The organism is Brevundimonas nasdae (assembly GCF_019395145.1).
In the GTDB taxonomy this organism is placed as follows: domain Bacteria; phylum Pseudomonadota; class Alphaproteobacteria; order Caulobacterales; family Caulobacteraceae; genus Brevundimonas; species Brevundimonas nasdae.
Map to the genome: position 1 here is coordinate 3,492,368 of NZ_CP080034.1, position 222,354 is coordinate 3,714,721.

At 66.7% G+C, this 222,354-nt stretch carries 214 protein-coding genes, 3 tRNA genes, 1 pseudogene and 1 riboswitch (2 of these 219 only partly in view); of the genes and pseudogenes, 131 read left to right on the forward strand and 87 right to left on the reverse strand.

Features of this window, described 5'->3' with window-relative positions:
- The 10 genes from KWG56_RS17010 to rimM all read left to right on the forward strand — a co-directional run.
- A protein-coding gene (locus KWG56_RS17010) for an alpha/beta fold hydrolase (RefSeq protein WP_219353045.1) crosses the window boundary here: on the forward strand, positions 1-231 show its end. Its footprint begins 660 nt before the window's first position; only the last 231 of its 891 coding nucleotides appear in the window; the start codon falls outside the window, past its left edge; its stop codon occupies positions 229-231.
- Positions 232-328: 97 nt separating this feature from the next.
- Entirely contained in the window at positions 329-994 is a 666-nt protein-coding gene (locus KWG56_RS17015; RefSeq protein WP_219353046.1) for a nicotinate-nucleotide adenylyltransferase, read from the forward strand.
- A gap of 155 nt (positions 995-1,149) precedes the next feature.
- Positions 1,150-1,563 carry a ribosome silencing factor gene (rsfS, locus tag KWG56_RS17020; RefSeq protein WP_219353047.1) on the forward strand — a complete coding sequence of 138 codons (414 nt, stop codon included), beginning with the start codon at positions 1,150-1,152 and terminating at the stop codon, positions 1,561-1,563.
- 3 nt (positions 1,564-1,566) lie between these two features.
- Complete coding sequence (gene rlmH / locus KWG56_RS17025; protein WP_201100849.1) at positions 1,567-2,031, forward strand: 23S rRNA (pseudouridine(1915)-N(3))-methyltransferase RlmH; 465 nt, start codon at positions 1,567-1,569, stop codon at positions 2,029-2,031.
- A gap of 1 nt (position 2,032) precedes the next feature.
- Positions 2,033-3,109, forward strand: coding sequence for a murein hydrolase activator EnvC family protein (locus KWG56_RS17030; protein ID WP_219353048.1), 1,077 nt, complete (start codon positions 2,033-2,035; stop codon positions 3,107-3,109).
- Positions 3,110-3,346: 237 nt separating this feature from the next.
- The gene (locus KWG56_RS17035; protein WP_219353049.1) at positions 3,347-4,720 is read left to right on the forward strand and encodes a S41 family peptidase; all 1,374 of its coding nucleotides are present in this window, start codon (positions 3,347-3,349) and stop codon (positions 4,718-4,720) included.
- Between the two features lie 233 nt (positions 4,721-4,953).
- A complete protein-coding gene (locus tag KWG56_RS17040; protein WP_219353050.1) occupies positions 4,954-5,172 on the forward strand; it encodes a hypothetical protein in 219 nt (72 codons plus the stop codon).
- 316 nt (positions 5,173-5,488) lie between these two features.
- Positions 5,489-7,012 (forward strand): signal recognition particle protein, encoded by a 1,524-nt coding sequence (ffh, locus tag KWG56_RS17045; protein WP_201099894.1) that lies wholly within the window; start codon positions 5,489-5,491, stop codon positions 7,010-7,012.
- Positions 7,013-7,036: 24 nt separating this feature from the next.
- On the forward strand, positions 7,037-7,555 hold the full coding sequence (rpsP, locus tag KWG56_RS17050) for a 30S ribosomal protein S16 (protein ID WP_201099895.1): 519 nt from the start codon (positions 7,037-7,039) through the stop codon (positions 7,553-7,555).
- An 87-nt stretch (positions 7,556-7,642) separates the two neighbouring features.
- A complete protein-coding gene (rimM, locus tag KWG56_RS17055) occupies positions 7,643-8,170 on the forward strand; it encodes a ribosome maturation factor RimM (RefSeq protein WP_219353051.1) in 528 nt (175 codons plus the stop codon).
- Positions 8,171-8,172: 2 nt separating this feature from the next.
- On the opposite strand, the gene KWG56_RS17060 is transcribed toward rimM, so the two are convergent.
- A complete protein-coding gene (locus tag KWG56_RS17060; protein ID WP_201099897.1) occupies positions 8,173-8,346 on the reverse strand; it encodes a YegP family protein in 174 nt (57 codons plus the stop codon).
- Between the two features lie 160 nt (positions 8,347-8,506).
- On the opposite strand from KWG56_RS17060, the gene KWG56_RS17065 reads away from it, so the two are divergent.
- Together KWG56_RS17065 and KWG56_RS17070 are read left to right on the forward strand one after the other, a co-directional pair.
- Positions 8,507-9,223: a glutathione S-transferase N-terminal domain-containing protein gene (locus tag KWG56_RS17065; protein ID WP_219353052.1), complete on the forward strand. Its 717-nt coding sequence runs from the start codon at positions 8,507-8,509 to the stop codon at positions 9,221-9,223.
- Positions 9,224-9,275: 52 nt separating this feature from the next.
- Positions 9,276-9,656 (forward strand): DUF3597 family protein, encoded by a 381-nt coding sequence (locus KWG56_RS17070; RefSeq protein WP_219353053.1) that lies wholly within the window; start codon positions 9,276-9,278, stop codon positions 9,654-9,656.
- 165 nt (positions 9,657-9,821) lie between these two features.
- On the opposite strand, the gene KWG56_RS17075 is transcribed toward KWG56_RS17070, so the two are convergent.
- The 8 genes from KWG56_RS17075 to prmC all read right to left on the reverse strand — a co-directional run bounded on the left by KWG56_RS17075 (position 9,822) and on the right by prmC (position 17,945).
- On the reverse strand, positions 9,822-10,994 hold the full coding sequence (locus KWG56_RS17075; RefSeq protein WP_219353054.1) for a benzoate/H(+) symporter BenE family transporter: 1,173 nt from the start codon (positions 10,992-10,994) through the stop codon (positions 9,822-9,824).
- A gap of 92 nt (positions 10,995-11,086) precedes the next feature.
- Entirely contained in the window at positions 11,087-11,884 is a 798-nt protein-coding gene (locus KWG56_RS17080) for an enoyl-ACP reductase FabI (RefSeq protein WP_219355342.1), read from the reverse strand.
- Positions 11,885-11,984: 100 nt separating this feature from the next.
- Positions 11,985-12,863, reverse strand: coding sequence for a UTP--glucose-1-phosphate uridylyltransferase GalU (gene galU / locus KWG56_RS17085; protein WP_219353055.1), 879 nt, complete (start codon positions 12,861-12,863; stop codon positions 11,985-11,987).
- An 85-nt stretch (positions 12,864-12,948) separates the two neighbouring features.
- Entirely contained in the window at positions 12,949-14,025 is a 1,077-nt protein-coding gene (locus KWG56_RS17090) for a substrate-binding domain-containing protein (RefSeq protein WP_219353056.1), read from the reverse strand.
- 157 nt (positions 14,026-14,182) lie between these two features.
- Positions 14,183-14,998 (reverse strand): phosphonate ABC transporter, permease protein PhnE, encoded by an 816-nt coding sequence (gene phnE / locus KWG56_RS17095; protein ID WP_370874339.1) that lies wholly within the window; start codon positions 14,996-14,998, stop codon positions 14,183-14,185.
- A complete protein-coding gene (gene phnD / locus KWG56_RS17100; protein ID WP_244999561.1) occupies positions 14,995-16,017 on the reverse strand; it encodes a phosphate/phosphite/phosphonate ABC transporter substrate-binding protein in 1,023 nt (340 codons plus the stop codon). The genes phnE and phnD overlap by 4 nt, the downstream gene beginning before the upstream one ends.
- Positions 16,014-16,823 (reverse strand): phosphonate ABC transporter ATP-binding protein, encoded by an 810-nt coding sequence (gene phnC / locus KWG56_RS17105; protein ID WP_219353057.1) that lies wholly within the window; start codon positions 16,821-16,823, stop codon positions 16,014-16,016. Before phnC ends, phnD begins: the two co-directional genes overlap by 4 nt.
- A gap of 207 nt (positions 16,824-17,030) precedes the next feature.
- Complete coding sequence (prmC, locus tag KWG56_RS17110; protein ID WP_219353058.1) at positions 17,031-17,945, reverse strand: peptide chain release factor N(5)-glutamine methyltransferase; 915 nt, start codon at positions 17,943-17,945, stop codon at positions 17,031-17,033.
- A gap of 42 nt (positions 17,946-17,987) precedes the next feature.
- On the opposite strand from prmC, the gene KWG56_RS17115 reads away from it, so the two are divergent.
- Positions 17,988-19,301, forward strand: coding sequence for a YihY/virulence factor BrkB family protein (locus KWG56_RS17115; RefSeq protein ID WP_244999562.1), 1,314 nt, complete (start codon positions 17,988-17,990; stop codon positions 19,299-19,301).
- Between the two features lie 4 nt (positions 19,302-19,305).
- Here KWG56_RS17115 and hslU read toward each other — a convergent pair whose 3' ends face one another.
- Complete coding sequence (hslU, locus tag KWG56_RS17120; protein WP_219353059.1) at positions 19,306-20,604, reverse strand: ATP-dependent protease ATPase subunit HslU; 1,299 nt, start codon at positions 20,602-20,604, stop codon at positions 19,306-19,308.
- 115 nt (positions 20,605-20,719) lie between these two features.
- Positions 20,720-21,280 carry an inorganic diphosphatase gene (ppa, locus tag KWG56_RS17125; RefSeq protein WP_201101034.1) on the reverse strand — a complete coding sequence of 187 codons (561 nt, stop codon included), beginning with the start codon at positions 21,278-21,280 and terminating at the stop codon, positions 20,720-20,722.
- 127 nt (positions 21,281-21,407) lie between these two features.
- Here ppa and KWG56_RS17130 point away from each other — a divergent pair, with 127 nt between their 5' ends.
- Positions 21,408-22,091 (forward strand): DUF599 domain-containing protein, encoded by a 684-nt coding sequence (locus KWG56_RS17130; RefSeq protein WP_201101035.1) that lies wholly within the window; start codon positions 21,408-21,410, stop codon positions 22,089-22,091.
- A 251-nt stretch (positions 22,092-22,342) separates the two neighbouring features.
- On the opposite strand, the gene KWG56_RS17135 is transcribed toward KWG56_RS17130, so the two are convergent.
- Complete coding sequence (locus tag KWG56_RS17135) at positions 22,343-23,224, reverse strand: N-formylglutamate amidohydrolase (protein ID WP_219353060.1); 882 nt, start codon at positions 23,222-23,224, stop codon at positions 22,343-22,345.
- A 57-nt stretch (positions 23,225-23,281) separates the two neighbouring features.
- Here KWG56_RS17135 and cpdR point away from each other — a divergent pair, with 57 nt between their 5' ends.
- Together cpdR and KWG56_RS17145 are read left to right on the forward strand one after the other, a co-directional pair.
- Complete coding sequence (gene cpdR / locus KWG56_RS17140) at positions 23,282-23,638, forward strand: cell cycle two-component system response regulator CpdR (protein ID WP_054764657.1); 357 nt, start codon at positions 23,282-23,284, stop codon at positions 23,636-23,638.
- A 125-nt stretch (positions 23,639-23,763) separates the two neighbouring features.
- Positions 23,764-23,838 (forward strand) — tRNA-Val (locus tag KWG56_RS17145).
- 115 nt (positions 23,839-23,953) lie between these two features.
- Here the strand turns inward: KWG56_RS17145 and KWG56_RS17150 are convergent.
- From KWG56_RS17150 to KWG56_RS17165, 4 genes are all read right to left on the reverse strand, one after another.
- A complete protein-coding gene (locus KWG56_RS17150) occupies positions 23,954-24,376 on the reverse strand; it encodes a hypothetical protein (RefSeq protein WP_219353061.1) in 423 nt (140 codons plus the stop codon).
- A gap of 117 nt (positions 24,377-24,493) precedes the next feature.
- Positions 24,494-25,627, reverse strand: a complete 1,134-nt coding sequence (gene nagA, locus KWG56_RS17155) for an N-acetylglucosamine-6-phosphate deacetylase (RefSeq protein ID WP_219353062.1) — start codon at positions 25,625-25,627, stop codon at positions 24,494-24,496.
- Entirely contained in the window at positions 25,627-26,658 is a 1,032-nt protein-coding gene (locus KWG56_RS17160; protein WP_244999563.1) for an SIS domain-containing protein, read from the reverse strand. Before KWG56_RS17160 ends, nagA begins: the two co-directional genes overlap by 1 nt.
- A complete protein-coding gene (locus KWG56_RS17165; protein ID WP_219353063.1) occupies positions 26,658-27,398 on the reverse strand; it encodes a GntR family transcriptional regulator in 741 nt (246 codons plus the stop codon). Before KWG56_RS17165 ends, KWG56_RS17160 begins: the two co-directional genes overlap by 1 nt.
- A gap of 260 nt (positions 27,399-27,658) precedes the next feature.
- Here KWG56_RS17165 and KWG56_RS17170 point away from each other — a divergent pair, with 260 nt between their 5' ends.
- From KWG56_RS17170 to nagE, 4 genes are all read left to right on the forward strand, one after another.
- Entirely contained in the window at positions 27,659-30,400 is a 2,742-nt protein-coding gene (locus KWG56_RS17170) for a TonB-dependent receptor (RefSeq protein WP_219353064.1), read from the forward strand.
- A gap of 129 nt (positions 30,401-30,529) precedes the next feature.
- Positions 30,530-32,665 (forward strand): family 20 glycosylhydrolase, encoded by a 2,136-nt coding sequence (locus KWG56_RS17175; protein ID WP_219353065.1) that lies wholly within the window; start codon positions 30,530-30,532, stop codon positions 32,663-32,665.
- Positions 32,666-32,667: 2 nt separating this feature from the next.
- Positions 32,668-35,214, forward strand: coding sequence for a phosphoenolpyruvate--protein phosphotransferase (gene ptsP / locus KWG56_RS17180; RefSeq protein ID WP_308384583.1), 2,547 nt, complete (start codon positions 32,668-32,670; stop codon positions 35,212-35,214).
- Positions 35,211-36,881 carry an N-acetylglucosamine-specific PTS transporter subunit IIBC gene (gene nagE / locus KWG56_RS17185; RefSeq protein ID WP_219353066.1) on the forward strand — a complete coding sequence of 557 codons (1,671 nt, stop codon included), beginning with the start codon at positions 35,211-35,213 and terminating at the stop codon, positions 36,879-36,881. Before ptsP ends, nagE begins: the two co-directional genes overlap by 4 nt.
- Before the next feature lie 123 nt (positions 36,882-37,004).
- Here nagE and KWG56_RS17190 read toward each other — a convergent pair.
- The 3 genes from KWG56_RS17190 to hemC form a co-directional block, all read right to left on the reverse strand.
- Positions 37,005-37,080 (reverse strand) — tRNA-Thr (locus tag KWG56_RS17190).
- A 35-nt stretch (positions 37,081-37,115) separates the two neighbouring features.
- On the reverse strand, positions 37,116-37,823 hold the full coding sequence (locus KWG56_RS17195) for a uroporphyrinogen-III synthase (protein ID WP_219353067.1): 708 nt from the start codon (positions 37,821-37,823) through the stop codon (positions 37,116-37,118).
- Positions 37,820-38,773, reverse strand: a complete 954-nt coding sequence (gene hemC / locus KWG56_RS17200; RefSeq protein ID WP_219353068.1) for a hydroxymethylbilane synthase — start codon at positions 38,771-38,773, stop codon at positions 37,820-37,822. The genes KWG56_RS17195 and hemC overlap by 4 nt, the downstream gene beginning before the upstream one ends.
- Before the next feature lie 40 nt (positions 38,774-38,813).
- Here hemC and tsaD point away from each other — a divergent pair, with 40 nt between their 5' ends.
- The 3 genes from tsaD to KWG56_RS17215 are packed head-to-tail and all read left to right on the forward strand — an operon-like array spanning position 38,814 to position 41,373.
- Positions 38,814-39,971 (forward strand): tRNA (adenosine(37)-N6)-threonylcarbamoyltransferase complex transferase subunit TsaD, encoded by a 1,158-nt coding sequence (tsaD, locus tag KWG56_RS17205; protein ID WP_373274065.1) that lies wholly within the window; start codon positions 38,814-38,816, stop codon positions 39,969-39,971.
- Positions 39,972-39,997: 26 nt separating this feature from the next.
- Positions 39,998-40,996 (forward strand): NAD(P)H-dependent glycerol-3-phosphate dehydrogenase, encoded by a 999-nt coding sequence (locus tag KWG56_RS17210; RefSeq protein ID WP_219353069.1) that lies wholly within the window; start codon positions 39,998-40,000, stop codon positions 40,994-40,996.
- Complete coding sequence (locus KWG56_RS17215) at positions 40,993-41,373, forward strand: Rieske (2Fe-2S) protein (RefSeq protein WP_219353070.1); 381 nt, start codon at positions 40,993-40,995, stop codon at positions 41,371-41,373. Before KWG56_RS17210 ends, KWG56_RS17215 begins: the two co-directional genes overlap by 4 nt.
- 12 nt (positions 41,374-41,385) lie before the next feature.
- Here KWG56_RS17215 and KWG56_RS17220 read toward each other — a convergent pair whose 3' ends face one another.
- From KWG56_RS17220 to chpT, 9 genes are all read right to left on the reverse strand, one after another.
- Positions 41,386-42,426, reverse strand: coding sequence for a hypothetical protein (locus tag KWG56_RS17220; protein WP_219353071.1), 1,041 nt, complete (start codon positions 42,424-42,426; stop codon positions 41,386-41,388).
- Between the two features lie 41 nt (positions 42,427-42,467).
- The gene (locus tag KWG56_RS17225) at positions 42,468-43,235 is read right to left on the reverse strand and encodes an ABC transporter permease (RefSeq protein ID WP_219353072.1); all 768 of its coding nucleotides are present in this window, start codon (positions 43,233-43,235) and stop codon (positions 42,468-42,470) included.
- Positions 43,232-44,176, reverse strand: a complete 945-nt coding sequence (locus tag KWG56_RS17230) for an ABC transporter ATP-binding protein (protein ID WP_219353073.1) — start codon at positions 44,174-44,176, stop codon at positions 43,232-43,234. Before KWG56_RS17230 ends, KWG56_RS17225 begins: the two co-directional genes overlap by 4 nt.
- A gap of 183 nt (positions 44,177-44,359) precedes the next feature.
- Positions 44,360-45,439, reverse strand: a complete 1,080-nt coding sequence (gene recA / locus KWG56_RS17235) for a recombinase RecA (protein WP_201099846.1) — start codon at positions 45,437-45,439, stop codon at positions 44,360-44,362.
- Positions 45,440-45,584: 145 nt separating this feature from the next.
- Positions 45,585-47,246, reverse strand: a complete 1,662-nt coding sequence (locus KWG56_RS17240; RefSeq protein WP_219353074.1) for an MHYT domain-containing protein — start codon at positions 47,244-47,246, stop codon at positions 45,585-45,587.
- A gap of 6 nt (positions 47,247-47,252) precedes the next feature.
- Complete coding sequence (locus KWG56_RS17245; RefSeq protein ID WP_219353075.1) at positions 47,253-49,148, reverse strand: M20/M25/M40 family metallo-hydrolase; 1,896 nt, start codon at positions 49,146-49,148, stop codon at positions 47,253-47,255.
- 71 nt (positions 49,149-49,219) lie between these two features.
- Entirely contained in the window at positions 49,220-50,035 is an 816-nt protein-coding gene (locus tag KWG56_RS17250) for a CheR family methyltransferase (RefSeq protein ID WP_201099849.1), read from the reverse strand.
- On the reverse strand, positions 50,032-50,409 hold the full coding sequence (locus KWG56_RS17255; RefSeq protein WP_201099850.1) for a response regulator: 378 nt from the start codon (positions 50,407-50,409) through the stop codon (positions 50,032-50,034). Before KWG56_RS17255 ends, KWG56_RS17250 begins: the two co-directional genes overlap by 4 nt.
- Positions 50,410-50,497: 88 nt before the next feature.
- On the reverse strand, positions 50,498-51,163 hold the full coding sequence (gene chpT / locus KWG56_RS17260) for a histidine phosphotransferase ChpT (protein ID WP_219353076.1): 666 nt from the start codon (positions 51,161-51,163) through the stop codon (positions 50,498-50,500).
- 97 nt (positions 51,164-51,260) lie between these two features.
- Between chpT and cysQ the strand changes: the two genes are divergently transcribed.
- Positions 51,261-52,088: a 3'(2'),5'-bisphosphate nucleotidase CysQ gene (cysQ, locus tag KWG56_RS17265; RefSeq protein WP_219353077.1), complete on the forward strand. Its 828-nt coding sequence runs from the start codon at positions 51,261-51,263 to the stop codon at positions 52,086-52,088.
- Here the strand turns inward: cysQ and KWG56_RS17270 are convergent, their stop codons facing one another.
- The 10 genes from KWG56_RS17270 to hppD all read right to left on the reverse strand — a co-directional run bounded on the left by KWG56_RS17270 (position 52,089) and on the right by hppD (position 60,006).
- Positions 52,089-53,312: a hypothetical protein gene (locus KWG56_RS17270; protein ID WP_219353078.1), complete on the reverse strand. Its 1,224-nt coding sequence runs from the start codon at positions 53,310-53,312 to the stop codon at positions 52,089-52,091.
- 125 nt (positions 53,313-53,437) lie between these two features.
- On the reverse strand, positions 53,438-53,776 hold the full coding sequence (locus tag KWG56_RS17275) for a hypothetical protein (protein ID WP_219353079.1): 339 nt from the start codon (positions 53,774-53,776) through the stop codon (positions 53,438-53,440).
- 77 nt (positions 53,777-53,853) lie between these two features.
- On the reverse strand, positions 53,854-55,485 hold the full coding sequence (locus KWG56_RS17280) for a peptide chain release factor 3 (RefSeq protein WP_201099855.1): 1,632 nt from the start codon (positions 55,483-55,485) through the stop codon (positions 53,854-53,856).
- Between the two features lie 73 nt (positions 55,486-55,558).
- Positions 55,559-55,643 (reverse strand) — tRNA-Leu (locus KWG56_RS17285).
- A gap of 73 nt (positions 55,644-55,716) precedes the next feature.
- A complete protein-coding gene (locus KWG56_RS17290; RefSeq protein ID WP_219353080.1) occupies positions 55,717-56,238 on the reverse strand; it encodes a CcdC protein domain-containing protein in 522 nt (173 codons plus the stop codon).
- Between the two features lie 54 nt (positions 56,239-56,292).
- On the reverse strand, positions 56,293-57,309 hold the full coding sequence (locus KWG56_RS17295) for a fumarylacetoacetate hydrolase family protein (protein ID WP_219353081.1): 1,017 nt from the start codon (positions 57,307-57,309) through the stop codon (positions 56,293-56,295).
- Between the two features lie 61 nt (positions 57,310-57,370).
- Positions 57,371-57,634: a hypothetical protein gene (locus KWG56_RS17300; protein WP_219353082.1), complete on the reverse strand. Its 264-nt coding sequence runs from the start codon at positions 57,632-57,634 to the stop codon at positions 57,371-57,373.
- A gap of 3 nt (positions 57,635-57,637) precedes the next feature.
- On the reverse strand, positions 57,638-58,708 hold the full coding sequence (locus KWG56_RS17305) for an isoaspartyl peptidase/L-asparaginase family protein (protein ID WP_219353083.1): 1,071 nt from the start codon (positions 58,706-58,708) through the stop codon (positions 57,638-57,640).
- An 11-nt stretch (positions 58,709-58,719) separates the two neighbouring features.
- On the reverse strand, positions 58,720-58,905 hold the full coding sequence (locus KWG56_RS17310; protein ID WP_219353084.1) for a hypothetical protein: 186 nt from the start codon (positions 58,903-58,905) through the stop codon (positions 58,720-58,722).
- Complete coding sequence (gene hppD, locus KWG56_RS17315) at positions 58,906-60,006, reverse strand: 4-hydroxyphenylpyruvate dioxygenase (protein WP_244999565.1); 1,101 nt, start codon at positions 60,004-60,006, stop codon at positions 58,906-58,908.
- A 211-nt stretch (positions 60,007-60,217) separates the two neighbouring features.
- On the opposite strand from hppD, the gene KWG56_RS17320 reads away from it, so the two are divergent.
- Genes KWG56_RS17320 through KWG56_RS17330 form a run of 3 tightly spaced genes read left to right on the forward strand, consistent with a single transcriptional unit; the run spans position 60,218 to position 61,965 of the window.
- Positions 60,218-60,793, forward strand: coding sequence for a YqaA family protein (locus KWG56_RS17320; protein WP_219353085.1), 576 nt, complete (start codon positions 60,218-60,220; stop codon positions 60,791-60,793).
- Between the two features lie 40 nt (positions 60,794-60,833).
- Positions 60,834-61,382, forward strand: coding sequence for a disulfide bond formation protein B (locus tag KWG56_RS17325; RefSeq protein ID WP_219353086.1), 549 nt, complete (start codon positions 60,834-60,836; stop codon positions 61,380-61,382).
- Positions 61,383-61,386: 4 nt separating this feature from the next.
- Positions 61,387-61,965, forward strand: a complete 579-nt coding sequence (locus KWG56_RS17330) for a demethoxyubiquinone hydroxylase family protein (protein ID WP_219353087.1) — start codon at positions 61,387-61,389, stop codon at positions 61,963-61,965.
- Positions 61,966-62,123: 158 nt separating this feature from the next.
- Here KWG56_RS17330 and KWG56_RS17335 read toward each other — a convergent pair whose 3' ends face one another.
- Positions 62,124-63,326 carry an acetyl-CoA C-acyltransferase gene (locus KWG56_RS17335; protein WP_219353088.1) on the reverse strand — a complete coding sequence of 401 codons (1,203 nt, stop codon included), beginning with the start codon at positions 63,324-63,326 and terminating at the stop codon, positions 62,124-62,126.
- 134 nt (positions 63,327-63,460) lie between these two features.
- On the reverse strand, positions 63,461-64,369 hold the full coding sequence (locus tag KWG56_RS17340; RefSeq protein ID WP_219353089.1) for an SDR family NAD(P)-dependent oxidoreductase: 909 nt from the start codon (positions 64,367-64,369) through the stop codon (positions 63,461-63,463).
- A 168-nt stretch (positions 64,370-64,537) separates the two neighbouring features.
- On the opposite strand from KWG56_RS17340, the gene KWG56_RS17345 reads away from it, so the two are divergent.
- The 5 genes from KWG56_RS17345 to aguB all read left to right on the forward strand — a co-directional run bounded on the left by KWG56_RS17345 (position 64,538) and on the right by aguB (position 71,984).
- On the forward strand, positions 64,538-65,692 hold the full coding sequence (locus KWG56_RS17345; RefSeq protein ID WP_219353090.1) for an OmpA family protein: 1,155 nt from the start codon (positions 64,538-64,540) through the stop codon (positions 65,690-65,692).
- A gap of 439 nt (positions 65,693-66,131) precedes the next feature.
- Complete coding sequence (locus KWG56_RS17350; RefSeq protein WP_219353091.1) at positions 66,132-67,331, forward strand: capsular biosynthesis protein; 1,200 nt, start codon at positions 66,132-66,134, stop codon at positions 67,329-67,331.
- 168 nt (positions 67,332-67,499) lie between these two features.
- Complete coding sequence (locus KWG56_RS17355; protein ID WP_219353092.1) at positions 67,500-69,944, forward strand: TonB-dependent receptor; 2,445 nt, start codon at positions 67,500-67,502, stop codon at positions 69,942-69,944.
- Positions 69,945-70,104: 160 nt separating this feature from the next.
- The gene (locus KWG56_RS17360; protein ID WP_219353093.1) at positions 70,105-71,124 is read left to right on the forward strand and encodes an agmatine deiminase family protein; all 1,020 of its coding nucleotides are present in this window, start codon (positions 70,105-70,107) and stop codon (positions 71,122-71,124) included.
- Positions 71,121-71,984 carry an N-carbamoylputrescine amidase gene (aguB, locus tag KWG56_RS17365; protein WP_219353094.1) on the forward strand — a complete coding sequence of 288 codons (864 nt, stop codon included), beginning with the start codon at positions 71,121-71,123 and terminating at the stop codon, positions 71,982-71,984. Before KWG56_RS17360 ends, aguB begins: the two co-directional genes overlap by 4 nt.
- Before the next feature lie 243 nt (positions 71,985-72,227).
- Here aguB and KWG56_RS17370 read toward each other — a convergent pair whose 3' ends face one another.
- Positions 72,228-72,968: an alpha/beta fold hydrolase gene (locus KWG56_RS17370; protein ID WP_219353095.1), complete on the reverse strand. Its 741-nt coding sequence runs from the start codon at positions 72,966-72,968 to the stop codon at positions 72,228-72,230.
- Positions 72,969-73,161: 193 nt separating this feature from the next.
- Here KWG56_RS17370 and KWG56_RS17375 point away from each other — a divergent pair, with 193 nt between their 5' ends.
- The 14 genes from KWG56_RS17375 to KWG56_RS17440 all read left to right on the forward strand — a co-directional run bounded on the left by KWG56_RS17375 (position 73,162) and on the right by KWG56_RS17440 (position 86,346).
- Complete coding sequence (locus tag KWG56_RS17375) at positions 73,162-74,124, forward strand: glycosyltransferase family 9 protein (protein WP_219353096.1); 963 nt, start codon at positions 73,162-73,164, stop codon at positions 74,122-74,124.
- Between the two features lie 124 nt (positions 74,125-74,248).
- A complete protein-coding gene (gene infC, locus KWG56_RS17380) occupies positions 74,249-74,770 on the forward strand; it encodes a translation initiation factor IF-3 (protein WP_201099872.1) in 522 nt (173 codons plus the stop codon).
- Positions 74,771-74,938: 168 nt separating this feature from the next.
- Positions 74,939-76,909 carry an alpha/beta hydrolase family protein gene (locus KWG56_RS17385; protein ID WP_244999566.1) on the forward strand — a complete coding sequence of 657 codons (1,971 nt, stop codon included), beginning with the start codon at positions 74,939-74,941 and terminating at the stop codon, positions 76,907-76,909.
- 56 nt (positions 76,910-76,965) lie between these two features.
- The gene (locus KWG56_RS17390) at positions 76,966-78,255 is read left to right on the forward strand and encodes an MFS transporter (protein WP_219353098.1); all 1,290 of its coding nucleotides are present in this window, start codon (positions 76,966-76,968) and stop codon (positions 78,253-78,255) included.
- 161 nt (positions 78,256-78,416) lie between these two features.
- Entirely contained in the window at positions 78,417-78,614 is a 198-nt protein-coding gene (rpmI, locus tag KWG56_RS17395; RefSeq protein ID WP_201099875.1) for a 50S ribosomal protein L35, read from the forward strand.
- A gap of 54 nt (positions 78,615-78,668) precedes the next feature.
- Positions 78,669-79,022, forward strand: coding sequence for a 50S ribosomal protein L20 (gene rplT, locus KWG56_RS17400; protein WP_087121350.1), 354 nt, complete (start codon positions 78,669-78,671; stop codon positions 79,020-79,022).
- Between the two features lie 123 nt (positions 79,023-79,145).
- Positions 79,146-80,120 (forward strand): polysaccharide deacetylase family protein, encoded by a 975-nt coding sequence (locus KWG56_RS17405; protein ID WP_219353099.1) that lies wholly within the window; start codon positions 79,146-79,148, stop codon positions 80,118-80,120.
- Between the two features lie 41 nt (positions 80,121-80,161).
- The gene (gene pheS, locus KWG56_RS17410; protein WP_219353100.1) at positions 80,162-81,238 is read left to right on the forward strand and encodes a phenylalanine--tRNA ligase subunit alpha; all 1,077 of its coding nucleotides are present in this window, start codon (positions 80,162-80,164) and stop codon (positions 81,236-81,238) included.
- Positions 81,239-81,242: 4 nt separating this feature from the next.
- Positions 81,243-81,638 (forward strand): hypothetical protein, encoded by a 396-nt coding sequence (locus tag KWG56_RS17415; RefSeq protein ID WP_219353101.1) that lies wholly within the window; start codon positions 81,243-81,245, stop codon positions 81,636-81,638.
- 224 nt (positions 81,639-81,862) lie between these two features.
- Positions 81,863-82,258, forward strand: a complete 396-nt coding sequence (locus KWG56_RS17420; protein WP_219353102.1) for a hypothetical protein — start codon at positions 81,863-81,865, stop codon at positions 82,256-82,258.
- Complete coding sequence (locus KWG56_RS17425; RefSeq protein ID WP_219353103.1) at positions 82,258-82,653, forward strand: hypothetical protein; 396 nt, start codon at positions 82,258-82,260, stop codon at positions 82,651-82,653. Before KWG56_RS17420 ends, KWG56_RS17425 begins: the two co-directional genes overlap by 1 nt.
- Positions 82,650-85,064: a phenylalanine--tRNA ligase subunit beta gene (pheT, locus tag KWG56_RS17430; RefSeq protein ID WP_219353104.1), complete on the forward strand. Its 2,415-nt coding sequence runs from the start codon at positions 82,650-82,652 to the stop codon at positions 85,062-85,064. Before KWG56_RS17425 ends, pheT begins: the two co-directional genes overlap by 4 nt.
- Before the next feature lies 1 nt (position 85,065).
- Positions 85,066-85,608, forward strand: a complete 543-nt coding sequence (locus tag KWG56_RS17435) for a TIGR00645 family protein (protein ID WP_201099880.1) — start codon at positions 85,066-85,068, stop codon at positions 85,606-85,608.
- Between the two features lie 126 nt (positions 85,609-85,734).
- On the forward strand, positions 85,735-86,346 hold the full coding sequence (locus KWG56_RS17440; RefSeq protein ID WP_201099881.1) for a DUF1134 domain-containing protein: 612 nt from the start codon (positions 85,735-85,737) through the stop codon (positions 86,344-86,346).
- Here the strand turns inward: KWG56_RS17440 and KWG56_RS17445 are convergent.
- Positions 86,343-87,236: an NAD-dependent epimerase/dehydratase family protein gene (locus KWG56_RS17445; protein WP_219353105.1), complete on the reverse strand. Its 894-nt coding sequence runs from the start codon at positions 87,234-87,236 to the stop codon at positions 86,343-86,345. The genes KWG56_RS17440 and KWG56_RS17445 overlap by 4 nt on opposite strands.
- Before the next feature lie 142 nt (positions 87,237-87,378).
- Between KWG56_RS17445 and KWG56_RS17450 the strand changes: the two genes are divergently transcribed.
- On the forward strand, positions 87,379-87,789 hold the full coding sequence (locus KWG56_RS17450; protein ID WP_219353106.1) for a protease inhibitor I42 family protein: 411 nt from the start codon (positions 87,379-87,381) through the stop codon (positions 87,787-87,789).
- A 27-nt stretch (positions 87,790-87,816) separates the two neighbouring features.
- On the opposite strand, the gene KWG56_RS17455 is transcribed toward KWG56_RS17450, so the two are convergent.
- Entirely contained in the window at positions 87,817-89,043 is a 1,227-nt protein-coding gene (locus KWG56_RS17455; RefSeq protein WP_219353107.1) for an NAD-dependent epimerase/dehydratase family protein, read from the reverse strand.
- Positions 89,044-89,418: 375 nt separating this feature from the next.
- Between KWG56_RS17455 and KWG56_RS17460 the strand changes: the two genes are divergently transcribed.
- The 4 genes from KWG56_RS17460 (at position 89,419) to KWG56_RS17475 (ending at position 93,285) form a co-directional block, all read left to right on the forward strand.
- Positions 89,419-90,375 carry a DUF4167 domain-containing protein gene (locus KWG56_RS17460; protein WP_244999567.1) on the forward strand — a complete coding sequence of 319 codons (957 nt, stop codon included), beginning with the start codon at positions 89,419-89,421 and terminating at the stop codon, positions 90,373-90,375.
- 71 nt (positions 90,376-90,446) lie between these two features.
- Entirely contained in the window at positions 90,447-91,757 is a 1,311-nt protein-coding gene (locus KWG56_RS17465; RefSeq protein ID WP_219353109.1) for a hybrid sensor histidine kinase/response regulator, read from the forward strand.
- 86 nt (positions 91,758-91,843) lie between these two features.
- Positions 91,844-92,521 (forward strand): DUF4893 domain-containing protein, encoded by a 678-nt coding sequence (locus tag KWG56_RS17470; RefSeq protein WP_219353110.1) that lies wholly within the window; start codon positions 91,844-91,846, stop codon positions 92,519-92,521.
- A gap of 29 nt (positions 92,522-92,550) precedes the next feature.
- A complete protein-coding gene (locus KWG56_RS17475; RefSeq protein WP_244999568.1) occupies positions 92,551-93,285 on the forward strand; it encodes a DUF4893 domain-containing protein in 735 nt (244 codons plus the stop codon).
- A gap of 41 nt (positions 93,286-93,326) precedes the next feature.
- On the opposite strand, the gene KWG56_RS17480 is transcribed toward KWG56_RS17475, so the two are convergent.
- Positions 93,327-94,967: a serine hydrolase gene (locus tag KWG56_RS17480; RefSeq protein WP_219353111.1), complete on the reverse strand. Its 1,641-nt coding sequence runs from the start codon at positions 94,965-94,967 to the stop codon at positions 93,327-93,329.
- 215 nt (positions 94,968-95,182) lie between these two features.
- Here KWG56_RS17480 and KWG56_RS17485 point away from each other — a divergent pair, with 215 nt between their 5' ends.
- On the forward strand, positions 95,183-97,453 hold the full coding sequence (locus KWG56_RS17485) for a TonB-dependent receptor domain-containing protein (protein ID WP_244999569.1): 2,271 nt from the start codon (positions 95,183-95,185) through the stop codon (positions 97,451-97,453).
- Between the two features lie 42 nt (positions 97,454-97,495).
- On the opposite strand, the gene KWG56_RS17490 is transcribed toward KWG56_RS17485, so the two are convergent.
- Positions 97,496-99,397: a BCCT family transporter gene (locus tag KWG56_RS17490; protein ID WP_219353112.1), complete on the reverse strand. Its 1,902-nt coding sequence runs from the start codon at positions 99,395-99,397 to the stop codon at positions 97,496-97,498.
- Between the two features lie 90 nt (positions 99,398-99,487).
- The gene (locus KWG56_RS17495; RefSeq protein ID WP_219353113.1) at positions 99,488-99,898 is read right to left on the reverse strand and encodes a BA14K family protein; all 411 of its coding nucleotides are present in this window, start codon (positions 99,896-99,898) and stop codon (positions 99,488-99,490) included.
- A 156-nt stretch (positions 99,899-100,054) separates the two neighbouring features.
- Between KWG56_RS17495 and KWG56_RS17500 the strand changes: the two genes are divergently transcribed.
- Both KWG56_RS17500 and clpB read left to right on the forward strand, forming a co-directional pair.
- Positions 100,055-100,711, forward strand: coding sequence for an HPP family protein (locus tag KWG56_RS17500; RefSeq protein WP_201099892.1), 657 nt, complete (start codon positions 100,055-100,057; stop codon positions 100,709-100,711).
- A 110-nt stretch (positions 100,712-100,821) separates the two neighbouring features.
- Positions 100,822-103,422 carry an ATP-dependent chaperone ClpB gene (gene clpB, locus KWG56_RS17505; protein ID WP_219353114.1) on the forward strand — a complete coding sequence of 867 codons (2,601 nt, stop codon included), beginning with the start codon at positions 100,822-100,824 and terminating at the stop codon, positions 103,420-103,422.
- Positions 103,423-103,499: 77 nt separating this feature from the next.
- On the opposite strand, the gene KWG56_RS17510 is transcribed toward clpB, so the two are convergent.
- A complete protein-coding gene (locus tag KWG56_RS17510; RefSeq protein WP_219353115.1) occupies positions 103,500-104,999 on the reverse strand; it encodes a phosphomannomutase/phosphoglucomutase in 1,500 nt (499 codons plus the stop codon).
- Positions 105,000-105,252: 253 nt separating this feature from the next.
- On the opposite strand from KWG56_RS17510, the gene gpmA reads away from it, so the two are divergent.
- Together gpmA and KWG56_RS17520 are read left to right on the forward strand one after the other, a co-directional pair.
- Positions 105,253-105,969, forward strand: a complete 717-nt coding sequence (gpmA, locus tag KWG56_RS17515; protein WP_219353116.1) for a 2,3-diphosphoglycerate-dependent phosphoglycerate mutase — start codon at positions 105,253-105,255, stop codon at positions 105,967-105,969.
- The gene (locus KWG56_RS17520) at positions 105,966-106,595 is read left to right on the forward strand and encodes a bifunctional diaminohydroxyphosphoribosylaminopyrimidine deaminase/5-amino-6-(5-phosphoribosylamino)uracil reductase RibD (protein WP_201100844.1); all 630 of its coding nucleotides are present in this window, start codon (positions 105,966-105,968) and stop codon (positions 106,593-106,595) included. Before gpmA ends, KWG56_RS17520 begins: the two co-directional genes overlap by 4 nt.
- A gap of 43 nt (positions 106,596-106,638) precedes the next feature.
- Here the strand turns inward: KWG56_RS17520 and metK are convergent, their stop codons facing one another.
- The 4 genes from metK to KWG56_RS17540 all read right to left on the reverse strand — a co-directional run bounded on the left by metK (position 106,639) and on the right by KWG56_RS17540 (position 114,055).
- Positions 106,639-107,841 (reverse strand): methionine adenosyltransferase, encoded by a 1,203-nt coding sequence (gene metK / locus KWG56_RS17525; protein ID WP_219353117.1) that lies wholly within the window; start codon positions 107,839-107,841, stop codon positions 106,639-106,641.
- A gap of 201 nt (positions 107,842-108,042) precedes the next feature.
- Positions 108,043-108,396 (reverse strand): helix-turn-helix domain-containing protein, encoded by a 354-nt coding sequence (locus tag KWG56_RS17530; RefSeq protein WP_201100842.1) that lies wholly within the window; start codon positions 108,394-108,396, stop codon positions 108,043-108,045.
- Positions 108,397-108,681: 285 nt separating this feature from the next.
- Positions 108,682-111,339, reverse strand: coding sequence for a TonB-dependent receptor (locus KWG56_RS17535; RefSeq protein WP_219353118.1), 2,658 nt, complete (start codon positions 111,337-111,339; stop codon positions 108,682-108,684).
- A gap of 181 nt (positions 111,340-111,520) precedes the next feature.
- A complete protein-coding gene (locus KWG56_RS17540) occupies positions 111,521-114,055 on the reverse strand; it encodes an ATP-binding protein (protein WP_219353119.1) in 2,535 nt (844 codons plus the stop codon).
- A 224-nt stretch (positions 114,056-114,279) separates the two neighbouring features.
- Between KWG56_RS17540 and rpsT the strand changes: the two genes are divergently transcribed.
- The 6 genes from rpsT to gyrB all read left to right on the forward strand — a co-directional run bounded on the left by rpsT (position 114,280) and on the right by gyrB (position 122,101).
- Entirely contained in the window at positions 114,280-114,549 is a 270-nt protein-coding gene (gene rpsT, locus KWG56_RS17545) for a 30S ribosomal protein S20 (protein ID WP_201100839.1), read from the forward strand.
- A 476-nt stretch (positions 114,550-115,025) separates the two neighbouring features.
- Positions 115,026-116,480 (forward strand): chromosomal replication initiator protein DnaA, encoded by a 1,455-nt coding sequence (gene dnaA, locus KWG56_RS17550; protein ID WP_219353120.1) that lies wholly within the window; start codon positions 115,026-115,028, stop codon positions 116,478-116,480.
- A 196-nt stretch (positions 116,481-116,676) separates the two neighbouring features.
- Positions 116,677-117,795: a DNA polymerase III subunit beta gene (gene dnaN, locus KWG56_RS17555; protein WP_201100837.1), complete on the forward strand. Its 1,119-nt coding sequence runs from the start codon at positions 116,677-116,679 to the stop codon at positions 117,793-117,795.
- A complete protein-coding gene (locus tag KWG56_RS17560; RefSeq protein ID WP_219353121.1) occupies positions 117,792-118,328 on the forward strand; it encodes a hypothetical protein in 537 nt (178 codons plus the stop codon). Before dnaN ends, KWG56_RS17560 begins: the two co-directional genes overlap by 4 nt.
- Positions 118,329-118,365: 37 nt before the next feature.
- Positions 118,366-119,499 (forward strand): DNA replication/repair protein RecF, encoded by a 1,134-nt coding sequence (gene recF / locus KWG56_RS17565; protein WP_219353122.1) that lies wholly within the window; start codon positions 118,366-118,368, stop codon positions 119,497-119,499.
- A gap of 166 nt (positions 119,500-119,665) precedes the next feature.
- Positions 119,666-122,101, forward strand: a complete 2,436-nt coding sequence (gyrB, locus tag KWG56_RS17570) for a DNA topoisomerase (ATP-hydrolyzing) subunit B (RefSeq protein ID WP_219353123.1) — start codon at positions 119,666-119,668, stop codon at positions 122,099-122,101.
- A 730-nt stretch (positions 122,102-122,831) separates the two neighbouring features.
- On the opposite strand, the gene KWG56_RS17575 is transcribed toward gyrB, so the two are convergent.
- Together KWG56_RS17575 and KWG56_RS17580 are read right to left on the reverse strand one after the other, a co-directional pair.
- Entirely contained in the window at positions 122,832-124,154 is a 1,323-nt protein-coding gene (locus KWG56_RS17575; protein WP_219353124.1) for a nucleotide-binding domain-containing protein, read from the reverse strand.
- Positions 124,141-124,659, reverse strand: coding sequence for a hypothetical protein (locus KWG56_RS17580; protein WP_219353125.1), 519 nt, complete (start codon positions 124,657-124,659; stop codon positions 124,141-124,143). The genes KWG56_RS17575 and KWG56_RS17580 overlap by 14 nt, the downstream gene beginning before the upstream one ends.
- Positions 124,660-125,181: 522 nt before the next feature.
- Here KWG56_RS17580 and KWG56_RS17585 point away from each other — a divergent pair.
- Positions 125,182-126,168, forward strand: coding sequence for a hypothetical protein (locus tag KWG56_RS17585; RefSeq protein WP_219353126.1), 987 nt, complete (start codon positions 125,182-125,184; stop codon positions 126,166-126,168).
- 335 nt (positions 126,169-126,503) lie between these two features.
- Positions 126,504-127,343: a hypothetical protein gene (locus KWG56_RS17590; RefSeq protein ID WP_219353127.1), complete on the forward strand. Its 840-nt coding sequence runs from the start codon at positions 126,504-126,506 to the stop codon at positions 127,341-127,343.
- 191 nt (positions 127,344-127,534) lie between these two features.
- Here KWG56_RS17590 and KWG56_RS17595 read toward each other — a convergent pair whose 3' ends face one another.
- The 6 genes from KWG56_RS17595 to KWG56_RS17620 all read right to left on the reverse strand — a co-directional run bounded on the left by KWG56_RS17595 (position 127,535) and on the right by KWG56_RS17620 (position 133,553).
- Positions 127,535-127,972, reverse strand: coding sequence for a hypothetical protein (locus KWG56_RS17595; RefSeq protein WP_219353128.1), 438 nt, complete (start codon positions 127,970-127,972; stop codon positions 127,535-127,537).
- 71 nt (positions 127,973-128,043) lie between these two features.
- Positions 128,044-128,436, reverse strand: coding sequence for a DUF6491 family protein (locus KWG56_RS17600; protein ID WP_219353129.1), 393 nt, complete (start codon positions 128,434-128,436; stop codon positions 128,044-128,046).
- 58 nt (positions 128,437-128,494) lie between these two features.
- Positions 128,495-130,282 carry a bifunctional tRNA (5-methylaminomethyl-2-thiouridine)(34)-methyltransferase MnmC2/FAD-dependent 5-carboxymethylaminomethyl-2-thiouridine(34) oxidoreductase MnmC1 gene (gene mnmC, locus KWG56_RS17605; RefSeq protein ID WP_219353130.1) on the reverse strand — a complete coding sequence of 596 codons (1,788 nt, stop codon included), beginning with the start codon at positions 130,280-130,282 and terminating at the stop codon, positions 128,495-128,497.
- Between the two features lie 81 nt (positions 130,283-130,363).
- On the reverse strand, positions 130,364-130,666 hold the full coding sequence (locus KWG56_RS17610; RefSeq protein ID WP_219353131.1) for a hypothetical protein: 303 nt from the start codon (positions 130,664-130,666) through the stop codon (positions 130,364-130,366).
- A gap of 125 nt (positions 130,667-130,791) precedes the next feature.
- Complete coding sequence (motA, locus tag KWG56_RS17615) at positions 130,792-131,658, reverse strand: flagellar motor stator protein MotA (protein ID WP_201100829.1); 867 nt, start codon at positions 131,656-131,658, stop codon at positions 130,792-130,794.
- Between the two features lie 92 nt (positions 131,659-131,750).
- Positions 131,751-133,553 carry a long-chain-acyl-CoA synthetase gene (locus KWG56_RS17620; RefSeq protein ID WP_201100828.1) on the reverse strand — a complete coding sequence of 601 codons (1,803 nt, stop codon included), beginning with the start codon at positions 133,551-133,553 and terminating at the stop codon, positions 131,751-131,753.
- 278 nt (positions 133,554-133,831) lie between these two features.
- Between KWG56_RS17620 and KWG56_RS17625 the strand changes: the two genes are divergently transcribed.
- Both KWG56_RS17625 and KWG56_RS17630 read left to right on the forward strand, forming a co-directional pair.
- Entirely contained in the window at positions 133,832-135,664 is a 1,833-nt protein-coding gene (locus tag KWG56_RS17625; RefSeq protein ID WP_219353132.1) for a DUF885 domain-containing protein, read from the forward strand.
- An 88-nt stretch (positions 135,665-135,752) separates the two neighbouring features.
- Positions 135,753-137,549, forward strand: coding sequence for a DUF885 domain-containing protein (locus KWG56_RS17630; RefSeq protein WP_219353133.1), 1,797 nt, complete (start codon positions 135,753-135,755; stop codon positions 137,547-137,549).
- A 67-nt stretch (positions 137,550-137,616) separates the two neighbouring features.
- Here KWG56_RS17630 and KWG56_RS17635 read toward each other — a convergent pair whose 3' ends face one another.
- Both KWG56_RS17635 and KWG56_RS18955 read right to left on the reverse strand, forming a co-directional pair.
- Positions 137,617-138,732 (reverse strand): DUF1176 domain-containing protein, encoded by a 1,116-nt coding sequence (locus tag KWG56_RS17635; RefSeq protein ID WP_219353134.1) that lies wholly within the window; start codon positions 138,730-138,732, stop codon positions 137,617-137,619.
- A gap of 43 nt (positions 138,733-138,775) precedes the next feature.
- Positions 138,776-138,910, reverse strand: a complete 135-nt coding sequence (locus KWG56_RS18955) for a hypothetical protein (protein ID WP_257903729.1) — start codon at positions 138,908-138,910, stop codon at positions 138,776-138,778.
- A gap of 179 nt (positions 138,911-139,089) precedes the next feature.
- Here KWG56_RS18955 and KWG56_RS17640 point away from each other — a divergent pair, with 179 nt between their 5' ends.
- Positions 139,090-140,310, forward strand: a complete 1,221-nt coding sequence (locus tag KWG56_RS17640) for an NADP-dependent isocitrate dehydrogenase (protein WP_219353135.1) — start codon at positions 139,090-139,092, stop codon at positions 140,308-140,310.
- 101 nt (positions 140,311-140,411) lie between these two features.
- Here the strand turns inward: KWG56_RS17640 and KWG56_RS17645 are convergent, their stop codons facing one another.
- Positions 140,412-141,086, reverse strand: a complete 675-nt coding sequence (locus KWG56_RS17645; RefSeq protein WP_219353136.1) for a DsbA family oxidoreductase — start codon at positions 141,084-141,086, stop codon at positions 140,412-140,414.
- A gap of 169 nt (positions 141,087-141,255) precedes the next feature.
- Here KWG56_RS17645 and alaS point away from each other — a divergent pair, with 169 nt between their 5' ends.
- Positions 141,256-143,904, forward strand: coding sequence for an alanine--tRNA ligase (alaS, locus tag KWG56_RS17650; RefSeq protein WP_219353137.1), 2,649 nt, complete (start codon positions 141,256-141,258; stop codon positions 143,902-143,904).
- Between the two features lie 87 nt (positions 143,905-143,991).
- On the opposite strand, the gene KWG56_RS17655 is transcribed toward alaS, so the two are convergent.
- The 8 genes from KWG56_RS17655 to thiC all read right to left on the reverse strand — a co-directional run bounded on the left by KWG56_RS17655 (position 143,992) and on the right by thiC (position 150,388).
- A complete protein-coding gene (locus KWG56_RS17655; RefSeq protein WP_219353138.1) occupies positions 143,992-144,546 on the reverse strand; it encodes a DUF2939 domain-containing protein in 555 nt (184 codons plus the stop codon).
- 39 nt (positions 144,547-144,585) lie between these two features.
- Positions 144,586-145,182 carry a DUF2939 domain-containing protein gene (locus KWG56_RS17660; protein WP_219353139.1) on the reverse strand — a complete coding sequence of 199 codons (597 nt, stop codon included), beginning with the start codon at positions 145,180-145,182 and terminating at the stop codon, positions 144,586-144,588.
- Positions 145,183-145,329: 147 nt separating this feature from the next.
- Entirely contained in the window at positions 145,330-146,106 is a 777-nt protein-coding gene (locus KWG56_RS17665) for a hypothetical protein (protein ID WP_219353140.1), read from the reverse strand.
- Positions 146,107-146,357: 251 nt separating this feature from the next.
- On the reverse strand, positions 146,358-146,543 hold the full coding sequence (locus KWG56_RS17670; RefSeq protein WP_219353141.1) for a hypothetical protein: 186 nt from the start codon (positions 146,541-146,543) through the stop codon (positions 146,358-146,360).
- Positions 146,540-147,046: an ATPase gene (locus KWG56_RS17675; protein ID WP_219353142.1), complete on the reverse strand. Its 507-nt coding sequence runs from the start codon at positions 147,044-147,046 to the stop codon at positions 146,540-146,542. Before KWG56_RS17675 ends, KWG56_RS17670 begins: the two co-directional genes overlap by 4 nt.
- A gap of 27 nt (positions 147,047-147,073) precedes the next feature.
- Positions 147,074-147,814 (reverse strand): hypothetical protein, encoded by a 741-nt coding sequence (locus KWG56_RS17680; protein WP_219353143.1) that lies wholly within the window; start codon positions 147,812-147,814, stop codon positions 147,074-147,076.
- Positions 147,807-148,367 (reverse strand): hypothetical protein, encoded by a 561-nt coding sequence (locus KWG56_RS17685; protein ID WP_219353144.1) that lies wholly within the window; start codon positions 148,365-148,367, stop codon positions 147,807-147,809. The genes KWG56_RS17680 and KWG56_RS17685 overlap by 8 nt, the downstream gene beginning before the upstream one ends.
- A gap of 110 nt (positions 148,368-148,477) precedes the next feature.
- Positions 148,478-150,388, reverse strand: a complete 1,911-nt coding sequence (thiC, locus tag KWG56_RS17690) for a phosphomethylpyrimidine synthase ThiC (RefSeq protein WP_244999570.1) — start codon at positions 150,386-150,388, stop codon at positions 148,478-148,480.
- 57 nt (positions 150,389-150,445) lie between these two features.
- Positions 150,446-150,555, reverse strand: a riboswitch (TPP riboswitch).
- An 83-nt stretch (positions 150,556-150,638) separates the two neighbouring features.
- Between thiC and KWG56_RS17695 the strand changes: the two genes are divergently transcribed.
- The 3 genes from KWG56_RS17695 (at position 150,639) to KWG56_RS17705 (ending at position 154,976) form a co-directional block, all read left to right on the forward strand.
- Complete coding sequence (locus tag KWG56_RS17695) at positions 150,639-151,577, forward strand: nucleoside hydrolase (RefSeq protein WP_219353145.1); 939 nt, start codon at positions 150,639-150,641, stop codon at positions 151,575-151,577.
- Positions 151,574-152,422 carry a ribokinase gene (locus KWG56_RS17700; protein ID WP_201100007.1) on the forward strand — a complete coding sequence of 283 codons (849 nt, stop codon included), beginning with the start codon at positions 151,574-151,576 and terminating at the stop codon, positions 152,420-152,422. The genes KWG56_RS17695 and KWG56_RS17700 overlap by 4 nt, the downstream gene beginning before the upstream one ends.
- 88 nt (positions 152,423-152,510) lie before the next feature.
- Positions 152,511-154,976: an alpha/beta hydrolase family protein gene (locus KWG56_RS17705; protein WP_219355352.1), complete on the forward strand. Its 2,466-nt coding sequence runs from the start codon at positions 152,511-152,513 to the stop codon at positions 154,974-154,976.
- Positions 154,977-154,994: 18 nt separating this feature from the next.
- Here the strand turns inward: KWG56_RS17705 and KWG56_RS17710 are convergent, their stop codons facing one another.
- Positions 154,995-156,125, reverse strand: coding sequence for a zinc-dependent alcohol dehydrogenase family protein (locus KWG56_RS17710; protein WP_219353146.1), 1,131 nt, complete (start codon positions 156,123-156,125; stop codon positions 154,995-154,997).
- A 178-nt stretch (positions 156,126-156,303) separates the two neighbouring features.
- On the opposite strand from KWG56_RS17710, the gene KWG56_RS17715 reads away from it, so the two are divergent.
- Both KWG56_RS17715 and KWG56_RS17720 read left to right on the forward strand, forming a co-directional pair.
- On the forward strand, positions 156,304-156,738 hold the full coding sequence (locus tag KWG56_RS17715; protein WP_201100010.1) for an acyl-CoA thioesterase: 435 nt from the start codon (positions 156,304-156,306) through the stop codon (positions 156,736-156,738).
- Between the two features lie 99 nt (positions 156,739-156,837).
- Positions 156,838-158,592, forward strand: a complete 1,755-nt coding sequence (locus tag KWG56_RS17720; protein ID WP_219353147.1) for a cellulase family glycosylhydrolase — start codon at positions 156,838-156,840, stop codon at positions 158,590-158,592.
- 47 nt (positions 158,593-158,639) lie between these two features.
- Here the strand turns inward: KWG56_RS17720 and KWG56_RS17725 are convergent, their stop codons facing one another.
- The gene (locus KWG56_RS17725) at positions 158,640-158,837 is read right to left on the reverse strand and encodes a hypothetical protein (protein ID WP_219353148.1); all 198 of its coding nucleotides are present in this window, start codon (positions 158,835-158,837) and stop codon (positions 158,640-158,642) included.
- Positions 158,838-158,971: 134 nt separating this feature from the next.
- Here KWG56_RS17725 and KWG56_RS17730 point away from each other — a divergent pair, with 134 nt between their 5' ends.
- From KWG56_RS17730 to KWG56_RS17740, 3 genes are all read left to right on the forward strand, one after another.
- Entirely contained in the window at positions 158,972-159,745 is a 774-nt protein-coding gene (locus KWG56_RS17730; RefSeq protein ID WP_201100013.1) for a YebC/PmpR family DNA-binding transcriptional regulator, read from the forward strand.
- Between the two features lie 157 nt (positions 159,746-159,902).
- The gene (locus KWG56_RS17735) at positions 159,903-160,421 is read left to right on the forward strand and encodes a hemerythrin domain-containing protein (RefSeq protein ID WP_219353149.1); all 519 of its coding nucleotides are present in this window, start codon (positions 159,903-159,905) and stop codon (positions 160,419-160,421) included.
- A 12-nt stretch (positions 160,422-160,433) separates the two neighbouring features.
- On the forward strand, positions 160,434-160,880 hold the full coding sequence (locus KWG56_RS17740; RefSeq protein WP_219353150.1) for a hypothetical protein: 447 nt from the start codon (positions 160,434-160,436) through the stop codon (positions 160,878-160,880).
- 11 nt (positions 160,881-160,891) lie between these two features.
- On the opposite strand, the gene KWG56_RS18960 is transcribed toward KWG56_RS17740, so the two are convergent.
- From KWG56_RS18960 to KWG56_RS17750, 3 genes are read right to left on the reverse strand one after another with little or no spacing between them, the layout of a single operon-like run.
- On the reverse strand, positions 160,892-161,020 hold the full coding sequence (locus KWG56_RS18960) for a hypothetical protein (RefSeq protein ID WP_257903730.1): 129 nt from the start codon (positions 161,018-161,020) through the stop codon (positions 160,892-160,894).
- On the reverse strand, positions 161,017-162,246 hold the full coding sequence (locus KWG56_RS17745; RefSeq protein WP_219353151.1) for an MFS transporter: 1,230 nt from the start codon (positions 162,244-162,246) through the stop codon (positions 161,017-161,019). Before KWG56_RS17745 ends, KWG56_RS18960 begins: the two co-directional genes overlap by 4 nt.
- Positions 162,239-162,643 carry a MarR family winged helix-turn-helix transcriptional regulator gene (locus KWG56_RS17750; RefSeq protein ID WP_201100017.1) on the reverse strand — a complete coding sequence of 135 codons (405 nt, stop codon included), beginning with the start codon at positions 162,641-162,643 and terminating at the stop codon, positions 162,239-162,241. Before KWG56_RS17750 ends, KWG56_RS17745 begins: the two co-directional genes overlap by 8 nt.
- A 96-nt stretch (positions 162,644-162,739) precedes the next feature.
- Between KWG56_RS17750 and ruvC the strand changes: the two genes are divergently transcribed.
- From ruvC to KWG56_RS17845, 19 genes are all read left to right on the forward strand, one after another.
- Positions 162,740-163,258, forward strand: a complete 519-nt coding sequence (gene ruvC / locus KWG56_RS17755) for a crossover junction endodeoxyribonuclease RuvC (RefSeq protein WP_201100018.1) — start codon at positions 162,740-162,742, stop codon at positions 163,256-163,258.
- A complete protein-coding gene (gene ruvA / locus KWG56_RS17760) occupies positions 163,255-163,872 on the forward strand; it encodes a Holliday junction branch migration protein RuvA (RefSeq protein ID WP_219353152.1) in 618 nt (205 codons plus the stop codon). Before ruvC ends, ruvA begins: the two co-directional genes overlap by 4 nt.
- Positions 163,869-164,903 (forward strand): Holliday junction branch migration DNA helicase RuvB, encoded by a 1,035-nt coding sequence (gene ruvB, locus KWG56_RS17765; RefSeq protein WP_201100020.1) that lies wholly within the window; start codon positions 163,869-163,871, stop codon positions 164,901-164,903. Before ruvA ends, ruvB begins: the two co-directional genes overlap by 4 nt.
- A 38-nt stretch (positions 164,904-164,941) precedes the next feature.
- The gene (locus KWG56_RS17770) at positions 164,942-165,304 is read left to right on the forward strand and encodes a hypothetical protein (RefSeq protein ID WP_201100021.1); all 363 of its coding nucleotides are present in this window, start codon (positions 164,942-164,944) and stop codon (positions 165,302-165,304) included.
- Positions 165,305-165,313: 9 nt separating this feature from the next.
- A complete protein-coding gene (ybgC, locus tag KWG56_RS17775; RefSeq protein ID WP_219353153.1) occupies positions 165,314-165,775 on the forward strand; it encodes a tol-pal system-associated acyl-CoA thioesterase in 462 nt (153 codons plus the stop codon).
- Positions 165,776-165,799: 24 nt separating this feature from the next.
- Entirely contained in the window at positions 165,800-166,225 is a 426-nt protein-coding gene (locus tag KWG56_RS17780; protein ID WP_219353154.1) for a hypothetical protein, read from the forward strand.
- 196 nt (positions 166,226-166,421) lie between these two features.
- Positions 166,422-167,174, forward strand: coding sequence for a protein TolQ (gene tolQ, locus KWG56_RS17785; RefSeq protein WP_201100024.1), 753 nt, complete (start codon positions 166,422-166,424; stop codon positions 167,172-167,174).
- A gap of 3 nt (positions 167,175-167,177) precedes the next feature.
- Complete coding sequence (locus KWG56_RS17790; protein ID WP_219353155.1) at positions 167,178-167,633, forward strand: ExbD/TolR family protein; 456 nt, start codon at positions 167,178-167,180, stop codon at positions 167,631-167,633.
- Between the two features lie 4 nt (positions 167,634-167,637).
- The gene (locus KWG56_RS17795) at positions 167,638-168,579 is read left to right on the forward strand and encodes an energy transducer TonB (protein WP_219353156.1); all 942 of its coding nucleotides are present in this window, start codon (positions 167,638-167,640) and stop codon (positions 168,577-168,579) included.
- 97 nt (positions 168,580-168,676) lie between these two features.
- Complete coding sequence (tolB, locus tag KWG56_RS17800; RefSeq protein WP_219353157.1) at positions 168,677-170,059, forward strand: Tol-Pal system beta propeller repeat protein TolB; 1,383 nt, start codon at positions 168,677-168,679, stop codon at positions 170,057-170,059.
- 144 nt (positions 170,060-170,203) lie between these two features.
- A complete protein-coding gene (pal, locus tag KWG56_RS17805) occupies positions 170,204-170,761 on the forward strand; it encodes a peptidoglycan-associated lipoprotein Pal (RefSeq protein WP_219353158.1) in 558 nt (185 codons plus the stop codon).
- A gap of 112 nt (positions 170,762-170,873) precedes the next feature.
- Positions 170,874-172,025: a DUF3667 domain-containing protein gene (locus KWG56_RS17810; RefSeq protein ID WP_219353159.1), complete on the forward strand. Its 1,152-nt coding sequence runs from the start codon at positions 170,874-170,876 to the stop codon at positions 172,023-172,025.
- Between the two features lie 40 nt (positions 172,026-172,065).
- Positions 172,066-172,929, forward strand: coding sequence for a tetratricopeptide repeat protein (locus tag KWG56_RS17815; RefSeq protein WP_219353160.1), 864 nt, complete (start codon positions 172,066-172,068; stop codon positions 172,927-172,929).
- Entirely contained in the window at positions 172,920-174,287 is a 1,368-nt protein-coding gene (tilS, locus tag KWG56_RS17820; RefSeq protein WP_219353161.1) for a tRNA lysidine(34) synthetase TilS, read from the forward strand. Before KWG56_RS17815 ends, tilS begins: the two co-directional genes overlap by 10 nt.
- On the forward strand, positions 174,274-176,235 hold the full coding sequence (gene ftsH / locus KWG56_RS17825) for an ATP-dependent zinc metalloprotease FtsH (protein WP_201100032.1): 1,962 nt from the start codon (positions 174,274-174,276) through the stop codon (positions 176,233-176,235). Before tilS ends, ftsH begins: the two co-directional genes overlap by 14 nt.
- Before the next feature lie 112 nt (positions 176,236-176,347).
- Entirely contained in the window at positions 176,348-177,562 is a 1,215-nt protein-coding gene (locus KWG56_RS17830) for an acyltransferase family protein (protein WP_219353162.1), read from the forward strand.
- 54 nt (positions 177,563-177,616) lie between these two features.
- Positions 177,617-178,267: a hypothetical protein gene (locus KWG56_RS17835; RefSeq protein WP_201100034.1), complete on the forward strand. Its 651-nt coding sequence runs from the start codon at positions 177,617-177,619 to the stop codon at positions 178,265-178,267.
- 4 nt (positions 178,268-178,271) lie between these two features.
- Positions 178,272-178,574, forward strand: a complete 303-nt coding sequence (locus tag KWG56_RS17840; RefSeq protein WP_201100035.1) for a winged helix-turn-helix domain-containing protein — start codon at positions 178,272-178,274, stop codon at positions 178,572-178,574.
- Entirely contained in the window at positions 178,574-179,170 is a 597-nt protein-coding gene (locus KWG56_RS17845) for a YdeI/OmpD-associated family protein (protein WP_219353163.1), read from the forward strand. The genes KWG56_RS17840 and KWG56_RS17845 overlap by 1 nt, the downstream gene beginning before the upstream one ends.
- Positions 179,171-179,264: 94 nt before the next feature.
- Here KWG56_RS17845 and KWG56_RS17850 read toward each other — a convergent pair whose 3' ends face one another.
- Positions 179,265-179,678, reverse strand: coding sequence for a GreA/GreB family elongation factor (locus KWG56_RS17850; protein WP_201100037.1), 414 nt, complete (start codon positions 179,676-179,678; stop codon positions 179,265-179,267).
- Positions 179,679-179,955: 277 nt separating this feature from the next.
- On the opposite strand from KWG56_RS17850, the gene folP reads away from it, so the two are divergent.
- From folP to KWG56_RS17875, 5 genes are all read left to right on the forward strand, one after another.
- Positions 179,956-180,741, forward strand: coding sequence for a dihydropteroate synthase (folP, locus tag KWG56_RS17855; RefSeq protein WP_244999760.1), 786 nt, complete (start codon positions 179,956-179,958; stop codon positions 180,739-180,741).
- 63 nt (positions 180,742-180,804) lie between these two features.
- Entirely contained in the window at positions 180,805-181,161 is a 357-nt protein-coding gene (locus KWG56_RS17860; protein WP_201100039.1) for a DMT family protein, read from the forward strand.
- Positions 181,162-181,203: 42 nt separating this feature from the next.
- Entirely contained in the window at positions 181,204-181,548 is a 345-nt protein-coding gene (locus KWG56_RS17865) for a DMT family transporter (RefSeq protein WP_219353165.1), read from the forward strand.
- Positions 181,545-182,345, forward strand: a complete 801-nt coding sequence (gene thiD, locus KWG56_RS17870; protein ID WP_219353166.1) for a bifunctional hydroxymethylpyrimidine kinase/phosphomethylpyrimidine kinase — start codon at positions 181,545-181,547, stop codon at positions 182,343-182,345. The genes KWG56_RS17865 and thiD overlap by 4 nt, the downstream gene beginning before the upstream one ends.
- Positions 182,346-182,348: 3 nt before the next feature.
- Positions 182,349-182,933, forward strand: a complete 585-nt coding sequence (locus KWG56_RS17875; protein WP_219353167.1) for a nucleotidyltransferase family protein — start codon at positions 182,349-182,351, stop codon at positions 182,931-182,933.
- Between the two features lie 21 nt (positions 182,934-182,954).
- On the opposite strand, the gene KWG56_RS17880 is transcribed toward KWG56_RS17875, so the two are convergent.
- Positions 182,955-183,350: a DUF983 domain-containing protein gene (locus KWG56_RS17880; protein WP_219353168.1), complete on the reverse strand. Its 396-nt coding sequence runs from the start codon at positions 183,348-183,350 to the stop codon at positions 182,955-182,957.
- A 172-nt stretch (positions 183,351-183,522) separates the two neighbouring features.
- On the opposite strand from KWG56_RS17880, the gene KWG56_RS17885 reads away from it, so the two are divergent.
- Entirely contained in the window at positions 183,523-186,363 is a 2,841-nt protein-coding gene (locus tag KWG56_RS17885; RefSeq protein WP_244999571.1) for a tetratricopeptide repeat protein, read from the forward strand.
- Between the two features lie 36 nt (positions 186,364-186,399).
- On the opposite strand, the gene KWG56_RS17890 is transcribed toward KWG56_RS17885, so the two are convergent.
- The 3 genes from KWG56_RS17890 to KWG56_RS17900 form a co-directional block, all read right to left on the reverse strand.
- Positions 186,400-186,678, reverse strand: a complete 279-nt coding sequence (locus tag KWG56_RS17890; RefSeq protein WP_008263548.1) for an HU family DNA-binding protein — start codon at positions 186,676-186,678, stop codon at positions 186,400-186,402.
- Positions 186,679-186,792: 114 nt separating this feature from the next.
- Positions 186,793-187,629: a flagellar type III secretion system pore protein FliP gene (fliP, locus tag KWG56_RS17895; RefSeq protein WP_219353169.1), complete on the reverse strand. Its 837-nt coding sequence runs from the start codon at positions 187,627-187,629 to the stop codon at positions 186,793-186,795.
- A 5-nt stretch (positions 187,630-187,634) separates the two neighbouring features.
- Positions 187,635-187,910 carry a FliO/MopB family protein gene (locus tag KWG56_RS17900; RefSeq protein ID WP_201100044.1) on the reverse strand — a complete coding sequence of 92 codons (276 nt, stop codon included), beginning with the start codon at positions 187,908-187,910 and terminating at the stop codon, positions 187,635-187,637.
- A 141-nt stretch (positions 187,911-188,051) separates the two neighbouring features.
- Between KWG56_RS17900 and KWG56_RS17905 the strand changes: the two genes are divergently transcribed.
- Genes KWG56_RS17905 through fliE form a run of 3 tightly spaced genes read left to right on the forward strand, consistent with a single transcriptional unit; the run spans position 188,052 to position 189,219 of the window.
- A complete protein-coding gene (locus KWG56_RS17905) occupies positions 188,052-188,465 on the forward strand; it encodes a flagellar basal body rod protein FlgB (RefSeq protein WP_201100045.1) in 414 nt (137 codons plus the stop codon).
- A gap of 11 nt (positions 188,466-188,476) precedes the next feature.
- Complete coding sequence (gene flgC, locus KWG56_RS17910; protein WP_370874346.1) at positions 188,477-188,896, forward strand: flagellar basal body rod protein FlgC; 420 nt, start codon at positions 188,477-188,479, stop codon at positions 188,894-188,896.
- Between the two features lie 14 nt (positions 188,897-188,910).
- The gene (gene fliE, locus KWG56_RS17915; protein WP_201100046.1) at positions 188,911-189,219 is read left to right on the forward strand and encodes a flagellar hook-basal body complex protein FliE; all 309 of its coding nucleotides are present in this window, start codon (positions 188,911-188,913) and stop codon (positions 189,217-189,219) included.
- 16 nt (positions 189,220-189,235) lie between these two features.
- Here the strand turns inward: fliE and KWG56_RS17920 are convergent, their stop codons facing one another.
- Both KWG56_RS17920 and KWG56_RS17925 read right to left on the reverse strand, forming a co-directional pair.
- Positions 189,236-190,045, reverse strand: a complete 810-nt coding sequence (locus KWG56_RS17920) for a metallophosphoesterase family protein (protein ID WP_219353170.1) — start codon at positions 190,043-190,045, stop codon at positions 189,236-189,238.
- Positions 190,046-190,091: 46 nt separating this feature from the next.
- Positions 190,092-190,694 (reverse strand): polysaccharide biosynthesis/export family protein, encoded by a 603-nt coding sequence (locus tag KWG56_RS17925; protein ID WP_201100048.1) that lies wholly within the window; start codon positions 190,692-190,694, stop codon positions 190,092-190,094.
- Positions 190,695-190,990: 296 nt separating this feature from the next.
- Between KWG56_RS17925 and KWG56_RS17930 the strand changes: the two genes are divergently transcribed.
- Together KWG56_RS17930 and KWG56_RS17935 are read left to right on the forward strand one after the other, a co-directional pair.
- Positions 190,991-191,575 (forward strand): hypothetical protein, encoded by a 585-nt coding sequence (locus KWG56_RS17930; RefSeq protein ID WP_219353171.1) that lies wholly within the window; start codon positions 190,991-190,993, stop codon positions 191,573-191,575.
- Positions 191,576-191,733: 158 nt separating this feature from the next.
- Positions 191,734-192,864 (forward strand): cell wall hydrolase, encoded by a 1,131-nt coding sequence (locus tag KWG56_RS17935; RefSeq protein ID WP_219353172.1) that lies wholly within the window; start codon positions 191,734-191,736, stop codon positions 192,862-192,864.
- Here the strand turns inward: KWG56_RS17935 and KWG56_RS17940 are convergent.
- Positions 192,861-193,760, reverse strand: a complete 900-nt coding sequence (locus KWG56_RS17940; protein ID WP_219353173.1) for an SDR family oxidoreductase — start codon at positions 193,758-193,760, stop codon at positions 192,861-192,863. The genes KWG56_RS17935 and KWG56_RS17940 overlap by 4 nt on opposite strands.
- Before the next feature lie 97 nt (positions 193,761-193,857).
- On the opposite strand from KWG56_RS17940, the gene KWG56_RS17945 reads away from it, so the two are divergent.
- Together KWG56_RS17945 and KWG56_RS17950 are read left to right on the forward strand one after the other, a co-directional pair.
- Positions 193,858-194,706, forward strand: a complete 849-nt coding sequence (locus tag KWG56_RS17945) for a helix-turn-helix transcriptional regulator (protein ID WP_219353174.1) — start codon at positions 193,858-193,860, stop codon at positions 194,704-194,706.
- Positions 194,707-194,715: 9 nt separating this feature from the next.
- Positions 194,716-195,189, forward strand: coding sequence for a cysteine hydrolase family protein (locus KWG56_RS17950; protein ID WP_219353175.1), 474 nt, complete (start codon positions 194,716-194,718; stop codon positions 195,187-195,189).
- Positions 195,190-195,195: 6 nt separating this feature from the next.
- Here the strand turns inward: KWG56_RS17950 and KWG56_RS17955 are convergent, their stop codons facing one another.
- Positions 195,196-196,110, reverse strand: coding sequence for a LysR family transcriptional regulator ArgP (locus KWG56_RS17955; RefSeq protein WP_308384620.1), 915 nt, complete (start codon positions 196,108-196,110; stop codon positions 195,196-195,198).
- A gap of 60 nt (positions 196,111-196,170) precedes the next feature.
- Between KWG56_RS17955 and KWG56_RS17960 the strand changes: the two genes are divergently transcribed.
- Positions 196,171-196,791 (forward strand): LysE/ArgO family amino acid transporter, encoded by a 621-nt coding sequence (locus KWG56_RS17960; protein ID WP_244999572.1) that lies wholly within the window; start codon positions 196,171-196,173, stop codon positions 196,789-196,791.
- Between the two features lie 185 nt (positions 196,792-196,976).
- Here the strand turns inward: KWG56_RS17960 and KWG56_RS17965 are convergent, their stop codons facing one another.
- Entirely contained in the window at positions 196,977-197,870 is an 894-nt protein-coding gene (locus KWG56_RS17965) for a LysR family transcriptional regulator (protein ID WP_219353177.1), read from the reverse strand.
- A 125-nt stretch (positions 197,871-197,995) separates the two neighbouring features.
- Between KWG56_RS17965 and KWG56_RS17970 the strand changes: the two genes are divergently transcribed.
- The 5 genes from KWG56_RS17970 (at position 197,996) to mmsB (ending at position 203,511) form a co-directional block, all read left to right on the forward strand.
- The gene (locus KWG56_RS17970) at positions 197,996-199,498 is read left to right on the forward strand and encodes a CoA-acylating methylmalonate-semialdehyde dehydrogenase (RefSeq protein WP_219353178.1); all 1,503 of its coding nucleotides are present in this window, start codon (positions 197,996-197,998) and stop codon (positions 199,496-199,498) included.
- Positions 199,499-199,634: 136 nt separating this feature from the next.
- A complete protein-coding gene (locus KWG56_RS17975) occupies positions 199,635-200,774 on the forward strand; it encodes an isobutyryl-CoA dehydrogenase (protein ID WP_219353179.1) in 1,140 nt (379 codons plus the stop codon).
- A gap of 27 nt (positions 200,775-200,801) precedes the next feature.
- Positions 200,802-201,527, forward strand: a complete 726-nt coding sequence (locus tag KWG56_RS17980; RefSeq protein ID WP_219353180.1) for a hypothetical protein — start codon at positions 200,802-200,804, stop codon at positions 201,525-201,527.
- Positions 201,524-202,588 carry an enoyl-CoA hydratase/isomerase family protein gene (locus tag KWG56_RS17985; RefSeq protein WP_244999573.1) on the forward strand — a complete coding sequence of 355 codons (1,065 nt, stop codon included), beginning with the start codon at positions 201,524-201,526 and terminating at the stop codon, positions 202,586-202,588. Before KWG56_RS17980 ends, KWG56_RS17985 begins: the two co-directional genes overlap by 4 nt.
- 29 nt (positions 202,589-202,617) lie before the next feature.
- Positions 202,618-203,511 carry a 3-hydroxyisobutyrate dehydrogenase gene (mmsB, locus tag KWG56_RS17990; protein ID WP_219353181.1) on the forward strand — a complete coding sequence of 298 codons (894 nt, stop codon included), beginning with the start codon at positions 202,618-202,620 and terminating at the stop codon, positions 203,509-203,511.
- Between the two features lie 75 nt (positions 203,512-203,586).
- Here mmsB and KWG56_RS17995 read toward each other — a convergent pair whose 3' ends face one another.
- Positions 203,587-203,961, reverse strand: a complete 375-nt coding sequence (locus KWG56_RS17995) for a hypothetical protein (protein ID WP_219353182.1) — start codon at positions 203,959-203,961, stop codon at positions 203,587-203,589.
- A 227-nt stretch (positions 203,962-204,188) separates the two neighbouring features.
- Here KWG56_RS17995 and KWG56_RS18000 point away from each other — a divergent pair, with 227 nt between their 5' ends.
- The 15 genes and pseudogenes from KWG56_RS18000 (at position 204,189) to KWG56_RS18070 (ending at position 219,929) form a co-directional block, all read left to right on the forward strand.
- Positions 204,189-204,533, forward strand: a complete 345-nt coding sequence (locus tag KWG56_RS18000) for a hypothetical protein (RefSeq protein WP_219353183.1) — start codon at positions 204,189-204,191, stop codon at positions 204,531-204,533.
- Positions 204,533-205,213, forward strand: a complete 681-nt coding sequence (locus KWG56_RS18005; protein ID WP_201100062.1) for a response regulator transcription factor — start codon at positions 204,533-204,535, stop codon at positions 205,211-205,213. Before KWG56_RS18000 ends, KWG56_RS18005 begins: the two co-directional genes overlap by 1 nt.
- Positions 205,210-206,655 carry a sensor histidine kinase gene (locus tag KWG56_RS18010; RefSeq protein WP_201100063.1) on the forward strand — a complete coding sequence of 482 codons (1,446 nt, stop codon included), beginning with the start codon at positions 205,210-205,212 and terminating at the stop codon, positions 206,653-206,655. Before KWG56_RS18005 ends, KWG56_RS18010 begins: the two co-directional genes overlap by 4 nt.
- Positions 206,656-206,725: 70 nt before the next feature.
- Complete coding sequence (gene ccmI / locus KWG56_RS18015) at positions 206,726-207,547, forward strand: c-type cytochrome biogenesis protein CcmI (protein ID WP_219353184.1); 822 nt, start codon at positions 206,726-206,728, stop codon at positions 207,545-207,547.
- Positions 207,548-207,617: 70 nt separating this feature from the next.
- A complete protein-coding gene (gene ccmE, locus KWG56_RS18020; RefSeq protein ID WP_219353185.1) occupies positions 207,618-208,115 on the forward strand; it encodes a cytochrome c maturation protein CcmE in 498 nt (165 codons plus the stop codon).
- Positions 208,112-210,100: a heme lyase CcmF/NrfE family subunit gene (locus KWG56_RS18025; RefSeq protein ID WP_219353186.1), complete on the forward strand. Its 1,989-nt coding sequence runs from the start codon at positions 208,112-208,114 to the stop codon at positions 210,098-210,100. Before ccmE ends, KWG56_RS18025 begins: the two co-directional genes overlap by 4 nt.
- A complete protein-coding gene (locus KWG56_RS18030; protein WP_244999574.1) occupies positions 210,097-210,603 on the forward strand; it encodes a cytochrome c-type biogenesis protein in 507 nt (168 codons plus the stop codon). The genes KWG56_RS18025 and KWG56_RS18030 overlap by 4 nt, the downstream gene beginning before the upstream one ends.
- A 107-nt stretch (positions 210,604-210,710) precedes the next feature.
- Positions 210,711-212,258 (forward strand): Do family serine endopeptidase, encoded by a 1,548-nt coding sequence (locus KWG56_RS18035; RefSeq protein ID WP_201100068.1) that lies wholly within the window; start codon positions 210,711-210,713, stop codon positions 212,256-212,258.
- 84 nt (positions 212,259-212,342) lie between these two features.
- Positions 212,343-213,014 (forward strand): response regulator transcription factor, encoded by a 672-nt coding sequence (locus KWG56_RS18040; protein WP_201100069.1) that lies wholly within the window; start codon positions 212,343-212,345, stop codon positions 213,012-213,014.
- A 136-nt stretch (positions 213,015-213,150) separates the two neighbouring features.
- Complete coding sequence (locus KWG56_RS18045) at positions 213,151-214,572, forward strand: sensor histidine kinase (RefSeq protein WP_219353187.1); 1,422 nt, start codon at positions 213,151-213,153, stop codon at positions 214,570-214,572.
- A 25-nt stretch (positions 214,573-214,597) separates the two neighbouring features.
- Complete coding sequence (locus KWG56_RS18050; protein ID WP_219355357.1) at positions 214,598-217,483, forward strand: bifunctional [glutamine synthetase] adenylyltransferase/[glutamine synthetase]-adenylyl-L-tyrosine phosphorylase; 2,886 nt, start codon at positions 214,598-214,600, stop codon at positions 217,481-217,483.
- Between the two features lie 75 nt (positions 217,484-217,558).
- Entirely contained in the window at positions 217,559-218,236 is a 678-nt protein-coding gene (locus KWG56_RS18055; RefSeq protein WP_219353188.1) for an EF-hand domain-containing protein, read from the forward strand.
- A 183-nt stretch (positions 218,237-218,419) separates the two neighbouring features.
- Positions 218,420-219,010: pseudogene (locus tag KWG56_RS18060) on the forward strand (RNA polymerase sigma factor); the annotation flags it as partial.
- A complete protein-coding gene (locus KWG56_RS18065; RefSeq protein ID WP_219353189.1) occupies positions 219,007-219,417 on the forward strand; it encodes a hypothetical protein in 411 nt (136 codons plus the stop codon). The pseudogene KWG56_RS18060 and the gene KWG56_RS18065, both read left to right, overlap by 4 nt.
- The gene (locus tag KWG56_RS18070; protein WP_201100075.1) at positions 219,414-219,929 is read left to right on the forward strand and encodes a periplasmic heavy metal sensor; all 516 of its coding nucleotides are present in this window, start codon (positions 219,414-219,416) and stop codon (positions 219,927-219,929) included. Before KWG56_RS18065 ends, KWG56_RS18070 begins: the two co-directional genes overlap by 4 nt.
- On the opposite strand, the gene KWG56_RS18075 is transcribed toward KWG56_RS18070, so the two are convergent.
- Positions 219,930-220,607: a bifunctional 4-hydroxy-2-oxoglutarate aldolase/2-dehydro-3-deoxy-phosphogluconate aldolase gene (locus KWG56_RS18075; protein WP_219353190.1), complete on the reverse strand. Its 678-nt coding sequence runs from the start codon at positions 220,605-220,607 to the stop codon at positions 219,930-219,932.
- Between the two features lie 243 nt (positions 220,608-220,850).
- On the opposite strand from KWG56_RS18075, the gene KWG56_RS18080 reads away from it, so the two are divergent.
- Together KWG56_RS18080 and KWG56_RS18085 are read left to right on the forward strand one after the other, a co-directional pair.
- Complete coding sequence (locus tag KWG56_RS18080) at positions 220,851-221,108, forward strand: Lrp/AsnC ligand binding domain-containing protein (protein ID WP_201100077.1); 258 nt, start codon at positions 220,851-220,853, stop codon at positions 221,106-221,108.
- 81 nt (positions 221,109-221,189) lie between these two features.
- Positions 221,190-222,354: the 5' portion of an acyl-CoA dehydrogenase family protein gene (locus tag KWG56_RS18085; protein ID WP_219353191.1), read on the forward strand. 20 nt of this gene lie beyond the right edge of the window; 1,165 of the gene's 1,185 nt are visible here — the first part of the coding sequence; it begins with the start codon at positions 221,190-221,192; its stop codon lies off the right edge, out of view.

The following is a 222,354-nucleotide window of genomic DNA, read 5'->3' on the forward strand; positions in this document are numbered from 1 at the left end:
TGGGAGGCCGCCAACTACGCCGCCCAGGCCCATGATCCGTGGCGGGCGCTGCGCCGCTATCCCGGCCCGATCCGCATTCTGAAAGCCGAGCACGGCGCCCTGACCAGCGTGCCGGTCGGTTCTCACGCCGCGCGCAATCTGACGGTCGAGGTCGTTCCCGGCGGCGGCCATCTGTTCCCCATGACCCACGCCGACATCGCCCGCGACGCCCTGTTCGAGGCGGCTGTCTGACGACGGACGATAATACAGGGACGATAAACGGGGACAGGGCGTCTTTCGCCGTGTTAAGGGCGCCGCTGAGCATAACTCCCCCGTCAGAGACGCCCGCTTGACCTTTTTCCACGCCGGTTCTGCGCCCAAGGGCGCCGGTCCCCGCTCTGGGGCCTTGCGCGATGGGTTGATCCTGTCGCCGGGAATGAAGGTCGGGCTGTTCGGCGGCTCCTTCAATCCGGCCCATGACGGCCATGCCCATGTCGCAGAGACGGCCCAGCGCCGTCTGGGCCTGGACCGGGTCGTCTGGCTGGTCTCGCCGCAGAACCCGTTGAAAGACGCGCGCCACAGCGCCCCCCTGGCCGAGCGCATGGCCTCGGCCCGCGAACACGCCCACGGTCCGTCGATGATCGTCTCGGATTTCGAGACGCGCGCGGGCGTCGCCTGGACGGTGGACACCCTGCGCCTCTTGGTCGCGCGACATCCGGGGGTGCATTTCGTCTGGCTGATGGGATCCGACAATCTGGCCAGTTTCCACAAGTGGCGCGGCTGGACCGACATCATGCGGCTGATGCCGGTGGCGGTCATCGCCCGGCCCGGCTCGCTGCTGGACAGCCGCACGGCGCCCGCCGCCGCCCGGTTCGCCGGGGCGCGGGTTCCGGCCGAGCAGGCGGGGCTTCTGGCCACGCTTGCGGCCCCCGCCTGGACCTATCTGACGGCGCCTCTGAATCCCCGTTCGTCCAGCGCGATACGGGCTGCACGCGGGTCTGAAAAGCCGTCCTGACGCCACGGTGATTCGGGTTTGATCCCTTCGCCGGTTCACGATCGGGCCCATCCGTGCTACAGGTCTGCTTTAGTCAACGCTCCCGGAGCCCTCCGCTGACCCCCTCGCCCGCGTATGATGCGCAAGACGCCGCCGTTTCGAACACGGCGCACGAGATGGACGCTATCGAACCTCTCCATTCCGAAGACGGCCCTGCTTTCGGCGATTCCGCCCCGCGCCCGGTCGGCTCCACCCCGCTCGAAGAAGCCCTGCTGACCCGCCTGGACGAGGACAAGGCTCAGGACATGGTCCTGATCGACCTCAAGGGCAAAAGCGCCATGGCCGACACCATGATCGTGGCGTCCGGGCGTTCGCACCGTCACGTCGGCGCTATCGCCGACCACCTGCTGCGCACCCTGAAGGAACAGGGTCTGGGCAAAGCCAAGGTCGAGGGCCTGCCGCACTGCGACTGGGTCCTGATCGACGCCGGCGACGTGATCATCCACCTGTTCCGTCCCGAAGTGCGCACCTTCTACAACATCGAGAAGATCTGGGCGGTCGATTCCGCTCACCGCACCGCGCGCGACTAAACGATGAAGCTTAGCATCGTCGCCATCGGCCGGCCCGGTCGCGGGCCGGAAGCGACGCTTGCCGACGACTACGCCAAGCGCGCCACCCTGTCGGGCCGGGCGCTTGGCCTGGGTCCCCTCGATCTGATCGATCTGGAAGCGAGAAAACCCGGCAAGGCGCCCGAGGCCGAACTGATCCTGGCCGCCGCCGAGGGCGCACACCTGATCGCCTGCGACGAACGGGGAAAGACCTATTCCTCGCGCGCCTTCGCCGACCATATCGCCAGGCTGCGTGATCAGGGCGAACGGCGTCTGGTCTTCGCCATCGGCGGGGCGGACGGGCTGGACGAAAGCGTGCGCCAGGCCGCGTCCTCGACCCTGGCCTTTGGTCCCCAGACCTGGCCTCACGCCCTGGCCCGCGCCATGTTGGCCGAACAGCTGTATCGGGCCGTGACCATCCTGGCCGGATCGCCCTATCATCGCGACTGACATGCGTCGCGCACCCTACATCCTCATTCTGCTGGCAGGGCTTATGGCCGCCGCCCCGGCGACGGGCCGTCAGGCTCCGGAGAGCGAGCTTTCGCGCGTTCAGGCCGAATATCGCGACGAGGCCGTGCGCGCGCGCCGCCTGCGCGCCGACGCCGACGCCGCGCGCCGTGAGCTGGGCGATCTGGAGCACCGGCTGGCCGAGCTTCGGGTGCAGGAGAATGACGGCGACATGCAGATCGAGGCCCAGCGCGCCCGTCTGCGCCAGCTTAGTGACCGCGAGGCCGCCCTGGTCGCCGATCTGGCCCGCGAACGCGGCGCCCAGGGCCGCCTGCTCAGCGCCCTTCAGATGATGAGCCGCCGCCCGCCGCCGCCGCTGCTGGTCCCGGCGGACAAGGCCATCGACACGGTGCGCGCCTCCATTTTGCTGAAATCCATGACGCCAGAGCTTGAGCGCCGGGCCATTGCGTTGGGCGAGCAGCAGGCCGAAATCATGCGGGTGCGGCGTCTGGCTGTCCTGTCCTCCGAACGCCTGCTGACGACCGAGAGCGCCCAGGGGGACCGGCGCGGCGAGATCGAGGCCCTGACCACGCGCAAGTCCGCCCTGACCGCCGTTCTGGGCGCCGAGGCCCGCGCCGCCGAACGCGCCGCCCGGGTGCTGGAGGCCCGCATCCGCGAACTGGGCGGCGCCGTGCCCACGACCGAGGCGCCCGAGCCGGAGACCGCGCGCCTGCCCGCCAATCGCAGCCGTCTCAGCAGCCCGATCAAGGGCGAGCCCAGCGAAACCTATGGACCCAAGACCTCCGGCTGGCGCTGGCGGGCCGACCGCGCCGCCGTCACGGCGCCCGCCGACGCCAAAGTGGCCTATGCGGGACCGCTCACCGGCTGGGGGCAGGTGGTCATCCTGGATCTCGGCCCCGGCTGGCGCGCCGTCATCGCCGGGCTGGAGGCTGTGGACGTGGCCCCGGACGCCCGCGTGTCGGACGGCCAGACCCTGGGGCGCAGCGGACCTGACGGCGACATCTATTTCGAGCTTCGTCGCGACGAACGCCCCATCGATCCGGCGCCCTGGCTGCGGTGATCCGTGACGCACGCTTCCCTGCTCGTCATCCTCGGTCTCGTGCCGAGGATGACGAGAGCTGGGTGATTGAGACGTCGCATTCTCTGCGTCATTGATCGCCAAGGTGCGATAAGACCTTGCTTTCCCTTCTGACGCTGATTTTATCCAGTGGACGCTGCGTCGCCATGATTTCATCGTGTCTGCGGGGCCTTACCTTATCGGGTGCCATCGATGATCGGCCCCACCGAAAGAGACCGAATGCGTAAACTGCTCCTCGTCGGCTGCGCCGCACTGGTGCTCGGCGGATCCGCCGCCGCTGTGTCCAGCCAGACGCCTCGCAACGAAACCTTCCGCCTGCTGGAGCTGTTCGGCGACGTGGTGGGCATCGTCGAGCAGGCCTATGTCGTCCCGGTCGACAACAAGAAGCTGATCGAGGCCGCACTCAGCGGCATGATGACGGCGCTGGACCCGCACTCCAACTATCTGGCGCCCGACAGCTACGGCGACCTGCGCGAACGCACCTCGGGCGAATATTCCGGTGTGGGCCTGACCATCACGTCTGAAGGCGGCATGGTGAAGGTCATCTCGCCGATGGACGACAGCCCCGCCGCCAAGGCCGGGGTCCAGGCGGGCGACGTCATCTCCTCAATCGAGGGCCAGAACGCATCCGGCCTGACCGTCAGCCAGGTGTCGGAAAAGCTGCGCGGCACGGTCGGCACCAGCATCAAGGTCACCTTCCTGCGCGACGGCGAAGAACCGCGCGAGGTCGTCCTGACCCGCGAGCTGATCAAGATCCAGTCGGTCACCGGCCGGGTCGAGGGCGATTTCGGCTATCTGCGCGTCTCGACCTTCAACGAGAACACCGGCCGCGAACTGTCCGAGGCCATCGCCAAAATCAGGGCCGAAAAGCCGGGCGTGAAGGGCTATGTTCTCGATCTGCGCAACAATGGCGGCGGTCTGCTGAATGCCGCCATCGACGTGTCCGACGCCTTCCTGGAGCGCGGCGAGATCGTCAGCCAGCGTGGGCGCAAGCCTGACCAGATCCAGCGCTATTCCGCCAAGCCCGGCGACCTGACCGGCGGCCTGCCGGTGGTGGTGCTGATCAACTACGGCTCGGCCTCGGCGTCGGAAATCGTCGCGGGGGCCTTGAAGGATCACCAGCGCGCCACGGTCGTCGGCCTGACAAGCTTCGGCAAAGGGTCGGTCCAGACGGTGATCCCATTGCGTCAGGGGCAGGACGGCGCCCTGTCGATCACGACCGCGCGCTACTACACCCCGTCCGGCGCCTCGATCCAGAAGATCGGCATCGAGCCGGATCTGGAGGTCGCCCGCTCGGAGGCTGAGGCCCGCATCGTCTCGCGCTCCAGCTTCATCTATTCCGAGGCCGCCTACGCCACGGCGCTGGATTCCTCGATCGGCGCCGAGCGCAAGGGCGCCCACATCCCGCACGAAGCCCCCGGCGACAAGTTCCCCAAGGACAAGGACTATCAGCTGGAGCGCGCTCTGGACGTCCTGCGCGCGGGCGGCGATTTGTCCAAACTGTCGGCGGCGCCGGAAGGCATCGTCGTCTCCGAACCCGGCGCCAAGGCCAAGTCGGAAGACACGCCGGCTTCGGACGAGCCCCAACAATAACAGGTTCGGCGCTGCGGCGCCCTGCTTGCATGATCGCTGACGAAGGGCTGGCTCCACACCAGCCCAACGGAGACGATTGTCATGTCGATTTCGTCAGTTGGCAGTTTTTTGGGGTCTCAACCGCTCGGCGCACCATCGTCTTCTGCCAGGCAGAATAAGCCGACCTCTGCGCTTCAAGGCGATCTTCCGCAGATCCGCGAAAGGGCCTGCGCGCCTAAGCGCACGACCAGAAGATGAAGAAGCTGAAGGAAAAACTGCGCGATCAGGTCCTGTCCGCCAAGAAGATCACCGAGAACGATCTGGCGGCCATGCCCAGCGCCCAGCGCGCCGCCATCGAAGGCGATATCGAAAAGCTGATCGCGGAGAAAATGGAGGAAATGATGAAGGCCGAGGTCAAGAAGGCGTCCGAGGAAGGCAAATCCCAAGCCGTCCTGCTCGATATCCTGGTTTGACACGCTGGACGCTGACCCGATCTTCGGGCTTGGCTGTGACAGGTGAAACATAAAGGGGCGTCGGATTCGACATTTCCATTGTTTTCCTTCATAAGCCGCCGCTTCCGACGCAAGTGAACCTCGCGTCTCCACCAGCACGACCCCATCTTGGTTGGTGCTACCGCGCCGAGCGCTACCTGAGCACAGGCTCAAGTAGGCCGAACGGCCGATAGCCCAAAAGAATGGATGAGGCTGGCGAGAACCCTCTGCCGACGTGATCGTCGCCAGAGGCCGTTGTCGTATGGAGCCGTTTCACCTGCGCCAAACGAGGTAGTGTATGTTCGAGGCTCTGAACGAGCGGCTTACAGGCGTCTTCGACCGGATCACCGGTCGCGGCGCCCTGTCTGAAAAGGATGTCGCAGAGGCGATGCGCGAAGTGCGCGTGGCCCTGCTTGAGGCCGACGTCGCCCTGCCGGTCGTCAAGGACTTCATCGCCTTCGCCACCGAGCGCGCCACCGGCGAAGAAGTCATCCGTTCGGTCAAGCCGGCCGACCAGGTGGTCAAGATCGTCTATGACGGCCTGATCGAGATGCTGGGCGGCGAAGAGCCGGTCCCGCTGAACACCAACGCCAACCCGCCTGCCGTCGTGCTGATGGCCGGTCTGCAGGGTTCGGGCAAGACGACGACCTCGGCCAAGCTGGCGCTGCGTCTGACCAAGTTTGATCGCAAGAAGGTCATGATGGCCTCGCTGGACACGCGTCGTCCGGCCGCGATGGAGCAGTTGGCCACCCTGGGCAAGCAGATCGAGGTCGCGACCCTGCCGATCGTGGCGGGCGAGAGCGCGGTCCAGATCACCCGCCGCGCCCTGACCGCCGCCAAGCTGCAGGGCTTTGACGTCCTGATCCTGGACACCGCCGGCCGCATCACCCTGGACGAAGGGCTGATGAACGAGGTCGCCGAGGTCGCCGAGATCTCCAAGCCGGTCGAGACCCTGCTGGTCGCCGACAGCCTGACTGGTCAGGACGCCGTCCGCACCGCCAAGGCCTTCCATGAGCGCCTGCCCCTGACGGGTCTGGTCCTGACCCGCGCCGATGGCGATGGTCGCGGCGGCGCCATGCTGTCGATGCGCGCCGTCACGGGCCTGCCGATCAAATATCTGGGCGCCGGCGAAAAGGTCGACGCCCTGGACGTCTTCGACGCCCGCCGCGTCGCAGGCCGCATCCTGGGGCAGGGCGATATCGTCGCCCTGGTCGAAAAGGCCGCTCAGGACCTGGATCAGGCCAAGGCCGAGAAGATGGCCCGCAAGCTGGCCAAGGGTCAGTTCGATCTGGACGATCTGGCCGGTCAGCTTCAGCAGATGAAGCGGATGGGCGGTCTGCAGGGCATCATGGGCATGCTTCCGGGCGTGGCCAAGATGAAGAACCAGATGGCCGACAGCGGCATCGACGACCGCATGATCCTGCGTCAGGAAGCCATCATCTCCTCGATGACTAAGGCCGAGCGCAAGAAGCCGGACCTGCTGAACGCCTCGCGCAAGAAGCGGATCGCGGCGGGCGCCGGGGTCGACGTGCAGGACGTGAATCGGGTTCTGAAACAGCACCGCCAGATGGCCGACATGGTCAAGTCGATGGCGCGTGGCGGACCCAAGAAGATGCAGCAGATGGCGGCCATGCTCGGCGGCCTCGGCGGCGGTGGAATGGGCGGGCCGGACATGGCGCGCCTTAAGGCTCTGGGCGGCGGCAAGATGGCTGAACCCAGCGCGGACGAACTGAAAGCTGTGCAGGACCGTCTGGCGGGCCTGGGCGGCGGACAACTTCCGGGGGGCCTTCCGGGCTTGCCGGGCTTCCCCTCAAAGAAATAACGACTTTCTAGAAAGAGACTGAAAATGCTGAAGATTCGTCTGGCCCGCGGCGGCGCCAAGAAGCGCCCCTACTACCACATCGTCGTTGCTGACTCGCACGCCCCCCGCGACGGCAAGTTCATCGAGAAGGTCGGCTCCTACAACCCGATGCTTCCCAAGGACAGCGCCACGCCGCGCGTCGCCCTGAAGGTCGAGCGTATCGCTGAATGGCTCGGCAAGGGCGCCCAGCCGACCGACCGCGTCGCGCGCTTCCTGTCGCAGGACGAGACCCTGGGCGCCAAGGTCAAGTGGACGCAAGGCAACAACCCGAACAAGGCCCAGCCCGGCAAGAAGGCGCAAGAGCGCGCCGCTGAACGCGCCCAGCGCGAAGCCGACCGCCTGGAAGCCGAAGCCGCCGCCAAGGCCGAAGCCGCCGAAGCCGCTGCCCGCGCCAAGGAAGAAGCTGAAGCCGCCAAGAACGCTCCGGCTCCGGCTGCTGAAGAAGCCCCCGCTGAAGAGGCTCCGGCCGCTGAAGCTTCGGCTGAAGAAACCACGGAAGCCTAAGGCTTTCTCGACCAATCCGGCATGGAAAGCAGCGTCCTCACGGGCGCTGCTTTTCTGTTATGGGCGGCCTGAAGCGGAGAGAACGGCATGACCACGGACAGCAGACTCATCCTCGTCGGCCAGATCGGCGGCGGCTTTGGCGTGCGCGGCGAGGTGCGGGTGACCGCCTTCACCGCCGACCCTCTGGCCCTGACCGCCTATGGTCCGCTGTTGCGCGCCGATGGCTCCGTGGCCCTGACCCTGACCTCCACGCGGCCCGACAAGAACGGTGTCGTGGGCCGCGCCAAGGAGATCGCCACCAAGGAAGAGGCCGACGCCCTGCGCGGTCTGAAGCTGCACGTCCCGCGTGACCGCTTCCCGGAACCAGACGAAGATGAATTCTATCTGGCGGATCTGATCGGACTTCAGGCCCGCGCCGTGGACGGCGCCCTCATGGGCCAGGTCAAGTCGGTGCAGAATTTCGGCGCCGACGACATGCTGGAGATCGCGCCCGCGACCGGCGGGCCGACCTGGTATCTGCCGTTCACGAAAGAAGCGGTGCCCGAGCTTCACCTCGCCGACGGCTGGCTGCTGGCCGTGCCGCCGAACGAGGTGGGTGAGCGCGAGCCCGACTGAACCTAGATTTCTTCGGTCGGGGCGTCGGCGACGTATTTTTTGATCGACTCGATCGCGCGCTTGGCGCCTGACTTGTCCGAATAGCCTTCGGTCGAGAAGATGATCTCGGAATTGTACTTGAAGCGGACACGGAACTCGCCAGCCTTGTCCTTATAGACTTCGAACTTGTGCGCCATCGGGCGTCTCCAGATACGACCTGTGATCGGGTCACAGACAAGCTGGCATTGACGTCCCAGCGTCGCCATTCACAAGCGCGCGATTGCACTGCTCCTGCCGCTGTTGCGAAATAGGCGGATCGCGCCAACATTGGTGCATCCGCCATCAGGACTTCATTGCATGACCGACCTGTCCGCCTTCCCGATCACCCAGCGCTGGCCCGCCCGGCATCCTGACCGGCTCCAGCTCTATTCCCTGCCGACGCCAAATGGCGTGAAGGTGTCGATCATGCTGGAGGAGGTCGGTCTGGCCTATGAGCCGCACCTGATCGACATCACCAAGAATGAAACTTGGGGACCGGAATATCTGTCGCTGAATCCCAACGGCAAGATCCCCGCCATCATCGACCCGGACGGTCCTGGCGGCCAGCCGCTGGCCCTGTTCGAATCCGGCGCCATCCTGATCTATCTGGCGGAGAAGACCGGCAAATTCCTGTCGGCGGATCCGGCCGAACGCTACCAGACGATCCAGTGGGTCATGTTCCAGATGGGCGCCATCGGCCCGATGTTCGGCCAGCTCGGCTTCTTCCACCGCTTCGCCGGCAAGGAGTATGAGGACAAGCGCCCGCGCGATCGCTACGTCGCGGAATCCCGTCGTCTGCTGGGCGTCCTGGAGACCCGTCTGGCCAATGAAGGCGGCGAGCCGCGTGACTGGATCATCGGCGACTACTCCATCGCCGACATCGCCACCCTGGGCTGGGTGCGCAACCTGATCGGCTTCTACGAAGCGGGCGAGATCGTCGGGTTCAAGGACTTCCCGCACGTCGCCGCCTGGCTGGAACGCGGGCTGGCGCGTCCGGCGGTTCAGCGGGGGCTTGAGATTCCGTCACGGACGTGAACCATACTGTCATGGTTGCGTTAGTCCGCAACCTCAACAGGAGCGCGACCTCATGGGCATCTTCTCTTCCATCTGGAACAAGATCACGAACCACAAGCCTGCGGCGGCTCCGGCCCCCGCACCGACAGCCGCTCCGGCAGGCGCCGCGCCGACTGCTGCGCCCGCCAGCCTGCCGCCGGTCGACGTTGAAGCCGTTCTGAGCGGCCTCGCCGCCAGCAAGGGCGGCGGCGGCAACTGGCGCACCTCGATCGTCGACCTGCTGAAACTGCTCGACCTCGATTCCAGCCTGTCGGCCCGCAAGGAGCTGGCTGAAGAACTGAACGTCCATGCTGGCGAACACGGCTCGGCCGAGCAGAACATCGCCCTGTCCAAAGCGGTCTGGCAGAAGCTGGCCGAAAACGGCGGCCAGGTCCCGGCCTCGCTGCGCGACTAAGCCAGTTCAGAACCGTCATTCCGGGGCGTCCGAAGGGGCGAACCCGGAACCCAGGAGGTCGCTCCGGCGCCGTTCAGCCTGGGTTCCGGGTTCTTCGCTCCGCTCAGCCCCGGAATGACGATTCGAGAGACTGACTAACTGAATGTCGATGGACCGCGAGCCGTGTCAGGCCCTCGGTCTGATCCAGCGCATCGCCGCCAGTGCGGCGAATCCCACGACCAGCCCCCAGAAGGCCGCGCCGATGCCGAACAGGGCGACGCCGGAGCCTGTGGCGGCGAAGGTCAGGACGGCGGCTTCCCGCGCGTCCGGCTTGGCCAGCATGGCCCCCAGCGCCCCCGTCAGGGCCGCGATCAGGGCCAGGCCCGTGATGATGGCCAGAACCGCATGCGGCATGGCGATGAACAGGCCCGCCAGCGGCGCCGCGAACAGGGCCACCACCACATAGAACCCGCCATAGATGACGCCCACGATCCATCGTTTCGCGGGATCGGGATGGGCGTCAGGACCGGTGCACAGGGCGGCGGTGATGGCGGCCAGATTGACCCCGTGCGCGCCGAATGGGGCGGCGATCAGACTGGTCAGGCCGGTGGCGAAGATCAGACGGTTGGCGGGCGGCTCGTATCCGGCGGCTCTCAGCACCACCAGCCCCGGCAGGTTCTGCGAGGCCAGGGTGACCAGAAACAGCGGCAGACCCAGACTGACGGCGACCTTCCAGTCAAAGACGGGCATGACCGGCGACAGGCCGCCGAACAGGCCGGTTCCGGGCGGCAGGCCGATCTGCCCCTTGAAGGCCAGCACAGCAAAGGCGGCGACCAGAACGGCGGGCAGGCTCCAGGCGGGCCACAGCCGCCGCGTGACGATGAAGACGGCCAGAAGTCCGACCGCCAGCCCCATCTCATCCGGCACGACCTTGAACAGCTTCAGCACGAAGGGCAGCAGCACGCCCGCCAGCATGGCCGAGGCGACCGAGGCGGGAATCTTCTGCGCCAGCCGTCCCAGCGCCGGCGCCAGGCCCGTCAGCACCATCAACAGGGCTGCAAACACGAAGGCCCCGATGGCGTTGGCCCAGCCCAGGCCTAGCGCCGAGGCCGCCAGCAGGGCCGCCCCCGGCGTCGACCAGGCCAGGACGACCGGCATCCTGAAGCGCCAGCTCAGCAACATCCCCGGCAGGCCGATGCCCAGGCACAGGGCCGTCACCATCGAAATGATCTGGGTCGGGCCGGCGCCCAGCACCTGACCCGCCTGCACGATCAGGGCGACCGTGCCGCCGAAGCCCACCACGGTGGCCACGGCGGCGGCGGAGAAGCTGGCGGGGGGAGGGAGGTTCGGCGCGCTCATAGCCTACGGATAAGCGGAGCCGTCGCGCCCCGAAAGCAAAAAGGGCCGCCGGTTCGCCCGGCGGCCCTTGATGTTCAACCGATCCGTCGGGATCAGGCTTCGATGTCTTCCGGCAGGCCCACCGCGTGGAAGCCCGCATCGACGTGCACGACTTCGCCCGTGGTCGAACGGCCCAGGTCCGAGCACAGCCACAGGGCCGCGCCCGCGACGCCTTCCATCGAGGTCTCTTCCTTGATCAGCGAGAACTGCGCCGACTTGGAGTGCAGGCCACGCCCGCCCGAGATGCCCGCTAGCGACAGGGTGCGCATGGCGCCCGCCGAGATGGCGTTGACGCGGATGTTCTTGGGACCCAGATCGCGCGCGATGTAGCGCGTGGCGGCTTCCAGCGCAGCCTTGGCCACGCCCATGGTGTTGTAGTTCGGAATGACCCGCTCGGAACCCAGATAGGTCAGGGTGATCATCGAGCCGCCATTGGGCATCAACTTGGCCGAACGCTTGGCCACGTCCACGAAGCTGAAGGCCGAGATGTTCATGGCCAGCAGGAAGCTGTCGCGCGTGGTGTTGTCGACGAACGAACCCTTCAGCTCATCCTTGTTGGCGAAGGCGACCGAGTGGACGACGAAGTCGATCGTGCCGAACTCTTTTTCCAGCTCGGCGAAGGCATGGTCCATCGAGGCGTCGTCGGTGACGTCGGCCTGGATAAGCAGCTTGGCGCCGACGCTTTCGGCCAGAGGGCGCACGCGGCGCTCCAGGCTCTCGCCCAGATAGGTGAAGGCCAGCTCGGCGCCCTGGGCGGCCAGTTGCGATGCGATGCCCCAGGCGATGGAGCTGGAGTTCGCGACCCCCATGATCAGGCCCTTCTTGCCCTTCATGAGGTCTCCGGTGGGCATGTCCCAGCCTTCGCTCGTCGCCATGATACGTCTCCTGATGATTTGGCGGAGGGTTAGCAGGGGCCGATGCGAACCGGAACCCCCGCAGGCTTCCGTAAGGTTACAGCAGGGCCGAAATCGCCTTGCGCGCCGCCTCACCCAAATCTGGGCGTTTCAGGGCCAGGGCGACGTTGGCGCGCAGCAGGCCGATCTTGTCGCCGCAGTCGTGGGTCACGCCCTCATATTCGACGGCGGTGAAGCTTTGCTCGTGCATCAGCCGATCCATGGCGTCGGTCAACTGGATCTCGCCGCCAGCGCCCCGTTCTTGCGTCGCCAGCAGGTCGAAGATCTCGGGCTGAAGGATGTAGCGGCCCGCGATGGACAGGTTGGACGGCGCCGTGCCGGGTGCGGGCTTTTCGACCATCCCCTTCATGGTGATGCGATTGCCCTCGCGGCTGGCCGGATCGACGATGCCGTATTTGTGGGCGTCTGCGATATCGACCGATTCGACGCCAATCAGATTGCCGCCCGTCTCCTCATATACATCGACAAGCTGTTTCAACGCGCCCGGCTGGCCATCGACAATGACGTCAGGCAAGATGACGGCGAACGGCTCATGACCGATGATGTCACGCGCGCACCAGACGGCGTGGCCCAGGCCCTTGGGCTGCATCTGGCGGGTGAAGCTCATCTCGCCGGCCTTGGCCAGTTCGGCGTTCATCATCTCCAGAATCGCTGTCTTGCCCTTGGCCAGAAGTTGGGCCTCAAGCTCGATCTGGTGGTCGAAATAGTCCTCGATCGCGCCCTTGGAGCGGCCGGTGACAAAGACGATGTGTTCGATCCCGGCTTCGCGGGCTTCCTCGACAATGTAGGAAAGGATCGGCCGGTCAACGACGTTCAGCAGTTCCTTGGGAGTCGTCTTGGTGCCGGGAAGAACCCGCGTGCCGAGACCGGCGACGGGAAGTACGGCCTTGCGCAGACGCGCGGGCTTGGAAGTCATTCGATGTCCTGAAAAGCTGTCCCGCCCCATCATAGCCGACGGAGCAGCGGTGAAAAGGGGCGGGACGCCTTCGGAGAGAACCCGGTTACTTGGCGGGGCGGGCCATCGGCGTCATTGCGGCCGCCGTGGCGCGCTGGGCCTGCAGATCCGCCGCCTGCAGCGGGATCAGGCCGCGGTCCTGCAGATAACCGCCACGACCGGCGGAGGCGTCCGACAGGAACTCCTGCACGAACTGCTGCAGGCCGGGGATGACGCCGATATTGGCCTTCTTCACATAGATGTAGAGGCTGCGCGACAGGGGATAGGAGCCGTCGGCGATGGTGTCGGCGGTCGGGGCCACGCCGTCGATGGTCTCGGCCTTCACCGTATCCAGGTTCTGCTCCAGGAAGGAATAGCCAAACACGCCCAGCGAGCCGGGGGTGCGGCTCAGGGTCTGGACGATGGCGTTGTCGTTCTCGCCGGCGTCGATCCAGGCATTGTCCTCCCGCAGGGTGTGGGCGATGGCTTCAAACCGGCTCTTGTCCGTTTTTTCGATGGCGGCGGCGGCGGGAACCAGCTTGGCGCCCGGCGCCATGCCCAGCTCCAGGAAGGCGTCGCGCGTGCCCGAGGTGGGCGGCGGGCCATAGACCTGGATGCGCTGGACCGGCAGGCCCTTGTTCACATCGTTCCAGGTCTTGGTCGGGTTGGCGATGAAGGCGCCGCTGGCGTCGGGGACTTCCTTGGCCAGGCCTTCGTACAGGTCGTTCAGTTCGAAGTTGAAGCTGTTGCCGTTGCGCGCCGTGGCGATGACGATGCCGTCATAGCCGATCTTCAGTTCGACGATGTCAGTGACGCCGTTCTTGGCGCACAGGTCGAACTCGGACTGTTTCATCTGGCGCGAGGCGTTGGCGATGTCGGGGCTGTTGGGGCCGACGCCCTGGCAGAAGGCCTGGATGCCGCCGCCGGTGCCCAGGGCCTCGACGCGAGGCGCCGCGCCGCCCGAGGTGCGCGCAAAGTTCTCAGCCACGCGGGTCGAGAAGGGAAAGACGGTCGAAGAGCCTGCGGCCCAGATGCCGGCCCGGGCGCGCGACGAGGATGCGCCGCCGCTGGAGCCGTTGTCGCCGCAGGCTGCGAGAGCCAGAAGTGCGGTCGCCGTAGCGGCGTATTTCAGTGCGCGGATCATCCTGGCTCTCCCTGAGCGGCTTAGTGCGCCACGCTTAGAGCAGAGGATTGTGACATTCCGCTGAAGGGGGAGGCTGTCGGGGAGCGGCTGAAGCCAAGGGGCCGCTGAAGCAGGCTGGCCGGGCTTCGGGCTGATGGCCCAAAGCCCGGTTGCACGATTACAGCAGGCGGCGGCGCATGACCTGCGACAGGCTGTCGATCAGGGTCACGGCGATGACCACGATGATGACGATGGCCGACACGGCCTTGAAGTTGAAGGCGTTCATGCTGTCGAACAGCACCTGGCCGATGCCGCCTGCGCCAATCAGGCCCAGAACGGTCGCCGAACGGCTGTTGGATTCAAAGCGGTAAAGGGCGAACGAGGTCCACAGCGGGGCCACCTGGGGGATCACGCCCCAGACGATCTCGTGCAGCTTGGAGGCACCTGTAGCGCGCACGCCTTCGACCGGACCCTTGTCGATCGACTCGACGGCTTCCGAGAACAGCTTGGCCAGAACGCCAGCCGTGTTCAGGGTGATGGCCAGAACACCGGCCAGAGGGCCCAGGCCCACGGCGGTGACGAACAGCAGGCCGATCACCAGATCGGGCACCGAACGCAGCAGGTTCATGACCCAGCGCACCGGCGTCACCACCCATTGCGGGGCGATGTTGCGGGCGGCGGCCAGGCCCAGCGGAATGCCGAACAGCACGGCCAGGAAGGTGCCCCACAGGGCGATCTGGACCGTCTCCCACATCTTGCCGACGAACATCTTCCAATCGGAGAAGTCGGGGCGCAGCAGGTCGTGAATGAAGAGTTGCGTGCTCTCGTTGCCCGAGAACAGGCGCGAGATATTGCCCAGGTCGACGGCCTTGATGCTGTAGAGCAGCACCACGGCGACGCCGCCCCAGACCAGGACGTCGGCGGCCCATGCCAGGGCCGATTTGCGCGGCGCGGCGGGAATGGCCGCGGGCGTCAGGGAAGGCGCTGCGCTCAAGGTTGGACCTCACCCTTGGCGCGCAGGCGTTGCAGTTCACGCTCGGCCGCAGCGGCGCCGGCGGTGTCGCCCTTGGCGCGGGCTTCGCTCAGCTTCTGGTCGGCGATCATTTCGCGGATCGGGTCCAAATAGTCGTCGTCGGCGGCGGCGAAACGCGAATACTCCAGCGCCGACAGGACCTGACGCTGACGCTCGGCTTCGGCGCCCTGGCCCTGGCCGTAGGTCAGGAAGAAGCCGCGGATCTTTTCTTTCAGAACCGGGTCCAGATCCTTGCGCAGGACGATGCCGCTTTCAGGGATCGGGGGCGAGGACCAGATCTCCTCGATCTGGTCGGCCAGACGCGGGTTCTCCTTGCGGATGAACAGGGTGTTGACGCTGTTGGACGTCGCCACGTCGATCACGCCGGTCGCCACGCCAAAGGCGTTGGCCTGATGGTTGGCCGAGCGAACGGTCTTGAAGCACTGGGACGGCGTGATGCCGCGCGGATTGAAGAAATAGGTCAGGGGGGCCAGGGTGCCCGAGGTCGACTGGGCGTCGCCGATGCCGAAGTTGAACTGCTTGCCGCAGGCCACGACCTTGTCCAGCGTGATGCCGGAGCCCTTCTTGACGATCAGGGTCGACTGATAGGAGTCCAGGCCTTCGCGGTTGACGGTGCGGGCGATGACCTCGGCGTTGGCGCGGTCGATGGCCTCGACCTCAGGCTTGGCCGAGAACCAGCCCACCTGGGTGTGGTTGCCGCGCATGGCCTCGACCAGAACCGTGTAGTTCGAGCCGAAATAGGGTTTCACCGGCACGCCGATGGCCTTGGACATGTCGTCCAGCAGCGGCTGCCACAGCGGGCCGGCCGACGCCTGGCCTTCGGCCGACAGGATCGAGAAGGTGATCTCGGACGGGGTTCCGCCCTTCTTGTCATCGCCGCCGCCGCACGAGGCGAGACCCAGAACCAGGGCGGCGCCGACGGCGGCCATGCCGCTCCTGGCGATCAGGCGGCGGGTCATGGAGAATTGGGACGGGCTCATGCCTTGGTCTCCCAGAACGCGTCCTCGAATTCAGGACCGTAGATTTCGATCAGGCGCTGTTGGTCCAGGCCCGTGGAGGGACCGTCATAGACGATCTTGCCCGCTTGCAGGGCGATGACGCGGTCGCAGTAGCGGATGGCGTAGTCGACCTGGTGCAGGGTGACGATGACGCCCATGCCGTCGCGCTTGTTCAGCTCGACCAGCAGCTCCATCACCTTGCGCGCAGACACGGGGTCCAGCGAGGCGACGGGTTCGTCGGCCAGGATGGCCTTGGCGCCCTGCAGGATGGCGCGGGCGATGGCGCCGCGCTGCTGCTGGCCGCCCGAAAGCGTATTGGCGCGCTGGGCGGCGTAGTCGCTGACGCCCACCCGGTGCAGGGCGGCCATGGCCTTGTCCTTGTCGGCCTGGGGCCAGACGCCCAGCAGACCCTGCCAGGCGGGCAGGCGGCCCAGCGATCCCAGCATGACATTGGAGAACAGGCTGAGGCGCCCGACCAGATTGAACTGCTGGAAGATCATGCCCAGCTTGCCGCGCGCCTTGCACACGGCGCCGGTGACACGGCCGTCCTTCTGAACCGTCTCGCCGAACACGGCGATGGTTCCCTTGCCCGCGTCGATCGACTGCAGGCCGGTGATGGAACGCAGGAGCGTGGACTTGCCCGATCCCGAAGGACCGATCAGGGCGACCATTTCGCCTGAGGCGACCTCGATCGAGACGCCGTTCAGCGCCTTTCGCGATCCGAAGGTCTTCGACACGTCACGCGCCAGGACGAGCCCGGGGGCGATGGCGGCTGCGGATGAACTCATGAACTCGCTGAGAGGCTGTGGCGAAGGGGCGCCGCATGACGCGCCAATGGCGTTTGGGCAAGTCTTAATCGCATGGACCGGGCGATTTCGCCAGAGTGTGACGACGCACCGCGACCCTGCGACGCTTTTTTATGGGGGTTCCGACTAATAGCGCACGTTCATCCCCCGACCTGCACGGGCAGGTCGGGGGATGACTCAATGTGGCTGTTAAGCCTTCGGGATCGGGTTGGTGCGCGGGTCGGGGCCGTTGGTGACCACGCGGTCGCGGTCGCCCAGGTCCTTGATGATCTTGACGTCAGTGAAACCGACGGCCTCGAACAGTTCTTTGACCTGCGGCCCCTGATCCCAGCCGATCTCGACGGCGAAGACGCCCAGCGGTTTCAGGATGCGTTTGATCTCGGGCGCCAGGTCGCGATAGGCCTGAAGCCCGTCCGGGCCGCCGTCCAGCGCCAGATGAGGGTCGTGGTCGCGCACTTCCGGGTCCAGACCCGCGATGTGGTCGGTCGGGATATAGGGCGGGTTGGACATGACCAGATCGAAGCTGGCGTCGCCGAAGCCCGCGGCCCATTCGGTGCGCAGGAAGGTGGCGCGGTCGTTCAGGTCCAGGTTGGCGGCGTTCTCCTTGGCGACGGCCAGGGCCTCGCTGGAGATGTCGGTGCCGACGCCGGTCGCGCCGGTCCGCTCGGTCAGCAGGGCCAGCAGGATGGCACCTGAACCGGTGCCGAGGTCGATGGCGGTGAACCGTTCCTGCGGCGTGAAGGCCAGCATGGCGATGTCCATGATGGTCTCGGTGTCCGGGCGCGGGCTGAGCACGTCGGGCGTGACGTTCAGGATGATCTTCCAGAAGCCCTTCTTGCCGATGATGCGCGACACCGGTTCGCGCTTCAGACGGCGCTCGACCATGGTTTCATAGGCGGCCTGCTGCTGCTCTGTGATGACCCTGTAAGGATCTGTCAGTATGTCCATGCGGCTGGCGTCGGCGGCGGCCTCTAGCAGCAGGCGGGCGTCGATGGCGGGGCTGTCGATCCGGCCTGCCTTCAGCCTGGCCTGAGCGGATTTCCAGACGGTCAGCAGGGTCGCGGCGCCATCGGCGGGTTTCGGAGATAGAGGTTCGGTGGTCATGTCGGCTGATTGGCCCTTCGCGGCGGTGATTTCAAGTTGGGCGTGGAACGCGTCGGCGGCCTCGTCGTTCGCCGTCTAATGGCCAAGTCAAAGACCTCCACCTCCGACCTCCTCCGCCGCCTGGTGTCCCGCCCCCGATCCGGCGGGCGCAAACGCGGCGGCCCTGACAGCCTCTGGCGCTTTATTGCAGCCGCGGCAGGCGGCCTGGCCGCAGGGGCCGGGGCCGCGCATCTGCTCTATACGCAAGGCCACAAGGTCGGGGTCGATCTGCGCCAGGAGCGCCCGCCCGCGCCGCCGCCCGCCCCGCCCACGCCTGAGGATTTCGACGCCGAGGAGCCGGGACGCGGCCGCATGGCCCAGCGGCCAGAGCATATTCCGCGCAAGGGCTGGACCGATATCCTGTGGCGGGCGGTGTCGTCCTATTTCGGCGATCGCGTGGGCTTCGTCGCCGGCGGCGTGACCTTCTTCACCCTGTTGTCGCTGTTCCCGCTGATGGGTTCGTTCGTCACCCTGTACGGCCTGTTCGCCAATCCGGCGGACGCCTGGGGACGGCTGCATTTCCTCTATTCGATCCTGCCGGACAGCATCGCCGAGTTCCTGGGCGCGCAGATGCAGCGCCTGGCCGAGAACTCAAACGGGCAGCTGACGTTCACCCTGATCTGGACATTGCTGCTGTCGCTGTGGACGGCGAACGGGGCGGTGAAGATGCTCTTCTACGGCATCAACGTCGCCTATCATGAGGTCGAGAAGCGCAACATCGTCCGCTACAACCTGTTGTGCATGGGGTTCACGGTCGGCGGATTGATGGCCGTGCTGGTCAGTTCCGGCCTGGTGGTCGGCGTGCCTGTGGTGGTCAAGCTGTTCGGGCTGGAGGAGGAGTGGGGTCTGTTCGCGCCTCTGCGCTGGCCCATCCTGCTGGTCGGTTATGTGGCGGCCCTGACGTTGATCTATCGTCTGGCCCCGTGCCGGGAGAAGGCGCGCTGGCGCTGGCTGACGCCGGGCGCCATCTTCGCCGCTGTGGTCAGCGTGACCCTGTCGTTCGTGTTCAGCTGGTACCTGAACAACTTCGTGCGGACGGACTCCTATGGTCCTCTGGCCGCCATCATGGGTTTCCTGCTGTGGACCTGGCTGTCGGTGCAGGTGATCCTGATGGGGGCCGCCCTGAACGCCGAGATAGAGCACCAGACCGCCGTGGACACCACCACAGGCAAGGCCAAGCCGATCGGGGAGCGCGGCGCCAAGGTCGCCGACGGCGTGGGGGCGCGTCGCAAGAACCCCGCCGCCCTGGCCTACACCCAGCGCCAGGCCGCCGCCGTCGCCCAGCGACTGCGGGCGCGGCGGCGACAGCGGGGCTGATGGATCACAGGATGAAGCGGCTCAGGTCCACGTCCTTGGTCAGGGCGTTCAGCTTTTCGCGCACGGCGTCGCCGTCGAAGTTGACCGTCTGACCCGACAGGTCCGACGCCTTGAAGCTGGTCTCCTCCAGCACCCGCTCCAGTACGGTCTGAAGTCGCCGCGCGCCGATGTTCTCGACGGCGGAGTTGGCGGCCACGGCGGCGTCGGCCAGGGCTTCGACCGCATCATCGGTGAAGGTCAGGGTGACCTCCTCCGTCGCCAGCAGGGCCTGGTTCTGACGGATCAGATTGGCCTCCGGCTCGGTCAGGATGCGCTTGAAGTCATCGCGCGTCAGGGCCTTCAGCTCGACCCGGATCGGCAGACGTCCCTGAAGCTCGGGCAGCAGATCGCTGGGCTTGGCCACATGAAAGGCGCCCGAGGCGATGAACAGCACATGGTCCGTCTTCACCGGCCCGTATTTGGTCGAGACAGTGGTGCCTTCGATCAGGGGCAACAGATCGCGTTGGACCCCTTCGCGCGACACGTCGGCGCCCGATGCGCCCTGACGCGCCGCCACCTTGTCGATCTCGTCCAGGAAGACGATGCCTTCGTTTTCGGCCAGCAGCAGGGCTTCCTTGGTCAGGCTGTCCTGATCCAGCAGCTTGTCGCCCTCTTCGGCGATCAGGGGGGCGGTGGCGTCGCGCACGGTCAGCTTGACCGTCTTGGTGCGCCCGCCGCCCATCTTGCCCAGCATTTCACTGAGGTTCAGCAGGCCGACATTGCCGCCGGGGATGTCGAGACCCTGGATGGGCGAGGCGGTGTCGGCCAGGGCGATCTCGATCTCCTTGTCGTCCAGTTCGCCGGCGCGCAGCTTCTTGCGGAAACTGTCGCGGGTCGCGGGGCCTGAGCCGGGACCGACCAGGGCGTCCAGAATACGATCTTCCGCCGCGCCCTCGGCCCGCGCCCGGACCTCGCCGCGCCTGCGGTCGCGCACCATGACCAGGGCGCTCTCAACCAGATCGCGCATGATCTGATCCACGTCGCGGCCGACATAGCCGACCTCGGTGAACTTGGTCGCCTCGACCTTCAGGAAGGGCGATCCGGCCAGCCTGGCCAGACGCCGGGCGATCTCGGTCTTGCCCACGCCGGTGGGGCCGATCATCAGGATGTTCTTGGGCGTGACCTCGTCGCGCAGGTCTTCCGGCACGCGCTTCCTGCGCCAGCGGTTGCGCAGGGCGACGGCGACGGCGCGCTTGGCGTCGTCCTGGCCGACGATATAGCGATCAAGTTCTGAAACGATTTCGCGGGGGGACAGATCAGTCATGGCGTCCAGATAGGACGCCGGGAAGCGAAGCGGGAGGGGGCAGGGCGTCGCGCAGCAAAAAGGCGTCCTCCGGAACGGAGAACGCCTCGATGCATCTGTCGCTGTCGTCGCCTGATCAGGCGGCGTTGGCGGCCTTCTTCTTGGCCAGCTTGTCCTGGTGGGCCTTCATGCCGGCCTCGATCAGGGCGGCGGCTTCGCCTGCGTCGCCCCAGCCCTTGACGGTGACCGACTTGCCCTTCTCCAGATCCTTATAGCGGGTGAAGAAGTGTTCGATCTGCTCGATCAGGATGGCCGGCAGCTGACGATAGCTGGCGACGTCGGTGTAATAGGGGTTCAGCTTGTCGACCGGCACGGCCAGGATCTTCTCGTCGCCGCCGGCTTCGTCTTCCATCAGCAGGACGCCGATGGGGCGCGAGCGGATGACGCAGCCCGGAACGACCGGCGTCGGGTTCAGCACGATCACGTCGCAGGGGTCGCCGTCATCCGACAGGGTGTGCGGGATGAAGCCGTAGTTGCCCGGATAGTACATGGCGGTGTGCAGGAAGCGGTCGACGAACAGGGCGCCGGAGTCCTTGTCCATCTCATACTTCACCGGCAGGCCGCCCTGCGGGATTTCGATGACGACGTTGACGTCCCAGGGAGCGTTGGGGCCGACCGGAATGGCGTCGAGGTTCATGGCGATCTTCTGCTGCGACTGCGAAATTCAAAAGGCGAGGGGTGATAGGCCCCACAGGCCGTCACGGCAAGCGCGACTTTGGGCGACGGGCTTGCGCGGCGACGGCGACTGAGGCCAATCATGCCGCATGACATGGTTCGATTGGGCCGCTCTGGCGCTGTTTTTCATCTGCTGGCTCGGCTACGGGCCGATCCTGAAGTTCATCGGCCGCCACGGCGGTTCGCTGAATGACGACATGATCCACGTCCGGCGCGCCTGGATGACGTCGATGACCCATCGCGAGCTGAAGCTGATCGACAGCCAGCTGATGGGCCATTCGATCAATTCGGCCTCATTCTTCGCCTCGACCAATCTTCTGCTGATCGCTGCGGTGGCGGGCATATTGTTCGGCGGCGAGGCCGCGTTGAAGGGGTTCGCCTTCGTCGGCGCCGAACAGGTGCCGGTGCGGATGCTGGAGGCCAAGCTGGCCCTGGTGCTGATCTGTCTGGCGCGCGGCTTCCTCGATTTCATCTGGGCTCTGCGTCAGATGAACTACACCCTGGCCATGATCGGCGCCGCGCCGGAAATCCATCAGGAGACTGATCGCAAGGCGTTCAGCGCCGCCGCCGCCGAACTGTTGAATCCGGCCCTCAGTTCATTCAGCCAGGGCGTGCGGGGCTATTATTTCGCCCTGGCGGCGGCGGCCTGGCTGTTCGGTCCGCTGTGGCTGGCGTTGGGGGTGGCCTCTTCGTTCAGCCTGTTGATCTATCGCCAGGAGGCGTCGCCCGCCGCACGCGCCATCCGCAGCGCCCGCCGATTGCTGGGTGATTAGGGGCTTATTTCGCAAGTGCGAAATGAAAGGATTCAGGCCTTTGCAAAACCGAACCGTGTTAGCGATAACAATAATGCAAAACCGTTACACAGCGTGACATCAAAACCGCTGATTGGGCTTGACCCATTGTGCATCGCAACCTAGATTGACCTTCGACGCCTCCGGGCGTCTTGCCCTTCCTGGGCGTTTCCTCCCTATAGACTTTATATGCCGCGTCCTCGGACGCGGCTTTTTTTTTGACTTATCGCCGATCAGTCGGTCCAGCGCTGGACGCACAGGGCGGCGATCACCCGCATCAGGGCCTTGTGCGTGCGGCCATAGGCGGCGTTGGGCCTCAGGGTCGCCTCATCCAGATAAAGCCCTCGACTGAGTTCGATCTGGATCGCCTCGAAACCCTCCTCAGGCCGTCCCCAGCTATGGGTGGACCAGCCTCCGGCATAGGGGTGGTTCAGCGCCACCCGCCAGCCCAGACCCTCGAACAGGCTTCGCAGCGTCCGCGTCAGCCTGGCGTCGCAAGAGGACCCGTGCCGGTCGCCCAGCACCACTTCAGCCCCGACGGCCCGGGACGGCATCGAATGCCAGTCGATCAGCAGGGCGCGCCCATGACGGGCGCGCGCCGCCTGCATCAGGTCGCTGAGGGCGGCGTGATAGGGTGCGTGCGCCGTCTCGATCCGGCGTTCAGCCTCGGCGCGGGGCAGAGTGCGGTCATAGAGCCGGGCGCCGTCCCCGCCCAGCCGGGGGATCACTCCGAAGCCAGCGGCGGTCTTCAGGCCGACCGGCCCCTCCACGCCGTCGATCAGCGTCGGATCCAGCTCGTCAGGGTCGCGGTTCAGGTCGACATAGGCGCGGCCGATGCGGCTTTCGATCAGCGGCGCGCCCTGCGACGGGCCGCTGGCGACCAGGGCGGCGACCAGGGCGTCCTCGGCGCTGCGAAGGCTGTGCTGCGTGAGGCCGGGCGCGGCGTTCATGTCGGCGGGGTAGCGATCGCCCGAATGGGGCGAGGCGAACACCAGCGGAAGCCCGCGCGCCGTCTCGGGCGGCCGGGTGATGGTGAAACTGGCCGCGCCCTCGGTCATATTCCCCGCATAGCGGGTTTCGCTGTGGAGGGAAGTCGGCTGATCGGTGAATTTCATCGCCGGTTTACTGTTGCGGGCCTAGCGTGAGGGCCTGGTCCTCGGGGAAAAATCGACATGGCGCGCATCCTTCTGGCTGAAGACGACAGTTCTCTGCGCGGTTTCCTGACCCGTGCGCTGGAGCGCGCCGGTCATCAGGTGATCGACTGCGAGAACGGCGACGATGCCATCGACGCCTTGGAGCACGGCCCCTATGACCTGCTGCTGACCGACATCGTCATGCCGGGCGCGGACGGCATAGAGGTCGCCCGCGTCGCCGCCGCCCGCCAGCCGGGCCTGCGCATCATGTTCATCACCGGCTTCGCCGCCGTCGCCCTGACCGCCGCCCAGGCCTCGCCCCAGGCCAAGGTCCTGTCAAAGCCCGTCCACCTGCGCGATCTCGTCAACGAGGTTGAGCGGATGGTGGCCGCCTGACGGTTTGATTTAACAAGGTTTTTTGAGAAAACTCATTTCAGCGGCCAAAGCCGCTTGATGCGGGCGGATCGTACAGCTATACGACCGGCCTTCCCGCTCTCGGACTTGCCGAGAGCCGCCACGGCGGACGCGTAGCTCAGCGGGAGAGCACTACGTTGACATCGTAGGGGTCACAGGTTCAATCCCTGTCGCGTCCACCATTTTTCCAGATTATCAAATCATCAAGCCCGCAGGGCCAACAGTTGTGCGTGTCTGATTCCGTTCGGGCGGCATGACGCCGGTCCTGGCGTTTGAGGACCGGCGTTGGGCGTCTGATCAGTTCACGGTCACCGCGACGTACTGGCCCACGCTGTCGTGGCCATAGATGCGGACGGTGATGGAGACGCCGCCGTTGACGATGGCGCGGGCGGCGCTGGGAGACATCTGGCCGTCGCGGACCATCCGCTCCATGATGGCGCGGTTCTGGGCCGAGCCGAAGAAGCTGTCGCCCTGATCGCCGCGGTCGCGCAGGTTGAAACGGTGGTAGTTGGCGCGGTCTTGGCGGATCACCTGCCAGGCATGGGTCAGGCGTGTCCCTTCCGAAGAACGCAGATCGCGCTGACTGATGTAGGCGGTGTATTCGCCAATGACTTCAGGTTTGCCGCTCCAGCCTAAAGTAGATTGAGCGTTGGCGGCGCCGCCGGCAGCAGCGGTCGCCATGACGGCCGCCGCAGCCAGGGTCTTCACGATCGTCTTCATGCAGTCGCTTCCATGTTCTGCGCGCGTCGGTCCGCACGCCTGATGCCGGTTCGCCATCCCACGAAACCGTCGTCAGAAATGGGGACGAGCGGTCTTGGTTCCGTCCGAAGGCTCAGCTTACGACGACGCGCCGTTTATCCAGGTCTGCGCCACCGAAAAGTCGTCGTTCAGCAGAGCCAGATCCGCCAGATAGCCCGGCGCAATGGCGCCGCGCTGGTTGGCCTGGCCCAGGAAGGCGGCGGGAGAGGCGGAGGCCATGCCGACGGCCGAAGCCAGGTCGAGATCCAGCCGTTCGACGGCGTTTCTGACGGCGGCGGCCATGTCCAGGTCCGAGCCTGCCAACACGCCGGCGTCGTCGCGGCAGACGCCGTCCTTCACCGTGATGCGGCGGCCATGTAGGAAGAAATGGTCGGCGTCGGCGCCGACGCTGGGCATGGCGTCGGTGACCAGCATGAAGCGGTCATGCGGGCGGCAACGCAGGGCTATCTTCAGGGTGGCCGGATCGACGTGGAAGCCGTCGACGATGATCCCTGCCCAGGCGGTCTGGTTCTCCAGCACGGCGCCGACAACGCCGGGCGCGCGATTCTGCAGCTGGGACATGGCGTTGAACAGATGGGTCACGCCGGTGGCGCCGGCCTCAAAGGCGGCGCGCGCCGTCGCATAGTCAGCGTCTGTATGGCCGATGGCGACAAGGGCGCCTTTCGCCGCCAGGCGGCTGATCCGGTCGGGCGTCGTGGTCTCTGGCGCCAGGGTGATCAGGGTGCGTCCGCCCTTCAGGCGTGTCAGGCGCTCAATGAACTCGTCTTCCAGCACGCGGAACTTGGAGGCGTCGTGGATGCCTTTGCGCCGTTCGTTCAGGAAGGGGCCTTCGATATGGATGCCCAGGACGCCAGGAACCCGGGCGGCGATGGCGGCCTCCACCGCATCGATGGCGCGGTCGATGACTTCAAGATCGTCGCTGATCAGGGTGGGCAGAAAGCCTGTCGTGCCGAAACGACGGTGCGCCGCGCCGATGGCTGCGACGCCCTCGACGCTGGTGTCGTCGTTGAACAGGACGCCGCCCCCGCCATTGACCTGGGTGTCGATGAAGCCGGGCGTCAGGATGCGGCCCTGCAGGTCGACCGTGTCGCCCGCCGGGGTTTCGTCGGCCGGGCCCACGGCGATGATCCTGTCATTCTCGATGACGACGGCCAGACCGTCCTGAAGACCGACCGGCGTCAGCACGCGGCCGTTGATCAGCTTCTGCTTCATCAGACGGTCTCGGTCACCTTGTTGAGGTAGGGGGGCTGGTCGGGGTCATAGCCGCGCGCGACCGAGAGGCGGGCGGCCAGGCCGTAGAAGCTCTGGATCAGCAGGATCGGCTCCAGCAGCGGATGGCCTGCCGTGGTCGGCAGGCTGATCACGCGCGGATCGCCGGGATGGCCCGACAGCATGACCTTGGCGCCGCGTGCGGCGAAGGCGCTGGCCAGATCCTCGGCGTCTTCGCGGGTGACGTCGGACTGGGCCAGCATCAGCACCGGGAAGTCGGTCTTGACCAGAGCCATCGGGCCGTGGCGAACCTCGGCGGTCGAGAAGGCTTCGGCGTGCAGGCCGCAGGTCTCCTTCAGCTTCAGGGCCGCCTCGCGCGCTGCGCCAAAGCCGCCGCCGCGTCCGACGACATACAGGTTGTTGGCCGCCTTCAGCGTGGGCAGGGCGGCGCTCCAGTCCTGACTCCAGGCGGCCTCAAGCTGGGCGGGCAGGGCGGCGAGGCCCGCGCGCAGGGCGTCGTCCTGAGTCCATTCGGCGACGAGATGGGCGATGGCGGTCAGGCTGGCGATGAAACTTTTGGTGGCGGCGACCGAGAGCTCGGGGCCGGCGCGCAGCGGGATGGTCAGGTCGGCGACGTCCGACAGGGGCGAGCCCTCGACATTGACCAGGGCGATGACAAAGGCGCCGCCCGCCTTGGCGGCGGTGGCGGCTGCGACCAGATCGGGGCTCTTGCCGGATTGCGAGATGGCCAGGCAGACGCCGCCTTCGATGCGGGGCGTGCGGCCATAGACCGAGCTGACGGCCAGGGGCGCGGGGCTGGTCAGGACGCCGGTTTCACCCTCGATCAGATAACGGGCGAAGACACCCGCATTGTCGGAGCTGCCGCGACCGCAGATCAGGGCGGCGGTCGGCAGATTGCGACGCAGATGTTCAGCGGCGCGGGCCACGATGTCGGCGTTGGCGGCCAGTTGCGCGGCCACCAGAGCGGGCGCTTCGGCCGCCTCGATGAACATTCGGGTGTCTTGGGCGTGCATCAACCGGGTCCGTCATTCAGTTCTGCGACGAAGTCGTAGGCGTCGCCGCGATAATAGGATTGGGTCACCTCGACCGCCTGACCGTTGTGGAAGGCGCGGCGCTCGATCAACAAACCCGCCGCGCCCGCCGTGGTGCCCAGAAGCTCGGCCTGTTCAGCGTTGAACAGCACGGCGCGCAGCCGCTGCAGGGCGCGGTTAGGGCGAAAACCGGCGTCGGCCAGGGCCAGATAGAGGGAGGTCGTCACCGCCTCGATGCCCGACAGGCAGGAGGCGGGAATGGTCGAATACTCCAGCGCCATCGGCAGGCCGTCCGCATAGCGGATACGGCTGAAGCGATAGACGGGCGTGCCGGGGCTGAGGCCCAGGGTCAGGGATTCCTCCGGCGTCACGGCGCCTTCGCTGCGATTCAGCCAGGAGCTGGTGGGCTTGCGTCCACGCGCGGCCATGTCCTCGGAGAAGGAGGTCAGCTTGGAGAAGCTTTTCTCGACGCGGGCGGCGACAAAGGTGCCTGCACCCTGGCGACGGGTCAGCAGGCCCTCTGCGACCAGACCGTCGAAGGCCTTTCGGATGGTGATGCGCGACACCGACAGTTCCTGCGCCAGATCGCGTTCAGGCGGCAGGGCCTCATCCGGCTTGAGCGTGTTGCGCTCGATCGCTTCGCGCACGGCGTGCTGAAGCTGTTGATACAGCGGCGCCGGACGCTGTGCGTCCAGCGGCCCAATCGCTTCGACAAACGACATGACGCCGATTCCCAATTGCCCGCCCCCGGGTTCGTGTTGGGATCATCTGAGCCCATCTCATGCGACCAATCAAGTACCAATATAAAGAAAGAATAGGCCCAATTCACATTTTGGTCTTGCGTGGTGTGATGGATTGATGAAAGTCTCACGGTGCAACGGTCGCTTTTCAACGATTAGCGGTTCGGGGAAGGGCCGTATTGGTCTTGCATTGGGCTTTTCTGGACCTGCGGGGGCAGGTCCGTTCTGGGGAGAACAGGCGTATGCGTATTCATCATGCAATTCTGGTCAGTTCAGTCAGCGCACTGTCGCTGCTGGCCGGTCAGGCGTTCGCACAACAGACGGCGGAACCATCGACGGTCGACGAAGTGGTCGTCACCGGCATCCGCGCCTCGCTGAGGCAATCCATCGACACCAAGCGTAACGCCAACGCCATCGTTGACGTGGTCACCGCGGAAGATGTGGGCAAGTTCCCCAGCTCCAACGTGGCCGAAGCCATCACCATCATTCCGGGCGTCACCGTCGACCGCGCCTTTGGTCAGGGTGAAAAGGTCTCGATTCTGGGCACCGATCCGGCCCTGAACCGCACCCTGTTGAACGGCCAGACGGTCGCCTCGGCGGACTGGTTTCTGCTGGACCAGCCGGGCCGGACCTTCAACTACGCCCTGCTGGCGCCGCAGATCGTCGGCAAGGTCGAGGTGTTCAAGTCGCCGGAAGCCCGCATCGACGAAGGCTCCATCGGCGGCACGGTCAATGTCTCTACCCGTCGTCCGCTGGACCTGGGCGAGCATACGCTGTCGGGCGCAGTCACCTATCTCTACAATGACCGCTCCAAGGAAGGCGATCCGCAGCTGTCGGCCCTGGCCGGCTGGCGCAACGCCGACGCCACCTTCGGCGTCCTGGTCTCGGCCCAGCGCGCGGTGGACCAACTGCGCCGCGACGGTCTGGAATCCTTCGGCACCATTCCGGCCAACTATTACAATGGCGGAAGTGTCGATAATCCGGCCGCAAACGCCATCACCAGCGGCAACTGTACCGGGGCTTGCGCCACCACCCTGCTGGCCAATCCCAATGCGCGGGGGTTGAACTCCTTCGGCGCGGCTTACTTCGAACAGACGCGTGAGCGGAACAGCTACACGGTGGCCGCCCAGTGGCGCCCGAACGCGCAACTGGACCTGAACTTCGACTGGCTGCGCGTCGACGCCACCTATGACAACACGGCCCAGGCCATGTTCGCCTTCCAGGGCAACCCTTGGAACAGCCTGAGCGCTCTGACCGATATCCAGGTCGATGACGGCGTCATCACCAAGGCTTCGTTCAAGAACGCCCTCAGCGTCTGGGACGTCCAGTATCGTGAAGCCGCCCTGACCACCGACAGCTACCACCTGAACGGCAAATGGAACGCGGGAGCCTGGGATATCGCCGGCGATGTCGGTTACACCAAGGCCGAGGGGGGCACCCAGCGTCAGCTGTTCGCTGAATTCTTGAACTGGTCTGACTATACCGTCGATTTCACGGGCGGAACGAGCAACCCTGGAACCGTCACCTATGCCAATGGCAATGTGATGAATAACCCGGCGGCCTTCTCGTTTGACGGCGGTTGGGGCGGTGGTGATCCCTCGGTCGGGCCGACCGGCTATAATCCCGGGTGGGGCGGCAACATTGTTTCGAAGCCGACGACGGATGAGGAGACCTACGCTCAGATCGACGCTGGCTACAATCGCGACGGTTTCATCAACCGCATTCAGTTCGGATATAAATACCGCACACACGAGACCGATCAGAAGATGTCGGGCGTGGTGGTCCAGATCTATGGCAACCCAAGCAGTGCATCACTGTTCGAGCCCAGCTCGGCGCCGGGCAATTATCTGCGCGGCTTCGATGGTGCGAATGATCAGATGAAGGGCCGCGTCCACGTCGATGGACGCCGGATCGCCGATTACATCTCTTCAGGGAGCTACCTGCGTCCTTGGCAGGCGTCGCCGGAGCCGACCGTCTTCGGCAATGCCGAGTTCACGTCCCAGAACTGGAACATTCAGGAGAAGATCAACGCCGTCTATGGTCAGGCGAACTTCGAGAATGAACTTCTGCGTGGCAACATCGGCCTGCGTTACGTCCGCACGGAATCCGAAAGCGGCGGTTTCATCTGCGTCAATCAGGTCGGCGGCGGCTGCGGCACGACGGAGGCGGACTGGGCATGGAGCGTCAAGAGCAAGTCTTATGACGATATCCTGCCCAGCCTGAACGTCGCCATCAACGCGTCCGAGGATGTGATTGTCCGCCTTGCGGCGGCCAAGGTCATCTCGCGGCCGAACTACGCCGACATGTCCAACTATTTCTGGCTGTCTGACCAGATTCTGACAGGCGGCGGCGGCAACCCTGACCTGGACCCCTACAAGTCAACCAACCTGAACCTGGCGGCGGAATGGTATTTCGCACCAAACGCCATCCTGTCGGGTGAGGTCTTCTACAAGAAGATTGACAACTACATCCTGCAGATCACGAACCCGGAGAAGCATTTCAACCAGTTCCTGAACGCTGAAACCACCTTCCAGATCAGTCGCCCGATCAATGCCGGTCCAGCCGACCTGAAGGGCGCGACCTTCGCCTATCAGCAGACCTACGCCTACGGCCTCGGCCTGCTTGCCAACTACACCTATGTCGACGGCAGCGCGGACAATGGCCAGGATCTGCCGTTCAACTCCAAGCACCAGGTGAACATCAGCCCGTTCTATGAATCGGGTCCGTTCTCTGCGCGGGTCACCTATACGTGGCGGTCCAAGTATTTCACCGGCATCGATCGCGGCGACAACCTGTATGTCCGCGCCTACACCGGTCTGGACGCCACGGCGGGCTATGCCTTCAACGAGCGTGTCAGCCTGACCGTGTCCGGCCAGAACCTGCTGGACAGCGAATACTACTCGTACGCCAACAAGGAAAACCTGCCGCGCGGCATCTACCGCACGGGCCGCAAGCTGCTGGCGACCGTCAGCGTCTCGTTCTAAAGCCGAGCTTCCCGGATGGCGCCAGATCGCGTTGTCCGGGTCGCCGCGCTTGTCGAAAAGGCCTTCTCCTGAGGCCAGACTGGCGCGGGGCGGCGACGTCCCGCGCGCTTTTTTGATGCGAGACCGCGTATGATCCAGACCGCTCTATCGGCGACGAGGTTCGCCCCCTTCCTGGCTCCGCTGGCTGCGGCCGTGCTGGTCCTGTCGTTCAATCCTGCCATGGCGGCCGAGGCGTCTGTCGGGTCGATCATCCCCCGGCCTGCGTCGGAAACGGCCCGACCCTCCAGTTTCGCGCTCAACGCCTCCACCGTCATCGTCACGCCGCGCGGCGACGCCGAGGCGGCCCGGGCGGCGGCCTATTTCGCCGATCTGATCCAGCGCACGCGCGGCCTGAGGCTGACGGTCCGTGAAGGGGCGGCGCCTGCTCGCGGCGCCATCGTCCTGCGCCGCGCCCACACGACAGGCGCCGACGCCTACAGCCTGAACGTCTCAGATCGCGGCGTCGAGATTTCGGCCAATGACTTCGGCGGCCTGCTGTATGGCGCGGTCAGTCTGTGGCAGTTGGCGACCGCCGAGGAAGGCCAGGGATCTGCGGTCATCCCCGCCATTTCGATCCAGGATGCGCCGCGGTTCACCTGGCGCGGCATGATGCTGGATTCCGCCCGTCACTATCAGTCGCCCGAGTTCATCAAGGGCTTCATCGACTGGATGGCGGTGCACAAGTTCAACGTCTTCCACTGGCACCTGACCGATGATCAGGCCTGGCGGCTGGAGATCAAACGCTATCCCCGCCTGACCGAAATCGGCGGCTGGCGCGTGCCGGCGGGGGCTGCGGCCCAATCCGACATTGATCCGGCGACCGGGCGCCCGCGCCTGTATGGCGGCGTCTACAGCCAGGAGACGGTGCGCGAGATCGTGGCCTACGCCGCCGCCCGCAACATCGTCGTCATGCCCGAGGTCGATGTGCCGGGTCACGCCAGCGCCGCCATCGCCGCCTATCCCGAACTGGGCGTCACCGATGCGCCGGGCTCGGCGGTTCCGGCCGTGCCTGCCGACTGGGGCGTCTATCCGACCCTGTTCAATGCCGAGGAATCCACGCTGGTCTTCCTCGAAAACGTGCTGGACGAAGTCCTTGACCTGTTCCCCAGCGAATACGTCCATCTGGGCGGCGACGAAGCGGTCAAGGATCAGTGGAAGGCTTCGCCCCGCACGCAGGCGCGGATGCGTGAACTGGGCGTCGCCGATGAAGAGAAGCTGCAAAGCTGGATGATCGCCCGGCTGGAGAAGCACCTGAACGATCACGGTCGCCGCATGATCGGCTGGGACGAGATCCTTGAGGGCGGCATCAATCCGAACGCCAGCGTCATGTCCTGGCGCGGCGTCGAAGGCGCCATCGAGGCGGCGCGAATGGGCCATGACACTGTGCTGTCGCCTGCGCCGGTCCTGTACTTCGACAATCGCCAGAGCGCCAATGACGGGTCGCCGGGACGTGGGTTCGTGGTGTCGCTGGAGGACGTCTATCGGTTTGATCCGGCCCCGGATGAACTGACGCCGGATCAGGTCAAACACGTGCTGGGCGTTCAGGCCAATCTGTTCACCGAACATATGCGCACCCAGGACCGGGTCGAATACATGGCCTTCCCCCGCGCCGCCGCCATCGCCGAAGTGGCCTGGACCGGCCATGACCGGATGGATTGGGACGACTTCCGCCAGCGCCTGAACCCGCAGCTTGCCCGCTATCGGGCCCTGGGCGTCAAATATGCGACCAGCGGCCTTGAGCCGACGCCGCCGCCGCCCGCCGATGGACTGCAGCGCCGCTCCTATCAGTTGAAGCTGTGCACCGAGGGGCTGGCCCTGTCGCTGATCGACGACTGGCCGTTGGACGGCGACCGTCCGGTCTTCCTGGTCGATATCATGAACCCCTGCTGGACCTATCAGGCGGCGGATCTGAGCGGCGGAAAGGCCATCGAGGTCGCCGTGGGCCAGGTTCCGTTCAACTTCCAGATCGGCGCGGACAAGGAGAAGATCAAATTCTCTTCCCCCCGCACGGCGGAAGGCGAGCTTGAGGTCCGCATCGACGGCTGTGACGGCGAACCGGCCCTGGTTCTGCCGCTGAAGGCCGCCGCCGCCAATCCCGGCGTCACGGTCCTGACCGGTCAGTTGCCCGACATCGCCGGGCGTCATGACGTCTGTCTGCGGTTCGCGGTTTCCGGCCCCGATCCGATCTGGGCGGTTGATTGGGTGCGTATCGGAGGCGTGGAGTGAGTGTGAGTATTGCCCCTGTGAGTGAAATGATTGTTCAGGCGCCTTTGGCCGGTTGGCTGACCCCTCTGGCGGAGGTTCCGGATGCGGCCTTCGCCGGGGGCATGGTGGGCGAGGGCGTGGCGGTCGATCCGACGGACACGGTGGTGCGCGCGCCTTTTGACGGCGTCGTCGTCGGTCTGCCGTCGTCGCGCCATGCGGTGACGGTGCGTTCGGTCGAGGGGGTCGAGGTTCTGATCCATGTCGGTCTGGATACGGTCGGTCTGAACGGCGCGGGTTTCGTCGCCCATGTGACGGAAGGTGCATCGGTCCGCGCGGGCGATCCGCTGCTGACCCTTGACCTGAACATCATCGTCGACGGCGCGATCAGTCTGGTCACGCCGGTGGTGGTCGTGGGCGGCGCGGCCTCGGTTCAGGCGATCGCGCCGGGCCGCAGCGTGCGCGCGGGTGAGCCGATCCTGAAGGTCTCCGTCGCGACGCAGGCGGGTGTCGAGGAGGCGGGCGAAGTGCTGACGGCCCGCGTGGCCGCCCCCTTGCCGCATGGACTGCACGCCCGTCCCGCGGGTCGGATCGCCGCCTGCGTCCGGGGCTTTGACGCGCGCGTCGTGCTGAGCCATGGCGACAGGCAGGCGGACGCCGCCAGCCTGGTCGCCATGATGGGACTGGGGGTCAAGGACGGCGACGAACTGGTGTTGAAGGCCTCGGGCCGTCAGGCGCACGAGGCCTTGTCGGCCCTGACCGCCCTGATCGCCGCAGGCCTGGAGGAGGGCGCGCATGAGACGCCCAAATCCGCCGCAGCCCCTGCCGCCCGGACGACCGAACCTGTCGTGGGCGAAGACGGCGAACTGATCCTCAGCGGCGTCACCGCTGCGCCCGGTCTGGTCATCGGCCGGGCCGTGCGCCTGACGCAGAGCGAAATCGCTGTCGCCGAGGACGGCGGCGGCGTGGCGGTCGAAACCGCCCGGCTGAACGCCGCCCTGTCCGCCGTCCGCGCGCGCATCGAACAGGCCGCGACCAGCGGCAACGCCCATCGCCGCGCCATTCTGGCCGCACACCTGGGCTTCCTTGACGACCCCGGCCTGATCGCGGGGGCGGAACAGGCCGCAGCCGAAGGGCGCAGCGCGGGTTTCGCCTGGCGTCAGTCCACCCGCGCCGCCGCCGACCTGTTCCGCACCATGGGCGACCCGCGCATGGCCGAGCGCGCCGACGACCTGCTGGATCTGGAGCGTCAGGTTCTGATCGAATTGTCGGGCGAGGCCGCGCCTGCGCCCGCCGCCATCGGTCCCGGATCGGTCATCGTCGCCGACGATCTGTTGCCGTCGCAACTGATGGCGCTGGATGCGGTCAAGGTCGCGGGCCTGTGCACCGCGCAGGGCGGCCCGACCTCGCACGTCGCCATTCTGGCCGCCGCCATGGGGGTTCCGGCCCTGGTCGCCGTGGGCGCCGCTCTGGACCGGGTCGATAATGGCGTGCTGGTCGTGCTGGACGCCGATGGCCGCCAGTTGATCGCCAATCCCTCCGCCGCGCGTCAGGCCGGAGCACAAAGCGCGGTCGCCGCGCGTGACCGCCGCCGCGCGGACGCCCGCGCCCTGGCGCTGGACGCCTGCCACACCGCCGACGGCGCCCGGATCGAGGTTTTCGCCAATCTGGGCGACGCCGCAGAGGCCGCGCCTGCCGTGGCGGGCGGGGCCGAAGGCTGCGGCCTTCTGCGCACAGAATTCCTGTTCCTGGAGCGCGAAACCGCCCCGACGGAAGACGAGCAACTGGTCCAGTATCAGGCCATCGCCGACGCTCTGGACGGCAGGCCGCTGATCATCCGCACTCTGGACGCGGGCGGCGACAAGCCCTTGCCCTATCTGCCCATGCCGCACGAGGAGAACCCGGCCCTGGGTCTGCGCGGCGTGCGTTCGGGCCTGCACCGGCCTGACATCCTGCTGGCCCAGTTGCGCGCCATCTGCCGGGTGCGGTCCAAGGGGACGGTCGCGGTGATGCTGCCCATGATCGCCTCGGTCGCCGAGGTGCGTCAGGTGCGGGCCATGCTGGACGTCGCCGTCGCCGAAACCGACGGCCGCGCGCCGGTTCTGGGGGTGATGATCGAGACGCCCGCCGCCGCCATGACGGTGGATCGTCTGGCGCCCGCCATCGACTTCATCTCCATCGGCACCAACGACCTGACGCAATACGCCCTGGCCATGGATCGTCAGAACGCGGCCCTGGCCGCCCAACTCGACAGTCTGCACCCCGCCGTCCTGCGTCTGATCGCCCAGGCCTCGGGCAGCGCCGCCGCCCTGAAATGGATCGGCGTCTGCGGCGGTCTGGCGTCGGATGTTCTGGCCGCGCCCATCCTTATCGGTCTTGGCGTGCGCGAACTGTCGGCGACCCCGTCGATGGTCGCCGAGGTCAAGGCCGTGGTCCGAAGCCTGACCCTGGCCGACTGCAGTCAACTGGCCGCCTCGGCCCTGTCGCAGGACAGCGCCGAGGCCGTGCGCGCCCTGGCCACTGAGCGGCTCGGCGCCCTTGTTCAATCTCGCGCCGTGGGAGCCGTGGCATGAAGATCGGTCTTTCCAGCCTCCAGCCTCTGGGCCGCGCCCTGATGCTGCCTATCGCGGTCCTGCCGGTGGCGGGTCTGCTGCTGCGCCTGGGCCAGCCTGACCTGCTGGACATCGCCTTCGTCTCGGCGGCGGGGCAGGCGATCTTCTCCAATCTGGGCCTGTTGTTCGCCGTGGGCGTGGCGGTCGGTCTGGCGCGTGACAACAATGGCGCGGCCGGTCTGGCGGGGGTTGTCGGCTATCTGATCACCATCGAAGCGGCCAAGGTGCTGATGACCGCCCCGCCCGAGGTGCTGGCGGGCCTCAGCGGCGACGCGGCCGAGGCCGCCGCCAAGGCGTTCCGCGATCAGGCCCTGACCCGGCTGGGCGTGCCCATCGGCATCATCTCCGGCCTGATCGCCGGCGATTTCTACAACCGGTTCTCGACGCTGAAGCTGCCGGAATACCTGGCCTTCTTCGGCGGCCGACGCTTCGTGCCGATCGCAGCGGGGTTTGCAGCCCTGGCGGTGGCGGCGATCATCGGCCTGTCCTTCTCGGCTATTGATCACGCGATTGATGTCTTCAGCCGCACGGTCGTCGGCTCGGGCGAGATCGGGATGTTCGTCTATGGCCTGTTGAACCGCCTGCTGATCATCACCGGCCTGCACCACATCCTGAACAATGTGGCCTGGTTCATCGTCGGCGACTATCACGGCGCGACGGGTGATCTGAACCGCTTCTTCGCGGGCGACCCCACGGCGGGCGCCTTCATGAGCGGCTTCTTCCCCGTGATGATGTTCGGGCTGCCCGCAGCCTGTCTGGCCATGTATCACGCCGCCCGTCCCGAACGCCGCAAGGCCGTCGGCGGCATGCTGTTCTCGCTGGCCCTGACCGCCTTCCTGACCGGGGTGACCGAGCCGATCGAGTTCACCTTCATGTTCCTGGCGCCCGCCCTGTACGCCATTCACGCGGTCCTGACCGGGCTGGCGATGGTGGTGATGAACCTGCTGGACGTGCACCTGGGCTTCACCTTCTCGGCCGGCCTGTTCGACTATGTGCTGAACTTCGGCAAGTCGACGCGTCCGTGGATGCTGCTGCCGGTCGGGCTGGTCTATGCGGGTCTCTATTACAGCCTGTTCCGCGTCTTCATCCGTGTGCTGAACCTGAAGACGCCGGGCCGCGAGGACGATCCGGTCGAGACCGTCACGCATGTCACATCGGGCGGTCGCGGCGAGGCCTTCATCCTGGCCCTGGGCGGCGCCGCGAACCTGGTGGCCGTCGCCTCCTGCACCACTCGCCTGCGCCTTCGGATCGTCTCGCGGGATCGTGTCGACGAGGCCGCCTTGAAGCGTCTGGGCGCGCGCGGGGTCATCGCCCCATCCCCCGACAGCCTCCAGGTCGTCATCGGCCCGACGGTCGAGGCGGTGGCCCAGGACATCCGCGACCAGTGGACGGCGGCGCCGTCCGCTATCGCCGCCGCCATCGCGGTTGAATCGGCTCCAACCGTTCTCAGCGACACGCTGAAGGCCGCGCTGGGCGGCGCCGCCAACATCCGCTCATCGACGACCAAGGCCGGCCGCCTGTGCGTGGTTCTGGCCGACGCCGCCGCCCTGAACGAAACCGCCCTGACCGCCGCCGCCCCCAAAGGCTTCGTCCGCCTGGGCTCGGACAGTGTGCAGGTGCTGGTTTAAATCAGAGGGAAGTCAGTTGCGAAACCTGTCGCGCGGTTGCCCCGAGCAGCCGCGCGATAACCCACGCCTGATGCTCGGCGCGAGTCGCCCTCGAGAGGGGAGTTCTGATGACCAGGAAAAAAGTGGTGCCGCTTAGGTGACTCGAACACCTGACCCCATCATTACGAATGATGTGCTCTACCGGCTGAGCTAAAGCGGCTCCGGTGCGCGTTCAAGCCGCGCGAGAGGCGCTCTTTATACGGGCTGTTCGCGATTGCCAAGCGCCTCTTGCAAGGTCTTGAGCAAAGCGTCCTCATTTGGCGCGTTTGACAGGGCGGGCGACAGGCCCTGGGCGGTCAGGGGCGCGGCGGCGGCGGCGGAAATGCAAGCGATGACCGCGTGGGCGAGGGCTGGTTCACCGAGCGTCGCCAGAAGGCGTCCGGCGCGCGGCGAATGAACCAGAACCGCGTCAAACGCGGGCGGCGGCGAGCAGGGGGCGGGCGTGGTGCGATAGACGGATGCGGTCGTGATCTCGGCCAAGCCGCCTGCCAGGCGCACCGCTTCGGCTAGATCGCCCACCGGGGTTTCGGCGACGGCGGCCAGGATGGGGCCTGCGGGCGGTTCTACGGCAATCAGGCGGGCCAAAGCGGTCAGGTCGCCGGAGGCGGAGCGGATGTTGCTGAAGCCGATGCCTTTGGCCGCGTCGGCGGTGGCGTCGCCGACCGTCAGCACCGAGTGGTCGCGGCGCGGGGTCAGGGCGGCATAGGCGTCGACGCCGTTGGGGCTGGTGAAGACCAGGGCGGCGAATTGGTCCAGATCGGGCAGGGACGGAGACAGGGGTTCGACCGTCAGCAGGGGCGCGATCACCGGCGTCAGGCCTAGATCCCGCAGCCGTTCGGCTGTCCGCCCGGCGCCGGGCTGGGTGCGGGTGATCCAGACGCGGGCGGGGCAGGCGGCCGTCATCCGTCCAGCGTCGCCGGATCGACTTCCTGATCGCCCGCCGCGAGATGAACCTCGGCGCCCAGACGCTGGCCCAGGGCGCGGGCGGTTTCGGTTGTTGCTTCGCTCAGATCGCCGACACGGCGCCAGCGGGCCGAGCCGTCCGCGCTGAGCATCTCGGTCGTCAGGCGCAGGGTCCCGCTGTCGATGGCGGCATAGGCGCCGACGGCGGTGCGGCATGAGCCCTCTAGCGCCAGCATGGCCCCGCGTTCCGCCGCGACGGCCAGGGCGGTGTCGGCGTGGTTCAGGGTGGCGACCCAGGGGGCGTCGATATCGGCGGCGCGGGTCTGGATGGCCAATGCGCCCTGACCCGGCGCGGGCAGGAAGGCGTCCAGCGACAGTTTTTCCCGGATATGTTCGGTCACGCCCAGGCGCGCCATGCCGGATACGGCCAGCAGGATGGCGTCGAACTCGCCGTCCGCCGCGCGGCGCAGGCGGGTGTCGATGTTTCCGCGCAGCATCTCGATCATCAGGTCAGGCCGCAGGGCCTGGGCCTGGGCCTGTCGCCGCAGGCTGGCCGTGCCCAGGCGCGCGCCGAAGGGCAGGTCGTCGAAGGCGGCGAAGTCGCGGCTGATGAAGGCGTCGCGGGCGTCCTCACGTTCCGGGATGGCGGCGATGCACAGACCCTCGGGCTGAACGGCGGGCACGTCCTTCATCGAATGGATGGCGATGTCGATGCGGCCGTCCAGCAGGGCCTCCTCAATCTCCTTGGTGAACAGGGCCTTGCCGCCCAGCTCAAGCAGGCGGCGATCCTGAATCCGGTCGCCGGTGGTGACGATCTCGACCAGGGGCACGGCGGTCTCCACCTCGTTCGCGGGCACGCCCAAAGCGGCCGCAATGGCGCGCTGCATCATGCCGGACTGGGCCAGCGCCAGCTTGGAGCGGCGGGTGCCGATACGGAAAGGAAAGGTCATGAGCGTTGCGCACCGGTCGCCGGGTCGCTACCTCGACCCGATGGAGATGTCCGCCGACTATAGCAGCCGCGCCGAAGCAGCAACCGGACGCGACGCCCAGCCCCGAAACGGCGTGCTGACGGTGCTGGGTCTGGAGACCAGCTGCGACGAGACCGCGGCCTCGGTCGTGCGCCTGCATCCGACGGCCTTGGGCGGCCGGGCCGAGGTGCTGTCCTCGATCGTGCATAGCCAGATCGACGATCATGCGGCCTACGGCGGGGTGGTGCCGGAAATCGCCGCCCGCAGCCATGTTGAGATGATTGACGGCGTCGCGCGCCGCGCCATGGCCGAGGCCGGGCTGGACTACGCCGATCTGGACGGAGTGGCGGCGACGGCGGGGCCGGGTCTGGTCGGCGGGGTCATGGTGGGGCTGAGCTACGGCAAGGCGGTCAGTCTGGCGCGCGGCCTGCCGCTGGTGGCGGTGAATCATCTGGAAGGCCATGCGGTGTCGGCGCGGCTGGGGGCGGAGGTGGCCTATCCCTTCCTGCTTCTGCTGGTGTCGGGCGGTCATTGCCAGCTGCTGGAAGTGCGCGGAATCGGCGACATGAGCCGCATCGGCGCCACCATCGACGACGCGGCGGGCGAGGCGTTCGACAAGATCGCCAAGGCTCTGGGCCTGGGCTATCCCGGCGGTCCGGCGCTGGAGCGTCTGGCGGCGACGGGGGATGGGTCGAAGATCGACCTGCCGCGCGCCCTGCTGGGCCGCAAGGACTGCGATTTTTCGTTCTCTGGCCTGAAGACGGCGGCCTTCCGCATCGCCCAGACCTGCGAGACCGAGCAGGACAAGGCCGATCTGGCCGACGCCGTCCAGAATGCGATTGCGCGCCAACTGTCGGACCGCTCCGAGCGGGCCCTGGCCGCCTATGCCGCCGAACATCCGCATCGGCTGTTCGTGGTTGCGGGCGGGGTGGCCGCCAACAAGACGATTCGCGCCACCTTGGAGGCCACGGCCGCCCGGCATGGTTTTGAGTTTCTGGCGCCGCCCATGGCCTATTGCACCGATAATGCGGCCATGATCGCCCTGGCGGGGGCGGAAAGACTGGCTTTGGGCCTGACCAACGACGTGGATGTGATCGCACGGCCAAGATGGCCGCTGGACGAAGCGCGCGCCCTGTCCGATCCTTCGCACAAGCCGGGGCGCAAGGGCGCAAAAGCATGAACCGGCGCAATGCCTTGGGAGGGCGCATGGAATTTCGCACGGCAGGGGTGATCGGCGCAGGCGCATGGGGCACGGCCCTGGCGCAGGTCTGTGCGCGCGGCGGGCTGGATGTGATCCTGCAGGCCCGCGAGGCCGAGGTGATCGAAAGCATCGCCGCACGGCGCGTCAACGAAGCCTTCCTGCCGGGCGTGGAGCTGAACCCCGGCATCCGCGCGACCAGCGACCTGGCGGATCTGGCCGGGTGCGACGTGATCCTGGCCGTGCCGCCCGCCCAGCATATGCGCGCCACCCTGACCGCCTTCGCCCCCCATGTGCGGGCAGGCGTGCCGATCGTGCTGTGCGCCAAGGGGATCGAGCGCGGCACGCTGAAGCTGATGACGGATGTGCTGGCGGAAACCCTGCCTGACGCGCCCGCCGCCGTCCTGTCCGGGCCCAGTTTTGCGGGCGAGGTCGCGCGCGGCCTGCCGTCCGCCGTTACCCTGGCCTGTGCGGATGATGCGCTGGGCGAGGCCCTGTTGAACACCCTGTCGGCGCCGGGATTCAGGCCCTATCTGGCCAAGGACCTGATCGGGGCCGAGGCGGGCGGCGCGCTGAAGAATGTTCTGGCCATCGCCTGCGGCATCGTCGAAGGCCGTCAACTGGGCCGCAGCGCCCATGCGGCGGTGATCACGCGCGGTTTTGCAGAAATGACGCGCCTGGCCGTGGCCCTGGGCGGCGAGGCCGAGACGGTGGCCGGCCTGTGCGGTCTGGGCGATCTGGTCCTGACGTGCTCCAGCCCGCAGTCGCGCAACATGAGCCTGGGTCTGGCCCTGGGCCAGGGGCAGACGGTGGAACAGGCGCTGGCCGGAAAACGGTCGGTGGCCGAAGGGTACGAAAGCGCGCCTGCGGTCCGCGAACTAGCGGCGCGTCTGGGCGTGGAGATGCCCATCGCCGAGGTCACGGCCGCCCTGCTGGCGGGTGAAACCACGGTGGACGGCGCTATCGAGACCCTGCTGTCGCGCCCCCTGAAGGCCGAGCGGGTTTGAGCGATACGCCCGAAGCGGCCGAGCGCAAGCGGGTCTGGCAGACGCCGCCGGGCGTGGCCCTGTGCGTCGAGACCGACATCGCCGACCCCGGATCGCGCGGCTTCGTGCTGCAGATCGGCGAGGCCTTCTTCCACGGCTTCGTGGTTCGGAAAGATGGGGCCGTCGCAGGCTGGGTCGACCGCTGCCCGCACGCCGGATTCCCCATTGCGGTCGAACTGGATCGCTATCTGACGCCGGACGGTTCGCTGATCCTGTGCGGCTGGCACGGCGCGGTGTTTGAGCCGCTGACCGGCGAATGCACGGGCGGTCCGTGCGCGGGCGGGCGGCTGACGCCCTGGCCGGTGACGGCGGCGGGCGGGATCATCCGCACCGCCTGACCAGGCTGCGGCTCAGTCGAGCGGCTGGGGCCGCGTGACGATGGGCGCGTTTGGATCGGTCTGCGCCGGACGCGCGGGCGTCGGCGCCGGGCCCTGAGGAACCACCACGACAGGAGGCGGCTCGACCGTCGCCGACGGAACCGGGGCAGGCGTCGAGGCGGCTGGAGCGGGCGCGATCGTCGGGCGCGGCTGGGCGGGTGTCGGCGCAGGCCGGGCTGCAGGCGCAGGCGTCGTCGCGCGGGCAGGCGGCGGCGTGGTTGTCTGTTGTGGGCGAGGCGCGACGGGTGCGGCTGCGACCGGCGCCGGTTCAGGCGTTGCAGCCTGTTGGGGTTCAGGCGTCGGTGCGGCGGGCGGCGTGCTGACGGGCGCGGCGGCTTCGGGCGTTGTAACCGGCGGAGCCTCGGCAGCGGGTTGCGAACGCAGCGCGAACCACAGGCCGCCGCCGATGATCACAACCGCTGCGGCCCCGACCCCGATCAGCAGGGGCAGTCGTGAGGCTGATTGGCGGGATGCCGCCTGACGGGGTGATGCAAGCTGGGGCGCGATGGGCGCGACCTCGATCACAGGCGGCGTTTCCGCGACCATGACGGGGGCTGCGGGTTCAGGCTGAACCTGTGCGGCAGGCGTGGGATCGGGCCGGGGCGGCGAAAGGGCCTCGGCGCCGGGCAGGGGGCGCACGGTCAGGTCAGGCGCAGCGGCGGCGGGTTCCGGTTTCGACGGCGCCGCAGGCGCCGCGGCAGGGCGCGCCTGCGGAATCAGCGATCCCGACAGAATGCCGCCTGGGCGCTGCGCCGGGGCAGGTGCAGCCGGACGAACCGGGGGGCGTCCTTCGGCGGGTGAGAATCCTTGTCCCGATCCTGCCGCCTGACCTTGAGCCGGAGCCTTGCGAGGCGGCGGATTGGGCAGACGATCCAGCGGATTGGGCGCGACCGGCACCGGCCCGACGTGGAAGGTGGTCGCGGGCATCCGTCCCCACTGCGCGGGCTTGCGCTCGAACGGCTCAGGCTGGGCGGGCGCCGGTACCGGCGACGGGGTCTTCTGATCGTCGGACATGGTCTTCTATTCGCTGGCGATCTGGCCGGTTTCGTGACGGTTCAGTTCTTGAGCCGATATCCGGTCTTGAACATCCACATCACAATGGCAAGGCAGAGGGCGAAAAAGCCCAGAGTCGCCGTCAGGCTGACGCCGATGGAGACATCGCCCTGACCATAGAAGGCCCAGCGGAATCCAGAGACCAGATAGACGATCGGATTGAACAGGGTCACCGTGCGCCAGCCCTCCGGCAGCATGTCGATGGAGTAGAAGGCGCCGCCCAGGAAGGTCAGGGGGGTGACGATCAGCATCGGGATCATCTGAAGCTGCTCAAACCCGTCGGCCCAGACCCCGATGATGAAGCCGAACAGGCTGAAGGTCACCGAAATCAGGATCAGGAAGGCCATCATCCAGAAGGGGTGCAGGATCTGCAGCGGCACGAAGAAGGACGCCGTTGCCAGGATGATCAGGCCCAGAACCCCCGACTTGGTCGCCGCCGCCCCGACATAGGCCAGGACGATCTCCAGCGAGGAGACGGGCGCGGACAGGATCTCGTAGATGGTGCCGGTGAATTTGGGGAAGTAGATGCCGAACGAGGCGTTGAAGATCGACTGGGTGAACAGGCTGAGCATGATCAGGCCCGGCACGATGAAGGCGCCGTAGGGCACGCCGCCGACCTCCTGCATCCGGCTGCCGATGGCGCCGCCGAAGACCACGAAATACAGGGCCGTCGTGATGACGGGGGTGACGATGCTCTGCCAGATGGTGCGCAGCGCCCGCGCCATTTCGAAGCGATAGATGGCCCAGACGCCGTATCCGTTGAAGGTCATGCGGCGGTTCCGTTCGTGTGGACCAGGCTGACGAAGATGTCTTCCAGCGAGCTCTGGCGGGTGTTCAGGTCCTTGAAGCCGATGTTCAGCGCCTCCAGCCGACGGATCAGGGAGGGCACGCCGGTGTCGTCGGCGTTGGCGTCGAAACTGTATTCCAGTTCGCCGCCGTCGGTCTTGAGCGTCAGGCCCCAGTCGGACAGTTCGGCGGGGATGGCGGCCAACGGCTCAGTCAGATTCAGGGTCAGGGTCTTCTTGCCCAGTTTCTTCATCAGGGCGGTCTTTTCCTCGACCAGGATCAGTTCGCCTTTCAGGATGACGCCCACCCGGTCGGCCATCTCCTCGGCCTCTTCGATATAGTGGGTGGTCAGGATGATGGTGACGCCGCGTTCGCGCAGGCGCCGCACCATGACCCACATGTCGCGACGCAGTTCGACGTCGACGCCTGCAGAGGGCTCGTCCAGGAACAGGATGTCCGGCTCATGGCTCAGGGCCTTGGCGATCATCACCCGGCGCTTCATCCCGCCCGACAGGGTGCGCAGCTTGGCGTCGCGCTTGTCCCACAGGGTCAGGTCTTTCAGCAGTTGCTCGATGAAGGCCGGGTTCGGCGACTTGCCGAACAGGCCGCGGCTGAAGGTGACGGTGGCCATGACCGTCTCGAAGGCGTCCGTGGTCAGTTCCTGCGGCACCAGTCCGATCTTGGTGCGGGCGGCGCGGAAATCGGTTTGAATGTCATGGCCGTCGGCCGTGACGACGCCTGTCGTGGGGGTGACGATGCCGCAGACGATGGAGATCAGGGTGGTCTTGCCCGCGCCGTTCGGACCCAGCAGGGCGAAGATCTCGCCCTTGTTGATGTTCAGATCGACGCGTTTCAGCGCCTGATGGCCGGATTTGTAGGTCTTGGTCAGACCTTCGATGGCGATGACGGGGACGATGGCGGGCATCGATGCTCCTGGACCGGCGACAGTGGCCCCGGTTCTGTAAGGCGGGAATATGGCGCGCCGGGACGCGGGCTCAAGGGGCAGGGCGTAGAATAAGAAAGGCCCGCCCGATGCGAGATCGGGCGGGCCGGCTCCGCCGACCCCACGGGGTCGGGTGGCGGGTCGCAGGGACCGACGGAGCGGTGCTTAGCCTTCCAGGTCCTGGCCTTCGTCCGGTTCGGGCGTGCCCAGGAGCTCGTCGGCAATCTTGTTGGTGGAGGCGCGAACCGCCTTTTCGATGGAGGCGGCGATGTCGGGGTTCTGTTTCAGGAACTCGCGCACATTCTCGCGGCCCTGGCCGATGCGGGTTGAATCGTAGCTGAACCAGCTGCCCGCCTTCTCGATCACGCCCGCCTTGACGCCCAGGTCGATGACCTCGCCCAGCTTGGAGATGCCTTCGCCGTACATGATGTCGAAGATGACCTCGCGGAACGGCGGGGCGACCTTGTTCTTGACCACCTTGACGCGGGTGGTGTTGCCGACCACCTCATCGCGGTTCTTGATCGCGCCGGTGCGGCGGATGTCCAGGCGCACCGAGGCGTAGAACTTCAGCGCATTGCCGCCCGTCGTGGTTTCCGGCGAACCGTACATGACGCCGATCTTGTGACGGATCTGGTTGATGAACAGGACGATGCATTTCGACTTGGAGATCGAGGCGGTCAGCTTGCGCAGCGCCTGGCTCATCAGACGGGCCTGAAGACCCGGCAGGCTGTCGCCCATCTCGCCTTCGATTTCAGCGCGCGGGGTCAGGGCCGCGACCGAGTCGACCACCACGATGTCCACGGCGCCCGACCGCACCAGCGTGTCGACGATCTCCAGCGCCTGCTCGCCCGTGTCGGGCTGCGACACCAGAAGATCGTCCAGATTGACGCCCAGCTTCTGGGCATAGACGGGGTCCAGCGCGTGTTCGGCGTCCACGAAGGCGGCGACGCCGCCCTTCTTCTGGACTTCCGCCACCGTGTGCAGGGCCAGGGTCGTCTTGCCCGAGGATTCGGGGCCGAACACCTCGATCACCCGCCCGACAGGCAGGCCGCCGATGCCCAGCGCCATGTCCAGACCCAGCGAGCCGGTCGAGACGCTCTCGATCTCGTTCACCACGCCGGCCTTGCCGAGTTTCATCACCGAGCCCTTGCCGAAGGCGCGATCGATCTGCGCGATCGCCGCCTCAAGAGCGCGTTGTTTGTCGCCGTCTTCTTTGCCCACCAGTTTCAAAGCCGCCTGTGCCATTGCCTTCGTCTCCCTTGCCATGATTCCCGTCAGAAGCTTGGGAGAGACCCGCCATGGACCCGCCCCCGTTAAGTGAGGCTGACTATGTGCACGGTTTGTTCCGGTTCACAAGATGTTCTCTTTTTGAAGTTCGAGAACCTGGGGATCAGGCGACCGATTCTGACGTGTCGCCCAGCGGCAGGCGCAGGCTGAAGGCGAAGCCCTCGGGCGGATAGGCCAGGGCCGCCGATCCGTTCAGGGAGCGGTTGATGGTGGAATCGATCAGGTCTGAGCCGAAGCCGCGACGTTCTGGCGAGCGGACGGCGGGACCGCCGCTTTCGACCCAATCCAGCAGCAGGACGCCTTTATCGACCGACCAGTCGACGCGCACCAAGCCGCCCGCCGCCGACAGGGCGCCATATTTGGCGGCGTTCACCGCCAGTTCGTGAAACGCCATGCCTAGGCCTTGCGTCTGCAGCGGGTTGAGGCTGACGGATGGGCCGCTCAGATGCACCTGTTCGTCGGCATAGGGCGCCAGTTCCTGCACCAGCAGTTCGCGCAGATCGACCCATTCCCAGTTCCCCGCCGTCAGCAGGTTCTGGGTGTTGGACAGGGCCAGAAGCCGCGCCTCGAACAGGGTGGTGAACATCTTGATGTCCGGGGTCCGGCGCGCGGTCTGACGGGCGATGGACTGGACCGTGGCCAGGGTGTTCTTCACCCGGTGATTCAGTTCGTTGATCAGGATGCGTTGCTGGCGTTCGCTGTCGGCCAGGGCCTGATAGGCCTGACGTCGGTCGGTGATGTCGGTGATGACGCCCGACATCCGCATGGGGCGGCCTGAACGGCTGCGGATCAGGCGTCCGCGCAGGTGGAACCAGCGGTCTGTGCCCGCCAGACGCCATTCCTGATCATAATCGGCTTCGCCCGCCATGGCCCGCGCCAGCGCGGCCAGGTGGAAAGGAAGGTCCTCGGGCGACAGACGGTCGCCGATTTCGGTGGGGCCAAGCCGCGCATCACGCGGAATCGACAGGATTTCGCGGGCCCGATCCGACAGGATGGGAGAGCGCAGAGGCAGGGCGGCCTCCCAGAAGCCGACGCCGCCTGCATCAATGGCGGACAGAACATTGGTCCTCTGATCCAGGATCGAGGCCCCCAGCGCCAGGAACAGTATGATGACGCATCCGGCTGTGACCGCCGCCGCCAGGGCGACCGGAGACGCGCCTCCGGCGTGGGGGACGTGTGAGGCGGGGGCCAGGATGACAGCGGCCATGCCGGTATAGTGCATGGAGGCGATGGCCAGACCCAGGATCACAGCGGCCAGGGCGCGCCAGCCCTGACTGCGTTCGCGCCGCGCCGCTGCAAGGGCCGCTGTCGAGGCCACCACGGCGATCAGGACGGACAGGACGACCAAGGCTGGCCGATAACCCAGGGTCGCGGTCGTGCGCACGGCGGCCATGCCGACATAATGCATGGCCACGATCGACAGCCCCATCAGCAGACCGCCCGCAGGCAGGACGTAACGCTTTGACCCCGGTCGGCTGGCGGTCAGGAAGGCGACGCCGGTTCCCGCTACGGCCAGCAGGAAGGAGACGAACGTCAATCCAACTTCGTAGGAGACGGGGGAGCCGGGATCGAAGCCCAGCATGGCGATGAAATGCATCGACCAGATGCTGATGCCCAGCACCAGGGCGGCGACGCCCAGCCATTTGAGCCGCGCCGAGCCCAGATGCGCCCGCATCCGGCCGAACAGGTCCAGAGCCGTCCAGGCGCCCAGAATCGCGACGGCGACAGCGACGGCGGCGAACAGGCTGATGTGGTCGTGATGCACGCGGTTTCAGCTCGGATTGGTCAGGGTGGATTGGACGGGGTCAGGATGGGGTTGGGCGGACTGGGCCGCCAGCGACAGGCCGCCGCCCAGGATCAGGCTGACTGCGCCGATGACGGCCAGCGTGCGGGCTCGGAGCGGCTGAACCGGCGCCAAGGGCCGCGCCAGCATGGCGATCAGCAGGCCGAACAGAGCCAATGCGCCGGGCAGGTCCATGCCGATGCCCAGAAACACGCCGTGCGCCTGCGCCAACAGCCAGCCGCCGACGATCAGTGTGACGACAACCGATGGGATCAGCGCGGTCCAGCGCGCCAGCCGCGCGCTGATCAGGGCGGTCGCGGCGGCAGCGAGGGCGGCGGCCAGACCGGGCCAGATGAACAGGAAGGCGGCTTCCGGCGCCAAAATCTGCGTGACGAGGCCCAGCGCCAGCACCACGATGATCAGGCCCAGCCAGCCGCCCCATGTCGTCTCATCCTCGCCCATAGGCCAGAGCGTCAGGATGACGGCGATCACGGCGGCGCCCGCGACAACGGGGTTCAGGCCGCCCAGCGCCAGGGCCAGAACCGCCGCCAGAACGAGAACCAGCGCCAGCAGCCGACGCCCGACCAGGGCCCGTCCGGCGAACAGGATCAGGACGGCGGCTGTCACCGCCAGCCCGGCCCCCGCCTCCATCCACGGCAGGCGGCGCAGCAGGGTGTAATACAGCTCGGGCGTGTCGATCTGTTTGCCGATCGGCCCGGCCAGAACCCGCACCGCCTGGGCCAGGACGACGCCGCTGGCCAGCAGCCAGACCCCGCCCGTCACGCCCTTGAGCACCGACGCGCGGCTGAGGCCCGTCGCGTGTCGCGCGCCCCAGCCTGCGAACCCGGTCAACAGGGCCGCCAGACCCAGCAGCAGCCAGCCGACGACCGGCGGATGACGCAGCACGGCCAGGCCGAACACATCGGCATAGACGGCGTTGTAAGTCGCCTTGGGCAGTGCGGGCGCGCGCAGGAAGCCGTCGGTCGCCTCCAGCGCCAGCGAGCCGATATGCTGCAGGCTGCCCTGATCCAGCGCGTCCGGCGTCGAGGTCGGCGCATGATACTGGTCTGGCCTGCCGATGAAGGCCAGGTTCACGCCTGCAATCCCACGATTGACCGCGATGGTCATGTCGGTGCCGTTGGGCATCAGACGATAGACGAAGACGGTCAGGGCGTTGCTGGACGGACCGCCGGTCGCGTCTTTGGTCGCGCGGGCGAACTGGGAAATGGTCTGGGCGTTGCCGGGGCCGGTCTCGAACATCATGGCCCGCCCGCCGCCGCCGCGCGCCTCCAGATTGACCACCATGCCGACCCGGTCGCGCAGCGGGTGCTCGCTGAAGAAGGCGCGCGCGCCGTCCAGGTTCAGTTCTTCGGCGTCGGTCAGCAGCACGATCAGGGTTCGGTCCGCCGGGCCCCGCGCCTTGATCGCCTGCACGGCTTCCAGAATGGCGGCCACGCCCGAGGCGTCGTCGGCGGCGCCGGGCGATCCCGGCACGCTGTCGTAATGGGCCATCATCAGGACGGCGGGCAGTTCAGGGCGACGTCCGGGCAGAACGCCGACCAGATTGACGGCCAGCAGACCCGCAGCATTGTCGCCGCGCTTTTCGATGCGGCTGATGGCGGCGGGCGACAGGGCGCCGGACTGCAGGCTGGGCGTCAGGCCCAGGTCGGTCAGCCTGCCCAACAGATAGGCCTGCACCCGGGCATGTTCGATGGAGCCGATGGGGTGGGCCGCACGGGCGATATGCCGCACGTCCGTCATCGCGCGGACGGCGGAAAACTCAGTGGCGGGCGACAGGGCGGGAGCGGGTTTGGGCGTCTGACTGGTCAGAACCGCCAGACCAAAGGCGGCTGCCAGGGACGCTAAAAGCAAGACCAGCCGCATAGTCACCCCCCGATGCCCAAACGGCGTACTTCAGCCCCGAACCGGCGTCTTGTGCAAGAGCGGCCTTGCAATCAGGCCGCGCGGCGAAGGGACGAGGGCGCCTTCACATACAGGCCCTTGCGCCCGTTGACGGGCCTGAAAGCGACGGTCTCGCCCTCCAGGCGCTCGTCCACGCCCAGGAACAGGCAGCCGTCGTCGACCAGCCGCCGCTCCAGCCCGTCCAGCACGCGGGCGCGACGTTGCGGCTCCATGTCCGTGATGACATTGCGGCAGAAGATGACGTCGAAACGCACATCGTCGGTGGGTTCGTCCAGCAGGTTGGAGCGTCCGAACCGCACCTTTTCAGCCAGTTCGTCGCGCACCCGCCATTGATCCTCGGCCGGTTCGAACCAGCGCAGCATGGCGTGGGCGGTCAGGCCGCGCTGGACCTCGAAGCCTGAGTAGATGCGCGAACGCGCTTTTTCGATCGCGCGCTGGGCCAGGTCGGTGCCGATCACCTCGACATGCGCGCCCGCCGCCTTGCCCGCCATGGCGATGGACCAGGCTTCCTGTCCGGTTGAACAGCCGGCCGACCAGATGCGGACGCGGCCGTCAGCACGCGCCTGGGCCAGGGCGGGAAGCAGCTCCTTCTCCAGCACGTTGAACGGCGTGCGGTCGCGGCGGAACCAGGTCTCGGGGTTCAGCAGGCATTCGATGACCGCCCAGGCCAGCGACGCCACGGGCTGGGCCCACAGATTGGCCAGCAGGGCCTCGACATTGGCGTAGCCTTCGCGGCGCGCAATCGGACCCAGCCGGTGTTCGGCCAGATGGATGCGGTCGCGCGCCAGTCGATAACCGGCGCGCGTGGCGAGCAAAGTCTGCAGCTTGTCGAAGTCGTCTGGCGTCATGCGGCGATCGCTCCGACCTCCGACAGTTTGGACTGCAGGATGTCGCCGTCGAACGGCTTCATGACATAGTCGTCGGCGCCCGCAGCCAGGGCTTCGGCGATCTTTTCAGGCCGGGTTTCGATGGAGCAGAACAGGGCCTTGGGTCGGTCGCCGCCGGGCAGGGCGCGCATCCGGCGCAGGAAGCTGAGCCCGTCCATCACCGGCATGTTCCAGTCGATCAACAGAACGTCGGGCAGGGCGCTGGTGCAATAGGCCAGGGCCTCGGCGCCGTCGGCTGCTTCATCGACCTCGTAGCCGAGGCCTTCGACGATGCGGCGCGCGACCTTGCGGATGATGCGGCTGTCATCGACGATGAGACACGTGCTGACGGACAAGACAGGACTCCTGGCGGGCGTTCGTCTTTACCCGATTCCCTCGCACCAACTATGGCTGACGCCAGTTAATGAGTCGTTGGTATGTCGGTCAAACCGGCATGACCGCCGCCAGCACGACCCGGCCGTCCTCGACCGTCGTGGTCAGGCGACCGCCCCCCTCCGTCACGGTCAGCCACAGCCAGTAGGGCTGGATCCACTGCCCCGCCAGACCTTCGCTCAGACGCAGGCCGTTCAGGCCGGTCAGGGCTTCGGGTTTCAATCGCGCGCGGGCGCCGTCGGCCTGTCCGCTCAGGTGCAGGGCGCCGTTCTCGACACGGGTTTCGATCACCGCGTTTCCGCCCATCGGCAGGGCGCCGACCGTCAGATAGGCCAGATTGATCAGGGCGCGGGCCTGGGGCTTGGTGAACTCGCCCTCCGCCACGCGCCAATCCAGGGTCGCCCGTCCGCCCTCGGTCACGCCGACGACCAGGGCCTGCAGCTCGCGGGCCGTGAACCGTTCGCTGGTGGTGGCGGCGCCGAAGGCCACGCGGGCGAAATGAACCAGGGCCACCATCTTGCGTGCGCTCTGGGCGATCAGGGCCAGGGCGTCGTCGCGCATGTCCTGCGCCGACGGATCGTCCAGCAGGTCCAGGCCCGAGACGATGGCGCCCGACGGGCTGATGAAGTCGTGGCACAGTTTGGCGGCGATGTAGGTGGCCAGCTCCGTCCCGTCCACGGGCAGATCGAGCGGGGCTTCGGCGTCGGTGTCGGTCATGGCGTCTGCAGCACTCGGGTCAGGATTCGTCTGGCGCATCAGGCTGACGTGATTTGCCGGTTCATGGAACCTTCGGGATGGTCTATCCAAAGACGTGATGACGACCTCCTCGCTCCCGATCCTCGACCGTGATCTGCAGTCCGGCGACCTGACCCTGAAATTGGCCGAGATCGCCGAAGAGGCGGCGCGCCTCATCCTGCCCTTCTGGCGCAGCGGCACGGCGGTCGAGACCAAGTCGGACGACAGCCCGGTGACCCAGGCGGATCGTGCGGCAGAGGCCCTGATCCTGGAACGGCTGGCCGCCCTCTATCCCGGCGTGCAGATGGTGGCGGAAGAGGCGGTGGCGGCGGACGGCGCGCCGACCCAGACTGACGACTGGTTCTGGCTGATCGACCCGCTGGACGGCACGCGTGGCTTTGTGCGCGGCGGCGAGGCCTTCACCGTCAACATCGCCCTGATCCATGAGGGGTATCCTGTCGCGGGCGTCGTCACCGCCCCCGCCAGCGAAACGACCTGGCGCAGCGACCGGCCCGGCGGCGGCGCCCTGCGTCGTCAGTACGGCGCGGTGCATGAGGGCGAGGCCCATGCCGGTGCGGAATGGCGGCCCATCGCGGTGCGCGACCGGCCCCAGGAAGGCGTGGCCCTGCTCAGCCACAGCATAACCGATGAAGAGGCGACGCGCCTGGCCGCCCGCCACGGGTGCACCCATTGGCAGGGCACGGACTCGTCGCTGAAATTCTGCCTGATCGCCGAGGGGCGTTTCGACGCCTATCCGCGCACCGGCCCGACTTCGGAATGGGACACGGCGGCAGGGCAGGCGGTGCTGGAGGCGGCGGGCGGACGGGTTCTGGCCGAAGACGGTCAGAGATTCCGCTATGGCAAGCCGCGTTTTCTGAACGGTCCGTTCGTCGCCATCGGCGGCTGATCAGGCGACGAAACGCGGCTTCAGACTCTCGGCTCGCTGAGCCAGGACGGGCACGCCCATTTCCTGAGCCGTGACGGCGGCTTCGGACAGGATCAGTCCCAGCCCGCTCGGCTGCGCATCGCCCAGACGGCGCCGCGCCAGGGCGATGGCGGCCATGCCGATCTGGTCGGCGGCCCAGTCCAGCGGCTGGGCGTGGGCCAGGCGGGCGCGCAGCCGCTGCTCCAGAAGCTCCAGGGCGGGCAGATTGCGCACCGCCTCGGCCAGGGCGACTTCCCGTGCGATGCGGCGTTCCCGCGCGAGGGCGCCGATCACCAGCCCCTGCCCCTGGGTCAGAGCCTCGGCCTGGGACAGGATCATCAGTGGCAAGGCCTCCTCGCCCGCGCGCACCACCTGAATGGCCGCCCAGTCCAGCGGGCTGTGGTCCGGCGTGAACTGATCCGCTGCCGCGTCGAACATCGTGCGGCCCTGGGCGTGGGCCTCGGCGTGGCCAGCAACGGCGGCCAGGGCCGACAGACCGGCGCCGCACAGGGCCAGGGCGCGCGCGCGGGTCAGGGGGCGGTGGTCCGGCGAGGCCGCCTCGACAAGGGCGCCCAGATCACGTCCGGCCTGATCCAGCAGGCGCGCGTCGCACTGAACGACCCCCGCATCCAGAGCCAGCACGGCCCGGTCCATGCGCAATTCGACATCATCGCCGCCTGCCCCATGCAGGGCGGCGTCCATCAAGGCGGAGGCGTCCATCAGGTCGGTCACAAGACCGCTGAGACGCGCCTGGCGCGCCTTGATCCGGGCGTGGACGACGGCCAGGTCGGAGGCGATGCGATGGCGGCGCGGGCGTCCCGCGCGGGTCAGGGCGGCCATGGCCTGCTGCAGGCGGTCCGGCTCGCCGCACAGGTCAAATCTCAGGATCAGGGCCAGAGCTGCATCAAGGGCGGCCAGGGCGGTCTGGTCTTCGCCCACGGCGGTGCGGGTCAGGCTGTCTGCGGCTCGGTCGGCGCGGTCCAGGCTGTCGAGGGCGCCGGAACGGCGGGCGTGGTCGCGCCACAGGGCGGCGGCGCGATGTTCGGTCTCGAACGGCTGAGGGCAGGAGACGCGGCCCGCATCAATGGACTCACGCCGGGCCTCGACCTGCAGCAGATCGACGCTGATCAGTTCGACCCAGCCCAGGTCCTCGCTTTCACGCGCCTGCGCGAACAGCTTTCTCAGGTCCCGGCCGAATTCGAACATGCGCTGGATGCCTCTGAAATCCCGCTTCGGGACGCGGAAGACGTCCCGACTGGATGACTAGCAAACGCAGCGCCGCACGGCGGGTTCGGCTCAGCTTGTTGTGGAACGTTTCGGATCGAACGCGGTTAGTCCAGATTCGGCGTGCGATGCAGGCAGCGTTGCAAGGCCGCCCGCGCGGCCGGGGCGTCGGCGTTCAGCTGGCGCACCGCCTCGATACGCGCGCGGGTCTGGTCGGCGTCGGCCGTGCGGCCCGGCTTGCCCGCCGCCGTCGCCGCCTGAATGGCGGTTAGCGACCAATAGAGAGCCGCATCATACAGTTTGCCGCCTTCATCGCTTTCGCCGCCTTCCAGCTCCGACGCGGCCTGTGTCAGTCCGGCGCAACGCACGGCTTCCTCGTAGGGGACGAGGTTGGCCGTGGTCTGCTGCATCAGCATCAGGCTGGCGAAGGCCAGGGTGGCGAACATCAAAGGGCTCCGCGACGCATGGGCGTCGTCAGCATCTGATCACGTCGATGCGGCGCTGAAAAGACGCAAGCGCGGCCTTAACCGCGTTCCTTGGTCTTAGTGAAGGCGATCTTGGGGAAACGTTCGCTGACATAGCCGGTCTCCCAGCTGGACTTGGCCAGGAAGACGGGGGCCTGGTCGATGTCGCGCGCCATCTGCGGGCGGTACTTGCCCGAGAAGTCCTCGACGTCTGTGTCTGCGCCGCCCACCCAGCGGGCCTCGGCGTAGGGGCTGGGCTCAAAGATGACGTCCAGCCCGTATTCCTCGCCCAGACGGTCGGCCATGACCTCGAACTGCAGCTGGCCGACGGCGCCGACGATGAAGTCCGCGCCGATCTCGGGACGGAACAACTGGGTCACGCCTTCTTCGGCCAGACCTTCCAGCGCCTTCTTCAGGTGCTTGGCCTTCAGCGGATCCTTGACGCGCACGCGCTGCAGGATTTCCGGCGCAAAGTTCGGCAGGCCCGCAAAGCGCACCACGCCGCTTTCCGACAGGCTGTCGCCCACGCGCAGCACCCCGTGGTTCGGAATGCCGATCACATCGCCCGCAAAGGCGTCGTCGGCCAGTTCGCGGTCAGAGGCGAAGAACATGATGGGCGCATTGACCGACAGGGACTTGCCCGTGTTCTGCACCTTCAGCTTCATGCCGCGCTTGAAGGCGCCTGAGGCCATGCGGAACATGGCGATCCGGTCGCGGTGGTTCGGGTCCATATTGGCCTGAACCTTGAAGACGAAGCCGGTCACCTCATTCGAGCCCGGCTCGACCGTGGTGTCGACAGGGGCAGGGGCGTTGCGGGTTTCGGGCGGCGATTCCTTTTTGGCCTTCATCACCTTGGGCGCTGGGGCCCAGTCGCCGATGGCCTTCAACAGTTCGTCGATGCCGAAGTGACGCAGGGCCGAACCCCACAGCACCGGCGTCAGATGGCCCTCAAGGAAGGACTGGCGATCGAACGCCGGATAGCCGCCCTCGACCAGTTCGACAGCCTCGGCCAGGGCGTCCTGTTCGCCCGCCTCGAAATACTGGGCCGCCTGATCCAGCGGCAGGGCGTCGGGGTGGCCGGGATCTTCGGCGGCGCCGGCGATCTTGCGGGTATAGGGCTGGAACCTGCCGGTGCCGACCTCGACCATGCCGCGCAGGCGGTTGCCGCTCTCGGCGGGCCACCAGATCGGCGCGGGATCAAGCTGCAGGCGCGAGGCGATGTCGTCCAGCAGGGCCATGGGGTCCTGGGCTTCGCGGTCCAGCTTGTTGATGAAGGTGATGATCGGAATGTCGCGCAGGCGGCAGACCTCGAACAGTTTCAGCGTCTGCGGCTCGATGCCCTTGGCGGCGTCCAGCACCATGATGGCGCAGTCGGCGGCCGTCAGGGTGCGATAGGTGTCTTCCGAAAAGTCTTCGTGCCCGGGCGTGTCCAGCAGGTTGAACATCTTGCCGTCGTGCTCGAACGTCATGACCGAGGCGCTGACGGAGATGCCCCGTTCCTTTTCGATCTTCATCCAGTCCGAACGGGTGCGCCGGTTCTCGCCCCGCGCCCGCACGGCGCCCGCCGCACGGATGGCGCCGCCCGCCAGCAGGATATGCTCGGTCAGGGTGGTCTTGCCGGCGTCCGGGTGGGCGATGATGGCGAAGGTGCGGCGGCGCGCCGCCTCTTCAGGCAGGGTCAGTGTCGACATGTTCGATCCTTGGGCGCGGCGGACCTAGCGCGGCGAGCGCTGAAAGTCGATCCATGGCCGGGAGCCGGGCCTTTGGTGCGGGTGGTCGGAATCGAACCGACACTCCTTTCGGAACTGGATTTTGAATCCAGCGCGTCTACCAGTTTCACCACACCCGCACAGGCGTGAGCAGGGCTCGCTCCTACAGGGACGCAACGGGGTTTTCAACCACCGCCTGCCGCTCAATGAAACTCAGGCGGCGACTTCGACGTGTTCGTCAGTTCCCCCCGCCAGAACCCGGCGCGCGCGCAGGTACATCTCAAGCCGTTGCGCCACTATCAAACCGATGGCGAAGATCATGAAGGCGTCGGTGATGACGACGGCGTCCAGATGCCAGGCGGCGGCGTTTTCCTGCATGACTTCACGCAAGCCGGTGCGCGCGGCCAGCAGGCCGACGATCAGCACCAGCCCCAGGGGCGAGGCCTGGGCCTTCAACGAACCATCGGGTTCTTTCTCGATGGTGATGGTCTTGCCGCGCCACCAACCCGCCGCCGCGCCCAGGACCAGGGCGGCGATGAAGGCGACATAGGCCAGGGGGCCGAACTGGGGGTGCTGGGTCGTCGCCCACAGTCCGGCGCAGATCAAGGGCACGACGATCGCGGGCATGACCCAGAGATACTGCGGCCTCAGCACGCGCTTGCGGCGATTGCGCAGCAGAACCAGGACCAGCACCACAGGGATGACGGCCAATGGGATCAGTTGTTGTTGCGTCATGAAGGGTGTCCCGGCCCTGTTGCTGATCGGGCCCGAACCGGGACGCTATACCTGTCAGGCCTCGCGCGAAAGCGGCTGAACCGTCTGTTCGATGGCGCCGAAGATGGAGTGGCGGCCGTCCAGCATTTCGATCCGCACCGTGTCGCCATGCTTGAGGAAGGGCGTCTCGGCCTTGCCCCGCAGGATGGTCTCGACCGTGCGCACCTCGGCGATGCAGCTATAGCCCAGTCCGCCTTCGGACACAGGCTTGCCGGGGCCGCCGTCCGCGTCCTTGTTCGACACCGTGCCCGAGCCGATGAGGGTTCCGGCGCCCAGAGAACGGGTTTTGGCCAGATGGGCGATCAGGGTTCCGAAGTCGAAGGTCATGTCCACCCCGGCGTCGGCCTTGCCGAAGTCCTGACCGTTCAGCTGCACGCTCAGTTCGCCATGCAGCCTGCCGTCTTTCCAGCGGTCGCCCAGCGCCTCGGGCGTGACGAAGACGGGCGACAGGGCGCTGGCGGGCTTGGACTGGACGAAGCCGAAACCCTTGCCCAGCTCGGCGGGGATCAGGTTGCGAAGCGACACGTCGTTGACCAGACCGACCAGGCGGATGGCGGCCAGGGCCTGTTCTCGCGTCGCGCCCTGGGGCACGTCTCCGGTCACGACCACGATCTCGGCCTCCAGGTCGCAGCCCCAGCTTTCGTCCGCCAATGGAATGGCGTCGCGCGGCGACAGGAAACCGTCCGATCCGCCCTGATACATCAGAGGATCAGTCCAGAAGCTTTCGGGCATTTCGGCGCCGCGCGCCTTACGCACCAGTTCGACGTGGTTCACATAGGCCGACCCGTCCGCCCACTGATAGGCGCGGGGCAGGGGGGCGGCGGCCTCATGCTCGCGGAAACGTCCGCGCGGCACGCCCTCATGCTCCAGGCTTTCGGCCAGGGCGCGCAGGGGCGGCTCGCAGCGGTCCCAGTCGTCCAGCGCCGCCTGCAATGTCGGGGCGATCAGGAAGGCGTCGGTGAACCAGTTCAGGTCCTGCGAGACGACCACGAGGCGGCCGTCGCGGCCGTGCTTGAGCGAGGCGAGTTTCATGACGTCAGGCCTAACCCGAATTCAGAAGCTTGGAAACTGAGCGTCGGTAACCGTCGCGCGATCAGGCGGCGGTCAGCAGGGCGCGGGCCTCGGCGCCGGTGCGGGCGGCGCGATCGCGCACCTCGACCTCGACGATGACCCCGCCCTTGGGCTCGACCGCCCAGATGTAGCGACGCTCGATCTCGACCGTACGGCCGGACGGGGCGAACCCCTCGTAACTGTCCCCCCAGGGCGTGATCTTCTTCACCTCGATGAAGGGCATGGCGCAGGCCGCATCCAGCTCTTCCTGGGCCATCACGGTCAGTTCGTCGTCGGCGGCGGGCATGGGTCAGTTCTCGTCGGCGTAGATGGCGACACGGGCGGGCGTGGCGGATGAGGCGGCGCCCCGGTACATGCCAGAGGTGTTCATGGCGAAGGCGGGGGTTCCGTCACGGTCCATGACGATGACGCCGCCGTCGCCGCCGATGGCGCCGACTTCATCGATTTCGGCCTGGGCCGCCGTCTGGACTGAGGCGCCCTCGGCCGTCCGGTGGCAGATGTCGCGGGCCACGGTGGCGCGGATGAAATACTCGCCCGATCCGGTGGCGGACACCGCACAGCCGTCGGCGTTGGAGGCGTAGGTGCCAGCGCCGATCACCGGCACGTCGCCGACCCGGCCCCATTGTTTGGCGGTCATGCCGCCGGTCGACGTCCCCGCCGCCAATCGCCCCTGGCTGTCCAGGGCCACGGCGCCGACCGTGCCGAACTTGCGTTCGTCCAGCGGGGCTTCGTTGAGCGAGGCCAGCGGAACCGGGGCGCCCAGCGTCGTCGGCTCGGGCGGCGCGCCTTGCGGGCGGGCGGGCAGGGGCAGTCCCTTGTCGCGCAGGGCCTTCAGCAGGGCCTGCCACCGGCTTTCAGTGAAGAAGAAGCCGGGATCGACCTGCTCCAGGCCGACCGAGGCGGCGAAGCTTTCAGCGCCCTCGCCGATCAGCATGACATGGGGCGATTGCTCCATCACCGCCCGCGCCGCGGCGATCGGGTGGCGCGTGCGCGTCAGACCGGCGACCGCGCCTGCGGTCAGATCGGCGCCGTTCATCACGGCGGCGTCCAGTTCATTCTTGCCGGCGGCGGTGAAGACCGCCCCGCGCCCGGCGTTGAACAGCGGGTTGTCCTCCAGCGACTGGATGGCGGCCTGAACGGCGTCCAGCGACGAACCGCCCTGGGCCAGAACCGCCGAACCGGCGTCCAGCGCCGCCTGCAGCCCCGCGCGATAGGCGGCGTCGCGTTCCGGCGTCAGGCTGGCGCGTTCGATCACGCCCGCCCCGCCGTGAATAGCCAGCGACCAGCGCGGCGTCTCTTGCGCGACAGCAGGCGTCGCCAGCAGCGCCAGGGCTGCGGCGGCGGTCATGATCTGTTTCATTGTCTTCCCCCTCAGGAACGGTGGTGCAGCCGCTTCCACACGCGATAGCCGATGATCGGCGCGAACCCGCAGATCAGGGCGGCGAACAGCACCACCCAGAACCCGCCCCCCAGCCAGTATTCGCCCGCCAGGGCGCCGGCGCCGGCCGCAAGGACCGGGCCGAGCCAAGGCAGCCATGTCGGCGGCCGCATCTTCATTCAGACGTCGACCTTGATGACGCCGCGGCGGATCTGGTCCAGCTCGATGGAATCGAACAGGGCCTGGAAGTTGCCGTTGCCGAAGCCTTCGTTGCCCTTGCGCTGGATGATCTCGAAGAAGATCGGGCCGAAGGTGTCCTGGGTGAAGATCTGCAGCAGCAGGCCTTCTTCATCCGAACCGTCGATCAGGATGCGGTTCTTGCGCATCCGCTCCACGTCCTCGCCATGGTTGGGCAGGCGTTTGTCGATCAGTTCGAAATAGGTCTCGATCGTATCCTGGAAGTCCACGCCGCGTTCGCGCATGGCCTCGACCGTTTCGAAGATGTTCTCGGTGGTCAGGGCGATGTGCTGGATGCCTTCGCCATTATAGCGACGGATGAACTCCTCGATCTGGGAATTCTCGTCCTGACTTTCGTTCAGCGGGATGCGGATGGCGCGGTCGGGCGCGATCATGGCTTGAGAGAACAGGCCGGTCGCCTTGCCCTTGATGTCGAAATACTTCTGCTCCTCGAAATTGAAGATGGAGTTGTAGAAGCCGGACCATGTCCGCATCTCGCCGCGGCGGACGTTGTGGGTCAGGTGGTCTAGGATCTCCAGGCCGACGCTGTTCTTGCGCTCCGCCTCTTCCCAGCCCTCGACCTCGTCCCAGGCGTCGTACAGCGATCCGCCGTCGCCATACTGGTCGATGACGTACAGCAGGCTGCCGCCGATGCCTTCCAGGATATAGGGATAGTCGTCACCCAACGCGCCGCCGTTTGCGCCCTGCGCGGCCTTGGCCCCGCGCTCCAGCGCGCCCTCATAGGCGGCTTTTGCGTCGGTGGTGCGGAAGGCCATGCCGTTGGCGGACGGGCCGTGGTCCTTGGTGAAGGCTTCGGCCTGTCCCTTGGGCGAGCGGTGCACCAAGAAGCTGATGTCGCCCTGTTTCAGGCGCACCACATCGGTCTTGGGGTTCACGTGCGTCTGGGTGAAGCCCATGATTTCCAGCCGCGTAATCATCGCCTCTGGTTCGGGGCCGGTGAACTCGACGAATTCGAAACCGTCGACGCCGAGGGGGTTTTCCTGATCGAGCTTGTCGGCTTCGGTCTGGGTCATGTCGTGCATGGAGCGTCTCCTGCATTATGTTTTGTGGCGGACTTAACCGGATGGGGCCGCCGATTGGCGCGGAACCTAATCGCGGATGACGACCGAGCCAAGGCTGGGCCACGGGGTCGTGATGGGGCGCCTCTGCGACAGAGGGTCGTGGATGACGTGCGGCCTTTGCCCGTGTATCGACCCCTGTGAACGTCTTCGGCGACGTTCTTTGGGAAACACCATGCTCCGCAAGCTCTACGACGGCGTCTTCAATCTGGCGCGCCACCGCCATGCGACGCCCGCCCTGGCGCTGGTGTCCTTTGCTGAAAGCTCGTTCTTCCCCATTCCGCCGGACGTGATGCTGGCGCCGATGATCCTGGCCAAGCCGGAAAAGGCTTATTTCTACGCCGCCGTCTGCACGGTCGCGTCGGTGCTGGGCGGGATTCTGGGATACGCGATCGGCTTTTATCTGACCGATGTGGGGCTGGCGATCATGCGCTTCCTCGGCCATTCCGACGGTCTGGCCCAGTTCCGCGCCTGGTTCGAGCAATGGGGGCTGTGGGTCATTCTGATCAAGGGCCTGACGCCCATCCCGTACAAGCTGGTGACCATCGCCTCGGGCCTGGCCGCCTTCAGCTTTCCGATCTTCATCGCCGCCTCGGTCGTGACGCGTGGCGGGCGTTTTTTCCTGGAAGCCTGGATCCTGAAAACCTGGGGACCTGCCATGCTGGCCCAGGTCGAAAAGCGTCTGGCCCTGTGGGCCGGGATGGGGGTCGTGGCCCTGGTCGCCCTGATCGTGGTTCTTAAACTACTGTAACGTCGACGGCGGCGCTTGAGCGGAGTAAGACCGCTTCAACATGACAGACGCCTATCGCCTGCTGACCCGTTGGTGGACCGCCTTTGCCCTGGCGGCGTCGCTCGCCATGCTGGGTGCCGCCCATGCGTTCGAGCATTTCGAACATCTGGCCCCGTGCAATCTGTGCCTCAAGCAGCGCGAGGTCTATTGGGGGGCTGTGGCCATCGCGGTCCTCGCCACCGGCTGGACCATCGTCAGCGGCGGACGCCGCGGAACGCCGCGCATCGCCTCCTTCCTGCTGGCCGCCGTGTTCGCGACCGGCGCTGTCACCGCCATCTTCCACATGGGCGGCGAATACGGCTGGTGGGCCCTGCCTGCGACCTGTTCGGCGGGGGCGGGCGGCCCGATCGACATGGACGCCCTGACCGCGCTGGCCCTGGGCACGGGGCCGTCAGTCACGGTCATTTCGTGCGGCGCCGTGGCCTGGAGCTGGCTGGGCCTGTCCATGGCGGGATGGAACGCGGTGATCGTTTCGGCTCTGGCGGTGTTCAGCCTGCTGGCCGCCAAACGTCCCAAGGACGCCCGCGCGCCCCGCATCGAGAAGGCCTGACGCCATGCCCGACACTGCCGCCGCCCCTCACATTCCCCTGCCGCGTCCCGGTCGCGGCGCCGACAAGGCGCGGATGGACGAAATCCTGCGCGTCGATCATGCGGGCGAATACGCCGCCGTCCTGATCTACCGCGCCCAGAAGGCGGTGTTCGAAGGCCGCAAGTCGCATGGCGACATGGTTCGCGACCTGTCCGAAATGCAGGATCAGGAGGCGGTGCATCTGGACCGTTTCAACCGACTGCTGAACGAACGCCGGGTTCGCCCCACCGTCATGACGCCGCTGTGGCGCATCGCGGCCTCAGCCCTGGGGGCAGGCACGGCCCTGATGGGTGAGAAGGCGGCGCACGCCTGCACCGAGGCGGTCGAAAGCGTCATCGAAAAACACTATGCCGACCAGATCGCCGAGATCGGCGAGCGCGACCCGGCCCTGGCCGCCGAACTGACCCAGTTCCGCGAAGAAGAGCTGGCCCACCACGACCACGCAATCGAACACGGCAGCCGCGAAGCACCCGCCTACCGCCTGCTGTCCAGCGTGATCAAGGTCGGCTGCAAGGCGGCGATCAAGATCAGCGAGAAGATCTGACCGTCAATATCCCTCACCCTCGGGCTTGACCCGAGGGCCGGATGTTCCGCCGCATTGGGTTGGCGGCCGCGCACAGCCCGATCCGCATCCGATCCTCGGGTCGAGCCCGAGGATGACGGAGGGGCAAGCTGCCCCTCCGCCACTGAGGGGGCTTGTTCTCAGTAAATCTCGAACAGACCGGCCGCGCCCATGCCGCCGCCGATGCACATGGTGACCACGCCGTATTTGGCGCCGCGACGCTTGCCTTCGATCAGAACGTGGCCGGTCATCCGCGCGCCCGACATGCCGTAGGGGTGGCCGATCGAGATGGCGCCGCCCGAGACGTTCAGGCGGTCGTTGGGAATGCCCAGCGTGTCCTGGCAGTACAGGACCTGCGAGGCGAAGGCTTCGTTCAGCTCCCAGATGCCGATGTCGTCGACGGTCAGGCCGTGGCGCTTCAGCAGTTTCGGCACGGCATAGACCGGGCCGATGCCCATTTCGTCCGGCTCGCACCCGGCGACGGCCATGCCGCGATAGGCGCCCAGCGGCTGCAGATTGCGGCGAACCGCTTCGCCCGCCTCCATGATGACCGAGGCCGAGGCGCCGTCCGACAACTGGCTGGCGTTGCCGGCGGTGATGAACTCGCCCTGCTGGATCTCCTCGCCGCCGCCGAAGACGGGCTTGAGGCCCTTCAGGCCTTCCAGGGTCGTGTCGGCGCGGTTGCCCTCGTCCTTGGACAGGGTGACTTCTTTCGAAGAGGTCTGGCCGGTCGCCTTGTCCATCACCAGCATGGTGGTGGTCATCGGCACGATCTCGGCGTCCAGACGCCCTTCGGCCTGGGCCTGGGCGGTGCGCTGTTGGGACTGCAGAGCGTATTCGTCCTGACGGTCACGCGAGATGCCGTAGCGGCGCGACACCACCTCGGCCGTCTCCAGCATCGACATATAGATGTGCGGCGACAGCTTCAGCAGCGCCTCGTCCTTCATCCGATACAGGTTCATATGCTGGTTCTGGACCAGGGAGATGGATTCCAGACCGCCCCCGACCGCCATCTTCTGATGGTCGAAGATCACCTGTTTGGCCGCCGTGGCGATGCCCATCAGGCCCGAGGCGCACTGGCGGTCCAGGCTCATGCCCGGAACGGAGGCGGGCAGGCCGGCGGCAAGAGCGATCTGGCGCGCGACATTGGTGCCGGTCGAACCCTGCTGCAGGGCCGCGCCCAGAACCACATCCTCGATCTCGGCGGGATCGACGCCTGCGCGCTGGACCGCATGACGGACAGCGTGGGCGCCCAGCTGTTGCGCCTGGGTGTCGTTGAAGGCGCCCCGATAGGCCCGGCCGATCGGCGTGCGGGCGGTGGAGACGATGACGGCTTCGCGCATGATTCACTCCCAGGGCTTGGCGCCCGTACTTGTTGGCCGTTCAGGCCGTTTGTTGTGCGGTCCGAATGGACCTCTTTCCTCAGGTCAGAGTTTAGGCGCCTCACGTTGCGTCAACGCAAGGCGCCTGTTCTGGATCAGGCTCCGTGCGCCTGCTGCGCCTTGGTCAGTTCGATCATGCCCTGGGCGGCGCCCATCTCTGGCACGATCTCTGCGTCGCGGTTCGAGATGGCCTCGAACTGGGCCGCGACCTGTTCCGGGGCGTCGGCGCCCGTGATGTGAACCCCCTGCGTCAAGGTCACATAGGCGCGCTCAAAGCCGCCAGCGCCGGCGGCCAGGATGGCGCGGGTCGGGGCGTCGCGGCTGACCAGATACAGAAGACCGGGCGTGACCAGCGACGGCTCCAGCGCTTCCAGCGGCAGGGCGGCGCCCAGGTCTTCGGTCATGCGGGTGTGGGCGGTCGGCGCCAGGCTGTTGACGCGGATGTCGTTCTTGCCGCCTTCGATCGCCAGGGTCTGCATGAAGCCGACCAGCGCCATCTTCGCCGCGCCATAATTGGCCTGACCGAAGTTGCCGTACAGGCCGGACGACGAGGTGGTCATGACGATGCGGCCGTAGTTCTGCTGGCGCATGATCTCCCACACCGCCTTGGTGCAGTTGACCGCTCCCATCAGGTGCACGTCGACGACGAAGCGGAAATCGTCCAGCTCCATCTTGGCGAAGGACTTGTCACGCAGGACGCCCGCATTGTTCACCAGGATGTCGACGCGGCCCCATTTCGCCACGGCCTGGTCGACCATGGCCTGAACGGCGGCGAAGTCGGTGACGGAGGCGGCGTTGGCGATGGCTTCGCCGCCTGCCGCCTCGATCTCGGCCACTACAGCCTCAGCCGCCGTCGCCGACCCGCCCGAGCCGTCGCGCGCACCACCCAGATCATTGACCACCACCTTGGCGCCTCGCGCCGCCAGCGCCAGCGCGTGCTCCCGGCCCAGGCCGCCGCCTGCGCCCGTAACGATCGCCACCTGCCCGTCGAACCGTATCGTCATCACTCTATTCCTTCGCGTTGGCGCCGCCAGACATTGTGTTGCAATGGCGCCGCAGTGTCACAATCCTAGCAAAATCGTGGAACCGCTCTGCGGCGGCCTCGTTCGGCTCGGGAAGGTCGCGCCACCGGGCGCGGCTTCGGCATTTTCTTTACTTGAGTGAGGACGCAGATGAAGCTGAAACTTCTCGCATCTGTCGCCGCGGTCGGGCTGCTTGCAGCCGGCGCCGCTTCGGCGGAGCCTAATGGCTGGTATGGCGCAATCGACGCCGGCTACAAATTCGACCACGACATCAAGGCTGAGTCGTCGACGACCGGCGCGACCTGGAAGTATGAAGTCAATCCGGGCTGGGCAGCGTTTGCTCGTCTCGGCTACCGCTTCAACCCCAACTGGCGCGTTGAACTCGAAGGCGGCTACCGCTCGGGCGACATCGGCACGATCCGCGCTTCGTCGGGCACCCAGGGCCTCTGCAACCTGACGCCCGCCACCGGCGGTTGCTACTCGCCGGAAGGCGACATCGAGTCGACCACCCTGATGGCCAATGTCATCTATGACTTCGGTTCGTCGGCCTGGGGCGTGCGTCCCTTCGTCGGTCTCGGCGCCGGTGTGAACCGCGTCTCGATCGACACGGTCGGCAATCTGCGCGCCAACCGTGGTGCAACCTTCACCGCTGACGACACCTCGACCAAGTTCGCCGCTCAGGCGATCGCCGGTCTGTCCTACGCTGTGGGCGACCGCGCCAACATCGACCTGACCTACCGTTACCTGACCGGCGACTCGTCGTGGGATTCCAAGACGGTCGGCACCGGCGTCGGTGCCACGGACTTCGGCACCTGGGATGGTGATTACAACAAGGTCCACACCGTGACCCTGGGCCTGCGCTACAGCTTCGGCGCCGAGGAATCGGCTCCGCCGCCGCCTCCCCCGCCGCCCCCGCCGCCTCCGCCGCCTCCGCCGCCTCCGCCGCCCCCGCCGCCTCCGGCTAAGCCGGCTGCGCGTCAGTTCGTGGTCTACTTCGATTGGGATCGCTCGGACCTGACGGCTGAAGCCCGCTCGGTCGTGACGCAAGCCGCCAACTACGCCAAGTCGGGCGCCCCGACCCGCGTGTTGATTGTCGGCTACACCGACACCTCGGGTTCGGCCGCCTATAACCTGGGCCTGTCAAACCGTCGTTCGCGCACCGTCGCCGACGCTCTGGTTGCTCAAGGCGTCAACGGCGGCGTCATCGCCCTCGACGGCAAGGGTGAAACCAACCTGGCCAAGCCTACGGCTGACGGCGTGCGTGAGCCGCTCAACCGTCGCGCCACGGTCGACATCAACTTCTAAGTCGGTAAGGGCTCGCTCAGCGAAAGCTGCAGCGAGCCCCCATCGGACATCGAAGTTCGATACAAAGACAGAGCCGCCGACTTCAGCAAAGATCGGCGGCTTTGTTCTTTCGGCAACTATGGATTGTATTTTTCCATGCGTTGTTGCGTAAAATCAGACATTTGTGGTTGATAATACACCCACTGCGCGTCACAACCGACTCTGGGGTATGACTGCCTTCATTCTCCTGACGAGCATGTGGTTTGTGTTGTGATCAAAGCTAGCAGAAACCGTCTTGGCTGATCTTCGCTCCTCTTCACGTGTGATTTCCGGACGTCGGCGACGCCGCTATCGCCTCAGGGGTGATGTGCCCGTACGTGCACCCAAGGCGCCCCCACTCGTTCGCTCGAGAGGCGGAAGCCAAAACAATACGGTCCTCACACCGAAATTCCCTCAACATATGACGGGGCTTCACGGCCGTCGCTTTCTGATCGTCACGGCGCCTTTCGGCGGCTTCGGTCCCGCCTTGGCTCGTGTGCTTGAAAAGCGCGGCGCTGAGGTCAGCCGCATGATCTTCAATGCCGGCGACGCCTTGAACTGGCCTCGGCGGGGCGGAATCGTCTTCAGACACGCGCCGAATGTCTGGGCTGGCGAAATCCATCAGCGTCTTGCCGACTTCACCGACGTCATCATCTTCGGAGAAGGCGGCTCCTATAATCGGGCGGTTCTTTCTGCGGTGGACAGGCTGTCGGCTCGGGTGTGGGTGCTCGAAAACGGCTATTTCCGGCCCGACTGGATTACGGTTGAGCGCAATGGCGTAAACGCCTCCAGCGCCTTGCCGCGTTTCCGGGACGCCTATCCCGATCCTGCGCCCGAACTGCCGACAGTGCGTCATGTCGGCAAAATCCTGCCGTATCATGTCGTCAACATCAGCCTCTACCATACGGTGCAGTGGCTGGGCGGGCTTCTGTTTCCCAGCCAGGACGTGCACTACACTGTATCGCCGCTGCGTCAGTGTCTGGGGCATATCCGACGTTATGTCGGCCTAGCTTTCCACAAGCCGGAAAATTGCGACGCCGATCTCATCGCCTCGCGCGGTCCCTTCTTCATCGCCTGCCTGCAGCGTGAGGGCGACGCGCAGTTGCTGCGCTATTCCCGCTACGCCGACAATACGGCCTTCCTGGCGGCGGTGTTGACCAGCTTCGCCCAAGGGGCGGCGGCGGGCGACCGGCTGGTGGTGAAGAATCATCCGCTGGACCCCGGACTGATCGATCTTCGCGCCGTCACCCTGCGGCTGGCCAAGGAGCGTGGGCTGGCTGGACGGGTTGATTTCATTGACGGCGGCAATCTGGCTCAGCTGTGCCGTAATTCGCGTGGCATGGTCGTCAATAATTCCAGTGCCGCGCTGTCAGCCTTGGGTTTCCACACGCCAGTGAAAGTTCTGGGCGACGCCTTCTTCGACTTCGCCGGATTGACGGACCAGCAGCCCTTGGACGGTTTCTGGGCGACGCCCCAGGCGCCCGATGCCGAGCTTTTCACGCGTTTTCGCGCCCATGTGATCAGTCAGAGCCAGGTGAATGGGAATTACCATGAACCTCGCTCCATCGAACCAACCGCCCTGGGCGTCGCGGACATGTTCGAGCGCGTTTCCGAGAAGTGACACTGTTCAGGCCTGGTGTGGCCTTTGCGCCACCTTTGGGCGCTGTCATTGTTCTGTCACATAACTGTCGCCCGACGTTTTAACATCCGCCCTAGAGGGAGGTTCGATTTCGACAGACGACGTTGTCTGTCGCCTTTGGCCTTAGCAGCCTCATCTGGGGATAGATGTATGTTCAACCGTAAACGCCTGTTCTGGGCGACCACGGCGCTCGTGGGTTCGCTCGCCGCCGCTGGCGCCGCCTCCGCGCAATCGACCGCCACTCAGTCGGTTGAAGACGTCGTCGTCACGGGCCAGCGCGGTCCGCGCAACATCGACGGAGCCATCGTCGCTGAAAGCGTCGGCAAGTCGCGTTCGACGATCACGCAGGAGTTCATCGAAACCCAAGCCGCTGGTCAGACGATCAACGAAGTTCTGAACCTGGTCCCGGGCATGAGCTTCACCAACAACGACGCCTATGGTTCGTCGGGCGGCAACATTCGTCTGCACGGCTTTGACGGCCCTCGCATCTCGCAAACCTTCGACGGCATGCCGCTGAACGACTCGGGCAACTATTCGCTGTATTCGAACCAGCAGCTGGATAGCGAATTGATCGGCTCGGCTTCGGTCAACACCGGCACGACCGACGTTGACTCTCCGACGGCCTCGGCTTCGGGGGGTACCATCAACATGTCCTCGATCGCTGTTCCGACCGAGTTCGGCGGTCGCATCAAAGGCTCGCTGGGAGACAGCGATTTCCGTCGTGTCTTCGCTCAACTGAACACGGGTGAAGTCGGTCCGTTCGGCACCCGCGCCTGGCTGGCCTATTCGGATCAGTCGTACGACAAGTACAAGGGTCTCGGCGACCTGAACAAGACGCAGTATAACTTCAAAATTTACCAGCCGATTCGTGGAAATGGCGACTTTGTCTCGCTGGCTGGTCACTGGAACCGCAACCGCAACAACAACTATGCGGACCTGCAACTGCAGCGGAACGCTGACGGTTCGGCCAGCCTGGCCAACGGCGTGACCTGGGACACCGACTTCGATACGAACTACACGGCTCCGACCTATCGCAACGGCCAAGCCGATGTTGACGGCAACGGCAACCGTTTCTGGGCTCTGCGTCAGAACCCGTCGGACACCGGCAATATCCGCGCCCAGTCGCGCTTCACCCTGCGCGACAACCTGATCTTCACCTTCGATCCGTCGTTCCAATATACGCTGGCGACCGGTGGGTCGGGTCAGTTTGTCCTGTCGGAAACCGACCGTCTGATCCGCGGCTCCAAGACCACGGGCGGTGTTGACCTGAACGGTGACGGCGACACCCTGGACAGCGTCCGGATTCACTCGACCAACAACACCCACACCCAGCGCTACGGCATCAGCTCGTCGCTGATCTGGAAACTGTCGGACACGCAGACTCTGCGTGCCGCCTACACCCTTGACGACGCCCGCCACCGTCAGACCGGCATGTACGGTCGGATCGATTTCTCCAACCCGACCGATCCGCGCTTCTTCGACGCTTTCGCTGGCCTGCGCGACAAGGATCACCGCATTGTCAATCTGGACGGTTATGAACTGCGTGCGCGGGATCGCCTGTCTTACGCCACCCTGAACCAGTTCGCGGTCGAGTATGCCGGTCGTTTCCTTGACGATGCACTGCGCGTCAACGTCGGCCTGCGCGTGCCGTACTTCAAGCGCGAGATGAACCAGAACTGCTACTCGCAGTCCAAGAGCAGCTCGGTTATTTGCACGACCGAAACTGCAGTCAAGCAAGCGGACGGCACCTACAAGGTGGGCACTCGCACGCAAAGCTACATCGCGCCGTACTCGCGCGACGTGAAGTTCGACGACGTGCTGCCGAACGTGAACGTCAGCTGGAACTTCTCTGGCGCTCAGTCGGTCTATGCTTCGTTCGCCCAGTCGCTGACCCTGCCGCGCACCGACAACCTGTACACCGTCTTCTTCGACGCCAAGGGCGAAATCACCTCGCCCATCACCGCACCGGAAAAGACCACCACCTATGACCTGGGCTACCGCTACCAAACGGGCACCCTGATCGCTTCGGCCAACGTCTGGTACACCGAGTTCAAGAACCGCATCGTGTCGCGTTACGACCAGGATTTGGGCGTGTCGTTCGACTCGAACGTGGGTGATGTGAAGCTGTACGGCTTCGACTCACAAGTCGGCTGGTCGCCGATGGAAGGTCTGTCGCTGTACGCTACGGCTTCGTACACGGACTCGGAAATCGCCAACGACTATCTGGATGGCACCAACCTGATCAAGACGGGCGGCAAGTCGCTGACGGAAACCCCGGATTGGACCTTCGGTGGTCGCATCCAGTATGAGACCGGCCCGGTGCAACTGGGCGCTCAGGTCAAGTACACCGGCGAGCGTTGGGTGACCGACGTCAACGACCTGTACACGGACGCCTACACGGTTGTTAACGCCGACGCCAAGTTCGACCTGGGCTACTTCGGCTACAAGAACTCCAATCTGGCCCTGCGCGTCGTGAACCTGTTCGACGAGAAATACTTCGGTTCGATCTCGGGTGCGACGGATGCGTCCAAGCCCACCTATGCCTACCGTGGTCCCCCGCGCACCATCCAGGCGACGGTGACCTACGCCTTCTAATCGCGTAGCAGTCTAAGACTATGAAGGGCGGACCGGTGACGGGCCGCCCTTTTTCTTTGGGGGTTCGGGCGTTGAAGTCGGGGGCGCTAGGGGCCATATGGCGCGGCTCGCGTTTCGTCCCCGGATATCCCGCCGGATTAATGACAGGATCAGTTCGCCGATGACCGCTCCCATCCCTGCCGCCATCCCCGCAGAGTGGGCTCCGCACCGCGCCATGTGGGTGGGTTGGCCGACCCATGCCGAATACTGGTTCGAGCATCTGGAGCAGGCCCGCGACGAGGTCGAGGGGCTGGTGCTGGCTCTGGCTGGGCCGGGGCGTGAACAGGTTAAGCTGATGGTCGGCAGCGAAGAGGCCTTGTCGGGCGCCCAGGCGCGTTTTGCGGGCGTCGCCAATGTCGAGGTCGTGCCGGGTCGTTTCGGCGACATCTGGCTGCGCGATACCGGCCCGATCTTCGGCGCTGGCTCCAGGACGGCGGCCGCCTTCAAGGTCAACGGCTGGGGCGGCAAATACGACATGGCGGGCGACGACGAGGTCGCGGGCCAGATCGGCGAACATTCGGGCGTGCCCCTGACGTGGAATGACTTCGTGCTGGAGGGCGGCTCTCTGGATCATGATGGCGAGGGCACGGTCCTGACCACGCGCCAGTGCGTGCTGAACCCCAACCGCAATCCAGGCTGGAACCAGGATGAGGCCGTGGCTGCGGCGGCGCTGGAGCATGCGGTGGGCGCCAAGGTCGTGGTATGGCTGGGCGACGGCCTGCTGAACGACCACACCGACGGCCACGTCGACAATCTGGCCCGTTTTGTCGCGCCGGGCGTTGTCGCCTGCCCGATCGCCTGGGGTCAGAAGGATCCGAACGCCGAGGTCTATGACGCCACGGCGCGCGATCTGTCGGCGGTGACGGACGCAGGCGGCCGCAAGCTGAAGGTGGTGCGCATCCCGTCGCCGGGTCTGGTGCTGGACGAGGACGAACGCCCGGTCCCCGCCAGCCACATGAACTTCCTGATCGCCAATGGCGCGGTCATCGTGCCGACCTATGGCGATGATCAGGCCTCGCGCTTCGCCTGCGAGGCCCTGGCCGACGCCTTCCCGGATCGCGAGATCATCCCGCTGCCGTCGAACGCCATCCTGACCGGCGGCGGGTCCTTCCACTGCATTTCCCAGCAGGAGCCCGCATGACCCGCACCATCACTGTCGCCGGCATCCAGACCTCTTACGGGGACGACCTGCAGGCCAATATCGACAAGACCATTGGGTTCGTCCGTGAGGCGGCTGGCCGTGGCGCGCAGGTGATCCTGCCGTCGGAGCTGTTCCAGGGGCCGTACTTCTGCGTTTCGCAGGAGGAGCACTGGTTCGCCCATGCCTATGCCTGGCGCGAACACCCGTGCGTCACGGCCCTGTCGGCGGTGGCGAAGGAGCTGGGCGTCGCCATTCCGGTCTCGATCTTCGAGAAGGACGGGCCGCAGTATTACAACTCCATCGTCATGCTGGACGCGGACGGCGAGGCGCTGGGCGTCTATCGCAAGAGCCATATCCCTGACGGTCCCGGTTATCAGGAGAAGTATTATTTCCGGCCCGGCGACACCGGCTTCAAGACCTGGACCACCCGCTTCGGCAAGGTCGGGGTCGGCATCTGCTGGGACCAGTGGTTCCCGGAAGCCGCGCGGGCGATGATGCTGCAGGGCGCCGACGTCTTGATGTATCCGACCGCCATCGGCACCGAGCCGCACGACGCGGGTCTGCACACCGCCGAGCCGTGGCGTCGGGCGATGCAGGGCCACGCCGTGTCCAACGCCGTGCCGGTCGTCGGCGCCAACCGCATCGGCCATGAGACGGTGACGGAGGCGGGCCAGACCTTCTACGGCCACTCCTTCATCGCCGATCAGCAGGGCACGCTGGTCGAGAGCCTGGGCGCGGACGACGAAGGCGTGCTGGTCCACAGCTTCGATCTGGACGAACTGGACAAGTACCGGGCGGCGTGGGGTTTCTTCCGTGATCGCCGCACGGATCTGTACGGGGCGCTGACGGGCGGGAAATAGGGCCAATCGACATTTCGTTGGAAACCGTCATTCCGGGGCGTCCGAAGGACGAACCCGGAACCCAGGCGTTCACATCAAGCATCGAATGCGTCCAGCAGCGCGACTGTCGTTCTGGGTTCCGGGTTCTTCGCTTCACTCAGTCCCGGAATGACGGGTAAGGCGTCGGCCAACTGAACGTCGATTGAACCTGGTTTCCTGCCGTCCGTCATCCTCGGGCCTGACCCGAGGGTGACGGATGATTATCTAGCTTCGCAACGCCTCCACCGCCGCGACCAGCCGGCCCAGGTCGGCGGGGCTGGACAGGCGGTGGTCGCCGCCTTCGATCAGGTCCAGCCGTACGTCGCCGCCGCTCAGGCGCCCGATCAGTTCGGCCTGATGGCGCCACGGCACCACGTCGTCGGCGCGGCCTTGCAGGATGTGGACGGGGGCGGTGATGGCGATCACCCCGGCCAGCAACAGCCAGTCACGCGCCTCCTCGAACATGCGGCGGGTCAGGACGTATTCGCCCAGACCTTCCTCGACGATCAGGGTCTCGCCCTCGCGCAGGATGGCCTGACGTTCGTGATCGGCCAGGCCGGGCCACATCAGCCGCTCGGTGAAGTCCTGCGCCGGATTGACCAGCACCAGTCCCTTGATCCGCTCAGGCCGCGCCAGCGTCGCCAGCAACGACACCCAACCGCCCATAGACGATCCGACCGGGATCACCGGCCCTTCCAGACTGTCGATCAGGGCGACGGCGTCCTCGCGCCAGCGGCCGATGGTCGCCTGTCGCCAGTCGCCCGAGGACTGACCGTGGGCGAAATGGTCGTAGCGGACATAGTTCCAGCCGCGTTCGCGCGCCGCCGCGTCCAGCGCCAGCGCCTTGGTCCCCTCCATGTCGGACCGGAAGCCCCCGACCCAGATCACGGTGGGGCCGTCGCCCTCGATGCGTTTGAAGGCCAGGGTTTCGCCATCGGGGCGGGTCAGGGTCTGGATGTCGCTCATGGCCTTCTTTTGCCGTGTGTTTCGCATCCCGTCACCCTCTGCGTCCTGTCTCCGCCATCCTCGGGCTTGACCCGAGGATCAGGCGTGACGCACACGGAGGGCTGATAGGCGGTTCCGGCCGCAGCCCGCGTTCCGCGTCGCACGCGGGGCGCTTCCGATCCTCGGGTCAGGCCCGAGGATGACGGAGGAAGATTTGTCCGCACCCCAGGTCCTGTTCGTCACCTCCAACCGCATCGGCGACTGCGTCATCTCGTCCGGGGTGATCCGCGAGATCACGCGTCAGGTTCCGGGGGCCGAGATCACCGTCGCCTGCGGGCGGCCGCCTGCCCCCTTCTTCCGCAATGCGGCGGGCGTGGCGCGCACCATCATTCTCGACAAGAAGAAACTGTCCGGCCACTGGTTCGACCTGTGGGCTCAGGTGCGTTCGACGCGCTGGGACCTGGTGATCGACATTCGCGGATCGGCCCTGTCCTATCTGATCCCGGCCAAACGCCGCGTCGTCTATAATCGCCGGTGGGAGACGGGCCTGCGCAAGGTCGAGATGGTGTCGCGCCTGATGGGCTCGCCGACGCCGCTGGACCCGGAAATCTTTCTGGACGATCAGGCTCGCGCTGAGGCCGCCGCCATCATTGATCCGCAACTGGCTGGGGGCGCCGGTCCCGGCCCCATCATCGCCCTGGCGCCGATCGCGCACCAGCCGGGCAAGAGCTGGCCGGCCGATCGCTGGGGCGCGCTGGTCGAGAAGCTGAAGGCTGAACCGCGTTTCGAGGGCTGGCGTTTCATGCCGGTCGGCGGTCCCGGCGACCGGCCGCCGGCAACGCCTGCGCTGGAGGCCGCTGGGCCGCGCGGCGTCGATTTCGTGGGCAAGGGCGACATCCTGGCCTCGGCCGCCGCCATCGACCGGGCCGACCTGTTCGTCGGCAATGACAGCGGCCTGATGCACGTCTCGGCGGCCCTGGGGCGTCCCACGCTGGGCCTGTTTGGTCCGACCGAATGGTGGCTGTACGGGCCGTGGGGGCCAAAGACCCGCACAGCGGCCTCAAACGAGACGCGCGGTCAGTTCGCGCCCATCGAGGATCTGACTGTCGATCATGTGTTCGAGGCCGTGCTGGCCCTGCACGACGCCTATATCGCCGAGACGCCCGCCAAGCCTTGAAAAATCGGGGCTCCGGGCGCATATTGCGGGCCTGTGGGAAACGTGGCCGTCGCCGCGCCTTTCCGCGTATCACAAAACACGCTTCTTCTGACCACATAAGGAAACGACGCCCATTCGCCGTCCCATGCAAGCGCCACCCGTGAAAGACGGGCCGCGTATGAACCAGGATATCCGCGCGCCTCGCGTTCTGCTCATCGACCAGAACGGCGAAAAACAAGGCGTCATGCCCACCTCCGCCGCTCTGGAAGCCGCTGAGGAAGCCGGGATGGACCTGGTCGAGATCGTCTCCACCTCCGAGCCGCCGGTGGCCAAGATCCTCGATTACGGCAAGCACCGTTTCCAGGAGCAGAAGAAGAAGGCCGAACAGCGCAAGCGCCAAAAGGTCGTCGAGCTGAAGGAAATCAAGCTCCGTCCGAACATCGACACCCACGACTATGAGGTGAAGGCCAAGGCCATGCACCGCTTCTTCGACGAGGGCGACAAGGTGAAGGTCACCCTGCGCTTCCGGGGTCGTGAAATGGCGCACCCGGAACTGGGCATGAAGCTGCTGCACAAGGTGCAGGCCGACTTCGACGAAATCGCCAAGGTCGAGTTCGCACCCAAGATGGAAGGCCGCCAGATGATCATGATCCTGGCGCCGCGCTGACAGCCGCATTCTATTGCTGATTTGAGAACCCCCGCCCGGAAACGGTCGGGGGTTTTTCTTTGCCTCTTGCGGCGGGTGTGTCTTGCAACCTGTGGTCTGATCGTCTGAATGGAGGCCGGGGATCAGGGGAGCGTCTGAATGTTCAGGTCATGGGTGAATGCGGCTGCAATGGCGGCCGTTATTGTCTTGAGCGGCGCGGCAGGAGGGGCTCAAGGCCAGACGGCCCCGCAGGTGACGTCGCAGACGCCGCCGCTCAGCGCCTATGGCGCGGCTCCCTCCATCGAAAACATCGAGCTGTCGCCCAGCGGCGACCGGATCGCGCGGATCACTGTCGTCGGCGAAGAACGGGCGGTTCTGGTCAGCGACTTCAATACGGGCGAAGCCCTGTTCCGAGCCCGCATCGGAGACACCAAGGTGCGCGATCTGACCTGGATCGGGGAGAAGAGGATTCTGGTCGTCACGTCCCAGACGCGCGGCATCCCTCTGATCGGGATACCGCGCACCGAGCTCTACTTCGGCCTGATCGTGGACTTGGAGAAGCGCAAGATGGTCCAGGTGCTGGACCGGACGGAGAATGTGATTTCGGTCCTCTATGGTCCCGCCATGGTGCGTCGGGTGGATCAGGATGCGGCGCTCTATGTTCGCGGTGTCGCCGTGGGCTGGGAATCCAGCAGCGATCTGTACCGGATTGATCTGACGACCGGGCGCGGCCGTTCGGTCGCGCCGATGAACTATGAGATCAAGGACCATGTGCTGGATGGCGGCGGTCAGGTGATCGCCATGGGAAAATATGTCGAACGGCGGGGGCGTTGGACCCTGATGCTGCCGCGTGCAAACCGTTCCAGTTTCCGCGAGGACTGGAGCGTGGATACGCCGATCGACACGCCTGATCTGATGGGCATGGGGCGAAGCCCGCGCACCATCGTCATCTCGGCCATGCGCCCTGACCTGGCCGGGACGACCGGCGCGTCGGAGGATGGCTACACCCTGTTCGAGGTCAATGTGGATACGGGTGAATGGAGCCGTCTGCCCTTCGACACCCATCCTGATTTCATGATCCGGCACCCCGTGACCCGTCTGCTGATCGGGGCGGGATGGGTCGAGGAAGACGGCGTGCATTATGAGTTTATCGAACCCGTGTCGGCGCAGCGCTGGGCCTCCATCGAACGCGCCTTTGCAGGCAAGCGGCCCAAGCTGGTGTCGTGGAACGATGACATGGATCAGGTGATCATCTTCACCGATGTCGGCGAGTCGGGCCTTTATCAGATCGTCGATTTCCAGCGCGGCAAGGCCGACATTCTGGCGGAAGCCTATCCCGCCATTCCCGATGATCAGGTCGGGGCGATCCGTTTCATTGAGTACGAGGCGGCGGACGGTCTTGCGATCCCCGGCTATCTGACCCTGCCGCCGGGCGTCACCGAGCCGAAGGGCCTGCCGCTTGTCGTGCTGCCCCACGGCGGTCCCGCGGCCCAGGACACCATCGGCTTCGACTGGTGGTCGCAGGCGCTGGCTTCACGGGGCTATGCGGTGCTGCAGCCCAACTTCAGGGGCTCTACCGGCTATGGCCTCGACTTCATGGAGGCGGGGTATGGTGAGTGGGGGCGCAAGATGCAGACCGACCTGTCGGACGGGGTGCGCTGGCTGGCAGAGCAGGGCGTCATCGACCCGGACCGGGTCTGCATCGTCGGGGCCAGCTACGGCGGATATGCGGCCATGGCCGGGGTGACGATCGACAAGGGCGCCTATCGTTGCGCCGTCGCCGTCGCTGGCCTTTCGGACCTGCGCCGCTTCGTCAACTGGAGCGCCCGACAGGAGAGTCGCGCCAACAGCCAGACCATTCGCTACTGGAACCGGTTCATGGGGGTGGACAAGCTGAACGACCGGGGGCTGGACGCCCTGTCGCCAGCTCATCTGGCCGCAGGCGCCGACAGTCCGCTGCTCTTGATTCACGGGCGTGACGACACCGTGGTGCCCATCGAACAGAGCCGCGTCATGGCTGACGCGATGCGCCGCGCTGGCAAGCCGACCGAGTTGATCGAGCTGTCGGGCGAGGACCACTGGCTGTCGCGCGCCGAGACCCGCCAGAAGATGCTGGCCGAGACCGTGCGGTTCCTGGAGGTGAACAATCCGGTTCATTAGGCGGGCGTAACCCGTTCGTGCTTCTACACCGGGCGTCGTCGGGCTAAGGCGGGGGCATGATCTCGTCTTCCAAAACCCCGCCCGCCGCAGGCGGGGCCGCACTGGCCGTGATGTTTTCGGTGGTGTTCATCAATCTGGTCGGATTCGGCCTGGTGGTGCCGCTGCTGCCCTTCTTCGCCCAGAGCCTGAAGGCCGAGGCCTGGCAGATCACCCTGATGTTCTCGGCCTATTCGCTGGGGCAGTTCTTCGCCGAACCCTTCTGGGGGCGGCTGTCGGACCGGATCGGGCGCAAGCCGGTGCTGCTGGTGACCCTGGTCGCCAATGCTCTGGGCTATCTGATGCTGGCCTTTGCGCCCAACATCTGGCTGGCAATTGCGGTGCGGCTGTTCACGGGGCTGGGCGCGGGCAATATCTCGACGGTTCAGGGCTATGTGGCCGACGTGACCCCGCCCGAGAAGCGCGCGGGCCGGATGGGGCTGATCGGCGCCGCCTTCGGTCTGGGCTTCATCGTCGGGCCGGGGCTGGGCGGTCTGCTGACCCAGCCGCAACTGGGGCATATCGGCTATCAGCTGCCCATCTTCGTGGCGGCGGCGTTGGCGGCGCTGGCGGCGGTCGGGGTGGTGGTCTTCCTGCGCGAAAGCCGGGCCAAGGCCGACCCGGCGGCGCCGCGTCCCGCCTTCCTGTCTGGCCTGAAGTTCGCCCGTGACAACGAAGTGGTGTCGCGCGTGCTGGTCGTGACCCTGATCTATATGGCGGGCTTCTCGGCCATGGAGAGCGTGTTCGGTCTGTGGGCCGAGGATCGTTACGCCTGGGGCGCGCGCGAAGTGGGGCTCAGCTTCATGATCGTGGGCATCGTCTCCACCCTGAATCAGGGGTTCTTCGCCGGGAAGCTGGCGCGGCGGTTCGGCGAATCGCGTGTGCTGGCGGTCGGGATGCTGCTGTTCGGGGCGTCTCTGGTGCTTCAGGTGATTTCACCGGTGTCCTGGTTCCCGGCGACGAGTTTGGAGTTAGGCGCGCTGTCGATCCCGATTGTCCAGGGCTGGGTCATTCCGATCGTCATGGCCTTCGGCGCCTGTGGCATGTCGCTGGCCATGCCCAATATCTCGGCCATGATCAGCCGCGCCTCGCCGCCTGACCGCCAGGGGGCCATGCTGGGCCTGAACATGGCCTCAAGCTCTGTCGCGCGCATCTTCGGGCCGATGATCGCGGGCGCGCTGTTCTCGGGCCTGGGGCATGACTGGCCCTTCCTGATCGGCGCGCTTCTGACCATTCCGGCGGCGGTGATGGCGATCAACGCCGGGCGGGTGATCCGACGCCAGAAGGCGGCGGCCGAGGCGGTCGTCTGACTCATCTTGCCATCGGCGCGGGCTTGGCGTAGAAGCCGCGCCTTCGCGTACCGAACTGCCGGGCGAACAGGCATGCCTGGGCAGTTCTTAAACTCTGGAAGGCCACCCCCTGACGGCTCTCGCAGCCCAAAGGTCGGCGTCCTTCCAAAAAGGAGACTGAAATGCCGAAACTGAAGACGAAGTCGGGCGCCAAGAAGCGCTTCAAATTCACCGCTTCTGGCAAGGTGAAGGCCGGCGTTGCGGGCAAGCGTCACCGCTTGATCAGCCACAACTCCAAGTACATCCGCCAGAACCGCGGCACGGCCGTCATGTCCGACGCCGACGCCAAGAAGATCAAATCCTACATGCCGTACGCCTGATCGGCGCGCGCTGTACGACTGATCTCAACCCAAAGAATTTGAAGGAATAGCGATATGGCTCGCGTAAAACGTGGCGTAACCTCGCACGCCAAGCACAAGAAGGTTCTGGAGCAGGCCAAGGGCTTCTCCGGCCGCCGCAAGAATACGATCCGCACGGCCAAGGCCGCCGTCGACCGCGCCGGGCAATACGCCTACCGCGACCGTCGCGCCAAGAAGCGCAACTTCCGCGCCCTGTGGATCCAGCGCATCAACGCTGCGGCCCGTATCGAAGGCTTCACCTACAGCCAGTTCATCAACGGCCTGAACAAGGCTGGCATCGAACTGGACCGCAAGGTTCTGGCCGCGATCGCCGCCGACGCGACCGGTTTCAAGGCCGTCGCCGACAAGGTCCGCGCTGCTCTGGCCTAAGCCACAGTCGTAAAGACAAAGATCAACGCCCGCTCCGGTCTCCGGGGCGGGCGTTCTTCGTTTCAGGCCGCCCCTTGCAGCGAAGCCGTTTCCACGGCCGCGCTCGATGGCTAGTCTGGCCTTATGTTGCGCGCCCTGATCTGCGGCCTCGCCGCCAGCCTCATCCTGTCCTTGCCCGTCGCCGCACAGGAACGCCGCGTCGCCGTCACCTTCGATGACCTGCCGTTCCAGGCTGACGAAGACGCCATGTGTGATCCGGCCTATCTGCTGCGTCTGACGCAGGATTTCGTCGACATGATCAGGCCGCTCGACACGCGCAGCGTCGCCTTCGTCAATGAGGGCAAGATCTGTGACGCGACCCGCGCCTCGACCCTGCCGCAGGCGCTGAACCTGTGGCTGGACGCCGGGCTTGATCTGGGCAACCACACGGCCAACCACATCAACATCCATCGCAATACGGCAGAGGCCTATCTGGCCAATGTCGATGCGGGCGCGCCGACCACCCGGGCGGTGCTGGAGGCGAGGGGCCAACGGCTGCACTGGTTCCGCCACCCCTATCTGTTCACCGGGGAGACGCCGGAGAAACACGACGCCATCGCCGCCGGTCTGGCCCAGCGCGGCTATACGATCGCGCCCGTCACCATCGACAACAACGACTGGATGTTCGCCGACGTCTATCGCAAGGCCGAGGCGGTCAAGGACGCCGCCCTGATGCATCGGATCGGCGAGGCCTATGTGGCGCACATGGCCGCCGTGCTGGATGTCTTCGAACCCTACAGCGCCGAGATCACTGGCGGTCGGGAGCCGGCGCAGGTCCTGCTGCTGCACGCCAACAGTCTGAATCAGGCCTGGTATCCGCAGATCCACGCCCTGTATCTGGCGCGCGGCTATCGGTTCGTGTCTCTGGAAGAGGCGCTGGCTGACCCCGTCTATGGCCATGCGGACACCTATGTGCGGGCCAATGGAATCTCGTGGCTGCATCGCTGGACGCAGACCGAGGGACGACCCATTCGCTGGGAGCCGCAACCGCCCGTCTGGATCAAGACCGCCTATGAAGGCGCGGCTGAAGACGTGCAACGCAACGCCGTTGAGCCTTGAAGGGTGACGAAATCGCTCAGGCCCGCTAATGCACGGCCCAAATGACCGATCTCGCCACACTCGAACTCGAACTGATCAACGCCATCGGCTCGGCTGAAAGCGTCGCCGCCCTCGAAGAGGTGCGGGTCGCGGCCCTGGGCAAGTCCGGCTCCGTCTCCGGCCTGCTGAAGGGCATGGGCGCGCTGAGCCCTGACGAACGCCGCGAACAGGGCCCGATCATCAATGGCTTGCGCGACCGCGTGTCGTCGACCATCGCCGCCAGGAAGGCCGAGCTTGAGGCCGCTGAACTGGACGCCCGGCTTCTGGCCGAGCGCGTCGACCTGACCCTGCCCGCGCGTCCGCGCCGCAAGGGGGGCGTCCATCCCACCATGCAGGTGATGGACGAAATGGTCGCCGTCTTCGCCGAGATGGGGTTTGCGGTCGCCGAAGGTCCGGACATCGAGGACGACTTCCACAACTTCACCGCCCTGAACTTCCCGCCCAAACACCCGGCGCGGGAAATGCACGACACCTTCTTCCTGAAGCCCGACCCGCAAACGGGCGAGCGCAAGGTGCTGCGGACCCACACCAGCCCGGTCCAGGTCCGCACCATGATGTCGCAGAAACCGCCGATCCGCATCATCGCGCCGGGTCGCACCTTCCGCAAGGATTCGGACGCCACCCACACGCCGATGTTCCACCAGATCGAAGGTCTGGTGATCGACCGCGACATCAATATGGGCCACCTGAAGACGACGCTTCAGACCTTCATCGCCCGCTTCTTCGAGCTGGACGAGGTTCAGGCCCGCTTCCGCCCGCACCACTTCCCCTTCACCGAACCCTCGGCGGAGATGGACATTCGCTGCGACCGTTCCGGCGGGAAACTGGTGTTCAACACCGGCGACGACTGGCTGGAGATTCTGGGCTGCGGGATGGTGCATCCCAATGTGCTGCGCAACTGCGGCATCGACCCCGACGAGTATCAGGGCTTCGCCTTCGGCATGGGCGTCGACCGTCTGGCCATGCTGAAATACGGCGTGCCGGACCTGCGCCCCATGTTCGACGCCGACACGCGCTGGCTGGCGCACTACGGCTTCTCGGCGTTCGCCGCGCCCAACCCTGCAAGCGGACTGAGCTGAACCCATGACTGATACGAGCGGCACAATCAGCTTTCCGATGATCGGAACAGGTCCTCGCTATGAGGGCAAGCACATCTGGCTGCCTCAACTGGTCGTCGAGGCCGCGCGCCGTGGCGAATCCACGATCAAGGGCAAGACCTTCGTCGATTGTCTCCTTGAAGGCCCCGCAGTTCTTTTGCCGATCGCCGGATGTCAGTTCAACGGCTGCAACATGGGCGACATCATGGGAGACGTTCGTAATCTGCTGCTGGCGCCGGTTTCGCCGCAAAAAGTCACTGGCGCTGTGCCCTTCGAACAGTGCAGCTTCATTAATTGCCGGTTCGAGAAGGTCGGGTTTACGGGAGCGCCATCGTTTCTGGATCAGATTTCGGCCATGTTGGTCGGGGAGCCTCAGGGGTGAATTTGATCCTGCCGATCAACCGACGGCACGCGGACGCGCCGGACTTGAACACCGCTACGTTCGAGAACGTCGATAGCATCCTGTGCAACGCTATTCTTCGGCGTTGGCTTGACCGGCACGGACGCGTTCATTGAACAGGTCAGCGCTCTGACCGACCGACCATAAGCTTCCATTTTTATGCCAAAGCGAAATCTGTGCGTGATCTCAGTGATTAGAGCAAAACCATGACTGACATGATGTCCGAGGCGTTTGGTCGCGAGTTGGTGACCCGCCAGACCTTCACGAAAGAAGGTGTTTGGCTGCCGCTTCTAGCAGTTCACCACATGAACGCGGGCGACCCGGTAATCCGTGACAAAACCTTCACCGATTGCGTAATCGAAGGGCCAGCTTTGGTCTTGGCGATGGGATCCACGAGTTTTGATAGCTGCAACATGGGAGTTGCCGCCGATCCGCGCTCGCTTTTGTATAAGGCTCAGGGGCCTATGCTGGTTGGTGCGATTGGCTTGGAAAACTGTCATTTTGTGCGCTGCCGCATGGTTCAGATCGGCTATGCGGGCACCGACACTTTCCTCGATGAAATGGCGAATCAACTGATTGCCGCTCAGGGAATTCAAGCCTGATGGCCCGTCTTCCAATTGATCGTCCGCTGAACGTCGCTCGCGACCTTTCCGCGAAAATATTCAAGGACGTCGATATCAATCTCTTTGATCTGTACGAAGCCTGTCAGGCACAGGGCATGATTACGGATAGGACTTTTATCGGGTGTCGATTGCAGGGGCCGGCTATATTGCTTGCAGCAGTCGGCGTGACATTCGACGAGTGTAACCTCGGCGAAAGTGGTGGCGACGTGCGCAACCTGTTGCTCAAGCCGATGGGGCCAAGAGCCTTGGGATGCGTTCCTATCAGGAACTGCAGTTTCATCGGCTGTGAATTCTACAATGTCGGTTATACGGGGCCTCAAGATTTCCTTGACGACTTGGCTGCCGTGCCGACGACATCCGGGCCTGCTCAATGAAATTCACCCTGTCCTGGCTGAAGGACCACCTCGAGACCGAGGCGGATGTCCACCAGATCGCCGAGGCCATGACTATGGCCGGGCTGGAGGTCGAGGAGGTTCTCGATCCCGCCGCCAAGCTGGCGCCCTTCACGGTGGCTAAGATCATCTCTGCTGAGCGTCACCCCAATGCCGACCGACTTCAGGTCTGTCAGGTCGAGACGGTCGATGGCTTGAAGGAGATCGTCTGCGGCGCCCCGAATGCGCGTGCCGGCCTGACCACCATCTATGCCCCCATCGGCGCCTATGTGCCGGGTCTGGGCGTGACCCTGGTCGAAAAGCCGGTGCGCGGCGTGGTGTCGAACGGCATGCTTTGCTCGGCGTCCGAGCTGGAGCTGGCCGACGAAAGCGACGGCATTCAGGAACTGCCGCCGGAGATCCCCGTGGGAACCCCGGTCGCGGGCCTGTTCGGCGCCGAACCCGTCATTGACTTCGAGGTCACCCCGAACCGTCCCGACTGGCTGGGCGTCGTCGGAATCGCGCGCGATCTGGCCGCCGCCAGCGTGGGCAGGCTGAAGCATTTCGACATCGCCGTGGTGCGCGGCGCCTTCCCGTCGCCGATCTCGGTGCGTCTGGAGGCGACGGAAATGTGCCCGGTCTTCGCCGGTCGCGTGATCCGGGGCGTCAAGAACGGCCCGTCGCCGGCCTGGCTGCAGAAGCGTCTGACCGCCATCGGCCTGCGCTCCATCAACCGTCTGGTCGATGTCACCAACCTGATCGCCTATGACCGCGCCCGGCCCCTGCACGTCTATGACGTGGCCAAGCTGGACGGCGCCGAGATCGTGGTGCGGGCCGGTCGCGCGGCGGAAGAGGCTGAGCGTCTGGTCGCCCTGGACGGCAAGACCTATGCGGCTGATCCGTCAGTCTGCGTCGTCGCGGACGCCGGGGGCGCGCGCGCCATCGGCCTGGGCGGCGTCATGGGCGGCGAGACGACCGGCTGCGACGACGACACCACGGACGTCTTCCTGGAAAGCGCCTGGTTCGATCCCATCGTCACGGCCCAGACGGGCCGGGTGCTGGGCATCCATTCCGACGCCCAGTACCGGTTCGCGCGCGGCGTTGATCCCGTCTCGGTCACGCCGGGTCTGGAGCTGGCGACCCGTCTGATTCTGGACCTGTGCGGCGGCGAACCGTCAGAGATCGTCTTCGTGGGCGAGCCGCCTGCGAACCCTGAGCCCTTCGCCTTCGACCCGGCCTATGTGAAGCGTCTGACCGGCATGGATCTGGCCGATGACCGCATCGGCACGATCCTGGGCCAACTGGGCTTCCTGGTGCAGGCTGCGCCTGCTGGTCAGGCCGAGCCGTGGATCGTCACCCCGCCGTCGTGGCGTCGTGATGTCGAGGGCCGCGCTGATCTGGTCGAGGAAGTGGCCCGTATCGAGGGCTTCGACAATCTGCCCGACGTGGCCCTGCCGCCGGTCGCCATTCCGGCGGGCGGGGTGCTGAACCCGCGCCAGGCCCGCGTCCGCACGGCTCGCCGCGCCCTGGCGTCGCTGGGATACGCCGAGGCCGTCACCTGGTCCTTCACCAAGCAATCGACGGCCGCCCTGTTCGGCGGCGGCGATGAGCGTCTGGTGCTGGAGAACCCCATTGCGGCCGATCTGGACTGCATGCGCCCCTCGGCCCTGCCGAACCTGATCCAGGCCGCCGCCCGCAACGCCGCGCGCGGTTTCGCCGATGCGGCCCTGTTCGAGATCGGCCCGATCTATCTGGGCGACGGGCCCAAGGACCAGCGCACGGTCATCGCCGGTCTGGTCGCCCCGCACGCCGCCCGGCACTGGGGCGGTGCGGGCGAGGAGCCTCTGTTCGCGCTGAAGGGCGATCTGATCGCCGTGCTGGAGGAGATCGGCGCGCCGGTCGCCTCATTGCAACTGGCCCAGGGTCAGAACCGCGACTGGTGGCACCCCGGCCGTTCGGCCCGCCTGCAGCTGGGCCCCAAGAATGTGATGGTCGAGTTCGGCGAACTGCATCCGCGCATCCTGAAGGCGCTGGACGCGGATGGTCCGATGCTGGCCTTCGAGATCGTGCTGGACAATGTGCCTGAACCGCGCGGCCAGAAGGCTAAGGGCCGTGGCCCGGCCGACCTCAGCAGCCTGATGCCCCTGACCCGCGACTTCGCCTTCGTGGTCGAGGACGCCAAGCCGGTCGGTGACCTGGTGCGTGCGGCGGCGGGCGCCGACAAGACCCTGATCGTTGATGTGCGGGTGTTCGACATCTATCGCGGCAAGGGCGTGGACGACGGCTTCAAGTCGGTCGCGCTGGAGGTCGTGATCCAGCCGCGCGAGGCCACCCTGGCCGAAGCCGAGATCGAAGCCCTTACGGCCAAGGTCGTCGCGGCGGTCGAGAAGCAGGGCGGGAAGCTGCGGGCCTGACATGAGCGCCAAACCTCGTATCGAAACCGCTTTCGAGCGGCTGCTCTTCCGCTCGCGCTGGCTGATGGCCCCCTTCTATGCGGGGCTGGTGCTGGCGCTGGTCATGTTGCTGGCGGTCTTCGTCAAGGACCTGATCTATTATGTGCCCAAGGCCCTGAGCCTGAGCCATGAGTTGTCGTCCAACGACGCCATTCTGGCGGTGCTGACGCTGGTGGACCTGTCGCTGGCGGGCAATCTGCTGCTGATCGTCATGTTCTCCGGCTATGAGAATTTCGTCTCGAAGCTGGATCTGGACGGCGAGACGGACCGCCCGCCGTGGATGGGCACGGTCGACTTCTCGGGTCTGAAGATGAAGCTGATCGCCTCCATCGTGGCGATCTCGGGCATCCAGTTGCTCAAGACCTTCATGAACATTGGCAAGGTCGGCTACGAGTTGAACACGACCGAGGCCCTGTGGGGCGTCATCATCCACCTGACCTTCGTGGTGTCGGGCGTGCTGCTGGCCCTGATGGATTGGCTGGCCTCAAAGACCGACAAACACTGAGTTTCGGGGCTGCCGTAAGGTCCGGTTAACCTTGAAGCCGCAAGGCTGCCTTAAAGGTCGAGGAGGGTCGCATCAGGCCCGCGTTCTTACGGGCGCCCTCTCTCGCTGTCTTTCGGAGCGCCCCTCATGCATCGCCGCCAACTGATCCTTTCGGGCATCGCCACAGCCGCCGGGGCTTCATCGCTGGGCGCCTGCGCCTCTACGGCGCCGCGCGATCCCAACTATCCGATCGCCTCGGATCAGCGCGCATCGTCCTACAGCTTCGATGAACTGGTTTCGGCCGGTTCGCGCGAACTGGGCATCGCCGCTGAAGTCGTCGGCGGCGCCATCGAACGCGTCTTTGCGGATCAGGGCGACCGCCCGACCGCCTATATCGCCGGCGAAGAAGGCTCCGGCTCGTTTGTCGTCGGCGCCCGTTATGGCCGCGGCGCCCTTCACATGAAGGATCTGTCGGCCTCGCAGGAGGTCTTCTGGCAGGGGGCTTCGGTGGGTTGGGACTGGGGCGGCAACGCCAGCCGGGTCTTCACCCTGGTGTACGGCCTCTATCACCCCGACATGATCTATCGCCGCTATCCCGGCGTGGAAGGCACCGCCTATCTGGTCGCCGGACTGGGCGTGAACTATCAGAAGGCGGACGGCATCGTCCTGGCCCCGATCCGCACCGGCGTCGGCCTGCGTCTGGGCGCCAATGTCGGCACCATGAGCTACAGCCGCCAGCGCAATCTGCTGCCGCTCTAACCCGCCATGCGGAGCGGGGGCGGTGCGTCCAGCATGGCCTCCAGCCCCTCGCGATAGGTCGGATATTTCGGACGCCAGCCCAGTTCAGCCTTGGTGCGGGCGTTCGAAACGCGTTTTGAATCCAGATAGAAGCGCCGCATTCCTTCGCTGACGCTGTCGTCTGTCCAGTCGACTTCGGGCGGGCGCGGCAGGCCCATGCGCTGGGCCGCCCATTCCACCACCACATCGGTGGGCGAAGGCTCGTCGTCCGTCAGATTATAGACGGCGCCCGGGCGCGGCCTGTCCATCGAGGCGAACAGGGCCGAGACGATGTCGTCGATGTGGATCCGATTGAAGATCTGGCCGGGCTTCCTGACCAGTTTGGCCGTGCCCGCGCGCAGCCGCTCGACCACGCTGCGCCCCGGTCCGTAGAAGCCGGGCAGGCGGAACAACTGCACCGTCAGTCCCATGCCCCGCGCCCCGTCCAGCCAGTCCTGTTCGGCCCGCACGCGGCGCGCGCCTTCCAGATTGGCGGCGTTCAACGGACCGCTGTCGAACACCCAGCCGCCCGCCCGGTCGCCATAGACGGAGGTGGACGAGACATAGCCGATCCAGTCGGGCCAGGCCTCTGACGCCAGGGGGGAGAGCGCGCGCAGACCCGGGCAGCCCTGGGCGTCCGGCGCGGCCGTCACCAGAACCGCCGTCGCCGCCTGCAACGCCGCCTTCAGGGCGGGCGTGTCCTGCGGGTCAATGGCGGTGACGCCTTCGGCCTCCAGCGCCTTGCGGCGTTCGGGATCGCGAGAGGTGGCGACCGCCGTTCCGCCCCGCCTGAGCGCCTCCAGCGCAACTGCCCGTCCCACATAGCCGCCGCCGAAGACCAGCAGGGACAGGGTTGGGGCGGGTTCAGGCATGGATTTCATCACGGGACGGGCCTTGGGCGAAGAGACGCGCGCCAAAGGCGGAGTGTTTGATCGGGTTGGAGATTCCGCTGCTCTGGGGCAGAGTTGGCTTCCAGCTATGCTTTAAACGCGTTTCACAAGGTCGAGGTTCACGATGCCCCACAGAATGTTGTTTGTCGCCTTCGCTTTCGCCCTGGCCGCGAGTTCGGCCGCCAACGCCGCAACCGCGCAGGAGCCTGCGCCGATCACCCTGTCGGCCGCCAACGCCGTGTCACCTGTGTCTTTGCCTGCGGGCGTGACCTCCGTCCTGCGCCTCGAAACCAATCCCAGCACCGGCTATGCTTGGCAGGTGGCGGAAGCCGCCAACCTACGTGTCGACGAACCGTTCGAAGTCACCCGCGATCCTGCCACCCCCAATGGCATGGTGGGCGCGCCTGAAAGCGCCGCCATCCGCATCACGCCGCGCGGCAAGGGGCCTGCGGCCCTGAAACTGGTCTATAAACAGGCCTGGAGAGACACCACGCCGGACGACAGGACCCTGTCATTCGTCTTCGTGGTGGAGTGAGCCCAGAGGCCGTTTGCTTGAATAGCCTCAGGCCGTCAGCACTGACGGTCTGACGGCTTCGGCTGGCGCGGGGTGCTCCAGCGCCTCTGCCCGGCATTGATTCCAGGCCGACACGCACGGCACGCGCGTCAGATCGGCGCGGTCGGCGTAGCGGCGGGCGATTTCGGTCACATCCTGCATCAGCCCCTCGGCCAGGGTGATCGGCTTCAGGCCCAGTTCGCGGAACTGGTCATTGGCCACGACCAGTTCGTTCTCGTCGGCCTCCTGGCGCGGATTGGGCAGGTTGCGGATTTCAGCGCCGGTCATGTCCGCGACCATCCGGGCCAGGTCGCGCACCCGGCGGCTCTCGGTCATCTGATTCAGGATCTTGACCCGTTCGCCGCGCCTGGGCGGGTTCTTCAGCGCCAGTTCGACGCAACGCACCGTGTCCTGAATATGGATGAAGGCCCGCGTCTGGCCGCCTGTCCCGTGCACCGTCAGCGGATAGCCGACCGCCGCCTGCATCAGGAACCGGTTCAGCACCGTGCCGTAGTCGCCGTCATAGTCGAAGCGGTTGATCAGCCGCTCGTCCAGCCGCGTCTCGGCGGTCTGGGCGCCCCAGACGATTCCCTGGTGCAGATCGGTGATCCGCAGGGCGTCGTTCCTGGCGTAGAACTGGAACAGCAGGGCGTCCTGCGTCTTGGTCATGTGATAGATGCTGCCCGGATTGGGCGGGAACAGGATTTCCTGTTCGGACGGGCCGTTGTCGGTGTCGACTGTGACCTTCAGATAGCCCTCGGGAATACGAAGTCCCGCGGTGCCGTAGCCATAGACCCCCATGGTCCCCAGGTGGGCCAGATGCACGTCCAGCCCGCTCTCGACGATGGCGGCCAGCAGGTGGTGGGTGGCGTTGATGTTGTTGTCGACGGTGTAGAGCTTGTGCCGCGCCGATTTCATCGAATAGGGGGCCGCGCGCTGTTCGGCGAAATGGACCACGCTGTCGGGCGCCAGGTCACGGATCAGGGCGACCAGCCGGTCGAACTCCTGGCCCAGGGTCATGTTGACGAAGCCGATGTCGCGGCCCGAGATTTCCTTCCACGCCTTGATCCGCTCGCCCATGGTTCGGATCGGCGTCAGGGACTGGATCTCCAGCTCGTTGTCGATGTTCCGACGGCTCAGATTGTCGACGATGGTCACGTCCCACCCGCTGGCCGACAGATGCAGGGCCGTGGGCCAGCCGCAGAAACCGTCGCCGCCCAGAACCAGAACGCGCATGGAAAGCCTCGTAAACCTCTCAAAGCCACTGCCTAGCCCAAGGGAGGGGGCGCAGCAAAGCGCCGCAGTTGGCTTGTGATGCGACAGGCCTGCGAAAACCGCTTGGAAAGGACGGTCGCACAGGTTAAGTCACTCCCTGTCTCCCAACTCAAATCGCAGCTTTCCGGGCGCATACCCGGCTGTTCGCGGCTTGAGCCGGCCATGACGGTCTGTCCCCAAAGGACCGGCGCACCATGCGGGCGACTAGGCATTCCGACAGATCGACAATCGGGGATAGGCCTCGAGCGAAACGGAACCACGAAACGGACGGACCCGGCCAGACTGGCGCGGCTCCGCCCCTGCACACGGTTAGCGGGCATGAGAGATTTCAAGGGCATGAAGCGTCAACGCGGACGCAATCGGAACAAGGCGGGCGCGAATAACGCCAACAACGCCAATCCGAATCGTTCGTGGGACTCGCAGGGCCCAGAGAACATCAAGGTCCGGGGCAACGCCCAGACCGTTTATGAACGCTATCAGCAGCTGGCGCGCGACGCCTCGTCTGGCGGCGACCGGGTTCTGGCTGAAAACTATCAGCAGCACGCCGAACATTATTACCGCGTCCTGCGCGCTCTGCAGCCGCAGCGGTCCTTCTCGGACATCGCTGCACGCGAACTGTCGAACCAGGGCTTCGACATCGATTTCGAAGACGAGTCCGGCGCACAGGCCGCCGCCTTCCTGGCCGCCCAGCAGGCCGCAGACCGCGCTGCGTCGGAAGCCGCCGCGCGCGCTGAACAGCGTGACCAGCCGCGCGAACCCTACCGCGACCGTGACCGCGACCAGCCGCGTGATCGCGACCAGAACCGCGACCGCGACCAGTATCAGTCGCGCGACCGCGATCGTGACGCGCAGAACGGCGACCGTGACCAAGGCGGCGAGGACCGTGAGCCCCGCGCCGAAGGCGAAAACGGCGGCCGCCGTGAAACCCGCCGCGAACGCTGGGAGCGCCGCCGCCAAGAGCGCAACAATCGTTTCGAGGGCCAGAACGAAGGCCCGAACGACGGCCAGGTCGAGGCCTCCGACGACGCAGGTGAAGCTGCTGCGTCGCCTGTGATTGAAGCGGTCGTCGAGGCCGCGCCTGTCGAAGTGCCTGCGCCGGTCGAAGTCGCCGAACGCCCCCGCCGCGGCCGTCGTCCGGCCGCCGCAGCGGTCGAGGCCGGTGACGACGCCCCGGCCGCTTTGCCGGGCTTCCTGACCCGTTCGGCGGTTCCGGCTGAGCCTGAGGCGGAAGCCGCCCCGCGCCGCCGCGCCCCGCGCCGCAAGGCCGAGGCGGCCGTCGAAAGCGAAGACTGAATACAACCAAAAGATGGTGTTTACCTGATCGCAACCCAAGCGTGTGATTTTTCACATGTCTGGAGGGCGTCATGGAAATCATCCTGCTCATTCTGGTCATGGCCCTGTCGGGTGGGCTGGCCGGAATTCGACTTTGGCTCAAGGCGCGGGGCGCGGCTGAAAAGCTGCGGCGCGCCAATGAGGGGCTGGAGGCCCGCGTCGCCGAACGAACCCTGGCGCTGACGCGGGCCCTGGCCGCCGCCGACGCCCAGCAGGACCGCATCGCCGCCGCCGACCGGGCCAAGGCCGAATTCATGCTGGGCCTGGGGCGCGAACTGCGTCAGCCGCTGAACGTCATCCACGGTTTTGCCCAACTGCTGCGCCTGAACTCCGTGGAGCCCCTCAGCCGCAAGCAGAGCGAGGCCGTGGGGCGGATCGAAGCGGCGTCCTCGGCCCTGATCGCGCTGGCGGACGAGGTGATCGATTTCGCCGCCGTGCAGTCGCCGAACCTGACCCTGTCCCTGCAGCGTGTCGATCTGCGCCTGGCCTTGCGGCAGGTCTGCGACGCCCTGAGCGTGGACGCCGAAAAGGCTCACGTCACCCTGGACTGTCCGCCTGCCGCCGCAGGCCTGGGCGTCATCGCCGATCCGGTCCGGGTGCGCCAGATTCTGCGCCGCCTCATCGCGGACGCCATTCGTCATACCCAGCCGGGCGGCATGGTCCGCACCGAGATCCAGCGGTCCTACGACGAGGTGGTCGCCCTGGTCCACGACACGGGTTTCGAGGCCGCGTCCGACCGGATCGAGACCCTGTTCGAGCCGTTCAACGGGGTGGAGCGCGATGCGCCTTCCGGCGCCAGTCTCGGCATGGCGGCGGCCCAACGTCTGGCCGAGGCCATGCAGGGCCGCATCTTCGCGGCGCGCCGAAAGGACGCCGGCGTCACCTTCACCCTGCGTCTGCCTGCCGTCATCCCGGCGCCCGTGAACGTGCCGTCAAAGGCCGTCATCCTCTACGTCGAGGCCGATCTCGCCAATGTCGCCCTGATGCGGCAGGTGCTTTCGGTCTTTGGCGATCCGCCCCTCTATGTCGCGCCGACGGGGGACGAGGGGCTGGCCCTGGCCCAGGCGCTGCAGCCCGATGTCATCCTGTTGGATACGGACCTGCCGGGCATGGACGGGTTTGAACTGAAGATGCGTCTGGACGCCGATCCCATCACGCGGGGACTGCCGGTCGTGGCCCTGTCCGCCTCGGCCGCGCCGGACGACATCCGGCGGGGACAGGCTGCGGGCTTCACCGCCTATCTGACGAAGCCGCTGGAGCTTCAGGCCCTGACCGGCGCCCTGCATGACGCCCTCAATCGGCGCGGTTTGGATGGCGGACCGGGCGTCAGATCCGCCGCCTGAACCGTCGCGGTCTTGACGGCGGCGTAGGCGGCGGGGCCTAAAGGGCGGGACTTCGCCGCAAGGCCGCCGCCGCAAGGGAAGCGCTGATGCGTTCATTCGTCCGTCTCGCCCTGTCGATCTCTGCTGTCGCCGTCCTGGCGGCCTGCGCGACAACACCCCCTCCGCCGCCTCCGCCCCCACCGCCGGCGGGGCCGGGCGCAGGGGGGGCGGGGACGGGCGCGACCCTGATGGACTGGCGCGGCGTCATCACCTCAGGCGACCGTGACCGGTATGTGCGACGTGACGCGGCCTGGAGCCTGGCGTTGCAGCAGGCCCGCCGTCAGAAGGGCTCAGGCGACCTGAACAGTCTGGGCGACCTGATTGATCCCGGCGCCGCCCGACCGGGCGCCGCGCCGCGCCCGGGAAACTATCGCTGCCGCACAGTGAAACTGGGCTCCCAGGGCGGTGAGACAGGGCTGGGTTATGTCGTCTACGGCTGGTTCGGCTGTCGCATCGAACAGACGCCGCGCGGCCTGAAATTCACCAAGACGACCGGCTCGCAGCGTCCGTCCGGCCTGCTGTTCCCCGAGAACGACCGGCACATGGTCCTGCTGGGCTCGATGGCCCTGGCGCAGGAGCCACCCGCCAACTCCTATGGCCAGAATCCCGACCGCGATCTGGTCGCGGTGATGGAGCGGATCGATGACGCGCGCTGGCGCCTGGTCATCCCCTGGCCCCAGAACGAATCGAATCTGGACCTGATCGAACTGGTCCCCGCAAACTGACCGACAGCCCGATTTCAAGGCGAAACATCATGCGATCCCTCTCTCTGAAAATGCTGACCCTGGTCAGCGCTGCGGCCCTGGCCGGGACCTTGAGCGCCTGCGGCGACAATCGCGGCGGCAAGTCCGAGCCGCCCGCCTTGAAGGTCGCCGACGCCGAAACCGCCCAGCCGCAACCCGAGGCCGCCCCACCGGCCGACGCCGCACCGGCGGAAACAGCGGCCCCGGCGACCGACGACTGGCGCAAGGTCGTCTCCAGCACGGACGAGGGGCTGCTGGGTCGGCTTGACGACGCGTGGCGTTTGGCGCGCATCGAGGCTGAGGAAGACGGTTATTCAGCCCAGGTCGAGAAACTGGGGCCGCTGGGTGATCCCAACGCTGCCCGTGCGGGCCGGTCGCAGCCGGGGCCGGGATCCTATCGCTGCCGCACGATCAAGATGGGCACGCGCGACGGCGGAACCCTGGCCTATGTCGACTATCCCTTCTTCGCCTGCCGGGTCGAACTGACGCCGGGGGGCGACCTGATCCTGACCAAGACGACCGGCTCGCAGCGGTTCCAGGGCAGGCTCTATCCCGATGCCGACAGCCGTCTGGTCTATGTCGGAACCCAGGCCTGGGGCGACGAACGCGGCTTCCCCGCCTATGGCGCCCAGCCGGAACGCGATCAGGCGGGCGTGGTCGAGCGGATCGGCGAAAACCGCTGGCGCGTGGTCATCCCCTGGCCGAAACAGGAATCCAAGCTGGACCTGATCGAGATCGTCCGCTGACGGGCGAGCGATCCGTCCAGGGTCGCCCCACGGATGAAATCTCAGACCCGCGTCAGCTTCAGGTCCTGATAATCGTACGAGAAGTCGATGTCGGGCGAGACGCCCTTGACCGTCGCCGTCGCCGGTTTCGCCGTCTGGATGTTGAAGGTGATGAAGGCGTCTTCCTCGCGCTTGTCGGGGAAGCGGGTGCGGAAGGTCTCGCCGTCATAGGGCTCCAGCCAGCCCTGCAGCGCCGGGGTGTGGGTGAAGCTGAGCCACAGGCCGCTCTTGCGGTTGCGGCCCCGGCCTTCGGTCTTCTGGACGATGGTGATGTCGCCGTACCACGGGTCGCGCCAGGTTCCGGCATAGGCGTCCAGCGGCATCGCCGGGGGTGCGCCCGCGCGTTGCTTGGCGTCGATCTCGATGGCGGCGGCCTGCGACTTGGCTTCACCCTCGGCCTCGATCTTCTTGGAGTCTGCAATCCAGTCGAAGTCGGCCTTGCCCATGCACAGATCGGTGATGCCTGAGCGCAGGGACCGCAGCAGGAAGCTTTCCTCGGCGTTGGAGAAGATGCTGAAGCCGATCTTGCGTCCGGGGATCAGGACGGTGGCCGAAATCCCGCCGGGCGATCCGCCGCCGTGGCTGGCGATCCGCTCGCCGCGATAGTCCTGCACCTGCAGGCCCATGGCGTAGGTCGAGGCGATGGCGCGGTTGGGCAGTTCCGCCGTCGGCCCCGCCGAGTTGCCGACGATGATGTTGGGCCGATACATCTCGCGCGCCGTCTCTTCCGAGAACAGGCGCGAGCCGTCGGGCAGTTTGCCTTCGTTCAGGCGCACGGCGATCCATTTGGCCCAGTCTGTGGTGGTGGTGCAGATGCCGCCCGCCGCCGCCGCCGAATCCCAGTTCCAGACCTCGGCGATGGAGTTGGCGATCTGAACCATCGGCCCGTGGGTGCGCAGCGGCGGCCCGACGCGGGCGTGGGGCAGGGCGGATTTGGCGGGGTCGGCCAGGCGCGCCAGAGGCACGGTCTCGGTCATGCCGACCTTGTCCAGGATCCGCGTCTGGATGAAGTCCTCCCACGTCAGGCCCGACACGGCCTCCAGCACGGCGCCCGCAACCACGAACATCAGGTTGCAATAGTGATAGCGCGCCCGGAACCCGTCCTCGATGGGCACGAAGGCGGCCTGGGCGATCACCTCGGCGCGGGTGCGGTCGCTGTTGGGCCAGAACAGCAGGTCGCCTGCACCCAGACCGAACCCGGCCCGGTGGCTCAGGGTGTCGCGCACGGTGATATGGTCGGTGATGTAGGGATCGGACAGTTTGAAGCCGGGCAGATAGGTCTTCACCGGCTCGTCCCACTTCACCTTGCCCTCGTCGACCATGATGGCCAGGGCGGCGGCGGTGACGTTCTTGGAGTTGGAGGCGATGGCGAACAGGGTGTGTTCGTCGGCCCGCGCGGGTTTGCCCTGCACCTTCACGCCATAGCCGCGCGACAGGATGGTCTGGCCGTCCTTGACCACCGCAACGCCCAGGGCGGGCTGATCCGGCCAGGCGGCCATCGCCGTCTTCACATAGGCGTCCACCGCCTCGACCAGGCTGGCGTCGTCGTTCGCCGCCGTGCGCGCCCAGGACGGGCTGGAGACCAGGGCGGCGGCGCCTCCGGAAGCGAACAGGGCGGTGCGGCGCGACAGGCGAAGGGACATTGAAAACTCCGGCAAGACTTGCGGCGACGCTAACGCCGGGCCGCCGACACTCCAAGCGGGAACTGGCCAAGCGCGAACTGCCCAAGTGCGAACGGGCCAAACGCGAATTCGCGCGCGACGTCACATGACACATCCTTAACTGGTGTTCGGCGCCGCCTGTTGTTAGCGCGAGGAAAAAGCACGCCCCCGTCTCTGCCTGCCCAGGATCATCTCAAGTGAACAGACTGTATTACGCCTCGCTGGCCAGCGCCGCCCTGATGCTGCCCGCAGGAGCCGCCCTGGCCCAGACGCCCGCGCCGCGTCCGGCGACGCCTGCGCCCCAGGCTCCGGCCCAAACCCAAACCCCGACCCCGCCCCAGCCCGCCGCACAAACCCCGCCGTCAGGTCAGGCCGCCACCGTCGGCGATGTGGTGGTCAACGCCCGCGCCAGCGACGTCCGCACCTCGATCGACGCCACCAGCTACAGCCTGGCCAACGACCTTCAGGCCGTGACCGGCAGCGTGGCCGACGCCCTGCGCAATGTTCCCTCGGTCGATGTCGATCCCGAGGGCAATGTCTCTCTGCGCGGCGACAGCAATGTCACCATCCTGGTCGACGGCCGCCCGTCGGGCATCCTGACGGGCCCCGGCCGTGGCCAGGCGCTGATCCAGCTGCCGGCCAGCCAGTATGCGCGCATCGAGGTGATGACCAATCCGTCCGCCGCCTACAGCCCCGAAGGCTCCGGCGGGGTGATCAACCTGATCACCAAGCCCACGGCGCCCAAGCCCGGAACCCAGACCACCGGCTCCATCCGCGCCAATGTCGGCGACAACGGCCGCTGGAATGCGGGGCTCAGCGGATCGTATCAGAAGGACCGCCTGACCCTGTCGGGCGACCTCAGCTACCGGACCGATCCCACCAACATCCACATGACGCGCCTGCGCGAGCAGCTTGATCCCGTCACCGGCGCGGTGGTTTCGACCACCAGCGTCGATCAGCGGATCGAGTCTGAACAGAACGGCGCGTTCGGGCGCTTGACCGCCGAATACAAGCTGACCGACAAGACCCAGGTGACCGGTGAACTGCGCGGCGTCGTCTTTGACGGCGAAGGCTCGGGAGGGGGGCTGTTTGAAACCCGCAACGCGGCGGGCGCCCTGACCAGCGCCTATCGTCGTGATGGCGGTCAGGACTTCAACTTCAAGAACTGGGGCGTCACCGGGCGGGTGCTGCATCGCTTCGATGATTCCGGTCACGAATGGTCGAACGAACTGCGCTACGACAGCAACAGCAACGACAGTTCGGGCCCGGCCAGCACCCTCTTCCTGACCCCCGCCGCCGCGACCCTGTACGAGCGCACGGCGACCGATGTGAACCAGGTCACCCTGGGCTTCACCAGCGCCTATGTCCGTCCCCTGTCCGACGGCGGCAAGCTGCGTCTGGGCTATGAGCTGAACGATCAGCGCCCGGATCAGGAGGTGGTCTTCAGCCGAGGCCCGATCGAGAACAATCTGCCGGTGGTTCCCGGCCTCAGCAGCCGGTTCAAGGCGCGCCAGACGGTTCACGCCCTGTACGCCACCTATGAGCGCAGCCTGTCCGAGAAATTGTCGGCCCAGGCGGGTCTGCGGCTGGAGCAGGCCGACATCCGCATCGACGACCTGACCGGCGGGACCTCCGCCTCTCAGGACTATTTCCGCGCCTATCCGACCGCTCATGTCCAATACAAGATGTCGGACGAACAGACCCTGCGCGCCAGCTATTCGCGCCGCATCCAGCGCCCGCAGCCCAGCCAGCTGAATCCGCTGGTGGTCTATCAGGACCCGCTGAACCTGCGTTCAGGCAACCCGGACCTGCAGCCCCAGGAAACGGATTCCTTCGAGTTCATGTGGCAGCTGCGCAAGGGGCAGACCTTCTATCAGGCCACCGCCTATCTGCGTGACACCGACAAGGCCTTCACCGACGTGGCCAGCGACATCGGCGGCGGCGTTCTGCTGACCCGCCCCGAAAACCTGGGCTCGCGCCGCGACATGGGCGTGGAACTGGTCGCCAACGGCCGCCTGCATCCGACCTTGCGCTACAACGCCGCCGTCAATGTGTTCCAGCAGGAGATCGACGCCGCGGGGATTCCTGGCGGGCGCGACCGCGACGGCACGATGGCCAGCGGGCGCCTCAGCCTGAACTGGCAGCCGACGCCCAAGGACTTTGTCCAGGTGACCGGCTTCTGGCAGGGCGAAAGCCTGCTGGCCCAGGGCAAGCGCGAGGCCGGGGGCATGGTCAACCTGGGCTATCGGCGCAAGCTGAACGAGACCCTGTCGTTCAACTTCACCGCCCGCGACCTGTTCAATTCGTTCAACAACACGGTCACCTATGACACGCCTCTGTTCCGCGAACGCTCGGAGCAGGACATCAAGCTGCGCGCCTTCTACGTCGGCCTGACGTGGAACTTCGGCGGCGGCCAGCGTCGTCAGCCGGAGCAGTTCGACTTCTCGACCGGCCCGACGGGCGGCTGAGGATCAGAAGGGCGGCGTCGTTCGCGCCGCCGCCCCCGGTGCTCAACCCAGGCGCCAGGCCTGCAGTTTCTCCAGCACGTCGGCGACGATCTGGTTCTGGGTGAAGCCGGTCACATCATAGGGGCGAGAGCCGTCGCCGGTCTGGGCCGTCAGGCGCCATTCCAGCAGGCGGCGCCCGACGGGCGCGTCGCGCTGGCTGGCGACCGGGCGGGGGCGTGACCGCGCGCCTAGCCGATAGATGAAGACCCGCTCGCCGTGCCGCACCGTCAGCCAGGCGGCGGCGTCGTCGCGACCGACCTCGGCGTCGGGTTCTTCGGCCTCCAGGGCGGTGCGCACGGTCTCCAGCGCGGGCAGGCCGTGGCGGTCGATCTCCTTGACGATGTCGGTGCGCGTCGCCGGCGTCAGGATGCGTTTCAGCTGCTGCGACAGGGGCGCGGCCTCGGTGGCGATGCTCGCCCCGGTCAGGTCGGCGTTCATCTGTCGGAACAGGCCCGCGACCAGCAGGATCATGATGATGCAGAAGGGCAGGGCCGCCACCAGGGTCGCGGCCTGCAACGCCCCCAACCCGCCTGCCAGCAGCAGCAGGGCCGCCGCCGCCCCCTGCATCACGCACCAGTAGATCCGCTGCCAGCGCGGGGTGTCGTCCGCCCCGCCGGACGCCAGGGTGTCGATCACCAGCGAGCCGGAATCCGCCGAGGTGACGAAGAAGACCGCGACCAGCAGGATGGCCAGGGTCGAGGTGAACATTGTGCCCGGCAACTGCTCGAAGAAGTGGAACATGGCCGTCGACAGGTCGGCCTGCACGGCCTGGGAGATCGCGCCCGCCGCCTGGCCCATGTCATAGGCCATGGCCGTATTGCCGAAGACGGTCATCCACAGGAAGGTGAAGCCGGTGGGGACCAGCAGCACGCCGATCACGAACTCGCGCACCGTCCGCCCGCGCGAAATCCGGGCGATGAACATGCCCACGAACGGCGACCAGGCGATCCACCAGGCCCAGTAGAACAGGGTCCAGTTGGCCATCCACGCCCGCGGCTCATAGGCGTACAGGGTGAAGGTGCGCACGAAGAAGTGGTCCAGATACAGGCCGAAATTCTGCACCAGCGCCCGCATTAGGAACAGGGTCGGTCCGGCGAACAGCACGAACAGCATCAGGCAGACGGCCAGGATCAGGTTCAGCTCCGACAGGCGCCGCACCCCCTTGTCCACGCCCGACAGCACCGAAAGCGTCGCCACCCCCATCACCGCCACGATCAGCCCGACCTGGATCAGCACCGTGTTGGGAATGCCGAACACATAATCCAGACCCGCCGCCATCTGGGCCACGCCCAGCCCCAGAGAGGTGGCGATGCCGAACAGGGTGCCGCAGATGGCGAAGATGTCGACGGCGTCGCCGATCGGCCCGTTGATCCGCCTGCCCAGCAGGGGATAGAGGCCTGACCGCATCGTCAGCGGCAGGCCCTTTCGGTGCGCGAAATAGGCCAGGCTCAGTCCGACCACGGCATAGATGGCCCAGGCGTGGACGCCCCAGTGGGTGAAGGTGATGACCATGGCCTCGCGTGCGGCCTTGACCGTGCCGGGGACCTCCTCGGGCGGGGCGATATAGTGCTGCACCGGTTCGGCGACGGCGAAATACATCAGGCCGATGCCCATGCCGGCGGCGAACAGCATGGCCAGCCAGGACAGATAGGGGAAGTCCGGCTCGGCGTCGTCCGGCCCCAGCTTCAGCCGTCCGGTCGGCCCGCCGGCCAGCCAGACCACGGCGCCCAGAAAGCCCGCAACCGCAGCGACATACAGCCAGCCGAAGGTGTCGATCACCCAGGCCTGGGCCCGACCGAATATCAGGTCGGATGTGTTCGGCGCGATCAGGGCCAACAGCAGCAGGGCGCCTGCAATCGCGCTGGCCCCCCAGAAGACACGGGGGTTCATCTTGGTCGTAAGCATCGGTCCAAAGCGTATGGCGAAGCTCTGGGTTCCCGATTGCCTGACAAGACCGGGCGGCGGGGTCGTCGCCCGGTCGTCGTGCTTCAGGCGTTACAGGCGGCAGACCGCCGTCTGGCCGCGACGGACGGTGTAGCGGTCCGTGCGCGGATTATAGCTCTTGTAACGGCTCTGACAGGCGTGAACGTGGCGGTACCAGTCGCCGTGACGCGAGAAATGCGCCGGCGGCTCATTGGGGCGCGCGCCCCAACGGGTTTCCCACACGCCATATCGGTCATTGTCCTGCGGCCCACGACCGTCGGCGCGACGCATGTCGTGCTGGTTCGGCCCGGTGGTCTGCATATAGGGGACGGGGCCGGTCTGTGGGGTTCTGGCCTCGTTTGGCCGCATCGGTGCGGCGTGTTCTGGCTGTCCTTGTCGGGACTGGTCAGAGCTCGCGGCCTGTGCGGAAGCGGCGCTGAGGGCCATGAGGCCGGCGGCGACTGCGATCAGGGTCTTGCGCATGATTAGCTCCTCATGCCCGATCATTCGGGCATGAGGGTGCAACGCGTGACGGTGGTTTGCGGCTGGGCGGGGCGAAAATTTATTCGCGGCGGCGAACCGGCCTATCGCGGCGGCATTGGCGGGTTTAGGCATGAAACCTGGGCGTGAGGGGGCTTCATGCGGCTGTTTCGACCTATTCTGGCGGGTGCGACCCTGCGCGACCGCGCGGCGGCCTGTCTGGGCGCCTTGTTCGGCATCGGCCTGACGGGGCTGGTGTCGCGCTGGGTTCTGGGCGCGGACCATGCGGCCCACGCCCTGCTGATCGCCTCGATGGGGGCGTCGGCGGTGCTGGTCTTCGCCGTTCCCGCAAGCCCTCTGGCCCAGCCCTGGCCCGTGATCGGCGGCAACGCCATTTCCGGCCTGATCGGCGTCATCGTCGCCCATGCCATACATGACCCGATGATCGGCGGCGCCGTCGCGGTGTCCCTGGCCATCGGGGCCATGTCCCTGTTCGGCTGCCTGCATCCGCCCGGCGGCGGCACAGCCCTGACGCCGGTGCTGGCCGGTCCCGCCGCCGCCTGGCTGTTCCCGCTGGCGCCCGCCGCCCTGAACGCGGTCCTGCTGGTCGGCGCCGCCTGGCTGTTTCACCGGTTCTCGGGCCACGCCTATCCGCACAGGCCAGAGAAGATCACGCCCGGCCCGCTGACGATTTCAGAGGCCGACATCGACGCCGCCCTGTCGGAAATGCACGAGGCGCTGGACGTCAGCCGTGAGGACCTGCGCGCCGTCGCCGTGTTGGCGGCCCAGCACGCCGCAGGCCGCCGCAAATCCTGATCCGCGCCCCTTGTGCGCCAAATCCGCAACACCATCTCGTTTGCGACAGCTCAAGGCGTCGCTTTCGATAAGGGCGCATTGAGATGAAATCCGCCTCCTGAGGGGAACACATGAATCTCGATCTCTATTCCGACCGCGCCAAACAGGCCGTCCAGTCGGCCCAGTCGCTGGCCCTGGCCCGCCGTCACCAGCAGTTCGCCCCCGAACACCTGCTCAAGGTGTTGCTGGAGGAGCGCGACGGCCTGGCCCGCAACCTGATCAACGCCGCTGGCGGCGACGTCCGCAAGGCCGAGGCCGACGTCGAAACCGCCCTGAAGAAGCGCGCCCAGGTCACCGGCGGCTCGGGCCAGCTTTATCTGGACGGCGACACCGCCCGCGTCTTCGCCGCCGCCGAGGAGGCCTCGAAAAAGGCGGGCGACGCCTTCGTCACGACGGAACGCCTTCTGGCCGCATTGGCCAAGGAGGGCGGCGTCGCGGCCCAGGTGCTGAAATCGTCCGGCCTGACGCCTGACAAGCTGGAGACCGCCATCGCGGATGTGAGGAAGGGCAAGACCGCCGACAACGCCAGCGCTGAAGACGGCTATGACGCCCTGAAACGCTATGCCCGCGACCTGACCCAGGCGGCGGCGGACGGAAAGATCGACCCGGTCATCGGGCGCGATGAGGAAATCCGCCGCACGATTCAGGTCCTGGCCCGGCGCACCAAGAACAACCCCGTCCTGATCGGCGAGCCGGGCGTGGGTAAGACCGCCATTGTCGAAGGCCTGGCCCTGCGCATCGTCAACGGCGATGTGCCGGAATCTCTGCGCGACAAGACCGTCATGGCGCTGGACATGGGCAGCCTGATCGCGGGCGCGAAATATCGCGGCGAGTTCGAGGAGCGGCTGAAAGCCGTGCTGAACGAGGTGTCGGCGGCCGAGGGCGGGGTCATCCTGTTCATCGACGAAATGCACACCCTGGTCGGCGCGGGCAAAGGCGACGGGGCGATGGACGCCTCCAACCTGCTGAAGCCCGCCTTGGCGCGAGGCGAACTGCACTGCGTCGGCGCCACCACCCTGGATGAGTACCGCAAGCACGTCGAGAAGGACGCGGCCCTGGCCCGTCGCTTCCAGCCCGTCTTCGTCGCCGAACCCACGGTCGAGGACACGGTGTCGATCCTGCGCGGCCTGAAGGAGAAGTACGAGGTCCACCACGGGGTCCGCATCAGCGACAGCGCCATCGTCGCCGCCGCCACCCTGTCGAACCGCTACATCACTGACCGCTTCCTGCCCGACAAGGCCATCGACCTGATCGACGAGGCCGCATCGCGCGTGCGCATGGCCGTGGATTCCAAGCCCGAGGCTCTGGACGAGATCGACCGCCGCCTGGTGCAGCTGAAGATCGAACGTGAGGCCCTGAAGAAGGAGACGGACACCGCCTCCCAGCACCGTCTGGAGAAGCTGGAAGACGAGATCGCCGATCTGGAAGGCCAGTCCGACGACCTGACGACCCAGTGGAAGTCGGAAAAGGAAAAGGTCGGTCAGGGCGCCCAGCTGCGCGAAACCCTGGACCGCCTGCGTCTGGAGCTGACCAACGCGCAGCGCGCGGGCGATCTGGGCCGTGCGTCGGAGATCGCCTACGGCCAGATTCCCCAGATCGAAAAACAGCTGGCCGAGGCCGAGGCCAATGAAACCTCAGGCTCTGCCGGTCGTGGGGGTCCCCTGACCCCCGAAGTCGTCGACGCCGAACAGATCGCCGCCGTCGTCAGCCGCTGGACCGGCGTGCCCGTCGACAAGATGCTGGAAGGCGAGCGCGAGAAACTGCTCAAGATGGAGGACGCCCTTGGTGGTCGCGTCGTGGGTCAGGACGAGGCTCTGACCGCCGTGTCCGACGCCGTGCGCCGCGCCCGCGCCGGTCTGAACGACCCCAACCGTCCGCTGGGCAGCTTTCTGTTCCTGGGCCCCACGGGCGTGGGCAAGACCGAACTGACCAAGGCTCTGGCCGAGTTCTTGTTCGACGATGAGGCCGCCATCACCCGGCTGGATATGTCGGAATATATGGAGAAACATTCGGTCAGCCGCCTGATCGGCGCCCCTCCCGGCTATGTCGGCTATGACGAGGGCGGCGCCCTGACCGAGGCGGTGCGTCGCCGTCCCTATCAGGTCGTCCTGTTCGACGAGGTCGAAAAGGCCCACCCCGACGTGTTCAACGTGCTGCTGCAGGTGCTGGACGACGGCCGCCTGACCGATGGTCAGGGCCGCACCATCGACTTCCGCAACACCCTGATCATCATGACCTCCAACCTGGGTTCGGAATTCCTGGCCAATCAGGGCGAAGGCGATGATGTCGAGGCCGTGCGTCCGTTCGTCATGGAGGCGGTGCGCGGGCATTTCCGGCCCGAGTTCCTGAACCGGATCGACGAGATCATCCTGTTCCACCGCCTGGGCCGTGACCAGATGGGCGGCATCGTCCGCATCCAGCTGGCCCGGTTCGAGAAGCTTCTGGCCGACCGCCGCATGGCCATCGACATCGACGACGCGGCCCTGGCCTGGCTGGCCGACCGCGGCTACGACCCCGTCTATGGCGCCCGCCCCTTGAAGCGCGTCATCCAGAAAGACCTGGTCGACCCCATCGCCCGCAAACTGCTGGCGGGCGAGATCGAAGACGGCGGCGTGATCGCGGTGTCAGCGGGTCAGGACGGCCTGGAGATCGGCAAGGCGCGGGTGCATTGATCGAAGGTGCGACGGTCGCCCGTCGCGCCTCTTTTCGTCATTCCGGGCCTGCCCTTCGCCCGGAATGACGAAAGCACTCAGATCTCCTGATTGAACGCGCCGATCTCGGGATAGGCGGCCAGGCGCGGTTTGATCTCCTTGCGGAACAGGTCGCGCATGTCGTCTTCGCTGCGCATGCTTTCGACCACCACGACCAGCTCGGGCTTGTTGGACGAGGCGCGGACCAGGACCCAGGAGCCGTCGTCCAGGTGCACGCGCACGCCGTTGACGGTGATGGCCTCGATGATCTTACGGCCCAGGATTTCACCCCCGGCGGCGGCCAGATCGACGTATTCCTTCACGATCCGGTCCAGCACGCCGTACTTCAGTTCATCATCGCAGTGCGGCGACATGGTCAGGCTGGTCCAGGCGTCGGGGAGGGCGGACTTCAGTTCGCTGAGCTTCTTGCCGGGATTGCGGTCCAGCATGGCCAGGACCGCGCCGGCCGCGACCAGACCGTCGTCGTAGCCATGGCCCAGTTCGCCCGCCATGAAGAAGTGACCCGATTTCTCGAACCCGGCCAGGGCGCCCAGTTCGGCGGTCTTGCGCTTGATGTAGGAATGGCCCGTTTTCCAATAGACGACTTCGGCGCCATTGGCCTTCAGCACCTCGTCGGTCTTGTACAGGCCCGTCGACTTCACATCGACGACGAAGGTCGAGTTGGGGTGGACCCTGGACAGGTCGCGGGCCAGCATCAGGCCGATCTTGTCGGCGAAAATCTCCTCGCCCGTGTCGTCCACCACGCCGCAGCGGTCGCCGTCGCCGTCGAAGCCCAGGGCCAGGTCGGCGCCCGTCTCCTTCACCCGCTGGGCCATCTGCACCAGCATGGCGTGGTCTTCCGGGTTCGGATTGTATTTGGGGAAATTGTAGTCGAGGTCGGTGTCCATCTCGATCACCTCGACGCCCATGCGCCGCAAGGCGTCTGGGGCGAAGGCGCCGGCCGTGCCGTTGCCGCAGGCGCAGACGACCTTCAGCGGGCGCTTGATCCGAACCTTGGACGCCACGTCGGCGATGTAGGTTTCGCGGAAGTCGTCGACGCGCACCAGCCTGCCGCCGTCGCGCGCCACACCCTGTCCGCCCAGCACGATCTCCTTCAGGCGGCCCATTTCGTCGGGTCCGAAGGTCAGCGGCTTGTTCGCGCCCATCTTCACGCCGGTCCAGCCGTTCTCGTTATGGCTGGCGGTGACCATGGCGACGCAAGGCGCGTCCAGTTCGAATTGGCCGAAATAGGCCATGGGCGACAGGGCCAGACCCACGTCCAAAACCTCCATCCCGCCTTCCAAGAGGCCGATGATCAGGGCCTGTTTGACGCTGAGGCTGTAGCCGCGGAAGTCGTGGCCGACGACAATCTTCGGCTGGACGCCGATCTCGTGGACGAAGGTGGCTAGGCCAAGGCCCAGCGCCTGAATGCCCAGAAGGTTGATCTCCTTCTCCAGAATCCAGCGCGCGTCGTATTCGCGGAACCCCGTCGGCTTCACCAGCGCCTGGGTTTCATAGGCAGCCGTGTTCGGCGTCAGATCCTGGCGGGGTTTCAGCATGGAGATGACCTTGAAGATTGCAGCGGCGTCAGGACCACAAAGTCCTGTCCGACGATAAGGCGGGCCGCAAATGGATTGCGCGAAGCGATGGGCGGGTTACCCTATAGTCCTGCAGACTGTTGCGCTGCAACACGATGCGAACGGCGTTATGGCTGTCGGCGATGCAGGACGATGGCGAAACCTTGACCGACCGATGACAGCGGCCTACCCGAAAGCCCTCCCCTTTACGCCCGTCTTCTACGGAGCCTGCTGAATGTCGCGCCTGATCCTGCTTCGCCACGGCCAGAGCCAATGGAACCTCGAAAACCGGTTCACCGGCTGGGTCGATGTCGATCTGACGGCGGAGGGCGAGGCCCAGGCGCGTCATGGCGGCGAACTGATCGCCGAGGCCGGATTCAAGCCCGCCGTGATGTTCACCTCGGTCCTGACGCGCGCCAAGCGCACCGGCGCCCTGGCCCTGCAGTCGGCGGGTCTGACCGATGTGCCGGTGATCGAGGACTGGCGTCTGAACGAGCGCCATTACGGCGGCCTGACGGGTCTCAACAAGGCCGAGACCGCCGAGAAGCACGGCGAGGATCAGGTCAAGGTCTGGCGCCGCAGCTATGACGTGCCGCCCCCGCCGCTGGCGCCGGGCGGCGAGTTCGATTTCAACGCCGACCCCCGCTATGCGGGCAAGGCCATCCCGGACACCGAAAGCCTGAAGACGACGCTGGACCGGGTCGAACCCTATTGGGACGCAGAGATCGCGCCGCGCCTGAAGGCCGGCGAAGACGTGCTGATCGCCGCCCACGGCAACTCGCTGCGCGCCATCGTCAAGCTGCTGTTCGCCGTGCCGGACGACAAGATTGTCGGGGTGGAGATCCCGACCGGCAATCCGCTGGAGATCGACCTGGACGCCGACCTGAAGCCGACCGCCGCCCGTTATCTTGACGCCTCGCGCGCCGAAGAACTGCCTCCGGCCGTCGCATGAGCTGGAGCGACGCCGACCGGGGCTTCATGGCCCAGGCCATTGAACTGGCCAAGGGCCGCATGGGCGAAACCTGGCCCAATCCTGCGGTCGGCTGCGTGCTGGTCAAGGACGGCCGCATCATCGCCCAGGCCGCCACGGCGCCGGGCGGACGTCCTCATGCCGAGGAGCAGGCTGTGCCCGCCGCCGGCGCCGAGGTCGTCGGCGCCACCGCCTATGTGACGCTGGAGCCGTGCGGCGCGCGGTCTTCAGGCCGTAAATCCTGCGCTCATTTCCTGGCGGAGGCCGGGGTGGCGCGCGTGGTGGTCGCCTGTCTTGATCCGTCGCCGTTCGCGGCCGGGCGGGGCACCGAGCGCCTGCGCACGGCGGGCCTGACGGTGGAGACGGGATTGCTGGCCGAAGAGGCGGTGGTCCTGTGCGAAGGCTTCCTGCACCGGCTTGAGACCGGGCGGCCTTTGGTGCGCGTCTCTGCGGACGGCGTGGGCTTTGACGGGCGTTTCGTCGCCTCGCCCAAGGCTGATCTGGTCACCGAGCTGAAACGACTGGGCGAGGCGGGCTATACGCGCCTGTGGACCGGGCCGGGCGAGCTGGCTGACGCCCTGCGCGATCAGGGTCTGTTGGCGGGCTGAGATGCGTGTCCGGCCTGGTGGTCGCCAGGCCGGAACATCGTGATCAGGCGAGGGCCTTGAGCGCCTCGACCAGATCGGTCTTTTCCCAGCTGAAGCCGCCGTCGGCGTCAGGCTCGCGGCCGAAATGGCCGTAGGCGGTGGTGCGGGCGTAGATCGGCTTGTTCAGCTTCAGATGCTCGCGAATGCCGCGCGGCGTGGCGCCGCCGATCAGCTTGGGCAGTTCGCGTTCCAGCACGGCGGGATCGATCTTGCCCGTGTTGTGCAGGTCCACGTGGATCGACTGGGGCGCTGCGACGCCGATGGCGTAGCTGATCTGGATGGTGCAACGGTCGGCCAGACCGGCGGCGACGACGTTCTTGGCCAGGTAGCGGCCGGCGTAGGCGGCCGAGCGGTCAACCTTGGTCGGGTCCTTGCCCGAGAAGGCGCCGCCGCCGTGCGGGGCTGCGCCGCCATAGGTGTCGACGATGATCTTGCGGCCGGTCAGGCCCGCGTCGCCATCGGGGCCGCCGATTTCGAAAATGCCGGTCGGGTTGATGTGCCAGACGGTCTCGTCGGTGATGAAGCCTTGCGGCAGTACGCTTTCGACCACCGGCTTGACCACGGCGGCTACGTCAGCCTGGGTCTTGCCCTTGGCGTGCTGGGTCGAGACGACGATGGAGGTGGCGCGGACGGGTTTGCCGTCTTCGTAGTGCAGGGTGACCTGGGACTTGGCGTCCGGCTCCAGGATCGAGCCGCCCGCGTGGCGCAGCTCCGCCAGCTTTTTCAGAATATTGTGACTGTAGGCCAGAGTTGCCGGCATCAGCTCAGGCGTTTCGTTCGATGCATAGCCGAACATGATGCCCTGATCGCCTGCGCCCTCGTCCTTCTCATTGGTGGAGTCGACGCCGACGGCGATGTCTGCCGACTGGGCGTGCAGATAGCAGGCGTATTCGGCCGTTTCCCAGTGGAAGCCGTCCTGTTCGTAACCGATGTCTTTGACCGCGGCACGGACCAGCGGCTCCAGGCTGTCGATGATGCCTTGGGTGAAGGCTTCGTTCTGTTCCTTGGTGTTGCCTGGCTGTGTGGCGCGGACTTCACCCGCCAGGATGATCCGCTGCGTCGTCACCATCGTTTCGCAGGCCACGCGCGCTTCCGGGTCCTTCGCCAGGAAGGCGTCCACCACGGTGTCGGAGATGCGATCGGCGACCTTGTCAGGGTGTCCTTCGGACACGCTTTCCGAGGTGAAGAGGAAGGAGGAACGGGCCAAGGAAGGCTCCTGTCTGATGGTCAGGCGATCAGACATATAAAGATATGCTTATATCTTCAAGACGTGGGGCGTGCCTAGGTTTCGTTCTCGACGCGAAAAGCTTGTATCTCAGGCGCAAAAAAGAAAAAGCACGCCCCGCAGGGCGCGCCTTTATCGATCTGGCGTCATCGCGGCGGCGCCGAACGCGCACCGCGTTTCGTCTTACTGGCGCAGGCTCTTGGCCACCAACAGCAGGGCGTCGCGCTTTTCGGCGTCCTGAATGTCGCGGAAGGTCGAGAGCAGCTCAGCGGCGCCCGGGGCGGCCAGAGCCAGCTCGTCACCCTCTGCGCCGTCCAGCTCGCCCAACAGGGCGGCGCCGGTGGATTTCAGAACGGCGGCGATCTGCAGCAGGCGGGCTGCGGACACGCGGTTGACGCCGCGTTCGTACTTTTGAATCTGTTGGAAGGTCACTCCGGCGCCAGCCGCAAGTTGCGCCTGAGTGATGCGGAGTTCTTCGCGGCGGGCGCGAATGCGTGTGCCGATCGCGACGTCTACGGGGTCTACTAGGTCGTTCATCTTGGCCTTCAGGATACTAGGCGGTTGAGCGCGTGAGGCCCCAAAAACCTGCCTACGTCAAGCAAAAAGCGTAGCAGTAAAGGGCGAATACCAAGGGAATATCGACATCATTCCGTTATCGGGGAAGTAGTATGAACATTCCTGTCAGTGACGATGGCGGCTACTTAGCGTTGTGCAATTCTTGATCTGTCGTTCTTCCTCATCGCAAACGTTTCTATGCGATTTATAATGCCGTTCTGCGTGTATGGTTCACAACCATCGTTCGGTGAATGCTGAAGCTTGCCGTTAGAACAGTATCTTGCGCAGGTTGATGCGGAAGGTCCGCCCGGTCGGGTCCAGAAAATCCGATTGATAGTTGAGCGGCGTCTGACCGTCGCTGGAGGTCACAGACACCCGGTCGTCGAAGATGTTCGTCACCCCGAAACCGATGCGCGTGCCCTTCAGGACCGGGAATTTTTCGACCCATTTCGTCCTCTGGGTCAAATCTGCGAATGCGAATAAATTAATCGTGGTTCGGCCAGAGAAATCCAGATTGGGCGACGTGACGTCGGTGCTGTTGACGTGGGTTCCCGCGCGCCAGTTGGCGTTGACGAACATGCCCAGGCCGTTGCGGAAGGCCCCAGCCTGAAGCTGGACCTCATGTCGTGACTGGCCGCCGCTGCCGCTGATGGCGTCGCCGTCCAGCAGATTGAGGGGCGTCAGACCGTCGCGGATGGTCACCTCGTCCTGCAGTCTCCAGGTGTGGGTCAAGGACAGGTTGAACATGCCCTGGCCCGGCTGCATCCCGCCGCCGCCGCGTCCTGCGCCGCCTGGACCGCGCGGACCGCCAGGACCGCCTGGACCCGCCATGCGCGGGGCGCCGTCGCCCCCGCCGAAACCGCCCGGACCGCGCTGGCCGCGTTCAGCGGTCGGATTTGGCTTGCCGAAGGGGCGCGAGAAGTTGAAGCCCCATTGCACGTCCTGCTGCTCGCGGCGGCTGAAGTTCAGCGGACGGGCGTCGATGGACAGCAGGGTTCCGTCGCTGTCGCGCTGGAACCGTTCCGGCAGCGCGGCTTCCAGCGCGGGGGTGATCGTCGGGAAGCTGGCGATCTGGTCGTCCGTGTCAGTGCGGGTGTAGGCCAGGTTGAAGCGCAGGTCGCGGGCGCTGTAGGGCTGCCAGTTGGCGCTGAGCTTCAGGGACCGGGCGTTCTCGGCGCTCAGATTGGGCGCGCCGCCCGTGACATAGGCCAGCTCGACCGTCTCGCCCGTTCTGAAGTCGAACACCGGCGTGTTCGGCGTCGAGACGGTCGGATCATTCAACTGCTGCATCGTCGGGGCCTTGCCCGCATCCGAATAGTCGACGCCCAGCGACAGGCGCTGGATGGGCGACCAGTTCAGGCCCCCGCCGATGGTGCTGACCCCGCCGAAGTCCGACAGTTCGTCATAGGCCAGGTTCATGCTGGCCGACAGGTCGCCGATCTTGGCTAGAACGCCCCGGTCCCGGCTGGCGATCGGCAGGCTGAAGTTCGCCTGCAGCCGTCCCAGATCCCGCGACAGCGACCGCTCGTCGGCGACGCCGTTGCGCAGGCTTTCGGAATCCAGCGACTGATGCTGTGCACCGACCTTGAAGGTCGAGGTCAGGTCCCCCGCCGGGCCGCTCCAGGCCTTGCCGTTGACCACAAGCTCGGCGTTGGCGACGCCAGACGTGGACGTGGCCGTATCGCGCAGGCGGTCGGCGACGCGCCCGTCGATGTCGCCGAACGGGTTCACCGCCGGGTCGCCCGCGATCAGGCTGGCCTGCAGGGCGGCGGGGTCGACGCCCCGGCCTGTCGAGGTCTTGGTCTCGACCCAGTCATAGGTTCCCGTCAGGGTCCAGCGCCAGTCGCCTGCGAAACCGTCCAGCACCGTGCCGACGCCGGCCGTCTGGGTGTCGACCTCGCGTTTCAGGGCGTCTGGGCGGTCCAGATAACGGAACAACCGCACATCATCGCCGAACGGCGAATAGGGATTGCCGGACGGCAAGGTCAGGGTCACGCCCGGCAGGCCCAGATAGCTGAGGCTGGAGGCGGTCTTGTAGCTGCCGCTGAAGGTGGCGCCGATGTCCCGGTTCAGATCCTTCTTAAGCGTGCCGGAGATTTCCGCCGATCCGGTGTTGGGCAGAAGGGTGCGATAGGCGTTCAGGTCGCCCTGACGCGGGCTGTTCGCCGTCCCCAGGAAATCGTTCAGCGACGGGGCGCCGTTCGCGGCGCTGGCTGGCGCGCCGGCAACCGTGACGGCCTGACCCGCCAGGGCCGACAGGGCGGGGTCGATCTGGGCGCCGCGTGGCAGGCCGACGATATTGCCCTGCAGGTCGAACAGTTCAGCGGCCCCGCTGCGGTCGATGTTGCGCTCGGTCTCGAACAGGGCGGTCTGGGAGTTCAGGTTCAGGTCCATAGACCAGCGGGTTGAACCCGCGATGCGAAGGACGTTGTTGCTGTTGTCCAGAACGGTCTGGCCGCCGCTGGTCGGACGGGTCACGGTGCCCGAGGCGGTGATGGAGCGGAAGTCGGCCTTCAGCACGACGTTCACGACGCGCTGGTCAGCGCTGTAGCCATAGGAGAGGGCGGTCTCCTCAGGCAGGACGTCGAACCGTTCGATGGCCTCGGGGGGCAGGCCGCGGATTTCGCGGAAGCCCGAGATGCGCCGTCCATTGACCAGGAAGACCGGGGCGCCGCCCCGCGCGCTGCGGGTCTGGGCCTCCAGCAGGCTGACCAGTTCGCCGATATTGGTTGCGCCGAAGGCCTGAATCTGCGCGGCGTCATAAGAGACGATCGGCTCCTGACCGCCCAGAGCCGCGCCGCGCCGCGTGGTCGTCACTTCGACATCGGGCAGGACGACGACGGGTTCGTCGGTCTGGGGGTTTTGCACCTGCACGGCTTCGGCGTTGGGAGCCAGAGCCAGCAGCATCAGGGCCGAAAGGGTCATGAGAGGCGTATTCCGGGGACGTGGACAGGCCCTCTGGAGGCGCGCCAATCGTGGCGGCAAAACGGCCAAATTAATGAAGTTTTGGAAAGCGTTGCGCGGTTTCAACACCGGCGAATTTCGAGCGACGGAAATCCGGAGTTAGGCCGTTAAAGAGCGTTTGGCTCGATCCGGAAACCGGGCTTTAGGCAGGCTGCGGCCGTCGCTGGCGCTGCGCCGCCTCCATGGCTGTCGCGATGCCGTCGAGCAGACTGTAAAGGGTGATCGGCTTGGTCAGGTGGCCGTCTGCGCCCGCCGCCGCGCTCGCCGCCACATGTTCGGGCAGGGCGTTGGCGGTCAACATGATGATCGGCGTGCGGGGGCGGTCCTGATCCTGCTCCAGCGCGCGGATGGCGGTGGTTGCGCTCAGGCCGTCCATCACCGGCATCTGCATATCCATCAGCACCAGGTCAAAGCCCCCGTCGCGGAAGGCGGCCACGGCGGCATCGCCGTCATCGACCGTGACCAGTTCCGTGGGCAGGTGCGCCAGCATGATCTCCACCACCTTGCGGTTGGCCGGATGATCGTCCGCCAGCAGGATGCGGGCGGGGAAGGCGGTTTCACCCAGAGCTTGTCTGGCCTCGGCGTGGGGGGTGATCGGCGCGGCGCCCGCCGGCAACGGCAGTTCGAACCAGAAGCGGGCCCCTTCGCCGGGGACGCCGTCGCAATCCATCGTCCCGCCCATCAGTTCGACCAGATGGCGTGAAATGGCCAGGCCCAGACCCGTCCCGCCAAAGCGGCGCGTGATCGAGCCGTCCGCCTGCTGGAAGCGGGTGAATATCCGATCCTTCAAATCGGCGTCGAAACCGCAACCGGTGTCAGTCACCGTGAACCGCACCCGATCCGGTCCCGCCGCATCGACGGCGATGGAGACGGAGCCTTCGGTGGTGAACTTCAGCGCATTGGAGATCAGGTTGGACAGCACCTGACGCAGGCGCACCACATCCCCTTCGACAAGACCTTCCAGCGCGGGATCGATCTGCGTCTGGAGGATAAGGCCCTTCGCATCCGCCTTGGGGCGATACAGGGCGACCGCGCCGCGCACCGTGTCGCCCAGTTCGAAGGCGGCGTGTTCGATGGCGATCTGGCCCGCTTCGATCTTGGCAGAGTCCAGGATGTCGGACAGCAGACGTTCCAGCGTCACCCCGGATGTGCGGATGACATTGACCATCTCCTGTTCTGGCGGGGGCAAGGCCGTGCGCGACAGGGCGTCCGCCATGGCCACCACGCCGTTCAGCGGAGTGCGGATCTCGTGGCTCATATTGGCCAGGAACTCGGACTTGGAGCGACTGGCGTCCTCGGCGCGGCGGCGCGCGACCCGCAGGTGGCCGGCCTGACGCCACAGCCAGAACATCGCGGCCATGGCCGACAGCACGAAGATGACCGCGATCACCATGCCGCCGTTCTGGGCCTTGATGACATCGCGCTGCAGGGTGGTGTTGACCCGCGCAGTCTCCAACTGGGCGCGCCGTTCGGCCAACTGCTGCTGCATGTCGCCGGTGACCTGGCGAATGCCTGCGCTGTAGCGGCGGGCGTCGTTGATCTTGTCCTGTTCGGCATAGTCGCGCAGCGTCTCGTAGGCCTCTCGGGGCTTGCCTTCCGCGAACAGGATTTCGGCCTCGATGCGGCCTAGCTTGTAGCTGTTCTGATCCCGGTACTGGCCTGCGGCGATGCGTCCCTTGATGGCCGCCAGATCGCGGCGCGCCAGGGCCAGTTGTCCGGTCTGGGCATAGGCGATGGCCCGCGACGGCAGCAGATTGGCCGCGAGGAAGGAGGCGGCGCCCAGGTCCTGGCCATAGGGCGCCAGACAGGCCAGGACGTCGTTCGGGGCATGGCGCGCCTCGGCCGTGGTGACGCAAAGATTGGCGTCATAGATGGCCAGGCTGGGCAGGCCGGCCCGCAAGGTCAGCCGGTGGTGCGCCATATACAGGCGCTGGGCCTGTTCGGGATCGCCCAACTGGGTCGACAGCCGCGCAAGGTTGTAGATGGCGTCGAAGTCGGGGCGGGGATAGGCGGGATTGGCCAGATCGATCTCGAAACGACCGAAGGCGGCGGTGGCGCCGTCGATGTCGTTCAGCTTCATCAGGCCCAGACCGGTCATCTCCCAAAGACCCGCCTGCGCGGTTTCGGCATAGGCGGAGGTGCTCGGTATGAAGGCGTCGGCGTCGGCCAGCAGCTTCAGCCCCTCGCCGATCTTGTCGCGGTCCATCAGGGCCAGGGCCCACAGGCGGGTGGCGTGCGCCCTGGCGAACCAGTCCTGTTCGCTCGCGGCGACCTGGCGCATCTCTTCGGCGACGCCGGTTTCGCCCTGATTATAGCGCAGGCTGAGCGCGTTCAGCCGGGCGACCTGCTGGTATCGCAGATCGTTCTGAAGTCGTGCGGCCTGGGTCAGACGGTCGTTCCAGGTCCGGGCCTGGACGAACTCGCCCTGGTTCAGCAGAATCCAGGCGACATGATGCAGGCGCTGCAGGCCCTCGCGGTCATGGCGGTTCATCGCCGTGCGGCCAAATGCGTCAAGGGCCGCGAAATCAGTTGCGGCGGCGCGTTTCTCCACGGCGGCGGCCAGCTCCAACGGCGTCCGCACCGGGCCGGGGGGCTGCGCCTGTGCGTTCTGCACAAGCAACATCGTCAGACCCAGGACGGTCAGAACGGTCAAAACTGAGTGTCTGGGACGCGACATGAAACTTCCGTGTGAGCCCCGACCTTTGGCATAGGGTGTGTTGAACGAAGGTTTATCAGAGGGGCGAGCGACGAACTGAGCGGGCGCCGACCAGACAGAGACGCCGGGCAAAGGAGTCAGACTCCGCGTTGACCGATCCCGGCCTATCGGCTATAGGCCCGCCCTCTTGAGATTTCCGCGCCGTGGACGTGTGCTCCGCGGCGTTTTCCGTTCGAAGGTTTGACATGGCCAACAACCCCGGCGCCCGCAAGGCGATCCGCAAGATCGAAGCGCGGACCCAAGTGAACAAGGCGCGTCGTTCGCGCGTTCGCACCTATCTGCGCAAGTTCCAGGAAGCTCTGGCCGGCGGCGACGCTGCTGTCGCCAAGACCGCTTTCGTCGAAGCGCAATCCGAGCTGATGCGCGCCGTCTCCAAGGGCGTCGTTCACAAGAACACCGGATCGCGCAAAGTGTCGCGCCTGGCGGCTCAGCTGAAGAAGCTGTCGGCGGCCTGATCCATTAAGGATTATCCCTGATACGGAACGTCTATCGTCGTTCTGTTATGGAATTTTCTAGTGATTTCAACGGCGAAGGGGCGAAAGCTCCTTCGCCGTTTCGCGTTGTCCCCTTAACCTCCACCTCATGGCGAGGGGAGGCTGGCAGGGGTGAAATCCGGAATTCCTCAAGCGGGCGCAGGGTTTGTCGGAGTCAAACAATTTAACTGCGAATCAGCCAACGAATCTCCGTTGACCCAAGAGGCTCTGAGCGTAAGTTTTGGCCTCTAACGCACTTCCATCCCAATACGGATGAAGACGGCGCGAGACTGTAGTTTCGCGTTGGCGGGAGATGTCTGTTCAAGAGTTCGGCCCCGTCCGGAAAGCATCGCTTTTCGGCGCAGGAGAAGTCGTCCCTGAACCATCGCCCTGAAGCGCCGAGGTTCGGATTGGATTTTGCAGCGAGTGGCTGAAATATGGTTGGGGGCGCAGCGGCAATGGCGGGCGGATCGAGCAGGCTGGAGACGACGGATCTGGATCGGATCTGGGGCGAGGCGTCCGTGCGCCTGCGCGCCGAAATCGGCGACGGCCCGTTCAACTCCTACGTCGCGCCTTCGGCTGTCCGCGTGGATTCCGCCGGTCAGCTGATCCTGGTCACCCCGACCGCCTATGCCCGTGACTGGGTGCGCAAGAACGCCCTGCGCCGCATGAACGAGCTGTGGCTGGGTCTGGACGGCCTGTCGCGCCGTCTGGACGTGCGTTGCCGCGCCGAGGTGGGTTCGCCCGCGCCGGCCACCGCCGTTCCGGCCGGTCACGTGCTGGACGCCTCTCCGCGTCTGGCGGCCCTGTCTTCGGCCAATATGGCGGTCCCCACCATCGCCCCTGTCGCCGACAGCGCCCGCGCCGTGCGCGCCGCCGGTCTGCAGGAGCGCTTGACGTTCGACAGCTTCATCGAGGGACAGGGCAACGCCTTCGCCCTGGCCATCGCCAAACAGGTCGCCAGCTGGGCCGACGGTCATTTCAACCCGGTCTTCTTCTGCGGGCCCTACGGCTACGGCAAGACCCACCTGCTGAACGCCATCGCCTGGGAGGCCCAGCGCCTGCGTCCCCAGGCCAAGGTGGTCTATCTGACCGCCGAGCGTTTCCTGTCCACCTTCGTCAAGGCGATGCAAGACCGTTCGACCGCCGCCTTCAAGGAAAGCCTGCGCTCGGCCGACATGCTGCTGCTGGACGACGTCCAGTTCGTCGGCGGCAAGACCTCGACCCAGGAAGAACTGCTGTCGACCCTGACCGCCCTGATCGAGGACGGCAAACGCATCGTCTTCTCGGCCGACCGCGCGCCGATGGCCCTGACCGATGTGGAGCCGCGCCTGCGCAGCCACCTCGCCGCTGGTCTGACCTGCCCGGTCGAGGCGGGCGACCGTGAGCTGAAGATCGCCGTGGCCCAGAACCGTCTGCGTGCCCTGTCGGCTCTTGGCGTGGTTCAGGGCGAGGCCGCCCCGGACGTGCTGGCGCAGCTGGTGGACCGCACCCCTGGCTCGATGCGCGAGCTTGAGGGCGCCGTGAACACCCTGGCCGCCGCCGCCGGTTCGCGTCTGTCGGCCGTCTCGGTCGATGAAGCCTCGACCTTGCTGGGCATGGCCATGCGTGGCGGGCCTGAGCGCCGCATCACCGTCGACGAGATCCAGAAGACGGTCGCCGAACACTTCAACCTGAAACAGGCCGACCTGTTGTCGGAGCGCCGCACCCGTTCCGTCGCCCGCCCGCGCCAGATCGCCATGTATCTGTGCAAGCAGCATACGACCCGCTCCTATCCCGACATCGGCCGTCGCTTCGGCGGTCGCGACCACACGACCGTCCTGCACGGCGTGCGCAAGATCGAGGAGCTGATGCCGCAGGACGATCAGATCGCCCGCGATGTCGAGGCCCTGACCCGCAAGCTGCGGGGCTGATCTCCTGGGTTTGCGGGGCGCGGGGGCGGCAGGTTCGCTCGATTTTTGCGCTCCGCCCCCGCGCTTGGCCCACTTATCCACGCGTGGACAACAACTAACCACAAGCCGCTTCCTTGCTCAGCGCGCTTAATTCGCTAGTGTCTAAACCCCTCAATCGCGGCGTCTCCGGGGAGGCGCCGTCTCCGGGCGAGACGACATGCAACTGACTATCGAACGATCCGCGCTCCTGAAGGCCTTGGGCCACGTGCAGAGCGTCGTTGAACGTCGAAACACCATCCCGATCCTGTCCAATGTCCTGCTCAGCGCAGGTCGTGACCGGCTGGCGTTCGCGGCCACCGACCTGGACATGGAGATGGTCGACGAGGCCGAGGCCCAGGTTCAGGTCGAGGGTCAGATCACGGCGCCCGCCCACACCCTGTACGAGATCGTGCGCAAGCTGCCGGAAGGCGCCGAGGTGTCGCTGCTCTATTCGGGCGATGATCCCCGTCTGGTGGTCTCGGCCGGACGTTCGCGCTTCAACCTGCCGGTCCTGCCTGCAGGCGACTTCCCCGTCATGTCGACCGAGAGCGCCGGAGCCTCCTATGTCCTGCCCAAGGAAGACCTGGCGCGTCTGATCGACAAGACCCGGTTCGCCGTCTCGACCGAAGAGACGCGTTACTATCTGAACGGCCTTTATCTGCACACGGTCGCAGAGGCGGGCATCCCCCTGCTGCGCGCCGTGGCCACCGACGGCCACCGTCTGGCCCTGGCCGAGACCCCGGCGCCCGAAGGCGCGGCGGGCGGCCCCGGCGTCATCGTGCCGCGCAAGACCGTCGATCAGGTCCGCCGTCTGCTGGACGACACCAACGGCCCGGTCGAGGTTCAGGTCTCGGCCCAGAAGATCCGCTTCCAGCTGGGCGAGGCCAGCCTGACCTCCAAGGTCATCGACGGCGCCTTCCCCGACTATTCGCGCGTCATCCCTAAGGGCAATGACAAGCAGGCCGACATCGACAACGCCCTGTTCGCCAAGGCCGTCGACCGCGTCGCCACCATTTCCGCCGAAAAGAGCCGCTCGGTGAAGCTGGCCTTCGACAATGACCGGGTGAAGCTGACCGTGCGCAACATGGAGGCGGGCCAGGCCGAGGAAGAGGTCGAGATCGGCTATTCCGACGAACCGTTCGAAATCGGCTTCAACGCCCGTTATCTGCTGGACGTCGCGGGTCAGATCACCGGCGAGAACGCCGCCTTCCGCTTCGCCGACCCGGCCTCGCCGACCCTGGTGCTCGATCCCGGCGATCCGGGCGTGCAGTATGTGCTGATGCCGCTGCGGGTGTGACCGTCGTCAACGGCAATCCGACGGGCGAACGTCTGGTCCTGACCACGTCGCGCAGCGTGGTGGCCTGGTCGCTGGCGCTGTTTGTGGCGACGGCGGCCCTGGGGCTGTGGTTCATCAAACAGTCTGGCGACGCCATCGAGACACTGTGGAGCTGGGTGGGGGTGTTCTGTCTGGCCGCCGCCGCCGGGGCCTCCGTCCTCGCCCTCGTCAGGCCGCCGAAGCTGATCCTCACGACAGAGGGTTTCCATCTGACGGGCCCCCTTTCGCCGGGCCTGATCCCCTGGAGCGAGGTTGAAGGCTTTTCTCTCTACAGCGAGGCTGCAACCCGGGATGCCGACGGCCAGTCCGTCGGCGGCGTTGCGCCTCATGCGGTGTGGCGGCTCAAGGAAGGTTCGTCCTTTTCTGGCGGGCTGGCCTCAAAGCTGAACAGAGCGGGCGACGTGCCGATCGACGGAAGCTTCCCGCGCAACATCGGCCTGGCGCCCGAGCCGCTTTCGACGCTGTTGGAGCAATGGCGCATCCGCTACGGATGATCCATAGGATGTCCGGCGCCGCGAAAGCCCTCATTCCTTGATCGCCTCACTCACCCTCACCGACTTCCGCTCCTATGCAGGCGCGCGGCTGGCGCTCGATGCCGGGCCGGTCGTGCTGCATGGGCCGAACGGGGCGGGCAAGACCAATCTGTTGGAGGCCGTCAGCCTGCTGACCCCTGGCAAGGGGCTGCGGGGGGCGACGGCGGCCGAGATGGGCCGCCGCGAGCCGGGCGAGGCGACCGGCCGCGCCTGGGCCGTCATGGTCGAACTGGACGACGAGACGCGGCTGGGCACGGGCGTCCAGACGGCGGGCGCGTCACGCCGGATCGTGCGCATCGACGGCGAAACGGCCCAGCCCGGTCGGCTGCTGGACTACCTCCGGCCCGTATGGGCCACGCCTGAACAGGACCGGCTGTTCTCCGACGCCCGCGCCGAGCGGCTGAAATTCTTCGACCGTCTGGTCTTCGCCGCCGACCCCGACCACGCCGCCAGCGTCTCGGCCTATGAAAAGGCCCTGCGCGAGCGGCTGCGGCTGCTGAATGACGCTGCAGATGGGCGTGAGGCCGACCCGGTCTGGCTGGATGCGCTGGAGGCCCGGCTGGGCGAGGCGGGGGCGCGGGCCGCCATCGCCCGTGTCGCCGCCCTGCATGCGCTGCAGGCCGCCATCAACGCCCGAGGCGACCGGCCTTTCCCCCAGGCGGACCTGGGGCTGGACGGGGCTGCCGAACAGATGGCCGAAGCCGGCGCCGAAGAAGACGAAATCGCCGCCTCGATCCGCGAAGGTCTGGCCAGGGCTCGCGCCCGTGACGGCGCCGCCGGCCGCTCTCTGTTCGGGCCGCACCGCACCGACCTGACCGCCATCCATCGCGAGAAGAACCGTCCCGCCGCCGAAGGGTCGTCGGGCGAACAGAAGGCGCTGGTTCTGAACCTGATCCTGGCCCAGATCACCCGTCTGTCAGGTCATGCAGGCGCAGGAGCCGCCCGGCCCGTCCTGCTGCTGGACGAGGCCCCCGCCCATCTGGACGAACGTCGCCGCGCCGCCCTGTTCGACGAGATTGTCGCCCTTGATCTGCAGGCCTTCATGACGGGCACCGAGCGCGCACTGTTCGCCGGTCTGGAGGGGCGTGCGCAGTTTGTCCGCGTCGCGGGCGGGGCGCTGGAGAGCGACTGATTTATCGGCGGAACCGCCGTTGCCGATGGACCCGGGCAAAACGGCTGTTCCCCTCGCAATTGCTGCTAAATTTCCTATATATTGGCGGCTTCGGGCGCCGCTCAGATTCGCGGCGTCCACACCCTGTCTCGAAGCCCGTTTCCCGGGCGTCACATTGACTGACTTCATGACCGATCCGATTGCCGACCAGCCCGAATACGGCGCCGATTCCATCAAGGTTCTCAAAGGCCTGGACGCGGTGCGGAAACGCCCCGGCATGTATATCGGCGACACCGACGACGGGTCCGGTCTGCACCATATGGTCTATGAGGTGGTCGATAACGCCATCGACGAAGCCCTGGCTGGCCACGCCGATCTGGTTCAGGTCATCCTGAACGCCGACGGATCGGTCACCGTGACCGACAACGGCCGCGGCATTCCCACCGACATCCACGCCGAGGAAGGTGTGTCGGCGGCCGAGGTCATCATGACCCAGCTGCACGCGGGCGGTAAGTTCGACCAGAACTCCTACAAGGTTTCCGGCGGCCTGCACGGCGTGGGCGTCTCGGTCGTGAACGCCCTGTCCGACTGGCTTCAGCTGAAGATCTTCCGCGACGGCAAGCAGCACGAGATGCGCTTCGAACGCGGCGACACGGCCAAGTCGCTGGAAGTCACCGGCGTCGCCCCGATCCGCACCGAAGGCCCCAAGGCCGGACAGCCTCTGAGCGGCACCGAGGTCACCTTCTATCCGTCGGTCACCACCTTCAGCCACATCGACTTCGATCTGAAGACGCTGGAGCATCGCCTGCGCGAACTGGCCTTCCTGAACTCGGGCGTGGTCATCCGGTTGGCGGACCAGCGCCACGCCGAACCGATCGAAATGATCCTGCACTACGAGGGCGGCGTCGAAGCCTTCGTGCGTCACCTCGACAAGTCCAAGACGCCGATCCTGAAGGACGTCATCGTCATTCGCGGCAAGAAGGACGGGATCGAACTGGATCTGGCCCTATGGTGGAACGACAGCTACCACGAGACGATGCTGTGCTTCACCAACAACATCCCCCAACGGGATGGAGGCACCCACCTGTCGGCCTTCCGCGCCAGCCTGACGCGGGTGATGGGCAGCTATATCGAAAGCTCCGGCCTGGCCAAGAAGGAGAAGGTCGCGCCGACCGGCGAGGACGCCCGCGAAGGCCTGACCTGCGTGCTGTCGGTCAAGGTGCCGGACCCCAAATTCAGCTCCCAGACCAAGGACAAGCTGGTCTCGTCCGAGGTCCGCCCGGCGGTCGAGAACCTGTGCTCGGAAGGTCTGGCCGAATGGTTCGAGGAGCACCCCGTCGAGGCCAAGATGATCGTCTCCAAGATCATCGAGGCGGCGTCGGCCCGTGAAGCCGCCCGCAAGGCGCGCGACCTGACACGCCGCAAGTCCGCTCTGGAGATCAGCAGCCTGCCCGGCAAGCTGGCCGACTGTCAGGAACGCGATCCGGCCAAGTCCGAACTGTTCATCGTCGAGGGCGATTCCGCAGGCGGTTCTGCCAAACAGGCCCGCAACCGCGAGAACCAGGCGGTGCTGCCCCTGCGCGGCAAGATCCTGAACGTCGAGCGCGCGCGCTTTGACCGGATGCTGTCGTCCGATCTGATCGGCACCCTGATCCTGGCGCTCGGCACCGGCATCGGCCGCGACGACTTCAACGCCGACAAGCTGCGCTATCACAAGATCATCCTGATGGCCGACGCCGACGTCGACGGCGCTCACATCCGCACCCTGCTGCTGACCTTCTTCTATCGTCAGATGCCGGAGCTGATCGAACGCGGCCACGTCTATATCGCCCAGCCGCCGCTGTATAAGGTCTCCAAGGGCAAGCAGTCGCGCTACCTCAAGGATCAGGCCGAGATGGACTCCTACCTCATCGAGGAAGGTTCGTCAGAGGCGGAACTGGACCTGTCGACCGGCGAACGCCGCCTGGGTCTGGACCTGCAGGCTCTGGTGCGTGAGACCAAGGCCTTCAAGGCGGGCGTGGACCGTCTCAGCCAGCGCGCACCCGCCTTCGCCATCGAACAGGCGGCTCTGGCCGGTCTGTTCGTCGAGAACGCCGACACGGCGCAAGCCGCCGCCGACGCCGCCGTCCGCCTGAACCTCTATGCCGAAGAAGGCGATGGCGAATGGTCTGGGGCGCCGGGGGCTCAGGGCGCAGTCGTCTTCTCCCGCACCCGTCGCGCCGTGCAGGAGACCATTGTCTTGGAAGAGACGCTGATCCGCTCGCTGGATGCGCGTCGTCTGGCCGAACGCGCCGCCGCCTTCGACGGCGTCTTTTCCGCGCCCGCCGTCTATCGCCGCAAGGACAAGTCGACGACGATCCGCGGCCCTCTGGACCTGCTGAACGCGGTGCTGGACGCCGGCAAGAAGGGCCTCGCCATCCAGCGCTACAAGGGTCTGGGCGAGATGAACCCCGAGCAGCTGTGGGAGACGACGCTGGACGTCAATGCCCGCACCCTGCTGCAGGTTTCGGTCGAACACGAGGAAGACGCCAACGACCTGTTCGCCAAACTGATGGGCGACGTGGTCGAACCCCGCCGCGAGTTCATCCAGGAAAACGCCCTGGACGCCGCCGTCGACGTCTGAATCCCGTGGCGCGGACTGGTCCGGGTCTTAATTAATGAGAACTGAGCCACAATTAGTGAGAACCAGCTCATAATTGGTGAGAATCTTCCGCAGGCCACCCCCTGCGGTCGATCAGGCTCTGATCCTTCAGGCGAGGAGCGGTTGCCTTCCGCCACCCAATCCAGAAGCGTGACCGAAGGCCAGCGTATGCTGGCCTTCCTGCGTCAGAGCAGTCCCGAAACGCGATTGAAGGCCCGTGCCGTCAGAGGCTCACAAGCGCCAGAAGCGGTCGTTCGGACATTGGGCGCGGTCAGCCGATGGTAGATTTCCCATCGCGGAAAGAGGGGGGGGCTGCGGTGGAAGGTGACGAACCCTCAACTCTGCGCCCAGCCGTGATCATCTACCCGATGCGAACGCGCCTCCCTTGAACTGCGCCTGAGCGTCGGGAGACGGATAGCCGCCTTACGCCTCGCACCTAACTCCGGCTTCGGGAGACACAGGCCTGCGCGAGTTTGCCAGGCGGGGCCGCCGTCGCACCGCGCGCCGCCCGCGCGCCCACGCGTCCCCTATTCATTCCCATGGCGCTGTGTCTCCTCGGCTTTCTCTGCGCCAATACTCGGGACCCGGATCTGAGACTGACGGGCGTGGCGGGCATCTCGGGTTCGTCCTCGTCGGCTATCGACTTCACCGAGGCGGGCTTACCACGCGTCGTGGCCCCGGGCCGCGGTCGGATATGTCTATGTTCGGGTGGCTACTTCCAGAAAGATTTCAGAACCACATTTTGCCGGCTGCGTGCGATGCAAGTATTTTCCCGGATCGCGAAGCACTCAACGAAGTGCTCTCCATCGTATTTGGTATGCTCAGGGTCCTGCATCGTGCGGTGATCAGTGATTTCGCCGCGCGGCTGCGGCGTGCTGTCGTCATTCTTGACCTTCCACTTGAAGTGGTCAGCCGGAGGGGCATCGCCCCCAAGCCTGAATTTGATGGCCCTGTCGACCTGGATGATCCCGAGCTTGTCGAGGATAAAGGCACGGAAGCCGCCATCGCGCGGTTGGACTTCGCCGATGATGTCGAAGTTTCTCTCTGTCAACATCGGGATGCGCTGGTCGAATAGGTACGCTTCGGTCACGCTCCGCCGCTTGCGGCGCGATACGGCGAGCAGTTCTCCTACATCTTGGCCGTCCTCAAAGTTCTCAAGCTTGATGAGGAAGCCGTCGCGCGCCTCGATTACCTTGCGCCGGTCCGTCTCGTTCAAGCCGGCGACATATTCGTCGATGTTTCTGCGAGGGTTGGCGCGGTCGGGAATTTGGGGATAACGGATGAAATCGGGGAGTGCGCAGAAGAACGCAAACACGATGTCGAAAATCTCGCCTCTCGGGTTCGCAGCGACCCACCGGGTGATCGCCTGTTCCAGATGAAACGATTTCAACGGGAAGGAATCGTCAGCTGCTTTGCATGACGCTCGCCACCCCTTCGCGAACTTCACCGCCTTGCGGAAGTCGTCGTTCACTTGGTTCAGTTCGCCAGCTACGGCGATGTACCCACGCGGGTCCGATGCGATCCAAGTCATCTGTCGAGCACCGCTCGCTACGGCTTCGCGGAACTGTGCGCGTTCTCGGTGAGCGCGCGTAACGATTTCCGGAACGACGTAAATGTCCTGGCCACGATCGTTAATGCCATGGCGGTAGGCCGGCACGATATCTACACCAAAGACCTGCTTATCATCCTCCAGGAATCTGATCGTTACGGAGTGCGTTTGTGGCGAGATTTCCACGCGGTACTGCGTGGGATTGACGTATTGGGCATCGAGGCGGGCCTTAAGGACCGCAAGGGCTTGCGCAGGATCGTGACTTACGGGGTCCCAGTGTCCGAGGATGTAGAGGACGTCGAGGTCGTGCAGCGGTGTAATCGCCGTGTAACGAGGATAGGACCCGATCTGAAGCGAGTTTGCAGCGCCGACGACGTTCTGCACGGAAGCATACACATCGGACACAAAATCCCGTTCGCCCGGTGTCGGCGAGAGGTGATCGCGCGCATAGGCGCGAAACAGCTCGTTGAGCCTACTTTTTTGCATAAGCGCTTGTGATCAGGCTGACGACGACGTCATTGAGAAGGCGACCACGCAGATTGGCCAGAGCGACATTCCGCTGCTGTTCAAGTAGAGCAATCGTCTCGGGAGGGACCTGCCCCTTGCCTTGCGGGGCATACAAGACGAGCGGCACGGCGTCCTTTTTCAGGGCGATGATCCGCGCCATCTCGTCCGGCCAATCCGGCCAGTGAACGAGATACACGCTGGCGTCCTCGGCGCGGCCAAAGTCCCCATCGTGAGTCACGCTGATGATGTTCTTGGTGTTGAAGAGTTTGCTGTCAGCAAAGAGCGCGTGAAGGCTGCCGCGCATATCGCCTTTGGCGAAGATCGCGATTTTCCGCCGTTTCAGACCGTTTCCCAGACGGATGAGCACGGGGACGAACCCCGACACGCAAAGCCAGATGCCTGCGATAGTCGTCATGGCGACGATAGCCGGGGAGATCGCGCGGACGATCTTCCAAACCAGACCGGCGGTGTCGAGGTAGCTCATAGCCTCTAGCGGCTCAGGATGGGTGCGCGCTGAGGCTACGGATCTCACATACGCCCAGAACCTTAGTCTGCACCGCCATCAGCTCAACCAGCGTAACGCGCGGGAGCAGTTCGGTGATGACTCCGCCGCAAGTCTGCGAAAGGCTGCTTTGCCCATCGGCCATGAGTTCCGGTCGGTGGATTTCGATCTGCTCGCCAGCTTAGGCGCCTCCGATCCGATGGCGCTGGCGACAGCATCATTTGCACCTCACGCTGAGCAGGGAAGGCATCAGTTCAACGGATGCGCGCTTACTCGCCCACATTTCCTGACAGCCGGCGCCCGTGTTTGTCCGGAGTGCGTGCAAGAGAGGGCTATGTTGACCGTCTCTGGCATCTTCGGGCCTACGCAGCATGCCATCTCCATGAGAAGCTGCTGATCGATCGTTGCGAAGGCTGTGCGCGCCCCATCCGCTGGCTAAGGCGAAAACTGCATCAGTGCGATTGTGGTCACGTGTGGGACTCTGGCGATCAGGCGCCTCCCGTCGTGGTGGAGATTTCGTCTCGTTTCGCCGAAGCGGCGCCATATGCTGACGCAGATCCCCGCCGAACGCTCGCAGGGCTCATCACCATCGTCTGGTTCTTCGGATGCTCGGGGTTTCCCGACCCGCGCCGCCGCGGCGTGGTCGCCCGCTGCGCCGCCGATATTGGCGTCGCGGTAGAAGTGCTGACTCAGGGTGCGCCTTTCATTACCGATTGGCAGCGGAGCTTTGACGGCTGGGCCCATGATCGGTTCCAAGCCCAAGGCGCTCGGATTGGCTTGCATCGGGATTTTGGCCACGAGCTTGCGCGCCTGCGGAATACGTTCGCCGAACAATGCCCATTCGTGATCGACGAAGTCAGAAACTATTTCTCCCATCACTGGCAAGGCTACCTGTTTCGTCGCCAGAGCTACTTCTGTGTCGGCCCCAAGGTCGCCCGTTTCGTCCCTGCCACTGATGCAGCCAAAATGCTCGGCGTTCGCGTTCAGAGAATCTGGGAGTTTGTGGAAGCGGGGCAGCTATCGGCCGGCAAGCGATCGGCTGGTAGCCGTACTTACCGCGTCATCCGTGCTGATGGCGTTGAGGCCCTCCGTCGCCATTTCGCGTCACTGCTGACGCCGACGCAAGCGGCGAACGCGTTGGGAATCTCCCTGACCCGATTTCGACAATTGGACCGAGCCGGCTTTATCATTGCCGAGCAGATCATCAGCCAGACGAAGCGCTTCAATCCAAAAACGCTTCGTCAGTTCTGCCACACGTTGGCTGGCCAGGACCTACCCCAGCCAGAGCGGTCCGTTCGCATCACTGACTTACACCGCCATCGTCTGGTGGATTTGGTGGCGGACATCAAAGCGGGTCGCCTTCGGGCCTGGTTTGGCGCCGGCGAGTTCGATGCATTGTCTAATCTGTTCATACCCGCAGCAGAGGTGGAAGCGCTTCGTGGTCCTGGGGGCACGGAATGCTGTCTGCTAAACGGGCGAACGAACGTCTAGGAATAGGCCATTGCACCCTCGCGGCCCTGGTGAAGCAACAGCACGCCCGAGCCGACTGGAGCGAAATGGGCTCTCTCATCGCTGTCGCGAAGAGCGCCGTCGATGAGTGGAAGGCCGACCTTGTAACGTCTGCCGGCGTAGCCCGGCCTCTCGGGTTGGCCCCAGCCTCAGTCACGCGACGGCTCCAGCAGCTCGGTATAACCCCGGTTCTGAATGCTGATCCTGAGGCTCGAGTCGCAGCCCTATGGGCCCGCAAGGACCTTCAGAACATCGACTTCGATACCCAATGGGTCACGGCGTCGGGCACATTGTGCGTCAGACCCAAGCGGAGCGGCATGAAGCGGCTGAAACTCCGAGACGGTCGTTCGATTCCAGAAGGAAATATCTCGCTGGCGGATCTGTCCAAGCAGACTGCAATCGAAAAGGATACGCTGCGTCATCTAGCCCTGAACGGCTATCTGACAGCCACACAGTTCAACAGTGCCGGACATTTACGTGGCGTCCTGCGGTCATCAGCCAGGACATTCCAGAAGACGTACGTCTCCAGTTCGGAGATTGCTGCTGAGTATGGCCTCGCAGGATCAGCAGTGACGCGACGGCTGCGATCTCTGGGACTTCGACCGATCTTGGAGATCGCGAATAATGCCCGTGTGCAAGCATGCTGGCGCCGTAGCGACGTTCTGGATGTGGATTTCAGATCGCAATACATATTGCCTTGCGGCAGGCCATCGACACCATCGCAGCACAGCGAAGCGGCGCTGTTGCCGGCGAGACCCTCAGGTAGTCCGCGGCTCAGCGAGGGAGCGATCTACGTTCATGTCGCGACCGGAATATTAGGGACCAACTCCTCCAGCTTGCGTGCGGCGGTCGATGCCGGGCACATCCGATCAGCTAGTCGATCAGCCACCGACAAGGTCCTGACCGTCGTCGAGGCTGACGTGCTGGCGTTTGCTGAAAGATTCGTGTTCACACCGAAGCTGGCTGCCGAGCTCGGCTTGTCCGCAACGAGCGTGTTCAGGAACCTCGCGCGTCTCCAAGTGAGTCCGGTGTGGCCGGGCATCAGACCAGTGCATGCACTCTGGGACAGGCGGTCGTTCGACACAGACGTCCTTCTCGGACGCTGGGTGACGTCGTCAGGCGCTTTGTCCGAGCAAAGCTCGCTGTTCGAGCTCTGAGAGGGGTTGCTCCCGCGAAATCTCAGAGATTGCGGTTCGCGATCCGGTTTCTCATGAATTTTGGGCGGCAGATCCTCAGGTCTCAGAAATTATGAACGGTGCGTCTCATCCTTGGTGAACCCTGCCCGGGAAAGCCGAGTCATTTCAGTGAGAGCATTCGCACCATTTATGACTCGGACCACGGACGCGGCCTAGTGGCCGCGTTTTGCGGCGATCAAGGCGGCGATGGTCGGGTAGGGCGTGGTGGCGGGCAGCGCGTTCTCGCAGGCGATGTGCTTGATCGATTCATAGACGCCGCCGGACGCCCCCCACGGCCCCTCGTCAGTGTAGCGATCGGTTTCGGCGCCGTCGGGGCCATAGGTGACGATCTCGCCGGGCTTGGACTGGCCGTCGGCGCAGCGCATCAGGACGACCTCGGTGTCATAACTGAGGTCGCTGGCGTCGCCCTTGGCCGGCACCCGGCCCATGTGGGCGCTGACAATTCCATCCACCGGCGTCAGCGTATCCAGATCAATCACATAGAGCGTCTGATCGTTGGACGAGAACTGCGCCCAGCTCTCGGCGGCCGCTGGTGTGGCGATGGCGAGGGCCGCAGCCCCGATGGTGAGATATTTGGCGATTCCGCTCATGATGACCTCCCTCTGAACAGTGATATTTCATACCCGTCCGAGGAAAAGCGCAATCGTCTCGTGTCAAACCACTAGGGACGAACCCGGCTGGGCAGGGCCGCAATCTCCTCGGCGCTGAGGCGTTTGGCGATCTGCACACGGCAGGTCGAGTGTCCGGGACTGCCGACATTCAGGGTCGCGAAATCGCCGGTGCAAAGATTGCTGAACCCGTCGAGAGGCCGCAGTTCGATGGCGATCGCGCTGTCCAGATCCTTGCAGACCCCGGCGGACTGGATCTGAAACACGTCCTGGGCCGAGGTGCGGACATAGAGGGTCTGCCAGTCCTCGGCGCGGAAGTTGCGGACGTTCATTGTGCGAAAACAGGTGCGCGCGCTGGCCTGTTCGGTCGGGCGGGCGGCGCCGGTTGGTGCGCATCCCGCCAGTGCGGCGATGGCCAGGAGCGGGAGTGTGGAGACAAGACGCATGGTTTTGATCCCTGAAAAGCCCGGTCCGAGATTTGGCCCTGACTGATGTTTCAGCAAATCAATTTCTGGCGACGGCGGGACGCAGCGGTCCGACCCGCGCAGCAGCGGACTGCGGCAGGGGGGTAGGCGCGCCGGTGATCAGAGCGGCGATGTGCTCGCCCAACAGGGGGGCGGCGGACAGGCCGCGCGAGCCGAGTCCGCCGAGGATGAACAGGCCGGGGGCTACGCAGCCTGCCACGGGCAGGCGGTCGGCGGTGGTGGCGCGGATGGCGGCGCGGCCCTGGATCGTCTTCGTTGCCGTCGAGGCGGCCAGTCGCGGCAGGCGCTGCTCCAGGGTCGTCAGGTTGCGCGTGGTGTCGTCGTCGCGGATGTCGGTCGAGGTGTCGCCCCGGTCATGGGTGGCGCCGAACAGCAGGCCGTCGTCCGTCGGAGCCGCATAGCCGCCCCAGGCGACGGGGGCGGGGGCTGGCCCGCTGATCCAGTTGGCTTGGCCGCGAACGGGCGACAGGTGGGGAGCGGCGTCCATATCTTCCAGAAGAGAGGCTGACCCCCAGCCCGCGGTCAGGACGACGGCGTCAACCTGGGCCAGAAGGGCGTCGCCGTTGAACAGCCGCCAACCCGCGTCGCTGGGTTCAATCCGTGTGACGACCGCCTTGATGATCTCGGCCCCGGACAGCCAGTCGGACAGGATGGCGGCGGGGTTCACCGCGCAGGCGCCGCCCATCAGCAGGCCTCCGGTCGAAGCCGGTTCGCCGATGCGGGCGGCGGCTTTGTCGGGCGACACCATCGTCATGGCGCCGCTTGGCCAGATCGGCTGGGCGGCGATCTTGGCGTAGCGGGCGGCGTCACGCTCGGCCTGAGGCAACTGCAGCACGCCCTCGGCGACTATGGCCCCCGGCGTGGCGCGATAGAGGTCACGCGCACGCTCCAGCGCCTGGGCGTAGAGGGCGGCGATGCCTGCATCTCCGGCGTCCAGGCGAGGCGTCACCAGACCGGATGGAAAGCCCGATCCGCCCGCACCGGGTTTGTCGGCCTCGAACACGAGCGGGGTGACGCCTGCCGCCGTCAGGGCGCGCACGACCGAGGCGCCCGCTATGCCAGCGCCGATCACGGCGACGCGAGGCCCGGCTTCGGGGGCGGGATGTGTCGGCAGCCGCGCCTCCAGCCGTTCACGCTTGCGGCCATGCCCCGGCATTTTCTCGACGGTGAAGCCGCGTTCGGCCAGGCCGCGGCGCACGGCTCCGGCGACGGTGAAGGTGGCGACGCGGGCGCCGGGGGCGGAACGTGCGGGGATCTGGTCCATCACCTCCGGCGACCACATGCCGGGGTTCAGGGCGGGGGAGAAGCCGTCCAGGAACCAGGCGTCGGCCTGGCCCGACCATTCCCTCAGCGCCCATTCGGCGTCGCCGACCGCCAGATCGAGGACAGCGTTGAAACCGGGCAGGTCCAACCGGTGGAAGCCGGGCGTGCCTGACGGCCAGGCGTTCGTCAGGGCCTGCGCCGCCTCGGCCAGTTCGGGCCAGTTGGACAAGGCGCGACGGGCTTCGTCCGCCGTCAGGGGAAAGCCCTCGATCGAGAAGATGTGCAGCCGTCCGCCCTCGGGCCGGTGCGCCTGCCACAGGGTCAGCAGGGCGGCGATGTTCAGCCCGGTGCCAAAGCCCAACTCCGCCACCGTGAACCGGCGCCGACCGGCCCAGGCGTCCGGCAGGCCGCAGCCGTTCAGGAAGACGGCGCGGGTTTCGGCCAGGCCGTCGTCGCGCGAGAAATAGACATCCCCGAACCGGCCCGAGCGCGGCTCGCCCTCTTCGGTCCAGGTCAGTTGCGGCGAGGCGTCTTGGGTCGTCATGCGCGCCCTCTAGCACGCGTCAGCAAAAAGGGCCGCCCCTTGCGGAGCGGCCCGTGTCGGACGTCGATCGGCCGTCTGGATTTAGTGAGCGGCAGCGGGGGCTGCGGCAGGGGCGGCGGGGGGCGCAGCAGGGGCCGTCTGGCTGGGCAGGGGCGTCATGGCGGCGGTGTCGACGCTGTGGGCGTCCTGCGCCGCCTGGTCGGCGGCCTGAGCAGCGGCCTGGGCGGACTGTTCCGTGGTCAGAACCGAGTCCTCGGCGACGCCCGCAGCCTCGACCGCGTCATTGGCGGGCTTGGCGGCGGCGCCGTGTTCGTCCGCGCCCTTCTCACAGGCGGCGAGGGCCAGAACGGCGGCGGAAACGGTGATGAGGGCGGTGATGCGCATGGGAAATCCTCCGTATGCATGTCGCGAGGGCGGGAGCCTCTGTCCAAACGATAGGGCCGCCGTGATCGACGGCGCAAGCCGCAATCCCGGCGGCGTGAAGCCGCATGAAACGACCGGCCGCCTGCTCAGTCGTTGGTGATGTTGTTCAGCGTCTCTTCCATCTCGACGAAGGACGGCTGGGCGATCGAGGGGATGTCGCCGCGACCGATCTCGACCGAGATCTGGGCTGCATTGCCGTGCAGGTGGGCGACCAGCACGGACTGGATGATCTTGTAATAGGCCGCTTCCTCATCGACGATGGCCTTCAGCCGCGCCGCGAACGGCCCGACCAGCCCATAGGCCAGGAAGACGCCTAGGAAGGTGCCGACCAGCGCGCCGCCGATCATCCCGCCCAGGATTTCGGGCGGTTCGGTGATGGAGCCCATGGTTTTCACGATGCCCAGGACGGCGGCGACGATGCCCAGGGCGGGCAGGGCGTCGGCCAGGTTCTGCAGGGCGTGGGCCGGCTCCAGATGCTCGTGGTGATGTTTCTCGAGCTGCTTCTCCATCGCATCCTCGACCTGGTGGGGATCTTCCAGGTTCATGGTCATCATCCGCAGGGTGTCGCAGATGAAGTCGACGGCGAAATGGTCCTTCAGCACCTTGGGGTACTTCTGGAAAATCGTGGATTCCTTGGGCTTCTCGATATGGCTTTCCAGCGCCACCACGCCCTTGGACTTCATGGTCTTGGTCAGTTGGAACAGCAGGCTCAGCAGGTCCTTGTAGTCCTGCTTCTTCCACTTGGGGCCGGAGAAGGTCTTGCCCAGTCCCCCCAGGGACGCCTTGATCACCGGCAGGCTGTTGGAGATCAGAAAGGCGGCGACGCCGGCGCCGCCGATGGCCATGAACTCATGCGGCAGGGCGTGGGCGATGACGCCGAACTTGCCGCCCGCCAGGATGTAGCTGCCGAACACCATGCCGAACAGCATGACGATGCCGATGATCTGAAACATGGGTGCGGGCGATCCTCACGCGAGAGGCGTGAAGCATGGCGATTAATGATTAAGACGGCGTTTCGCGAACGCCGTCTCTCATCGTCACAGGATCAGATGCGGCCTTCGCCGTTCAGGATCGCCTCGCGCGCCGCAGGCGTCAGCTTCTGATAGCCGGACTTGCCGCCGCGCACATACAGGGTCGCCGCGCCCGCCTTTTCCGGGTCGAAGCCGTCTGCGACCAGGTCGGCCTTTCTGAACTTGAAGGTGCCGGTCGTTTCGACCGCCTTCATCAGACGCACGAACACAGGCTGGGCATAGCCCGGCAGCTTGCTCTCGACATGGTCCGAGAAGGTCTTGGCGTCGAACTTGCCGTCCACCACCAGGGCCGCCATCCCGGCCTTGCCGTCCTGGCCGGGCACCGGCACGCCATAGACGATGGCCGTCTCGACGCCCGGCGCCGTCATCAGCACCTGTTCGACCTCGGAGGTGGAGACGTTTTCGCCCTTCCAGCGGAAGGTGTCGCCCATCCGGTCCACGAAGTAGAAATAGCCTTCGCTGTCCTGCTTCATCAGGTCGCCGGTGCGGAACCAGCGGTCGCCCTTCTTGAACACGTCGGTCAGGATCTTCTTCTGCGAGGCGGCCTTGTCGGCATAGCCGGAGAAGTCGTGACGGATGTCGTTGCCGATCTCGCCGATGGCCTCGCCGACCTCGCCGACGCGCGCCAGACGGCACAGGCCGTCGGGGCCGCGAATGGGCTGTTCGGTGTCGACGTCGAACTGGACCAGACGGATGTTGATCTGCTTCTTCAGATAGCTGGGCACCCGGCCGATGGCGCCCTGTTTGCCGTCGAAGTTGAACAGGGAGACATTGCCCTCGGTCGAGCCGTAGAATTCCAGGATCTCGGGGATCTTGAAGCGGCTCTGGAACTCGGGCCAGACGTCGGAGCGCAAGCCGTTGCCGAAGGCCAGCTTCAGCTTGTGCTTGGTCTCGTCCTCATTGTGCGGGGCGGCGGTCAGGTAACGGCACAGTTCGCCGATATAGACGAACATGGTGGCGCCGGACGCCTTCACGTCGGGCCAGAAATTGGTCGCTGAGAACTTCTTGCGGATGATCAGCCGCCCTCCGTTCAGCAGGGCCGCGCCCACGCCGACCAGACCGCCGGTTGAATGATACAGCGGCAGGCAGTCATAGATGCGGTCCGTGGGCGTGGAGCGCGTGGCGCCGGCAAAGGCGCGCATATATGTCCGGGCGCGCGAGTGCGGGATGCGCGCCGCCTTGGGCAGGCCGGTGGTGCCAGAGGTGTAGATGAACAGGGCGGTGTCGCGATTGGTCAGACCTTCGCGCGCCGAGCGGGTCGGGCGCACCGACGAACCGCCGCGCACCGGCTTGTCCAGACCGCGGCGCTCGCTGGACTCGTCAGCCTCGGTCAGGCCCATGACCCAGAGCATGAGGTTGTGCGGCACCAGGGCGCGGGCGTCCTCGACCTGACGCCAGCAGTCCTCGTCGGCGACCACCTGGAAGGCGCCCGAGATGGCCAGGCAGTGGGCCAGGCCCTCGCCGGTCAGATTGGTGTTGATCAGTGCCGTCGAGATGCCGACCTTGGAGAAGCCGAGCCACGCCGCCAGATATTCGACCCGGTTGGTCATCATCAGGGCGATGGTGTCGTTGCGGCGCAGACCCCGGCCCTTGGCCCAATGGCCGAACCGGTTGGCCATGTTGTCCAGCTCGCGATAGGTCAGGCTGCGGCGTTCGTCCTCGACGGCGATGTTGTCGGCGAACTTGTCGACAGCCTCTTCGAAGTCGTCGCACAGCAGCACGTCGCTATCGAGTTCGATCGGCTTGATGCGCTTCAAAAGGCGGAACAGGCCACGCGCGAACCGCACATCCCGACGAATATTCGCGACCAATCCCATGCTCTTCGATGCTCCCGTCTCTGTGCTGGCGAGACGCCCGGTGATGGACGAACGCGTCCCCTTCGGCAACTGCGTTGGACACAATCCTTCTGGGGATTTCCATTTGTTCCGTTGACGCCGGGGAAATCCAGAGGCCGATCGCTGTTTTTCTCGCTCCTATCGTCGCAGTGTGGCGGATCGCGCAGGCCTGGGCGGTCCGGCGCGCGGGTTGGCGGCGTTTTAACTTGCTCCGCGACGGCGAGCGGTTTCATTGTCCATGCAAATAAGGGGGAATATTCATGTTGGATCGTCGTCGCCTTCTTCAATCCGCCGCCGCAGGCGCAGGCCTGGCCGCCCTTGGCGACGCCGCCTTCGCTCAGGTCATGGCGCCGGCAACGAACGCCGCAGGCGAGACCCTGCGGACATTCATGGACAAGGCGTTCGAAGAGACGCTGGATCTGAGCCCCGAAACCGTGACCGCCTTCGGTCTGGACAAGGGCGCGCGCGCCGCCGCCAAGTCGAAGCTGACCATTCCGACCCGCGCAGAAGAAGAAGGCCAGCGCGCCTTTTTCCGCGCCCAACGCGCCCAGCTGGCGGGCATGAACCGGTCCGCGATGCAGGCGCAAGACGGGCTCTATTACGACAGCCTGACCGCCAATCTCGACGCCGTCATCGCCACCTTCGACATTCCGTATGGCCAGGGCGGCTGGCCCAATCCCTACCGCGTCAGCCAGCAGGGCGGCACATATCAGTCGGCGCCGGATTTCCTGGGTAATCAGCACACCATCGAGACGGCCGCCGACGCCGACGCCTATGTGGCGCGGGTGCGGGTTCTGTCCGATGTCTTCCGCGCCGAGACGGACCGCCTGAAGGAAGAATACGCCCTGGGCGTCGTGCCGCCCGACTTCATCCTGGCCAAGGCCGTGCGCCAACAGGAAGGCATGCTGGCCACCGCCGCCTCCGCCTCGCCCATCACCCGCTCGGTCATCGACCGCGCCCAAGCCAAGGGTTTGAGCGGAAACTGGGGCGCCGAGGTCGAGCGGCTGCTGACCGAACAGGTCTATCCGGCTCTGGCCGCACAGAACGCGGTGCTGAAGGCGGCCCTGCCCGGCGCCACGCACGAGGCGTCCGTACGCCGCCTGCCGCAGGGCGATCAGTATTACGCCAACAGCCTGCACTACATCACCACCACGCGTCTGACGGCGGATGAAATCCACCGCACCGGCCTGGAGCAGATGGCGGATCTGACGGGCCGCGCGGACGTCTTGCTGAAGGCACAGGGCCTGACGCAGGGCTCTGTCGCCGAGCGGATCAAGGCGCTGGGTGACGATCCGAAATACGTCTATCCCAACACGGATGCAGGCAAGGCGGAGCTGATCGCCAAGCTCAACGCCCAGATGGCCGACATGCAGGGCCGCCTGCCGCGCGCCTTCGGCCGTCTGCCCAAGGCCCCGGTCGAAATCAAGCGCGTCCCGCCCGAGATCGAGGCCGGCGCCCCGATGGGCTATTACAACTCCGCCAGCCTGGATGGGACGCGGCCCGGCATCTACTGGATCAATCTGAAGGACACGTCGGAATGGCCGTCGTGGAGCCTGCCGACCCTGACCTACCACGAGGCCTCGCCCGGCCACCATCTGCAGATCAGCCTGCAGCAGGAAAGCCCGTCGGCGCCGATGCTGATGAACCTTCTGGGCTTCTCCAGCTATGTCGAGGGCTGGGGCCTGTACGCCGAGCAGCTGGCCGATGAGCTGGGTGCCTATGAGCATGATCCGTTGGGGCAGATCGGCTATCTGCAGTCGCTGATGTTCCGCTCGGCCCGGCTGGTCGTCGACACCGGCATCCACTCCAAGGGCTGGAGCCGTGAACAGGGCATCCGCTACATGATGGAGGCCTATGGCGATCAGGAAGGGGCGGCGACGTCCGAGGTCGAACGCTATTGCGGCTGGCCCGGCCAGGCCTGCGCCTACAAGGTCGGCCACAACGAATGGGTCCGTCTGCGCGAAAAGGCCAAGACCGCGCTGGGGCCGCGCTTCGACATCAAGGGTTTCCATGACACGGCTCTGGCGGCGGGCGGGGTTCCCCTGTCGGTGCTGGAGCGGATCGTGGACGGCTGGGTCGCGACCCAGGCCTGATCCGGCGCTGATGTCTGCAGGCGCGCCGGTCTGAGTGTTGTTATGGGGAGGCGTCCGGCGTGACGCGCCCGTTCGGGGGAGTAACCGAATGATTGATCGTCGCCGCCTTCTGCTGACCGCCGCCGCCACGGCTGCGGTCGCGCCAACCCTGGCCCAGGCCGCTTCCACTGACGCCGATGGGCGTCTGAACGCCCTGCTGGACGGCTGGTTCGAGGCGGACATCGACGAAAGTCCCGAACACGCCACCAGCCTGGGGCTGGACAAGGGCGCACGCGCGGGCCTGTCCAGCAAGCTGAGCGAGGCGGGACCGGACGCCATCCGCAAGGATCGTCAGAAGGCCGTCGGCCGCTGGGAGCAGCTGCGCGCCTTTGACCAGTCAGGCCTGTCGCAGGCCGGCGCCCTGAACTATGCGATCGCCTCTTTCGGCCGCGAAACGGCGGCCCAGACGTCGCGCTTCGCCTATGGGGCCGGACCAGGCCGTCCGTCGCCCTATGTGGTGACCCAGCTGTCAGGTTCCTATTTCAGCGTGCCGGACTTCCTGGACAACCAGCACCGGATTGATGATGCGGCGGGCGCTGACGCCTTCCTGTCGCGTCTGGAGGCCTTCGCAGGCGTTCTGGACGGCGAGACGGCCAAGATCCGCGAGGACGCCGGTCTGGGCGTGATCCCGCCCGACTTCATCATCGACCGGATGCTGCCGCAGATCCGCACCCTGCGCGACGCCTCCGCCGCCGACATGGCCATGATCAAGTCGCTGGCGCGCAAGACCGGCGCGCTGAATCTGTCGGGTTATGAGGCGCGCGGCGTCGCCATCGTCGATCAGAAGGTCAAGCCCGCCCTGGCCCGTCAGGTGGCGGTCATCGAGGCCCTGCGTCCGCAGGCCGTGCATGATGCGGGCGTCTGGCGCCTGCCGGACGGAGAGGCTTTCTACGCCGCCGGTCTGAAGGCCAATACGACCACCACCCTGACCGCCAGGGAGATCCACGCCCTGGGGCGTGAACAGGTCGCCGAGATCAGCGCCGAGATCGACGCCATCCTGAAGGCGCAGGGCTATACGCAGGGGACGGTGGGAGAACGCATTCAGGCCCTGAACAAGGAGCCGGCCCAGCTGTTCGCCAACACCGATGCAGGCAAGGAGGAGCTGCTGGCCTGGCTGAACCAGCTGGTCGCCGATCTGGAGCCGAAGCTGCCGCAGGTGTTCGGCCGCCTGCCGAAATCCCATGTCGAGATCCGGCGCGTGCCGGTGTCGATCCAGTCGGGCGCTCCAGGCGGATACTATCAGGGGCCGCCGCTGGATGGGTCGCGTCCGGGCGCCTATTACATCAACCTGCGCGACAGCGGGAACTGGCCGAAGTTCGCCCTGCCGACCCTGACCTATCATGAGGCCTCGCCCGGCCACCATCTGCAGGTCGCCCTGCAGCGCGAATCCGGCGAACTGCCGCAATGGCGCCGTGCGGGCGGCTTCTCGGCCTATAACGAAGGCTGGGCCCTGTATGCCGAGGCGGTCGCCGCCAATGATCTGGACGTCTATGCGGCCAACCCTTTGGGCCGCGTCGGCTTCCTGATGTCCTATCTGTTCCGGGCGGTGCGTCTGGTGGTCGACACCGGCATCCACTCCGAGCGCTGGAGCCGTGAGCAGGCGGTCGAATACATGGCGGCCTCGGGCGCCAAGCCGCTGGACGCCTCGAACAGCGAGATCAACCGCTATTCGGTCTGGCCGGGTCAGGCCTGCGCCTACAAGGTCGGCCACACCGTGATCGCCCGTCTTCGCAAGGAAGCTGAGGCCAAGCCCGGTTTCGACCTGCGCGCCTTCCATGACGCGGTGCTGGAGAACGGCTCCCTGCCGCTGGCGGTGCTTGAACAGGTCATGAGCCGCCGGGCCTGATCCGCCCGCAGCCATCAGCCCCGCTGCGTCAGGCGGCGGGGCTGATGATCCTTGTTTGTCACTTTTGTCACTGCACCTTGGCGCGGTAGCTGATCGGCCATTGATCCGGCGGCACGCCGTTGCAGCTGTCCATCGACTGTTCCAGCGCCAGGGCGAAACTGCGCCCTGTCCAGACCCAGGTCTGGGCGATGCCGCAGTCGCCGATGCCCCGCCCCTTGGCGAAGGCGACCAGTTCGCGCTTGTCGGCATTGTAGAAGCCGTTGACCACCTCGTTGGTCGTCGTGCCGTCGGCCTGGGGCAGGCGGGCCGCGACCGGGTTCTGGCCGTTTGGTCCGGTGATGTAGAGGTTGCTGGTGAAATTGTAGGCGCCTGACCCGCACGGCACGCCCCACAGCTCCTGCTGCGGACCCAGCTTGGCCGAGATGACGTCGCCGCCGCCCGAGTTTTCACTGCGGCATTCGCGGACGGCGGGCAGGATTTCGATGGACTTGGGCAGAACCTGATTGTCGCCACCCAACTGTCCCTGAGCGATGGCGGGGGCAGGGGTGATTACGGGTATGGTCGGACCCTGGACGGAGGCCGTGCGCTGGCCGACGCGGATCAGAGCGTTGGGCGTATCCAGGCGGCCCTGACGATCATCAATCCACAACAGCGAAGCCGAAGCGCCGGTCAGCGAAAGAGGCACTGTTTCACCTGCCGCCCTTGCGGTTGCGACCTTGCCCGACGCCAGGGCGCGCACGGCGTTCAGGGCGTCGGCGGCGACCACGCGGGCTGTTGGAATGTCGGCGTCGGTCACCGGTTCAGTGCGGAAGCTGCGTCCGTCGATGGTCAGGGTGACGGGGGTTGCACGGCTGGTGTTGTCGGTGTTGTCCAGCCAGACGCCGATCAGAACTTTTGGAACCGCCGCCGTCTCGGGGGCGATCTCCACGCTCAGCCAGCCCTGGGCCTCCTCGACCGAGGGGGCGACGGCGGCGCAGGTTGCGCCATTGTCGCAGGTCACCTTCCAGTCGCGGAAGCTCTTGCTCTCGGGGCGGCTCGCCAGGGTGGTCGTCGGTCCGGCGTCCGGCGCAGAAGCGACAGGCGCATCGGCCGACTGGCCCCCCGTCGAGGCGTCCTTGCTGGCTTCACCGCGCCCGCACGAGGCGACAAGCGCCGCCATGCCCGCCACCGCCATCCATTTCATAGCGTACCGCGATCCCATCATTCCCCTCAGCCTTCTTCCCGTGTTAATTGAGCGTCGTGCAGTTTGCCTCATCTGCATCAGCGAGCAAGTCTTTCATCAGTTCCACGTCGATGATGCTGGGCGGTTCGCCGAACCGTTCGATCCAGGCGTCCACCAGGATTTTGGTCTCTTCGGTCATGGTGGAGGGCCTTATGCTCAAGCTTTGGCCTGGTTAAGCGCATGTCGGCCGATCCGGTTCACCGCCGCAGCGACGTTTTCGCAATCCGCCGAACCCATGTCGGGGTTTGCGTGACGGCCCTGCCTCGCTATACCGCCGCCACGATATTCCTTCCCCAACGTTCATAGGCGGACACGCGCATGGCCAAGATCAAGGTCGAAAACCCCATCGTCGACATCGACGGCGACGAAATGACCCGCATCATCTGGCAGATGATCAAGGACAAGCTGGTCTTCCCGTTCCTGGATCTGGAGCTGGACTACTACGACCTGGGCATGGAGCACCGCGACGCCACCGACGACCAGGTGACGATCGACGCCGCCCACGCGATCCAGAAGCACGGCGTCGGCGTCAAGTGCGCCACCATCACGCCTGACGAAGCCCGCGTCGCCGAGTTCGGCCTGAAGAAGATGTGGAAGTCGCCCAACGGCACCATCCGCAACATCCTGGGCGGCGTCGTCTTCCGCGAGCCGATCATCTGCTCGAACGTGCCGCGCCTGGTTCCGGGCTGGACCCAGCCGATCGTCGTCGGCCGCCACGCCTTCGGCGACCAGTACAAGGCCACCGACTTCCTGATGCCTGGCCCCGGCACCCTGACGATCAAGTTCGTCGGCGAAGACGGCGAAGTGATCGAACACGAAGTCTACAAGGCGCCGGGCGCCGGCGTGGCCATGGCCATGTACAATCAGGACGCCTCGATCCGTGAGTTCGCCCACGCCTCGTTCGCCTATGGCCTGCAGCGCAACTACCCGGTCTATCTGTCGACCAAGAACACGATCCTGAAAGCCTATGACGGCCGCTTCAAGGACCTGTTCCAGGAAGTCTTCGACGAACATTACGCCGCCGAGTTCAAAGCCCGCGGCCTGACCTATGAGCACCGTCTGATCGACGACATGGTCGCAGCGGCCATGAAGTGGTCGGGCGGTTTCGTCTGGGCGTGCAAGAACTATGACGGCGACGTGCAGTCGGACGTCGTGGCTCAGGGCTTCGGTTCGCTGGGCCTGATGACCTCGGTCCTGATGACGCCGGACGGCAAGGTGCTGGAAACGGAAGCCGCCCACGGCACCGTGACCCGCCACTATCGCCAGCACCAGAAGGGCGAGGCCACCTCGACCAACTCGATCGCCTCGATCTTCGCCTGGACGCGCGGCTTCAAGCACCGCGCCAAGCTGGACGGCAACGCGGCTCTGGACCAGTTCGCCGACACGCTTGAGAAGGTCGTGGTCGACACCGTCGAAAGCGGCTCGATGACCAAGGACCTGGCGCTGCTGGTCGGCGACCAGCAGGGCTGGCTGACCACCGAGGGCTTCCTCGACAAGGTCGCCGAAAACCTGCGCGCCGCTCTGCCGGACGTCGGCTGAGGCTGTGATCTGATCCCTCCCTTGCCATGCGGGGGAGGGGGCTGGAAAGCGAAGAAGGGGGCGCGTCGCGCCCCCTTTTTTATGTGCTCGTGCCGTCGGCCTTAAGCCTCGCCCGCGATCTGCCTCAACGCCTGTTCGAAGGCGTCGGCGGGTTGGCCGCCGCTGATCAGGTATTTGCCTTCGACCACCACGGCGGGAACCGAGGTGATGCCGCGCGAGCGCCACAGGTCCTCGGCCGCGCGCACGGCCTGGGCGTAGCGGCCCGAGGCCAGGACTTCGCCCGCCTCGGCCCGGTCCAGGCCCGCCGTCTCCGCCGCCTGGGTCAGGACGCCGGCGTCGGTGATGTTCTTGTTCTCGGTGAAGTGGGCGACGAACAGGGCGCGCTTCAGGGCGCCTTGCCTGTCGGGCGCAGTCTCCTGCGCCCAGTGCAGCAGGCGGTGGGCGTCGAAGGTGTTCCAGATGCGGCTGTCCTCGCCCATCTGCATGTCAAAGCCCGCCTCGGCCCCTCTCTGTCTGATCATGGCGCGGTTGGCCGCCGACTGTTCGGGGGTGGAGCCGTATTTCCTGCCGATATGTTCGACGATGTTCTCGCCCTCGGGCGCCATCTGGGGGTTCAACTCGAACGGCTGGAATCTGACATCCGCCTTGATGCCCTCGCCCTCCAGCCGCTCCAGCGCCGTCTCCAGCCCGCCCAGGCCCACGGCGCACCAGGGACAGACGACGTCGGACACGAAGTCGATCTTCAAGGTCTTGAGGGCGGGCGCGGCGTCGGTCATCAGGGGCGTCCTTCTGGAACAGCAGGTGTTGCAGGCATATGGGAACCGCATCGGACGGCGCCACCCCGCACGCGTCAGTTTCGGCCGTCACACAAACGCATGGCCTGATGCCTCGCAACACCCTATATGGCCAGCTTCCCGCCAAGCCGTGTTCGAAGCCCGATAAGTCATGCCCAGCCTGAACGAGATCCGCTCCACCTTCCTCAACTATTTCGAGGCCGATGGTCACGAGAAGGTGCACTCGGCTCCTCTGGTGCCGCAGAACGACCCGACCCTGTTGTTCGTCAACGCGGGCATGGTGCCGTTCAAGGACTATTTCACCGGCGCGTCCAAGCCGCCCTATCCGCGCGCCACCAGCTCGCAGAAGTGCGTGCGCGCGGGCGGCAAGCACAATGACCTGGACAATGTCGGCTATACGGCCCGGCACCTGACCTTCTTCGAAATGCTGGGGAACTTCTCCTTCGGCGACTATTTCAAGGAACACGCCATCGAGAAGGCGTGGAGCCTGGTGACCAAGGACTTCGGGCTGGACGCCAAACGCCTGCTGGTCACCGTCTATATCGACGACGATGAGGCCGCCGCGATCTGGAAGAAGGTCACGGGTTTCGGCGACGACAAGATCATCCGCATCGCCGGATCGGACAACTTCTGGGCCATGGGCGACAGCGGTCCGTGCGGCCCCTGCACCGAAATCTTCTGGGACCACGGCGACAAGATCGCTGGCGGCCCTCCCGGTTCGCCCGATGAAGACGGCGACCGGTTCGTGGAGATCTGGAACAACGTCTTCATGCAGTACGAGAAGGAGAACGATCAGATCGTTCGCAACCTTCCCAAGCCCAGCGTCGACACCGGCATGGGTCTGGAACGGATCACCACCGTGCTGCAGGGCGTGCATTCGGTCTATGAGACCGACCTGTTCAAGACCCTGATCGCGGCGTCGGAAGAGGCCACCTCGACCAGGGCCGAGGGCGAGCGCAAGCCCTCGCACCAGGTCATCGCCGACCATCTGCGGTCGTCCTCCTTCCTGATCGCGGACGGTGTGACGCCGTCGAATGAAGGCCGTGGATACGTCCTGCGCCGCATCATGCGCCGCGCCATGCGCCATGCCCACCTGCTGGGCGCGACCGATCCGCTGATGCACCGTCTGGTGCCGACGCTGGTGGCCGAGATGGGCGACGCCTATCCCGAACTGGCCCGCGCCCAGCCCTTCATCGAGGACACGCTGAAGCAGGAAGAGGTCCGCTTCCGCACCACCCTGGGCCGGGGCATGGCCCTGTTCGACACGGCGGTTCAAGGCTTCAAGCCCGGCGACATGCTGGACGGCCAGACGGCCTTCACCCTGTCCGACACCTATGGCTTCCCGCTGGACCTGACGCAGGACGAAGCGCGCCGCCGCGGCTATTCGGTCAATGTGGACGGCTTCGAAGCCGCCATGGCCGAACAGCGCCAGCGTTCGCGTGAACACTGGAAGGGTTCGGGCCAGACGGCCAACACCAACGAATGGCTGGCCATCCGCGACCGCATGGGGCCGACCGTCTTCACCGGCTATGACAATATCGACGGCTCGGGCGAGGTCCTGGCCATCATGAAGGCGGGCCAGCCGGTCGAGACGGCGGAGGCGGGCGACATCGTCGAGGTCCTGTTCGACACCACCCCCTTCTACGCCGAAAGCGGCGGCCAGGTCGGCGATCACGGCGTGATCGAATGGCTCGGTGGTGCGGCCGAGGTCATCGACGTGAAGAAGCACGCGGGCGACCTGCACGTCCTGTCGGCCGAAATCACCAGCGGAAAGCTGGAGATCGGAACCCGCGCGGCCCAGTCGGTGGACGCTGAAAAGCGCCGCACGATCCGCGCCAACCACTCGGCCGCCCACCTGCTGCATACGGCGCTGAAGAATGTGCTGGGCGCGACGGTGGCCCAGAAGGGTCAGCTGGTCGACGCCGAGCGCGCGCGCTTCGACTTCAGCCACGGCGCCCCGCTGACGGAGGCTGAACTGGCCGCCATCGAGACGGAGGTGAACGCGGTGATCCGCCAGAACGTCCCGACCGAGACCAAGCTGATGGCCCCGGAAGCCGCCATCGAGGCGGGCGCCATCGCCCTGTTCGGCGAGAAATACGGCGATGAGGTCCGCGTCCTGACGCTGGGCCGTTCGCTGACCAGCGATAACGCCCCCTATTCCGTCGAATTGTGCGGCGGCACCCATGTGACCCGCACCGGCGACATCGCCCTGTTCAAGATCGTGCAGGAGACGGGCGTCGCCGCAGGCGTGCGCCGCATCGAGGCCCTGACGGGCGAAGCGGCGCGTCAGCATCTGCTGGCCCAGGCGGGCGTGGCCCGTTCGCTGGCGCAGGGCTTCAAGGTCCAGACGGCCGATGTCCCGGCCCGCGTCGAAAGCCTGACCGCCTCGGTCAAGACGCTGGAGAAACAGGTCGCTGAGCTGAAGAAGCAGTTGGCTCTGGGCGGCGGTTCGGGCGCGTCTTCGGCGCCGGAAGAGATCAACGGCGTCAAGCTGATCGCGCGCGTCCTGGACGGCGTGGACGGCAAGGGCCTGCGCGGGGTCGCCGAAGACTTCCGCAAACAGGTCGGCACGGGCGTCGTGGCCCTGATCGGCGTCACAGACGGCAAGGCGGCGGTCACCGTCGCCGTGACCAACGACCTGGCGGGCCAGGTGAATGCGGCGGATCTGGCGCGGGCTGCGGTCCTGGCCATGGGCGGACAGGGCGCGGGCGGCAAGCCGGACTTCGCCCAGGGCGGCGCGCCCGACGGGTCGAAGGCCGAGGATGGCCTGGCGGCGGTGCGGGCGGCGCTGGCGGGCTGATCCGCCACGCTAACGGCCAAGCGATACAGATGAGGGGGCGGTCACTGACCGCCCCCTCATTGCATTTCAGAGGTGGGTGAGGCCGCCCTACTCCATCGGGTCCGGCGTCAGGTCCACGCCCGACAGCTTCCAGCCGAACAGACCATTCCGGGTCATCAGCAGCACGAGCGAGTCATCGGGCCTGTCCTGGCGCGTCAGGGCCACGGCGAACTTGTTCAGGCCGCGATAGGACCAGGACTGGTGCAGCCGCTCCTTGGGCACGGCAGGCGTGTCGGCGGGCGGGACGGGGCGTTCAGGCTCAGGCTTCTCGGCCGAGCGCACCATGGCGGCGATGGCCTGAGGCGTGACGAAGTTGTCGACCGCGCCCGACACCAGGGACGGCGCGATCAGGGCGCCCAGGGCCGCCAGCCCGACGTCCCCCTTGGATCTGTCGCGGATTTCGATCCGGGCGCGTGCGTTCAGTTCATCCTTCAGGCTGGTGCGGAAGGCGGGAAAATCGACATAGCGCTCCAGCCCCGCTGCATCCCCCGTGCGGGCCGCGCGGATCAACCCCTGCGCCGCCACGAACGGCGAGGCGATCCACACGAATAGGAAGCCCGCGACCACCGCTATCAACAGGCCGGTGATGATCTTGCGGTTCATGGCGTCTCCAGAAGGAAGCGGGGCGGGATGCTCATGGCCTCAACCTCTCTCGCCGAGGGCGGGCGATGAGGGTGCGGGCGCGGCGGGCACAGCGGGCGACGCGCCCTCCGGCAGGCCGATCTGCACCAGCCGCCATTCGTACAGGCCGCGCCGCTCGAAGGTGAAGACGGTGCGCGATCCGCCCTTGTCGTCCACGGCGAAGCGCGCCCGGTTCACGCCCCAGAAGATGGGCCTGGGCCAGGGCTTCCTGACCTTGGCGTCCGTCGCCGCCGTGGTCTTCCACTGGCTGGCGTAGCGCCCCTCGCCGCGCATCAGGGCCGACAGGGCGGCGGGCGTTAGATAGGAATCCACGTCCGGCGGACGGATGATGGGGTTGCGGTCCAGCTGCGCCCGGAAGGCGCCGATGGGGTCTTCAAGGAAAGACGGCGCGGGCGCCATGGCCTCAGGCCGCCCGATCAGCTGCGGCCGCAGCGACTGGCGCACGGCGGAGAAGTCGATCAGCCGCGTCAGTCCCTGCACGTCGCTGGCCTCCGCCGCCGAGCGGATGGCGAAAAAGCCCACGGCGGGCGCGGCGAAGAAGGAGACGACCGCCAGCGCAATCGCCGCCAGCAGCAGATTTCCGAACAGACGCTTCACCCGACCTCCTTCATTTCACTGATCATGCACGGCTTTCACCCCAGCACAACGAAAAGCCCCGCCGGAGCGATCCGAGAGGACCGGAGGCGCGCGGCCTGATCAGGAAAAAACAGAGTCCAATTCGTCTGAATCGTCTGAAATCGGCCCCTAAGGCTCCGGGGCGATCGGGGCGTCGAGGGCGGCGATGCGGGCCTCGATGGCGCGGCGGCCCGCGTGGTCGTCGGGGGCTAGCCGGGCGGCGTCGCGGGCCAGGGCGGCGACCGCCTTCATGTCGGCCTCCAGCGCGTCGAGCGGGTCGGGCGAGGCTGCGGGCGGGGGGCTGTCAGGCGGGACCGCCGGTTGCGGGGCCGGGTCGTCCGGGGCGTTCACGCTGGACAGCGCCCGCCAGGTCCGCAGCCACGACGCCGCCTCGGCCGCCCGCCCGCGCCGCACCGCCCGGTTCAGCCGCATCAGGGCCTGAGCCGTCATGGCCGCCAGGTCAGGGGCGTCCGCCGCCCCATCCTCGACCGGATCGTCTTCATCCGGCCAGGGGGCGGGCCAGGCGTCCGCGTCCTCGACGTCGCAGCGGCGCCAGCCCTCGCGCGCGGCGCGGGACCGCAGCGTCCCCAGCTTCAGGTCATAGCGACGGCACACGGCCTCGGCCGCATCCCCGGCCAGGTAGTCGCGGCGCGCCGCCGCCCAGACCGCCTCGGCGCGGACGTGATAGCCGTCGCGCGGCGCCGGGTCTTCGTCATAATGGCCGCGCGCGACATCCTGGTGGATCGCTGGGGCCGCCTCGACCCGCTCGGCGGTCGAGGGCCGCAGATGGTCGGGGATGTAGGTGGTGTCGCCGTACTCGTCCTGCTCCCACCGCCCGGAGGCGATGATGCGCGGCGCCTGCTCCTGCCAGTCCTTCTGCCGCTCGCCCGCCCCTTCATCATCCATCGCGCCGCCTCCTGCCTGAAAATCGCAGGTTGCAGGGCGGGTGCGTCAGGATCGGACGGGGGAGCGTGTTTTCCTTTCGTCATCCTCCGACGACTCTCGCGACAGCGAGGGGAGATCGGGGGACCCAGCGGCGCCCGTCAGGGCGAAAGTCCGCGCGCCGCGCTTGGCTCCAAGATCGCCTACGGCGCCGCTGGGTCCCCCGGTCTGCGCCGCGAAGACGCGGCTTGCCGGAGGATGACGAAAGGAGAGGGTCAGGCCCGCTTGCGTCGGGGTTCGTGCTTCGGCGCGGCGTCGGCGGCGGTGACCAGGTGGCCCTTCCAGCCGGGGGGCGGCAGGAACTTGCCAGACTGCTCTTCGCGCGTGCCGTGCTTGGCCGTCTCGGCGGCGCGGCGCAGAGCCTTCAGGGTGGTTTCGTGATCAAACAGCGGCTTGTTCATCGCGGTCCCCAATCTAGCAGTTCGGGCGTCTCGCCGCCACTGGCGTAGACCTGCCAGTTGTCGGCCAGCGGCTTGTAGACGGTTTCGAGATAAACGAGGCTGAGCGGATAGCGTCGCCTCAGCGTCTCTTCGGGAATGCCGTGGCCGCCGCGCGCGACCCGGTGCGCGACGCGGGCGATGGAGGCCTCGACCGACGGCAGGCGCAGATAGACCAGTTCGAACCTGTATCCGGCGGCCTTCCAGTCGCGGATGCGGCGGGCGTGGGTGCGCGTGGCCAGCGTGGTTTCCAGCACCACGTCGGCACGGGCGGCGGTCAGGGCCACCAGCCGTTCAAGCACCAGCCGCCCGGCGGTCAGATCACGACCGGGGCCGTGGGGCAGGGGCCGCGCCACCTCGTCAGGATTGACGAACTGAAACGTCTCGGCCCGTTCCCGCAGGAAGCCGTTGATGAAGGTGGTCTTTCCGGCGCCGTTCGGCCCGGCGAGGAGGACGAGGGTGGGCATTGTTACGCCACCTAGTTCGTGATCTGATTACTTTTGTAAGTTGGCTAGGCTGGCTAGCTCCGAAATCAGCTGCCGAAACCCAGGGTTTAGGTCTTCGATGTCTCGTTGCGATGTTATGTAATGTCGACTGTGCGCAGCAGCGTCGCCGCTTTCCTTTACCCGATCAACTACCCGTGGAGCATTCCTTGAAAGCTTCACATGTGATCCAGATTTTGCTTTTGCTAGAATATCGTTGAGGCCCACGATGTTGCCGTCGCCGCCCGTGATCGCTGCCTTGTTTCCAGAGAAGTCAAACGCCTCGATCAGCAGGCATTCCATAAGCCGCCGACACATCACGGCGCAGGAGTTATATAGACCAAATTCATAGGTCCCGTTTATCTCTCGCCTTAATGAGTCGAGGTGCTTGCGCCCGCCCAGAGAGATGGAACTAGGCAAGAAATTGTCAGGGACTGGGATCCGCTCAGGTGACCGAAGATCTCCATATTTCGTTTCGTACGGAACGGATCTTCCAGTTTTTATGCGGAATGTTCCAGCAGCCCGTCCCCGTACAACATCGGGGTGTTTTGCTAGATTTGACTTCAGTCTAGATGAGTTTACACCTGACCTGATACCAAGGTCCTGCATGTGGTCACTGATTTCTTTTGCAGATATAAAAAAATCTGCATCTGAATGGGTCAGGTACCAGAGAAGCGATACCCCAATTTCCAATTCTTTGGCCTCTTCGGAGACCAGTCGAGCAGCGAGTGCGCGAAGTTTAAGATCAGGCACCTAAAAGCCATGCCTCAAACTCAGCTCTAGCGCGAGCGGTTAACTTGTACTCGGGGCCGAAAGTGCCCTCAGAGGTAATAAAGTCAGTTCTAGCTGAGCTAAGTCCGCGTGAGACATTCGAAGCATCGATTTTTACGTCGAGTGCTTGAAGGACTTTTTGTACTTGGCCTGAGGTCATGGGGGTGTCCGCATGCCAAATCACAAATTTGGATTTTTGCGTCCTATTTGCCGATCCAAGAATGATCTTCTCTCTGAATATTTCAAACTTGGCATGCTCTTTTATTGCATTTGCCATAATTCTCGGATCGAAATTGTCCTTGGTTGAGACACTTTCGGTCTTTCGAACAGGTCGTCGCTTACGGGCCTTGGCAGGCTTTGTTTCCGGTTTATTTCCAACGTCTGTGTCGTCTTCTGCATCGTCGATCGCAGAGGGATCGGTCGTCCACCATTGATCAAGGATTTCTTGAATTTCCTTGAGTGTTCCTTCGATCTCAACGGCTTGACTGCCGCGTTTCAGTGATACCCGCATGGATTGAGCCTCTACATCTTCCATGCGAGAATTAACGATTCCCGGAAAACGTCAATGGCATAGCTGCAGAACTAGGGCGGCGGCGCTTCGTAGCTGGTGTGTTTTCGCTTCACCATCTCGCTCTTCCTGCATGATTAAACCTTCACCTCCACCACACCGCCGCCCGCCCGGAACTTGGCGCTCATTTCGGCCATGCCGGCTTCGGCTTCGGTGAGGCTGGCGCCCGCGTCGTTCTGGGCCTTGGCCGCGTCGCGGATGTCCTGGCTGATCTTCATGCTGCAGAACTTGGGGCCGCACATGGAGCAGAAGTGGGCGGTCTTGTGCGCCTCCTTCGGCAGGGTCTCGTCGTGGTATTTGCGGGCGGTTTCGGGGTCTAGCCCCAGGTTGAACTGGTCCTCCCAGCGGAACTCGAACCGGGCGCGCGACAGGGCGTCGTCGTGCAGGCGGGCGGCGGGGTGGCCCTTGGCCAGGTCGGCGGCGTGGGCGGCGATCTTGTAGGTGATGACGCCGTCCTTGACGTCCTGACGATCCGGCAGGCCCAGATGCTCCTTGGGCGTGACGTAGCAGAGCATGGCCGTGCCGAACCAGCCGATCATGGCCGCGCCGATGGCGCTGGTGATGTGGTCATAGCCCGGCGCGATGTCGGTGGTCAGCGGGCCAAGCGTATAGAAGGGCGCCTCGTGGCAGTGTTTCAGCTGCTCATCCATATTGGCCTTGATCTTGTGCATCGGCACGTGGCCGGGGCCTTCGATCATGACCTGGCAGCCCTTGGCCCAGGCGATTTTCGTCAGCTCGCCGAGGGTGCGCAGCTCGGCGAACTGGGCCTCGTCATTGGCGTCGGCGATGGAGCCGGGGCGCAGGCCGTCGCCGAGGCTGAACGAGACATCATAGGCGCGCATGATGTCGCAGATGTCCTCGAAATGCTCATAGAGGAAGCTCTCCTTGTGGTGGGCCAGGCACCACTTGGCCATGATCGAGCCGCCGCGCGAGACGATGCCCGTCACCCGCTTGGCCGTCATCGGCACGAAGGGCAGGCGCACGCCCGCGTGGATGGTGAAATAGTCCACGCCCTGTTCGGCCTGTTCGATCAGGGTGTCGCGGAACACTTCCCACGTCAGGTCCTCGGCGATGCCGTTCACCTTCTCCAGCGCCTGATAGATGGGCACGGTGCCGATGGGGACCGACGAGTTGCGGATGATCCAGTCGCGGATGTTGTGGATGTTCCTGCCCGTCGACAGGTCCATGACGTTGTCGGCGCCCCAGCGGGTGGCCCAGACCAGCTTGTCCACCTCGTCGTCGACGCTGGACAGGACGGCCGAGTTGCCGATGTTGGCGTTGATCTTCACCAGGAAGTTGCGGCCGATGATCATCGGCTCGACCTCGGGGTGGTTGATGTTGTGCGGGATGATGGCGCGGCCGCGGGCGATTTCGGAGCGCACGAATTCGGGCGTCACGAAGTCGGGGATGGAGGCGCCGAAATCCTCGCCGTCGCGGATGCAGGGGGCGTTCTGCTCGCGCCGCATGTTCTCGCGGATGGCGACATATTCCATCTCGGGCGTGATGATCCCGGCCTGGGCGTATTCGTACTGGGTGACTGGGCGGCCCGCGACGCCCTTGAACACCTGATGGTTGGAGGTGTCGAAGCGGGGGGCCAGGTTTTTGCCGCTGGCGTGGCCGTTGTCCTCGGGCTTGACCTCGCGCGGGTTCAGGACCGGGGCGATGTCGCCGCGATCCAGCTGCCACGACGACTTCACCCTGGGCAGGCCCTTCTTGATGTCGATGGTCACCGTCGGGTCGGTGTAGGGGCCCGATGAGTCATAGATGGTCACCGGCGGCTCGTTGGCGCTGGGGTGGACGGCGACCTCGCGGAACGGCACGCGGATGTCGGGATAAAGCTCGCCCGCCACATAGACCTTCACCCCGCCTGCGCGCGGGCCGGTGGGGATGCGGCCGTGCTCGGCGGCGACGGCCTTGCGCGCATCGGCCAGAGGCAGTTCGATGTTGGGCTCTTCCGGCAGGGCGGTGGGCGTGACTTGGATATTCATGGCGGCCTCAAAAACGTTTGAGGTCCGCCGACGTCGGGCGTGTTGGTCCTGTGGTCTGGACCGGCAGCGTACTCATCCCTTCGCCGGCATGACCCGGATCAGGTTCGACGGGTCAGAGGAGAAACCTCTATCTCAGCCGCTCGATTGCGACCCCCCGGAGAACAGCATCAGGGTGACGCCGTGTCGGGCCTGCGTCAAGCGCCGGTCGCCGGGGCTTGCCGCGAGGGAGGCGGGCGGCCTAGTCAGGGGCGTGACTGTTCAATCCTTGATAATCGACTGCGACCCCGGCGTGGATGACGCCGTGGCCCTGTTCCTGGCCTTCGCCGCGCCCGACTTGGAGCTGCTCGCCGTAACCACCGTCGGGGGCAATGTTCCCGCCCACCTGACCCAGCGCAATGCGCGGATCATCCGCCAGATCGCCGGGCGTGAAGACGTGCCGGTCCATCGCGGCGCCGAACGCCCGCTGAAGCGCCCCCCGGCGGGCGCGGGCGAGTTTCACGGCGCGGAGGGGCTGGGCGATCTGGAGCCGTTCGAGCCTGCGGGCATCATCGGCGACGGCCCGTCCGCCAACGCCATCGTCGATCTGGTCATGAACCGCCCGCAGGGATCGGTCGCGGTCGCCGTGATCGGGCCGATGACCAATCTGGCGCTGGCCATGCGGCGCGAGCGGCGGCTGGCCGAATGGCTGGGGCCGGTCGTGGTCATGGGCGGCGCGCGGGCGGAGGGCGGCAACATCACCGCCTCGGCCGAGTTCAACATCTGGGCCGACCCGGAGGCGGCGGCGGTGGTCTTCGGATCGGGCTGTCAGGTGATCGTGCTGGGTCTGGACGCCACCCATCAGGTGCGCGCCGACGAAGGCCGGATCGCCGCCATCGAGGCGGTCGACAGCGAGGCGGCGCGCACCGCCGCCGCCCTGCTGCGCTTCTCCCAGCGGGTCGAGCGTGAGGTGGTGGGCGGCGAGGCCTCGCCCCTGCATGACCCCTGCACCATCGCCTGGCTGATGCGGCCGGACCTGTTCCAGACCCGGCCCTGCCGGATCGAGGTCGAGACCAACTCGGACCTGACGCGCGGCCATACGGCGGTGGAGTTCCGGGTCGATCCGGCGACCGCGCGCCACCACTGGGCGGTTGCGGCGGACGGGCAGGGGGTGTTCGATCTGATCGTCGAGACCCTGAGGAACGCGGCATGAGGATCACCGTCGTCGGTTCGATTAACCTGGATCTGGTCGCCACCGCCCCCAGCCTGCCTGCGCCGGGCGAGACGGTGACGGGCGCGACGCTGGCCCGCCACCCCGGTGGCAAGGGCGCCAATCAGGCCTTCGCCGCCGAGAAGCTGGGCGCCGAGGTCAGCCTGATCGGCCGGGTCGGCGACGACGCCATGGCGGGCGAGGCCCTGTCGCTGATGCAGGACATCGGCGTCGATCTGGCGGGGGTCGAGGTCGATGTCGCCGCCCCGACCGGAGTGGCCCTGATCGCCGTCGATCCGTCGGGCGAGAACCAGATCGTCGTGGCGCCTGGAGCGAACCTGATGGTCACGCCGGAACAGCTGCCCCAGCGGATCGAGGGCGCGCTGATCGTTCAGCTGGAGTTGCCCGTCGAGACGGTCGAGGCGGCTGTGGGGCGGGCGACCGGCTTCGTCTGCGCCAATCTGGCGCCCGCCGCGCCGGTGTCGGAGCTGCTGCTGCGCCGCGCCGACCTGATCGTGGTCAATGAGACGGAAGCCGCCTTCTATGGCGACGGCCTGCATCACGGCGGGGGGCGCGTGGTGGTGACCAAGGGCGCCAAGGGCGCGGCCATGTACCAACGCGGCGTCGAAATGGCCTGGGCGACCCCGCCCGTCATCACCGCCGTCGACGCCACCGGCGCCGGAGACGCCTTCGTCGCCGCGATCACCGTGGCCCTGCTGGAAGGCATGGACCCGGCTGAGGCGCTGAAGTTCGCCTGCGCCGCCGGAGCCTTCGCCGCGACACGCCCCGGCGCCCAGCCGTCAGCGCCGGAGCGCGCGGACGTAGAGGGGTTGCTGAACGGGGGCTGAGGTTATGTGACACTGTAACGGCGAAAGAGGGTGTCGCTGGTCTGTCCGTGTCGCTAGTCTGGTTGGGAAAACTGTGGGGTTTCCAATGATGATGATGCGTGTGCGTGGCGCCGGGCTTGTGCTGGCGACGGTGTTGCTGGCTTCGACGGCGGGCGGGGCCTTGGCTCAGAATGCGGGGCAGGCCCCGGCGGTGAGCGCCTATCAGCAGCCGCCTGCGCCCATCGCCGACATTCTGGACGCCAAGCCGACGCCCGCGCCGATGTTGAGCCCGGATCGGCGCACGCTGGCGCTGCTGGACCGGTCGAACCTGCCCAGCATCAAGGCCCTGGCTGAGCCGATGCTGCGGCTGGGCGGATCGCGGATCAATCCCCGCAACAACGGGCTGGCGGAAAGCCGCGTGGCCTGGCTGACCGGCCTGACGCTGCAGGCCGTGGACGGCGGCGCGCAGCGTGTCGTCGCCCTGCCCGCAGGCGCGCGCTTCACGGCGGTGCGTTTCGCGCCGGACGCCAGGAGCCTGGCCCTGGTCATGGACCGCCCGACGGGGCTGGAGCTGTGGGTCGTGGATGTGGCGACGGCGCGGGCGCGCAAGCTGACCGATCCGGTGGTCAATATGACGGGCGGAAGCGGCTATCAGTGGCTGCCCGACAGTTCAGGCGTTCTGATCGAGGCCGTGCCTGCAGGGCGCGGCCCGGCGCCGGATGTGAGCGGCGCGCCGACGGGACCGAATATCGATGAAACCGCCGGTCGCGTGGCGCCGGTCCGCACCTATCAGGACCTGCTGTCGAACCCGGGCGACGAAGCCCTGTTCGATCATTATTTCACGTCCCAGCTGACGCTGGTTCCGTTGAATGGACGGGCCCGCACGATCGGCCAGCCTGCCGTGCATCTGGACGTCACCCTGTCGCCGGACGGGCGTTACATCCTGCAGGAGATCGCCAAGCGGCCCTATTCCTATGTGGTGCCCAGCGGCCTGTTTCCGACCGACATCCTGGTCACGGACCTGAACGGCCGCGTCGTGCGGCAGGTGGCCAGCCTGCCGCTGCGCGATGATGTGCCGACCGCCTTTGACGCCGTGGCGCCGGGGCCGCGCTCGGTCGACTGGCGCGCGGACGCTCCCGCCACCCTGACCTGGGTCGAAGCCCTGGACGGCGGCGACATCCGTCGCGAGGCCGAGTTCCGCGACCGCGTCTTCATGCAGGCCGCGCCCTTCACCGCCGAGCCGGTCAAGCTGATCGACCTGAAGGAACGCTATGGCGGCGTCAGCTGGGGCAAGGACGATCTGGCCATCGTTTACAGCCGCTGGTTCAACACCCGGCACGAAACGCGCTTTGTCGTCGATCCGTCCAATCCGGGACGCGAGCGGGTGCTTCTGGAGCGCAACTACCAGGCCCGCTACGACAATCCGGGCATGCCGGTGACCCAGCCGAACGCGGCGGGCCGTTCGGTGATCCGCTTTGCGCCGGACGGGAAGATCCTGATGTCGGGCGCAGGCGCGACGGCCCAGGGCGAGTTCCCCTTCCTGGCGGCCATGGACCCGGCGACGGGGCGCAGCGAGCGGCTGTGGACCTCGGCCAACACCGACTATGAGGCGGTGGTCGGCTTCCTGGATGCGGAGGGCAGACGCGTCGTCACCCAGCGCGAAAGCCGCCTGGACCCGCCGAACCTGCAGATCCGCGACCTGACGGACGGGTCTGTCACCCGCCTGACCAACTTCCCCGATCCGGCGCCTCAGCTGGCGGAGGCCACCCGCCAGCTGGTGACCTACGAGCGGGCGGACGGGGTGAAGCTGTCGGGCACGCTGTACCTGCCTGCGGGGTATGACAAGGACCGCGACGGCCCCTTGCCGATGCTGATGTGGGCCTATCCGGCCGAGTTCACCGACGCCTCTGTCGCCGGACAGACCGTGGACGTGCAGAACCGCTTCGTGCGTCCGGGGGGCGCCAGCCACCTGTTCCTGCTGACCCAGGGCTACGCCATCTTCGACAATCCCTCCATGCCCATCATCGGCAAGGACGGGGCGGAGCCGAACGACACCTATGTCGAGCAACTGACGGCGGACGCCCAGGCGGCGGTTGATGCGGTGGTGCGGATGGGGGTTGCGGATCGGGACCGGATCGCGGTCGGCGGCCACAGCTACGGCGCCTTCATGACGGCCAACCTCTTGGTCCACACCGACCTGTTCCGCACCGGGATCGCGCGGTCGGGCGCCTATAACCGCACCCTGACGCCGTTCGGCTTCCAGGCCGAGCAGCGCAACTACTGGGATGCGACCGAGGTCTATACCGAGATGTCGCCCTTCACCTACGCCAACAAGCTGAATGAGCCGATCCTGCTGATCCACGGCGAGGCGGACGACAACTCGGGCACCTTCCCGGTTCAGTCGGAACGCTTCTATGCGGCGCTGAAGGGGCTGGGGGCGACGGCGCGTTATGTCACCCTGCCGCTGGAGGCCCACGGCTATCGCGCACGGGAATCGGTGGGCCACACCCTGTGGGAGATGACCCGCTGGATGGACCTGTATGTGAAGAACGCGCCTCCGCGCGCGGCGAAGTAAGAGACGACGGGCTGGTGGTCAGGGCCGGACCACCAGCCGCACCACCTCGCCGGCGTGCAGGCGGTCAAAGCCCGTGTTGATGTCCTCCAGAGGAATGACGCCGCTCATCAGGCGGTCCACCGGCAGGCGGCCCTGGCGGTACAGGGCGACGTAGCGGGGGATGTCGCGGCTGGGCACGCAGGTCCCGATGTAGGAGCCTTTCAGGGTGCGCTCCTCGCCCACCAGAGACACCACATTGACGGCCAGGGCCGCCTGGGGCGGCGGAAGGCCCGCCGTGACGGTGGTTCCGCCACGCCGGGTCATCTTCCAGGCGTTTTCAAGCGCGCGGACCGATCCGGCCATTTCGAAGGCGAAGTCGGCGCCGCCGTGGGTCAGGGCGCGGACCTGATCCACCGCATCGGGATCGGCGGCGTTCACGGTCTGGACCGGACCCAGACTGCGGGCCAGGGCCAGCTTGTCCTGCGACAGATCGACGGCGACGACGGGGCTGGCGCCGCTGGCCAGGGCGCCCAGGACGCTGGCCAGACCCACGCCGCCCAGGCCGATGACGACGACGCTCTGGCCCGCCTTGACCGCGGCGGTGTTCACGACCGCGCCGACGCCGGTCAGAACGGCGCAGCCGAACAGGGCCGCCTCTTCGAACGACAGGGCCGGGTCGATCTTGACCAGCGACCGGCGCGACACCACCGCCCGTTCGGCGAAGGCCGAGCAGCCGAGGTGGTGGTTGACGGCTTCCCCCTCGCGGAAGATGCGGCGTCCGCCCGCCAGCAGTTCGCCCCGGCCATTGGCGGCGGCGCCCGGCTCGCACAGGGCGGGGCGGCCCCCGGCGCAGGGGGCGCAATGGCCGCAGGACGGCATGAAGACCATGACGACGTGATCGCCGATCTGCAGGTCGTTCACCCCCTCGCCCAGGGCCTCGACCACCCCCGCCGCTTCGTGGCCCAGCGCCATGGGCAGGGGGCGAGGGCGGTCGCCGTTGATCACGGACAGGTCCGAATGGCACAGGCCCGCCGCCCTGATCGCCACCAGAACCTCGCCGGGGCCGGGCGCCGACAGGGTGACGGTTTCGATCGAAAGGGGGCGGCTGTCTGCATAGGGATGCCCGGCGCCCATCGCGGACAGGACAGCGGCTCTGGTCTTAATGCTCATGCTCAAGCCTTTCTTTGTGCGCTATCGCTGTCGACGCGGTCGCCAGCTGCTTGAGCGCGCGGTCGCCGCGCGTTCGTGATCGCTGCCCCACCGATAGGCGCTTGACGCCACGTCGTCCAAGCCCGAGCGTTCAACCTCAGACGGCGAGCGAACGCCGTGATTGGGGAGATGAGGAACGATGGCGAAGCGTGACGAAGGCGCCCTGGCGGAGCGGGCCACCTACCGGGCCTTTCACATGGTCTCGACCCGCTGGGCGGACAACGATCAGTACGGCCATATCAACAACGCCAAATTCTACGAGTTCGTGGACTCGGCGGTGAACGCCCACCTGCTGATCGCCAATGCGCTGGATGAGTCCATCGGTCTGGTCGTGGATTCGGGCTGCCGCTACACCTCGTCGTTGAAGTTCCCGGACGTGATCGAGGTCGGGATCAAGGTCGACCGCATCGGCACCTCCAGCGTCAGCTATGGGTTCGCCGTCTTCAAGCGCGGCGTCGACGTGCCTGCCGCCATCGGCCATTTCGTCCACGTCTATGTGGATGCGGAAACGCGTCGGCCCAAACCCCTGCCGACCAAGCTGAGAGCGGTCGTGGAGAACCTGAAGGCGGGCTGACGCCCTGACACAAGGCGTGATCGTCGCAGCTCCGCTTCGGCTCTGGCGTTTCAAATCTTTCCATGTGAACGTTCCCAAAAATCACGTTGGGAGGACGTCATGAGGAAGAACTGGATTGCGGCTTCGGTCGCAACGGCGGCGCTGTGCCTGTCGGGTCTGGGCCTGTCGGCTGGGTTGGCGGAGGCGCAGAGCTTCCTGCGCGCGGACGGCACGCGGATCGTCAATGAAGAGGGTGAGCCCGTCATCCTGCGCGGCATGGGGCTGGGCGGCTGGGTGCTGCAGGAAGGCTATATGCTGCAGCTTGGCGAACTGGGTCAGCAGCACGTCATCCGCGCGCGCATCGCCGATCTGATCGGCGAGGAGAAGACCGAGGCCTTCTACCGCGCCTGGCGCGCCAACTACACGACCAAGGCCGACATCGACGCCATGGGACGCTGGGGCTTCAACTCGGTGCGCATCCCGCTGCACTACGACCAGCTGACCCTGGCTGCCGATCAGGAGCCGGTGGCGGGCCAGGACACCTGGAAGGAAGAAGGCTTCAAGCAGATCGACGACCTGCTGGACTGGGTGAAGGCCAACGGCATGTACCTGATCCTGGACCTGCACGCCGCGCCGGGCGGCCAGGGCTCGGACCTGGCCATCGCGGACCGTGACCCGAACAAGCCGTCCCTGTGGGACAGCGCCGAGAACCAGAGGAAGACGGTGGCGATCTGGCGCAAGCTGGCCGAACGCTATGCCGACGAACCCTCCATCGGCGCCTATGACATCATCAACGAACCCAACTGGAACTTCGAAGGCGCCGAGCCCGGCAACGGCTGCAACGAAAACAGCAATGCGCCGCTGCGCAAGCTGATGGTCGACATCACCGCCGCCATCCGCGAGGTGGACAAGCGCCATCTGGTCATCATCGAGGGCAACTGCTGGGGCAATAATTATCGCGGCGTCATGCCCCTGTGGGACGACAACATGGCGATCAGCTTCCACAAATACTGGAACGCGACGGACCGCGATTCCATCGCCGAGTTCCTGAAGCTGCGCGATGAGAACAACGCCCCGATCTGGCTGGGCGAGTCGGGCGAGAACTCCAATCGCTGGTTCACCGAAACCATCGCCACTGTCGAGAACGAGGGCGTCGGCTGGGCCTTCTGGCCGCTGAAGAAGATCGGCTTCAACCAGCCGCTGGAGATCACGCCCAATGCGGGCTGGCCCGCCCTGGTGGCCTATCTGACCGGCAAGGGACCGCGTCCGTCGGCGGCGGAGGCCGAGCGCACCCTGATGCAGCTGGCCAATCACGACATCCTCTACGAGAACAATTTCAAACACCACGACGTGGTGGACGCCATGATCCGCCAGCCACATTCGGACGTCGCCATTCCCTTCGTGGAGCGCCGGTTCGGACGTCAGGGCGGGGTGATCCGGGCGGCGGACTACGATCTGGGACGGTCAGGCGTGGCCTGGTCCGACGTCTATGATTCGGACACCGACGGGCCGGGGCCGCGCGATCCCTGGTGGAACACGGGCCGCACCTGGCGCAACGACGGCGTGGACATCGCCATCGACGCGGGCCAGCCCGTCGTCGCCGAGTTCGAGACCGGAGAATGGCTGCGCTACACCCTGACGGCGGATCAGGCGGGCGCGCGCCCGATCACGGTCGTCGGTTCGGGCGGGGGCCGGGTTTCGGTGTCGCTGAACCGAGGGACGCCCGTTGAAGTGAACCTGCCCGCCGGTCCCGGCTGGCACGAGGTCGCCACATCGGCCCTGAACTTCCAGCAGGGAACCAACACCCTGATCCTGAAGGTCGAGGACTGCACGTCCTGCACGGTCAAGGCGCTGAACATCGGAGCGGTGCGCTAAGAGGCGGAGGTCTGGCCATGCCTGCGCCCGGCATGGCCAGCCCTATTTCAGTCGTCCAGGCGGTTGAGCAGGAACAGGGCGGTGGCGGTCAGGGCGCCCAGGGCGAAGGCGCTGAGCACGGCGCCGGTGGCGATGGCCGTCGGGATGGTGATGGGGCGGGCCTCGTACCATTCGACAATATCGGCGTCGAACAGGTCGTCGTCGGTGTAGCCTTCGGCTTCATAGATGGTGTCATCGGCGTTCATGGCTGCACTCCGTCTTGCTCGCGGGGGATCAATACCCGCAAACGGTCGAGGTTCCACCTTTTCAGCCTGTCGTGACACGATGGCCCTCATCCGCTAGACGCGCGACAGGTTCCAGCACTCTCGAAGACGATCCCATGGCCGGCCACTCGAAATTCAAGAACATCATGCACCGCAAGGGACGCGCCGACGCGCAGCGTTCCAAGCTGTTCTCCAAGCTGTCACGCGACATCACGGTGGCGGCGAAGTCGGGTCTGCCTGACCCGGCCGCCAACCCGCGCCTGCGTCTGGCGGTCAACAACGCCAAGGCCGAAAGCCTGCCCAAGGACGTGATCCAGCGCGCCATCAACAAGGCGGCGGGCGGCGACGTCGATAATATGGAAGAGGTCCGCTACGAGGGCCGCGGCCCCGGCGGCGTCGGCATCATCGTCGAGGCCCTGACCGACAACCGCAACCGCGCCGCTTCCAACATCGGCGCGGCCTTCAAGAAGAACGGCGGCGCGCTGAGCGAAATGAACTCGGTCGCCTTCATGTGGGATAAGGTCGGTCAGATCATCTACAAGGCCGAGGCGGGCACCGAAGACGAAGTCATGGAGGCCGCCATCGAAGCCGGCGCCTCGGACGTCGAAAGCGATCTGGTCAAGCCGGACATCTATGAGGACGCGCCGGGCCACACCATCTGGACCGCCTTCGAGGACCTGAACGAAGTCGCCGACGCCATGTCCAAGGTGCTGGGCGATCCCAAGTCCACCGCCATCGTCTGGAAGCCCCAGTCCGAAGTGCCGGTCACGGGCGAAGCGGTCGGCACCCTGCTGAAGCTGCTGGACGCCCTGGACGCCGAAGACGACGTGCAGAACGTCTATTCCAACGAAGACATCTCCGACGAAGACGCCGCCAAATACGCGGGCTGAGGTCGGGTTGAAGCGCGCGGCGGGGTGCTGGCCCTCCGCGCGTGTCCTGGCTCGTTCAGGCGCCAGACGAAGCTAGAGCAAAGCTTGCGAGTCGTTAGCGGGGAACCCGGCGGGCGGGAGGCGATTAGTTTCGTTCAAGCCTTGCCGGAGCGCCCTGATGGACATCACTCAACTGATCCTCGACGACCATGCGGAACAGCGTCGCCTGTTCTCGATCATCGAACAGATCGATCCCAAGGACACCGAGGCGCTGAGTGCGGTCTGGGGGCGGTTGTCGGCGTTTCTGGATGTGCACGCCGATGCCGAGGAACGGTTCTTCTATCCCGACCTGATGAAAAAAGGCGACGGCGCCAATGACGCCGAGGACGGCACGGTCGAAGGCGAGACCGAGGACGCCATCGAAGACCACAACAAGCTGCGCGATGCGGTGAAGGCGGTCGCCAAGCACCAGGTCGGCACCAAGGCCTGGTTCGAGGCCGTGGGCGAGGCCAACGTCGTCAACTCCAAGCACATGGGCGAGGAAGAGCGTCAGGGCCTGACCGACTTCCGCCTGAACTCCAGCGTGACCACCCGCCATGATCTGGCGGTCAAGTTCGCGGCCTTTGAGGCGGCCAACATCACGGGCGTGAAGCCGGTGAACAAGGACCCCGAAGCCTATGTCGAGAAACACGCCTGACGGACGCCGCTGATGCCGGAACACGATCCACGCCTTGATCTGCCGGGCAGCGCCAGTCCGCCCATCGACGGCTCTCGCTGGTTTTGGGTCAAGCTGGCCGCCTGGGGCGGGGCGATCTTCCTGTTGTTGTGCGCCGCCGCCGTGGTGACGATGGGCGTCTCATCCCTGTTGAACCGCGAAAAGGCCGAGCCTGGGCCGGAGACCGTCGTCGTCGAGACTGTCGATGTTCCGGTTCCGGTACCTGCTGCGGTCGAACCGTCGCGCCCCACGCCGGATGTGGTGCGGCCGCCGGTCGATCCCATCTACGCCCCGGCCACGCCCGAGCAGATCGCGCCCTTCTACATCCCGCCGGAACGGGCTTCAGGCCAGACGGCGGAACCTGTCGTCAGGGAGGCGCCGCCGCCTGCTTCGCCCCCGGCTGAGGCGACGCCCAAACGGCCCCGGCTGATGCAGCACTGAGGCGCGGGGCTTCAGGCGCAGAAGGCGATGGCGGCGTCCAGCCAGACCGCGACCCCGACCCGGCCCCACAGCCATATGGCCCCGCCGATGGCCAGCAGGACCAGGGCGCCCAGACCGACCCGGATCGCGCGGGACTTCATTCCGCCGCCAGGGGCGAGGCTTGGGCGCGCACCAGCGGCGCCTCCCTGATTGGGGCGTTGGCCGCCGCCGCCGTCAGGGCCAGACCGATGGAGACGATCCACATCAGCATGTACGAACCCGTCGCATCAAAGGCCACGCCGGCCAGCCAGGCGCCGAAGAAGGCGCCGATCTGGTGGTTCATGAAGACGATCCCCGCCAGGGCGGACAGGTTCCGCAGCCCATAGATCTGGGCCACCAGGCCATTGGTCAGCGGCACGGTGCCCAGCCACAGGAAGCCGAAGGTCGCCGCGAAGATCAGGGCGCTGGCTGGCGACAGCGGGACCAGGATGAAGACGACCAGCGTCACGGCCCGCAGACCGTAGAGCAGCACCAGCAGGTTCTTCTTGGACCCCTTGGACCCCCATGCGCCCCACAGCCAGGAGCCGGCGATGTTGAACAGGCCGATCAGGGCCAGACAGTTGGCGCCCACGGACGGCGACAGGCCCAGATCGCGCAGATAGGCGGGCAGGTGGGTGCCCACGAAGGCGATGTGGAAGCCGCAGACGAAGAAGCCGAAGTTCAGCAGCCAGAAGCTGGGATGGGTGAAGGCCTCGGCCAGGGCGGCCTTCAGCGGCGGGCCTTCGACCCCGCCGCGCGCAGGCGGCTTGCCTGCCACGCCCAGCGCCGCCGGGATCATCAGGGCGGCCACCGCCGCCAGAATGAACAGGGTGATGCGCCAGTCATAGGCGTCCAGCAGGGCCTGGGCGGCGGGCACCACCAGAAACTGGCCGAACGAGCCGCCGGCGGTGACGATGCCGAAGGCCAGGGTCCGCTTCTCGGGCGGCACGATCTTGCCCACGGCGCCAAGCACGACCACGAAGGTCACGCCCGACATGGCCAGGCCGACCATGGCGCCGAAGCCGATCATCAGGCCCAGAGAACTGGCCGCCAGAGCCGACACCACCAGACCGCCCGCATAGACCAGCCCCCCGATCACCGCGATCCGTCCCGCGCCATGCTTGTCGGCCATGGCGCCGATGAAGGGCTGGATCAGGCCGAACAGCAGGTTCTGGGCGGCGATGATCAGGCCGAAGGTCTGGCGGTTGATCTCCAGCTCCATGCCCATCGGCGTCAGGAACAGGCCGAACGACTGGCGCACCCCCATCGACAGGGTGACCATGGTGGCCCCGGCCAGGATCATGATCCAGGCGCGACGGGACATCGGGGAGGGGGCGGCGTCAGGCATGGGTCTCGATTTCGTGCAGAAGGTCGATCAGGGCGGCTTCGCGTTCGCCCAGGGTCTGACTGACCCGGCCCTGGGTCTCCATCCAGATCGGCCGCGCCAGATCCAGGCGTTCGCGACCGGCGCCGGTCAGGGTGAAGCGTTGGACGCGGCCCGGTTCGGCCGCGACCCAGCCCTGGCGGATCATCGGCTGGAGGGTGCGCCACATGGCGCTTTTCTCGTGGGCGGTGCGCTCGGCGATCTCGTTCAGGCTGGGCAGGTCCAGCTGCGCCAGATTCCGCAGGATCGAGAACTGGTTCACCGTCAGCCCGACCGGCGCCAGGGCGGCGTCATAAAGGCGGCTCAGCGTGCGCGAGGCGCGCCGCAGACGGCCGCAGATGCAGGGTCCATCATCGTTCATTGCATATGCAATACGCCGGCGCGTTGCATATGCAATAGGGATTGTCGGACCGCTGGTGATTGTTTGCTAACCCTCTTTGCGGCATGAGGGGAACGGATGGCGAACGAACCTGTCAGAATCATCGGGCTGGACCCGGGTCTGCGACGCACCGGCTGGGGGGTGATCGTCAGTGACGGCGCGCGCCTGCGCTGGGTGGCGCACGGGGTGGTGACCCCGCCGGAAAAGGCCCCGTTCAGCGAGCGGCTGCTGCATCTGCTGGATCATGTCGGGGCGATCTGCGCCGATCATGGCTGCGAAGAGGCGGCGGTCGAAGAGGTGTTCGTCAACGTCAATCCGGCCTCGACGCTGAAGCTGGGACACGCCCGCGCCGCCGTCATGCTGGCGCCGGCCAAATGCGGCCTTCTGGTCGCGGAATATTCGCCCAATCTGGTCAAGAAGGCGGTGGTCGGCGCAGGTCATGCGGACAAGAGCCAGATCGCCTTCATGGTCAAACGCCTGCTGCCGACAGCGGGGGATGTGAAGGCCGACGCCGCCGACGCCCTGGCCGTCGCCATCACCCATGCGCAACTGAGGAAACGGTCCTTGCTGGAAACCCTGCATCGAGGCGCCGCATGATCGGGCGTTTGAGAGGCGTGCTGGCCGAGGTCGGCGAGGCGGACTGCCTGATCGACTGCGCGGGCGTGGGCTATGTCGTGTCGTGCGGCGCGCGGACCCTGGGCCGTCTGCCGGCCCCCGGCGATGAGGCGACGGTCCATGTCCATTCGCAATGGAGCGAGGATGCGGGGCCGCGTCTGTACGGTTTTCTGACGCGGGACGAACGCCGCGCCTTCACCACGCTTTTGGCCATTCAGGGCGTGGGGCCCAAGGCGGCGCTGGCCGTGCTGGACGTGCTGCCGCCGGGCGAACTGGCGGGCGCCGTGGCGCGTGAGGACAAGGCGGCGGTCGCCCGCGCCAACGGCGTCGGCCCGAAACTGGCTCTGCGCATCGTCACCGAACTGAAGGGCAAGCCTCTGGGCGACGTGACCTTTGCGCCCACGGCGCCGGGCGTCCATGTCGAGATTGCTCCGCCCGCGCCCAGCCTGGCGGGAGAGGCCGTGTCGGCCCTGCTGGGGCTGGGCGTCGCCGAGGTCAACGCCCGCCGCGCCGTCGATCAGGCCCTGATCCGTCTGGGCGAAGAGGCTGAACTGCCTGCGGTCATCCGCGCGGCCCTGCAGGAGCTGGGGCGTTGACCGACCGCATCATCTCCCCCGACGCCGCCCAGGGCGAAGCCTTCGATCGCGCGCTTCGACCCCAGACCCTGTCCGAGTTCGTCGGCCAGTCGCAGGCCAAGGGCAATCTGAAGGTCTTCATCGACGCGGCGCGGGGGCGGGCCGAGGCGCTGGACCACGTCCTGCTGTTCGGACCTCCGGGACTGGGCAAGACGACGCTGGCGCAGATCGTGTCGCGCGAACTGGGCGTGGGTTTTCGCGCCACCTCGGGTCCGATCCTGGCCAAGGCGGGCGATCTGGCGGCCATCCTGACCAATCTTGAACCGCGCGACGTCCTGTTCATCGACGAGATCCACCGCCTCAGCCCCCAGGTCGAGGAGATTCTCTATCCGGCGATGGAGGATCATGTGCTGGACCTGATTATCGGCGAGGGGCCGTCGGCGCGCTCGGTGCGGATCGACCTGGCGCCCTTTACCCTGGTGGGGGCCACGACGCGGGCGGGCCTGCTGGCCACGCCGTTGCGCGACCGGTTCGGCATTCCGCTGCGGCTGGAGTTCTATACGCCCGAAGAACTGACGGCGGTGGTGCGCGGCACGGCGCGCAAGATGGGCGCGGCCATCGACGAGGCGGGCGCATTCGAGATCGCGTCCCGCGCGCGCGGCACGCCCCGGATCGCCGGACGCCTGCTGCGGCGGGTGCGCGACTTCGCCTCGGCGGAAGGGGCGGAAGTCATCAACAGGCTGGTCGCGGCGCGGGCGCTGGCGCGGCTGGAGGTGGACGAAGCCGGGCTGGACAGTCTGGACCGCCGCTTCCTGAAGGCCCTGATCGAGAACTATGGCGGCGGACCCGTCGGCATGGACACCCTGGCGGCGGCCATCGCCGAGGCGCGCGATGCGGTCGAGGATGTGATCGAACCCTATCTGCTGCAGCAGGGCTTCATCATGCGCACCCCGCGCGGGCGGATGGCCTGCGCCAAGGCCTACGCCCACCTGGGTCTGTCCGAACCGCCCAAGAACCCGAACGCCGTCGTTCCCGGCGATCTGTTCGACTAGGTCTTGCCAAGCTGGCGGGCGCATCGTTCTTTGCCGCCATGAAACGCAAGACCCGAGACATCTGGCTGATCGGACTGGCGGCGGCGGTTCTGGCGCTGGGCGGGCTGGCCTTCTGGCTGTCGGCGAAGGGGGACCGGATTGATCCGCTGGAGGCGCCGGGCGACCGGGTGGCGCGCCAGATCGAGACCCAGATCGGCCCCGGCGCCGTGCTGCGCTATGCCGAGCCGGGCCAGCGTCGCGGCATGTGCGGCTATGTGGGGCGGACCCGCAAGGGCGAGGCCGTGGCCTTCGTCTCCACCCCCAACCGCATCCTGTTCAGCGACGATCCGATGCCGACCGAGTTCCGGCAAATGCGTGAACGCTACTGTCCCGGCTTCCTGACCGCCCGCCCGAGGCGATAGACTGTCGGCATGAGCGACGATCTTCCCACCGCCGGCCGTTTCGACGGCCATGACCACCTGCTGCCCGTGCGCGTCTACTACGAGGACACGGACTTCACCGGCCTGGTCTATCACGCCAACTATGTCCGCTATTTCGAGCGGGGGCGGTCCGATTTCCTGCGCGCCATCGGGGTGGGCCACGCCGATCTGCTGGAGGAGGAGCAGCCGCTGGCCTTTGTCGTCGCCGACATGAACCTGCGCTTCATCAAGCCCGCCCGCATCGACGACGCCCTGGTGGTGCGCACCGTCTATGAGACGGTCAAGGGCGTGCGTCTGATCATCCGGCAATCGGTCGAGCGGGCGGGCGAGGTGCTGTGCCGCGCCGAGGTCACCGCCGTCTGCATCCATCTGGACGGCCGCCCGCGCCGCCCGTCCAAGGGGCTGATCGAGAAGGTCACGCCGTGGCTGGCGAGCACGGCGCAGGCCGGGTAAAACAGGCGGGTAAAGGGGAGCGATATGAACGATCAAACCATCACCACCAGCGCCGTTATTGTGACTTTTCTGCTGCTGGTTCTTCTGGTCGGCGGGGGTCTGGCCGGTTGTCCCTACTACAAAGTCTGGGAGCGCAAGATGGCCGGGCAGGCCGAACTGCAATACCAGCAGGGTGCGCGTCAGGCCCTGATCGCCCAGGCCGCCGCCGAGGACGAGGCCGCCATTAAGCGGGCCGAGGCCGCCACGCGCCGGGTGCTGGGCTGGACAGACGCCGCCAAGCGCGGCTGCGCCGAACTGGGCCGTCCGGGCGACCGCCAGTGCGAGGAGCAGCTGCTGAAAGACGCCGCCACCTATTCCATCGCCAAGGAAGGCCATGAGGGCGTGATCATCAGCGTCGGCGCGCCCGTCTCGGTCGCCGTCGACCCGAACAGGGGTCGTTCGGGCGAATAAGGGCGGGCTGCACAGGCTGTTGATCACAAGCGGCTGATTCCGGCCGTTTCCGGGCTCAGAGTAAACCGGCTGGTAACCATTTTCGCGGCTGTCAGAGGGCAGGTGCGACGGTCACGCTGTCGTGCGCGCCACACAATAGTCACGCCTAGTCGGTCGAAGGGAAATGACCGATTTCGAATCCGCCCGGAGCGCCTGAATGACCACGCCCGTCGACGCCTCGATGCTCAATCCCGTCGAGTTGTTCCTGACCGCCGACTGGGTGGTGAAGACGGTGATGATCGGCCTGGCCGTGGCGTCCCTGTGGTCCTGGACCATCATCATCGACAAGGCCTTCCGTTTCACCCTGTTGAACAGGCAGGCGGACGATTTTGAAAAGGCGGTCCAGTCGGGCCGTTCGCTGGAGGATGTGGCGGCCCAGGCCGGACCCCAGCCGGAACACGCCCTGCCGCGGATGCTGGTCATCGCCCTGTCCGACTGGCGCGAGGCGCGCCAGCGCGGGGTGCTGAACGAACATCAGGGCGATCTGCTGATGACCCGCATCGACCGGGCGTTGAACAGCCTGATCTCACGCGAGGGCCAGCGGATCGAGAACGGCCTGGGCGTGCTGTCGGTGGTGGCCACCGCCTCGCCCTTCATCGGCCTGTTCGGCACGGTCTGGGGCATCATGAACGCCTTTGGCCGCATCGCGGCGGCGGGCAACACCAATCTGACCACGGTGGCCCCGGCCATCGCCGAGGCCCTGTTCGCCACCGCCATCGGTCTGGCCGCAGCCATTCCAGCCTATATCGCCTACAACAAATTCTCCATCGACGCGGGCAAGTTCACCGGCCGTCTGGAAGCCTTCGCCGACGATCTGCAGGCCGCCGTGGCGCGTCGTCTGGGCAGCCCGTCCGCCCCGCCGCCTCCGCCCGCGCCGACCAGCGACCTCAGCCTGAACCGGGGCGTCTGAGCCATGGCCATGGGCGGTGGATCAGGCGTCGGCGGTGGTCGCAGGGGACGCAGGGGGCGCAAGGGCCCGCTGACGGAAATCAACGTCACGCCTCTGGTCGACGTGATGCTGGTGCTGCTGATCATCTTCATGATCTCGGCCCCCCTGCTGACGGTGGGGGTTCCGGTCGAACTGCCCAAGACCGAGGCCAGCGCGGTCGAGATCAAGTCGGAGCCCCTGTCGGTCAGCATCGACCAGAACGGCGCCATCTTCATCGGCGACAGCGAAGCCGACTTCAACGACCTGACCACGCGCCTGTTCACCGAGGCGGGCGGGGCGGACAAGGCGGCCGAGCGTCCGGTCTTCGTGCGCGCCGACGGCCGTGCGCCCTATCAGGCCGTGGCCCGCGTGATGGCGCGCCTGAGCGCCAACGGCTTCACCAAGCTGAACCTGATCACCGACACGGCGCCGGAGGCCTGAGCCCTTGCGCCGTCCCAGCCCTGCCATTCTGGGATCCATCGCCCTGCACGCCGGGGTGGTTGCGCTCGCCTTCGTCACCTTCACGGAGAAGAAGGACGAACTGACGCCGCTGGTCGCCTCTGTGCCGGTCTCCATCGTGTCCGAGGAGACGATCCGGGCGGCCGCCGCCAATAATCCGCAGCCCGAGCCCTCGCCTGAAGACGGGGCCACGGCCCCGCCGCCAGAGCCAGAGCCGGAGCCCAGCCCCCCGACGCCTGCGCCGCCGCAGCCCGCTCCGCCGCCGCCGCCCGCGCCTACGCCGCCAAGGCCGACGCCCCCGCGCCCGACGCCGCCTGCACCCGCGCCCACGCCGCGTCCGACCCCGACGCCGACGCCCCCGCGTCCGACACCGCCTGCGCCGACACCGCCACGACCTACGCCGCCCGCCCCCGCGCGTCCGACGCCGCCTGCGCCCACGCCTGCGCGCCCGACACCGCCGACGCCTGCGCCTCCGACCAAGGGCACGCCGACACCTAACCCGCCGCGTCCGACGCCGCCGCGCGCCGAGCCGGGTCTGGACCTGGCCGCCCTGGCCGGACCGCCGCGCAACACCAATAATCCGGGCCGTCCCGCGACAGGCCAGACCGGCGCGGGGACCGCCAGCCGCGCGACAGGGCCGCAACTGGCCGCCCTGGGCGCCCAGGTCACGCCGAACTGGAACCTGAACTGCGACCTGCCGGGCATGGACGCACTGGTCATCCGCGTGACGGTGCGCCTGACGGCGGACGGCCATATCGTCGGCTCGCCCCAGCTGCAGGAGCCGCGTTCGGACCCCACGTGGCGGGCGGCGTCGGACGCCATGCTGCGGGCGCTGCGGGCCACGGCGCCCTTCAATGTCCCGGCGGGGTTCCAGTCCCAGGAAGTGCCGTTCCGATTCGAGACCGCGCGCCAATGCGCCAATCGCTGATCGGTCGTGAAGTCGCCCCAATCGCCGTGAAGCTGGCGATTGTCACAAGGCCCGGTGATAAGGGTCGAACCTGTCTCAAGAACTTTGGGAGCGCACCATGCGTCTGAACCTTCTTCTGGCCTCCGCGACGGCCCTTGTGATGGCCGCGCCGCTGTTGGTGCAGAGCAGCCCCGTGCAGGCCCAGGCGGCGCCCGCCAACGGCGCCGTGCAGGATGTGGTGGTCGATCAGGGCGTGCTGCGTCCGCTGACCATCGCCGTGGTGCCGTTCCGGGGCGAGCGCGGATCGGACATCTCCACCATCGTCAGCGGCAACCTGAAGCGTTCGGGCTATTTCGACCCGCTGAACCCGGCCAGCTTCATCGAGACGGGTCTGACCCTGGCCAACGCCCCCAACTTCCCCCAGTGGACCCAGATCGGCGCCCAGGCGGTGCTGTACGGGGCGGTGACGCCGCGCGCCGACAACCGGGTGGACGTGGGTTTCCGCCTGTATGATCCGTACCGCCAGTGCCAGCTGGTCAGCTATCAGTTCACGGCGACGCCGGAACAGTACCGCCGCATCGCGCACAAGATCTCCGACATCATCTATCAGCGCATGACGGGCGAGCCGGGCTTCTTCGATTCCCGCGTCATCTTCGTGTCGGAAGAAGGCGATCAGCTGAACCGCAAGAACCGCCTGACCATCGCCGACCAGGACGGGTTCCAGCCCATCTATCTGACGCAGGGCGACGAGGTGATCATGTCGCCCCGCTTCTCGCCCAACCAGCCGGACGAGGTCACCTATGTGGCGCTGGGCAAGGACTACAGCCGCATCTATCTGCTGAACCTGACGACGGGGCGCCGGGAATCCCTGGGCGAGTTCGACGGCCAGGTGCTGGCGCCGCGCTTCTCGCACGATGGCAACAAGATCGCCTTCTCGATCATCAGGAACGGTAACACCGACATCTATGTGATGGACCTGCGCAGCCGCCAGCTGTCGCGTCTGACGACCGATCCCGGCATCAACACATCGCCGTCGTTCAGCCCGGACGGCAGCCAGATCGTGTTCAACTCGGACCGTTCGGGTCAGCCGCGCCTGTATGTCATGCGCGCCGACGGTTCGGGCCAGCGCCCGATCAGCCGGGGCGGCGGCTCCTATACGGCTCCGGCCTGGAGCCCGACCGGCAATATGATCGCCTTCACCAAGTCGGGCGGCGGGCGCTTCTCGACCGGGGTGATGAACGCCGACGGCTCGGGCGAGCGCATCCTGTCGTCCTCCTATTTCGAGGAAGGACCCAGCTGGGCGCCCAACGGCCGCTACATCATGTTCGCCCGCCAGACGCGCGGCGGCGACACCCGTCTGTGGACCGTGGACCTGTCGGGCCGCGTGGTGTCGCAGGCGGGCTATCAGGGGCGCGGCACCGACCCGGCGTGGTCGCCCCTGCTGGACGGCCCGCCCGCCAATCTGGGCTTCAACCAGGGCCCGGACAGCTGTTCGTCCTGATCCGGCTAACGCTGGTTTACAGCAACCGGAGCCTTTAATCTCAACAGTGCGTTATCCGATCTGGCGTCCCCAAATGGACCGGGGCAATAGATACTGCAGCGCTTGAGGCCGCCGTCCTCAAAACATCTTATGGAGACGACCCCAATGAAGACTTCCCGCATCATCACCGTGGCCATGGTCGGCTGCGCCGTCGCCGCCATGGCGGCCTGCACGCGCAAGCCGCCCGTCGACACCGGCATTCCCGGACCGTCCACCCCGGTCCCAACCCAGCCCTCCTATCCGACCGCTCCGACCGGCCCGATCCAGGGCGGCAACGTCGGTTCGGCCATCCCCGGCTCGGAACAGGACTTCGTCGTCAACATCGGCGACCGCATCTATTTCGACCTGGACAGCATCGAAGTCCGCCCGGAAGCCCGCCCGCGTCTGGACGCCCAGGCCCAGTGGCTGCAGCGCTATCCGGCGGTCACCATCCGCATCGAAGGCAATGCCGACGAACGCGGCACGCGTGAGTACAACCTGGCCCTGGGCGCCCGCCGCGCCGAGGCCGTCCGCACCTATCTGATCGGCCGCGGCATCCCCGCAAACCGCATCACCACCATCAGCTACGGCAAGGAGCGCCCGATCGCCGAGGGGTCGAACGAGGACGCCTGGGCGCGCAACCGCAACGCCCACACCGCCATCGTCTCGGGCGCACCGCGCTAAGACGATCCGTCGGATCAGGTATTGGAGGCGTCGGCTGAAGAGCCGGCGCCTCTTTTCTTTTCAGCGACGCATTTCTAAAGGTCGGCGCAGCAACGCCAGGGGGATCAGGCGCATGGATATCGAAGGTGTCGGCGGCGTCGTGACGGCGGGGCTGGTCGCGGGCGCGATCGAGAAACCCACCGGAACGGCGGGCGAACACGACCACGGCGCCTGCGCCGACTGCGGAGCGGAGACCAACGGAAACTTCTGCTCGAACTGCGGCCAGCCGACCCATGTCCACCGCACGCTGCTGCACCTGGGCGAGGAACTGCTGCACGGGGTCATGCATTTCGACGGCCGCTTCTGGCGCACATTGCCGTTGCTGCTGGTCAATCCGGGCAAGCTGACGCGGGAATGGGTCGACGGCAGGCGGACCCGCTATGTCTCGCCGTTGGCGATGTTCCTGTTCACCCTGTTCGTCATGTTCTTTGCGCTGAGCTTCATGCCGCACAAGGAAGAGCACGCCCTGCCTCTGGCGCAGCAGATCGAGGCCCAGCGCGCCGTGGTGGCGCAGGCCGAACAGGTCGTGGCGGCGGCTGAGAAAGAGATCGCCGACATCCAAGAGGCGGCCGAACCCGCCGACGGCGACCCGCCGCCGTCCGGGATCGGCATTCGCGCCGGCGCTGCGGCGGGCGTGATGGCGGGCGCCCAGGCCGGTCTGAACAACGAAAAGGCCAAGCTGGCGCAGCTGGAGAAGGAAGCTGTCGAAGGGCGCAAGGACGGTCTGACGACCGGCACCTGGCAGGCCCAGGTCGCCGACATGGCCCAGGAGGTCAGCGACAGCGGCCAGAACCACGGCATCGTCGGCGCCGTCGCCAAGAAGCTGAAGAATCCGGATCTGGCGCTCTACAAGCTGCAGCAGACCATCTACAAATTCGCCTTCCTGCTGGTGCCCTTCTCTATCCCGTTCATGGCGCTGCTGTTCCTGTGGAAGCGGGGGTTCACCCTGTACGACCACGGGGTCTTCGTCCTGTATTCGCTGACCTTCATGGCGCTGCTGCTGATGATCGTGGTCCTGCTGGCCACGGTGCTGAAGGGGGCGGGGGTCATAGCGGGGCTGATCGCAGCGCTGATCGCGCCGATGCATATGTTCGCCCAGCTCAAGGGCGCCTATAGTCTGCGGGTGTTTTCGGCCCTGTGGCGCACGGTGCTGCTGGTGCTGTTCTGCGAGTTCGTGGCCACGCTGTTCCTGGTGGCGGTCCTGTATCTCGGCTTTGGCCATTGACGCCTTGCGGCGGCCCCAAATCGGTGGAACCTAGTCAGCCATGACGCTCAAGCTTTCCTTCACGCGCAATCGCGCCATCGCCGCCGCCGCCGCCACTGCTGTTTTGGGCGTGGTCCTGATCGCAGGCGGCGCCGTCGCCCAGCAGGCTGCACCGCCCAACATCATGGAGCGGACGGACTGGGACAACCGCCGGCTGGATCAGCTGGACCGCAATGTCCGCCGTCTGGAGCGCGCCCTGACCCAGCGCAACGCCGCAGGTCAGCCGGTTCTGGTCGAGCCGGACCCCGAGGTGATCGCCCTGCAGGGCCGGGTCGATATTCTGGAGCAGCGTCTGAATGACCTGTCGGCCACCATCCGCCGCATCACCGGCGACGGCGAGCGGGTGACCTTCCAGCTGGACGAAAGCCAGCGCGACAACACCGCCCTGCGCCGTCGTCTGGCCGACGCCGAGGCCCGCATCCAGAAGCTGGAGACGGCGGCTGAGCTGAACGCCCCGATCCAGGCCAACACCCCGACCGGCGATGCGGCCCAGGATCTGGCCGCGGCTGTCCGCCTGATCGGCACGGATCGTCCGCGCGGCGAGCGGGCGCTGGAGACGGTCGTGGTCACCTGGCCCGACACGCCGCAGTCGCGTGAGGCAAACTCGCGTCTGGGCGACCTGCGCGTATCGGCCAACGATAAGGCGGGCGCCGTGCCCTATTTCGCCGCCGCGCTGAAGGATTGGCCGCGCATCGGCTGGGCCGCCGACACCACGCTGAAACTGGCTGACGCCCTGTTCGCCACCGACCGCAAGACGCAAGGGTGCGCGGCGCTGGGCGAGTTCACGCGCCGCTATGCGCCGACCGCATCCGACCCGCAGAAGGCCCGCGCGGCCCAGCTGCGCACCTCGGGCGGGTGCAGCTGACGCCTGACATCGGGGGGACGGATCAAGCCGGTCTGGCGGCGCGCGTCCATGCGCGGCTGGATCAGCGACTGTCGCGTGATGTCGATCATCCCGTCGCCCTGGCCCTGTCCGGCGGCGGGGACTCGATCGCCCTGCTGCGGCTGGCGGCGACCTGGGCCAGGGCGCGAGGGCGCCGCCTGCTGGCCCTGACCGTTGATCACGGGCTTCAGGCGGACAGCGCCGCCTGGACCGCCTTCGCCGCCGAGGCCGCGCGCGCGCAGGGCGTGGCGTGGATCGGTCTGGACTGGCGGGGTGAAAAGCCCACGACCGGCATTACAGCCGCCGCCCGCCTGGCCCGTCATCGCCTGATTGCGAACGCCGCCCGTGACGCCGGGGCGCGGGTCGTCCTGTTCGCCCACAACGCCGACGACATCGCAGAGGCCGACTGGATGCGGGCGCAGGGATCGACGCTGGGTCGCCTGCGCGGCTGGACCCCGTCGCCTGTCTGGCCTGAGGGGCGCGGCCTGATGCTGGCCCGGCCCCTGTTGTCCGAACGCCGCGAGACCCTGCGGAACTGGCTGAGGGGGCAGGGCGCGGACTGGATCGACGATCCCGCCAACGAAGACCCGCGCTATGGCCGCAGCCGCGCGCGGCAGGCGTTGCAGGCCAGCACATCCGCTCCCGTTGCGCCGTCGCGTGTCGTCGCCACGCCCGCCGTGCAGCCCATCATTCTGGACGGCGGCGTCATCCAGCTGGATCGCAGCGTCCGCGCGTCGATCCTGGCCGCCGCCCTTGTCTGTGCAGGCGGCGGATCGAGGCCGCCGCGCGGCGACCGGCTGTCCGCTGTGCTGGATCGGCTGCGCGCTGCGGACAATTTCGTCGCCGTTTTGAGCGGCGCCAGGCTGGAAGCGACGGCGGATCGCGTGATCGTGATGCGTGAGGCGGGCGAGTGGTCGCGGCGTCCCATCGCGCCGCTGAGGCTGGAGCCCGGACAGGCCGCCGTCTGGGACGGGCGTTGTCTCTTCACTGCGCGCGAGCCCGGCTGGACGGTGGTTGCGGCGCACGGACGCCTGTCCAGCCTGACTGTGCGGGACCGCACGACCCTGAACCGTCTGCCGCCCGCCGCCCGCGCCGCCGTCCCCGTCCTGTTGCGGGACGATGAAACTGCGCCGGTTCTTGCAGGGAAGGGCGTCGAACAACGCGATCTGACGGCCGAACGGCTCAGGCTTGCGTTGGACGAAACGACGCACGAAGACGATCTGAATCATGCGCCCGATGGCGTAACGCCGTGGAACCCCCTATTTTCACGGAAAGACATTCCAGACCGTGGACCCACTCTGGGCCTGCGGACGACCGAGGACCTCAATGAACCTGCGTAATCTGGCGATAACCGGCGTCATCATCCTGGCCTTGCTGGCGGGCTATGCGGCCATCTCGCAAGGGGGCGCCATGACCGGCATGGGCGGCCCTGCGGGCGCGGCCGCCGGCGGCCGCCCCGAGCAAATCACCTATTCCCAGCTGGTGCAGAAGGTGGAGGCCGGCGACGTCAAGGAAGCCACCGTGCGCGGCGACCAGGTGACGGGCGTCTTCAAGAACGACAACCGTTTCACCGCCACGACCGTCTTCCCGAACGAGACCCTGGTGAACTCCATGCTGGCGGCGGGCGTCAATGTTGACGCCAAGACCACGCGTCAGTCGTGGTGGGCCAGCCTGCTGATCGGCATTCTGCCCATCGCCCTGCTGATCGGCGTCTGGATCTTCTTCATGCGCCAGATGCAGGGCGGGGCGCGTGGCGCCATGGGCTTTGGCAAGTCCAAGGCCAAGCTGCTGACCGAGCACAAGGGCCGCAAGACCTTTGACGATGTCGCAGGCGTCGATGAAGCCAAGGACGAACTGCAGGAGGTCGTCGACTTCCTGAAGGATCCGGGCAAGTTCCAGCGTCTGGGCGGCAAGATCCCCAAGGGCGCCCTGCTGGTCGGCCCTCCCGGCACCGGCAAGACGCTGCTGGCCCGCGCGGTCGCGGGTGAGGCGGGCGTGCCCTTCTTCTCGATCTCGGGTTCGGACTTCGTCGAAATGTTCGTCGGCGTCGGCGCCAGCCGCGTGCGCGACATGTTCGAACAAGCGAAAAAGAATGCTCCGTGCATCATCTTCATCGACGAAATCGACGCCGTCGGCCGTCATCGCGGCGCAGGCCTGGGCGGCGGCAACGACGAGCGCGAGCAGACCCTGAACCAGCTGCTGGTCGAGATGGATGGCTTCGAAGCCTCCGAGAACATCATCCTGATCGCCGCCACCAACCGCCCCGACGTGCTGGACCCGGCCCTGCTGCGTCCCGGCCGTTTCGACCGTCAGGTCGTGGTGCCGAACCCCGATGTGTCGGGCCGCGAACGCATCCTGCGCGTCCACATGAAGGATGTGCCCCTGGCCGCCGACGTCAACGTCAAGACCATCGCGCGCGGCACGCCCGGCTTCTCGGGCGCCGACCTGGCCAATCTGGTCAATGAGGCGGCCCTGACCGCGGCCCGCAAGGACCGCCGCATGGTCACGCACCGCGACTTCGAAGACGCCAAGGACAAGGTGCTGATGGGCTCGGAGCGTCGTTCCATGGCCATGAACGAGGAAGAAAAGCGCCTGACCGCCTATCACGAAGCCGGTCACGCCATCGTCGCCATGAACGTCAAGATGGCCGACCCGGTGCACAAGGCGACCATTGTTCCGCGCGGCCGCGCCCTGGGCATGGTTATGCAGTTGCCGGAAGGCGACCGCTATTCGATGAAGTACCAGCAGATGATCGACCGGATCGCCATCATGGCGGGCGGCCGCGTCGCAGAGGAGCTGATCTTCGGCAAGGAGAACATCACCTCCGGCGCATCGTCGGACATCGAACAGGCGACAAAACTGGCCCGCGCCATGGTCACCCGCTGGGGCTTCTCCGAGAAGCTGGGCACGGTAGCTTACGGCGAGAACCAGGAAGAGGTCTTCCTGGGTCACTCGGTCGCGCGCAGCCAGAACGTCTCGGAAGAAACCGCCCGCACCATCGACGACGAAGTGCGTCGTCTGGTCACCTCGGGCTGGGATGAGGCGCGCCACATCCTGACCACCAAGGCCGAAGACCACGAGAAACTGTCCCAGGCCTTGCTGGAATACGAAACCCTGTCGGGTGAAGAGATCAAGGACCTGCTGGAGAAGGGCGTCGCTCCGAACCGCGACGAGAACAACTTCCCCAACGCCGGGCCCTCGGTCTCGGTGCCGGTGACGCCGGTGGATGAAGCCTCGGTCGAGGTGCCGCCGACCCCCGCCGCCACCAGCGTGCCGACAGTCCACTAAGTCTGCCGAACCCGCCGAGGAGAAATCCCCGGCGGGTTCTCTTTAATGAACTGGTTTGCATGTCAGACTAGTCTATGAGATATCGCTCTCGTTCCTGACGGGAGGGGTGGCCATGACGGCGTCCGAAATCGATCGTTCAGAGCGGCTTCACAGCCTTGATGCGCTGCGTGGCGCGGCTCTGCTGCTGGGGGTGGTGCTGCACGCCGCCATGTCCTTTTTTCCGACCCAGATCTGGATCGTCGCCGACGATCAGAGGTCGGTCTGGGCCAGCGGCCTGTTCTTCGTCATCCACGTCTTCCGCATGGCCAGCTTCTTCCTGATCGCCGGCCTGTTCGCGCATATGATGCTGAACCGGCGGGGCGTGGGCGGCTTCATCAGGAACCGGCTGATCCGCATTACAGCCCCGTTCGGGGTGTTCTGGACGCCGGTGATGGCGGCGATCATCGCCGTGCTGATCTGGAACGCCTCGCTGCAAGGCCTGACCGCCGCCGACGCGCCGCCGCCGCCGACCTATGACTGGACCAACATCCCCCTGACCCACCTGTGGTTCCTGTGGGTGCTGATGCTTTTCTACGCCGGGTTCGTGATCCTGCGGGCGGGGTTCAAGGCGCTGGACGGCAAGGGTGATGGCGCGCGGACGCTGGACCGGCTGACGGCGGGTCTGATCGGGCCGTGGGGGCCGTTCGTGCTGGGCGCGCCGCTGGCCGTCGCCCTGTGGTTCGAGCCGAACTGGATCGCCTTCTTCGGCATACCCACGCCGGATCACGGCCTGATCCCCAATGTTTCCGCCACTGTGGGATTCGGCCTGGCCTTCGCCTTTGGCGTCATGCTGGACCGCCGCCGGGATCTGTTGAGCCGCATCCAGGCCTGGACGCCCGTCTATCTGGGGCTGGCGGTGGGCGCGGGGGCGGCGGCCCTGATGTTGGCGGGCGGACCCAATCCGCACCTGGCGCCCCTGACCGATCCGACGATCAAAGCCTGTGCCGCGGCGGCTTTCGGCGTGGCGACCTATGCCGCGATGTTCGCCGCGGTCGGTTTGGCGCTGAGGTTCGCCTCGGGCCGCAGCGCCGTGCGCCGCTATCTGGCTGACGCCTCCTACTGGATCTATATCGTCCATCTGCCGCTGGTGATGGCGGCCCAGGTTCTGGTGCAGGATTGGAGCCTGCCGTGGTTCGTCAAACTGGCCGTGGTCGTCGCGGGCGTTCTGGCCGTGTCGGTCGCCAGCTATGAACTGCTGATCCGCCACAGCTTCATGGGCCGCTGGCTGAACGGCCGCCGCGTGCCGTGGCGTCAGCCGCGCCAGCCGACGCTCGCGCCCGCCGAATAGCTTGCCATTCAGACGCCGCTCGTCCACCCAGGCCACATCATCCGAGGGTTCCTCATGACTGATCCCGCTCGCTCCGCCGAGGCCGATCTGGCCTTTCTGCGCTCCGTCGTTTCAGGCGCGGGCCCCCAGGGTCATTTCACCATGGGCGTCGCCTATCTGGCGGGCGGGCTGCTGTACGGGTTCCAGTGCCTGTTCCACGTCGGTCAGGCGGTGGGCTGGATCAACTGGCCGGGGCTGGCCACCCTGATCTTCGTCAGCAGCATCACCATCGCCATGATCGGCATACTGATCTGGGCGGCGCGCGAGGATCGCAAGGGACCGCGCCCCGGCCCCATGGTCACCCGCACCCTGAACGCCGCTTTCAGCGCCACGGGCATGGTCAATCTGGCGGTGATCCTGGTGTTCGGGATGGGCGCGATGCGGGACCATGACTTCGCCGTGTGGCTCTATTATCCGGCTATGGTCTTCGCCGTTCAGGCGGCGGCGTGGTGGGTGGCGTGGAGCCTGCGCCGGTCGATGTGGATGCTGGCGACCTCGCTGGGCGGTCTGGCGACGGCGGTGGCGCTGGGCCTGCTGGTGCGCGAGCCTGTCGCCTATCTGTTCGTCTGCACCCTGGCGCTGTTCGGCCTGTTCGCGGCGCCCGGCTGGGTCATGTTGAGCGGGGCCCTGAAGGCGCGCGCCGCCATTGGCGGGCAGGTCGGCTGACCCTATGAGTCTGGATCAACTCGGCAAGATCGACGAGGTCATCCACGGCCGCCTGCGGCTGGGGATCATGGTCTATCTGGCCGACGCCGAAGCCGCCGATTTCACCGAACTGAAGACGGTGCTCGAAGCCACCCAGGGCAACCTGTCCGTCCATATCAAGAAGCTGGAGGAGGCGGGCTATGTCGCCGTGGCCAAGAGTTTCGTGAACAACAAGCCCCTGACACGCGTCTCGATCACGCCTCAGGGACGCAAGGCCTTCGCCGCCTATCTGGAGGCGCTGGGCGGGCTGATCGGAAGGAAGGCCTGATGGCGCCCATGGTGGTCGATCCGGCCAAGGTGCGGACCTTCGAGGACAAGGCGTCCTTCTATGACTGGCTGGGCCGCAACCATGACCGTGAGACGGAGCTGTGGATCAGGGTCTTCAAGGTGAAGTCCGGCGTGGCCTCGATCACCATTCCCGAGACCATCGACGTGGCCCTGTGCTGGGGCTGGATCGACGGGATCAAGAAGGGGCTGGACGAGGTCAGCTTCCTGCAGCGCTACACTCCGCGCGGCAGAAAGAGCGTCTGGAGCCAGGTCAACGTCGGCAATGTCGCCCGCCTGATCGAAGAAGGGGCGATGACGCCGCACGGGTTGAAACACGTCGAGGCGGCCAGGGCGGACGGACGCTGGGACGCGGCCTATCGCACCAGCAACGCGGCCGCGCCGGACGATCTGATGGCGGCCATCGACGCCGATCCGCAGGCGCGTGCGACCTTCGACATCCTGACCGCCCAGAACCGTTTCGCCCTGATCTTCCGCACCCAGGGCATGAAGACCGAGGCCGGGCGCAGGAAGAAGATCGCCGAACTGACCGCCATGCTGGCGCGGGGCGAGACCCCCTATCCGCAGAAGAGGGCCTGAGAAGGCGAGTTTGTTTTTCCGCATCCGTTCGGCGCAGTGCGGGCGGAATGTCCGAACCTCGGGTCAAGCCCGAGGGTGAGGCAGAGGGAGGCGATCACACCTCCGGCAGGACCTCGGCGTCCTCGATCATCACCGGCGTCAGGCTGCGCTCGGAACCCGAGGGGTCGGTCCAGGAGATGGTGTAGCCCTCGACCAGGCCGATCAGGCCCGCGCCGACGTGCGACAGGACCGACACCTTGCCCGCGTCGATATCGGCTTCGTTGGGCAGGACGATCTGGATGCGGCGCGGGTCCGACGAACGACCGTCGACATAGTGCAGCCAGCGGTGCAGGGGCACGGCGCCCTTGGGCAGGTCGGCGGGCTCGCAGATGACCGCGCGCTCCAGCTCGTCCTGCAACATGCCGGCGACGCCTTCGCCGGGCATGTCGCCGACCAGACGCGACAGGGTTTCGTGATCCTCGGCGCTGAGGAAGATGTCGGGGCGGACGGGAAGGGCGGACTTGGACATGGGGTTTGCTCGCAAAGGCATAGGCCGCCCTGCGCGCGTTCGGCGTCAGGCGTCGGCTGGAAGAGGGGTTTCAGATCGTCGCCCGGAACGGGCAAAAGGCACGCAGCCGTTCCGGGTCAGAAGCCTGCGACGAGGCGTCCCGCGTGGGAAAGGCGTCGAGCCTGGCTGACGAAACGTGTGTTCACGGCTAGAGGCTGATCCCATGTCGCGTGAAAGTCAAACTCCGCCGTTGGTCGGCCTGTCGCACGCCCTGCCCGACGGGGGCGTTCCGCTGGTCATGGGAATCGTCAATGTGACGCCGGACAGCTTCTCCGACGGGGGGCGTTGGGCGACGACGGAGCGGGCGGTCGAACAGGCGCTGCGGCTGGCGGAGCAGGGGGTGGACGTGCTCGACATCGGCGGTGAAAGCACCCGTCCCGGCGCCGATCCGGTGACGGAAGGCCAGGAGATCGACCGCGTCGCCCCTGTCATCGCCGCGATCCGCGCGCGGTGGGACGGCGTCATCAGCATCGACACCATGAAGCCCGCCGTGGCCCGCGCCGCCGTCGCTGCGGGTGCGGCCATGTGGAACGACGTCACCGCCCTGACCCATGCGCCGGACAGCGCCGCCGTGGCCGCCGAACTGGGCTGCGACGTGGTTCTGATGCACATGAAGGGCGAGCCGCGCACCATGCAGGCCGATCCCCGGTATGACGACGTGGTGGCCGAGGTCGCGGCCTATCTGAACGACCGGGCGCAGGCGGCGATGGCGGCGGGCGTGGCGCGCGACAGGATCTGGCTGGATCCCGGCATCGGCTTCGGCAAGACCCTGGCGCACAACATGGCCCTGACGGCGCATCTGCAGACCCTGACCGCGCTGGGCTTTCCCGTCCTCTACGCCGCCAGCCGCAAGCGCACGATCCAGGCCATCGACCCCACGGCGACCCAGGCCGACGACCGGCTGGGCGGGTCGCTGGCCCTGGCGCTGGAGGGCGCGCGGCGAGGCGCCCGCATGGTCCGCGTCCACGATGTGCGCGAGACGGTGCAGGCGTTGAAGGTTCAGGCGGCGGTGGCGAACGGCTGACACCCGCGACATCCGGTCGCGGCGGCTGTAGAGCGGTCAGGCAACAACCAACGGCCGCCGTTCATGAACCTGGGTTCCTATATCGCCCCCATCCTGATGCTGTGCCTGTCGAACGTCTTCATGACCTTCGCCTGGTATGGCCATCTGAAGTTCGACCACAAGCCGATGTGGCTGCTGGTCATGGCCAGCTGGGGCATCGCCTTTTTCGAATACTGGCTGGCGGTTCCGGCCAACCGCATCGGCATCCACGTCTATTCGCCCGCCGAGCTGAAGACGATGCAGGAGGTGATCACCCTGCTGGTCTTCGCCGGGTTTTCGGTCCTGTATCTGGGCGAGAAGCTGACGATCAATCATCTGGTCGGGTTCGCCTTCATCGGCCTGGGGGCCTTCTTCATCTTCAAGGGGCCGCTGGGGGCGTGAACCGCCTTGCCCTCGGGGACGGGCTGGGCCATCTGACCCCTCATGTCCTGGGTCATGTCGATCAATCCGTGGGTGACGCTGGTCGTCGCCGGTCTGTTGGAGGTTCTGTGGGCCTCGGGCCTCAAGAACGTCAGCCTGCAAAGGCCCCTGACGTCGCTGGGGGTGCTGATCGCCCTGGCCAGCAGCATGATCCTGTTGTGGGTGGCGACGCAGAAACTGCCGATCGGCACCGCCTATGCGATCTGGACCGGCATCGGCGCCGTGGGCGCGGCGCTGGTCGGCATCCTGTTCTACAATGAGCCGGCGACGGCGGTGCGGGCGGTCTGCATCCTGCTGATCGTGTCGGGCATCGCCGGGCTGAAGCTGTTTTCGGGAGCGGCCGCATGAGCGCCCTTCATCAAGGCCGGGTCCTGATTCTGGCTGGCTCTGACTCGGGCGGCGGGGCTGGAATCCAGGCCGACATCAAGGCCGTGACCATGATGGGCGGATACGCCGCCACCGCCATCACCGCCATCACCATCCAGAACACCCTGGGCGTCCACGGCGTCCATCCGCTGCCGCTGGATGTCATCACCGCACAGGCCCGCGCCGTGCTGGACGACATCGGCACCGACGCCTTCAAGACCGGAATGCTGGGTTCGGTCGAGGTGGTCGAGACCGTCGCCGCCCTGCTGGACACCGCCGACGCCCCCGCCGTGGTCGATCCCGTCATGGTGGCCAAGGGCGGCCATCCCCTGCTGCCTGATCTGGCCGTCGAGGCGGTCAAGGCGCTGATGATCCCGCGCGCGGCGCTGCTGACCCCCAATGCGCCCGAGGCCGAGGCCCTGACCGGGTTCGCGGTCCATGATCTGGACGGTCAGCGCCGCGCCGGCGAGGCCCTGCTGGCGATGGGCGCGCGGGCGGTGCTGATGAAGGGCGGCCATGTGCCGGGCGTGACGGTGATCGACCTGTTGATGACCACGGACGGCGAGACGGTGCTGGAATCCGAGCGGATCGACACCCGCCACACCCACGGCACCGGCTGCACCCTGGCCAGCGCCTGCGCCGCCGGTCTGGCGCTGGGCCGTCCGCTGGAGGTCGCGGTCGCCGAGGCCTGGGCCTATGTCGCCGAGGCCATCCGTCGTGCGCCCGGTCTGGGCGGCGGCCACGGCCCGCTGGACCACGCCTGGCCGGTGCGGGGCTGAACCATGACGACGACGAATCTTGAGGCGCGGCTGGTCGAGGTCGTGCGCGCCGACCCCAATCTGATGCACGTCCTGACCACGGTGCGGGCGCTGGACCTGCCCGATTGGCGGCTGGTGTCAGGCGCCGTCTATCAGGCGGTCTGGAACGCCCAGACGGGCCGCGCGGCGGGCTATGGGGTCAAGGACTATGACCTGGCCTATTTCGACGCCTCGGACGTGTCGTATGAGGCCGAGGACGAGGTCATCAAACGCGTCGCCGCCGCCTTTGACGAGCCGTTCCGCAGTCAGGCCGAGGTCCGTAATCAGGCGCGGGTGCATCTGTGGTTCGAGAACCGTTTCGGCGAGCCTTACGACGCCCTGACCTCGACCGATCAGGCGCTGAGCCGGTTCGTCGCCCCGACCTTTGCCATCGGTGTGCGGCTGGAGGCGGATGACGCCATCACCGTCGCCGCGCCGTTCGGGCTGGAGGACGTCTTCTCCATGACCATCCGGCCCAATCCGCTGCGCCCGCTGGCCAAGGGCTGGGCCAAGACCATCGCCAATGCGCGCGGACGCTGGCCGGAACTGACGGTGGTGGAGCCGATCTGACGGCCTAAACTGCGATGCGGCCTAGTAAGGGCCGTGCTTGCCGTTGGAGGAGAACTCCGGCGGGGCGGCCTTGTGGATGAACTGTTCGGCGACCAGCCAGGCCTTGAACGGCCGCAGGCAGCCCAGGCACATGGCGACCAGCAGGGGCAGGGTCACGACCGCATGGACCCAGATCGGCGGGTGGACCGTGAACTCGAACGCCATCAGCAGGATCATGCCGATGATCCCCACCGCCGACATGACGAAGAAGGCCGGGCCATCCGCCGGGTCGGCGAAGGCGTAGCTGAGGCCGCACTCGGGGCATTCCGCGCGCAGGGTCAGGTAGCCCTTAAACAGCGGGCCCTTGCCGCAGCGGGGGCAACGGCAGGCGAGGCCTGTCTTGACGGTGCTGAGCGGGGGATATTGCGGATTGGCCATGGGGCAACCCTATCCGCTTGCGTCGGGTCTGTCGCGTGGACGGTTTGTCCATGGACGAACACTGTTTCAGTCCGGGACAAATGACGGTCTGGCCGACCGCCGATTAACCGTGACGAAAGGGCTTTGGCGGCATAGCTGGCGGGTAATGTCAGGGCCGTCGCCGACCACGCGCATGCTGAAGACGACCGTGGCGGCCGCTGCGGCGGGCGCTGTCGCGTTCGCGCCGCTGGCCCCCCTGGCGCAGGAGGCCGGCCGCAGCCGCGACCCGCTGTCCATCTCCATCGGCCAGAACAGCGGCTTCACACGCGTCGAGTTCGGCGGCGTGATCGGCCTGCGCAGCCAGGTGCGGCGCGACGGGGACAGGCTGTATGTCCGCCTGGGGGTTTCGGCGGCGCCCGATGTGTCGCGCCTGCGCGTCGATCCGCCGCAGGGGGTGACGTCGGTCGAGACGCGGATGGCGCGCGGCGGCGGCACCGATCTGATCCTGACCCTGGCCGAGGGCGCCGACTATCGCTCGGGCGTCGCCGACGGGGTCGTGTGGCTGAACCTCTATGCGCCCGGCAAGGCGCCTGAGCGGGCGGCCGAGACGGTCGCTCGGGCCAACGCCGTTGTGCCGGTGCGCGCCGAAACGTCGGCGGACAAGACTGTCCTGACCTTCCAGTGGGGCGCGCCGGTCGGGGCCGCCGTCTTCCGTCGGGGCGAGGCCGTCTGGGTGGTGTTCGACACCGCCGCCAAACTGGACCTGAACGGCGCCCTGAGGGGCGGCAAGGCCTCTGGACCTGCAAGCGGCGCCCGATGGGCCGCCGGGCCCGGCTATACGGCGCTGCGCATCGCCGCGCCCGGCGACCTGTCCGTTTCGGCTCAGGGGCAGGGCGGGACATGGACCGTCTCCATCGGCGGGAACGGCGCGGGCGGATCGGGCGTGGAGGTCGATCGTTCCGACGACGGGGCCTCGACCCTGGTGGCGCGCATGGCCGGGGCGACCAAGACGGTCTGGCTGACCGATCCGCTGGTCGGCGACCGTTTCGCCGCCGTGACGGCCCTGGCCCCCGGCAAGGGCATGGCCGAGCGCCGGTCCACCGTCGACCTGACCCTGCTGCCCACCGCCCAGGGGCTGGCCATCGAGACGGCGACCGATGACCTGAAGGTGGATGCGGCAGGCGATCTGGTCACGCTGAGCCGACCGCGCGGCCTGACTTTGTCGCCGCCCTCGGCCCTGCTGCAGGCGGCGGGGTCTCTGGTCGATGCGCCGCCCAAGGCCAATGATCCGGCCCTGATCCTGGCCGACTGGGCCGCCGTCGGGGCGGCGGGCTTCTCGGACCGCTACCAGCGGCTTCAGGACGAGGCCATGGCCGAGGCGGCGGCGTCGGACGACAATCCGCGCGCGCCCATCGCCGCGCGCGTGGCCTTCGCCCGGTTCCTGGTCGGGTCGGGTCTGAACTACGAAGCCATCGGCGTGCTGAACGGAATCATCGCCAAGTCGCCCAGCATGCAGGGCGAGCCGGAGGTGCGGGGCCTGCGCGGCGCCGCCCGCGTCGGCGTCGGGCGCCTGGAGGAGGCCCAGGCCGATTTCGCCATCGGCGCCCTGGCCAACGACCCCGCCGCCAAGGTTTGGCAGGGCTATATCGCCGCCGAACAGGGCGACTGGGAGGGCGCGCGCCGCGCCTTCGCCGCCGGGGCGTCGGTGGTCGATCAGTTCCCCAAGGAATGGCGCGCCCGTTTCGGCGCCGCCCACGCCATGGCCGCCGTGCAGACGGGCGACCTGCCCGCCGCGCGACAACTGCTGGCCTATGTCTTCAGCCAGAACGCCCCTGCCGCCGACCAGTTGACGGCGCGGCTGGTGCAGGCCCGCCTGTTCGAGCTGAGCGGCGACAAGGATCGGGCGCTGGCGATCTACAAGGCTGTGGCGCGGGCGCCGCTGGACGGCATCGCCACCCCGGCCAAACTGGGCGCCATCTCGCTGGAGCTGGAGCGGGGCGCCCTGACCCCGGACAAGGCGGCGCAGCGGCTGGAGCAGTTGAAATGGCGCTGGCGCGGCGATGCGACCGAGTTGTCGGTGATCCGCAAGCTGTCGGACATCTATCTGCAGCAGGGCCGCTATCGCGAGGCGCTGGAGGCACTGCGCGGCGCGGGCAAGCGGATGGCGGGCGTGCCCGGCGCGGCGGAGGTCCAGGCCGACCAGTCCAACGCCTTCCGCGCCCTGTTCCTGGAAGGCGCCGCCGACGGGCTGCAGCCGGTTCAGGCCCTGGCGCTGTTCTATGATTTCCGCGAACTGACGCCCATCGGCGCGGACGGCGATGAGATGGTGCGGCGTCTGTCGCGCCGCCTGATCGATGTCGACCTGCTGGATCAGGCCGCCGAACTGCTGAAACACCAGGTGGACGAGCGTCTGGACGGCGTGGCCAAGGCCCAGGTCGCCACCAATCTGGCCACCGTCTATCTGATGAACCGCCAGCCGGAGAAGGCGCTGCAGGCCATCTGGGGCTCGCGCACCACGCTTCTGCCCGCCGCCATGAACAGCGAGCGCCGGGCGCTGGAGGCCCGCGCCCTGATGGACCTGGGACGGTTTGATCACGCCATGGAGGTGCTGGACCGCGACCAGTCGCCGCCCGCGCGCGAGGTTCGCGCCGATGTGCTGTGGAAACAGCAGAAATGGACCGAGGCGGCGCAGCAGTACGAGGGGCGTCTGGGCGACCGCTACAAGACGCCTGGAACGCCGCTGAGCCCGTCAGAGGAGGGGTGGCTGATCCGGGCGGGCGTCGGCTATTCGCTGAGCAGCAACCGCGCGGCCCTGACGCGTCTGCAGGGTCAGTATTCGCCCTTCATCGCGGGCGCACGTTCCGCCAACGCCATGCGGGTGGCGCTGGACGACAGCCTGTCCGGTGTGGCCGGGACGAGCGATTTCGCGGGCCTGACCGCGGGCGCCGACACCTTCGTCGGCTGGGTGACGGCGGCCAAACAGGACTTCCGAAAGGAAACGGGCGGAGATCGCCCCGCGACCCCCGCCCGTTAAATCAGCGCTATTAATCCCGGATGGGATCAAGAAGGCTTAGCCGTTGACGGCGTCCTTCAGGGGCTTGGAGACGCGGAAGCGCACAGCCTTGGAAGCCGCGATCTTGATGGTCGCGCCCGTCGCCGGGTTGCGGCCTTCACGCTCGGCGCGTGCAGCGGTGTCGAAGACGCCCAGGTTCGAGATGCGGACATCGCCGCCGGCCTTCAGGCTGGCGTGGATGTTTTCGACGATGGCGGTCAGCACCTTGCCTGCGTCGGCCTGCGAGACACCGGCGTCTTTGGCGACGGCGGCGATCAGTTCGGCTTGAGTGGTCATAGGGGTCGTTTCCAGTGTTAGTCGCCCGATTCAGGGCGAGGACTAAGGGATCAACACGGAAATCGGGGGGCATTGCAAGCGCCGAAAACGCTGAAAGCCTTACAGGGCGGGGGATTATCCGGTTCCGGACCCTCTCTGGAAGCTCTCGACCAGGCTTCCGGCCACCAGTCTCCAGCCGTCCACCAGCACGAAGAAGATCAGTTTGAACGGCAGGGATACAACCACTGGAGGCAGCATCATCATGCCCATGGACATCAGCACGCTGGCCACCACCAGATCGATCACAAGGAACGGAACGAAAAGGAGAAATCCTATTTCGAACGCCTTCTTCAACTCGCTGATCATGAAGGCCGGCGTGACGACCCGAAGTGGCAAGTCCTGCAGGTTCGGGGTCGGCTGGACCTGGCTCAAACGGGTGAACAGGGCCAGGTCCGCGCGGTCCACCTGACCCAGCATGAAAGTCTTCACAGGTTCCGACGCCTGATCGAAGGCCTGGGGCAGTTCGATCTGCTGATCCATCAGCGGACGGATGCCCGAATCATAGGCGTCCTGCCAGGTCGGGGCCATGACGATGGCGCTCAGGAACAGCGAAAGCGAGATCAGAACGGCGTTCGGGGGCGACTGCTGCAGGCCCAGCGCCGTGCGCAGCAGCGACAGAACCACAACGATGCGCACGAAGCTGGTGGTCATGATGACGATGGACGGGGCCAGCGACAGCACCGTCATCAGCCCGACCAGCTGGACGACGCGCTGGGTCAGGCCCGCGCCGTTGCCCAGGTCGATATTGATGGCCGAACCGCCCTGGGCCGCCTGCTGGGCCAGGGCCGCCACGGGCCAGGCCAGACAGACCAGGGTGGTGAACAGCGACAGAATGGCGGCGCGTTTCAGCTCCGCGCCCGTGGGCGTGGCGAAGAGGCTCTCCCTCCCGCCGCGGGGGAGACGTCTGGGCAAGGATTTCACTGGATCGCTCCCGGCTGGCGGGGTTCGATCAGTTCGCGGCCTTCGCCCAGCAGGATCAGCCGCTCTTCGTCATCGACCCGCACCAGAACCAGACGCCGCGCCGGGTCCAGAACCAGGGTCTCGACCACCTGCAGCCGCCGGGCGCCTTTTTCGGCGCTGAGACGGGCCATCAGCTTGGGCGCATAGCGACGCGCGGCCCAGGCGGCGACGCCGATCAGACCGAGTGTGAAGGCCAGGCCGAAGACGGCACGGGCAAGATCGAGGAAATTCATACGCTTATGGCCCCGCGCGGTCGGCGCTGTCCCATAAGTCTTAACCACCACGGTTAACGAGCCGTTGAGATAACGGCCTATTAACCATGCACGCGGCATTTTCTGCCCATCGCGCGCATCCGCGTTGCACGGGAGACCGCCATGGGCGTCGCCGACATACCTCTGCTGGGCCAGATCAAGGGCCGTCTGGGCTGGCTGGACGAGCGCCAGCGCCTGATCGCGGAGAACGTGGCCAACTCGGACACGCCTGGCTTCGTCGGGCGTGACCTGAAGATGCCGACCGACTTCGCCGCAGCCATGCGCTCGCGCGGCGGCGGCGCGGTGCAGATGGAGCGCGCCAGCGGCGCCCATTTCACGCCGCCGGGATCGGGCTATCGGTTCGAGACGACCAAGTCGCCGGATTCGGAAACCACGATGGACGGCAACTCGGTCGTGGTCGAAGAGCAGATGCTGAAGATGGCCGAGAGCCGCATGGCCTATGACGCGGCCATCGGCTTCTATCAGAAGTCCATGTCGATGATTCGCCTGGCGGCCAAGAAGCCCGGCGCGGGCTGAGGAACTGATCCATGCCTGATCCCATTCCGCCCTCGAACAGCGCCATGGCCGTCGCGGCTTCGGCGCTCAAGGCGCAGCAGTCGCGGATGCGCGTCATCGCCGAGAACATCGCCAACGCCCAGTCGACGGCCCGCACGCCGGGCGGCGAGCCGTACCGCCGTCAGATCCCCGTCTTCCAGCCGCGTGAAGTCGACGGCGCCACGGGCGTGGCCCTGGCCGAGGTTCGCCCCGATCAAGGCGACTTCAAGATGGACTATGATCCGTCGCACCCGGCGGCGAACGCCCAGGGCTATGTCCTGCGGCCCAATGTCGACACCCTGGTCGAGGCGATGGACATGCGCGAGGCGCAGCGGGCCTATGAGGCCAATCTGAACGTCATCGAGACGGCGCGGTCGATGGACGCCCGCACCCTCGACATCATCAAGCGCTGAGGAGGGCTTAAGTCATGAACCCCATGATGGCCGCCCGCGCCTACGCCGCCGTTCAGGGCGTCGCCATGCCCACCGCGCCCGCCGCCCAGGCGCCTGGCGTCGGCGACGGCGGCTTCGCCGACCTGGTCAAAAACGCCATGACCGACATGGCCCAGCAGTCGAAGGCGGCGGAAACCCAGATGGCCAGCTCCATTCAGGGGCAGGGCAATCTGATCGACGTGGTCACGGCGCTGAGTTCGGCCGAGGCTTCGCTGGAAACCGTCATCTCGGTCCGCGATCAGGTGATCTCGGCCTATAAGGAAATCATGGCGATGCCGCTGTAGGGCGGCCTCGTCCGCCTTACAGCGGGTGGCGGCTGATCGTCACCTTGGAGCGCCCGCCCGCCGTCTGCATCAGTTCGCGCGCGGTTCCTTCCAGGCGCAGGCCCGTCAGCACGCCGGTCGCATAGGCGCCGGTGTCCACCCCGATGCGGCGATAGTCGGCGTGAACCGCCTCTGACGGCGTATGGCCGTGAACCACCACGCGATCGAACGGTTCGGGGTTCTCCAGAAAGGCCTGACGCACCCACATCAGCTGGCGCGGGTCCTGCTGGTCCAGCGGCACGCCCGGCTCGGCCCCGGCGTGGGCGAAGAAATAGTCGCCGATGGAGACGCTGTACTGCAGGCCGTTCAGGAAGGCGCGCTGGCGGTCGCCGACGGCGGCGTTCAGCGCCTCGCAGGCTGCGGTCCAGCCCTCGGCGTCGGTCTTCAGCATCGGCGGAATGACGCCATAGGACAGCAGGGCTTCGCGTCCGCCATAGTCGCACCAGCCCGGCCCCAGCTCCGGGTCGGTCAGGAAGGCCTCCATGCGCTCTTCGTGATTGCCGCGCAGGAAATGGGTCTCGATCAGGCCCTCGGCCTTGATGGCGGCCAGGCGGTCGATGACGCCCTTCGAATCCGGTCCCCGGTCGATGTAGTCGCCCAGGAAGACGATGACCTTTCGCCGCGCAGGCGAGCGGACCAGGTCCTCGATCATCGCATCCGCCAGCGGCTCCAGCAGATCCAGACGTCCATGCACGTCGCCGACGGCCCAGACGACGGTGTCGTCCGGGATCGCGGCGGTGCGCGCAGGCGCGGCCTTTGGGCGGGATTTGAACAGCTTGCCGAACATCAGGCCTTGATCAGCGGTCTGGCGACGCTTGGCAAGCGTCGTCTCATCAGAAGAAGCGTTCGCCGATGCGGATGGTGTCGCCCGGCGCCACCTGGGTGGCGGTGGTCAGCGGGAAGGCCTGTTCGCCCACGCCGTCCGCGCGCTTGATGTAAACCACGCGGGTGTTGGCGCGGTACGAGAAGCCCTCGGCCGTCGCCACGGCGTTCAGCACCGTCAGATTGTTGGTGTACGGATATTCGCCCGGCTTCTTCACTTCGCCCAGGATGTAGAAGGGGCGATAGTTCAGCACTTCGGCGGAAACGCGCGGCTCGTTGATATAGCCCTGACGCAGAGCCTGGGCGATTTCTTCCTGGAACTGGCCGATGGTCAGGCCGGCGGCCTGGACTTCGCCGATCAGGGGCAGGGAGACCTTGCCGCTGCCGCCGACGATGAACTCGCCGGTCAGGGCTTCTTCGCCGAAGACGTTGACGCGGACCTTGTCTGCGGCGCCCAGGCGATACTCCGGCACCGAACGGACGGCGACGGGCTCATCGCCCGACGGAGCGATGATGGCCGCCAGGGATTCGGCGCCCGCCGGCGACGAGGCGCAGCCGGACACGCCGACAACCAGCATCAGGCCCACAAGCCCTGCGCGCAACCAATTCAGCATTTGTAGCTGTCCCCGATCGAAACTTGGCCTTTCTATAGCGTAAGGTGAAGTCCATTTCCAAGTCATCGATGACTGCAGCGCAGCATTGGGGGCGCGGCGGCGATTACGGCCCGATCTTCAGGCGCGGTCTGTCAGTCATTCGCCCCTGGATGAAAAGCGCCTGTACGGATGATCGCAGATTTTGCGTTGCGGGCGCGCGGACTGTAAGCGGTGCAGGCGCAGGTCCGCCGCTTCGATGTTCGAATGCGTCGGATCAGCGCATGAGGACGCTGCGGCGTCGGCGGGGAGCATCTTTCATGAAGCCTAGCGTCGTCTATGGACTGAAGCTCAGCGCCGCTGCTGTTCTGGCGGGCGCCTGCGTCCTGTCGGCAGGGGCGGCCGCCCTGACGCTGGGCGGCGGGTCCGAGCTGATGGATCTGGCGGGCCTGCATGAGAACCGGGCCGAGGCCCTGCTGGCGGAAAGTCCGTCGAACACAGAGGCCGCCGTCGCCGAAACCAAGGCCGCACTGGCTCAGGCGCCGATGAACGCAGCGGCCTGGGCGCGGCTGGCCTATATCGACCGCAGCCGCTCGACCGTCATGACCCCGGCGGCGCTGGACAATCTTGAGCGGTCCTATGCGGTGGCGCCCTATGGGCCGGACATCAGCCGCTGGCGCGTGCGCTATATGTTCGAACACTGGTCGGAGCTGACGCCGTCGCTGCGCACCCAGGCGTCGGACGAACTGCGTGTCCTGTCGCGCTATCGCGGCGGAGTGGCCCGTGACACGATCCGCACCATCGAGAACCCCTCTGGTCGTCTGGCCGCCGAGATGATCCGTCGGCTGGGACAGGGCGACGCCCGACGCGATCGCGAAGCCCGCGAGGCGGCTGAGGCCGCCTGATCTCAAAGGCGATCTGCACGTCCTTGCTCGTCAATGGGTGTGGCTCCAGCACCACCGTAGCGGTTCAGACGCCCGTCGTTTCTCGCGGGGGCGGTATTTGCTGCAACGATGTGATATGCGCCCTGTTGAAAACTAGCTGGGCTGTATTCGAGGGGCGCATGACGACGAACGAGGACGTGATCCTGACAGGCTCGACCTTTGTCGATCGCATCCGTGTCGTCGCTCGCCGGCTGGGCGCCCGCATGGCGTTCAGCGAGCTCACGCCCATGCTGGTCTCGCTGCTGGGCGTATTGTTCATCCTGTCCCTGTCCGGCGCCGTGCTTCTGACCCAGCGTCTGGAGGAGTTGGCCGGTCAGTCGGCCCAGACCATCGGCTTGCCGGCGTCGGTCCCCATGGTCCAGCAGCGCACGTTGGAGTTCACCCTGTCCCCGGATGAGGTGATGCCGATTTCGGAGGATGAGGCCCGCGCCTTCAACGCCGGACTGCCGTTCTCGACCCTGCCGATCCTGGCTGCAAAGCCCTTCATCATCCCGGCCGACCGGCTGGAGGACTACACCCGCGCCGTCGATTGCCTGGCCGCCGCCGTCTATTATGAGGCCGCCTCGGAAACGACCGAGGGTCAGGCCGCCGTGGCCCAGGTGGTGCTGAACCGCGTGCGTCACCCGGCCTATCCCAGCACGGTCTGCGGCGTGGTCTTCCAGGGTTCGGAGCGTCCGACCGGCTGCCAGTTCAGCTTCACCTGCGACGGCGCCATGAACCGGGTTCCCTCGATCGAGGGCTGGGCGCGGGCCAAGGCCGTGGCGTCGTCGGCCCTGAACGGCTCGGTCGCCGCGGGCGTGGGCATGGCGACCCACTACCACACCGACTATGTCGCGCCTTACTGGGCCGAGCGTCTGGTCAAGATGCGCCAGATCGGGGCGCACATCTTCTATCGCTGGGCCGGGACCTGGGGTCTGCCGGGCGCCTTCACCGTGCGTCATGGCGATGTGGAGCCGACCATCGCCCAGATGGCGGCCCTGTCCGCACCGCTGGAGGCGTTGGACCTGACGGCGGAGCTGCCGCTGCCGAGCGAGCCGATCGCGCCGATCATCCTGCGCGCGCCGCCGCCCGCCATCGTCGTCGTAGAACCGCACGAGGAGCACGCCGCCGCCGTCCACGCCGCCGCCGCCGCGCCGGTCGCCGCTCCGCCTGCGCCGCCGCCCGGCCCGACCATCATGGCCAGCCCCCTGACGCCGCCGCAGGCCGGTCAGCCCGAGCGTCGCCGCTCGCGCATCGCCACCCCCTTCTAGGATCGGCTTTCCCGCGCCAGCATCGCCTCGATATCGGCGATCAGGCCGGGTCCGGTCGGCGACCAGTCCAGTTCGCGCCGGGTGATGTCGCTGGAGGCCGACATCTCCTTGCCCGCGAAGGCGGCCAGATGTCCCAGACTTTGCGCCGCCTCGTCTGGCGACAACGAGACGACAGGCAGGCTCAGGCCCCGTCCGACCGTTGCGGCGATCTGGCGGAAGGGCAGGGCGTTCTCCGCCGTCGCATGATAACGGCGGCCGGCCTGGCCTTTCTCCAGCGCCAGCCGGTAAAGACGCGCCGCATCCCCGACATGGGCCGCCGACCAGTTGTTCAGCCCGCCGCCGACATAGGCGGACACGCCGGTGCGCCGCGCCAGTGCAACGACGTCGGACACCAGCCCCTGTCTGACGGTGTCGTGAATCTGCGACAGGCGCACGACGCGGACATTCACCCCGGCCTGCAGCAGCCGTTCGCCCGCCTGTTCCGAGGCCACGCGCGGATTGGGCGAGGCGGGGTCGAACTGATCCTCGCGGGCTGGGCGGTCGGACGTCAGCATTCCCATGGGCATCGCGGAGGTGATGATCAGCGGGCGGTCTGGCCCGGTCAACGCCTGACCCAGCGCCTCGATCACGCGGGCGTCCTTGCGGCAGTTCTCGGCGAACCGCGAGAAGTCGTGGTCGAAGGCGGTGTGGATCACGCCGTCGCATTGTCCGGCGCCCTGGCGCAAACTGTCCAGGTCGGCGATGTCGCCCCGGTGCGGCTCGGCCCCGGCATTTCGCAGCCGCTGTTCGCCTGCCTCAGACCGTGCAAGGCCCAGAACCTGATGCCCGGCCCTGAGCAGTTCCGGGACAATGGCCGAGCCGATGAAGCCGGTCGCGCCGGTCAGGAAGATACGCATGACTCTGAACTCCGATCTTGTCGGAGGTCAGGAAAGACCGCATTCTGATCCTGTTAAAGTCGTGACTTTATCCTATTATAATGACTGACAGGACCGCATGACCGATACGTCGGGGACGCCGCTGGGCGCCTATCTGCGCGACCGCCGCGCCCGGATCGATCCGGCGGCGCTGGGCCTGCCGATTGGGCGTCGTCGCACGCCGGGCCTGCGCCGCGAGGAGGTGGCGCAGCGCGCCAACATCAGCCCCACCTGGTACGCCTGGCTGGAGCAGGGGCGGGGCGGCGCGCCCTCCGCCGACGTGCTGAACCGGATCGCGGTCGGCCTGATGCTGACCGAGGCGGAGCGCGAGCATCTGTTCATGCTGGGTCTGGGCCGCCCGCCGCAGATCCGCTATCGCGCCGTGGAAGGCGTCACGCCCCGGCTGCAACGCCTGCTGGATGCGTTCGAGGTCAGTCCCGCCCTGATCAAGACGGCGACCTGGGACGTGGTGGCCTGGAACCGCGCCGCCGCCGCCGTCCTGACCGACTATGGGGCGCTGGCGCCGCGCGAACGCAACATTCTGAAGCTGATCTTCGGTCCATCCCGCAGCCGCACCGCCCCGGCCGATTGGCAGGACATGGCCCGCTTCGTCGTTGCGGCCTTCCGCGCCGATGCGGCCCGCGCCGGGGCCGTGTCCGAGGTCGCGGATCTGGTCGCCGAACTGTGCGCCTCAAGCCCTGAGTTCGAGGCCATGTGGTGCGATAACGAGGTCCGCATTCATGGCGAGGGGACCAAACGCCTGAACCATCCGCTGGCCGGGGAGATCATGCTGGAGTTCTCCAGCTTCGCCGTGGACGCCCGGCCGGACCTGGGCCTGATCGTCTATAATCCGATGACGCCGCAGGATGCCGAGCGGATACGGACGCTGTGTGGTCAGGCTTGCCAATCCGGCCGCGGCGCGCTGTAGGGACTGAGGATGCGCCAGGCCATCCTCATCATCGATGTTCAACCCAGTTTTTCGCCGCCCGAACCCCTGGTGCGCGACATTACGACCCTGGCCGCGACCCTGCCTTCGGTCGCCACGGTCGAGCGCCACGACGAGACGGTCACCCCGTTTGAGGCGCAGCTGGGATGGAAGCCAGGGGTGAGCGACGACAGTCTGGTTCCGGCCGACCGGGTCTTCGTCAAGCACGGCTATCTGCCGCCGCCCGAACTGATCACCCATCTGAAGACGCTGGACGTGGAGCGGGTGCTGGTCTGCGGCATCCAGGCGGACACCTGCGTGCTGGGGGCGGGTTATTGCCTGTTCGATGCGGGCCTCAGGCCGACGCTGCTGTCCTGGCTGACGGTCGGGTCGTCGCTGGACCGATCCGGCGAACTGGGCGCACGGCTGTGGGCGCACCATTTCGGCCCGGTGCTGCGCTCGCCCCAGGAACTGACGCTGGACTGAACGTCGTCACAGGGGAGCCAGCTGTTGCGTCGCCGCGTCGCGCACGGCCTGCGTCAACGCCGCGATCAGACGGCTGGACAGACGCGGGCGACGCCAGAACAGGGGGACGTCGACAAAGACGGCTGGGTCCAGATCGATCAGTTCGCCCTGCGCGATCAGGGGCGCGGCCAGCGGCTCCGGCGTCATCGACCAGGCCAGACCTGCCAGCGTCAGGTCCAGAAAGGCTTGCGTCGACGGCGCCTGATGGGTCGGCGCGGCGACAGGGGCCCCGAACTTCTGCGTCATCCAGCGATCTTGCAGCGCATCACGCGCATCGAAACGCAACACCGGCGCAAGGGCCAGCGTATCCGGCGTCACCCTGTGCGGGAAGTGGCGGGCGCAATAGGCCGCGCTGGCCGTCGCCCGATAGCGCAGGGCGCCCAGCGGCGTGGTGCGGCAGCCCTGAATGGCCTTTCCCGTGGTGGTGACGGCGGCCAGCACCTGACCCGTCCGCAGGCGTTCGGCGGTGTGGGCCTCATCGTCCAGGATCAGGTCCAGGGTGGCTGCGCCTGAGGATGCGAACCGAACCGCCGCCGCCGGGAACCAGGTCGCCAGACTGTCGGCGTTCAGGGCGATGCGAAGACTGGGCGGCCCGGCGTCCAGGGCTCCGCTCCAGCCCGGTTCGTCTGTCAGCAGGTCATGCTCCAGCAGGGCGACCTGATTGAAATGGGCGCACAGGCGCATGCCTGCCTCGGTCGCCGTGCAGGGCGACCCGCGCACGATCAGGGGCGCGCCCAGCCGTTCCTCCAAGCCCTTCACCCGCTGCGACACAGCCGAAGGCGTGACGGCCAGCGCCTGGGCGGCGGCGTCGAATGATCCGGTCCGGACGACGGCGGCGACAGCGGCTAGTGAAGGATAGTCCAGCAGTTTAGCGTTCCTAATGCAGCATTAGAGAAATGAGCTGTTCTTAATGCGCGTCTGGCCGATCTGCGCCAGATGACAATGACTGTTTTCTTGCAAGGCTTCGCCGTCGCCGCCCCGCTGATCATGGCTATCGGGGCGCAGAACCTGTTTGTGCTGAGACAGGGCGTTCTGCGCCAGCACGTCGTGCCGGTGGTGGTCTTCTGCGCCTTAATGGATGCAGTGCTGATTGCGGCGGGCGTCGGCGGGCTGGGTTCGCTGCTGGGGGCGGCGCCGATGTTGCGGGTGGCGATGGCGTTGGCGGGATCGGGGTTTCTGATCTGGTACGGCGTGGGCGCAGCCAGGCGGGCGGCCGCGCCGGGGGCGCTGGATCCGACGAAGGGCGAGGGGGCGTCCAGCCTTGCCGCCGCCCTGGCCCGCGCGGCGGCCTTCACCCTGTTGAACCCGCACGTCTATCTGGACACGGTGCTATTGATTGGATCGATCGGTGCGGCCCAGGCGACGGAGGCTCGCCCGGTCTTTGTTGCGGGCGCGGCCTTCGCCAGCGCGGTCTGGTTCACGGGGTTGGGCTTTGGCGCGCGACTGCTGGCGCCGATCCTGTCGCGGCCCAGAACCTGGCGGGTGATCGAGACCGTGGTCGCCGTCATGATGTTCGCCATCGCCGCCAAGCTGTTGTGGGGCGCGGGCGAGGTGTTGCTTTAGGTCTGATGTTCAGCCTGAAACCGTCATTCCGGGGCGTCCGTAGGACGAACCCGGAACCCAGGAGGCGTGCATCCCACATCGAATGCATCCAGCGTTGCTTTCGCGGTCCTGGGTTCCGGGTTCTTCGCTTCGCTCAGCCCCGGAAGGACGCGTTCGTAAGCCGATCATCTGAATGTCGCTGGAACCTAACCGCCTGTGGAGCCGCAGGGGTTCAGCCGGTTCGCCTGATCGGCGCACAACTGCCGGAGCCAGTGGCGGATGGCGCGCAGGCGGGCGGTGTCGTGGATGTCGCGGTGGGCGCTGAGCCAGAAGCGCCGGGTCAGAAGCACCGCGTCCGGCAGCAGACGCGTCAGGCCCTCGGCCAGGAAACAGGGCAGGACGCCGATCCCCCCGCCCGCCGCGATGATCTCACGCTGGGCGCGGATGGACGAACTGGCCAGATGCGGGCGCAGGCCGGGCAGCACCTCGTCCAGATAGCGCAGCTCTGACGCGTAGATCAGGTCGTCGACATAGCCGACGACGGCATGGCCGCGCAGATCTTCGACCGACCCGGGCGCTCCCGCGCGAGCCAGATATTCAGGCGCGGCGTAGAGGGCCAGCTGGTATCCGGTCAGGGGCTCGACCCACAGGCGGGCGGCGTCGGGCGGGCTGAGGGTCACGGCCAGATCTACCTCGCGCCGGGATGGGGACAGGAAGCCGGGATTGGCGGCCAGTTCGACGCGGACGTCCGGCCTCTGTTCGACCAGACGCGGCAGGGCGGGGGCCAGTATGGCCGAGCCGAAGCCTTCTGAGGCGCTGATGCGGACAATCCCGCCCGCGGAATCCTGAAGTCCCAGTTGAGCGGCGGCGGTCATGGCCCGTTCCGCCGCCGCGATGACGTCCAGAAACTCGGCCCCCGCCGAGGTCAGCTGCAACCCCGAGGCCGAGCGCACGATCAGGGTCGCCTTCAGCGTCGTCTCCAGCCGCGACACGCGCCGCCCGACCGTCGCCGCATCCACGCCCAGCCGCTGGGCCGCGCGGCTGAGAGATCCCGCGCGGGCGGCCTCGACGAAGATGTGGGCGTCTTCCCAGTCGAACATGGTGATGCATCTGTGCGTAAGTGTGATTGCATATTTGCATTACGCCGTCCGCGCCGGGGTTGCTATGTCCTTGGGCAAGGGACTTCAGAGCCCATCGGGACGAACGTTAGAAAAGGAAGATCGCCATGCGCGACATTCGCCATTTCATCGACGGTGCGGCGTTCGAGGGCGCATCCGGCCGCTTCAGCGACGTGTTCGATCCCAATACGGGCGAGGTTCAGGCCCGCGTGCAACTGGCCACGACCGGCGAGGTCGATCGCGCCGTCCAGGCCGCCCAGAACGCCTTTGACGGCTGGGCCAGCACCAATCCCCAGCGCCGCGCCCGCGTCATGTTCGAGTTCAAACGCCTGGTCGAGGCGAACATGAACGAACTGGCCGAACTGCTGTCCAGCGAGCACGGCAAGGTCATCGCTGACTCCAAGGGCGACATCCAGCGCGGTCTGGAGGTGATCGAGTTCGCCTGCGGCATCCCCCATGCGTTGAAGGGCGAATACACCTGGGGCGCCGGGCCGGGCATCGACGTCTATTCCATGCGCCAGCCGCTGGGCGTGGTGGCGGGCATCACCCCGTTCAACTTCCCGGCCATGATCCCGATGTGGATGTTCGGCGTGGCCATCGCCGTGGGCAACACCTTCGTGCTGAAGCCGTCGGAGCGGGATCCGTCGGTGCCCGTGCGCCTGGCCGAGCTGATGCTGGAAGCGGGCGCGCCTAATGGCGTGCTGAACGTGGTGCATGGCGACAAGACGGCGGTGGACGCCATCCTGACCCATCCGCTGGTCCATGCCGTCAGCTTCGTCGGTTCGTCCGACATCGCCCACTATGTCTATCAGACGGGCGCTGCCAACCATAAGCGCGTCCAGGCCATGGGCGGGGCCAAGAACCACGGCATCGTCCTGCCTGACGCCGACATGGACCAGGTCATCAAGGATCTTTCGGGCGCCGCCTACGGCTCGGCGGGCGAGCGCTGCATGGCGCTTCCGGTCGTGGTGCCGGTCGGCAAGAAGACGGCGGATGAGCTGCGTGAGCGGATGGTGGCGGAAATCCCCACGATGCGGGTCGGCGTCTCAACCGACGCGGGCGCCCACTATGGCCCCGTGGTCACCGCCCAGCACCGCGACCGTATCGCCGGCTGGATCGAGAAGGGCGTCCAGGAAGGCGCCGAACTGGTCGTCGACGGCCGCGACTTCAGCCTGCAGGGGCACGAGAAGGGCTATTTCATCGGCCCGTCGCTGTTCGACCATGTGAAGCCCGAGATGTCGTCCTATCAGGAGGAGATCTTCGGCCCGGTGCTGCAGATCGTGCGCGCCGAGACGTTCGAGGAGGCGCTGGCCCTGCCGTCGAACCACCAGTACGGCAACGGCGTCGCCATCTTCACCCAGAACGGCCGCGCGGCCCGCGACTTCGCCGCCCGCGTCAATGTCGGCATGGTTGGGATCAACGTGCCCATCCCCGTGCCGGTCGCCTATCACACCTTCGGCGGCTGGAAGCGGTCGGCCTTCGGCGACATCAACCAGCACGGCATGGAGGGCGTCCGCTTCTGGACCAAGACCAAGACCGTCACCGCCCGCTGGCCGGACTCAGAACTGGAACACGCGGATTCGTCGTTCGTCATTCCGACGATGCGCTGATTTTTTGATCCGTCACCCTCGGGCTTGACCCGAGGGCCGGATTGTCCGCCGCTAATGCGACGACGGGGGCGCACTGAGCGCTCCCGCGTCTGATCCTCGGATCAAGTCCGAGGATGACGGAGCAGGTTTAGAGATCATGGACTTCGCCCTTACCGACGATCAGCGCGCCATTCAGGACGCGGCCTGCGCCTTTTCCGACGCCGAATTGGCGCCCCATTCGGCCCGCTGGGACGAAGACAAGCACTTCCCCGTCGATGTGATGAAACAGGCGGCCGAGATGGGCTTCTGCGGCATCTACACCGGCGAGGAGCACGGCGGCATGGCCCTGGGCCGGGTCGAGGCGGCGCTGATCTTCGAAGAGTTGTCGCGCGGCGACGTGGCGACGGCGGCCTTCATCTCGATCCACAATATGGCGACCTGGATGATCGACCGGTTCGGCGCCGACGATCTGCGCGGGCGGTTCGTCGGCGATCTGGTCGGCATGGACAAGATCGCCAGCTATTGCCTGACCGAGCCGGGCTCGGGGTCGGATGCGGCGGCGCTGCGGACCACGGCGGTGCGGGACGGCGATCATTATGTGCTGAACGGGTCCAAGGCCTTCATCTCGGGCGCGGGGACCAGCGATGTCTACGTCGTCATGGTCCGCACGGGCGGCGAGGGGCCGAAAGGGGTTTCCGCCATTGTGGTCGAGGCCGGGACGCCCGGCCTGTCGTTCGGGGCGCAGGAAAAGAAGATGGGCTGGAACGCCCAGCCGACCGCCATCGTCCAGTTCGACGACTGCCGCGTGCCGGTCGCCAATCTGTTGGGCGAAGAGGGGGCGGGCTTCCGCTACGCCATGGCCGGGCTGGACGGCGGGCGCCTGAACATCGCCGCCTGTTCGCTGGGCGGGGCGCGGCTGGCGCTGGAGACGGCGCAGGCCTATGTCGCCACCCGCAAACAGTTCGGCAAGCCGCTGGGCGAGTTTCAGGCGCTTCAGTTCCGTCTGGCCGACATGGCGACGGACCTTGAGGCGGCGCGTCTGATGGTGCTGCGCGGCGCCTGGGCCATCGACAACGACCACCCGGAAAAGACCAAATGGTGCGCCATGGCCAAGCGCCTGGCCACCGACGCCTGTTTCCAGATCGCCGACGAGGCGCTGCAGCTTCACGGCGGATACGGCTATCTGAAGGATTATCCGCTGGAACGGATCGTGCGTGACCTGCGGGTTCACCGCATCCTTGAAGGCACGAACGAGATCATGCGCGTGATTATCGCGCGGGAGTTGTCTAGAGCTTAGGGGCCATTCAGCAGATCATTGGGGAGATTGAAGGTGAAAACCAGCACTCTGGTCGCGTCCGCCGCTCTTATCATCGCTTTGACGCCGGCAGCCTATGCTCGGGCGCAGTCGGTGCAGGAAATCGTTGTCACCGCAACTCGCGCGGCAACGTGGGACGCAGATGACGTACCGACGATTCAACTGCCGCGCCGTGCGGACAATCTGATCGTAGAGGTGCGCGTTGTGAACGATACGCGTGATACGGTCGGGCGGCGGTCGGAGATCACCCAAACCCTGCGCCGGATGAGCCAACTGGCCGCAAGCCGTTCGGACATCGCCCTGTCGATCGACAATGACGGTCTTCTGGTTCCCCTGACCGAAAACATGGTCTCCACCCTGACGCTGGGTGTGGACGGCAATCGGGCGGACACAAGCGTGGCGCGTGTGATCGTCAAGACCCCGATCCGTACGGATGACACTCTGGATCGGGCATCAGGGCGGATTGAAGCCTTCGTTAAAGGCGTGGAGCAGGCGGGGCGCTCGCTGGCGACAATTTCGGGAAGCTGGAATCTGTCGCTTATCGATCCTCCTCAATACAGGCCGGCCATCCTGACCCTCTTGGCGACGGATTCGCGAAGCGTGGCCGCCACCTTTGGCGAGGGCTACGCTGTTGAGGTGGATGGGTTGTCCAATCAGGTGACGTGGCGCCAGTCCGGTCCGCTCGAACTCAGCCTGTTCATTCCTTACAAGATGAAAGTGACGCCCAAGCCGTGACAGTCCCCCCCGCGTTGGACCCCGAAATCATCACCCGCGTCGACAACGGCGTCGGTCGGATCACGTTGAACCGGCCCAAGGCGATCCATGCGCTGAACCGTTCGATGTGCGAGGCGATGATCGCGGCCCTGCTGGCGTGGCGTGACGATGCGGCGGTGAAGTCCGTGCTGATCGACCATGCGGGCGAGCGCGGATTCTGCGCGGGCGGGGACATCCGCATGATCGCCGACAGCGGCGCGGGTGACGGCGTGGACGCGAAGGCCTTCTTCCTGAGCGAATACCGGCTGAACGACCTGATGTTCGGATACGCCAAGCCGATCACGGCCATCGTGGACGGGATCGTCATGGGCGGCGGTGTCGGGATTTCGGAGCCGGCGGATGTCCGCATCGCTACCGAGCGCACCACCTACGCCATGCCGGAGACGGGCATCGGCCTGTATCCCGAGGTCGGGGGCGGCTGGTTCCTGCCGCGCCTGCCGGGCCAGACCGGCGTGTGGATCGGCCTGACGGGCGCGCGGCTGAAGGCGGCGGACACGGTGGCCCTGGGCATCCACACCCATTTCGTGCCGTCTGAGGCTGTAGAGGCCTTGAAGACCGACCTGTTGGCCGAGGCGGCTGATCCCGCCGCGGTGGCGGCGCGCCATGGCCGGGACGCGGGGCCTGCGCCCCTGCTTACGCGTCGCGAAGCCATCGACCGGCTGTTCGCCTTCGACACGGTGGAAGAGATTTTCGCAGCCCTTGAAGCCGACGGATCGGATTGGGCGCTGGCGCAACTGGCGACGCTGAAGACCAAGTCGCCGACCTCGCTGAAGGTCACCCTGCGCCATATCCGCGAGGGGGCGAAGGCCGCGTCGTTCAGCGACAACATGGCCGTCGAATACGCCGTCAGCGGCCGGATCGGCGCCACCCACGACTTTCAGGAAGGCGTGCGGGCCGTGATCGTGGACAAGGATAATGCGCCCAGATGGTCCCCGGCGGACCTGTCGGGCGTTACGCAGGCGACGCTGGACGCCCTGTTCGCGCCCCTGGCCGACAACGAAAAATGGACGCCGCTGGCCTGACCGCGACGCCGCAAATAGGGAGAGAGACCATGACCAAGATCGCCTTCATCGGCCTGGGCAACATGGGCGGGGGCATGGCGGCGAACCAGGCCAAGGCGGGCCATGCGGTCGCCGCCTTCGACCTGTCGCCCAGCGCGCTGGAGCGGGCCGCGTCCCAGGGTTGCACGCCCGTCGGATCGGTGGCTGAGGCGGTCAAGGACGCCGAGGTGGTGATCACCATGCTGCCCGCCGGTCCGCATGTGCTGAGCGTCTATTCCGAGCAGATCATCGGCGTGGCCCCGGCCAGCGCCCTGCTGCTGGATTGTTCGACCATCGACGTCGAGACGGCGCGCAAGGTCGCCGGTCTGGCCAAGGCGGCGGGCTACGCCTTCGCCGATGCGCCGGTGTCGGGCGGCACGGCGGCGGCGGATGCGGGGACCCTGGCCTTCATGGTCGGCAGCGACGAAGGCGACTTCGCCCGCGTCGAAACCGCGCTGGAGCCGATGAGCCGCATCACCATCCGCGCGGGCGAGCACGGCGCCGGGCAGGCGGCCAAGATCTGCAACAACATGCTGCTGGGCATTTCGATGCTGGGCACGTGCGAGGCCATCGCCCTGGCGGAGAAGCTGGGTCTGGACCCGGAGCGGTTCTTTGAGATCGCGTCCAAATCCTCGGGCCAGTGCTGGAGCGTCAGCAGCTATTACCCCTGGCCCGGCCCGGTGCCGACGGCGCCGTCCAATCGCGGCTATCAGGGCGGGTTCGCCACGGCCATGATGCTGAAGGACCTGAAACTGGCCCAGGATGCGGCGGCCAAGTCGGGCGCCTCCACGCCGATGGGCGCGCAGGCCGAGGCGCTGTATGCCCTGTTCGACGGCATGGGCCACGGCGGGCGCGACTTTTCGGCCATGCTGCAATTGCTGCGCGGCCAAGCGGGCGAACTGTAATGAAGAAGGGCGCGATCCGTTCGGACCGCGCCCTGTTCAACCTCCCGTGACAGGGAGAACCGGGAGGCTGAAAGCTTAACCCCTGCGCGGAGCGTTGTAGCCGTAGCGGTCGTAGCGGACCTGGGCCGACAGGCGGTCATAGCGGCGGTCCAGATCGGCCCGCTGCCAGGAGGACAGGCCGCTGCGCCGGTAGTCGGCTTCCAGACGCTTCAGCGCATTGAACTCGCCGCGCAGGCGGTAGGCTTCGCGGTTGCTGATCTGACCCGAGCGGACAGCGCGGTCGATGCGGCGGTCCAGTTCGGCCTGACGGGCGCCGATCGACTGCCAGGAGCCGTAGCTGACCTGATAGGCGGGGGCGCGGCTGGGGGCGTGGCCATACGACTGGGCGGCGGCGGGCAGGGCGACCGCAGCAGCGGCCAGAGCAAGGGCGGGAATGACGAAGTTCCGCATGACAGTCTCCTTGAGCGTCGGGCCGGTCGGGGTGACCAGCGATGAGCACAGATGACCATCCGGCGGCTGATCCCGACCTGAACAGGCACGCTCAGGGACGGTTCATCTAGATGAGAAATCGGCAAGGTTGCGCACTGATCCGCCGCGGGGATGCTGGCGTTGCACGCGCGATGACCTATACAAGTCATTCAGCACCCGTTCAGAAGATCAGGATTAGACAGGCGATCATGTTCAGCAAAGCCGCCAGTCTTATCGTCGCCGTCGCGACCCTGGCCTTCGCCCCTGTCATGACGACAGAGGCGGTCGCCCAGTCCCGCGACCAACGTCAACAGCAGTCGGATGACGACCGCCGCGCCCCTCCGCGCGTCAGTCCTGACGAGGCGCGCCGCAGCGCCGGTCAGTACGGCCGACCCATCGACACCCAGCCGCGCCGTGACGGCAACTACAGCGTTCTGGTCGAACGCGACGGCCGTGTGCGCGACGTGGTCGTCGACGGCCAGACCGGACGCCCGCGTCAGGGCGACAACAATAATTCGAACAACAACAACGACCCGCGTCGCAGGCCGAACTGATGCGTATTCTTCTGGTTGAAGACGACGTGGATCTGTCGCGTCAGCTCAAGAACGCCCTGGCGGACGCCGGTTATGCGGTCGATCATGCGGCGGATGGCGAGGAAGCCCATTATCTGGGCGACACCGAACCCTATGACGTCATCGTGCTGGACCTGGGTCTGCCGCGCATCGACGGTGTGTCTGTGCTGGAGCGCTGGCGCCGGGACGGCAAGACCACGCCGGTCCTGATCCTGACCGCGCGCGGCGCCTGGTCGGACAAGGTGTCGGGCTTCGACGCCGGGGCCGACGACTATCTGACCAAGCCCTTCCACACCGAAGAGCTTCTGGCGCGTCTGCGGGCCCTGCTGCGCCGTTCGGCGGGCATCGCTTCGGCGACCCTGTCGTGCGGCGGTCTGAGGCTTGATCCGCGCGCCGCACGCGCCAGCGTCAACGGCGAGCCGCTGCGCCTGACCAGTCTGGAATACCGGCTGCTGCATTACATGATGATGCATCAGGGCCGGGTCATCAGCCGCACGGAGCTGGTCGAACACCTGTATGATCAGGACTTCGATCGGGATTCCAACACCATCGAGGTCTTCATCGGCCGCGTGCGCAAGAAGGTCGGGTCCGACCGGATCGAGACCGTGCGCGGTCTGGGCTACCGCCTGACGCCTCTGGCGGGCGAGACCGAAGCGGCGTGAACGACACGGCGCCTGTTCGGTCGGGCGGTTTTGACTGGGGGCGTCTGTTCGGGCGGCCCGGCCAGTCGCTGACCCGCAGGCTGATCTGGCTGGCCTCGACCTGGATTCTGCTGGCCTTGGTGATCGCGGCCCTGGCCCTGACCCACGCCTTTCAGGAATCAGCCCTGCGTCGTCTGGGCAATATGCTCAATGAGACGATCGACGAGATCGTCGTCGCCGCCAGCCGCACCCCGCCCGGCGAACGGGTCGAACAGATCCAGGACGCCCGGACCCTGCGTCTGCTGTCGGGCAAATACTGGCAGATTCTGGAGGTTCAGCCCGACGGGCGACTGACGCCGCTGGCGCGTTCGACCTCGCTCTGGAACTATGATCTGAACCTGCCCGCCGACCTGCCGCAACGGCTGGAGCGGGTGCTCGGCGACGTCATCACCTTCAACACCGACGGCCCCAAGGACGAGCCGAAGAAGCCGGAGCCCCTGCGGGTCGCGGCGTCGATGAAGACCATTCCGCGCCATGACCGGCCGATCATCTTCCTGGCCGCGCTGGACCGGTCGGAGGTCGATGCGGACACGCGCCAGTTCGCCACCCTGACGTGGATCGCGCTGCTGGTCATGGGGGCGGGGCTGGTGTCGGCGGTCTTCATTCAGGTGCGGTTCGGTCTGCGACCGCTGTTCGACCTGCGCAACGAGATCGCCGCCGTGCGCAAGGGCCGCGCGGCGCGGATCGTTCACGACTATCCGCTGGAGATCCAGCCGCTGGCCGAGCAGGTGAACCGCCTGCTGGATCACAATCAGGAGGTCGTGGACCGCCAGCGCACCCATGTCGGCAATCTGGCCCATGCGCTGAAGACGCCGATCTCGGTCATGCTGGCCGAGGCGGGGACGCAGGAGGGCGCGCTGCCTGAACTGGTGCGCCGCCAGACCAAGGTCATGCAGGGCCAGGTCGACCACCACCTGCGCCGGGCGCGGGCGGCGGCGCGCGCGGCGCATGGCCTGGGCGAAAAGACGCCGGTGCCGGAGGTTCTGGACGAACTGGCGGTCATGATCGAACAGGTCTTCCGCGCCAAGGATGTCGAAATCGACTGGCGCGCGCCCGACGAACTGGCCTTCCTGGGCGAGCGTCAGGACCTGCAGGAGATACTGGGCAATCTGATCGAGAACGCCGCCAAGTTCAGCCGCCGCCGCGTGCGGGTTTCGGCGGGCGCCAGCGGCCTGGGCCAGATGGTGGTGGTGGTCGAGGACGACGGCCCCGGCCTGCCCGCCGACCAGCGTGACGAGGTGATCAAGCGCGGTTCGCGGCTGGACGAAAGCGCGCCCGGTTCGGGGCTGGGCCTGTCCATCGTTGATGATCTGACGCGGGCCTATGGCGGACGACTGACCCTGAGCGACAGCGACATGGGCGGCCTGAAGGCGGTGCTGGAGCTGCCTGCGGCCGAGACCTGATCCGCGCTGCATCGAAGCAGGACGCAACTGCCGCTCGCCCACTTCGGTCTGATGGGTTAGACGGCCAGGCATGATCGCCTTCTGGATGATGACGGGACTGGCCGCGGCCCTGGCGGGGCTGCTGGTGCTGGCTGGCGCACGGCGGGGCGCCGACGCGGCGGTCGAGGCCGACAGCGACGCGGGGACGCGTGAACTGGACGAACTGGATCGGCTGAAGGCGCGCGGCCTGCTGGACGACGCGGCCCATGCGGCGGCGCGGGCCGAGGCGGGACGACGGTTGCTGGCGCAAGGTGCGGCGGCGCCGCGCCCTGTCGCGGGATCAAAGGATCGGCTGTGGGTGCTGGGCGGGCTCGCCGCAGCCGTGGCCGCCGCGCTGGGTCTGTATGTCGCCACCGGCTGGCCCGGCCTGCCGGATCAGGCCTATGAAACCCGCGTGGACGCCTGGTCGACCCAGTTGGAGACGCTGGAGCCCGCGCAACTGGCCGCCGTCACCGCGCGCGTGGTCAAGGAACGCCCCGGCGACCGACAGGCGCTGGCCATGCTGGGCGCGGCCCGGTTTGCGGCGGACGATCCGCTGGGCGCCGCCTCGGCGTTTCGTCGCCTGATCGAACTGGACCCTAAGGACGCCCAGGCCTGGGCGCGGCTGGGGGAAAGTCTGGTGCGGGCCAATGACGGCAAGGTCGGCGGCGACGCCGAGGCCGCCTTCATCCAGGCCGTGAAACTGGACCCTGAACAGCTGGGCGCGCGTTTCTTCCTGGGCGAGGCGGCGTTGAGCCGGGGCGACGCGGCGGCGGTGCGGGTCATGTGGTCGCCGTTGATCGCCGCGCTGGAGCCGACCGATCCGCGCCGGATCGATCTGGAGCGCCGGATGCCGAAGGCGGGGGCGGAATGACACGTTGGTTGGCTGAAGCGACGCCGGTATATGCGGGCGGTCTGTCCTCCGTTGTCGGAACCTCTGTCGCATGAGCTGGCTGCCCAAATCGCCGAAGGCGCGTCGCCGCCTGTGGGTCGTCGCCGCCGTGACGCCGATCCTGGCCCTGGCCGTCGGCCTGTCGCTGTGGGCCATGCAGGACAGCGTGACCTTCTTCTATTCCCCGTCCGAAGCCACGGCGGACAAGGCGCCGGAAGGCCGCAACATCCGTCTGGGCGGGCTGGTCGAGGCGGGCAGCGTGCACAAGTCCGGCGACGGGGTGGTCATCTTCGCCGTCACCGACAACGCCGCCACGACCCGAGTCGTCTATCACGGCGACCTGCCCGACCTGTTCCGCGAGGGGCAGGGGATCGTGGCGCAGGGGGCGTTCACCGCCGACCGCACCTTCCACGCCAGTCAGGTCCTGGCCAAGCACGACGAGAACTACATGCCGCGCGAGGTCGCCGACCGCCTGAAGGAAAAGGGCGAGTGGCGGCCTGACGGCGCGCCGTCGCAGGGCGAAATCCGTCAGGGAGCCTCGTCCCTGTGATCGCCGAGTTCGGGGCGTTCGCCCTTGCGCTGGCATTGGCGCTTTCTCTTCTTCAGACGGCCCTGTCGACGGCGGCGCGCGTGCGGCGCAGCCCGGTTCTGGCGGGCGCAGGCCAGGGGGCGGCCCTGGCGGCGGCGGGCGCGATCGCCCTGGCCTTCGCGGCCCTGATCTTCGCCTTTGTCGTGTCCGACTTCTCGGTCTCGAATGTGGCGGCCAACAGCCACACCGACAAGCCGATGCTGTACAAGGTGGCGGGCGCCTGGGGCAGCCACGAAGGCTCGCTTCTGCTGTGGTGCCTGGTCCTGACCGTGTTCGGGGGCGCGCTGGCGCGGGCGCGCGGCCTGCCGTTCGGGCTGAAGGCGTCGGCGGTGGCGGTGCAGGGGGCGCTGGGGTCGCTGTTCCTGGCCTTTGCCGTCTTCACCTCCAGCCCCTTCACCCGTCTGGACCCCGCGCCGTTCCAGGGCGCGTCGCTGAACCCGCTGCTGCAGGACCCGGCCCTGGCGGTGCATCCGCCGCTGCTCTACGCGGGCTATGTCGGGTTTTCGGTCTGTTTCTCGCTGGCGGTCGCGGCCCTGATCGAGGGGCGGGCGCAGACGGCCTTCTGGCCCGCATGGGGACGCTGGGTGCGGCCCTGGGCCCTGGCCAGCTGGGCCTTGCTGACGGTCGGCATCACCCTGGGGTCGTTCTGGGCCTATTATGAACTGGGCTGGGGCGGCTGGTGGTTCTGGGATCCGGTGGAGAACGCCTCCTTCATGCCGTGGCTGGCGGGCGCGGCCCTGTTGCACAGCGCGGTGGTGACCGAGCGGCGCGGGGCGCTGGCGGGTTGGACGGTGTTCCTGGCCCTGCTGGCCTTCACCTTCTCGATGCTGGGCGCCTTCCTGGTGCGGTCCGGCGTGCTGACCAGCGTTCACGCCTTCGCCGTCGATCCCCAGCGGGGCATGATGCTGCTGGCGATCCTGGGCATTGCATCCGGGGCGGCCTTCGTCCTGTTCGCCTGGCGGGCGCCGCAGTTGAAGGGCGGGGGCCTGTTCGCGCCGGTCAGCCGCGAGGGCGCGCTGGTGCTGAACAACCTGTTCCTGACGGCGGCGGCGGCGACGGTGCTGCTGGGCACCCTGTATCCGCTGATCCTGGAGGCCGCGTCCGGCGCGACCATTTCCGTGGGACCGCCCTATTTCGCCGCCACCTTCACGCCGCTGATGATGGTGGCCTTCGTCATCCTGCCCGCCGGTCCGCTGCTGGCGTGGAAGCGGGGCGATCTGCGGGGGGCGATGCAGAGGCTGGCCGTCGCGGCGGGTCTGTCCATTCTGGCCGCTCTCGCCGCCTACGCCCTGTGGGAGCCGAGAAAGGCCTTCGCCGCCGCCGGGATCGGCATGGGGGCCTGGCTGATCGCAGGGTCTCTGGCCGAGGTGGCCGAACGGGCCAGGCTGTTCCGCGCCTCGGGCGCCGAGGTGATGCGTCGCCTGAAGGGTCTGCCGCTGGGCGCCTGGGGCATGACCCTGGCGCATCTGGGGCTGGGGGTCTTCATCCTGGGGGCTGTGGTCGAGACCGGCTTCAAGGCCGAGGCGGCGCGCGCCCTGACCATCGGCCAGAGCGTGTCAGCGGGGCCGTGGACGGTGACGCTGGACGAGGTGCGTGTGGTCGAGGGTCCGAACTATCTGGCGGAGCAGGGGCGTCTGACCGTGCGTCCGTCCAATGACCGTGGCCGCGCCGAGACCATCACCGCCGAGCGCCGCTTCTTCCCCGCAGGCGGCCAGACGACGACCGAGGTCGGTCTGGATTTCCGGGGTCTGGACGACGTCTATGTGGTGATCGGCGAGCGGGCGGGCAGTCCGGCCGAACCGGCCTGGGTGGTGCGTCTGTACTGGAACCCGTGGGCGCGGCTGATCTTCCTGGGGCCGACGATCATGGCTCTGGGCGGGCTGTTGTCCCTGCTGGACCGGCGGCTGCGCGTGGGCGTGGGTTCGCGCAAAAGGAAGACGGCGTGAGGCGTCCGCTGGTCCTGATGGCCGCACCCCTGCTGGCGGTGATGCTGACGGCGGCGGAGCCACCGGCCGCCTTGGATCGTCCGCTGACGGATGCGGGGCAGGAGGCCCGTGCCCAGGCCCTGTTCAAGGACGTGCGCTGCGTCGTCTGCCAGCATGAGTCCATCGCCGACAGCCCGGCGGGCGTGGCGGGCGACATGCGCCGCCTGATCCGCGAAGAGATCGCATCGGGCGCCACCGATCAGCAGGTGCGCGACGATCTGGTGCGGCGGTTCGGCGACTATGTGCTGTTCACCCCGCCGGTTCGGGCGGGAACCTGGCTGCTGTGGTTCGGTCCGTTCGCCTTGATCGCGCTGGCTGCATTGATTTTGGTCCTGCGTTCACGGCGACGTGCAGTTGAAACGACGCCGCTTTCGCCCGAAGAAGAGGCTCGACTGGACGAAGTTCTCCGAAATGAGAAGCTTCGCCGCGATCCTGACGCAACCTCGCCTCACGACGGGCGCTAGTCAGGGCCAACCATTGATCGTCACAATTGGCGTCAGGCCGGTTGAGACTATATCAAAAGCGAACACGGGGCCCGCTCGGTCCCGGACAGAGGATCGCAAGGACCACGATGCTGAAGCGCAAAGAGTTCATTCTCGGGGCCGCGGCCGGCCTGACCCTGGCGGCGGCGGCGACCGCCGGCGGCGTCATCAACTGGCCCGGGGCGCACGCTGATCCGCAGGCGGTGAACCGCTTGACCCCGGTTCCGGCCACGGGCGACGCCTTCACCCCGCCGCCGGGCGCGCCCAGCAGCTTCGCCGACATCTTCGAACAGGTCGCGCCCGCCGTGGTGCAGATCGACGTCAAGGTGCCGGTCACGCCGCAATCCGGCGCCTTCCAGATCCCAGGCCTGCCGTTCCAGTTCGCCCCGCCGCAGGGCCGCGGACGTCAGGGCCAGGACGCCGAGCCGCAGACGACGCAAGGCGCCGGTTCGGGCTTCTTCATCTCGCAGGACGGCTTCATCGTCACCAACAACCACGTCGTCGCCGACGCCACCGAGATCAAGGTGAAGATGTCGGACGGGCGCGAACTGCCCGCGCGCCTGATCGGCCGCGACGCCGCCACCGACCTGGCGGTCATCAAGGTGGACGGTTCGAACTTCAAATACGTCAGCTTCGAAGAAACGGCTGACCCGCGCGTCGGCGACTGGGTCATCGCCATCGGCAACCCGTTCGGTCTGGGCGGCACGGCGACGGCGGGCATCGTTTCGGCCAAGGCGCGCGACATCGGCGGCAGCGAAAATCCCTACACCGACTTCCTGCAGATCGACGCCGCCATCAACCGGGGCAACTCGGGCGGTCCGACCTTCGACATTCACGGCCGCGTGATCGGCGTGAACTCGGCCATCTATTCGCCGACGGGCGGATCGGTCGGCATCGGCTTCGCCATTCCGGCGGAGACGGCCAAGACCATCACCTCGCGCCTGATGAGCGGCCAGACGATCGAGCGCGGTTATCTGGGCGTGCAGATCATCACCCTGAGCGACGAATACCGCGAAAGCCTGGGCCTGGCCGCCTCGACCAAGGGGGCCTATGTCGCCGAGGTCACGGCGGACGCGCCCGCCGCGCGCGGGGGCCTGAAGGCGGGCGACGTGGTCGTGGCCCTGAACGGCCGTCCGATCCAGACCTCGACTGAACTGACCCGTGCGGTCGGCAACGCCAAGCCGGGCGACACCCTGCGTCTGGACGTGCTGCGCGACGGCGGTCGTCAGACCGTCACCGTGCGTTCGGGCACGCGCCCCAGCAACCTGTCGACCTCGACGGCGGGTGAAGACGAGGGCGCGGAAACGCCCGGCAAGCCCAGCGCAACGGCGGGCGAAGTGGTCGAAGGTCTGACCGTCGCCCCCATCAGCGCGGCGCTCCGCACCCGCTATGAACTGCCCGCCGATGTTCAGGGCGTGGTCGTTACGGCGGTGGATCAGTCCTCGCGCGCGGCCCGCATGAGCTTCCAGCCGGGTCTGGTCATCATCCAGGCCAACGGTCGTTCGGTCAGTTCGGTCGCCGACCTGAAGGGCGCGGTCCAGACGGTCAAGAGCGCAGGCCGTCCGGGCATTCTGCTGCTGGTCCGCACCCCGCGTGGCAACACGCCGGTGGTCCTGCCGCTGACAGGCGGCGAGTGATTGGTTTTCTGACCAAGGCTTAACTCACTGAATCGCCGCCGATGGGTTACCATCGGCGGCGATTTTGATTCCGGAGAGGGCTGAATGCGTATTCTGGTGGTCGAGGATGACGCCGAAGCGGCGACCGCCATGGTGCGGGGACTGTCCGAGGCCGGACATGATGTGACCCACGCCGTGGACGGCGCCTTTGGCCTGCTTGAGGCGCAAAAGGGCGGCTACGACGTCTATGTGGTGGATCGGATGATGCCGCGTCTGGACGGCGTGGGCATGGTCGAGATGGTCAGGAAGGGCGGCGATCAGACGCCGGTCCTGTTCCTGTCCGCCCTGGGCGAGGTCGAGGACCGCGTCACGGGCCTGAAGGCGGGCGCCGACGACTATCTGGTCAAACCCTACGCCTTCGCCGAACTGATTGCGCGGGTCGAGGCCCTGGCGCGCCGTCGTGAGACGGGCGGGGTGCAGACGGTGCTGAAGGTCGGTGATCTTGAGATGAACCTGATCGCCCGTACCGTGCATCGCGGCGACAGGGAGATCGACCTGCAGCCGCGCGAGTTCCAGTTGCTGGAGTTCCTGATGCGCCACGCCGGTCAGTCGGTGACGCGCACCATGCTGCTGGAGAAGGTGTGGGAATACCACTTCGACCCACAGACCAACGTCATCGACGTCCACATCAGCCGCCTGCGCTCCAAGATCGACAAGGGCTTCGACAAGGCCATGCTGCAGACCGTGCGCGGGGCGGGATACAGGCTGGAGGCGTGAGGCTGGTGATGAGTGGCGAGTGGCGAGTGGCGAGAGGGTGAGGAGCGTCTGGCGCAAACATGAGGTCAGGGGCCGAAACGCTCCTGTGCGCCGGTTTGCTCGCCACTCGTCACTCGCCGCTCACCACTAAATCCCCATGCGCCTTCCATCCCTCCTTCGCCGCACCCCCTTCCGGCTGACGCTGCTGTTTCTGGCGCTGTTCGTGGCGGCGGCGGGGGCGATCCTGGCCTATGTCTATTTCGCCTCGGCGTCGGAGGCGCAGTCGCGGGCGCGGACGGATGTTGAAACCGAGCTGGGCGCACTGACGGCGATCCATCGGACACGCGGAATCGACGCCCTGAACCAGGCGCTGGTGGAGCGGTCGATCCGGGGCGGGCCCTATCTCTATCTGCTGTCCGATCCCGGCGGAAAGACGATCACGGGCAATATCACTGAGTCCCCCATCGACATCGACGAGACCCTGCCGGTCGGCCAGGGCGACTGGGAGACGTTCCGACTGACGGACACCGATCCGTCGGGCAAGGTTCAACGTCGCCGCGCGATCGGCGTGGTCATGACCCTGACGGGGGGCGAGCATCTGTTCGTCGGTCAGGACATCGGCGACATCGAGGAATATCTGGCGCGCCTGACCCAGGCCCTGTGGGGGGCGATGGCCCTGGTCATGCTGCTGGGCCTGGCGGGCGGGCTCTATATCAGCCGCAAGGTCGAACAGGCGATGGCCGGGCTGAATCAGGTGGTTCAGGCGGTGCAGGAGGGCGACCTGAAACAGCGGGCGCCGGTGCGTCACTCGGGCGATGAACTGGACGAGCTGGGCCAGGGGCTGAACCTCATGCTGGACCGGCTGGAGGCGTCGATGGCCTCGATCCGGCACGCGGGCGACGCCATCGCTCATGACCTGCGCTCGCCCCTGACGCGGATGCGGGCCAAGCTTGAGGTGGCGCTGATCGACGCCGAGGCGGGCAAGATCGACGGGGTGGATGCACTGGGCATCGCGCTGGACGAAGCCGACCACCTGTTGAAGACCTTCAACACGGTTCTGGCCATCGCGCGTCTGCAGGCGGGCGGGGCGCCGGACCCGAAGGTGATCGACGCCGCCGATCTGGCCGCCGACATGGCCGAGCTTTACGAGCCTGCCGCCGAGGACAAGGAGATCGACTTCTCGGCCGAGGTCGAGAAGGGACTGATGATCGAGGGCAACCAGCCCTTCCTGGCCCAGGCCCTGGCCAACATCATCGACAACGCCATCAAATACACGCCTGCGGGCGGGGCGGTGAAGCTGCGGGCGCGCAGGCGCTCCTCGGGCGAGATCGAATATTCCGTCACCGACACCGGCCCCGGCGTGCCTGAGGAGGACCGTGAGCGCGTCGTCCAGCGGTTCGTGCGCCTGGACAACAGCCGCACCGAGCCGGGATCGGGCCTTGGCCTGTCGCTGGTGACGGCGGTGGCCGAGGCGCACGGCGGGCGGGTGGTGCTGGACGAAGGACCGGGCGCATACGGCGATTTCGGTCCGGGTCTGCGGGTGGCGCTGGTCCTGCCCCCGGCGCCGGGAAATCCATAAGCGAAAGAGTCGAATGCCCACGCAAATGTCCCGGCCGCTGTTTGAAATTCTGAAACCCGCCGGTCCCGTCCACAGCCCTGGCGCGGCGGAACGGCTGCATGAGGCTCTGGTCGAGGCGGCGACCGCTGACGGCTGGCTGGAGGTGCTGACTGCCGCCTGGCCCGCCCTGGCGACGGTGGCGGGGGCGTCGCCCTATCTGTCAGGCCTGATGCGGCGGCGGCCCGCGCAGCTGCGGCGGATTCTGGAGAGCGATCCGGACCGGCATCTGGAGGTCATCATCGCCGAAACGGACGCGCTGACCGGCGATGCGGAGGCGATGAAGTCGCCGCTGCGTGTCTTGAAGGCGGACCTGCATCTGCTGACGGCGCTGGCCGATCTGGGCGGTGTCTGGGGGTTGGACCCGGTGACGGCGGCCCTGTCGCGGTTCGCCGACGCCGCCTGCCGTGCCGCGTTGCGGGCGGTGGGCAATGAGCAGCGCGACAAGGGCAGGCTGCTGACCGCGCCCGACGATTCACGCGGCCCCGTGCCCGGCCTGTTCGGTTTGGCCATGGGCAAGCATGGCGCCAACGAGCTGAACTATTCCTCGGACATCGACATCTCGCTCTTCTACGAGCCGCGCCTGCTGACGCTGGCCCTGCGCGAAGGCGTGGAGATGCAGGATTTCGTCAACCGCGCCGCCAGGGTGCTGGCCACCCTGCTGACCGAGCGGACGGCGGACGGATACGTCTTCCGGGTCGATCTGAGGCTGCGGCCCGATCCGTCCTCGACCCCGCCGGTGGTCGCAGCGCCTGCCGCCCTGGGTTACTATGAAAGCGTCGGTCAGAACTGGGAGCGGGCTGCCTTCATCAAGGCGCGGCCGGTGCTGGGCGACATGCGGGCGGCGGCCCGGTTCCTGAAGGCGATGATCCCCTTCATCTGGCGGCGAAGCCTGGACTACGCCGCCGTGCTGGACATTCAGTCGATCAAGAAACAGATCCACACCTACAAGACCGGCGAGGGGCTGCAGGCGGCGGGCGCCAATCTGAAACTGGGGCGCGGCGGCATTCGCGAGATCGAATTCTACGCCCAGACGCAGCAGCTGATCCTGGGCGGGCGCCATCCCGAGCTGCGGGCGCCGCGCACGCTGGACGCCCTGGCTGCGCTGTCGCAGGCAGGCCATGTACCGCCGCAGGTCGCCGAAGAGCTGTCCGCCGCCTATGTCGAATTGCGCGGGCTGGAGCACCGCGTGCAGATGCTGGACGACGAGCAGACGCACAAACTGCCGGTCGACGCCGAACGGCGCGGCGCGGTGGCGGCGCTGGCGGGCGAGGGCGATCTGGCGCGGTTCGATGCGGGGATCGAAGACCTGCTGGTCCGGGTCAACACCCGCTATGGCGAGTTGTTCGAGGGCGGCGAGGAGCTGGATTCGCCCTATGGCAGTCTGGTCTTCACCGGCGTCGAGAACGACCCCGAGACGCTGGAGACGCTGAAGCGGATGGGCTTCACCGAGGCGCCGACTGTGTCCGACACCATCCGCAGCTGGCACCACGGCCGCATCCCCGCGACCCGGACGGCGCGCGGGCGCGAGCTGTTCACCCGGCTGGCGCCGCGTCTGCTGCAGGCGCTGGCGCGGACGGGGGCGCCGGATGACGCCTTTCGCCGTTTCGCCACCTTCTTCTCGGGACTGGCGGCGGGGGTGCAGGTGCAGGCCCTGTTCCTGAACCAGCCCAAGCTGTTCAACATGGTGCTGGGGGTGATGGCCTTTGCGCCCCGACTGGCGCGCCAGCTGGGCCGCCAGCCCGCCGCGCTGGACGGGATTCTGGACGCGCGGTTCCTGACGGACCTGTCGGAAGACACCGGTCTGGTCGAACAGATGATCCGCGAGGCCGAGGAGGAGGGCGATTTCGAGGGGGCCATGAACGCCGTGCGCCGCCTGCACCGCGAACAGATGTTCCGCATCGGCATCCACGCCATCAGCGGGCGGACCGGGCCGGAAGAAGCCGGACGCGCCTATGCCGCCCTGGCCGACGCCGCCATGCGGACCCTGGCCCCGGCGGCCCTGGCCGAGACGGAGCGTCTGGGCGGCGCCTTCCCCGGCGGCGCCGTGGCGGTGGTGGCCCTGGGCAAGGCGGGGTCGCGCGAGATGTCGGCGGGATCTGACCTGGACCTGATGACCCTGTACGATGCGCCCGACGGCGTCCTGTCGGAGATCAAGGGCTGGAGCGCCGACGTCTTCTATGTGCGGTTTACCCAGCGGCTGATCTCGGCCCTGTCGGCCCATACGGCCGAGGGCGGGCTTTATGAAGTCGACATGCGGTTGCGGCCCACGGGGTCCAAGGGGCCGGTGTCGGTGCGTCTGGCGCCCTTCGTCGACTATTACGAACATGAGGCCGAGACCTGGGAGTTCATGGTCCTGACCCGCGCGCGCGTCGTCTGGGCCAGCGACCCGGTGTTCGGGGAGCGGGTGTCCCAGACACTGGAGACGGTGCTGCGCCGCCCGCGTCCCGGCGTCGATGTCGGGGCGGATGTGCGCAAGATGCGCGCCCTGATGGACCGCGAGCGGCGTCCGCACGGCTTCTGGGATCTGAAACTGTCGCCGGGCGGGCAGGTGGACGCCGAGTTCGCGGCCCAGTACCGCCAGCTTCAGGCGGCGGCGGCGGGCCAGCCGCTGACGGTGTCCACGCTGAAGGCGCTTCAGGACGATCCGGTGCTGGCCGAGGCGTGGCGCACCCAGCAGCGGATCAACCACCTGCTGTCCGCCGCCTTCGAGGGGCGCGTCGATCCTGAAGCCGAGCCCGAGGTCTTCCGGCTGCGTCTGGCCGAGGCGGTCGGGGCGCCGGATTTCGACACCCTGAAGCATGATCTGACCGATCTGCGCGCACGGGCGCGGACGGCGTTCGAACAGGCCGTTCCGGCGGCGCGCGACGGATAATCTTCGGCTCTCCGTTCAACTTCTCGACAGGGTTGAACAAAGGCCGTCGTCAGGGCGGCTCAAGGAGACCACAAGATGAAAAAGACCATGATCGGCGGCGCCGCCGCCATCGCTCTGGCCGCAGTGTCCGGCATGGCCGTGGCCCAGACGGCTGCTCCTGGCGCCAACCGCGCGCCCAACGCCGCACGCGCGCAGGCGGCGGAACGCTCCGTCACCCAGGCGGAGTTCGTCGAAGGCCGTCTGGCGCGGCTGATCGCCGCCGACACGAACCGCGACGGGACCGTGACGCCGGAAGAAATGCAGGCCGCCCGTCAGGCGCAGCGCACCGAACGTCTGAACCAGCGTTTCGCCAAGCTGGACGCCAATGGCGACGGCTCCATCAGCCGGGCCGAGTTCGACGCCGCCAATGCGCCACGCGCTGAGCGGGGTCCGCGAGCGGAACGGGCGGGGCGATGGACCGGACAGCGCGACGGTCATCGCGGCCCCATGCGTGCGGCGCATCGCGGCGCCCGTGGTCCCGAAGGCGCGCGTGAGCGTGGCCCCATCGTCATCGCCGACGTGCGTGCCAAGCTGACCGAGCAGTTCGCCAAGCTGGACACCAACCACGACGGCGTCCTGACGGCGGCTGAACGTCGCGCAGGCTGGCAGGCGCGAGGGGAGCAACGCCGTGAAGGCCGCGCAGCCCACCGTCAGGGTCTTGGCCAGCATCGTCCGGGGCAACAACCGGCTTCCCCGGCTCCGGCTTCGGAGTAAGAAAGATGTCGGGGTCGTCCGTAGTGCGCGAATCGGTCCCTTTCGCCGCCAGAGCGGAATCGGATGAGTTGGCTGCAAGCCGGTTCAGCCCGGATTTCGCTCCGGCATTTTTTAAGAGCCTGATTCACTGCGTCGGCGAGATCGCGCAACGATCCCGCCTTAGCCGACCAGGCTCGAACGAAAGAGGCTGGATTGGTCGCAGTCGTCGACCCCGACGAGGATTTGGTGCGCCGTGTGGGTCTTGGCGATCCGGCGGCGTCTCAGGCTTTGGTGGAACGCAAGCTGCCGCGCATTCTGGCGTTGGCGCAGCGGATGCTGGGCGACGCCGCCGAGGCCGAGGATGTGGCGCAGGAGGCCATGCTGAAGGCCTGGCGACAGGCGCCGACCTGGCAGGCGGGCAAGGCCAAGTTCGACACCTGGCTGCACCGGGTGGCGCTGAACCTCTGCTACGACCGGCTGAGGCGGCGACGCGAAATCCCGACCGATGCCCCGCCGGATCGACCCGACGAGGGACCGGCGCCGGATCGCGGCCTGCTGGCCGCCGAAACGGGCAGGCGCGTCGATGCGGCGCTGGCCAGACTGCCGGAACGGCAGCGCGAGGCCATCGTGCTGTGCCATTATCAGGAGCTGACCAATATCGAGGCGGCGGCTCTGATGGAGATCAGCGTCGAGGCGCTGGAGAGTTTGTTGTCGCGGGGGCGGCGGGCGTTGCGCGCGGCCCTGGCGGATCTGTCGCCCCGATCTGACGGGCGACGTGCAGGAGACGGACGATGAAGATCGATCGGCTTGAAGTTCTGGCGGAGGCTTATGGCGCGGACCTGAGCCGCTGGCCGGCGCACGAGCGCGCCTTCGCCGAGAGCCTGATCGCGGCGGACCCGGCCGCCCGCGCCGTGCTGGAGGAGGCGGCGGCGCTTGACGCCCTGCTGGACGCCTCGCCGCGCATCGTTCCGTCCGCCGACCTGACTGCGCGGGTGCTGGCGTCGGCGCCGAAGCGCAAGGCGTCGCGCGGTCATCTGGGGCGGGTGTTCTGGATTCTGGGCGCCGGTTGGGCGGCGGCGGCCTGCGCCGGCGTGGTCGCAGGCGTGGGTTTGACATCGCATGTCACGGCCAACGAACGGGCGGACGCCATTCTCTATCAGGCGACGCTGAGCGGCGTTGACGACACCGAGGTTCTGGGATGAGCAACAAGACGCTGAAGATCGCGCTGGCCGTGTCGGTCGCCCTGAACCTGTTCGCGGTGGCGGGCGGCGTGGCCTACGGCGTCAGCAGGGCCCAGGCGGATCGCAAGATCGAGGCCCAGAACAAGCCGGGCCGCCAGGGGCCGTTCGGTGAAATGCTGGCCAGCCTGCCGCAGGATGTGCGCGAGAAGGTCCACACCAGCCTTCGCGAATCCGCCCTGGCCGCCCGCCCCGATTTTGAGGCGGCGCGCGCGGCGCGGCGCGAGGCGGTCGATGTCGCGGGTGCGCCGACGTTCGATGCGGCCAGGGTGCAGGCTTTGCTGGAGCAGTCGCGTTCGGCGGAGTTGCGTGGGCGCGCCCGCCTGGAGAATGACGCCATCGCCGTGCTGGGCGGTCTGACGCCCGAACAGCGCAAGACCCTGTCGCCGATCCTGCAGCGCAAGGGCGGCGTGCACAGGGAGCCGCATCGGGATGGACAGCCGAACCGACCGCCGCACCCCGACACGCGTCACTGATCAGCCCCTGGAGGCGCGGAAGGCGGCGACGGCTTCGACCGTCTTCTTGACCTGAGCCTCGATCCCGGCCCAGTCGCCGGCCTTGACGGCGGCGTCGGTGATCAGCTTGGAGCCCATGCCTGCCGCGACGATGCCGGAGCCGAACCATTTGGCGATGGAGTCCTCGTCCGGGTCGACGCCGCCCGTCGGCATGATCTTGACCCACGGCAGCGGGCCCTTGATCGCCTTGACGAAGTCGGGGCCGCCGACCGACGAGCCGGGGAACAGCTTGACGATGTCGCAGCCCAGTTCGTGCGCGTCACCGATGTCGGTCACCGAGCCGCAGCCGGGGAAATAGGCGACCATGCGGCGGTTGCAGACCTTGGCCACGTCCGGCACCAGGCAGGGGCTGACCACGAAACGCGCGCCCCGGTTCAAATAGAGGGCGGCGGTGCCCGCATCCACGACCGAGCCGATGCCCAACACGATGTCGGGGTCGGTCTTGATCAGTTCACGGTTGATCTCGCCGAACAGGTCGCAGGCGAAGTCGCCGCGGTTGGTGAACTCGACCACCTTGGCGCCGCCGCGCGCGCTGGCGCGGATCACATTCAGGCAGACCTCGGGGTCGGGGTGATAGAAGACGGGGCAGACGCCCTGTTGTTCGAGACCTTTCAGGACGCTGATGCGATCGTGGGCCATGTTCACCTCCGCTTGGTCCCAGCCTGTGGCGAGACCCGTATCTGTTGCAATGACCGGCCGGGCCGGTTCTGCCCGACTGCTTATCCCACGGCAGGGAAAATGCGAACGCGGGCAGGGGCGGGTTTTGCCAGAACGGCGAAACATATTGTTTCACCTGGCCCCAAGGCCGGTTGCAGGGTCTGGCGGCTTACCCGTCACCTCATCATCGGCTAGGAACATCGCACAGCAGAGGACAACCCCGCCATGATGACCGCCATCTTCGTCTTCATCAAATGCGAGTTGGGCTACGCCAATGAGGTGGCGGCCGACATCGTGGACAATGTCGAGAACGTCTCGGAGGTCTATTCCACCTCGGGGCAGCACGACCTGCTGGCCAAGTTCAACCTGCCGCGCGAGGCCGACATCGGCACATTCGTGACCAAAGAGGTCCAGACCCGGCCCCACGTGCGCGATACGTTTACAGTGATAACTTTCTCGCCATTCCTGCCCAAAAAGGGCTGAAAATCAGCCGCTCTTGACCATGCGTAAACTTGGATCGGCTGCTAGCCTTCCGGTCATAAGGACAAGCGGGGAGTAGAGTTGATGAGCGATCTGGAGGTCTTCCGCGCGGAGACGCGGGCCTGGCTGGAGGAGAATTGTCCGGCGGAGGTTCGCGGGCCGATCAAGTCGGAAGCCGAGATGATCTGGGGCGGACGCGACGCGGTCTTCGCGACCCCCGGCCACAAGCTCTGGCTGGAGCGGATGGGCGCACGCGGCTGGACCGCGCCGGAATGGCCCGCCGAATACGGCGGCGGCGGACTGAGCCGTGAAGAGGCCAAGGTGCTGGCGTCCGAACTGCGCCGCATCAAGGCCCAGCCCGCACTGAACAGCTTCGGCGTCTGGATGCTGGGCCCGGCGCTGCTGGCGTTCGGCAGCGAGGAACAGAAGAAGCGTTTCCTGCCCGAGATCGTGCGCGGCGAGATCCGGTGGTGCCAGGGCTATTCCGAGCCGGGCGCAGGGTCTGATCTGGCCTCGATCCAGACCAAGGCCGAGGACCGCGGCGACCACTGGATCGTCAACGGCCAGAAGATCTGGACTTCGTACGCCGACAAGGCCGACTGGATCTTCTGTCTGGTGCGGACCGATCCGGACGCGCCCAAGCACTTGGGCATCAGCTTCGTCCTGTTCGACATGCGCACGCCGGGCGTGACGACGCGCCCCATCACCCTGATCTCGGGCAAGTCGCCCTTCTGCGAGACCTTCTTCGACGACGTGCGCGTGGAGAAGGAGAACCTGGTCGGCACGCTGAACCGGGGCTGGGACGTGGCCAAGCATCTGCTGGCGCACGAACGCACCATGATCGGCGCCATGGGCGAGGTCGCGGGCGGTCGTCCGGTCGGCCAGGTGGCGCTGGATGCTGTGGGTGCTGGCGAAGACGGTCGACTTGACGATCCGATGCTGCGCGCGCGGATCGCCGATCTTGAAATCGACCAGGCCGCCTTCCGTCTGGCGATGGAGCGGGTCGGCGATCAGGTGAAGGCCAAACAGGCGCATCCCGCCATCGCCTCCATGCTGAAATACTATGGCTCGGAGCTGAACAAGCGCCGCCATGAACTGCTGATGGCGGCAGGCGGCGCCGATGCGCTGGAGTGGGAGAGCGAGCGTTCGCGCGGCGGTTCGGCCGCCCGCGACTGGCTGCGCACCAAGGCCAACTCCATCGAGGGCGGGACCAGCGAGGTTCAGCTGAACATCATCGCCAAGCATCTGC

What these genes read in the sequence shown, in the direction of transcription:
- rsfS (WP_219353047.1), top strand. Translation starts at nt 1,150, where the DNA reads ATGGACGCTATCGAACCTCTCCATTCCGAAGACGGCCCTGCTTTCGGC.
- rlmH (WP_201100849.1), top strand. Translation starts at nt 1,567, where the DNA reads ATGAAGCTTAGCATCGTCGCCATCGGCCGGCCCGGTCGCGGGCCGGAA.
- KWG56_RS17030 (WP_219353048.1), top strand. Translation starts at nt 2,033, where the DNA reads ATGCGTCGCGCACCCTACATCCTCATTCTGCTGGCAGGGCTTATGGCC.
- KWG56_RS17035 (WP_219353049.1), top strand. Translation starts at nt 3,347, where the DNA reads ATGCGTAAACTGCTCCTCGTCGGCTGCGCCGCACTGGTGCTCGGCGGA.
- KWG56_RS17040 (WP_219353050.1), top strand. Translation starts at nt 4,954, where the DNA reads ATGAAGAAGCTGAAGGAAAAACTGCGCGATCAGGTCCTGTCCGCCAAG.
- ffh (WP_201099894.1), top strand. Translation starts at nt 5,489, where the DNA reads ATGTTCGAGGCTCTGAACGAGCGGCTTACAGGCGTCTTCGACCGGATC.
- rpsP (WP_201099895.1), top strand. Translation starts at nt 7,037, where the DNA reads ATGCTGAAGATTCGTCTGGCCCGCGGCGGCGCCAAGAAGCGCCCCTAC.
- rimM (WP_219353051.1), top strand. Translation starts at nt 7,643, where the DNA reads ATGACCACGGACAGCAGACTCATCCTCGTCGGCCAGATCGGCGGCGGC.
- KWG56_RS17060 (WP_201099897.1), bottom strand. Translation starts at nt 8,346, where the DNA reads ATGGCGCACAAGTTCGAAGTCTATAAGGACAAGGCTGGCGAGTTCCGT.
- KWG56_RS17065 (WP_219353052.1), top strand. Translation starts at nt 8,507, where the DNA reads ATGACCGACCTGTCCGCCTTCCCGATCACCCAGCGCTGGCCCGCCCGG.
- KWG56_RS17070 (WP_219353053.1), top strand. Translation starts at nt 9,276, where the DNA reads ATGGGCATCTTCTCTTCCATCTGGAACAAGATCACGAACCACAAGCCT.
- KWG56_RS17075 (WP_219353054.1), bottom strand. Translation starts at nt 10,994, where the DNA reads ATGAGCGCGCCGAACCTCCCTCCCCCCGCCAGCTTCTCCGCCGCCGCC.
- KWG56_RS17080 (WP_219355342.1), bottom strand. Translation starts at nt 11,884, where the DNA reads ATGCCCACCGGAGACCTCATGAAGGGCAAGAAGGGCCTGATCATGGGG.
- galU (WP_219353055.1), bottom strand. Translation starts at nt 12,863, where the DNA reads ATGACTTCCAAGCCCGCGCGTCTGCGCAAGGCCGTACTTCCCGTCGCC.
- KWG56_RS17090 (WP_219353056.1), bottom strand. Translation starts at nt 14,025, where the DNA reads ATGATCCGCGCACTGAAATACGCCGCTACGGCGACCGCACTTCTGGCT.
- phnD (WP_244999561.1), bottom strand. Translation starts at nt 16,017, where the DNA reads ATGAGCCCGTCCCAATTCTCCATGACCCGCCGCCTGATCGCCAGGAGC.
- phnC (WP_219353057.1), bottom strand. Translation starts at nt 16,823, where the DNA reads ATGAGTTCATCCGCAGCCGCCATCGCCCCCGGGCTCGTCCTGGCGCGT.
- prmC (WP_219353058.1), bottom strand. Translation starts at nt 17,945, where the DNA reads ATGACCACCGAACCTCTATCTCCGAAACCCGCCGATGGCGCCGCGACC.
- hslU (WP_219353059.1), bottom strand. Translation starts at nt 20,604, where the DNA reads ATGACTGATCTGTCCCCCCGCGAAATCGTTTCAGAACTTGATCGCTAT.
- ppa (WP_201101034.1), bottom strand. Translation starts at nt 21,280, where the DNA reads ATGAACCTCGACGCCATTCCGGTCGGCCCCAACGCTCCCTGGGACGTC.
- KWG56_RS17130 (WP_201101035.1), top strand. Translation starts at nt 21,408, where the DNA reads ATGACATGGTTCGATTGGGCCGCTCTGGCGCTGTTTTTCATCTGCTGG.
- KWG56_RS17135 (WP_219353060.1), bottom strand. Translation starts at nt 23,224, where the DNA reads ATGAAATTCACCGATCAGCCGACTTCCCTCCACAGCGAAACCCGCTAT.
- cpdR (WP_054764657.1), top strand. Translation starts at nt 23,282, where the DNA reads ATGGCGCGCATCCTTCTGGCTGAAGACGACAGTTCTCTGCGCGGTTTC.
- KWG56_RS17150 (WP_219353061.1), bottom strand. Translation starts at nt 24,376, where the DNA reads ATGAAGACGATCGTGAAGACCCTGGCTGCGGCGGCCGTCATGGCGACC.
- nagA (WP_219353062.1), bottom strand. Translation starts at nt 25,627, where the DNA reads ATGAAGCAGAAGCTGATCAACGGCCGCGTGCTGACGCCGGTCGGTCTT.
- KWG56_RS17160 (WP_244999563.1), bottom strand. Translation starts at nt 26,658, where the DNA reads ATGCACGCCCAAGACACCCGAATGTTCATCGAGGCGGCCGAAGCGCCC.
- KWG56_RS17165 (WP_219353063.1), bottom strand. Translation starts at nt 27,398, where the DNA reads ATGTCGTTTGTCGAAGCGATTGGGCCGCTGGACGCACAGCGTCCGGCG.
- KWG56_RS17170 (WP_219353064.1), top strand. Translation starts at nt 27,659, where the DNA reads ATGCGTATTCATCATGCAATTCTGGTCAGTTCAGTCAGCGCACTGTCG.
- KWG56_RS17175 (WP_219353065.1), top strand. Translation starts at nt 30,530, where the DNA reads ATGATCCAGACCGCTCTATCGGCGACGAGGTTCGCCCCCTTCCTGGCT.
- nagE (WP_219353066.1), top strand. Translation starts at nt 35,211, where the DNA reads ATGAAGATCGGTCTTTCCAGCCTCCAGCCTCTGGGCCGCGCCCTGATG.
- KWG56_RS17195 (WP_219353067.1), bottom strand. Translation starts at nt 37,823, where the DNA reads ATGACGGCCGCCTGCCCCGCCCGCGTCTGGATCACCCGCACCCAGCCC.
- hemC (WP_219353068.1), bottom strand. Translation starts at nt 38,773, where the DNA reads ATGACCTTTCCTTTCCGTATCGGCACCCGCCGCTCCAAGCTGGCGCTG.
- tsaD (WP_373274065.1), top strand. Translation starts at nt 38,814, where the DNA reads ATGGAGATGTCCGCCGACTATAGCAGCCGCGCCGAAGCAGCAACCGGA.
- KWG56_RS17210 (WP_219353069.1), top strand. Translation starts at nt 39,998, where the DNA reads ATGGAATTTCGCACGGCAGGGGTGATCGGCGCAGGCGCATGGGGCACG.
- KWG56_RS17220 (WP_219353071.1), bottom strand. Translation starts at nt 42,426, where the DNA reads ATGTCCGACGATCAGAAGACCCCGTCGCCGGTACCGGCGCCCGCCCAG.
- KWG56_RS17225 (WP_219353072.1), bottom strand. Translation starts at nt 43,235, where the DNA reads ATGACCTTCAACGGATACGGCGTCTGGGCCATCTATCGCTTCGAAATG.
- KWG56_RS17230 (WP_219353073.1), bottom strand. Translation starts at nt 44,176, where the DNA reads ATGCCCGCCATCGTCCCCGTCATCGCCATCGAAGGTCTGACCAAGACC.
- recA (WP_201099846.1), bottom strand. Translation starts at nt 45,439, where the DNA reads ATGGCACAGGCGGCTTTGAAACTGGTGGGCAAAGAAGACGGCGACAAA.
- KWG56_RS17245 (WP_219353075.1), bottom strand. Translation starts at nt 49,148, where the DNA reads ATGCGGCTGGTCTTGCTTTTAGCGTCCCTGGCAGCCGCCTTTGGTCTG.
- KWG56_RS17250 (WP_201099849.1), bottom strand. Translation starts at nt 50,035, where the DNA reads ATGACGCCAGACGACTTCGACAAGCTGCAGACTTTGCTCGCCACGCGC.
- chpT (WP_219353076.1), bottom strand. Translation starts at nt 51,163, where the DNA reads ATGACCGACACCGACGCCGAAGCCCCGCTCGATCTGCCCGTGGACGGG.
- cysQ (WP_219353077.1), top strand. Translation starts at nt 51,261, where the DNA reads ATGACGACCTCCTCGCTCCCGATCCTCGACCGTGATCTGCAGTCCGGC.
- KWG56_RS17270 (WP_219353078.1), bottom strand. Translation starts at nt 53,312, where the DNA reads ATGTTCGAATTCGGCCGGGACCTGAGAAAGCTGTTCGCGCAGGCGCGT.
- KWG56_RS17275 (WP_219353079.1), bottom strand. Translation starts at nt 53,776, where the DNA reads ATGTTCGCCACCCTGGCCTTCGCCAGCCTGATGCTGATGCAGCAGACC.
- KWG56_RS17280 (WP_201099855.1), bottom strand. Translation starts at nt 55,485, where the DNA reads ATGTCGACACTGACCCTGCCTGAAGAGGCGGCGCGCCGCCGCACCTTC.
- KWG56_RS17290 (WP_219353080.1), bottom strand. Translation starts at nt 56,238, where the DNA reads ATGACGCAACAACAACTGATCCCATTGGCCGTCATCCCTGTGGTGCTG.
- KWG56_RS17295 (WP_219353081.1), bottom strand. Translation starts at nt 57,309, where the DNA reads ATGAAACTCGCCTCGCTCAAGCACGGCCGCGACGGCCGCCTCGTGGTC.
- KWG56_RS17300 (WP_219353082.1), bottom strand. Translation starts at nt 57,634, where the DNA reads ATGCCCGCCGCCGACGACGAACTGACCGTGATGGCCCAGGAAGAGCTG.
- KWG56_RS17305 (WP_219353083.1), bottom strand. Translation starts at nt 58,708, where the DNA reads ATGAAACAGATCATGACCGCCGCCGCAGCCCTGGCGCTGCTGGCGACG.
- KWG56_RS17310 (WP_219353084.1), bottom strand. Translation starts at nt 58,905, where the DNA reads ATGAAGATGCGGCCGCCGACATGGCTGCCTTGGCTCGGCCCGGTCCTT.
- hppD (WP_244999565.1), bottom strand. Translation starts at nt 60,006, where the DNA reads ATGCACGACATGACCCAGACCGAAGCCGACAAGCTCGATCAGGAAAAC.
- KWG56_RS17320 (WP_219353085.1), top strand. Translation starts at nt 60,218, where the DNA reads ATGCTCCGCAAGCTCTACGACGGCGTCTTCAATCTGGCGCGCCACCGC.
- KWG56_RS17325 (WP_219353086.1), top strand. Translation starts at nt 60,834, where the DNA reads ATGACAGACGCCTATCGCCTGCTGACCCGTTGGTGGACCGCCTTTGCC.
- KWG56_RS17330 (WP_219353087.1), top strand. Translation starts at nt 61,387, where the DNA reads ATGCCCGACACTGCCGCCGCCCCTCACATTCCCCTGCCGCGTCCCGGT.
- KWG56_RS17335 (WP_219353088.1), bottom strand. Translation starts at nt 63,326, where the DNA reads ATGCGCGAAGCCGTCATCGTCTCCACCGCCCGCACGCCGATCGGCCGG.
- KWG56_RS17340 (WP_219353089.1), bottom strand. Translation starts at nt 64,369, where the DNA reads ATGACGATACGGTTCGACGGGCAGGTGGCGATCGTTACGGGCGCAGGC.
- KWG56_RS17345 (WP_219353090.1), top strand. Translation starts at nt 64,538, where the DNA reads ATGAAGCTGAAACTTCTCGCATCTGTCGCCGCGGTCGGGCTGCTTGCA.
- KWG56_RS17350 (WP_219353091.1), top strand. Translation starts at nt 66,132, where the DNA reads ATGACGGGGCTTCACGGCCGTCGCTTTCTGATCGTCACGGCGCCTTTC.
- KWG56_RS17355 (WP_219353092.1), top strand. Translation starts at nt 67,500, where the DNA reads ATGTTCAACCGTAAACGCCTGTTCTGGGCGACCACGGCGCTCGTGGGT.
- KWG56_RS17360 (WP_219353093.1), top strand. Translation starts at nt 70,105, where the DNA reads ATGACCGCTCCCATCCCTGCCGCCATCCCCGCAGAGTGGGCTCCGCAC.
- aguB (WP_219353094.1), top strand. Translation starts at nt 71,121, where the DNA reads ATGACCCGCACCATCACTGTCGCCGGCATCCAGACCTCTTACGGGGAC.
- KWG56_RS17370 (WP_219353095.1), bottom strand. Translation starts at nt 72,968, where the DNA reads ATGAGCGACATCCAGACCCTGACCCGCCCCGATGGCGAAACCCTGGCC.
- infC (WP_201099872.1), top strand. Translation starts at nt 74,249, where the DNA reads ATGCAAGCGCCACCCGTGAAAGACGGGCCGCGTATGAACCAGGATATC.
- KWG56_RS17385 (WP_244999566.1), top strand. Translation starts at nt 74,939, where the DNA reads ATGGCGGCCGTTATTGTCTTGAGCGGCGCGGCAGGAGGGGCTCAAGGC.
- KWG56_RS17390 (WP_219353098.1), top strand. Translation starts at nt 76,966, where the DNA reads ATGATCTCGTCTTCCAAAACCCCGCCCGCCGCAGGCGGGGCCGCACTG.
- rpmI (WP_201099875.1), top strand. Translation starts at nt 78,417, where the DNA reads ATGCCGAAACTGAAGACGAAGTCGGGCGCCAAGAAGCGCTTCAAATTC.
- rplT (WP_087121350.1), top strand. Translation starts at nt 78,669, where the DNA reads ATGGCTCGCGTAAAACGTGGCGTAACCTCGCACGCCAAGCACAAGAAG.
- KWG56_RS17405 (WP_219353099.1), top strand. Translation starts at nt 79,146, where the DNA reads ATGTTGCGCGCCCTGATCTGCGGCCTCGCCGCCAGCCTCATCCTGTCC.
- pheS (WP_219353100.1), top strand. Translation starts at nt 80,162, where the DNA reads ATGACCGATCTCGCCACACTCGAACTCGAACTGATCAACGCCATCGGC.
- KWG56_RS17415 (WP_219353101.1), top strand. Translation starts at nt 81,243, where the DNA reads ATGACTGATACGAGCGGCACAATCAGCTTTCCGATGATCGGAACAGGT.
- KWG56_RS17420 (WP_219353102.1), top strand. Translation starts at nt 81,863, where the DNA reads ATGACTGACATGATGTCCGAGGCGTTTGGTCGCGAGTTGGTGACCCGC.
- KWG56_RS17425 (WP_219353103.1), top strand. Translation starts at nt 82,258, where the DNA reads ATGGCCCGTCTTCCAATTGATCGTCCGCTGAACGTCGCTCGCGACCTT.
- pheT (WP_219353104.1), top strand. Translation starts at nt 82,650, where the DNA reads ATGAAATTCACCCTGTCCTGGCTGAAGGACCACCTCGAGACCGAGGCG.
- KWG56_RS17435 (WP_201099880.1), top strand. Translation starts at nt 85,066, where the DNA reads ATGAGCGCCAAACCTCGTATCGAAACCGCTTTCGAGCGGCTGCTCTTC.
- KWG56_RS17440 (WP_201099881.1), top strand. Translation starts at nt 85,735, where the DNA reads ATGCATCGCCGCCAACTGATCCTTTCGGGCATCGCCACAGCCGCCGGG.
- KWG56_RS17445 (WP_219353105.1), bottom strand. Translation starts at nt 87,236, where the DNA reads ATGCCTGAACCCGCCCCAACCCTGTCCCTGCTGGTCTTCGGCGGCGGC.
- KWG56_RS17450 (WP_219353106.1), top strand. Translation starts at nt 87,379, where the DNA reads ATGCCCCACAGAATGTTGTTTGTCGCCTTCGCTTTCGCCCTGGCCGCG.
- KWG56_RS17455 (WP_219353107.1), bottom strand. Translation starts at nt 89,043, where the DNA reads ATGCGCGTTCTGGTTCTGGGCGGCGACGGTTTCTGCGGCTGGCCCACG.
- KWG56_RS17460 (WP_244999567.1), top strand. Translation starts at nt 89,419, where the DNA reads ATGAAGCGTCAACGCGGACGCAATCGGAACAAGGCGGGCGCGAATAAC.
- KWG56_RS17465 (WP_219353109.1), top strand. Translation starts at nt 90,447, where the DNA reads ATGGAAATCATCCTGCTCATTCTGGTCATGGCCCTGTCGGGTGGGCTG.
- KWG56_RS17470 (WP_219353110.1), top strand. Translation starts at nt 91,844, where the DNA reads ATGCGTTCATTCGTCCGTCTCGCCCTGTCGATCTCTGCTGTCGCCGTC.
- KWG56_RS17475 (WP_244999568.1), top strand. Translation starts at nt 92,551, where the DNA reads ATGCGATCCCTCTCTCTGAAAATGCTGACCCTGGTCAGCGCTGCGGCC.
- KWG56_RS17480 (WP_219353111.1), bottom strand. Translation starts at nt 94,967, where the DNA reads ATGTCCCTTCGCCTGTCGCGCCGCACCGCCCTGTTCGCTTCCGGAGGC.
- KWG56_RS17490 (WP_219353112.1), bottom strand. Translation starts at nt 99,397, where the DNA reads ATGCTTACGACCAAGATGAACCCCCGTGTCTTCTGGGGGGCCAGCGCG.
- KWG56_RS17495 (WP_219353113.1), bottom strand. Translation starts at nt 99,898, where the DNA reads ATGCGCAAGACCCTGATCGCAGTCGCCGCCGGCCTCATGGCCCTCAGC.
- KWG56_RS17500 (WP_201099892.1), top strand. Translation starts at nt 100,055, where the DNA reads ATGCGGCTGTTTCGACCTATTCTGGCGGGTGCGACCCTGCGCGACCGC.
- clpB (WP_219353114.1), top strand. Translation starts at nt 100,822, where the DNA reads ATGAATCTCGATCTCTATTCCGACCGCGCCAAACAGGCCGTCCAGTCG.
- KWG56_RS17510 (WP_219353115.1), bottom strand. Translation starts at nt 104,999, where the DNA reads ATGCTGAAACCCCGCCAGGATCTGACGCCGAACACGGCTGCCTATGAA.
- gpmA (WP_219353116.1), top strand. Translation starts at nt 105,253, where the DNA reads ATGTCGCGCCTGATCCTGCTTCGCCACGGCCAGAGCCAATGGAACCTC.
- KWG56_RS17520 (WP_201100844.1), top strand. Translation starts at nt 105,966, where the DNA reads ATGAGCTGGAGCGACGCCGACCGGGGCTTCATGGCCCAGGCCATTGAA.
- KWG56_RS17530 (WP_201100842.1), bottom strand. Translation starts at nt 108,396, where the DNA reads ATGAACGACCTAGTAGACCCCGTAGACGTCGCGATCGGCACACGCATT.
- KWG56_RS17535 (WP_219353118.1), bottom strand. Translation starts at nt 111,339, where the DNA reads ATGACCCTTTCGGCCCTGATGCTGCTGGCTCTGGCTCCCAACGCCGAA.
- KWG56_RS17540 (WP_219353119.1), bottom strand. Translation starts at nt 114,055, where the DNA reads ATGTCGCGTCCCAGACACTCAGTTTTGACCGTTCTGACCGTCCTGGGT.
- rpsT (WP_201100839.1), top strand. Translation starts at nt 114,280, where the DNA reads ATGGCCAACAACCCCGGCGCCCGCAAGGCGATCCGCAAGATCGAAGCG.
- dnaA (WP_219353120.1), top strand. Translation starts at nt 115,026, where the DNA reads ATGGCGGGCGGATCGAGCAGGCTGGAGACGACGGATCTGGATCGGATC.
- dnaN (WP_201100837.1), top strand. Translation starts at nt 116,677, where the DNA reads ATGCAACTGACTATCGAACGATCCGCGCTCCTGAAGGCCTTGGGCCAC.
- gyrB (WP_219353123.1), top strand. Translation starts at nt 119,666, where the DNA reads ATGACCGATCCGATTGCCGACCAGCCCGAATACGGCGCCGATTCCATC.
- KWG56_RS17575 (WP_219353124.1), bottom strand. Translation starts at nt 124,154, where the DNA reads ATGCAAAAAAGTAGGCTCAACGAGCTGTTTCGCGCCTATGCGCGCGAT.
- KWG56_RS17580 (WP_219353125.1), bottom strand. Translation starts at nt 124,659, where the DNA reads ATGAGCTACCTCGACACCGCCGGTCTGGTTTGGAAGATCGTCCGCGCG.
- KWG56_RS17590 (WP_219353127.1), top strand. Translation starts at nt 126,504, where the DNA reads ATGAAGCGGCTGAAACTCCGAGACGGTCGTTCGATTCCAGAAGGAAAT.
- KWG56_RS17595 (WP_219353128.1), bottom strand. Translation starts at nt 127,972, where the DNA reads ATGAGCGGAATCGCCAAATATCTCACCATCGGGGCTGCGGCCCTCGCC.
- KWG56_RS17600 (WP_219353129.1), bottom strand. Translation starts at nt 128,436, where the DNA reads ATGCGTCTTGTCTCCACACTCCCGCTCCTGGCCATCGCCGCACTGGCG.
- mnmC (WP_219353130.1), bottom strand. Translation starts at nt 130,282, where the DNA reads ATGACGACCCAAGACGCCTCGCCGCAACTGACCTGGACCGAAGAGGGC.
- KWG56_RS17610 (WP_219353131.1), bottom strand. Translation starts at nt 130,666, where the DNA reads ATGCGCATCACCGCCCTCATCACCGTTTCCGCCGCCGTTCTGGCCCTC.
- motA (WP_201100829.1), bottom strand. Translation starts at nt 131,658, where the DNA reads ATGTTTCAGATCATCGGCATCGTCATGCTGTTCGGCATGGTGTTCGGC.
- KWG56_RS17620 (WP_201100828.1), bottom strand. Translation starts at nt 133,553, where the DNA reads ATGGGATTGGTCGCGAATATTCGTCGGGATGTGCGGTTCGCGCGTGGC.
- KWG56_RS17625 (WP_219353132.1), top strand. Translation starts at nt 133,832, where the DNA reads ATGTTGGATCGTCGTCGCCTTCTTCAATCCGCCGCCGCAGGCGCAGGC.
- KWG56_RS17630 (WP_219353133.1), top strand. Translation starts at nt 135,753, where the DNA reads ATGATTGATCGTCGCCGCCTTCTGCTGACCGCCGCCGCCACGGCTGCG.
- KWG56_RS17635 (WP_219353134.1), bottom strand. Translation starts at nt 138,732, where the DNA reads ATGAAATGGATGGCGGTGGCGGGCATGGCGGCGCTTGTCGCCTCGTGC.
- KWG56_RS18955 (WP_257903729.1), bottom strand. Translation starts at nt 138,910, where the DNA reads ATGACCGAAGAGACCAAAATCCTGGTGGACGCCTGGATCGAACGGTTC.
- KWG56_RS17640 (WP_219353135.1), top strand. Translation starts at nt 139,090, where the DNA reads ATGGCCAAGATCAAGGTCGAAAACCCCATCGTCGACATCGACGGCGAC.
- KWG56_RS17645 (WP_219353136.1), bottom strand. Translation starts at nt 141,086, where the DNA reads ATGACCGACGCCGCGCCCGCCCTCAAGACCTTGAAGATCGACTTCGTG.
- alaS (WP_219353137.1), top strand. Translation starts at nt 141,256, where the DNA reads ATGCCCAGCCTGAACGAGATCCGCTCCACCTTCCTCAACTATTTCGAG.
- KWG56_RS17655 (WP_219353138.1), bottom strand. Translation starts at nt 144,546, where the DNA reads ATGAACCGCAAGATCATCACCGGCCTGTTGATAGCGGTGGTCGCGGGC.
- KWG56_RS17665 (WP_219353140.1), bottom strand. Translation starts at nt 146,106, where the DNA reads ATGGATGATGAAGGGGCGGGCGAGCGGCAGAAGGACTGGCAGGAGCAG.
- KWG56_RS17670 (WP_219353141.1), bottom strand. Translation starts at nt 146,543, where the DNA reads ATGAACAAGCCGCTGTTTGATCACGAAACCACCCTGAAGGCTCTGCGC.
- KWG56_RS17675 (WP_219353142.1), bottom strand. Translation starts at nt 147,046, where the DNA reads ATGCCCACCCTCGTCCTCCTCGCCGGGCCGAACGGCGCCGGAAAGACC.
- KWG56_RS17685 (WP_219353144.1), bottom strand. Translation starts at nt 148,367, where the DNA reads ATGGAAGATGTAGAGGCTCAATCCATGCGGGTATCACTGAAACGCGGC.
- thiC (WP_244999570.1), bottom strand. Translation starts at nt 150,388, where the DNA reads ATGAATATCCAAGTCACGCCCACCGCCCTGCCGGAAGAGCCCAACATC.
- KWG56_RS17700 (WP_201100007.1), top strand. Translation starts at nt 151,574, where the DNA reads ATGAGGATCACCGTCGTCGGTTCGATTAACCTGGATCTGGTCGCCACC.
- KWG56_RS17705 (WP_219355352.1), top strand. Translation starts at nt 152,511, where the DNA reads ATGATGATGCGTGTGCGTGGCGCCGGGCTTGTGCTGGCGACGGTGTTG.
- KWG56_RS17710 (WP_219353146.1), bottom strand. Translation starts at nt 156,125, where the DNA reads ATGAGCATTAAGACCAGAGCCGCTGTCCTGTCCGCGATGGGCGCCGGG.
- KWG56_RS17715 (WP_201100010.1), top strand. Translation starts at nt 156,304, where the DNA reads ATGGCGAAGCGTGACGAAGGCGCCCTGGCGGAGCGGGCCACCTACCGG.
- KWG56_RS17720 (WP_219353147.1), top strand. Translation starts at nt 156,838, where the DNA reads ATGAGGAAGAACTGGATTGCGGCTTCGGTCGCAACGGCGGCGCTGTGC.
- KWG56_RS17725 (WP_219353148.1), bottom strand. Translation starts at nt 158,837, where the DNA reads ATGAACGCCGATGACACCATCTATGAAGCCGAAGGCTACACCGACGAC.
- KWG56_RS17730 (WP_201100013.1), top strand. Translation starts at nt 158,972, where the DNA reads ATGGCCGGCCACTCGAAATTCAAGAACATCATGCACCGCAAGGGACGC.
- KWG56_RS17735 (WP_219353149.1), top strand. Translation starts at nt 159,903, where the DNA reads ATGGACATCACTCAACTGATCCTCGACGACCATGCGGAACAGCGTCGC.
- KWG56_RS17740 (WP_219353150.1), top strand. Translation starts at nt 160,434, where the DNA reads ATGCCGGAACACGATCCACGCCTTGATCTGCCGGGCAGCGCCAGTCCG.
- KWG56_RS18960 (WP_257903730.1), bottom strand. Translation starts at nt 161,020, where the DNA reads ATGAAGTCCCGCGCGATCCGGGTCGGTCTGGGCGCCCTGGTCCTGCTG.
- KWG56_RS17745 (WP_219353151.1), bottom strand. Translation starts at nt 162,246, where the DNA reads ATGCCTGACGCCGCCCCCTCCCCGATGTCCCGTCGCGCCTGGATCATG.
- KWG56_RS17750 (WP_201100017.1), bottom strand. Translation starts at nt 162,643, where the DNA reads ATGAACGATGATGGACCCTGCATCTGCGGCCGTCTGCGGCGCGCCTCG.
- ruvC (WP_201100018.1), top strand. Translation starts at nt 162,740, where the DNA reads ATGGCGAACGAACCTGTCAGAATCATCGGGCTGGACCCGGGTCTGCGA.
- ruvA (WP_219353152.1), top strand. Translation starts at nt 163,255, where the DNA reads ATGATCGGGCGTTTGAGAGGCGTGCTGGCCGAGGTCGGCGAGGCGGAC.
- KWG56_RS17770 (WP_201100021.1), top strand. Translation starts at nt 164,942, where the DNA reads ATGAAACGCAAGACCCGAGACATCTGGCTGATCGGACTGGCGGCGGCG.
- ybgC (WP_219353153.1), top strand. Translation starts at nt 165,314, where the DNA reads ATGAGCGACGATCTTCCCACCGCCGGCCGTTTCGACGGCCATGACCAC.
- KWG56_RS17780 (WP_219353154.1), top strand. Translation starts at nt 165,800, where the DNA reads ATGAACGATCAAACCATCACCACCAGCGCCGTTATTGTGACTTTTCTG.
- tolQ (WP_201100024.1), top strand. Translation starts at nt 166,422, where the DNA reads ATGACCACGCCCGTCGACGCCTCGATGCTCAATCCCGTCGAGTTGTTC.
- KWG56_RS17790 (WP_219353155.1), top strand. Translation starts at nt 167,178, where the DNA reads ATGGCCATGGGCGGTGGATCAGGCGTCGGCGGTGGTCGCAGGGGACGC.
- tolB (WP_219353157.1), top strand. Translation starts at nt 168,677, where the DNA reads ATGCGTCTGAACCTTCTTCTGGCCTCCGCGACGGCCCTTGTGATGGCC.
- pal (WP_219353158.1), top strand. Translation starts at nt 170,204, where the DNA reads ATGAAGACTTCCCGCATCATCACCGTGGCCATGGTCGGCTGCGCCGTC.
- KWG56_RS17810 (WP_219353159.1), top strand. Translation starts at nt 170,874, where the DNA reads ATGGATATCGAAGGTGTCGGCGGCGTCGTGACGGCGGGGCTGGTCGCG.
- KWG56_RS17815 (WP_219353160.1), top strand. Translation starts at nt 172,066, where the DNA reads ATGACGCTCAAGCTTTCCTTCACGCGCAATCGCGCCATCGCCGCCGCC.
- ftsH (WP_201100032.1), top strand. Translation starts at nt 174,274, where the DNA reads ATGAACCTGCGTAATCTGGCGATAACCGGCGTCATCATCCTGGCCTTG.
- KWG56_RS17830 (WP_219353162.1), top strand. Translation starts at nt 176,348, where the DNA reads ATGACGGCGTCCGAAATCGATCGTTCAGAGCGGCTTCACAGCCTTGAT.
- KWG56_RS17835 (WP_201100034.1), top strand. Translation starts at nt 177,617, where the DNA reads ATGACTGATCCCGCTCGCTCCGCCGAGGCCGATCTGGCCTTTCTGCGC.
- KWG56_RS17840 (WP_201100035.1), top strand. Translation starts at nt 178,272, where the DNA reads ATGAGTCTGGATCAACTCGGCAAGATCGACGAGGTCATCCACGGCCGC.
- KWG56_RS17845 (WP_219353163.1), top strand. Translation starts at nt 178,574, where the DNA reads ATGGCGCCCATGGTGGTCGATCCGGCCAAGGTGCGGACCTTCGAGGAC.
- KWG56_RS17850 (WP_201100037.1), bottom strand. Translation starts at nt 179,678, where the DNA reads ATGTCCAAGTCCGCCCTTCCCGTCCGCCCCGACATCTTCCTCAGCGCC.
- folP (WP_244999760.1), top strand. Translation starts at nt 179,956, where the DNA reads ATGGGAATCGTCAATGTGACGCCGGACAGCTTCTCCGACGGGGGGCGT.
- KWG56_RS17860 (WP_201100039.1), top strand. Translation starts at nt 180,805, where the DNA reads ATGAACCTGGGTTCCTATATCGCCCCCATCCTGATGCTGTGCCTGTCG.
- KWG56_RS17865 (WP_219353165.1), top strand. Translation starts at nt 181,204, where the DNA reads ATGTCCTGGGTCATGTCGATCAATCCGTGGGTGACGCTGGTCGTCGCC.
- thiD (WP_219353166.1), top strand. Translation starts at nt 181,545, where the DNA reads ATGAGCGCCCTTCATCAAGGCCGGGTCCTGATTCTGGCTGGCTCTGAC.
- KWG56_RS17875 (WP_219353167.1), top strand. Translation starts at nt 182,349, where the DNA reads ATGACGACGACGAATCTTGAGGCGCGGCTGGTCGAGGTCGTGCGCGCC.
- KWG56_RS17880 (WP_219353168.1), bottom strand. Translation starts at nt 183,350, where the DNA reads ATGGCCAATCCGCAATATCCCCCGCTCAGCACCGTCAAGACAGGCCTC.
- KWG56_RS17885 (WP_244999571.1), top strand. Translation starts at nt 183,523, where the DNA reads ATGCTGAAGACGACCGTGGCGGCCGCTGCGGCGGGCGCTGTCGCGTTC.
- KWG56_RS17890 (WP_008263548.1), bottom strand. Translation starts at nt 186,678, where the DNA reads ATGACCACTCAAGCCGAACTGATCGCCGCCGTCGCCAAAGACGCCGGT.
- KWG56_RS17900 (WP_201100044.1), bottom strand. Translation starts at nt 187,910, where the DNA reads ATGAATTTCCTCGATCTTGCCCGTGCCGTCTTCGGCCTGGCCTTCACA.
- KWG56_RS17905 (WP_201100045.1), top strand. Translation starts at nt 188,052, where the DNA reads ATGGGCGTCGCCGACATACCTCTGCTGGGCCAGATCAAGGGCCGTCTG.
- flgC (WP_370874346.1), top strand. Translation starts at nt 188,477, where the DNA reads ATGCCTGATCCCATTCCGCCCTCGAACAGCGCCATGGCCGTCGCGGCT.
- fliE (WP_201100046.1), top strand. Translation starts at nt 188,911, where the DNA reads ATGAACCCCATGATGGCCGCCCGCGCCTACGCCGCCGTTCAGGGCGTC.
- KWG56_RS17920 (WP_219353170.1), bottom strand. Translation starts at nt 190,045, where the DNA reads ATGTTCGGCAAGCTGTTCAAATCCCGCCCAAAGGCCGCGCCTGCGCGC.
- KWG56_RS17925 (WP_201100048.1), bottom strand. Translation starts at nt 190,694, where the DNA reads ATGCTGAATTGGTTGCGCGCAGGGCTTGTGGGCCTGATGCTGGTTGTC.
- KWG56_RS17930 (WP_219353171.1), top strand. Translation starts at nt 190,991, where the DNA reads ATGAAGCCTAGCGTCGTCTATGGACTGAAGCTCAGCGCCGCTGCTGTT.
- KWG56_RS17935 (WP_219353172.1), top strand. Translation starts at nt 191,734, where the DNA reads ATGACGACGAACGAGGACGTGATCCTGACAGGCTCGACCTTTGTCGAT.
- KWG56_RS17940 (WP_219353173.1), bottom strand. Translation starts at nt 193,760, where the DNA reads ATGCGTATCTTCCTGACCGGCGCGACCGGCTTCATCGGCTCGGCCATT.
- KWG56_RS17945 (WP_219353174.1), top strand. Translation starts at nt 193,858, where the DNA reads ATGACCGATACGTCGGGGACGCCGCTGGGCGCCTATCTGCGCGACCGC.
- KWG56_RS17950 (WP_219353175.1), top strand. Translation starts at nt 194,716, where the DNA reads ATGCGCCAGGCCATCCTCATCATCGATGTTCAACCCAGTTTTTCGCCG.
- KWG56_RS17960 (WP_244999572.1), top strand. Translation starts at nt 196,171, where the DNA reads ATGACTGTTTTCTTGCAAGGCTTCGCCGTCGCCGCCCCGCTGATCATG.
- KWG56_RS17965 (WP_219353177.1), bottom strand. Translation starts at nt 197,870, where the DNA reads ATGTTCGACTGGGAAGACGCCCACATCTTCGTCGAGGCCGCCCGCGCG.
- KWG56_RS17970 (WP_219353178.1), top strand. Translation starts at nt 197,996, where the DNA reads ATGCGCGACATTCGCCATTTCATCGACGGTGCGGCGTTCGAGGGCGCA.
- KWG56_RS17975 (WP_219353179.1), top strand. Translation starts at nt 199,635, where the DNA reads ATGGACTTCGCCCTTACCGACGATCAGCGCGCCATTCAGGACGCGGCC.
- mmsB (WP_219353181.1), top strand. Translation starts at nt 202,618, where the DNA reads ATGACCAAGATCGCCTTCATCGGCCTGGGCAACATGGGCGGGGGCATG.
- KWG56_RS17995 (WP_219353182.1), bottom strand. Translation starts at nt 203,961, where the DNA reads ATGCGGAACTTCGTCATTCCCGCCCTTGCTCTGGCCGCTGCTGCGGTC.
- KWG56_RS18000 (WP_219353183.1), top strand. Translation starts at nt 204,189, where the DNA reads ATGTTCAGCAAAGCCGCCAGTCTTATCGTCGCCGTCGCGACCCTGGCC.
- KWG56_RS18005 (WP_201100062.1), top strand. Translation starts at nt 204,533, where the DNA reads ATGCGTATTCTTCTGGTTGAAGACGACGTGGATCTGTCGCGTCAGCTC.
- ccmI (WP_219353184.1), top strand. Translation starts at nt 206,726, where the DNA reads ATGATCGCCTTCTGGATGATGACGGGACTGGCCGCGGCCCTGGCGGGG.
- ccmE (WP_219353185.1), top strand. Translation starts at nt 207,618, where the DNA reads ATGAGCTGGCTGCCCAAATCGCCGAAGGCGCGTCGCCGCCTGTGGGTC.
- KWG56_RS18035 (WP_201100068.1), top strand. Translation starts at nt 210,711, where the DNA reads ATGCTGAAGCGCAAAGAGTTCATTCTCGGGGCCGCGGCCGGCCTGACC.
- KWG56_RS18040 (WP_201100069.1), top strand. Translation starts at nt 212,343, where the DNA reads ATGCGTATTCTGGTGGTCGAGGATGACGCCGAAGCGGCGACCGCCATG.
- KWG56_RS18045 (WP_219353187.1), top strand. Translation starts at nt 213,151, where the DNA reads ATGCGCCTTCCATCCCTCCTTCGCCGCACCCCCTTCCGGCTGACGCTG.
- KWG56_RS18050 (WP_219355357.1), top strand. Translation starts at nt 214,598, where the DNA reads ATGTCCCGGCCGCTGTTTGAAATTCTGAAACCCGCCGGTCCCGTCCAC.
- KWG56_RS18055 (WP_219353188.1), top strand. Translation starts at nt 217,559, where the DNA reads ATGAAAAAGACCATGATCGGCGGCGCCGCCGCCATCGCTCTGGCCGCA.
- KWG56_RS18065 (WP_219353189.1), top strand. Translation starts at nt 219,007, where the DNA reads ATGAAGATCGATCGGCTTGAAGTTCTGGCGGAGGCTTATGGCGCGGAC.
- KWG56_RS18070 (WP_201100075.1), top strand. Translation starts at nt 219,414, where the DNA reads ATGAGCAACAAGACGCTGAAGATCGCGCTGGCCGTGTCGGTCGCCCTG.
- KWG56_RS18075 (WP_219353190.1), bottom strand. Translation starts at nt 220,607, where the DNA reads ATGGCCCACGATCGCATCAGCGTCCTGAAAGGTCTCGAACAACAGGGC.
- KWG56_RS18080 (WP_201100077.1), top strand. Translation starts at nt 220,851, where the DNA reads ATGATGACCGCCATCTTCGTCTTCATCAAATGCGAGTTGGGCTACGCC.